This window comes from Pseudomonas sp. MWU16-30317, assembly GCF_020515695.1.
GTDB lineage: Bacteria > Pseudomonadota > Gammaproteobacteria > Pseudomonadales > Pseudomonadaceae > Aquipseudomonas.
The window spans coordinates 57,672-269,091 of record NZ_JAIWJA010000008.1; the positions used below are offsets into that span (position 1 = coordinate 57,672).

Below are 211,420 nucleotides of genomic sequence, written 5' to 3' on the forward strand. Positions count from 1 at the left end.
CTTGTCGAGGGCGATATGTTTATCGCCAATCAGCAGCGTATTCATAGCCAGGTGTTGACCTTGTCGAAATCGATAGAGAGTTGCACGAAGCCGGCGTAATCAAGGCGCTGTACCTGCTCGCTGGCGTTGATGGCCCTGGCGCTGACATCTTCATCCAGTGCATACAGGCGCCCGCTTTGCGCCACTTCCAGCAGCGGCAGCCATGCGGTACTGCCAGTTTGCAGGGCGTGCACGGCGTCGCCACAGAGCAGCAGGCCATCGGTCGCCCCTAATACCCTGAGGCAGCTCGTCAACCGGCCATCGGTGAACGAGGAGTGGGAGACTACATGCAAGGTCGCCATTAGATCGTCACCACTATGTCGAAGCGGTCAATAAGGGCTCTGATGCCAGCGTCATCCAGCATCTGTGCATCCAGCGCCAGCGCTGTATCACTCAGGCCACGCTCGGCCAGGCTGCTGGCGCAGACGAACAACTCGTCGACACCGAACATTGGCAGCGCTTGCAAGTTGGCCCCCAGATTCTTTTGCTGCACGGCGGCCGGTTGCTGTGCGGGCAGCAGTTGCAAGGCGCCATCGTCGAGAAACAACATTGCCAACGGCAGGTCGAACGCGCCGCCAGCCAGGGCGATATCCAGCGCTTCACGAGGTCCAGGCCCGGACCAAGGCGCCTGGCGGCTGATGATCAACATCGACTTGGCCATATTATTGTCCTCCAAAGCTGACGAGCCGGTCGGCAAGCTGTGCGGCCTCGTGCAACTGCCCCAGGCCCGAAAGCTCCCACGGCGCGGGCAAATTGACTGCAGTGCGACCGTAGCGCTGGGCTTCTTCGGTGTTCAGCACGCCGCGACGCAGCGCGGCGGCGATGCACACTACCGCATCAAGGCCATTGTCGGTCACGAACTGCCGCCACAGCGCCGGTACATCCAGTTCATCCTGAGGTGTGACGACATTGCTGGAGGCACTGTGCACACCGTCCTGATAAAAAAACAGCCGGGTAATCTCATGCCCTCCCGCCAGTGCCGCTTGGGCGAACAGCAGGGCGCGGCGCGAGGAGGGCGCATGGGCGGGGGCGAACACGGCAATGGCAAATTTCATCGGTCACTCGATCAGCAAATCTGAGGGAATGATAAAGCCTCATCCACGAAAAAGCCCGCCGAAGCGGGCTTTCTGGTGATCAGCTGCCGTGGCCGAAGCCTTAGCGAGTTCCTTTAGTCATCACGACCCATGATGCCGAAGATCTGCAACAAGCTGATGAACAGGTTGTAGATCGAAACATACAGGCTGATAGTCGCCATGATGTAGTTGCGTTCGCCGCCGTGGATGATCGCGCTGGTCTGGAACAGAATGCAGACCGACGAGAACAGCACGAAGCCAGCGCTGATGGCCAATTGCAGGCCGCTGATCTGGAAGAACATGCCCGCAACGGTCGCGCCCAGCAACACGAAGAAACCGGCGGTGATGAAACCGCTGAGGAAGCTCATGTCCTTGCGGCTGATCAGCACATAGGCCGACAGACCACCAAACACCAGGGCGGTCATGGCGAAGGCCGAGCTGACGACTTCTGCGCCGCCGCGCATACCCAGATAGACGTTCAGCACTGGGCCGAGGATGTATCCCATGAAGCCGGTCAGGGCGAATGCCGAGACCAGGCCCCACGCCGAATCGCGCAGCTTGTTGGTCAGGAAGAACAGACCGTAGAAGCCGATCAAGACGATGAAGATATTAGGACGACCCACATGCATCTGCTGTGCAACGTAAGCCATCACGCCGCTGAAGGCGAGGGTCAGGGCCAGCAGCCCATAGGTGTTGCGCAGGACGCGGCTAACTTCTAGCTGCTGAACCTGCGAGCTGTTATTAACGGCATAATCCTGTTCGCGCATGGCGAGCTCCTTAAAGGTTGGAACGAGATCGACGCCGTAGCGCCGGGCCGAAACCTGTGTCTGAAATGTTCGGATGCAAAGATCATAACAGAGCGGCGCCAATAGGCCACATTGAGAGTTTGACAGGTTGTTTCATTACGGTATTATGGCGCCCGCAACGCAGCTGGGGCCGTGGCCGAGAGGCTTCCCAGGCAGCCTGCAAGTGTCATCGCAACACTCGGGAAATTGGCAGAGTGGTTGAATGCACCGGTCTTGAAAACCGGCGGACGTTAATAGCGTCTCCAGGGTTCGAATCCCTGGTTTCCCGCCAACATCATCGAAAAAGCCCCGCAAATGCGGGGCTTTTTTGTTTCTAGGGGTTGGTCGTAGCAAAGCGGAAGCGGCCAGTCGGTTCCGCATCTTTTCCAATGCGTTCCACAACCCTGCGGCTTCGCCATTCGGCCTGCGCAAGTTGCCACGACCAAGCACAGCCCCTCAACGGGCACATCGCCCTCAGTCTGTTCGACAATACTGCGACTAACCCCCAAGCGACCTGGAATCCCAGACGGACCATCGAGGTTGAAAAGCGTTCTACAAAGCCATCACCGAGGGCATCCACAGCAGTACAGGTGGGATGTCTAGATCAGCCTGATCGACACGAAGCGAGAGGATTGGTCATTTGGCAATGGCGAGATGCAATGTAATCCCCCCGAATGATCCCGCGACCGCGACCGCGCTCCAGACAGATAAGCGGTAGATAAATTTTCTGAACCGCCTTCCGCTCGACATGACCAACTCTCTGAAACCCCCGATTTATCAGGCCCTCAGAGAGGCTGGCATGCTGATAGCAACCGTTGAACAACAAAAACTGGCCATGCTCGCCATTATCCAGCAATTGTCGACCCAAGGGGTGGACCTGGTTGCTGTCGCCGAGGCCGCCAAGCTGCGTATTTTCGGCAGTCCGGACCTGTTCGAGCTGCCGGCAGAGTACCGGCTGCGTGCAGCATCGGCAGTGGATGAGCTGATAGGTGAAGCCATCAAGGACCCGACCGACAGCGCCAGATGACGGTCGAGCCCGTGTCCTGCCCCCACAGATATCACTAAGAGGATCCATCATGGCCGACGAAAAGCCAGAACCGCCCAAGGATGACACCCCAGCCCACTCCACGCCGCAAGAGCGAGAACGGTTGAAGGATTTCAACAAGGACGGTATCCCACCCGGGTCGAGTTGATATTACCCTTCATCCTGCAATCGCAAAATCCGATCGAACCCTTGCGCCAGAGCGTCTGTCGACTTTCCATACGCTCTGGCTACGAACCGCGAGGGATGGATTTTGCACAAGCTTGAGTCGCCCGGCACCCCCATCGTCTGGTCGGTATTTCCCTTGCTGGCCTTGGCCGGCGCCACCGACGCCTTGATGATCCTGCACAGCAAGGATTTGCTCGCGGTTTACATGACCGGCAATTCCACCAAGCTGGGCGATTTTCTGGCGCAGGGCGCATGGTTCAAGGTTGGCGAAATCGCCAGTGTCATCGGTACTTTCGTGTTCGCCACCACGGTTGCAGCGTGGATGGGTGATCGCATCGGTCGTGTGCGTAGCGGCGTACTGCTGCTGTTCGTGGGGGTGTTGCTGGCAATCGCTGCCCCCTTGGCCGCGCAAGCGACGGAGAAATACTCCCTGGCTACTGTCATGGTCATTGCCGCCGCCATGGGCACCCTCAATCAAGTCCGTGCCGACGAGCCGGGCGTCACCTTCGTCACTGGCCTGCTGGTAAAGCTGGGGCGTTGCCTGGCGGCAGGCAAGTTTGGCGGGGCGGCGGATGCCTTTTCGCGCTGGCTGTGCCTGTTGATCGGTGCGCTGCTAGGGACGCTGGTCGACGGCCGTCTCGGCGCCGCGACCCTGTTGCTGCTGGCTGCTCTGGCCGCCCTCGGCGCACTCACCGCGTGGCTGGTTCAGCCCAATGGCCGCCCGCAAGAATCCTGATCTGTGGTTGCCAATCATCTGGAGAATATCCCCATGTCCGACTCGAAGCTCTATCCGTTCGCCGCTCAAGGCCCCGGCACCGCCGATGGCAAACGTCTGCCGACCTCAGGCCCTGCGAGGCCGGCAACCGAAATCGACCGCGGCGGGGTAAAAGACGGCAAGGTCGAATTCATCAACTGGCGTGGCGAAGCGGACCGGCCTGAACCCGCACCGCCCGCGCCCCTGCCACCGGCAGAAAGAGTCGGGTTCGCCATCGTCGGCCTGGGTCGCCTGGCGCTGGGGCAGATCCTGCCGGCGTTTGCCCAATCGTTGCACGCCAAGCCGGTCGCATTGGTGTCTGGCAGCCCAGACAAAGCCAAAGCGGTCGCCGCGCAATATGGCATCCGGCAAGAGGCGGTGTATGGCTACGACCAGATTGAGGCGCTGGCCGATAATCCTGAGGTCCAGGCCGTGTACATCGTCACCCCCAACGGGCTGCATCTTGAACAGGTGCAAGCGGCAGCGCGCGCGGGCAAGCATGTGTTGTGCGAGAAGCCCATGGCCAGTACTTCCGAGCAGGCGCGGCAGATGATCAAGGCCTGCGACGCGGCCGGGGTGCGGTTGATGATCGCTTACCGTTGCCAGTACGAGGATTTCAATAGCGCCGCTGCGCAACTGGTGCAGTCGGGTGAGTTGGGGCGCGTGCGGCTGATCGAGGCAACCAACGCCCAGGCCCAGGGCCCCGATGGTCAGTGGCGACTTGACGCCGCGTTGGCTGGCGGCGGCGCGCTGCCGGACATCGGCCTGTATTGCCTAAACGGCGTGCGCACCATGCTCGGTGAAGAACCGATCGAGGTCTATGCACAAGTGGTCAATCCTCAAGGCGATCCGCGTTATGCCCAGGTCGAGGAAACCATGAGCTTCATGCTGCGTTTTCCCTCCGGCGCCATCGCCAATTGCGCCACCAGCTACGGCGCTCACGAAACCAAGGACATGCGCCTGCGCCTGGAAAAAGGCTGGATCGAAATCGAGAACGCCTTTGCCTACAAAGGCCAGCGTTTGCGGGTGGCTCGACGCAAGGACAGCCTCGAATCCGTCGAAGAGCTGCGAGTAGGGGCGGGTAATCAGTTCAGCCAGGAGATCGACCACTTCGCTCAGTGCCTGCAGACCGGTGAGGCACCCCGCACCCCTGGCGAAGAGGGGTTGCAGGATCACTTGCTGATGGAAGCGATTTACCAGTCGGTGCGGGAGAATCGGCCAATACTGATCGAGTGGGAAAGCAAGCATCGCACCGCAGCACGCTCTTGAAGAACACAGGGGAGCAGCACTGGCCGCTCCCCTGTGAAGTCATGGGGCATGCAGCGTCACCGTAACTCCGAGTCGTTCATCCTCTGCATCATCTGCCGCCCAGACACGGTAATTGCCTGGCCCGATAACAAAGCCTCCCTCCTCGAAACGAGCAAGGATGCGTGGCTCCAGCTGGACCTCGACATCGGCTTGCTCGCCCGCTGCCAGAAAGACTTTTTCAAATCCGGCGAGGCGTTTGGCAAAGCCGTCTTCGCCCGTTTTTGCGATATAAAGCTGCAACGTCGTGGCGCCAGCGCGCGGGCCGGTATTGTTCACCCGCACTGATACCTTGCCGGGCTCGTTGACGCGCAGGTCGCTGAATTCGAATGTGCTGTAGGACAACCCGAAGCCGAACGGCAGCAGCGGCTTGAGACGCTGCCGTGCATACCAGCGATAACCGACATCCGAGCCTTCGATATCGTAGTTGATCGGGATGATCTCGCCTTTACGCGGCATACCGGGGTTGGAGGTGGTGGTGGCAGGGTCGATCTGCTCGGGGCGCGGCAGTTGCGACTCGCTGGCGGGAAAGGTGATCGGCAAGCGTCCGGACGGATTCACTCTGCCGAACAGCACGCCAGCCACCGCCGGGGCACCCCCTGAACCGGGATACCAGGCGGCCAGCACAGCGGCGACGTTATCGAGCCAAGGCAACAGCACAGGGCCGCCGGTCTGCAAGACGACGATGGTGTTGCGGTTGGCTGCGGCGACGGCCTCGATCAAGGCATCCTGATTGCCGTCGAGGCCTAGTCCCTTGGCGTCCAGCGCCTCCGAGCGCCATTCCTGAGCGAAGACGATCACCGCATCGGCGATCGCCGCCTGCGCAACGGCCAAGGTCACATCCGTGCCGTCGAGAAAATCCACCTGCTGCGCCGCGCTTTCTTCCTTGATCGCCTGCACCAGGGAGGACGGTTGGTAAACCTTGGCGACCTGCATGCCCATCATGTCGATGCCCGGCAGCGACAGGCTGCCGATAGGGGGCACGCAAGAGGAGCCTCCGCCACACAGCACGCCGTGATCGGCGTGGGCACCGATGACCAACAATCGTTTTGCCCGTTGTGCCAGGGGAAGCGTGCCCTGAGCATTCTTGAGCAGCACGATGCCTTCCTCGGCCTGGCGTTGGGCGATGAGCCGATGTTGGCTGTAATCGATGGGCAGCGCCGACACCGGGTCCAGTGCCCCCACCTCGATCAGGCTGCGCAGGATGCGCGTGACCATGTCGTCGATGCGGCTCTGCGGGACTTCGCCAGCCTTGACCGCCTGGCGCAGCGCCGCGCCGAAGTGATGGGCGTCGTCCAGATTGGCGCCCGACTGTACGTCCAGCCCCGCCAGCGCGGCCTTGACGCTGGAATGCGTGGCGCCCCAGTCGGACATCACCCAGCCTGGGTACTCCCATTCCCCCTTGAGCACGGTATTCAACAGGAAGGCGTTCTCGGACGCGTAATCGCCGTTGATCAGGTTATAGCCGGGCATCACCGCACCGGGTCGACCGATCTCTATCGCCAGCTGGAAGGCCAGCAGATCGGACTCGCGCAACGCCGCCTCGCTGAGGTTCGAGCTGACCATCACGCGTCCGGTCTCCTGAGCATTGGCGACGAAATGCTTGACCGTCGACACCACCTTCTCGGATTGAATGCCGGCCACCGACTGGCCTGCCAATACGCCGGTCAGCAGAGGATCCTCGCTGATGTACTCGAAATTGCGACCACCGCGGGGCTCTCGGACCAGATTGGCGCCACCCGCCAATTGCACGTTGAAGCCTTTTTGCCGCGCCTCTCGACCCACCAGCGCGCCCGACTCGAAGGCGAGGCTGGGGTTGAACGTGGCGCCGAGCAGCAGCGAGCTGGGCAACGCGGTGGCATGGTCACCTGGGCGGACATTGCCGAGGTTGCCGACACCGAGGCTCGCGTCCGATTGCTGCATGGCCGGGATGCCCAGGCGTTCGATACCGGGGTAAAAAGCGGCAGACCCCAAGGCGCCCTCCGGTTTGTCTTCGCCGGCCAGTGGAATGGCCATGGGGCCGGATAGCCAGGCGAACTTCTCGTCCTCGGTCATCTGCGCCACGAGGGTTCGTGCGCGGTCATCCGTCGAGCGGTCGACGGGTGTTGCGGGTACCTCACTCATCACGATCGTCCAATCAAGTGTGTAAGGTTCTGAGTGGTGTCTGGCTCGCGGGTTCCCGGCCGATCAGGGTTTCATGAGAGGCTTCATCCGGCGGCGCTGACGGTGTTCACTGCGGTGATTCGCCCATTCCAGATCATCTCGTAGTGGGCGCTCTGTACGATGGACGTTACCGGGCGTGGCGTCATCAGTGCCCAGCAGGTATTGCCCGGCAGACGCACCGAACGGTAACGCAGCCCGGGGCTGCCCGCGTTCTTGATGGCTCTGCCCAGTTGCCGGGACTGACTGTAGTCGTCCGGCGCATGGATCGGGTGAGTGATCGGCAGCACCAGGGCATCGAACATGTCCTTGTCGGTGAACACGCAGGTCAGCCCGCGAAACACGAAGCGCTCGTAGTTCAAGCCTTGAACCTTCGCCCAGTAACTGTCCTGGTGATGGCGCACCTCGGCCAGCGCGGTTTCCATGGTGTCCGCCAGGTACAGGGCGCCGAAGCTGCCATCGCTGAATCGCGAGCCGGCCGGATTGACATGGGTAAAGGGCGCCGTCGCATAGGCGCAGCCGGGGATGCCAAATGGGATTTGCGCGCGAGGGATCAGTTCCAGCCGCCCGATTTCATTCTGCAGGCGCGGATTGGTCAGCGCCTGCAACTGGTACAGCACCTCGAACTCGTCGGCACTGGCCACGTCGTCGAACAGTGCGATGGGAGGGAATCTGGAATTGACCAAGCGGCAGGCGTGCACCTGTTCGCCCGGCATCCGTGCCAGTTGATCGAGCATTACCATTGTGCTCCGCGCAAGGCATCGATGCGCCTGAAGGTTTCATACAACGAGATCATGTCGCCCTGCGCCATGACGTCGAGCGGCGCGCGTCCGCTGAAGAATTCATTGTGGTTGGCCATTTGCGCAAAGCCGTAGACGTTTTCAGGGTTGTCGAACACCAGGCGCAGCGCCGCGTGGATGTTGAGCACCAAGCTGACGCGCTGTATCTGGTCTGTGTCCAGGTTCAAGGACCAGCTCGAATCGCTCTGTTTGGCGCGGGCCAGGGTGCTTCGCGAGATGCGCAACACGTTGCAGGACTGTTCGCCGCTGGCCCGCCATTTTTCCAGGATGCCCACGGCGACACGCAGGCCTGCGGCGCATTGCTCTTTGCTGAATGTTGGTGTTTGCAGTGCGGCGACCATGCCCGTGACCTCATGCCTTGTGTCTGTAGATGCAAATATAATCTTTGTTTCTCTACAGACGCAAGGATGCATTGGAGGCTGATGGCGGTACGCGAGGGGAGGTTTAGTGATCATTCGCCGATTGTGGAGGGGAAACTCTTCACTGATCAGAGGGAAATCATTCCCCCCAATCAGTCGTTGTCGAGCGAATTCGAGGAAAAAAGCGCCGACTCTCCCGACGCCTTCTTCAACCCGCCGTCACACCAGCAGGTTTTTTTTGATGCTGCCGCCCTGCACGATCATGGCCAGGTGCTCGCCCTGGCCTACCAGGCAGCTGATATCGGTCAGCGGATCGCCATCTACCACCAGCAGATCGGCCAAGGCACCCGGGGCGATGCAACCCAGCTCGCCTTCGCGTTGGAGGATCTGCGCGGCGACGCTGGTGGCACTGCGGATGGCCGCCAGATTGCCCAGCACCTCGGCGCGGATCTTCAGTTCGTAGCTCTGGTATTCGTGCATCTCGCCCAGCAGATCGGAGCCGTAGCCCATGGGCACGCCGGCTTCGGCAAACAGTTTCAAGGCATTGCGCCCGGCCTGGCGCACGTCTTCGATCTTGGCCACCGACTCGGGCGGCAGGCCGGCGCGGGCGCCATGTTCGGCGAGCATTTCGTAGGTCACCTGGGTGGGGACTGCAAAGGCGCCTTTCTCAGCCATCAACCGCGCGGTATCGGCATCCACCAGGTTGCCGTGCTCGATGGTGCGTACGCCGCATTCGATGGCGCGGCGGATGGCGCGAGCGGTGTAAGCGTGGGCCATGACGTAGGTGTTGGCGGCCTCGGCTTCGTCGACGATGGCGCGGATTTCGGCCTCGCTGTATTGAGTGTTGGCGATCGGATCGGTGGGCGAGGAGACGCCGCCCGAAGCCATGATCTTGATCTGGCTGGCGCCCTGTTGCAGCTCTTCACGCACGGCCAGGCGCACGTTGTCGACGCCATCGACCACTCGCGCGATGGCACCCGCGCGAAAGCAGCACGAGCACGGTTCGCTGAGCAGCAATTCGCCACGGGCGCGCATGTCGCCATGGCCCCCGGTCTGCGACAGTGCCTTGCCTGACGCGAAAATACGCGGGCCGGGGATCAGCCCGATCGCAATCGAACGGGCCAGCGCCCAGTCGGCACCACCAGCGTCGCGTACCGTGGTGAAGCCGCGCTTGAGCATGGCGTCGAGGATCGGCAGGGCGCGATACATGGTGATCGCGTTGGGTTGCAAGGCGTTGAGGCCGAGGTTGGCATTGGAGGCCAGTACGTGCACGTGGCAGTCGATCAGACCGGGCATCAGCGTGCGCCCGCCGAGGTCGATCACCTCGGCGCCCGCTTCGGCCGATTCGCCCTGGGCGCGCACGGCGACGATGCGTTCACCCTCGATCAGTACTTCCTGGCCCGTCAGCAACTGGCCGGCGACGGGGTCCAGCAGGCGGCCGTTGCGCAGGATCAGGCGAGTAGGGGTGGTCATTGGACAGCTCCTGTCAAAGTGATGTGTGCCTTGGGCTTGTCGCGTGGCTGATCGCGGAAGAGCAGGGCGCCGATGCCGCTCACGGCTGCCGCGAACATGATGTAGAAGGCCGGGGCGAGATTGCTGCCGGTCTGGGCGATCAAGGCAGTGATGGTAAAGGTGGCGAAACCACCGAAGATGGTTACCGCGAAGTTGTAGGCCACCGACAGCCCGGTGGACAGCACGTGGGTCGGCAGCAGTTCACCGAAAGCGGCGAGGATCGAGCCGATATAGCCGGCGATCATCAAGCCCAGTACCAACTCGAACACCAGCAGCGAGGCCAGCCCGGGCGCGTGGTTGATGTAGTAGAACATCGGGTAGGCGGCGATGAAGATGGCTGCAGCCGAGCACAGCAGCCATGGGCGACGGCCCTGCCTGTCGGCCAGGGCGCCGACGATGGGCGTGGCGACGATCAACACACCGCCACCCACCATGCTGGCGCAGAAGCCCATCCACGACGGCAGGCTCAGAACACGGGTCGCGTAGGAGGGGATGTAGAACAGAATGGCGTAGGTGCACACGGTCCAGAGCACCACCAGCGAGAAGCTGATCAGGGTCTGGCGCGGATAGCTGCGCAGCACTTCGCGCAACGGCGATTCACTGGTTTGCGCTTCACTGTAGGCCGGGGTTTCGTCGATGCGGCTGCGGATATAGAAGCCGATCGGGCCGATCAGCGTGCCGATCAGAAAGGGCACGCGCCAGCCCCAGCTTTCCAGTTGTGCCTGAGTCAGGTAGGTCGACAGCAGCGCGCCCAATCCAGAGCCGAGCAGCACCGCGACGCCGATACTGGCCTGGATCCAGCTGGAGTAGAACGCCTTGCGCCCAGCCGGTGCATGCTCGGTGAGGAACGCCGTGGCGCTGCCCATTTCACCCCCGGCGGAGAAGCCCTGCAGCAGCCGCGCGAGCACGATAAGCACCGGCGCGATAAAGCCGATCTGGGCAAAACTGGGCGTCACCGCGATGATGAAGGTGCCCAGCGCCATCAACAGAATGGTCAATGACAGCGCCGCTTTGCGACCGTGCTTGTCGCTATAGATACCCAGTACGATGCCGCCCACCGGGCGCATGAAAAACCCGACCCCGAAAGTGGCCAACGCCAGGAGGTACGAACTCAGTTCGCTGCCGGTGGGGAAGAACACCTTGGCGATGATCACCGAAAAGAAGCTGTAGACCGTGAAGTCGAACCATTCCAGGCCGTTACCGATCACGGTGGCGACGACGGCGCGGCGCGCCTGCTTCGAATGGATCTGAGAGGGGGTATGGGCGCTCGCGTTCACATGAAGCTCCTGCATGCTGCATTCGCAGGCCTCCTGTGGTTCAGGAAAGATCCCGCGAAGAATGAGGGCAGAACCGGGCAAGTTGACGCTGTGTCAGGGTCTGATGCCCTTGTGTGACCCGAGAATACGGGCGGTGCGAGGAAGGCGAAAACGCTTATTGCGCAGATTTGCATGCGTGCAGCGCATGCAAGGCCTACGCGGGAATTTGCCCCGTCAGCCACTTCTCGAACGCCCGGGCGGCGCGACTCGGCAGCGATGCAGTCGGCGTCAACAGGTAATAACCGCCTACGGCGCCGACCCTCTCGACGCAGGCGGGGACCAAGGCGCCACTGCGCAGGTGCGCGTCGATCATTGGTCGCCAGCCCAATACGATGCCGTGGCCGGCGATCGCCATGTCCACCAGCACTGGGTAATGGTTGACCGTCAGCCGCTTGCGGATGATCGAGGCGTCGACGTCCTGGCGCGCGAACCAGTTGCCCCAGGACAGCCACTGGCGTTGACCGTCTTCGAGCATCAACAGCCGATGATCAAGCAACTCGGCGGCCGTCAGAGTGCGTCCTTGCAGATAGTCGGGCGAACAATAGGCACCCACTGACTCGGGAAACAGCAACTGACTGTCCAGCCCCGACGGCGAGGTGGCGCCCAGAAAGTACACCGCCAGGTCGAATTCGGCGCGCACCAGCGAATCAAGGCCGTCGACCACCCGTAAACGCGCGTCCACCGCCGGAAACTCATCCACGTAGCGGCCCAGTAGCGGCCCCAGCCACAGCGCTGCGACGCCACTGGAGCACGCCAGGGTCAACTGCTGCTCGCCGTTGTGGGTGATGACCTTGGCCGTGGCTTCGGCGCATTGGGTCAGCAACCGATGCACCTCCTCGGCATACAACTGGCCGGCGACGGTCAGGTGAATGCGCTTGTGCTCACGGCGAAACAATGCCCGCCCGAGGAACTCCTCCAGCTGTGCGACCTGGCGGCTGATGGCGCTTTGCGTCAAGTGCAACTCGGCCGCCGCACGGGTGAAGCTGCCATGACGCACAGCGGCCTCGAAGGCGATAAGGTTTTGCAGCGGGGGAAGGGGATCGATGCGCATGGTGAGGAGCAAACCTGTCAGGGAAAGGAAAGTCAGCCGCGGCTGTTGGATTTGAACGCCGGCAACTCCTGCAACAGCATCTGCAACATCCGGCTCGACGCCACGCTCAACTGGCGCCCCAAGCGGCTCACCAGGTGCGTCTGGGGGCTACTGAATACCGGGTTTTGCAGGGGCAGGGCGACCAACGCCCCGGCCCTGATTTCCTCTTCCACCACAAAAGTCGGCAACAGCGTCACCCCACCCTGCATGGCGAAGCGCTTGAGCAGGGCGAAGGTGCTGCACGTCAGGGTCGGCAGCAGGCTGACACCCTCCTGGTGTTCCGCCGCCAGCAGGATCTGCCGGATACCGTAGGCCACACCGGGTAGCGCCAGGCGATAGTGGTCCAGCCCCAGCAGAGCGATCGGCTCCTTGCTGTGTACCAGTACATGCTCGGGGTTGACCACCGCGCACACAGGATGGCTGTGCTGTGCGTGGGAGCGCAGCTTGTTGTCTGCCGCCGGATTGAACACCAGGCCGATATGCGCTTCGTCCTCAACCACCTGGCGGATCAGCTCGTTGCTGCCGCAGACATTCACGATCAGCTCGACCTTGGGGTACAGCGTCGAGAAATGCGTCAGCGGTTGCGACAGACTGTCGAGGAAGCCCTCGCCCACCGCCAGCGTCACCGAACCACTCTGCAGACCGCGCAACGCCTGGATCGAGTCCAGCAGTACTTCTTGCTGCGTCAGCCGTTGACGATAGTAGGTCAGCACCTTGTCACCGGCTTCGGTCGGCTTCACGCCACGACGGTGGCGCTCCAGCAGCGGTGCTCCGAGCTCCTGCTCCAACTGAGCGATCTGCCGACTGACCGCCGAGGGCGCGACGTTGAGGATGTCGGCGGCGGCCCTCACGCTGCCTGCGCGCACGGCCTCGAAGAAATACAGGATGCGACGATCTTGGACGATGCTCATAAAAATCCTGTGTTGCCTTAAACGCAACAAAAATGCGAACTAGCGATTATTGCTGTGATCACCGACCGCTGTCCATACTCGTCTCATGCCCCAGGCAGGGCCCTCAAAATTTGAGCGAGAGACCTTCAATGAGCTTGAAAATCGGCGTTATCGGGCTAGGCAACATGGGCGGTGGCATGGCCGCGACGCTGGCGAGCAAAGGCTTCGACGTCAGCGGTTTCGACCTTGCCCACACCGCGCTGGAAAAGGCCCAGGCCAAGGGCGTCAAGCCCGTTGCCGAGCGCGAACAACTGATTGCCAGCGTCGAGGTGCTGATCCTTTCGCTGCCCAAGGCCGAACACGTCGAAGCTGTGTGCCTGGGCGCCAACGGCATCCTCGCGCTGGGCAAGCCGGGGTTGATCGTCGTCGATACCACCACCTCCACCCCCGAGGCGAGCCGCAAGGTTGCCGCCGCCCTTAAGGTCAAAGGCATCGCCTTTATCGACGCCCCGGTGTCCGGCGGCCCCAAAGGCGCGGCCACCGGAACCATGTCGATGGTGATCGGCGCCGAGGACGACGATCTGGCGCGCGTGATGCCGATACTCGAGGGCATGAGCGGCACCCGCGTGCACATCGGCCAGACCGGCGCCGGCAACGTCGCCAAGATCGCCAACAACATGCTCACTGCCTGTCACCTGATCAGCACCGCCGAAGCACTGAGCATGGCCGCCAAGGCCGGTGTCGACCCGGCAAAACTGCTCGAAGGCTTGAACGCCGGCTCCGGGCGCAGCAGTGCCACGCAAGCCATGTTCCCCACTTGGGTCATGAATAAGGCTTACGACTCGGGCTTCACCATGGGCCTGATGCGCAAGGACGTCGGCCTGGCCCGCGACCTCAGCGCCAGCCTCGACCTCGACCTGCCGCTATCGCGCGCCGTCGCCGAACTATGGCAAGCGAGCAGCGCCACGCTGCCGGACGCCGATGACTTCTGCTGCATCGTTGAACGCACCGACGCCCCCCTGTTTGGCCGTGGAGAATAACCAATGAGCACGCAAAAGATCCTTGAATTGATGCGCCCGTTCTGGGGCGACCGCAGCACTATCGGCAGTTACGTTGGCGGTGAGTTCATCGACGGTCACGGCGCGCCAGTGGAAGTACGCAACGCCCACGATGACAGCCTGCTGTTGAGCTTCGCCGATGCCGACGAGTCACTGGTCGCCATCGCCGATCGAGCCACCAAGGCCGCCCAGCAGCAGTGGTGGGCGCTGACCGCTCAAGCCCGTGGCCGCGCGCTTTACCAGGTAGGCGCGCTGATTCGCGAGCAGGCCGAGAGCCTTGCGCAAATAGAATCCCTCACCGCCAACAAGCCGATCCGCGATGCCAGCGTCGAGGTGCAGAAAGTCGCCGAGATGTTCGAGTACTACGCCGGTTGGGCCGACAAGCTGCACGGTGAAGTGATTCCGGTGCCCACCAGCCACCTCAACTACGTGACCTACGAACCGCTGGGCACGGTGTTGCAGATCACCCCCTGGAACGCGCCGATCTTCACCTGCGGCTGGCAGTTGGCGCCGGCCCTGGCCGCCGGTAACGCGGTGATCCTCAAACCGTCCGAGCTGACCCCGCTGTCGTCCTTGATGGTCGCCGTGCTGATCGAGCGCGCGGGCGTGCCCAAGGGCCTGGTCAACGTGATCGCCGGGTTCGGTCACAGCATCGGCCAGGCTTTTATCGCCAAGGCCGATATCCGCAAAGTGGTATTCGTCGGCTCGCCGGCTACCGGCCGGCACATCGCCGTCGCCGCTGCGCAGCGTTGTATCCCCGCCGTGCTGGAGCTGGGCGGCAAGTCGGCCAATATCGTCTTCGCCGATGCCGACCTCGATGTGGCCCTGCGTGGCGCGCAAGCGGCGATTTTTTCCGGTGCCGGGCAAAGCTGCGTGTCCGGTTCGCGCCTGCTGGTGCAAGAGTCGATCTTCGAGAAATTCACCCAGGCCCTCGCCGTGGCCGCTAGGCAGTTCAAGGTCGGTGACCCCAGCGATCCGCAAACGCAGATCGGCCCGATCAACAACGCCAAGCAATATCGGCACATCAAAACCATGCTCGAACGCGCGCTGGAAGAGGGCGCCACGCTGGTGGGCGCCGATGCCGAGCCGATCCCCGCCACGCCCGGTTATTACGTGAACCCTACGGTGCTCAAAGGGACTAACGATCTGTACTGCGCCCAGGAAGAGATCTTCGGTCCAGTGGTGGTAGCGATTCCGTTCAAGGACGAAGCCGACGCCATCCGCATCGCCAATGACAGCCGTTTCGGCCTCGCGGGCGGGGTATGGACCCGCGATGTCGGGCGCGCTCATCGGGTTGCCAGGCAAGTACGCGCCGGCACCTTCTGGGTCAACGGCTACAAGACCATTCACGTCAGCTCGCCGTTCGGTGGCTACGGTGAGAGCGGCTACGGCCGTTCCTCCGGCCTCGACGCGCTGCGTGAGTACAGCGAAGTGAAAAGCGTGTGGGTCGAAACCGCCGCCACGCCTGCCGCATCCTTTGGCTACGGCGCCAGCCTGGAGTAATGCCATGACTGTCCTCAAGAACTTGATCGACGACGCCGTGCTCTGGCGACGGCACTTCCACTCGACGCCCGAGCTCGGTTACCAGGAGCTGCAGACCTCCGATCGTGTCGCCCAGTTGCTGGAGAGTTTCGGCATCGAAGTGGTCCGCGGCCTGGGCGGCACGGGTGTGGTCGGTACTCTGCGCAATGGCGAAGGCCCGAGCATCGGCATCCGCGCCGACATGGACGCCTTGCCGATCCAGGAGCTGGGCAACGCCGCGCACAAATCCACCCACAAAGGCTGCATGCACGCCTGCGGGCACGACGGCCACACCACCATCCTGCTGGCCACGGCGCGGCATTTGAGCGAGACGCGGTGCTTCAGCGGCACGGTGCATTTCATCTTCCAGCCCGCCGAGGAGAACCTCGCTGGTGCGCAGGCCATGATCGACGACGGACTGTTCGAGCGCTTCCCGATGGAGGCGATCTACGGTCTGCACAACTGGCCAGGCGTACCGGCCGGGCACGTGGTCATCAACCCAGGGCCGATGATGGCCTCGCTGGACACCTTCGAGATCACCCTGACCGGCAAGGGCTGCCACGCAGCGATGCCCGAAAAGGGCGCCGACCCGATCGTCGCCGCCGCCGAGTTGGTGCTGGGCTTGCAGACCATTACCTCGCGGCGCCTGTCGCCGCTGGATTCAGCGGTGGTCAGCGTGACCCAGTTCAACGCCGGCGAAGCGATCAACGTCATCCCTGAAACCGCCGTGCTGCGCGGTACGGTGCGATGCCTGCAAACCCCGGTGCGGGCCAAGGTCCAGCAATTGATCGAAGAATTCGTCGCTCAATTGCCGCAGGCCTTCGGCGTGACCGGTGCGCTGGATTACACCGTGGGCTACCCGGTCACCGAAAACGACCCTGACGCGGCGGCGGTCATGCGCCGGGCAGCGATCGCGGCGGTGGGTGAGGACAAGTTGCAATGGGGCTGCAATCCGTCGATGGCGTCGGAGGATTTCGCCTTCATGCTCCAGGCCCGGCGGGGAGCGTACGTGTGGTTGGGCGTGGATGGCGAGACGCCGTCGGCGGCGTTGCACAACCCGTATTACGACTTCAATGATGCGGTGATAGAACCGGGTGTTGCGGTGTGGACGGCGTTGGTGGAGCAGTCGTTGCCGCTGCAATGAGCGCGAGTTGGAACGGCCCCAGCGGGCCGTTTTCAACCAATCCAGGCGTTGTGCGACAGGGGACTCAGCTAAACCCCGCGACCTCATGCGGCACGTAGGATGCCTCAAGTTGGTCGATCTCTTCACTCGTCAACTTCAGCGACATCGCTGCTACGGCATCCTCCAGATGCTGCGGTTTGCTCGCACCCACCAGCGGCGCGGTCACCCCGGCTGATTGCGCCACCCAGGCTAACGCGACCTGCGCCCTTGGCACGCCGCGCGCCTTGGCCACACTGGCGACCGCCGCGACCACTTGCCGATCGGCGTCGGCGGTACGCGCCAGATACAGCGTCTTGCCGAACGCATCGGTGTCGGCACGGCTGCTGCTCTCATCCCAATCCCGCGTCAGCCGCCCGCGTGCCAGCGGGCTCCAGGGCAGCACTGCAATGCCCTGATCGCGACACAGCGGCAGCATCTCGCGTTCTTCCTCGCGGTTGAGCAGATTGAGGTGATTCTGCATCGACACGAACGGCGTCCAGCCATTGGCCTTGGAGGTGTGCAGGGCCTTGGCGAATTGCCAGGCATACATCGATGAAGCGCCGATATGCAGCGCCTTGCCGGCCTTGACCACATCGTGCAGGGCTTCGAGGGTTTCTTCGATGGGGGTGTGATAGTCCCAGCGGTGGATCTGATAGAGGTCGACATAATCGGTGCCGAGGCGCCGCAGGCTGTTGTCGATCTCGCTCAGGATCGCCTTGCGCGACAGGCCGCCGATATTCGGCGCCTGGCGCAACGGGAAGAACACTTTGGTGGCGATCACGATCTCGTCGCGACGGGCGAAATCACGCAGGGCCCTGCCGACGATTTCTTCCGAAGTACCATCCGAATAGCTGTTGGCGGTGTCGAAAAAATTGATGCCCAACTCGACGGCCTGCTTGATCAGCGGGCGGCTCTTTTCCTCGTCGAGGGTCCATGGATGGTTGCCACGATCGGGGATGCCGTAAGTCATGCAGCCTAGCGCTACGGGGGAGACCTTGAGGCCGGTGTTGCCAAGGGATTTGTAGTTCACGTGGTTCTCCTTGTTGATCAGCTAAGAGGGTTGCGCTGCACCGCGATGCACTTGATCTCGACCAGCAGGCCTGGGTGCGCCAGTTCGGCCACGCCAATGCAAGTCCAGGCGCACAAGCCGCGGGGGAACGTCCGGTTTTTGACCTCGCGAAACAGCGGCATGTGGCGCGCCATGTCGATGTGATAAGTGGTCATGTCGACCACGTCCTCGAAACGGCAGCCGCCGGCGTCGAGCACGCTGAGCAGGTTTGCCCAGGCGGCGACAAACTGCTGCTCCGGATCGATGATGACTTCCAGATCGGCCGTGCGCCCCACTTGGCCGGCACAAAACAACGTCGCGCCGACTCGCACGGCCGGGGCATAACCGGCGCGCTCGACCAACGACGTCATGGCCTCGGGGATGATGATTTGACGGTCCGGCATGGGCGAGGCTCCAGGTAGATGAGCTGTCGACTGTAGCAGCGGTTCGGCAGGGCGCGAATTAAGTCGACAGTGGGATGCTCCTGAAAGTGCCCTGGCAATCAACACGGAGCCTGCGAGGAGTCGTCCCGGTATGGGGCCGAAATACCTGAAGTAAATCACTCGGGCTGCTGTAGCCGACTTCCAGCGCCGGCTCGATCCCACTCAAACTTGATTCAACCGGGCGATGGTCATGCCTGATGGCGGCATGAGCGTGCAGGCGATGGGCGTATCATTGATGAGGAATCATTGCCCACTCAGAATGGTCTTCTGTAAACCCAGCACCCCTGCATCTGAACGAGATGACGCCTATGCAAGAACACGACTTTCTCCAATTGCTCGCCGACGAGGGCTTCGGCACCCCCGTGGTGGTCGAGCGTGAGCCCCTGGGCACGCTTGACGAGCATGCGCATCCGTTCGAAGCCAAGGCGTTGGTGCTGCACGGCAGTCTGCGTATCCGTACTGCCACGGGCGAGCGGACCTATGCCGTTGGTGACGTTTTCCATCTGCAGCGAGATGAGCCGCATTCGGAAGTGTTCGGGGAGGAGGGCGTACGGTATCGTGTGGGGCGCAAGCAAACCTAGGGCAGACGGCTCTGGAGGTCCCGCTAAAGACTGTTCAGTATGTCTTCCACCCCCACCACACGCGCATAGTCCATCGCCAGATTACTGAGCGACATGGCATGCACCTCTTCCGCCCGCCAAAGGCGTCCATCCAGGTCGGTTTGATCAAAGGTGTAACAGCCATCGCGCGGTACGATCACCGCAAAGCCAAGGTTCCCGCCCGATCGCGCAGTAGCCTCCAGCGAGTTGTTGGTGATAACGCCTGCCACCACAATCTGGCGAATACCTCGCACATGGAGCCAGCGCTCAAGGCCACTGGCAATGAAGGCGTCCGGCACGTTCTTCTCGACCACGTGTTCGTGGGGCAGCGGAGCTAGTGCTTCCTGAAACTCGCAACCCGGCTGCCCTGGCCAGAATACCGAACCCGGCGTGCGCGATAGATGCCTGACGTGGACGATGGGCCGATGCGATTGCCGCCAGGCATCCAGCAGCGCTTGAATTCGCAGCTCGGCGTCTGGATTGTTGCGTCGTCCCAGTTTTGGATCGTTCATGCCTTTTTGCATGTCGATGATGATCAGCGCGGCGTTAGCCTCCAAGTCGTCCATAGCCCATCCTTTCGCAAAAAAACCGCAGTACCCGCAAACCTCAACGCTTGCTCAACGCCAATCGCGCCGCAAACATCACGAAGATCATCCCTGTCGTGCGATCCATCCAGGTGACCACCTTTTCGCGCCGCAGCACGCCGGCCAGCGGCTGGGTGGCGCCGATCAATATCGACGACCAGATCAATCCGATCAGCAGATGAATCCCCACCAGGCCAAACGTCCAGATCACCGGCGACTGACCGGCCGGAATGAATTGCGGCAGAAACGACACGTAAAAAATGCCTATCTTGGGGTTCAGCAGGTTGCCGGTCATGCCTCGGATAAACCAATTGGAGCGCGGCCTGGCCTGCGTTTCCAAGGCAGACAGCGAGGTGCGTGGGCGCATCAGCATATTCAATCCGAGCCAGCACAGGTAGGCCGCGCCGCAATACTTCAGGACGTTGAACGCCAACTCGGAGACGGCAATCAGGGCACCCAGGCCGAAGGCCACGGCGGCGCCCCACAACAGGCAGCCCACGTTGATGCCCAACACTGCGCGCAGGGCCTGCTGTTTGCCTTCTACCGTGGCGGTTCGCAGGATCAGGGCAGTATCAAGGCCGGGCGTGAGGGTCAACACGGTGGCGGCGAAGGTGAAGGCGAGGAGGTTGTCGGCGATGGACATGGGCGGGGGCTTCTAACGTGCGGTTGAGTGTGGCGTTAGCACAGGCTGGGCCAGCCCGACCACGGCGAACGCGCACCCTTGCTCCCACAGTGCAGGACGCCGGACCTGCTTGCACTGTGGGGGCAAAGATTGCTCGCCAAGCGGCCGGTAGCCGCACCGCATCTCGTGCCGCCAATCAATACTTGAACCGCCCTACCAACTCATTCAACTCCCCGCTAATCCCGGTCAACCGATCCGAATCGCTCTGCGCCGAATGCGCCAGCTCTTCCACCAACTGCGCATCGGCATGAATCTGCGCGATATGGCGGTTGATGTCCTCGGCCACCTGATGCTGCTCCTCGGCCGCGGTGGCGATCTGTGTGTTCTGATCGCGAATCGAATCCACCGAATGGCGGATCTTGTCGAAGCTGTCGCGGGCCAGCTGGATGCGCTCGACGCTGGTCTGCGACATCTGCACGCTGCCTTGCATCTGCCTGGTCACTTCCTGGGTGCGCCGTGCCAGGTTGCCGAGCAGGCTGTCGATCTCGCCGGTGGAGTCGGCGGTGCGCCGCGCCAGGGCCCGGACTTCGTCGGCGACCACGGCGAAACCGCGGCCCTGATCGCCAGCGCGGGCGGCCTCGATGGCGGCGTTGAGCGCGAGCAGGTTGGTTTGCTCGGCGATCGAACGAATGGTGTCGAGGATGGTGTTGATGTTCTTGCTGTCCTGCTCGAGCGCCTGCATGGTCTGGGTCGATTGCTGCAGGTTGTCGCTCAGTTGCATGACGCTGCCGGTGGCTTCGCCGATGTGCTGCTGGCCATCGTACACGTCGCGGTAGCCCGCATCAGCGCTGGACGCAGCCTGGCTGGCGGAGCGGGCCACTTCGTTGGCGGTGGCGACCATCTCGTTGAAGGCGGTGCTGACCAGCTCGACGGCCTCGCGCTGACGCCCGGCGGCGTCGTTCATGTTGTGGGCGACCTGGCTACTGCCGGCAGCGGCCTGTTGCAGGTCGGACGAGGCGCTGCCGATACGCCGCACCAGTTGGGCGATCATGCTCAAAAACTGGTTGAACCAGCTGGCCAGGGTGGCGGTTTCGTCCTTGCCTTGCACGGTGAGGCTGCGGGTCAGGTCGCCTTCGCCCTGGGCGATTTCCTGCAGGCCGCCGGCGACACTGCGGATCGGCCGCACGATCATTCCGGCGAAACTGGCGCCGACGATGGCGAAGATGATCGCCAGCACCGCGGCGATGCCTGCGATCAGCCAGGTCAGGTGCGAGGCCTTGGCCATCACTTCGTCTTGCTTGATCAGGCCGATGAAGCGCCAGCCCAGGCTCTCGGAGGTGTAAATGTTGACCATGTACGGCACGCCGTCGATGTCGATTTTGGTCACACCGTTACCGCTGTTGGCGAGGGCGGCGTAGTTGGGGCCCAGGTCGGCGAGGGACTTGAAGTTGTGTTTGGCATCGCTGGGGTCGACCAGCACGTTGCCGTTGGCTTCGACCAGCATCAGGTAGCCGCTGTCGCCGAGCTTGATGTGCTTGACCAGTTCGGTCAGTTGCTTGAGCGACACGTCCAGCCCCACCACGCCCAAGGTATTGCCGTTGGCGTCGTCGATGGTGTGCACGTTGCCAAGCAGCACCACGTCGTCCGGCGCCCAGTAGTAGGCCGAGGTGCGCAGGCCTTTGCACGGTGCGGTAAGGGCAGTTTTGTACCAGGGGCGAACGCGCGGGTCGTAATTGGTCAGTTTGGCGTCGTCGGGCCAGCTGACATAGCCGCCGTCCTTGAGACCCACGGACAGGTAAGCGGTGCTCGGATGGCTCTTGGCAAAGTCGCCAAACAGCTGCAGCAGTTGCTTGCCGCTATCGGTCATGGGGATTTGCGCGGCATCGGCGCCGCTGTAGTTTTTCAGATCCTTGATGCCCGCGATGCGTGGGTCCTTGGCAAGGTATTCGACGTTCTGGCTGATGCCGTCGAAGAATTGCTTCATGCCGTTGTCGATCTGCCGGATCTCCCGGCCACTGCTGTCGAGAAAATCGGCTTGCGCCGCATCGCGCAGGTTCAGCACGACGAGCACCGCCACCAGGATAACCGGCAGGCACGCGACGGCCGCGAAAGCCCAGGTCAGCTTGTGTTTGATATTCATGACTTCTTCCGCAGGTATTTGGGCGTATCGGGATCGGCAGAAAGGCAAGTCAGCTAGGCAGCGTCGCGTTTTATCAGCAGGACAGCGCCCACGCGTACACACCATTTATCGGCAGCAAGGGCAGGGACTTTAGGTACGCCAGGGGACATCGGCGCGGGCGTCATGATACAAAGTGGCTCAATGACTACAGGGCAGTGCATGAGCGCCGCCCCGGCCCGCCCGACCACAGGAGCTGACATGCAAGACGCTGATTTCGACCCGAGCGCCACCGCCTCGATCCTCGCACAGGCCTGGAGCAGTGGCGACTTGTTGACCGCACTGGCGGCCGGCAACAAACCCGAGACCCTGGAGCAGGGCTATGCCGCTCAGGACCATCTGTTCCAACTGGCCGGCGGCACCCGCGCGGGTTGGAAGCTCGGCGTCGGCAGCCCGGCGGCCATGCGCGGGGCCAACCTGTCGCGGCCGCTGGTCGGGCAGCTCGAGCGCGCACGGCTGCACAGCAGTGGCGTGCAGCTGAGCCTGCCGGCCTATACCCCGGTGACCATTGAATGCGAAATCGCCTTCGTGCTCGATCGCGACCTGCCGCCGCTGCCCGGACGAAAAATCGACGCCGCCGATATTCGCAGCACCTGTGTGACCTTCGAGGTGGTGCGCTCGCGTTTCGTCGACCGCAAGACCGTGGGCTGGCCAAGCTTTACCGCCGACAACGTCGGCTTCGAGGCCCTGGTGGTCGGTCAAACCCTGTGTCAGGGCCTTGATCCAGAAGTCATGCGCCAGTTGGCCGAAAACGTGGTCGTCTATCTCAATGGCGAACCCCGGGCCAAAGGCCTGTTCGACGACACCGCGACCGATCCGCTCAATTCCCTTGCAGCGTTGTACGAACATGCCGCGCAACGCGGCGAAACGCTGAGGGCCGGTGACATCATCACCACCGGTGCCATGTGCGAGGCATTCGACATCAGTGGTCCAGGCCACAAACTGGCGGCCCGCTACTTCGATAACGAGCTGACGTTTTCGTTTTGATTCATGCTGGCCGCTCCTCGCCGGATAAACCCGGCGGCGAGGACCGGTCGAGCAAAAACGGCAACAGCGCCTTCATGACTTCATCTGGCGATTCTTCAGGTTGAAGATGCCCGCCCTTTATCGCCTCGCCCCGCACATCTCGCGCCCATTTGCCCCAGATGGCCAACGGGGAGTGCGCGCCCGCATAAGTCTTCGGCCATAACACCAGCACTGGGCATGGCAGTTGGCGGCCGGCAGCGCGGTCGGCGGCGTCATGTTCCGTGTCCTCGTTGGCCGCTGCTCGATAATCTTCACACATGGCATGCCGGACCGAGGGCTGGCGAAACGCTGTGACATAGGCGTCCAATGCCTGCGGATCGATGTTAGCCAGGTCCCCAGCCATCTTGCTCAAGGCGTTCTTGATAAAAGCCTCCGGGTCGACGGCCAGCAGGCGCTCCGGCAGGTCGAAGGGCTGAGCCAGAAAGAACCAATGGAAATTGGCCAGCGCAAACGGCTTGTCCATTGCCTCCCAGACATCCAGGGTCGGCATCACGGTCAGCGAGGCATAGCGCGTGACTCGCTGCGGGTGATCCAGCGCCATCCGGTAGCCCGCGCGAGCACCACGGTCGTGGCCCACGACCGCGAAGCGTGAGTGGCCGAGCTGTTCCATCATCTCGACCAGCGCTTGCGCGACGCGCCTTTTGCTCCAGCGCGGCTGATCGGCCACGGTGCGGCTGGCGCCATAACCCGGCAGATCCGGGGCGATGACGGTGAAATAGCGGGCGAGCCGTGGGGCGATATAGCGCCACGTGACGTGAGTTTGCGGATAGCCATGCAGCAACAGCAGTGGCGGCCCGGCACCGCCGATCACGCCCTTGAAGGCCACATCGCTGGTATTGACCTGCAATGGCGCAAAGCCGGGGAACAGTTCGGGGATAGCGTCAGCCATGGTCGTCTCCATCAATGGATCGCGCTGGAATCGACAAAACCTGCGAGGTCGCGGTTGAAGCGCGCGGCCTCCTCGAGGAAGGGCGCATGCCCTGAGTTCGCATACACAATGCTCGTGGCCCGAGGATTGAGCTGTTTGGCGCGTGCGATCGCGGACTTTGTTTGTACCAGCGCATCCTGCGCGCCATAGAGCAATAGCACCGGGACCGTGGCACCGCCAAGCGCTTTGACCGCATCGACATCCATCGACTGTACCGCCCGCTGCATATCCCAGGAGGCCATCGCTGCATTGGCGAACAGCCGTTCGAAGGTACTGCGATCAGGCTGGGTGTGAAAGCACAGGCCGAGAAATTCTCGGACGGTATCGAGGTGAGTCTTCAGGTCTGGGGCGTTGAGATCCTGATACACCTGTGGGTGGGCCACGATCTGCTCCGGCTTGAGTTCGATCACCCCATCGACATACACGGCACCGCCAATCTGGCCGTCACCGTATCTGGCCAGATAGTTGGATATCACTGCACCGCCCAGGGACCACCCCACAAGCATCGGCCTGGTCACCTTTGCCGCCTGCATGACGACAGCCAGGTCATCGGCCCAGCGGTGCCCTTCGGCGTAGGCCTGGGCATTTACCGGTTTGCCGGACAGTCCGTGACCGCGCAGGTCGTAGGTGATCATCCGATAGCGTTGCAACTCGGGGGCGTTCACCTGGTTGTCCCAATTCAGGTGACTGCCCAGCAGACCATGAATGAAGACGATGGCAGGTCCGCTGGGGTTTCCGGACTCCTGGACGGCCAATGTCACCCCATCCGGCGTTGTGACGTTGTAGCTGATGCGCTCGGCATGGGCGACGCTTGCGGTGGCCGCCAAGGCGCCGCACAAGATCAAGGTAGACAGATTTTTGAACAGGGCAGGGGTAGGCATGGGGTGACTCCAGATCGGGTAGAGAGGATCAGTCTCAACCCTCACTCCGGTGTGAGGGTCAAGGCAAAGATGCTACTGTGTGGCGCTGTTCCTCAGATCTCCCATCAGGTCCCGTTGCCATGACCCAACCGACCCTGCACCGTGCGATGAGCATTGGCGAACTGGCCCGCCAGACAGGCGCCAGTGTGCGTTCTATTCGCCATTACGATGAGCAGGGGCTGCTAGGGTCCACTCGCAGTGCAAACGGCTACCGATCCTTTACGGCGGCGGCTGTCACCCAGGTCAGGCAAATCCAGCGCCTGATCGCCACAGGCTTCAGCCTGGCCGAAATCCGTGGTTTCCCCGACTGCATGCGCATGATCGAAGGCGCCAGTGCCTGCCCTGAAACGTCTGCCGCGCAGCGACAGCGTCTGCAATCCATAGAACAGCAGATCGCCGAACTTGAAGATCGGCGCGCACGCTTGTTGCACATGCTGTCGGAAGGTGCGTCGCCAGCGCCGGAGTGACGGACAGATCCGCCTCGCTGTCTTCCACTCTTGCCGGCAGGTGCGCCGCCGACAGCCCATATGTCACAAAGTGTTTCACCATTTCCTCTGATCTTGTACGATAACGTACCTGTGTTTTTTGCAGGTCTACAATTTCAATAAAAGCTGGGGAAACCGACCTGTGATCATTCGCAGCATCGAAGTCATCCGCATCAGTATGCCGTTCACCGCGGGCACCGAATCGCGGCGCAATCTGGGCGAGGCCAAGGACGATGACGCCTTCAACGCCGCCTCGCCGCGTCACCGGCGTATGGAAAGCCTGATGCTCAAGATCACCACCGACACCGGGCGAGTGGGCTGGGGCGAAGCGTTCGGACACGGTTCCAACCCGGTGACGTTCAAAGCGTTGTCCGATGTCGTCGGGCCGATGTTTATCGGCACTCGGCTCGAGGACCGCGAGCAGACACTGGAGAAGGCGCGCCGTGCTGTGCATGGGTTTGGCTCGACCGGGGCAATGGTCTACGCGCTCTCGGGCATCGACATTGCCTTGTGGGACCTCGCCGCGCAGGTCGCCGACGTGCCGCTGTATCAACTGCTCGGCGGCGTTGCGCGCACCCTGGAGTTGTATGCCAGCCTGGTCAGTTACGGCAACGATCCTGACGAAGTGCGCCGCCAGGTCAGCCGCGCTCGCGCGCTGGGCTTTCGCAAGATCAAACTGCATGAGACCGAGGTCGACGCCATTGCCGCAGCCCGCGAGGCATTGCCGGTGGCGGCGGGCGAGTTGATGGTCGACGTCAATTGCCCGTGGTCGGTCGCCCTGGCCAGCGATGTCGCCCAGCGCTTGCGCAGCCTGGAGTTGACCTGGCTCGAAGAGCCCGTTTGGCCACCTGATGATATCGCCGGCCTGGCCGAGGTGCGGCGCCAGGGTGTGCCGTTGTCGGCTGGCGAGAACGCGGCCGGGGTGCAAGGTATCAAGGCGCTGCTCGAACAGCAGGCGATCGATGTGGTGCAACCCAGTGTGGCCAAGATCGGTGGCATCAGCGCCATGCTCCAGGTGTTCGATCTGGCGCAGCAGCATGGCGTGAAGGTCGTCCCCCATTGCTTCTATTTCGGCCCTGGCCTGTTGGCCGTGGCGCACCTGTGCACCTTGCTGCCTGCCGATGTCGCCGTGGAGGTGCCGTTCATCGAGTTCGAGCGCCTGTTGTTCCCGGCCCTGGCGTTCACGCCGCGCATGGAGTTGCCAACCGCTGCAGGGCTCGGCATTGCGCCTGATCTGCAGGTGATCGAAGACTACTGCGTCGAGCGCGTGGTGCTCCTCTAAAACCGTTCAGTTGTGTCATCAACAACAATAAAGGCCATAGAAAAATGAAAGGCAATTACCGCTGGTACATCGCCGGCTTGCTGTTCTTCGCCGGCATGCTCAACTACCTCGACCGTGCGGCGCTGTCGGTGGTCGCCCCTCTGCTCAAGAGCGAGTTGCATATTGATGACGCGCAAATGGGCTTTATCTTCAGCAGCTTCTTCGTTGGCTATTGCGCGCTGTGTTTCATCGGCGGCTGGGCAGCCGACAAGTACGGGCCAAAGAAGGTATTTGCCTGGGCGGCGGGCACCTGGTCGATATTCTGCGGGCTGACCGCCGCGATCACCGGTTACGTCCAATTGCTGGTGTTCCGCGTGTTGTTCGGCATGGGCGAGGGCCCGATGGGCACCACCACCAACAAGGCGATTACCAACTGGTTCCCTCGCGAAGAGGCCGGGCGAGCGCTGGGTTTCACCAACTGCGGGCAGCCTCTGGGCGCAGCGCTGGCCGGCCCGGTGGTCGGGTTGGTGGCCTATAACTTTGGCTGGCGCATCTCCTTTGTGGTGATCGCCGTGCTGGGGGCGTTGTGGTTGCTGGCCTGGTTGATGATCTTCAAGGACACCCCCGAGCAGCATCCGAAGGTGTCCGAGGCCGAGCGCCAGCTGATCCGTGCCAGCCGCGAAGAAGTGCTGGTCGACAACGTCAAGGAAGGCCGCAGCCTGTTCAGCTATATCTTCTCGGCGCCGGTACTGGCGGTAGCGACGGCATTTTTCTGCTTCAACTACGTGCTGTATTTCTTCCTGACCTGGTTGCCCAGCTACTTCATGGACTACCAGCATCTGGATATCAAAAGCATGAGCATCATCGGCGTGATCCCTTGGTTGGGCGCAGCGGTGGGCTTTTTGGGCGGCGGGTTTCTCACCGACCTGCTCGGCAAGAAACTCGGCAATGTGATCCTCGCGCGCAAGATCATGCTCACTGTCGGGCTCGGCGTGGCGGCCGCTTGTGTGCTGATCACCACGCAAGTGGCCTCGCTGGGCATGGCGGTGGCATGCATCACCGTGTCCAGCGTGTTCCTGTTCGTGACCCCGCAGATCTGCTGGTCGTTGATCCAGGACATCGTGCCGAAAAATCGTGTCGGCGGCACTGGCGGCTTCGTCCATCTGCTAGCGAACCTGGCCGGGATCATCGCCCCCGCACTGACCGGCATGGTGGTGCAGTTCGGCGGCGGCTATAACGTGGCGTTCGTTATCTCTGCCGCCGTGTGCGGTGTAGGCATGGTAGTGGTGATTCTGGCGGTGCGAGGCCACAGCCATCACCTGCCCACCGCAGCGGCAGTGACGCGCTGACGGTGGCGGCAATCGGGCTGGGTGGGCTCAATCGATGGCATCACCCAGCACCGTGACGATCCGCTCGGCGATGTGCCCCACATGGGTTTCCAGCGCAAAGTGGCCCGTGTCCAGCAGCTCGACCACCGCGTTGGGATTGTCCCGCGCATAGGCTTCGGCGCCCGGCGCAATGAAGAACGGGTCGCCCTTGCCCCAGATGACCAGCGTCGGCAGCCGGGTATCACGGAAAAACTGCTGGAACGCCGGATACAGCGTCAGGTTGTTGCGGTAGTCGTAAAACAGGTCCAGCTGGATATCCCGATTACCCGGGCGCTCCATCAGCAGCGTGTCGAGATAATAGGCCTCGGGCGCGATGGCCAGCGGGTCGGCGACCCCCTCCACATACTGGTAGCGAATGCCTTCAAGGGTGAGCACGGCATCATTGATGACCTGGCGATTTTGCGCAGTCGGCTCGGCCCAGTACTGGCGAATCGGTGCCCAGGCATCTCCCAACCCCTCCAGATACGCATTGCCGTTTTGCGAGATCAGCGCGCTGACCCGCTCGGGGTGCGCCAGTGCCAGGCGCAGGCCGGCGGGTGCGCCGTAATCGAAGACGTAAAGGGCGTAGCGTGTCAGCCCCAGCGCGTCGACGAAGGCCTCGAGGGTCTTGCCGAGGGCGTCGAAAGTGTAGACGTAGTTGCGCGCGGTCGGCACCTCGGTGAAGCCGAAACCGGGCAAGTCTGGCGCGATGATCCGGTACTTGTGCGCCAGCAGCGGAATCAGCTCGCGAAACTGATGGGACGAACTGGGGAAGCCGTGCAGCAGCAACAGCACGGGGGCATCGGCCGCGCCGGCTTCGCGGTAGAACACGCGAAGGCCATCGGCGTCGGCATATTTGTACGCAATCGGGGTGTGGTGGGTCATGGGACAGGTTCCTGTAACTTTCAAATATGGTTTTAGTGGTTACAGACTCAATCTTTCATGGATTTGGTAACTGGTCAAATTGTTTTTATGGGTTACAATTGCCGAATCGTACTTTGGATGACCACCATGACCTCCCTCGAAGCCTCCCTGAATCCGCTGTTGTTGGGCGACCACCTGGCCTTGGATTTGCTGAATACGCAGATGATCGTGGAAGGGCAAAAACGTGACCTGCTGGCCAATGACAGGGACGCTGCTCGTTGGCTCGAGCAAGTCGGGCTGGGCCCCGCCGATGAGCTGACCGGGCTTGAAGACGGCCGCCTGGTTGCGCAACTGCGTTTGTTGCGCGATAGCATCGACAGCCTCGTGGCCGCGCGTCGCGATAACCTCCCGGCTGATCCATCGGCGCTCAACGCCTTCCTGCGACCGGCCGTGCCGCAACTGTCGTGGGACGGCGCAGGGCCGCCGGTGCTCGAGCGTTTTCAGCAAACGGATGGCGTCGTGCGAAGGCTCAGTCAGATCGCCTTCGCCGCCGCCCAATTGCTCGCCGAGGGCGATGTGCACCTGTTGCGCAAATGCGAGAGTGCGGACTGCTCACTGATGTTCTACGACCGCACCAAGTCGCATAAACGCCGCTGGTGCAGCATGGCCTTGTGCGGCAACCGGCATAAGGTCGCGGAGTTTCGCAAGCGTCGGGCGAATGGCGCGCTTACGTCTCAGGGATAACTGTGGCGGCTTTCAAGAACCGCCGTGCATGATCAGCCGAGGGCAGCAAACACTGATCATATTTGCCAAAAAGCCGGTAGCGATTGAACGCAATACGATCATAGGCCCAGTCCCGCAGCCCCCGCGGGCAGCCGCGTAACAGCAGCAAGGGGCGCCATTTGCCGGGCAGTTGCGCAACCACCTCGAAGAAGGCATCCGACTGCACCCAGTAGTGGTTATCGCGAATCACCGCCATGGTATCGAACTGGTCCAGTGGCAACCCGGCCCAGGCCAGCAGCGCCTGGCCTTCGGGCGATTGCACGCTGGCCAGGCGCACACGCTGTTGGCGGTCGTGACGGATCAGGAACCTCGCCCAGCCATTGCACAGCTTGCAGACGCCATCGAACAACACCACGGTCTCGCCGGGCTTGAGCAGGGGGGCGGGAGTCGAGCGGGTCAAAGGTGATGGCATCGGCGGGGTGGTCCGTGGCGGCAGTCAGGCAGCGATCATAGTTCAGCCCTGCGTTCACCGCCATGAACGAAAAAGCCGCTGTCAGCAACGACAGCGGCTTTTGTTGGTGAGCGACAGCCTTACCAGCGACCATCACCCCGACCGTGGTCGAAGCCGCGATCATAACCACGATCGTAGCCCCGGTCATAGCCACCGCCGTAGTAGCGCGGTGGCGGTGGTGGTGCGTAGCGGCGGTACTCATACCGCGGCTGCACCGGCACGTACGCCACTGGTTGATACTGCGGACCATAACCGCGGTATTCCTGACGGTAGTGGTGATTGTCGTGGCCCGATCCGCTGATCACGGTGGCCAATACCGCTCCCACTGCCGCCCCGGCGATGACGGGCACTATTACATCGCGCTGGTCAGCAGAGGCCGCGCCTGCAGCCACCAGGCAACCGGACAGGATCAGGGCTTGAGTCAGCTTCGAAATCATAGGTGTCTCCTCTGGCGTCGTGTGTGGGTTCGCCATGGATCTATGAAACAACGAATCCGTGTCAGGGGAGGTCTAGGGTTCGTAAAGGTTAGGTAAAGCGCCCAGTGAACGCCGATCAGAGAATGGGCAGTTCCCCCAACTGGTGAAACCGCTGATCCATATACAACAACGGCGCGGCCACACTATCCGGGCATAGTACCTCGCACACTTCGCCGAGGAAGATCCCGTGGGTCTGCCAGTCCACCACCTTCGCCACCTGGCAGTCGAACGCCACCAGCGCGTGGGCGGACATCGGCGAGCCGCTGGCAAGCGTAGTCCACTCGTCTGTGGTGAAGCGCTCGCCACGCCGTGCGGAGCTGCTGAACTGCTCGACGATGGGCACTGCCGAGGCGGCCAGCACATTGACGCAAAAGCGGCCGGTTTCCTGGATCATCTCGAACAACGAGGCATTGCGGTTGACGCAGATGAGCAAGGTCGGCGGATCGCTGCTCACTGACGTCACGGCGGTGGCGATCATGCCGCCGAACACGTCGCCGCGGTGGCTAGTGATCAGGCAGACGCCCGCCGCCAGTCGGCGCATGCCGGCGCGATAGGCATCCGCCGGGTTGTGGTTATCGAGGTGTGGCATGGCTATTCCTCTAACGTTCAAAACCGCGGCACACGGCCTTCGATCGGGTGATGGGGGTCGACCGGGCCCAGGCTCGAACTCTTGCCGGGTGACACCAGCGCATCGCAAAAGCGTTCGTCCTCGGCGCTCCAGGGGCAGGCGAGGGCCGCGACGCCGTCTCGCCATTGTTCGAAGGTGCGCGGGCCGACCAGGGTGCTGGTGACCTGGGTGTTACGCATGACCCAGGCCTGCGCCAGGTGCGCCGGTTGGCGGCCGGTGCGCTCGGCGTAGTCGACCAGTTGCGCGGCCACCGCCAGCGACTCGGGGCGCCACTCGGCTTCAAGCATGCGCGGGTCGGCGCGGGCGATGCGGCTGCCGGCTTCGGGCGCCGCGCCGGCGCGGTATTTGCCGGTGAGGATGCCGCGGGCCAACGGGCTGTAGCACACCGTGCCGACGCCATAGTGGTGCGCGGCCGGGAGGATCTCGACCTCGGCTTCACGGTTGACCAGGTTGTACAGCGGTTGCGTCGCTATCGGCGCACTGATGCCGGCTTCACGCGCCAGGCGCACGGTTTCGGCCAGGCGCCAGGCCTTGAAGTTCGATACCGCAAAGTAGCCGATCTTGCCCTCGCGGATCAGGTCGGCGAAAGCCAGCACCATCTCTTCGAGCGGCGCCTCGAAATCCGCCTTGTGCATGTAAAGAATGTCGATGTAGTCGGTGCCCAGCCGTTGCAACGAGCCATGCACGGCCTCGCGTATCCACTTGCGCGACATGCCGCGCTGGTTGGGCCCGGTGCCCATCGGGTTGCCAACCTTGGTCGCCAGCACCCAAGCGTCGCGCTCGGCGGCGATGGCGCGGCCGACCACGCGCTCCGATTCCCCCTGGTTGTAGAGATCGGCAGTGTCGATGAAATTGACCCCGCTGTCCCGCGCGCTGGCGATGATCCGCTCGGACGTCGCCGTGTCGGTGGCGCCGCCGAACATCATGGTGCCCAGGCAGATTTCGGAAACGTTGAGCCCACTGCGGCCCAGGTACTTGTACTGCATATCGACTGTCCTCGTAGAACAGGGCGCCGCGATGGGCACCCCGCGTGCCCATCAGGCTGGAATGACCGCAGTGGTAGCGATCTCGACCAGAAACTCAGGCTTGACCATCTCCAGCTTCACGCAGAAACGCGCGGGCAGCAGGTTCGGGAAATAGCTCACGTAGATCTCGTTGAACGCGTGATAGTCCTCGAGGTTGCGCAAGAAAATCTGGTTCATGGTGACGTGGTCCATGCTGCTGCCAGCGGCTTCGAGCACCACCTTGATGCTGTCCAGCACGCGGCGGGTCTGTACCTCTATGTCACCGATGCCGACCAGGCTGCCATCGACAGGATCGGTAGAGAGCATGCCCGCGACGAACACCTGATTGCCGGCCTTGATGCCCCAGTTGAGGTGGTTGAGCCCGGTGGCGGTCTTGCCGATGATCCAGCCTGCGGGGTTGATTGCCTGATTCATGTGCTGCTCCTGGTTAACGAAAGGGCATGGGCCCTGTGAGTGATGAACGATCAGTGCCCGGCACCGCGTAAAAACGGCCGGCCCAGGTCCGCCGGAGCGGCGCTGGCGCGTCCCATAACGATCCAGGCCAGCAGCGCCACGGCGAACGGGGTGGCCATCAGCAGCGGCGCGGGAATGTCGATTCCCAGATACTGGCCCTGAAACTGCAGCGCCTCGAGCAGCCCCAGGGCCATGGCGACCAGCAATACCCGCAACGGCATCCAGCGCGCGAAGATAGCGATGGCGATGGCCAGATAACCGCGCCCGGAGGTCATGTTGTCGATAAACACGCCGCCCGAGGCCACCACGCACAGATAGGCGCCGCCCAGGCCCGCCAGCAGGCCCGTGAACAGCGTCGCGCCCAGGCGCAACCCGAGTACCGGATGGCCGGCCGCATCCAGCGCTGCCGCGTTCTCGCCCGCCGCGCGCAGCAACAGGCCAAGGCGGGTGAAGCGCAGCATCAGCCACAGCGCCATGGCCAGCAGCACCGCGAAATAGAACACCGGGCTCTGGGAGAACAACGCCCGGCCCACCACTGGCAGGTCCGCCAGCCACGGCAGTTTCATCAGGGTCACTGCCCGCAGCGAGCCTGCCGGTGGCGCGTCGCTGAGCACGACCTGGCGGATCAGCGAGGTCACGCCGATGGCGAACAGGTTGAAGCCAATGCCCATGACGATCTGATTGGCCCGCGCCAGCACCGTGCCCAGCGCCAGGATGGCAGCGGCGACCAGACCGCCGAGCATGCCGATCGCCAGCGCCGCCACCGGCGAGCCCGTCGATGCCAGGCCCACCGCCGACGCCACGGCGCCGAACAGCATCAAGCCCTCCAGGCCGATGGTGAAAACCCCGGCGCGCTCCGAAACCACTTCACCCAGGGCCGCCAGCAGTACCGGCACGCACAGCCGCACACCGCCGGCCAGGAACAGCGCGATGGTTACCGAGTTGATGTCCATACAGGTCTCCCTTTGGTGAGCATGACGCCGCTGATCACGGCCAGCAGCAGAATGGGCAGGCCGCTGAGCACGTCAGCCAGCGCCGCCGGGATCGACAGCGAGGTCTGCAAGGCGAGGGCAGCGTTGTTGATGGCGCCGAAGTACAACGACACGAGCACGGCACCGAAGGGTTCGAGCCCGGCAAGGAACGACACCGCGAGCCCTTCGAAGCCGAGCCCGGACGAGAAGCCATCGATCAGCCGATACTGCACGCCGAGCACCTCGAAGGCGCCGGCCAGGCCACCGATGGCCCCGGACAGCGCCATGCTCGACAGGATCATCTGCCCCGCCGATTGCCCCTGCAGGCGCACGAAGCCGGGGCTCTGACCGCTGGCGCGCAGCTTGAGGCCGAAGGCGGTGTGCTGCAGCAGCACCCACAGCGCGAGCGCAATCAGCACCGCGAGGATCACCCCAAGGTGCAAGCGGGTCCCGGCGATCAAGGGCAAAAACACGCCGTCGGCCGGCAGCTGCGCCGACATGTTGAAGGTCGAGCCGGCCGGGCGCATCGGCCCTTGCACCAGGTACTTCACCCAGTAGATGGCAATGAAGTTCATCAGCAGCGTAACGATGATCTCGTCGGCGCCGCGCCACAGTTTCAGCACTGCCGGGATCGCCCCCCAGAGGGCCCCGCACAGTGCGCCGCCTACGATTGACAGCGGCAGCAGCGCCGGGCCGATATCACCGAACGCCAGGTAAGGGAGCATGGCGCCCATCGCGCCCATTTGCAGTTGGCCCTCGCCACCGAGGTTGAACATGCCGCCGCGAATGGCCACCAGCGCGCCGAGCGCCACTAGCAGCCGTGGCGTCATGAACACCAGGGTGTCGGAAATCGTCCGGGCGTCGCCGAACGAACCCTCGACCGCCACCCGTATTGCCGCCATCAGCGGGAAACCCAGGCAAGCGATCAACGCCAGCCCCAGCAGCAGCGAGCCGATAAACGCACTCAGGGTGACCCGCAGCGACAACGGCACGCTGAGCCTGGCCAACAGCCCGCGCAACGCCACGATCGGATTTTTTGGTTCAGGCATCGACAGCCTCCGCAATGCTTGAATGAGTAGGGCGGCTCTGGGTCATCAACGGCCCGATGGCCGTGACCGACATGGCCGCGCCTGCGACCTCACCGGTGATGCGCCCGCTGTTGACCACCAGGATGCGGTCCGAGACGCGAATCAATTCATCGATGTTCGACGAGATGATCACCACGCAGGTCCCTTCATCGGCAGCCGCCGCCAGGCGCGTCAACACCGCTTCGGCGGCGGCTACATCCAGGCCGCGAGTGGGTTGGTAGACGACGATGATCGCGGCGTGCTGGTCCATGGCGCGCGCCACCACGATCTTCTGCTGGTTGCCCCCGGACAGCGACCGCGCAGGGCTTGAGTGAGAGTGCGTACGAATATCCGACGCGGCGATCATGGCCCTGGCCCGGTCGCCGATAGCGCGATGGTCGAGCAGGCCGAAGCGGCGATACTGCCCGGTCATGATCCGCGGGTAGAGCAGGTTCTGCGCCACCGACAAGTCCAGCGACAGGCCCTCGTGATGACGGTCCTGAGGCACCAGTGCGACGCTGATGTCAGGGCCGCTGCGCTGCACCTGCCCCGACTCTGGAATGCGTTGCCCGGCGAGCAACTCGAACAGCTCGGTCTGGCCATTGCCTTCAACGCCGGCCACACCGACCACTTCACCGGCACGCAAGACCAGGTCGATGGCGTGCAATCCCGGCGAACCGCTGCTCGGGCGCAACGTCGCGCCGGCCAGGCGCATGCGTTCGGCGCCGCCCTGGCGCTGGCGACCGATGCGCGCAGCGTTGGCCACGGCATGGCCGACAATGCGCTCGACCAGTTCTGCCGCCGTGGTGTCGGCAATAAAGCCGGTACCGTTGGTGCGCCCGCGTTTGAGCACGGTGTAGCGATCGACGTTGGCCAGCACCTCGTCGACGTTGTGGGTCACCACCGCCACCGCCGTGCCGCGCGAAGCAATGCGGCGCAGGGTGACGTAGAGGTTGTCGATTTCTACCGGCGTCAGGATGGTCGATGGCTCATCGAGCAACAGCACCCGGCTGTCATTGACCAGCGCCTTGAGAATTTCCACCCGCTGCTGCAGCGCCAGCGGCAATTGCCCGACGACGGCCGCCGGGTCGAGATCGATGCCATAACGCTCCATGAACGCCCGTACATCGCTGTGGCGGCGGAACAGTTTTTGTTGCGCACCCTTGGCCACCAGCGCCAGGTTTTCGGTCACGGTGAAAGGCATCACCAGCTTGAAATGCTGATGCACCATGCCGATGCCGTTGGCGATCGCATCGGCCGGGCGGCGATGCACCACCTGCCGCCCCTGCATCAGCACGCCGCCCGCGCTGGGCTCGTGCACGCCGTACAGAATGTTCATCAGCGTCGACTTGCCCGCGCCATTCTCGCCCAGCAAGGCGTGGATCTCGCCGGCCTGAAAAGCCAGCGACACCTGATCCAGAGCGAGAAAACCGTTGGGATAGCGTTTCGATACGTGATCGAGGGCAATGATCGGGGCGGCCATGGCGATCAACCTTCGATCTTGATCTTGCCGGCCTTGAGATCATCCATGACCTTCTGCACCATGGCCTGCACGCTGGCATCGACATGGGCGAACGGCATCATCAGCGACCAGCCGTTGGAAGCCAGGTTTTCCGTGACGATACGGTTGCCCAGTTTGCCGGCCGTGTACGCCTTGCCGATGTCGGCGTAGGACTTGCCGAAGTTCATGATCGTAGAGGTCATCACCGCGTTCGGGTAAGCCTTGGACTCGTCGCCATAGGAGCCGATAGTCAGCACGCCTTCTTCATCGGCAGCTTGCTGGATGCCGGCGTCGGCGGTGTCGGCGGCCGGGATCACGAAGTCGGCACCGCGAGCGATCACCCCGGTAGCGATCTCTTTGGCACGGGCCACGTCGACGAATGAGCCGACGTAGGCGCTATCGACCTGCACCTTGGGATTGATGAACGCCGCGCCCTTTTTGATGAACTGCACAGTGCGCTCGGCGGAGGGGATCGGCTCGCCGCTGATCACCGCGATGTGCCCGCTCTTGCTCGCCGCCGCTGCGAGGGCGCCGAGGACGAAACCGTATTCGTCCCAGTCCACCGACCAGGCGGAATAGTTGGCCAGGTTGGCGGTCGAGCCTTCATAGGAGTACAGCACGAACTGCGTGTTGGGGAACGACGGCGCCACTTCCTTGATCGCCGCCGAGTAGCCCGACGAATGCGCGATGATCAGTTTGACGCCGTCGGAGGCCAGTTGGCGCAGGGCGGCGGGTGCGGCTTCGTAGGAGGTGTGTTCCAGGTAGCTGGACTTCAGCCCCTGCTGGTCGGCCATGGCCTTGAAACCCGCATAACCGGCGGCGTCCCAGGTGCCCTGGGTGACGGTCTGGGTGAACAGCGCGGCGGCGCGCGGGGCGTCTGCCGCCTGCGCGAGGGTGCCGTAGCCGAGGGTTGCGGTCGCCGCGATTGCCAACATCGTTTGAACGTTCATGTCGAAATTCCTGATAGAGACGCAGGGGAGGCTTGAGGGGTATTCAGTCCAGCGGCAGGATCAAGGTCACGTCGATCTCGGCCAACAGCGCCGGATCCGCCAGCCCGGCTACCACCACGAAGGTGCTGGCGGGCAGGTCATGCCCGGCGAAGAAGGCTTCGCGGGCGCTATGCAAGGCAGGAATGGTTTCGCGCGACAGGGCGTAGGTGTTGAGCTTGACCACCGCTTCGGGGCCGACACCCAAGGCCGCCAGCGCGAGGCCGATGTTTTCCCAGATCTTGCGTGCCTGGGCCTCGATATCGTCTTTGCCGACCACCTCGCCCTCGGCGTCCCAAGCCACCTGACCGGTGAGGAATACCGGCTGGCCGACGCGCAACACGCCATGGTTGTAGTAGCTCTGCTGTTTCAGGCCGGCGGGGTTGAACGGACCTTGTTTCATCAGCGAGTCGCCTTTTGGTGAGCACGGGCGTGGGTCTGCACGCCGTGGTGTTCGAGCACTTCCAGCACCTCGGTGCCGACCGTGCGCAGGTCGTCGATGAAGTCGGGGACGATCACCGTGACGCCATCGAGCTGGGCGCCCTTGATGATTTCCGCCAGCTTGTTGCCGATGGTTTCCGGCGAGCCCACCAGCGCGGCGCGGGTCATCGAATTGCGTTGCTCGCCCTGGGACACGAAGCGCTGGGCCATGGTGTTCTGCTTGAAGCTCTTGTCCCCGGAGTACTCGCGGGTCTGGTTGTCGAGGGCGATGCTGTCGACGCCGGCGTCATACAACGCCACGCGCTCGCGGGCCTCGGCGTCGGTGGCGCCGGGGACGATGGTGAACAGGCCGTAGGTCTTGAAGTCAGGCTTGCCTTGTTGGGCGGCCAGCTCCTTGGCGCGCAGGCCGGTCTTGATGAAGTCATCGTGATCGGAGCCGAGCATGAAGCTGCCCGTGCAGTGCTGCATGGTGAACAAAAAGCCGCGATCCGAGGCGCCGGCGCAGATGATCGGCGGCGGCGTGACGGGCTTGGGGTTGGACATGCAGTCGATGAGTTCGTAGTGCTTGCCCTTGTGGTCGACGCGGTCTTCGGTCCACAGGCGCTTGAGCACGGTCAGCCATTCTTCGGCCAGTTCATAGCGCTCGGTGTGATCGAGGTCGACCCACAGGCCCATCTGCCCCTGATCGGTCGGGTTGGAGCCGGACACGATATTGAGGCCGAAGCGGCCTTTGGAGATCTGGTCGAGCACCGCCGACATCTTCGCTACCACCGCCGGGTGAAAGACCATGGTGTGCACGGTGCCCCAGACGCCGATGCGGCTCGTGGCTTCAGCGATGCCAGCCATGGTGGTCAGGCTTTCGAGGGTCACGTCCCAGTGCTGGGACGGGCCGCCGTAACCGCGCCATTTGGCCATGGAGAGGGCGAAATCGAAGCCCAGGTCTTCCGCCAGAATGGCCACTTGCTTGTTGTAATCGTAGGTGGCCGGCAGTTGCGGGCTGGTGGTGGAGGTGATCCAGCCGCCGTTGCCGACCGGCAGGAAAACCCCGAACTCGACGTTTTTGCTGTCGTTGCTGGGCATGATCAACTCCTTGCTCAATTGATTGAGGCGTCGATGGCGGCGAGCGTGCAGCCCGCCAAAAAATCGAGCGCGATGCGATTGAAAGCCTGGGGCTCTGTCTCCGAGAAACTGTGCCCGCCACGGGCCTCGATTTTCAGCTCGCTGCCGTTGATCGCATCCGCCAGCAGCCGCGATTGGTAAGGCGGCGTGAGGATGTCGTCCTGGGCGCAGAGCACCAGGGTGGGGATCTGGATTTTCCACAGCTGGGCGCTGGCGTCGTGGGCCATGATCGCGTCGATGCGCCGCAAGATGGTCTGCCGCGCCGGGAACCGCGCCACCGAGGCCAGCAGCGCCGGTGACAGCGCTTCGGCGTGATCGCGCACATGCTCCGGCGGATACAGGAACAGCGCGCTGCCGTGCACGTATTCTTCCAGCGGGCTGCCTTCGAGCAGGGCACGGCGCATGCGAAAGCACCAGTTGAAGTGCGCATCGGATTTCGACCAGCTGGCGTACTGCACCATGCCGGCCAGCAACTGCGGTTCGCGGGCAGCCAGCACCTGGCCGATGGCGCCGCCGGTGGAGTGGCCGATCAGCAGTGGCCGCTCAAGTTGCAGGCCGGCGATCAGCGCCTGCAGGTCATCGGCGAGCTGGGCGATGCTGTAGGGCTCGTCCGGATGGTCCGTGGTGCCGGCACCGCGTTGGTCGTAGGTGACCACGGTGAAGTGCGCCGCGAACGCTTCGATCTGCGGTGCCCAGTAAGCCGCCGTGCCGCCCAGGCCGGACACCAGCAGCAGCGCCGGCCCACTTCCGTAAATCTCGTAATGGGTGTTGATCCCATTGGTGACGATGCTCGGCATCTCGCTTCCTCTGTTCGGTGTCGGCCTGCATGTCAGCGGCGTGACATGTGCGGATGCCTTATTAATGCATGGGGCATCGGCTTGCCTGTAACCGCGATTGCTGCATGCCGTGTTGACCACAACGCAACACCCTCAGCGCGCGGCGCCCACAGGAAAACGGCTCTTGAGAAACTTCACGAAGGCGTTGGCGGCGTAGCTGGGCACGCGCTCCTGATGCACGCACACGGCGGAGCGTACGTTGCTGAACGACTCTTGATCGATCGTGATGGCGATCAGCAGCCCGGCATCGATTTCGCGTCGCGCGCTGATCTCCGGGCCGATGGTCACGCAGGTGCCCAGTACTGCCGTGGCGCGCAGGATGTCGAGGTTGTTGGCCTCGACGACGATGCGCGGTTTGTACAGGCGCGCCTCGGCGGTACGGTCGAACAGCTGGCGCAAACCGAAGCTGGGGCGGGGCAGGGCCAAGGGCTTTTTGCACAGCTGCTGCAGGGTCACCAGCGGCTCCCGGGCGAGCTCGTCATGCGGGCAGACCAGGCACACCACCGGCTCCTTGCGCTCGGCCACCACCTCGATTTCAAAGCGCAGCTCGGGGTTGTAGATGATGCCGATGTCGGTTTCATCGCGGATCAAGGCTTCGACGATCAGGTCGCTGGAGCAGGTAGTGACCTGAAAATCGATGCGCGGGTGCTGGGCCAGAAAGGCCGAGATCATCTCTGGCAGCAGGTTCGACAGCACGCCTTCCATGGCGTGGATCTTGACCTCGCCCTGGTCCAGCGAGCGAAACGCGGCGATCCCTTCGCGCACCCGCTCCAGATCCCTGAACAGCGTGCGGGTGTAGCGCTCGAGCATGACGCCTGCGGCCGTCAGTTCGACGCCACTATTGGTGCGTTCCAGCAGGGGCGCACCGAGTTGATGCTCGAGCATGGAGATTTGCCGGCTGACGGCGGAAGGGGTGACGTGCAGTCGGTCTGCGGCGCGGCGGATCGCCTTGGATTGCGCGACTTCGTTGAAGTAGCGAAAGGCGGTGAAGTTCAATTGAGCCTCCAGAAGCGCCACGCCTGTTGCGCTTTGGGCAACGGCTGGGGCATGGCAAGGCCATATGCCCGGAGCAGGATCGGCCGGGGCGATGGTGATGAAAGAGCTGGCGAGCCGGGATGTTCATCCTGCTGCCAAGAATGGCTGATCTCCCTATGTGGTGTGATCATGCACAAGTTGTGCCTTGTGCCTTGTCAGCGTCGCTGAGCGGCGCCGTGCAGTTTGAGGAGCGCCGTTGACCGCCCCTGCCCAGAGCGGGGATCCGTGGGCCCGAACATCCAAAGCAGCTGAATGTTCGGGCCCGATTGCTTTTTAAACCGTAGTTACCACTTTTGGCAGCGGTTGAGTTCTGCGGCCCATCATGCCCGCAACGGCCGAGACGATACCGGAGATGATCAAGGTAGTCACCAGTAACCAGCTCGCCTGCGAGACTCGCTTGGCCGCGACATCGGCGGCTTCACGCGCCTTGCGCTCGGCATCGGCCTTGAGCTGCTGGTACTTCGCATAGGCTTGCTGGTAGGCCTGTTGCGCCTGATCAACCATTTGATTGGCTTCAGCATCGGTTTTACCGGTTCGCGCCTTGATCAGATTGACCATTGCTTGACGGTCGGCGGCATCCCAGGCCTTGTCACCCTTGGCCTTGATGCGGTCAAGCAAGCCACTGAGCTGCTGATCGGCCTGCTGCGGGTTCTGGGCGCTGTTTTGCGCGGTATTCTTGGCATCATCGCCCGCGGCCTGCGCCTCTTGTTTGACATTGTCGGGGTTCAGCTCCGGCTTGCCGGTCTGACGCATTGCCGTTTCGAGTTCACCCTGAATATCGTTGAGGTTGAAGTCGATGCCCTGCTGGCGTAGTTGATCCTGGACGGTACTGCCGATCTGCGGCGCCACCTGGGCGATACCGCTGGCAGCCGCCGAAAGGCCGCTGCCAGCCAGGTTCATGCCGCCACGGACCACACCGGTCACGGCGCTGGACACCAGATAAACCGTTACCAGCGACACGGTGGCCCACACCAGCAAGCCGTGCAACGCGCCTTCACGCTGGGCCAGGCGGCCAGCGATCCAACCACCCACCAGCAGCGAGATCACGCCGCTGGCTACAACCCAGATGGCTGCGCCTTTGCCGATCCCGTCCAGCGGGTTGCCTTCCTGCAGGGGGTCGATTGAAGCCGAGCCGATCGCGGTACCGACCAGATTCAAGATCAGCGACACCACCATCGCCAGCACCACACCGGCAAAGATCGCACTCCAGGAAATCCGCTTGAGCAACGGAGCGGTCGCTGTTGGCGCGTCGGGGTAGTAGACCTGAGTGGTTTCGTTATCTCTTATCATGAGTTGTAGCCCTTTGGTGAATGTGTAATTCGTTGGGCGAATGAGTTCGCCGCTAATGGATTGAGCGGCCGGTTATGCGACGGTTCAAAACATTTAGCCGGCGGACGATAAGTAATTGTCGTGCGGGGTGTTTTTGCTTGTTTGAGGAAGGGTTCAATTGCATGAAAGGCGGCCCGTCAGAAGGTGACGTCGGCCTGTGGAGCGGCGCTGCCCGTCGACAAGAGCCTGCGATGCCGGCTGCACCAGCGTAATGACCCCGAGTCAACTCGCAGATCTGTGAGTACTAGCCCATTTGAATAGGGTTTACCCTCTTTTGGCCTTGAGGATTTTCCGGGCTTTACTGCGTCGCAGCACCTGCCGAAGCTGGCCAAAGGTACGGATCGATGAAAATCACTATTTGCCCGGCCAACCGTCTTCCGTTGGATATGCAGTATCAGCTGTTCTCTGGCCTGGTTCAGCGATGGTCAGCACTTCATACGACTCAGTGTGAGAATGATCATATTGTTGAAGTCGTGTTGACTGAAGAAGATAACGTCCTCGGTTATGCCGAAATCTACCGCTACCCACTGAGCGGCCATAGCACTCTCAGCAGCGTCTATGGGTTGCGCGGTGTGTGGACAATGCCAGATCGACGCCACTGCGGTGTAGGTCAGAAAGTGGTGGCGGCCGCCACTCATTACATAGCCAATAGCCCGATTGAGCTCGGGATCTTATGGTGTAGCCCGGTGCTTGAAGCCTGGTACGCAATGAGCGGATGGAAAGCGGCAGGCGCGAACTTTATTGAACGGATTGGCACTGTGCGGGGACAGGCAGCTGACCAGGATATCGCAATGGTATTACCGATTTCTGGCAAACGCCGACTGGGTATAGGTTTGCAGTCCCGGCGCCGAATGAGTCATTAGCCGATATTCGCATGGCTACGCGTAGCTGAAGCGTCAATGAATGACGGTGTTCGGTTACCATGCCGCTGTGATGGGCACTCGCTCAATGGCTGCCCGGTGAGATCAGGAATTTTCAATGCTGTTCGTCGTCATGCTCGGAGGCAAACACCCCAGAGCCAAGATCGAAGTCCACGATGTCGCGTTTGTGGTCGCCGACACCCTGGAAGCCGCCTATCCGCAATTGCGTGAAAGCTGGTTCGGCAGCCCCAAAGGCGTGCATATCGATTCATGGATGAAAGTCGATGGCGTCGAGAACTGGAAAGTCGAACTGAGCCCCCTCGCGCCATCGCCCGATTCACCCCGGCTGTATTTCATCAATCTGGGCGGCTACGAAGCTCGCGCCTTTGGCGAAGCCCATCATTACTTGCTGGTGGTGGCCCGCCACAAGGCCGAAGCCAAAGCCAAAGGCAAGCGCCAGATGCCGCGCCACTGGAGCCAGCCCCACACCGATGCGCTGTTCGATGTCGATGATTGCCTGCCGATCGATAAAGTCAGCGGGCGTTATATTCATCTGGTAGAGGGTGACCATGACGGCGTGGTGCAGGGCAATGATTACATCGTCATTTAGCCACTGCCGATCTCAAGAACATGCCTGTCCCTGTTTTGAGGTGGAAGCCTGTCCTGTCTTTACCGGTCATCGCTCAACGCAGACAATCCTCGACTCTATGAGTACAGGAGTTCAGGCGAAATGACATGGCAAGCATATGTAGACAGTTCCATCATGGAAAAGGGCTTTTTGGCGGGCGCTATCTCGGGCGCTGATGGTTCGCTATGGGCCGCTTCCCCGGATTTCTCCCTGGGCACCAATGAGCAATCGGTGCTGGCACCTGACGTGGATTTTACGTCATTGCTCCATCAGGATTTCTTTATATCGGGTGTCGGCTACAAGGCATTCCATGTCAGTGAGAGAAGTCTTTATGGCAAGGCCATCAATGATCAGAACGGATGCGTTGTCGTGAGGACGACGCAAGCAATAGTGATCGGTGTTTACGATGCAGCCCTGACGCCCAGTTCGGCGGCGATTATTATCGAGGGGCTGGCGGATTATTTTATCAACCTGGGGTATTGAAACTTTCCAAAAGGGCCGGGGCAAACGCCAGGTGCGGTTTCACCGGTGCCAGTGCTCCAATGCGATTCACCGGTTTGAATCGATATTTGTCTTCCGGCCCCCTCTTGCAACAAGGATAATCCCCACACCTTCCAGCCTTGAAGCACCCTCAGAGGTCGCACTCGGCTGGCCGGTGCCGTTCAATCCCTGCCCAATGGAGTCCTCTTGTACAAAGGTGTCGTTTTATCGGTTGCTTCGTCCTGCCTGTTTGCCTCGTTGTACTTCTACACCACCTTACTCAGCCCATTGGGCGGCGATGCGATTTTCGGCTGGCGCATGGTGCTGATGCTGCCGTTGGTGACCCTGTTCATGCTCGCGTGCGGTGAATGGCATCAGGTCCTGGCCATTTGCGCGCGGATCCGCGAGACACCGCGTCTGCTCGGCCTGCTGTGCCTGAGCAGCGCTTTGCTCGGCGCTCAGCAATGGCTGTTCATGTGGGCGCCGCTCAACGGTCACGGGCTGGATGTGTCGCTGGGGTATTTTCTGCTGCCGTTGACCATGCTGCTGGTGGGCCGGTGGCTGTATGGCGATCGCCTCACTTCATTGAAAAAAATCGCGGCATTGTGCGCTGCCGTCGGGGTGGCGAACGAGTTGTACCAGGTGGGCCGGATTTCCTGGGCGACGCTGCTGGTCGCGGGCGGACTGCCGCTGTATTTCATTCTGCGGCGCAAGCTGGCGACCGCGCATCTGGGCGGGCTGTGGTTCGATACCTTGCTGACCCTGCCGGTCGCCGCCTGTTTTGCAATGGGGCAGGGCGTTGAGCCGTTCCGTCAGGCGCCACATCTGTATGCCTTGCTGCTGGGGCTTGGGATCATCAGCGCGGCGGCGTTCATGTCTTATATCGTCGCCGGGCGGCTGCTGCCCTTCAGCCTGTTCGGCTTGCTGGGCTATGTCGAGCCGGTGTTGCTGGTGGGTGTGGCCGTGGCGCTGGGCGAGCAGATCAAGCCGGCGCAGTGGCTGACCTACTTGCCAATCTGGGCGGCGGTGGCAGTGTTGATCGCCGATGGTGGGCGTTATCTGTTGCGCACCCAGCGCACGGTCTGAATCAAGCGAATACCCGGTGTGAGCGTGGGGGATTATTTGTCGGTGGACGGCAACAGCACCGTCAACACCCCCAGCAGGGGCAAATAAGAACACAGCCTGTACACGTACTCGATGCCGTGACTGTCCGCCAGATAGCCCAGCAGCGCGGCACCGATGCCACTGAAGCCGAACATCAACCCGAAGAACACCCCCGCAATCATGCCGATATTGCCAGGCACCAGTTCCTGGGCGAAGACCACGATGGCCGAGAACGCCGACGCAAGCACAAAGCCGATCACCATGCTCAACACGCCGGTCCAGAACAGGTCGACATAGGGCAACGCCAGGGTGAACGGCGCCACGCCGAGGATCGAAAACCAGATCACCTTCTTGCGTCCGATACGATCACCGATCGGGCCGCCGAAGAAGGTGCCCAGCGCCACCGAGCCGAGGAACAGGAACAGATACAACTGCGAACTGGTCACCGACAGGTCGAACTTCTCGATCAGGTAGAAGGTGAAGTAGCTAGTAAAACTGGCCATGTAGAAGTATTTGGAAAACACCAGCAGTGCCAGCACCACCAGGGTCGCGGTCACGCGGTTTTTCGACAGGCCGTGGGTGGCCTTGGCGCCTTGCTTGAGCTTGAACAGGTTCAGGTGCTGGCGGTACCAGCGGCTCAGGCCGTAGAGCACACCGATGGCGAAGACGGCGAACAGCCCGAACCAGGCGACATTGCCCTGGCCATAGGGAATGATGATGGCCGCTGCCAGCAGCGGACCGAAGGCGCTGCCGGCGTTACCCCCGACCTGAAAGCTCGACTGCGCCAGGCCATAACGCCCGCCCGAGGCCAGGCGCGCGACGCGGGAAGTCTCCGGGTGAAAGGTCGAAGAACCGACCCCCACCAGTGCTGACGCGATCAGGATTGCCGCAAAGGTGCCGACGCAGGCCAGCATCACGATACCGATCAGGGTGCAGACCATACCGGCGGGCAGCAGCCATGGCTTGGGGTGGCGATCGGTGTGATAGCCGATCCACGGCTGCAGCAGCGAAGCCGTGAGCTGAAAGGTCAGGGTAATCAGGCCGACCTGGGTAAAGCTCAAGCCATAGTTGGCCTTGAGCATGGGGTAGATCGAGGGCAGCACCGATTGGATCAGGTCGTTGATCAGGTGCGCCAGCGCGCAGGCGCCGATCACGCGCATGACCAAAGGGCTGGCTTGGCTGGCGACCGAGGCGCTGGCCGATGGGGCGGTGGAGGTGGACATTGCAGATCATCCGGGCAGTGGAAGAGGGGTGCCAAGCCAAGGATCACCTGTCGGATCCTCGGGCTTGGCGCTATCCTAAAGACCGAAAAATCGCCTGTCTCACGTCATCCGGGCACCAGCTATCGCAAAAAGGGCATCATGATCAGAACACTGGACGCGTTTCTGCTGCACATCAATACGCTCGCCTCGACCGTGACCAGCAGCGCCACCGATTACCCGGACAACTGGTTCATCGAGCCCCATTCCCACGCCAAGCATCAACTGATCTATGCAATCGAAGGCGTCATGGTGGTGCACTCCGATCAGGGTCAATGGACTGTGCCACCCAGCCGCGGCATCTGGATGCCCTGCGGTCACGTGCATGCAGTGCGCTGCATCGGCGCGGTGAAGATGCGCAGCGTGTTCGTACGCCCGGATCATCTGCCGGACTTGCCGACGCAAACGCGCGCGGTCAGTATTTCGCCGCTGCTGAGCGAGTTGATCAAGACGTCTGTCGGCATCCCCGCGCCCTGCGAGCCGGATTCACGCGAGGGCAGGGTGATGCGCCTGATCGTCGACGAGCTGGCGCTCTTGCCGACCCTGCCGCTGCACCTGCCACAGCCGCGCGACGCGCGACTCAAGACCATCTGCTCGGCGCTGCAAAACGATCCGGCAGACAGCTCGACCCTGGCGCAGTGGAGTGAGCGGCTGTCGTTGGATGAGAAAACCATCCAGCGTCTGTTCAACAAAGACACCGGCATGACCTTCGGCCAGTGGCGCCAGCAATCGCGGTTGCTACTGGCGCTGGAACGCATCGCCGTCGGCGAGAAAATCATCGATGTGGCCGGCGCGCTGGGCTACGACAGCCCCAGTGCGTTCGCCACAATGTTCAAGAAACAGTTCGGCAAGACGCCCAGTCATTTTTTTAAATGAGCTTTGCACCTGGGCTGGACACCGCACGCTCTTCACCCACACATCGCAGGACGCAGACATGCTCATCGTTTTCAGCGGTCTCCCCGGTACCGGCAAGACCACCCTTGCACGCGGTCTCGTTGCGCAAACACAAGCGGTCTATCTACGTATCGATACCATCGAGCAGGCGATACGCAACAGCGCGGCGTTCGAGGAAGATATTGGCAGCAGGGGTTACCAGCTCGCCAATCAACTGGCCCTGAGCAATCTTGAGGTGGGCAACCGGGTCATCGTCGACTGCGTCAATCCTGTACGTGAAAGCCGCGAGTCATGGAGCGATATCGCCAGGCGGGCCAATGTGCAACTCGTCAATATCCAGGTGATTTGCTCCGATATCCTCGAACATCGCAGACGGGTAGAAACCAGAGTGAGCGATATCAATGGCCTTGTACCGCCCAATTGGCAGTCGGTATCGAGCCATGAATACGAAGCGTGGGATGACACGCCATTTACGATGGACACCGCCTTGATATCCACCGCCGAGGCCGTGACGCTAATCATCGAGCGGTTTTTCATAGCCGCCGCTAAAAGTTAGCGACGACGTCGTTTACCCCTTGCGCCGGACCCACCCCCACAGCGATGCTCTGCCTTTCCCGCCGACAAGGAGCCGTCAATGCCTTCCGTACCACCGAGCCCATTCGAACTGGCCCGCGATGAAGCCTTCTGGAGCGAAATCGCTGCCCGCTACGAACGCGATGACGGCCCGATCAACCTCGACAACGGCTATTTCGGGCGAATGAGCCATGACGTGGTCAATGCCTACGAGCACGCGATTCGCCTGATCAACCGCAGCAACGCAGTGCATGTGCGTCAGCAATTCGATCGCCATCAAGGCTTGGAAATCCGCCAGCATCTGGCTGACCTCATGGGCCTGCCAGCCGAAGAACTGGCCTTCGCCCGTAGTGCATCGGAAGCGCTCGATTCATTGATCCGCAACTACAACCGCCTGCAACCCGGTGATCAGGTGCTGATCACCGACCTGGATTACGGCTCGGTGCAGGGCGCCTTCCGCTGGCTGTGCAAGGCGCGCGGTGTGGAAATCGTCGAGTTGGTGCACGTTCATCCCGCCACCTATGACGGCTTGCTGCGCACCTACACCGAGGCTTTCGCGGCACACCCGCGGCTCAAGCTGATGGCCCTGACCCACGTCACTCACCGCACCGGGCTGGTGATGCCGGTCAAGGCGATCGCTCAGGCGGCCAAGGCCCATGGCATCGACGTGATCCTCGACGGCGCCCATTCCCTCGGCCAGTTGGACGTTGACCTCGCGGATCTGGGCGTTGAACTCGCCGGCTTCAACTTGCAGAAATGGATCGGCGCGCCCCTGAGCCTGGGGGTGATTCACGTTCGCCGCGACCGCCTCAAGGACTTCGACCCGGACATGGCCAACCCCAGCTACCCGGCTGACGACATCCGTTGCCTGTCCCCCTACGGCACGCCGAACGTGCCAGCGTTGATGGCCTTGCCCGCGGTGTTTGCCGAGCACCAGGCAGTCGGCGGCTGGGCGGCAAAGGGCGCGCGCCTGAGTTACCTGCGCGACCTGTGGGTGAGCGAAGCGCGCAAACTCGCCGGCATCGAAGTACTGACGCCGGACGATCCCCGTTTGTATTGCGGCCTCACCTCGTTCCGCTTTCGCGATGCCGAGGATCAACAGGCAATGGCACAACGGCTACTGAGCGAATTCAATATCTTCACCGTCGCCCGTGAGGGGGCTGCGTGTGGGCCGTGCATTCGTGTCACGCCGGGGTTGAATACCCGCGTGGCGGATATCGAGGCACTGGTGGTGGCCCTCAAGGCGCTCGGAAGCTGACGCAACCTTGCTGCGCATCACCGATCATGGGAAGACGAGATCGGTGATGCCCGGCAATAACGATCAAATCCCCCCGATTATTGTTTGCCGTCTCGGGCGCTCACTGTGAAACCCTGTGAATTCTCGGCCCTGTTGCGAATTCTTGTGAAGCCGCCCCCCAGGCGCCATGGGCTGCATGCTAACGTCCGCGACGGGGGCATCTTTTCACGGGGTGCCAGTCAATTCATTGAGGGAGCAGCGCCGATGTCTACGACCGTCACACCCGCAGGTGGTCAGCCAAATGTTCAAAATGCATCGACGTCGGTCTTCGACGACAAGCTGAACATCGCCAAGTCCAGCAAGATCGTTGCCGATTACATGCGGCAGAAAGGCAAGTCGGCAATCAACGGGCAAGAGTTGTCGCAGCTCGCCAGCAATACCAGCGGCAGTGTGCCCGCTGATGTTTCGGCGGCCGCTCAGTACATTCAGCGCCATCCCGATGTGTTCACCGCGATTGAAACCCATGACGTGGCCGGTGCCGATAATCTTTCGGGTGTGTGGAATTTTGATTGGGCAGCCAACGGCGGCTTGAAGGGCACAGCGACCGAAGCCATTGCCCGGATGCAGGACACCTTCGACATGGCGATCGCCAAGTCCGCGCAAATCACCGAAATCACCACCGGCAAAAAAGCCGAGCTGGACTCCAGCAAACAGCGCCCGAGCAACTGACACTTCTCCCGCGAACATTGGACGACCCTGGGGTACTCACTTCGGGGATCGTTTGGATATCCTTTACCGCGCATTCGCCGCTCAATACCCCGGCCAAACCCGCTTATAACCCGCGCCCACTGCTATCAGGACAAATGCCACGTGGACGTACCGGCCTGTTTGTGTCTTGATCTGCCCGGTCCAAGCGGTACCGCAATCATTCGAACAAGCTGGCCATGATGGCACCGAGTGAAACTTGCACGCGGCGCCGAGGTCATTGCCTATGGGACAATGCTTCCACTTGCACATATCCAACCCGAATCCCGACATCAACATTGCCGCCGGTTGCTCACGACTGAATGTCCGGCGCAGATATGGCGGCAACAAACCAGTCCCTACGTAACAGTGGTGCATGAGTGGAAGGCGATTTGAAAGACTTGACCCGCGAACAACTGATCGCCGAGGTCACGCGACTGCGCGAGGCACTGGCGGATGCCGCGGTCGATACGCAACTGCAGGCCAGTCAGGCCGCCTTGGCGACCAGTGAAGCGCGCCAGCGGGCGATCTTCGAGAGTGCGGTCGATTTCGCCATGATCATCTTCGACCCGGCCGGCATCATTACCGAATGGAACAGTGGCGCCACTAACGTCATGGGCTGGACGGCCGAGGACATGCGCGGCCACCACGCCAATCGGTTCTTCACGCCGCCGGATCGTGCCAGTGGTCGAGTCGAGCACGAGATGCAGCGCGCACTAAAGGACGGCCGGGCGTCCGACGAACGCTGGCACCTGCGTCAGGACGGCCAGTTGTTCTGGGCGTCGGGCGAAATGATACCGCTGTACGACGACCGCGATGCCCACCTCGGCTTCGTCAAAATTCTGCGGGACCGTACCGATGAACACCTCGCCGGCCTCGCCCTCAAGCAAACCCAGGAGCGCTATCGTCTGGCGGTAAAGGCCACCAACGATGCCGTTTGGGACTGGGACGTCAACGCCAACCATGTGCAATGGAACGAAGCGCTGGAGCAGGCATACGGCCACCCGCTGGCAAGCGTCGATACCACCAGCGAATGGTGGATGGCGCAGATTCATCCCGCTGATCGGGCGCGCATCGAGGAATCGATTGTCGCGGTCCTCGAAGGCCAGGAAGAGGGCTGGACCGGTGAATATCGGTTCCAACGCCGCAACGGCAGCTACGCCGAGGTGCTCGACCGCGGCCAGGTCATCCGCGATGACCAGGGCCAGGTGGTACGGATGATCGGCGCCATGCTCGACCTGACCCGCATGCGCACGGCGGAAACCGCCCTGCGCCAAAGCGAGGAGCGCTTTCGCACGATTCTGGAGACGATCGAGTCGGCGTTCGCCATCGTCCAGGTCAAGTTCGATGCCGACGACCGCCCCATCGACTATCGCTTCGTCGAGGCCAACCCGGCATTCGAGCGCCAGGCGGGGGTCAATCTGCGCGGCAAATGGGTCACCGAATTCGCCCCGGATCTGGAGCAGTTCTGGTTCGATACCTACGGCCACGTCGCCAAGACCGGTGAGCCAGCCACCTTCGAAAATTATGCCGAGGCCTTCAAGCGTTGGTTCGACGTGCGCGCGGTGAGCGTCGGCGATCGCGACGACCGCCAGATTGCGATTATCTTCAGCGATGTCACTGAACGGCGAAACGCTCAGGAACGCTTGCTCGTCAGCGAGGCCGTTGCCCGTGCAAACGTCGAGCGCGTGCAACTCGCTCTCGCCGCAGGCGCCATCATCGGCACCTGGCACTGGGATCTGCCGACCGATCGTTTCACCGTCGATGAAGCCTTCGCCCGCGCTTTCGGCCTCGATCCGGCGCTCGGCTACCAAGGGCTCAGCCTGGAGCAAGTGGCTGCCACAGTGCACCCCGAGGACCGTGAGGCGCTGACCGCTTCAATCAATCACGCCATCGCCAAAGGCGGCGCCTATGCCCATCAATATCGGGTTCGTCGTGCCGATGGCAACTACTACTGGATTGAAGCGAATGGCCGCGTCGACCATGGCGAAGACGGCACGCCACTGAGCTTCCCCGGAGTGATCATCGACGTCGAAGAACGCCGCTCCGTCGAAGCCGAACGCGACCGCGCCACCGCCGCCTTGCGGGCCTTGAACGACACCCTCGAACAACGCGTCAACGCGCGCACGGCCGAGCTGATGCAGGCCGAAGAAAAACTGCGCCAGTCGCAGAAGATGGAAGCCGTCGGCCAGTTGACCGGTGGCCTGGCGCACGACTTCAATAACCTGCTGGCCGGTATCTCCGGGGCCCTGGAGCTGATGGGCATGCGGATCGAGCAGGGCCGCTGGAAGGACGTCGACAAGTACATCGTCACCGCTCAGGGCGCGGCCAAACGTGCCGCGGCACTGACCCATCGGCTGCTGGCGTTCTCCCGGCGCCAGACCCTCGATCCGCGCCCGACCGACGTCAACGCGCTCATGGAAGGCATGAGCGAACTGATCCAGCGCACCGTGGGCCCCAGCATTCTGGTCGAAACGGTGGGTGCCACCGGGTTGTGGGCGGCGCTGGTCGACCCCAGTCAGCTCGAGAACGCGTTGCTCAATTTGTGCCTCAATGCCCGCGATGCCATGCCCGACGGCGGTCGCATCACCATCGAAACGGCCAACCGCTGGATGGATCGCGAAGCCGCCCGCGCCCACGAGCTGCCCGAGGGCCAATACCTGTCGCTGTCGGTCAGCGATACCGGCATGGGCATGCCTGCCGATGTCATCGCCAAGGCCTTCGACCCGTTCTTCACCACCAAGCCGATCGGGGAGGGCACCGGGCTCGGGCTGTCGATGATCTACGGGTTCGCCAAGCAGTCGGGTGGACAGGTGCGGATTTATTCGGAGGTGGGGCTGGGCAGTACCGTACGCATTTACCTGCCGCGTTATTACGGCAGCGCCACCCTGGACGAGAGCCATTCACTGGCGACGCCGGCGACCGTGGTGCAGACCGGCGAAACCATCCTGATCGTCGATGACGAGCCAACCGTGCGCATGCTGCTGACCGAGGTGCTGGGCGAACTGGGCTACACCCTGATTGAAGCGGCCGACAGCCTGGCCGGGCTCAAGGTACTGCAGTCCGATGTGCATATCGATTTGCTGATCACCGACGTCGGGCTGCCCGGCGGCATGAACGGCCGGCAGATGGCCGATGCCGGGCGTGAGGTTCGGCCAGGGCTCAGGACGCTGTTCATCACCGGCTATGCCGAAAATGCGGTGATCGGCAATGGCCACCTGGCGCCAGGGATGCAGGTGCTGACCAAGCCGTTCGCGATCGACACGCTGGCGGCAAAGGTGCAGGAATTGATGGCGCCCTGAACGGCGCCACCTGGTTACTTCGGCAAAAAGCTACCCTCGCGCAAACTGCGCTCAATGTCTTCCAGGCTGCGCCCGCCGGTTTCCGGCACGAGGAAATAAATGAACACCCACGCGGCTGCGTTCAAACCGGCGTACACCCACATGGCACCGCCGACGCCCAGCCAGTGGGTCATGGTCAGCGCCGTGCCGGTCAGCAGCAGGTTGGAGCCCCACAGCATGGCGGCGTGCAAGCCGATGGCCTGGTCGCGAATGGCGATCGGGTAGATTTCCGCGCCGGTCAGCCAGCCGATGATCTGGATGCCGCCGGAGTTGAAGATCATGAACACGATCAGGCAGCCGACGATCCACCACGCCTGACTGTCGCCGGCCAGGTTGAAGTGCAGCACCGCACCCAGCACCAGCAGGCTCACCACAGCGCCGGGAATCATTGCCAGGCTCAGCGTGCGTCGGCCGGTGCGATCGACGATCATCTTGCCCACGAAGGTCATCACCAGGTAAGTGATGGCCACGCCCAGCGCCGACCACAGCGCCGCCGAGGCACCGAAACCGGCGTTCTTCAGAAAGGTGGGCGTGTAGTAGATCATCATCTCGATGCCGCTCAACTGGGTGAAGGCGGCGATGCCGAGGCCGGCGACCAGTGCCGGGCGCACCCAGGACTCCTTCATCGCAGCCCAGCCCACGTTCGGCAGTTGGTCGCGTTGCTCGACCACTTCCTGAATATCGGCGATCTCTTCTTTCACTTCGCGGCGGGTTTCGCGCACCAGCGACAGTGCCTCGGCGGCGTCCTTGGGGCGGTCGTTCTCGACCAGCCAGCGCGGGCTGCCCGGCAGCTTGCTCATGCCCAGCAACAGCACCAGCGAAGGCACCAGTGCGACGCCGATCATCCAGCGCCAGTCGAACAGGTTCTGCCCGGCCACGCCGACGATCGCCGCCAGCAAGATGCCCACACCGATCGAAACGTTGAAGTAGGTCACCAGGCGCCCGCGTTTGTCGGCGGGTGCCAGTTCGGCGATATAGGTCGGGACGATCTGCGTCGAGCCGCCGACGGCGAAGCCCAGCACCAGCCGCGCGACGGCGAGACACCAGACATTCGGTGACAGCGCCGCAGCCACCACGCCCACGCAGTAGATGGCGGCGACGATCATGATGGTGGTGCGCCGACCGCGGCTGGCAGACAGCCGCGTGGCACTGATGGCACCGATTACGGCGCCCAGCAGGATAGCGGCGGTGACCAGTTCCTGAGCGCGATAGCCGAGCTGAAACTCGTTTGCAATCTGCGGCAAGGCGCCGGAGATGATGCCGGTGTCGTAGCCGTACAGGCCGCCGGCGATGGCCGCGACGGTAGCGACCATGGCCATGTACGTCTGGGGTTTGAGGCTGGTGCCCGAGTCGGAGTAGGCTGAAGTCATGGGGGAATCCTTGGGTCATCGATCAACAGTGCAGACTGCGCTCGTGGTAGTGGCACAGTGATGCAGGGTATGGAGGGTTGACCTTCGGCGCGCTGAAACGGTTCCGCGTTCGGTTCCCAGGGGCGATGTATGAGCGGGTGTATCGGGCTTTCTCGTCGCCATGCAGAGAAGTGTTTCCGTTGCTTGTGATCGAGCTGTCGGCACGTTAACCTCTCGCCCTCGCTGCATATCAGCGACGTGGGCTTGGCGGCCCTGGAACCTGAGCAAGGCGCTTATCCCCGCATTGCAGACGTTTTTTTGCGTCTGCAATGCGGGTGCTATGGCGAATTGCGCAGGGACCTCTTCGGAGGTGCCGGGTTTCAGGTGCCGGTCCGCCAACCTTGCGCAATTTGCCACCCATTCTGCTTGGCGGCAGAAGGTGGTGATCCTGATCATCTACCTGGATTTCAACCTATGACTCACTTCGATCTCCACACCGCTGGCACCACTCCCTGGGGCCGCAGCCTCGACGGGCACTCGTTGTTTACCGTCAACCCCGATATCCCCGCCGTCGATGCCCTCGAACACGCCTCCATCCTGCAAGACTGCGCGAACAAATTGATGACTGAAGCGGCGTTCGGTAACCCTACAGGCCATGCGGCGTTGTCTGCTCTGTACCTGAACGAGATGGCCAAGGCGTTGATGGATGATGTCGCGCAGGCGATGACGCCAAGGGCTTAGTCATAAGGTCGCGATGTGTGGGCATGCACTGCCTACACAGGCCTCACTCCCCCAACAACAACACCGTCCTGGCATCCATCTCCCCGCCGAAGAACCACTCGAGCGCCTCTAGGAACACCGCCTCGTCCGGCGCGATAGCAGCAAACAACGTCAGACAAGAACGCAGCTTCAGATCATCAGGATGCCCGAGAATGTCCAAGGCGCTCTTGTCGCGGTGCTGCAGCAAGGTCGTGACGCTTTCCAGCAGCCGCGGCCCCAACACCGGGTGCTGTAGATAGCCCTGCGCTTCAGCGGCACCCGACAGCCCAAAGCGCTCGGCCATCTCGCTGCGCCCCAGCCCGCGCAGTTGCGGGAACACGAACCACATCCAGTGACTGGCCTTGCGCCCGGCCCGCAGCTCGTGCAGGGCGCGGTCATACACGGGCTGTTGGGCCTCGATGAAACGCAGCAGATCGAAAGTATCGTTCATGTCCGGATCTCCCTTGGCTGGCCACAGGCAGGTGCGCCATCGCACGCGGACCGGGCGCGAACCATTTCGACAGAGGGGCGGGTGTGGCAGTTTCATCGAAAGCGTTGAATCCGCCATGACGGCCGGCGGCGCAAGGCATTATGCTGCGCGGCCTCAATAACAAAACGATCGGGAGAGCGGTGGATGAGGGTGATGGACGGTCAGATCGAGCAATGTGGGCTGTGTCGTTCATCCCGCTGCCTGTCGGGGCGCTAAGCCATGGATTCCATCCTCTGGGTAGTGATGCTCGGTGCTGCCCTGGCTGGCTTCGTGCAGGGCCTGTCGGGGTCCAACTTCGGCCTGGTGGCCACGGCCGTATGGGCCTTTGCACTGGAGCCGACCCTGACCGCGCCGTTGGTTGTCTGCGGTTCGCTGGTGGGGCAGGCGCTGGCGGCGGGTCATCTGCAGTGGCCCTTCGACCGGCAGCGCCTGTTGCCCATGGTCGTCGGCGGGCTGCTGGGGGTGCCGTTGGGGGTGCTGTTGTTGCATCAGGTCGACCCGGTGCTGTTTCGCTTGATGGTCGGTGTGCTGTTGGTGCTGTGGTGCCCAATGATGCTGCTGTCCAAGGGCCTGCCGCGGATAAGGGCCGGCGGGCGCGGCGCCAATGCCGGCATCGGTCTCCTCGGCGGCCTCATGGGCGGGCTGGGTGGTCTGACCGGCCCGGCACCTGCGCTGTGGGCCGTGCTCAATGGCTGGGACCGTGACACTCAGCGCTCGGTGATCCAGGGCTTCAACCTGGCCATGCAGGCGTTGACCATGATCACCTATCTGGTGTCGGGCACGGTGACGACGCAGGCGCTGGGGTTGTTCCCGGTGGTGGCGCTGACCGTGCTGATACCGACTCTCATCGGTATCCGCCTGTATCGGCGTTTCAGCGACCAGAAGTTCCGCCAGGTAGTGCTGGGCTTGCTGGCGTTGTCCGGGGTGATATTGATTGTGCAGTCGCTGCCCAAGGTGCTGTAAGCCTGCGTCAAAGCAACGGCAACGCCGCACCGATGTGTTCTTCCCGCGCACTCACCCGTGCCGAAGGTTTACGGGTGTCGAGCTTGAGCGCGATGGCCCAGGATGCTGGCGTCCCGCGGATTGCCGACGGTGTCGGGATGCTGGTGGAACAAGCGGCGGAAGCTTTCGAGTGGTGGCGGGGCGTGCGCCCGCAGACGCGTCCGGTGATCGATCGGCTGACCGTGCCGCTGGAGTGACTGCGATCAAGACCCTGCGGGATGCCTTTCAGCTGGCATTCCGCTCCTCGCTGGCCTCGTTGCGCGCCTGATAGTCGCGGCGCGAGGCCTCGATGGTTTCGCGGTGTTCCTGCGCCCACAGCCACACGCCACAAAACGCCGCGCCCAGCCCCATGCCCATCTGTGTCAACTGGTATTCGACCTTGGGCGGCACTACCGGGTACACCGTCCTGATCAACAGGCCATCGGCTTCCATCTGCCGTACCGTCTTGGTCAGCATCTTCTGGCTGACATCACCCACCTGCGCCGCCAGTTGGGTGAAGCGCAGGCAACCGCGCTCGGCCAACGCCTCGATCACCAGCATGGTCCATTTGTCGGCGACCCGGCCGATGATTTCCCGCACCAGCGCGTCGAGCGCGGGGTCGTTGGCGTCCTCGCCATGGGGCCACTGCGGGGGGAGGGTGGCAGGTTGCAGAGGGTGATTCATCGCTATGGTTACCTTTGGGTAAGTAATGCACTTTGCGGCGCCTACTTCCCGATCGCGCCGTATGCTCCTATCGTAGCTCAGGTCGCCCCGCACGGGGCACCGCATCCTTGGAGTTCACTATGCACAGCACAGCCAACACCCTTTTGGTCACTGGCGGCGGCAGCGGTATCGGCCGCGCGCTGGCCGAAGCCTTCCTCGCTTTGGGCAACGAAGTGATCATCGCCGGGCGCCGCGAGTCGGTGCTCAAGCAGGTCACTGCAGCCAACCCGGGCTTGCACTACGTGGTACTGGATATCGCCGATGCGGCAGACGTCCAGCGCGTTGCTGCCGAGCTGATTGCCCGCTACCCGCGCCTCAATGCGGTGATCCACAGCGCGGGCATCATGCGCAGCGAGAACCTGCTGGCCGGCGACTCGGCGCTCGATGACACCGTGGCCACCAATCTGCTGGGCCCGCTGCGCCTGGACCGCGCGTTGCTGCCGCACTTTCTCCAGCAGCCCCATGCGGCCATCGTCACGGTGTCGTCCGGCCTGGCCTTCCTGCCGCTGGCCCTGACGCCCAGCTACTGCGCGACCAAGGCGGCGGTGCATTCCTACAGCCAGTCGTTGCGCTACCAACTCAAGGACACGGCGGTGAAGGTCCACGAACTGGCGCCGCCCTATGTGCAGACCGAGCTGATGGGCGAGCGCCAGGCCAATGACCCGCACGCCATGCCGCTCAAGGAATTCATTGCCGAGGTGATGGGAATTTTCGAGCATTCGCCAGAGGCCGAAGAAATCCTCGTCGAGCGCGTCAAGCCGTTGCGCTTCGCCGAAGCGAACGGCAACTACGCCGGCTTCTTCAAGCAGTTCAACGACCAGATGGCAGCAGCGCGGGCCGGCGAATAGGCGGGATCAGTCCGAGCGCTTGCGAAACGCCCAGCGCGCGGTGATCAAAGTGAAGGTGGCCACCACCGCCACCAGCACCCAGAAGCCGTGCTCGTTGGCGGCCAAGGGAATGCCACCGACGTTCATGCCGAAAAAACCGGCGACGATGTTGATGGGCAGCGCCAGCACCGTCACCACGGTCAAGGTGTACAGGGTGCGGTTGCTCTGTTCGTTGAGGTTGGCCGCGATTTCTTCCTGCAACAGCTTGATGCGTTCGACCAGGGCCGTCAGATCGCTGATCACCAGCGCGGATTCTTCGGTGGACTGGCGCAGCTCCTGCACGTCTTCTTCCAGCAACCAGGTCGGCGGCTTGTGCAGCAGGCGCATCAACGAGCCCGGTTCCAGGGCCAGCAGACGTTGCAGGCGCACCAGCACGCGGCGCATGGCACCCAACTCGGCCCGATTGCTGCTCAGCCGTTGGGACAGCAACTGGTCTTCGATATGGTCGACGCTGATGCTGGTCTGGCGCAAAAACTGGGTCAGCACCTCGCCCTGATCGCGCAACAGATGCACCAGCAATTCCAGCGGCGAGCGGAACAGTTCGCCGCGTTTGACCGACGAGCGCAGTTTGTCCACCGAGCGCAAGGGTTGCACGCGCGCGGTGATCAACAGGTGGCCGCGGGCGCACACCACCAGGGTGGAGATATCGGTGGAAAGCATATTGAAATCGAACACCACGTCGTTGACCACGGCCAGCAACGCCGAGTCGATGTGTTCGATGCGGGTCGAGCGCGAGCCTTCGTGCAGGGCCTCGAAAAACTCTTCAGGCATGTCCAGGTTGGCCTTCATCCAGCGCTCGCACGAGGCGTGGGCCAGGCTCAAATGCAGCCAGACGAACTCTTCCGGCACCTCGGGGCCGTTCAAACAGCCCAGTGCCGCCACCGAATCGATTTCCTGGCCGCGCTCCCCTGGGCGAAAGCGGAAGCCATAGAGCAGGCCGAAAAGGTCGGAGTCCTGTTGGTTATGCACAATGCTTTGATTCATGGAGGCTCGCGCGACGAGAAGGGGCCGCCGTCCTTGGCGTACTGAAACAAGCGCAGAGCATGACAAGCTGTTATTTCAGTTTTGTGGCAGTTTGTTGCTTGTTGTTACGATGGTCGAAGGCTCTACAGCGTCGTAAAGCCTTTGAAACCGTGCTTTACAGGATGACTGTGAGGCGCGCATCAAGACCGACGGTTGTACACGCGGGGCAGTGATGGCTATATGATATCTATGCGCCTTTTCCTTCGCGGTACTGCCCATGTCCGACCTCTACCAATACAGCCCCCTGCGCTTGACCCTGATTGTGTTGCTGGCGGTCCTGACGATGGGTGGCATATCGATTCTCTGGGAGTTTCGGCTGGAAGCATGGACCATGCACTTGTTCGGCCTGCCCTACGAGAGCGATTTCGAAGATGCCGAGCGTTGGCGTTTCGTTTTGACCTCGACGGCGTTCTCTTTCATGTCGTTGATCTTGCCCATTCTGGTGCTCAAGCGCTTGGTCAGCAATACGCGCCAGAGCTATCGGCGTATGCAATGGGCCCATTCGCAAACGCAGACCCTGGCCTATTACGACTCGCTCAGCGGCCTGATCAACCGGCGCAAGTTCATTGATCTGCTCACCGAGTGGCTGGCGGCGTCCCAGCCGGTGGTGATCTTCTTGATCGATCTGGATCACTTCAAGCCGGTCAACGACAACCACGGCCATTCGGTCGGCGACAGCGTCATTTGCGAGGTGGCGAGTCGTCTTGAGGACATCGCCCTGGAATATGGCGCGATAGCGGCCCGCTTGGGCGGCGACGAGTTTTGCCTGCTGTTGCAGGCGGATCACGAGGTGTCGATGCTGGCGCAGATCGCCGAAACCGTCATCGCCAATCTGAGCGCGCCGATGCCCGAAATCGTCAAACCCTCGGGTCTGGGTGCCACGGTGGGCATTTCCCGTTCGACGGTCGACGCCACCGATGCCTCGACCTTGCTGCATTTTGCCGACACGGCCATGTACCGCGGCAAGCAGAGCGGTCGCTCCACCTACAACTTCTATGATCCGCAGTACGAGCTTGAGCGGCGGGCGTTGTCCGATCTGCAGTTCGCGCTGACGCTCGCCGTCGAACGGCAAGAGATCGTGCCGTTCTATCAGCCGATCGTGGCGCTGCCGGGTAAACAAGTGGTGGGCTTCGAGATTCTCGCGCGCTGGATCAAGGCCGACGGCAGTGTGGTCATGCCTGGGGATTTCATACCGGTGCTTGAGGATCTGGGCCTGCTGGCGGCCGTCACTCGGTCGTTGCTCGCCCAGGCCTGCGCCGCCTCGCGGCAGTGGCGGGGCGACTATCGCCTGTCGCTCAATATCAGCGCGGCGATGATCATCGACGAGTGCTTTCCGGATGCCCTGTTGGCGCAGTTGCAACAGCTGGATTTTCCGTGCAGTCGACTGGAGCTGGAAATCACCGAGGAGGCCCTGGTCGGCAACCTGGATGCTGCCCGGCGCAACCTGAGCAAGCTGCAAGCCCATGGGATCACCGTATCGCTGGATGATTTCGGCACCGGTTACTCGGGGCTCTATCACCTGACCCGGCTGGCCATCGACAAGATCAAGATCGACCGCTCGTTCTTCGAACCCGGCGCGATCAATCATCTGCCGATGGTCGAGGCCATATTGGGCATGGCCCGTAGCTTGAACATGCAGGTCACGGCGGAAGGGATCGAGGAATTTCATCTGCCCCATCTGCCGGAATGGCTGGCGCGCAACGGCTGCCATTTCGCGCAGGGGTATCTGTTTGGTCGCCCGCAAGCGAGTGCCCAGGCCCTTGCGTCCACTTGCAATCGGCCCTCTGGGGCACTCGCCGTGAGCGCTCTGCAGGTCTCACGGTGAGTGACAGCGGTGGGATCAGTACTTCCAGGTGACCGAGGCGGTGAGGTTACGTGGGGCGCCGTAGCTCGACGCGGTCTGGCTGTACATCGACAGCAGGTACTTGCGGTCGGTGATGTTGTTGAAGTTCAGCGCCGTGTTCCAGTGGCTATCGATGTCGTAGCTGGCCATCAGATCGACCAGGCCGTAGGCGTTCTGGCGAACCACAGAGGTGGCATCGCTCTGGATGCCGCTCTGCCAACTCACACGGGTGCCGACGGTGGCTTTGGGCATGCCCGGCAGGCGATAGCTGGCCATGCCATGGAAGCTGTGGGTCGGTACGTACCGGCGGGTCTTGTCGCCATCTTCATCGTCGATGCGCACGTAGGTGTAGCCACCCATCAGGTCCAGGCCGGGCAGGGCTTCGCCTGAGGCTTGCAGCTCGATGCCGTGGCTTTTGTAGTCGGTGGTTTGATACAGGTACTGGGAGCCAGACTGAATGTAGCTGCCCATGGCGTTGCTTTGCTGGGTCTTGAACACGGCAGCGGTCAGGTCCAGGCGATTGTCCAGCACGCTGCCCTTGAGGCCGGCCTCCAGGCTCTTGCCCTCCAGCGGTGCCAGAGGTTTACCGTCGAGGCCGTTGTAGCCGTACTGCGGGTTGTAGATTTTGGTCCAGCTGGTGTAGACGCTCCACTGCGGGGTCAGGTCGTAGACCAGGCCGGTGTAGGGCGTGACCTTGCCGTGCTCGCGCTGGGAGTGATCGGAGCCATAGCTGGCACCCGAGCTGTCCATGCTCATCATGCGCGCGCCGGCGATCCAGTGCAGGTCGTCCGCCAGGCTGAAGCGGGCGCCGGCGAAAAGGCTTTTTTGTCGGTCGACGAAGTTTTGTGTATTACCGTCGCTGGTTTGCGTGAAGTCCGGCTCTGCGACTGCGCCAGGCAGCACGCCGGCAAATGGCAGTTCGTAGTAGCCGCCGGGCTCGGGATCCCATTCGCGGGCCTTCTGATGAGTGCGGCCGTAGGTAGTCCCCACCGTCAGTTGATGCTCGCGCCCGAACAGGCTGAACGGCCCCGAGGCTTTTGCTTCGCCGATCATCTCGTGGGCTTCGCTGGTGGTATGGGCAGTAAAGGCTGTCGCCGTACCGTCACTGACACTGTCGACGTAGAACATGTTGGTGTCTTGTTTCTCGTTGATCGCCGTGGCAGTCACCGTGGCGTTCCAGCCATTGCCGAAATCATGCTTGAGCTCGGCGAAGGCGCGCTGAGTGTGCATGTTCCAGTAGGTCCACGGCTGGCCGACGTTGGCGCTGCGGCTGCTGTAGTGGATACGATTGCCATTTCCATCGATCAGCGGCAGGTTGCCCCAGGTACTGCCATTGGAGTCGCTGTTGTGCTGCGTGAATCCTACGGTCAGGGTGTCAGCGTCGGACACGTCGAATGCCAACAGGCCGGCGGCGACGTTTTTTTCGTGGCTGTAACGATCCATCCACGAGTTGCCCTTGTCGTGCGCATAGATAAAGCGTCCGCGCACATTGCCGGTGGGGGTCAGCGGCCCAGACACATCGACGTCGACGCGGCGGCTGTCCCACGAGCCCACGCTGGTGCCTATCTGCGCCTGGAAGGTGTCGGTAGGCCGCTTGCGCACGAAGTTGACCGTCGCCGACGGGTTTCCGGTGCCGCTCATCAGGCCATTGGCGCCATGCAGCACGTCGATCTGCTCGAATTCGGCCATGTCCTGATCGCCGATCAGGGTGGTCTGCGCGAACGGCATGCCCATGCCGTCGTACTCGAACGAGCCGATCTCGAACCCCCGCGAGGTGAACTCGGTACGGTCGGTTTCGCTTTGCTCTACGGTCACCGAGGGCGCTGAACGCAGCGCATCCTTGATGCCGTTCATGTGGAAATCATCCATCTGCTTGCGGGTGATGGTAGTAATCGCCTGCGGCGTTTCCTTGTCCGTCAGCCCCAGCTTGGTGGTACTGGACGCCGGCTTGCCCTGATAGCCCACGCTCGGTTCGTCGCCGCGAACGGCGCTGTCCTCAATCTGCGTGGACGGCAGCACCACCTCATCGGCGGCGTGGGCGAGGGGCAGGGCGCTGCAGGCGCTGACCAGCAGCAAGCTGGCGGAGAGGCGACGATTCAAGAGGTGAATTCCTGATGTTGATGGATTTACGTCAATATTGGGTGCGATTGCAAATGAGAAACACACTCAGATACGAATCGAAGCGAATAGTAACCAAATATTGATTCGTATTTCACATTTTTTTCAGTGTCAGGCTTGATACGTCTGGAGGGGGGGCAGGCAGGGTATGGAGAAGGGTTTGCAGCGGGGAAAAACGAGCGGCCCGATCGTGCGGGCCACCCGGGATTAACGGCTCAACGATTGCGCGTCACCCTCCAAACGGTGTTCGACAGGTCGTCAGCAATGATCAGCGCGCCTTTCGGGTCGACGGTCACACCCACTGGGCGACCACGGGTCTTGCCGTCTTCGCCACGGAAGCCGGTGGCGAAGTCGATCGGCTCGCCACTGGGCTTGCCGTTGCTGAACGGCACGAAGACCACCTTGTAGCCCACCGGATTCTCGCGGTTCCAGCTGCCGTGCTCGCCGACGAAGGCACCGTCGGCGAACTTGTCGCCCAGGGCCGCAATCGAAAAGGTCACGCCCAGCGCCGCGACGTGAGAGCCCAAGGCGTAATCCGGTTTGATCGCCGCGGCGACGCGCTCCGGATTTTGCGGCTGTGCGCGGGTGTCGACGTTTTGTCCCCAATAGCTGTAGGGCCAGCCGTAGAAGGCGCCATCGCGCACCGACGTCAGGTAATCCGGGACCAGGTCCGGGCCCAGCTCGTCACGCTCGTTGGCCACTGCCCACAATTGCCCGGTGCCCGGCTGGATCGTCAATGACGTCGGGTTGCGAATGCCGGTGGCGTAGGGGCGGTGGGCACCGGTGGTGGCGTCGATCTGCCAGACCCGCGCGCGGTTCTGCTCGACCTCCATGCCGCGTTCGGTGATGTTGCTGTTCGAACCGATGCCCACATACAGCCACTTGCCATCGGGGCTGGCCGCCAGCGATTTGGTCCAGTGGTGGTTGATCCGCGCGGGCAGGTCGGTGATCGTGGTGGGCGCGCCGCTGGCTTTGGTCTGGCCGTCGGTGTAGTCGAAACTCACCAGCGCATCCTGGTTAGCGACGTAGATCTTGCCGTTGGCGAAGGCCAGGCCATAGGGCGCGTTGAGGTTTTCGGCGAACACCGTTTTCAGTTCATATACGCCATCGCCGTCCGCATCGCGCAGCAAGGTCAGGCGGTTGCCACCTTTGACCGGCGTGGTACCGCGCGCCTTGACCAGGGCGGCGATGACGTCCTTGGGCTTGAGCTGCGCCTCGGTGCCGCCTTTGCCTTCGGACACGAGGATATCGCCGTTGGGCAGCACCAAGGTCTGGCGCGGGATCTTCAGGTCATTGGCAATCGCCGTGATGCTGTAGCCCTCGGGCACCCTGGGCTTTTGATCGCCCCACGCCGTTGGCTCGGCGATCTTCATGGTCGGTAGCAGGCCGCGCTCTTGCGTCGGCAGTTTCGGGTCGGCGCCATGGGTTTCGGTGGCGTCACCCGCGCCATTGCAGCCGCTGAGCAGCAGGGCAATGCTCAGCGCAGTCAGTGCACTCGAATGTTTCATACAACACCTCCAGTTTCGCGGGAGGAGGCTCTGACTACAGGCACGTAGTCAGCGCGCAGGTTGCTCAGCCCGATCCAGGCGGCGATCAGGATCAACGGCGCGGCGACGACCGACAGCACCAGGCCCGAGGGCATGACCGCAAACGCATCCTTGCCATGCTCGAAGGAGTTGAGTACCGCAAGCGCCCAGCTGATCAGCAACAACAGGAAGTACCGCGTCGGGCGTCCGGCCTTCGGCCTGGCGCGGATCAGGTTGACCAGCGCGAACAGCAGTGCCAAACCGCTAAACAGCGCTGCACCGAACAACAGCCAGGCGGCGAAGTTGCTCCACTGCGGTTGGTAGGTCAGGTAGTAGGCGAGGTCACTGAGCAGGGCGCCCAGAAACAGCGGCACGCTGCCGGCCAGCAGGATCGCGTGCAGCGGCCCAGGCCGGTAGCGGTAGTCGGGGAGGGTGGTGGCGGTCATGGCGGCTCCTTATGTCGTTCAGCGACCCGGGCGTTGGGCTCGGTGTGGATACACCGGCCTGCCCGGGCCGCGCTCACTGCGCATAGAAAACGATCATGCTGGCGGACTGTTAGTTCAAAGATATTGGGTGTGCAGGTAGTTTGGGCCGTGTCGGTCTGTGCGACACGGTAGCGCTGCTATCTAGATCCACAGGTCGTTTTGCGCCGTGCGCTCACCTCCTTCATGTCCCGTATTCAATATCCCCCGGGGCTCGATCATCATCAGTTTGGCTTCACTTGCCGATGCGGTCCGGTGCTTGATGCCCCGTGGCACTACATACAATTCACCGGGCCTGACGAACACCTGGCCGTGGGGCAGGTCGATACGCAGTTCCCCCGCCAATACCAGGAAGGCTTCGTCCGTTTCGGGGTGGGAGTGCCAGATGAATTCACCTTCTATACGCACGACCTTGAATTGGTAGTCGTTCATCTCGGCGACGATGCGCGGGCTCCATTGTGTGTCGATGCTCGACGCTTTGTGCAGCAAATTGACGGGGTGCAGGCTCAGTTCGTTCATGACGCTTCCTCTCTCAATGGAAGCGTGAGCCTAACGGAGGGTGGGCGGACGGCTCTTGTACGATCCTGCAAGTGTGCGCTGCGCCAACAGCCGCTCCAGCCAGCGCGACGGCGGCACGCCATAACAACGGGTGAAGTGTCGGGTCATGTGGCTCTGGTCATGAAAGCCGGCCGCCAGCGCGGCGTCCACCAGCGAGAAGCCATCGAGCAGCAGCCGGCGCAATTGGTCGAGGCGGCGCAGGGTCACGAACCGATAGGGGCTGGTGCCGTACAGCACCCGAAAATCCCGCGACAGGCTCCAGCGCTCACGGCCGCTGGCGTGCTCGAGCATCTCCAGGGTGATGGTCGTGTGCAGGTGCGCGAGGATGAATTCTCGCGCTCGCTCGGTGGCGCGATAATCCAGGCGCTTGCGCCCGCGCGGTTTGCCGGCGACGGCGCGCAATGCCATGGCCAGATCGAACACAGCGTCCTGTTCTTCGAGGGCATCGAGCGGGTGATCCATGGCCTGCACGAAGGGCTCGCTGGCCCGGTATAAACGCTGATCGCTCGAGAGCCCGGCGCCAATGAACGGCAATGGCTCGCCGCCGAGCACTTGCTGAATCAAGGCCGGATCGATATAGGCCATGCGATAGCGAAAGCCCGACTCGGTGCCGGCCATGCCGTCGTGTACTTCATCGGGATGCAGCACCGGCGTATTGCCGGGCATGCCATGGCGCAGGCTGCCCTTGTAGTGGAAGCTCTGTACGCCTGACAGCGTGCGGCCGATGGAGTAGGTGTCGTGGCGGTGCGGGTCGTAGCCATGGCCGCCGAACCAGGCTTCGATACGCTCGATCTGGCCGGGTGGCGAGTTGTGGATGACCCAGTCGGGGGGCGTCGGGTGCTTGCTTCGTTCCATGAATTCGCTGTCCGATAGATCGGTTATGAGCGCTCGGTACTGTCCAGCATCTCGGTAATCCAGCAAATCTGCCGGGCGATATCTTGCAACTTCTCCTGGGTCAACGCCTGCTGCGCTCGCGAGAGCTGGCCCAAGGTCCGTTGCCTTTCGCGCAATCGGCGCTGCCACTTGGCTAGAAACGCCGGGCTGCGCGTCTTCAGCAGCAGCGGACCGAAATACAGCTCCTCGGGAGAATACTGCCGCGGGCCATTGCGCTCGGCGACGATGATTTCGTAGTCGAAACGGTTTTCTCGCAGCACTTCTTCGTAAACAATCCGATAGCCGTTTTCCATCAGCCACTGGCGCAGCGGTTGCTCGCCGCCATTGGGTTGCAAGATCAGGCGCTCGAGGCCGTGGAGGCGAGCTTTGCCGCTGTCGAGGATGTCGCGGATGGTCTCGCCACCCATGCCGCACAGGCTGATCGCGGTGATGGCGTCTTGCGCTTCGATCGCCGCCAGGCCGTTGGCCTGGCGCACGGTGATGTGGGGTTCCAGGCCATTGTCGCGCACGGTACGTTGAGCGGCATGGAACGGCGTCAGTGCTACCTCGCCAGCTACGGCGGCGACGATGGTGCCGCGGCGCATCAACGCCACGGGCAGATAGCCGTGGTCCGAGCCGATATCGGCCAGCCGAGCGCCAGCGGGCACCTGCGCCGCCACGCGCTCCAGGCGCATGGACAATGTGTGTTCGTTCAACGCTAACCCCTGTTTGCTTCACGCACCCGACCACGAGGCCGGATCGGACCGCGATTCTGGCGAGCTATGCGGTGCATTTCAAATTTTTGCGACCAGAGCCAGGCCTCTGTGTGCCTGATGACGGCCCGGCGGCCGCAGCCAATAGCGGGCCCGGTATACTCCGCGCCCTCCAGTTGCCTTTCGGACAAGCCCATGCGCCAGGTGTTGCTCATAGTCGATATTCAATCCACGTTCAGCCCACCCGAATGGCTGGTCGATGGCGCACGGGCGTTCTCGGCGAGAATTCCGACGGTCGCCTCCGTCGAGCTGCATGACGAGCAGGTCACGCCGTTCGACAAACAGCTCGGCTGGCATCCGGCGGCCGAGGACGAGAGCCTGGTCGAGGCCGACAAGGTGTTTATCAAGCACGGCTACGGCCCGACCGTCGAAACCATAGCCTACATCAAGCAACTCGGCGTCGAGCGGGTGCTGGTGTGTGGCATGCAGACCGAAACCTGCGTGCTCGCCGCCGGCTTTGCGCTGTTCGATGCCGGGCTGAGCCCGACGTTGGTCACCGACCTGACGGTGGGCTCGTCTCTGGACAGGTCCGGCAAGTTGGGGATCGAGCTGTGGACGCATCACTTTCGCCAGGTCACCACGCGGGCGGAGGTGATTGCCGAGTTAGGTGCATAAAGTCGCAGCCCAGCCAAGGGCGCGGGATGGGCGATTAGCCTAACAAATGTTAGGTAGGGGTTGACGTGCGCTCTTTGGGGGTTTACGGTAAGCCTACCTAACGATTGTTAGGTGGCTGATCCCACCCCTCTATGGACCCGACAATGACCACTAAATTGCAGCTGTTCACTTCCCCCTCGGCATTTCCCAATCCCCAGCGCCTGCGCCTGTTCATGCATGAAAAAGGCATCGCCGATCAGTTCGACGAGACCGTCTACGACATGGCCCCCGGCGGCGAACAGCGCGGCTGGCGCCATCTCAACATGAACCCGTGGGGCGAAACGCCTACCCTCCAGCTGGCAGACGGCAGTTTTATTTCCGAGACGCCGGCCATCGTTCGCTACCTCGACCAGTCATACCCCGGCCGCAAGATCATGGGCGAAACGCCGCTGGAACAAGGTCTCGACAACATGTGGGACAACCGCGTGTGGGTGCACATCCTGTATCGCATCGTCACGGCGTTCCACGTGTTGCACACCGGGCTGGGTTTCAAGCTCGAACTGACCAAGAACGAGGCCTGGGGCGAGCACTGCCGCAAGGAAGCGCTGAGCCACGCGGCACTGGTCAATGGTCATTTGGCCGACGGCCGCGACTGGCTGCTGGGCGGCGCGGAGCCGACCTTTGCCGATATCACCCTGGCAACCGCGATCGCGTTCTCCAAATTTCCGGTCAACGCCACGCCGCTGGACGAGCGTTTCGAGTTTCTCGACTATTACTGGAAACGCTGGCAGGCACGCCCAGGTTTCCAGGCGGCCTACGCCGATCGCAGCAGCGGCATCCCTGAACTGGACTCGCCTGCCGCTTGAAGTTGAATGGTGAGTGCATCATCGTCGGGACCGCCATGACGTGGCGGGCTCGACGCAAACCATCGAGATTGAAACGGCATTGCCCGTCGACGCAGGCATGAGTCCAGGGCGGCTCTACCTAACAAAAGGCAGGCTTTTGATTTAGCATAGCGGCACTTTTTTCCAGCGATCGCCCAACGGGTGACAGGCACCCCCATGACCATCAATGCCCGCGAAGCGATCCTCCTGGCTGCCAGAAACATCGCTCAGTCCCAAGGCTACAACGGCCTGAATTTTCGCGATCTGGCCGCAGCGGTCGGTATCAAGGCGGCCAGCATCTACTACCACTTCCCGAGCAAGGCCGACCTCGGCGTCGCGGTGGCCCAGCGCTACTGGCAGGACGGGGCGGCCGCGCTCGAGGATATCAGCGCGCAGAGCCCGAACCCGCTGGACGCCTTGCGGCGTTTCCCCGAGATCTTTCGTCGCTCGCTCGAAGCCGATAATCGCCTGTGCCTGGCCAGCTTCGTGGGCGCCGAGACCGACAACTTGCCCGCCGAAATGACCCAGGAAATCCAGCGGTTCGCCGAGGTCAATATCGCCTGGCTGAGCCAGCTGCTGGTGGCTGCCGAGGTGTGTGCGCCTGCGCAAAGCGGCATGCGGGCAAGGGCGATTTTTTCCGCCGTGGTCGGCGCCCAGCTCATGGCCAGAAGCCGCGCGGACATCGCCTTGTTCGACACGCTGATGGACACCTATCGGGCCTGCGGGCCCTTGCCAGCCTGATTAGGGCGCTCAGCTTGATCACGGCGCTAGGGTCGCCGCTGCGATATTGGGCCTTCGGCCACCGAAAGCCGCCAAAGCTAGTGGCTGCCACCTGAAGCCTCAGTCGTGGCTGAATTTCAGCACTGTGGTGTGTGCATACACCGCCCCAGGCTCCAGGCGGGTACTGGGAAAGGTCGGCTGATTGGGTGAGTCGGGGTAATGCTCAGCTTCCAGGGCAAAGGCGCCCCAGTGCAGATAAACCTTGCCACCTTTGCCGGTGATCGTGCCGTCGAGCAGGTTCGAGGTGTACAGCTGCACCGCCGGTTGGGTGGTGAACAGTTGCAGGCGACGCCCCGACTTCGGGTCATGCACTTCAACGGCCGGCCTGCTCAGGTCACCACCGGTATCCAGCACGTAGTTGAAGTCGAAGCCGCCCTGCTTGGGCTCGACGAATTTGAGTTGTGGGTGGTCGTCTTGAATGTGCGGGCCGAACGCCGTGGGGGAGAGGAAGTCCATCGGCGTGCCGGCAACGGGGGCAATCTCGCCGGTCGGGATCAGCTTCGCCGACACCGGGGTGTAGTGGCTGGCATGCAGGGTGGCGAGGTGATCGAGGATGGTGCCGTTGCCAGCGCCGGCCAGGTTGTAATAGCCGTGGTTGGTCAGATTGACCACCGTGGGTTTGCTGGTGGTGGCATGGTAGTGAATGTGCAATTCGTTACGCTCGTTGAGGCGGTAGGTCACCTGAGTCCGCAGCTCGCCAGGAAAGCCCATCTCGCCATCCGCGCTGGTGTAGCTGAGTGTGACGCCCACCGAGCCGTCTTCCTGGATGGGTTCGGCTTGCCAGACGTGGCTGTCGAAGCCCTTCGGACCGCCGTGAATGGCGTTCGTCGCGTCGTTGAGCGGGATGCGGTAGCTGACGCCATCAAGCACAAACTGGCCGTCGGCGATGCGATTGCCATAGCGGCCGATGGTGGCGCCGAAATGCGGATCGGCGTGGGTCTGGTAGCTCTGGGCTTCATCGAAACCGAGCAGTACGTCGTCGCTGTGGCCATGGCGGTCGGGTACGATCACTGCCTGCAATATCGCCCCGTAGGTGATCACGCTGACCTGCATGCCGGCACTGTTGCTCAGGGTGTATTTGTCGATGGGCGTGCCGTCGGCGAGGGTGCCGAAAGGGCTTTTGTGCTGGGTGAGGGCGGATGCCTTGGCAGGCGATGCAGAGGTGCTCATGGATCAATCCTTGCGTTGAACGGCGGCAGATGGAAGCAGGTACCAGCGTAGCGCAGGTGGGGCGGTCCGCTCTGACAAGAGTGACAGCGTTGGCATTAGGCGACTTGGCGCGAAAAAAAAGCCGCTGGTCGGCGGCTTTTGTGGGAGGAGAGTCGCGCCTGCTGGTGACAGGCGCGGTCCGGGCAGCTATCAGGCCAGCGCGGAACGGCGCGCGTACCAGCCATACGACGCGATCACTGCGTAGCAAACCGCCGGCACCACCAGCGACAGGCCCAGGGTGCTGAGGTCGGCGGCCAGGCCGGTGAGTGGCGGCACGATGGCGCCGCCGACGATGGCGCAGCAGATCAGCCCCGAGCCCTCGGCGGCGCGTTTGCCCAGCCCTTCACACGCCAGGGCGAAGATAGTCGGGAACATCACCGAGTTGAACAAGCCGATGGCCAGGATCGACCAGCCGGCCACGGCACCGTGGTTGGTGGCGGCGCTGGCGATCAGCGCAATGGCGACCACGGCGGCACAGGCCAACACCTTGCCCGGTGCGAACGCGCGCAGCAGGCCGGCACCGATGAAGCGGCCGATCATTGCGCCGCCCCAGTAGTAGGCCACGTGCTTGCCGGCCACTTCGGCGTTGAAGCCGAAAGTCGAGTCCTGCATCAGGAAGTTGGTCAGCAGGCTGCCGATGGACACTTCCGCCCCGACGTAGCAAAAAATGCAGGCCGCACCGAATGCGAAGCGCGGTTGCTTGAGCAGGCTCAAGGCCGAGAGCGGGTTGGCGTTGCCACTGGTGAGCGAGGAGGGCAGATGCTTGCGTTGTTGCCAGACCAGCAAAGCCACCACGATCAGCGCCACCGCAAGGCCCGCGTAGGTGTTACTGATGACCTTGGCTTCTTCGGCCAGATAGGTCGCCAATGCCGAACCGCTCAGGGTGGCCGGGTCGACCTGGCTCAGCGAGCCGAGGATCAGCATGGCGCCCAGGTACGGCGCGACGGTGGTGCCCAGCGAGTTGAACGCCTGGGCGAAGGTCACGCGGCTGTGGGAGGTCTGTTGCGGGCCCAGCAGCGAGATCAGCGGGTTGGAGACCACCTGCACCACGGTGACGCCGATCGCCAGCACGAACAGCGCGATCAAAAAGGCGCCGAACAGCCCCACCAGCGCGGCAGGAATGAACAACGCGCAACCCACGGCCATGGTCACCAGGCCGATAGCCGCCGCCCGCATGTAGCCGATGCGGCTGATCAGCAGGCTGGCGGGGATGGACGCCAGCGCATAGGCAAGGAAGAACGCCGACTGCACCAGCATCGCCTCGGCATAGCTGAGGCTGAACAGGCTTTTGAGTTTGGGGATCAGGATGTCATTGAGGCTGGTGATGCCGCCAAAAATGAAAAACAACGCGAAAACGAACAGGCTCAGTCGCTGGACGTTGGCAATGGGTGGTTGGTTTTGTTCTAAGGATGCTGCAACGGTGTTATCCGTCATGGCCACGGTCCTGTTCTCTGTCGGGGGTATTGGTTCATTGTTGTGTCTCGACGTCTGTCACGGTCACTGCTGGCATTTTCATGCCAAGGCCGAAACATCTCAGGATGAACTGAAACCCAGGAAGCAGGAAAGTTCAGACACCAAGGTGAAGAAACGGCTCTGGATCGCAGCTTTGCGACTAAAGTGCAGTGTTGGCGATCACAGATCGTCTGTGACGCTGACCGGAAGGCATAAGGCACTTATTGGCGGGCTGACTGAGATGACGGGCGCGATTGCCTTGATCGGATACTATTTGCGGCGACCATCGCAGTACGAGAAGACACCTTGAAAACCGTGTTTTTTGATCTTGATGGTACTGTCCTGCACTCTGCCCCCGGCATCATCCAGAGCGTGACCCACACGATACGCCAGCTTGGCCATGCTTTCGATCGCCATGCCGGCATCGAACAGGCATTGAGCGACCAGCCTGCCGAGGGCTAATCGCTGCATGTCGCTACGTCCAAGCGCACCCCAGCCCCGCGCCGCTGGTCACGGTGCCTGGCCATGGTGTGAGTGGCGCGGACGCTGGAGGCCATCGCCGGCATGTAGTCAAGCGCAAATGATCAAAGCGGGTGCCTGAGCGCGTCAGTCAATGCGCGGATGCTGCTGCACCAACTCCTCACGCTTGGCCTGCAACTCGGCGATTTTCGCGTCGATGTCTTCGATTTTATCTTCGATGTGGTCGTGATGCTCCTGCAGCAGCTCCTTCGCCTCATCCAGATCGGAGGCGGTCGGCGCCGCACCGCGCAACGGCTTGTTGGCGGTCTCCTTCATCGTCAACCCGGTGGCCAGGCCGATGACCGCCACCACCATCAGGTAGTAGGCCGGCATGTACAGGTTCTGGGTGGTTTCGACCAGCCACGCGGCCAGGGTCGGGGTCACGCCAGCGATCAAGACCGAGATATTGAACGCACTGGCCAGGGCGCTGTAACGGATGTGCGTGGGGAACATGGCCGGCAACGTCGAGGCCATGACACCGATAAAGAAGTTGAGCACCACCGCCAGTATCAGCAAACCGGTGAAGATCAACCCGACCTTGCCACTGATGATCAGCATGAAGGCTGGAATGGCCAGGCAGAACAAGCCGATGCTGCCGCAGATGATGAATGGCCGACGCCCGAACCTGTCGCTCAGGCGCCCGATCAGGGGTTGCACGAACAGCATGCCGACCATGATCGCGATGATGATCAATACGCCGCGGTTCTCGCTGTAGTGCAAGTTATGCGACAGGTAGCTCGGCATGTAGGTGAGCAGCATGTAATAGGTGACGTTGGTGGCGACGACCACGCCGACGCATGTCATCAGGCTACGCCAGTGTTTGGTGACCACTTCCTTGAACGACACCTGAGGGCCGCTCGCCAAGCCTTCGCGATCGCCTTGTTCGAGCTTCTCGACGTGCTGCTGGAAGGCCGGAGTCTCTTCCAGCGCGTTACGCAGATACAGCCCCAGCAAGCCGAGCGGCAGGGCGAGGAAGAACGGCAGACGCCAGCCCCATTCCTGGAATTTGTCTTCGCCCAGCACGGCGGAGATCGCCACCACCAGGCCCGCGCCGAAGACGAAGCCGGCAATCGAGCCGAAATCCAGCCAGCTGCCGAGGAAGCCGCGTTTGCGGTCTGGAGCGTATTCGGCAACGAAGATCGAGGCGCCGGTGTATTCACCGCCTACCGAAAAGCCCTGGGCCATCTTGGCCAGCAACAGCAGTACCGGCGCCCAGATACCAATCGAGGCGTAGGAGGGGATCAGGCCGATGGCGAAGGTGCTCAACGACATGATGACGATGGTCGCCGCCAACACTTTCTGTCGCCCGTAGCGGTCGCCCAGTGCACCGAAGAACAGCCCGCCCAGCGGACGAATCAGGAAGGGCACCGAGAACGTCGCCAGTGCGGCGATCATCTGCACGCTGGGGTCGGCACTGGGGAAGAACACCTTGCCCAGCACATAGGCGACGAAACCATAGACGCCAAAGTCGAACCACTCCATGGCGTTGCCCAGCGCGGCGGCGGTGATCGCCTTGCGCATCTTGGCGTCGTCGACAATGGTGATGTCCTTCAAGCCGAAGGGTTTTGCGCGTTTTTTTCCAAGTTTCATGCCGTTCACTCAGGACCTTGATAGACCGCCGCTTGCCCCATGCCCGGCAGGGGGCGAGCATCCGTCGCTCGGTGCGTGCCAGTGGCGCACTGCTCCGAGCTCTCGTGCATCAGAGATATGAGTGCGCAAAATAATTCACTGCAAGGAACGTTTTCCTATCGCCCAAGCTCCAGCAAACCCGTTGACTGCGGATAGGCGTGGGGCCTGGTGCCGCGCTATGCGCCGTTGTCCGACAGGTTCCAAAGCACTCGCATGGCACGATCGGCATCCACGCGACTGACGAATATAGGGTCGTGGTAATAGGCGGCAATCACGTTGCAGCTGATACCCGCGTCGCTTGATGCGCTGGCGAAAGCGGCCGCCGACGATGCAGCATCGAGGCGCCGCAGGGAAACTCATTGTGGGAATGGGGCATAAGGCCGATCAATACGCCTTGACCTGACCCGCCCAGATGACCGCCTGGGCAACGATCACCTGCTGCCCATTGAAGGTCAGTGCCGGCGAACCGTGCAGTGCGTAGCCCATGTTCAGGGCAGCACTGACACGCTGGCAAAAGGCTGCGTCGTCAGGGCCGGTGAGTACGCGGTAGATCGGCAGGTTGTCGGGGGGCTGGCTCATGATGGGAGTCCTTGGGAGCTGACTGCTGGGGGGCGGATTGCAGTGACTTTGATGCCTGCGCTGCGGTCTTGGCAAGGTAGGCATCGGTGATGCGCTTGATCGTACCGTCGCTGCGCAGTGTTTCGATGGCCTTTCTCAGATCATCGACCATTGTCGGGTCGCAGATTTTCGAGCAGGCCAGGTACAGGTCCGACTTCATCAGTGCAGGGCTCATCCGCAACGGCCGATCCGAGACTTGCGGCCAGAAATAACGGGTTTCCGGAACGCCGTTGAACCAGGCATCGACGCGACCGAGCAGCAACATCTGGGCCGGGTTTTCACCGATTTTCAGCGAGTAGATCTGCGCATTGCTGAAACCCTCATCGCGTAACATCTGCTCTTGGGCGCTGCCCATGCCGACGGCGACTCGCTCATAGGTCTGGCGCGCCTGCTCGAAGGTCTCAACCTGTTTGTCGAGACTGAAAAACGCTCGGTCCATGGTCATCACCGGTGCTATCCAGGTGTATTGGTTTTCTCGGGCCGGCGTGCGGCTCAACGGGATGATCAGTTGGTTTCTGCCTGACTGGACGATGCGCTGCGAGCGGGCCCAGGGCAATGCCTGCGGGCGCAAATCGTAGCCGGCCAGGGTAGCCGCCTTGACGGTCACCTCGCCGACGATGCCCGTGATGCCGTTATTGCCATCCTGATCGGCGGGTTCGAGTACCGTCAGGGGGGGCGACTGGGAGAGGTACAGATCGACGGCTGGAAGGCCCCCGGCGCAGGCCGGCCCCGCCAGCGTGACGAACCATGCTGCGCAGTACAAGCGCAATCCTTTGCGGGTGTAGCGAATTGGCTTGGTCAAATGACCCATAAAAAACACTCAACATATCGAGTGGTTGCCCACTTCTGGATCACAGGAGAATAGGCGCAAATGCTATGGCGTGCTCGCTGAAACTGCGGATCTGTTTCCAAGGGGCCGCGCAGCACCGACACCGCCGATCCTGGCTACGAAGCTCATTACACACGCAAACTTTCCACCGGCTGCAGATCACCGTCCCGGCCAAGGTGATAACGCTGAAGGTCTGCCGCTAATGTCAGTCGACCGCTGTAATACGTCGCCGCCTCTGCGCGGACATCGTCGATGGAAGGGCTTCGCTGCGGATTGTTTTGATAGCGGGCGCTGAAGTGGGTCAGCACCAGGTTCGGTATCCCGGCGGCTTCGGCGAACTGTGCCACTGCCGCAGCGGTGCTGTGGCCATAGTTAGTCGAGGCGCGCTCAAGCACCGGTTCGGTGAAGGTGGCTTCATGCACCAGTACATCCGCGCCTTGCGCCACGGCGGCCAACAACTGCGGACGATCATTGTCGCCGCAGACGATCACGCGGCGCCCCGGACGCGAGGGGCGAGGGTAGTCCTTCGCGTTGATCAGGCGGCCGCCGTGCTCCACGTTGCGCCCCTGTGCCAGCTCGCCCCATAGCGGTCCGCGTGCGATGCCATCGGCCTGAAGGCGCTCCAGATCCAGCCGTGGATCGGGGTTGATTTCGGCGAATACGTAGCCGTAGCTGGGCACCCGGTGCGACAACTCGACGGTGCTGACTTCGACCGTACCGCTGCTCCACGTGTCGAGCGTTTCCAGCGCATGCAGGCGCAATTCGAAGGGCAGGTAGCTCTCGCTCACCGCCAGGCTCTGCTGCACCCAGGCGTGCAGGGCGATCGGCATGATCAGGTCCAGCGGCTCGCTGCGCCCGGACATGCCGGCACTGGCTAACAAACCGGGCAGTCCGAAACAGTGGTCGCCGTGGACATGAGTAATGAAAATCGCGCGCAGGTCGCGTACCGAAAGTGAGGTACGCAGTAGCTGATGTTGCGTGCCTTCGCCGCAATCCACCAGGTACCAGACCTTGCCGGACGCTTCGATGACTGCGGTGGCGCTGACGTTGCGGGCCTTGGTGGGGACGCCGGATGAAGTACCTAGGAACTGCAGGTCCATGGGGAAGGGGTCTCGCTGGCAAAAAGGCTAGTGTACTTCGACCAATGGCTGTAGAGCGTCGAATGCATTGCCATCGTTATCTTGAGATTGCTGCTATTGGCGATCATCCTTGTTGGCGCTCGTGAACAGCGGGAATCTCGTTCATATCGCGATAGACCGCCACCCCCCGCTGCCGAGCCAGCTCTACTATCGAGTCCGCGTCCTCGGACGGGCCCTCCACACGCAGTACTCCGTCGCAACGCTGTAAAAGCATTTTCGCGTACTCCTGAAAATGCGCCTGATACACCTCATCGCCTACCTCACGGGACCCCGCCAGTTGCTCCAAGGGTAATGCCAGCCATTGGGCAACGACCGGCAGGTGGCCCGCCTGCAAGAGGGCTTGGGCGCAGCGTTGCATGGCCTGCAGATTGACGGCCATTGCAGCGGGATCATCACCGGGGTGGGAGGGGCAGGGGCCGGCCACCAGGATTATCAGAGGACGCGAGGGTGGCATGAGTGGTTTGAGATGTTGCAGGAGGATGATGGTTTTACCGTCCATGATCCGCCCGTCATCGATCATCGCCAGCGCTTGCTCGAAGGGCAACTCCAGCACCTCGATGTCCTCGCCTTCTTCGGCCAGGCCACCGCCCGCGCTGATACGGTCTTCGGGATGGTATTCCCCGATAAAAAAATGCAGGCGCTCAGTGACCGAGCCGGGGCTCATGAACGCCTCATACACCTTGCGCACGGATTTGACTCGATAGCCGGTTTCTTCTTCGGCCTCGAGCCGGATTCGCTCTTCGGGGCTGGCGTTGTCGAGCAACCCGGCTGCGGTTTCGATCAAGTAACCGTCGTGGTCGTTGACGAAGGCGGGGAGGCGAAACTGCCGGGTAAGAATGACGGTGCGCTTCGCCAGGTTGTAGAGCCCGATCGTGGCGCCATTGCCCCGGTCGTACACTTCACGGGTTTGTGTCTGCCAACTGCCGTCCTTGCGCTGCTGCTCGAATTCGATCTTTTTCAGCACGTACCAGTTATCCGAAAGCAGATGTTGCTCGATGATTCGAACACTTGCCTTGGTCATGGGTGGGGGCTCCTTGATTTGATGTCGTGCACGCGCTTCGTCGTCGGTGCAGTGATTACCGGGAGGGGGGGATCAGTATCGAAGAGTATCAAACAATGAAACGCTTCTTGGCGCGAGCGCACGACCAGTCCAGAAGGCCAGAAATTCAAGGAGTGCACCTAGTAGATCGATCATGGTCTGCTCTAGCACGGTTGATTCGACAGGGTGATATGTAGTGCGGGTTGTGATGCTCTTCTGTAGCGGCTGTATCTGAATTTTCTGAATCCCGTACAAGGTGCAGCGGGTATCGCCGCCTCGGGCCCGCAGGCCCTCGGCATTTACGCTCGTCCAAGACATTATCTAGCCAGCCCCGACAATATCCCGCGTAGCCGTTCCATCGTCGCAAAGGCACACACCTGCATGGGCTCGCGTACCTCGTTGGCGATCAAGCCCTGCATTTGAAGCGCGGTCTTGACGCAGGCCGGATTGGGCTCGGCGAAGGCTGCCTGCATCCACGGCCGCAGGCGGTTGAAGGTGCTTCGCGCCGCAATTACATCGTTATTCGCCACCTGGCGTTGCATCTGCACGTAGAGATCAGCGCGAATGTGCGATGAGGCGGATATCGCACCGGCACCGCCCAGGCACAGGGTGTTGAAGATCTGCAGATCTTCACCCGCGAGCACGTCAACCTCGCCATCGGCGATCAGCATCAGGGTGGTCTCGATGTCACTGCTGCAATCCTTGACCGCCGCAATGTTCGGATGACGAACGATGCGCCGCAAGGTTTCACGCTCGATTTTTACGCCCGTTCGGTAGGGAATATCGTAGAGCACCACCGGCACGCTCGCGGCGTCGGCGACGGTCTGGAAGAAGGCCTCCAGCCCGGCCTGCGAAGGGCGAATATAGTAGGGTGCCGGTACCAGCAGCCCCGCCAGCGAGCGGCGCTGGATCTGTCGCTGGAAGGCCAGCAGTTCACGCTGGTTGTTGCCGGCCAGGCCCATGATCACTTGCTCGGCGGGCAGCCATTGCAAGACCGCATCGAGCACGGCCAACTGCTCGTCGTGGCTCAGCGCTGCGGCTTCACCCGTGGTGCCGCAGACGACAAAGCCCGCAACGCCGTCTTCCAGCAACCTGGCGACCAGGCCGCGCAGCGCGACAAAGTCAATTTCACCGGCGTGAAAGGGAGTGACCAGCGCCACCCAGATCCCACGAAAACTCGACATACACAACTCCTTTTTGGCTGACCGTGTTGGTCGCCGTCAGGGAGGCTGCTGGAATCATGCGAGAGGGTAGTGGCACCTGGCGCTCTGTGTCCTGTCAGCCCATCTGACGGGACAGCGCGCCCCGGTCAAATGAGCGACTGTTTCTTGAACTTGTTGGCAATGACGACGCGCGCGCAAGCCCGGATGGTAAGGTCCGAAGGAAGCAGCGATGGGTCGATGATTGCGCGCATGGAGTGTCTACTGAAAAAGTGCTGTCAATAATGCGCAGTGGGCGAAGATGCTGTCAACTCGTCGAGCAGCATCCATCCCTGTTAGGGCTGACGGGCACTGCGAATGGGTCAGTCCCAGGTTGAGTCCTGGAGGTTCCACTTGCTGGGCGTTGTCCCAGCGGAGTCGTTGTGCGACCTCGCGCCAACGTTCCTCATCCCCCGGTTCGTCTTCACTCTCCTGTGCCGACTCTTTGATCAGGCTTTCTACACGCTGCACCTTGGCTTCGTTGTCCTTGTCCTCGATCTGTGCGATCTCATCCGGGCTGGTGGCCTCAGGTGGCGCGTCTGAACCCAAGAAAATCAAGGAGCTGTTCCGGCGCCCCGCAGGGCGCGAGAACTGTCGTCAAGCCGCCATCGGGCTTTGCAGGCTGGCATGGGCCTGCACAGCCAGTGCGCTGATCACTCGACCGCTTGCCTGAACACCACTGCCGGTGCCCGTTTCGCACGCCAGTTCAACGTCAGCACCATCACCAGTCCAAGTGCAGCCATCCCGGCGCCCGCCAACGAAATGGCCGGATAGCCCAGCCCGGCATTGATGACCGCGCCGCCCAGTACCGCGCCGATGGCGTTGCCCAAGTTGAACGCGCCGATGTTCACGGCAGACGCCAGATTGGGCGCGTCCTTGGCGGCTTCCATGACGCGCATCTGCAGCGGTGGCACCAAGGCGAAACTGGCGGCGCCCCAGATCAGGATCGCGGCCGCCGCAGGCAATGGCCAGCGCATCAATACCGAGAACGCCAGCAACACCACGATCAATGCGCTCAGCGACAGCACCAGGGTGCGATCAACAGAGCGATCGGCCCCCTTGCCGCCCCACACGTTGCCCAAGGTCAAGCCGATACCGAAGAGCATGAGCATGGCGGTGATGAACAGGGTCGAGGCGTGGGTGGCATCGCGCAGGATCGGCGCGATGTAAGTGAACACGGTAAACATCGCGCTCGAGCCCACCACAGTCAGGGCCAGTGCGGCCAACACCGGTTTGCGCGCCAATACGCGGATCTCGGCCAGCATGCCTTCACTTTTTGCCATTGGTGTATTGGGCAGCGCCCACCACAGGGCCGCCATGGCGATGGCACCCAGGCCGGCAATACCCCAGAACGCCGTGCGCCAGCCGAACGTCTCGCCGAACCAGGTGGCCATGGGCACGCCGCCGATGGTCGCGATGGTCAGTCCCATGAACATCGCCGCCACCGCTCCCGCGCGTTTATCGGGCGCCACCAGGCTCGTAGCGACGATCGAGCCGATACCAAAGAAGGCTCCATGATTGAGCGAGGTCACCACGCGAGCGATCAGCAACGTCTGGTAGTTGGTCGCCAGCGCCGACAGCAGATTGCCCAGGGTGAAAATCGCCATCAGGCCGATCAGCAGGTAACGCCGCGGGATCCGCGCCGTCGTGAGGGTCATCAGTGGCGCGCCGATCAACACGCCCATGGCATAGGCGCTGACAAGCAGCCCGGCGCTGGGGATCGATACGCCCAGATCGGCGGCGATGCCGGGCAACATGCCCATGGGGGCGAACTCGGTGACGCCGATGCCGAACGCGCCGATGGAGAGTGCAACAAGGGGGTAGTTGATACGCATGGTGGCTCCTGATTTGTGATGTGAATGCTACAATCCGCCCCTGGTGGGCGGTAGCCCTTGGTAGAGCCAAACACTTTTGCTCAGGAGGCACGAATGGATATTGCCGGGCGATCAGGCGAGATGACGATTTTTGCGCTAGTGGCCCAAGAGGGCAGCTTGTCGGGTGCCGCCCGAGCCCTAGGCCTGACGCCTTCTGCGATCAGCCGGATCATCGCCCGTACCGAGCAGCGGATCGGCACGCGGTTGCTGATCCGTACCACCCGCGCCATCACCCTCACCGCCGAGGGCGAGGCGTACCTGCGCGGCGCGCGACGAATTCTGGCCGACATGGCCGAAGTCGAAGATGCGATCACCGATCAGGGTGTGCCACGGGGCAGGCTGCGGGTCAGCGCTTCAGTGGCTCATGGACGGCTGTCGATAGTGCCCTTGGTGGCCGCGTTCAGTGCCCGCTATCCGGCCATCGTGGTCGATCTGGCGCTGGGCGACGAGTTGGTCGACGTCCTCGGCGGGCAGGCGGATGTGGCGATCCGTTTTGGCTATCTGGCCGACAGCCCGTTGACTGCGCGGCGAATCGGCGACACGGGCGAGGTCATCGTCGCTTCGCCCGACTACCTGGCGCGCCATGGGGTGCCGTTGCAGCCTGAGGATCTGCTGCAGCACAACTGTCTGCGCTTCAACTTCCGCCGGGCCGCCCCCGACTGGCCATTTCGCCGAGACGGCGAATATTTCTCACTGAAAGTGACCGGCACGGTGGAGGGCAACAGCGGTGACGCCTTGGCGCAGTTCGCTCGGTTGGGCACCGGCATCGCCCGGATTGGCGCCTTCAGCGTGGCGGATGATTTGCGCCGCGGCGACCTGGTGCCGCTGCTCGAAGCCTTCAACCCCGGCGATCGGGAGCCGATCCATGCGGTGTTCGTCGGCGGTGCGGCGATGCCGGCGCGGGTGCGGGCGTTCGTCGATTTTCTGCTGGAGCACCACCGGGTGTGACGCTCTGAACACCAACCGCGGTCATTGCGAGTGTCGAGTAGCGACTTTCTGAAGCAGTCTTGAAAGCGCATCGATGGAGTAGGGTTTCTGCAACAGGTCGAATTGCCCGGCAGTCGTCTGCGACAGGTCGGCAAACTCCTGGCTATAGCCGGTGGTGAGCACGACCGGCAACCACGGGTAGAGCTTTTCGATTGTTCCATACAAGGCGATTCCACTCATGCCCGGCATGGAGATGTCCGAAAACACCACGTGGAAATTCGCAGGGTTGGTCGCGAGCACGCCGAGTGCCTCCTCGGCATTCGAAACCCAAAGCACCTCATAACCGAAGTCTTTGAGGGTCTGTTCCGTGAACCGCCCGATTTCCTCGTGATCCTCCACCACCAGGACGCAAAGGCCATGGCCCAGCGCGCGAGCCGCTTCGTCGTCATGCTCCGCGACCTGCTCGTGACGTTGCGTTTCAGGGAGGTAGATACTGAAGCTCGACCCGCTCCCCAGCGTACTTTGGACCAAGACCTCACCGCCAGATTGCTTGGCAAAGCCGAAAACCTGCGACAGCCCCAGCCCTGTGCCCTTGCCGATGCCTTTGGTGGTGTAGAAGGGTTCAAAAATTCGGCCCAGATCCTCTGGACTGATGCCGCTGCCGGAATCAGTGATGGAGACGACCACGAAGTCACCCGTACGCTGAGCATGGGCGCGGACAGAGGGTATCGATGAGGTGCGGCTCACCTGTATCGCCAAATTGCCAACGCCGTTCATGGCATCACGTGCATTGACCACCAGGTTCACGATCGCGGTGTCGAACTGGCTCTCGTCGGCGTTGATGAAGCACGCATCCATGGGGGCATCGATGTCTACCTGGATACGGGAGCCGGTCAAGGCATCGAGCATTTCGCCGACTCGGGCGACACTTTTGCCCACGTCGAACACTTCTGGCTTGAGCGATTGGCGGCGGGCGAATGCCAGCAACTGATTGGTGAGCTTGGCGGCGCGATCTACCGTGTCTGAAATCGCCGCTACATATTTGCTGCGCCGAGCGTCAGGCAAGGAAGAGGTCTTGAGCAGGTCAGCGCACGACTTGATGACAGTCAGCAGGTTGTTGAAGTCGTGGGCAACGCCGCCGGTGAGTTGGCCGATGGCTTCGAGTTTCTGCGATTGGCGAAGGGCTTCCTCTGAAGCTCTGAGCGCCGCATTGGCTTCCTCTTCAGATTGCATGTCGCGCCCGACCGCATGAATGAATTCCTCATCCGGCACAGCGGTCCAGGAGATCAGCTTGTAGTGACCGTCGGTATGTCGGAAGCGATTCTTGAACGAAGGAACACTATGGCCCTTGCTCAGCTCGGCGATGGCGCGGGCCGTCTCTGCAATATCATCCGGGTGGACGAGCGACAGCAGCCCTTCGCCCAGAAGCTCTTCTTCGTTCAGCCCCAGCACTGGCCCCCAAGCGGGGTTCACTGCCGAGATGGTGCCGTCAAATCGCGCGACAAGCATGAGATCCGCCGACAGTCGCCAGATCCGATCTCGGTCTTTGGTGCGTTCGATCACGTCACGTTCGAGCGCCTCGTTGATCTCACGCAGTGCGTCCTCCGCGTCGCGCAGTTGGGTCATGTCGCGGGAGACGCTCAGCAGTTTTTCAGGCTTGCCGTCGCGGCCCAGAATAGGGCTGACCTGCACATGCCACCATTTGAGGTTGCCGGTCAGGGTGCGCGCACTCCCCATGAAGCTGGCGTGGCCGCCCGCCAAGGCCTGCTGAACCGCAGCCTTGGCCTCGTGATGGCCTTCGTCCTGCCAAAAGTCCGGCCACGGGCAGCCTTTGATCGCGTTGAAGTCACTGACTTCCATGATCCGCTGGCCACCCTCGCTCATGAAGGTCAGTCGACCGTCCAGATCCAGCACCTTGATGCAGTCATTGATGCTGGCCAAGACGCGGTCGGTGAACGCCTCGTTATCATCCAGGCGCTTGAGGGTCAGGATTTCCTGCGTGGTTTCTTTGACCTGGCAGACAATGCCATCCACGTGGCCACTCTCGCCGTGTATCGGTGAGAGGGAGAATGTCCAGAAGGTGGGGGTCATCACGCCTTCGCGAAGCAGGCGTACGGGATGGCGTTCGACGCGACTGCCTTCGCCCTGAAGGGCTTTTTCGACCCAGCCGGAAAGCTCGCTCCAGACCGTCCCCCAGACCGAGGACATCGGCTGCCCCAGACCTGTATCAGCGATGGCCGCAAACAAGGCGCGATAGGCGTCGTTACAGAAAAACAGCTGATCAGCGCCCCACACCAGGTACATCGGCTCTGGCGAATTGAGAAGCAAGCCAAGTGTCGTCTTGAGCGTCAACGGCCACGCTGCGCGCGGGCCTAGAGAGGTCTCGGACCAATCGGCGTGACGGATCTTGTGACCCATCACGCCGCCGCCCACGGGCAGATCTACGCTTGTACTCATGACAGAACCATCGCCAGCATCCGACCTATCGCGAAAAAACAGGCCGCATCATCTCAGGTAGGGAGGGACATCTCTACGGAAACGATTCATGGCGATCAGCCATTGGTCAGATAGAGAGCCCCGCTCGCGCCTTGCCGAGCAGGGATATCACCGGTGGGCCGGGTGAACGTGCTGGGTCAGCTCGCCAGTTGTACCGCTTCGCTCGACGCTGAACGTTTGGACATCAGCACCAGCGCCAAGGCCAGCAACGCCATGACGCCACCGACCGGCGCGATCGCGGTGTAGCCCAGGCCCAGGCTGAGGGCCGCACCGCCTGCCGCCGCGCCCAGGGCATTGCCCAGGTTGAACGCGCCGATATTGACCGACGAGGCCAGTGCCGGTGCGTCGTGGGCTTCTTGCATGACCCGCGTCTGCACCGGCGCCGACACGCCGAAAGTGGCAGCGCCCCACAGCAACAGAGCGATGGTCGCGCCTGGGCCGGTGGTGGCGACCAGCGGAAAGATAAAGCTGATCACGGCCAGCAGGCTGAGGAAACCAATCAGCGTGCCCTTGAGCGAGCGGTCCGCCAGCTTGCCGCTGATGGCGTTGCCCAGGGTGAAGCCGACGCCGATGGTCACCAGCATCGCGGTGACGAAGGCGGGGGTGGCGTGGGTGATGTTTTGCAGCACCGCGGCGACGTAGGTGTACAGGGTGAACATCGAGCCTGCGGCGAATGCCGTGGTCATCAAGGCGTTGAGCACCGCTGGCTTGACCAGCACGCGCAGCTCGTTGCCCACGTGCGGGCGCGGATGGGACTCGCCACGGGGCAGGGTCAGGAACAGCGAAAGCCCGGCGATCAGGCCCAGCACCGAAATCGCCACGAACGCCATCCGCCAACCGATGGCATGGCCCAGCCAGGTGGCCGCTGGTACGCCGCCGATATTGGCCACAGTGAGCCCCATGAACATGATCGACACGGCGGAGGCGCGTTTTTCCTTCGGTACCAGGCTCGCGGCGACGATGGCGCCGAGGCCGAAGAAGGCGCCGTGGGACAGGCTGGTGACCACCCGGGCGGCCAGCAGGGTGTAATAGCCCGGCGCGATGGCCGACAGCAAGTTGCCCACGGTAAACAACACCATCAGCCCCACCAGTGCCGAGCGTCGGCGTGCGGAACTGAGCAGCAGGGTAATCAAAGGTGCGCCAATCATGACACCGAGCGCGTAAGCGCTGATCAGCATGCCGGTGGCCGGAATGGACGCGTCCACGCCTTGGGCGATCGAGGGCAGCAGGCCCATCGGCGCGAACTCGGTGACGCCGATGGCGAAGGCTCCCGCCGACAGGGAGAGCAGTTGTGATTTCATCCTAAAACCTATTGACGAGTAAGTTATTGCTGTCAGGGTACTCGTCAGTAACCCAGTTTTCAAATGGCTTTTAACTCAGATTTCAAGCGTCGCAAACCGCTCAAGCACGCAGCCACAGGCCATCGCAGAGCAGCAGGGCGCAGCCTCGGGCGACGGCTGCACGCTCTTGTGGCGTCATCGGATCCCTGGCCATCTGGTCGATCATGCCGACGAAACACTTGCCGATCTGGGTGGAGGAGATGTCCGCGCGAAACAGCCCGATGGCTTGCTCCTTGGCGATATTGCGGGCGATCCAGGACGCCAGCCCGGCTTTGGTCGCGGTGCAGCCCGGCGGTTGGAAGAAGCCGATCTGAGTCAGGTCGGCGTCCTCGGCGAGGAAATCCAGAAACTTCAGAAAGCTGGCACCGACGCTTTCCAGCAGGTCCTGCTGGCTCATGGAGGTTTCGATCAGCAGCGTTTTGGTCAGGGCTTCGAGGCGCCGGCGAAACTCGCCCACCAGTTGTTCGTAGGCTGCTTCCTTGCTCTCGAAGTAGTTGTAGAAGGTCGGCTGGCTGAGCCCGCTGGCGAGCACGATGTCGCTGACCTTGGTGTTGTGAAACCCCCGCAGGGCAAACTCCGACGCGGCGATGGCGCGCAGGCGCAGGTGGGTCTTTTCACCCTTGGTCAGCGGTTGGATGGATTCTTGTTGTTGTTTTTGCATGGGGTTACCTGAGCCTTGTTGCCGTTGCTGTCGATACGGGAAATACGAAAAGTACTGGCGAGTAATGTTGCCTGCTCAGGCAGTGGGTGGCAAATGTCGGGGGCGATCAGCGGGTTCTGGGCGCAGTCATTTCGCCGAGGATTCTTCCGGCATCCTTTGACGGCGGCAGCCCGAATACCCTCGCGTAATCGCGGCTGAATTGGGTAGCGCTTTCATAGCCCACCTCGAACGCCGCCGCCGTGACGCTCTTGGCGCTGGCCACCATCAGTGTCCGCGCCTGGAGCAAGCGCACGCGCTTCTGATACTGCAGCGGGCTCAGCGTGGTCACCGCCTTGAAGTGACGATGAAATGCCGAGACGCTCATCGCCGCCCGCTGCGCCAGCGCCTCGACGCGCAAGGTTTCGGCAAAGTCGCGGCGGATCCACTGAATGGCCAGGTTGACCCGCGCCATGGCGGTATCCGGCGCGGCGATTTCGCGCAGCATCCAGCCATGCGGGCCTTGCAGCACGCGATAGAGGATCTCGCGCTCGTACACCGGCGCGAGGGCGGTGATGGCTTGGGGATCGTTCATCAAGCGCAGCATGCGCACCCAGGCATCCATCAACTCGGGTGTGACCGCGGCGACCGAAAAGCCGGGGTCGTTGTCGTACCGCCCGGCAGGTTTGGGCAGCTCGGCCAGCAAGGTGGTCAGCACGGTGGGATCGAGCGTCAGGCTGACGGCCAGATACGGCTCGCCGGTCGCCGCCGGGTGCACGGTGCCCACCGCTGGCAGCTCGATGGACATGACGAAATAGGTCGCCGGATCGTACCGCAGCGTGCGATCGCCCACGGTCATGGTTTTGCTGCCCTGCAGGATCAGGTTGATCATCGGCTCGTAGACTGCCGCCAGCAGGTGCGCGGGAATCTTGCCCTGGACCATGGCGACGCGCGGGATCCCCGTCTCGGTGCGGCGGTTTTCGGCCTTGGCGGCCAGGGTGCGCAGTTCGTTCAGTTGATCGTTCATGGCAAGCATCCTGGGGGCGCCATCAGGTGCAATGCAAGCGAAAAGCAGAAACGGGCAGATTTGTAGCAGTAATGGCTGCGCCCCTGGTGGTGCGGATGACTACTGTGGACGCTCATTCGATCGACAGTGGAGTCTGGTTATGGGCGTTATCGTTATTACCGGCGGCAGCCGAGGCATCGGCGCAAGCGCAGCGGAGCATATTGCCCGGCGCGGCATGAGCGTCATCCTGACTTACAAGGCTCAGCCAGACGCCGCCGCCACCGTGGTAGAGCGTATCGAGCAAGCGGGCGGCAGGGCGGTGGCGCTCAAACTCGATGTCGCCGACGTCGGCAGCTTTGCCTCCTTTCGCGAATCGGTGGTATCGACCCTGCAGCAAACCTGGGGCGTCAGCCATCTCGCCGGGCTGGTCAACAATGCGGGCTACGGATTGTTCGAGCCCTTGGCGTCGGTCAGCGAGGCGCAGTTCGACGGGCTGTTCGGGGTGCACCTCAAGGGGCCGTTCTTCCTCACTCAAACACTGCTGCCACTGCTGAGTGAAAACGCCAGTATCGTCAACCTGACCAGCGCCACTACCCGAGTGGCCACCGCCGGAGTGGCGCCTTACGCGGCATTCAAGGGCGGCCTGGAAGTGCTCACACGCTACATGGCCAAGGAGTTTGGTGAGCGGCGTATTCGCGCCAATGCGGTGTCTCCGGGCGCGATTCGGACCGAGTTGGGCGGGGGCCTCAACGACGAGTTCGAGGCAATGCTGGCGGGGCAGACCGCGCTGGGCCGAGTCGGTGAGCCAGAGGACGTGGCGCGGGTCATCGCCATGCTGCTGTCGCAAGAGGGCGCCTGGATCAATGGGCAGAGCATCGAAGTGGCGGGCGGCTACCTCGTTTGAGCGGGGGGTGATGCTGCATCATGTTCTTGCGGTGAGCGATATCACCCGCTTTACGCGTTGATCGACACCGCCGTATCAGGGGCCATTGTCTGCAGCAAATACTGAGTAAATGCCTCGACTACGGGCTGCACGGTGGCGGGTAATCGCAGGCAGATGGCAAAGGTCGGGAGCGCAGGAAGCCCCGCCAGGGCCGAGAGCACTTCCAGGTCATCGGGCACGGTGGACGCCAGCCAGGCGGTGACCGCGAGGCCAACCCGAACGGTCGAGGCGGTTGCGTCGAAACTGCCATTCTCGAACACCGTTCGCCACGCAATCCCTTCTTTCGCTAAAGCCCCCAGCACCAATGGGCGAAAAGCGCAGCGCTCATCTTCACCCGGAGGCGCAACCTCTCTGGCCACGGCGTCGGGCGCGAGATTTGGCTTGGGTCGATCCTTGCCGTTGATCTTCGGCATCGCCGTGAGCCTGGCGTATCGCGCGAAGCGGCGCGCCGGCTTCGGGCGCGCAATTGGGCCAGCCGCTAGGGCTGTTCAGGGCCATACCGCTGCTGCTGTTGAATCCCAAAAGCTGGGCCATGGCGGTCAGCGCTGCCGCAGCCTTCGCCCCTTTGGCCGGTAGCCCAGGTGCGCTGGCGGTGCTGCTGGGGTTGTCGTTCGGCATCGCCGCCTCGGTATCGTTGACCCTGTGGTGTGCGCTGGGCGTTTTGCTTGCGCGCATGCTCCGCACTCCGCGCCATTGGCGCTGGTTCAACCTGTCCATGGCGGCGCTGCTGGTGTTGTCCATCATTCCAACCTGGCGGTGATTGCGGGCGAATGGCGTTGGCGACATCGGGTGTCTGTCGAGTTGTCGCGGTATTTGGGCGATTGTCGTCGAGCTATATCTGCTAAATGGATAAGCGATACAAATACTACCCGTTTTACCTATTAATCGCCCGTGCCTATGCTGCGACCACCGAACCATCGGACCGATCCAGGAGGCACTATGCGCGACCCAAGCTTGGCCAGGAGCATGCACGGCGGCCAACCGCTGGCGGCACTTTCGAATCCGAAAGAGGCCATCAGGCAATTTACGCCCAATTGGTTCGCGGCCACCATGGGCACGGGCATCCTGGCCCTGGCGCTGGGTCAGTTGCCCGGGCAGTTCGAGGCGTTGACGCAGCTCGGCAAGGCCCTTTGGTTATTCAATATCGTGCTGTTCGTGGTCTTTGCCGCGCTGTACACCGCCCGCTGGATCCTGTTTTTCAACGAGGCCAAGCAGATTTTCGGGCATTCCACCGTTTCGATGTTTTTCGGCACCATTCCGATGGGCCTGGCAACCCTTGTCAACGGCCTGGTGCAGTACGGTCTGCCACAGTGGGGGCTGCCCGTCATCGCTTGGGCACACGCGCTTTGGTGGCTGGATGTGGCCATGGCGCTGGCGTGCGGCGTGCTGATCCCGTTCATGATGTTCACGCGTCAGGAGCACAGCATCGACCAGATGACTGCGGTGTGGCTGTTGCCGGTCGTGGCGGCGGAAGTGGCCGCCGCGAGTGGTGGCGTCATTGCGCCGCATCTGAGTGACGCCAGTGCGCAATTCAATATGCTGATTACCAGCTACGTGTTGTGGGCGTATTCGGTGCCAGTGGCGCTGAGCATTCTGGTGATCCTCGTGCTGCGTCTGGCCTTGCATAAATTGCCGCCTGCCAACATGGCAGCGTCGAGCTGGTTGTCGCTGGGGCCGATCGGCACGGGCGCCTTGGGCATGTTGCTCTTGGGTCACGATGCACCGACGATTTTCGCCGCGCACGGCATGGCCGGTATCGGTGAGGTCGCGGCCGGCATCGGGATGATCGCCGGCATCCTGTTCTGGGGCCTGGGCCTGTGGTGGATGCTGCTGGCCGGGCTGATCACCGGGCGATATGCCAAAGCCGGTATTCCGTTCAACCTGGGGTGGTGGGGCTTTACCTTCCCGCTGGGAGTGTACGCAGTGACCACGCTCAAGCTGGGGGCCATGCTGCACCTGGCGTTGTTTGATGTCCTTGGGGTGATTTTCGTCGTGATGTTGGCAGCGATGTGGGCGGTGGTCGCCGCTAAAACGGCCAAGGGTGCCTATCAGGGCAACTTGTTTGTGTCGCCCTGCATTGCGTCTTTGTGCGGCTGATGCGCGGCGCGCCGGTGCGCCCGATCAAGCCCAACGTTTCGGATTGCGCGCAGAAGGGCGTCCGGGCTTGGGGCTGCACCGATCAGCTCTCGGGAGGCGCGACGGGGGCTTGATCAGCCTCGGCAGCCAGCTTCAGCCGATCCGCCTTGCTGATGTAGGTATTCTTGTTCGCCGGTGCCAGTTTGGCGCTGGCCTTTTTGGCCTTGGCCTTGAACAACTGCTTTAACTTTTTTTGGCGATTCATGGCGTTGGTGCTCGGCTGGTCATTTGGTGAGACGACGGGTCATCAGAAGTTGGATGTTGATGGCAGGAGGAGGCATCGCGCAAGCGAAAAGCAGAAACGGGCAGGCATGACGCAGGAACGGCTGCGTTTGCGTGCAGGGCGGCGAGTACTGTGGGGGCCTGTTTCAACCACCACGGAGCACCACATCCCATGAGCACACTGCTGATTTACGGCGCCACCGGCTATACGGGGCGTATGGCCGCACAACACGCCAAGGCGCTAGGGCTCGACTTCGAAATCGCTGGGCGTGATCGCCCGAGCTTGGCCGCATTCGCCGAGGTACTGGGCGTTCCTTTTCGGGTGTTCGCTACCGATTTGCAGGCGTCAGCATCGCTATCGGGCATCTCGGTGTTGCTGAACTTCGCCGGGCCATTCGCGCAAACGGCAGACGCGTTGATGTGCGCTTGTATCAAGGCGGGTGTCGATTATCTGGACATTACCGCCGAGATCAACATGTACCGCCTGGCCGAGCGATTGGGTGCGCAAGCGGCTGAGGCTGGTGTGATGCTCTTGCCGGGCGTCGGCTGGGACGTGGTGCCGACCGACAGCCTGGCAGTGCATGTAGCGCAGCGGGTGGACCATCCGGTGGCGTTGCAGATCGCGCTTCAGGTCCCTGGTTCCATGTCCCGAGGGTCGGCCAAAAGCGTCAGCGAAATCATCGGCGCAGGGGTGCTCGCCAGGGTGCAGGGCGAACTGATTGCGACCCCTGATGCGGCGCCTCGGCACTTTGATTTCGGCGAAGGGCCGGTGCTGTGCGTACCGCTGTCATTCGGCGATCTGGTGACCGCCTGGCATTCGACCGGCATCCCCAACATTGCGATGTTCGTGCATATCGCCGGTGATGCATTTCCTCAAGGCGATCTATCGCAGCTACCTGATGGTCCTACGGCGCAAGAAAGGGACACGCACCGGGCGCGCGCAGTGGTCGAAGTCACTGGGGCGCAAGGCACGGTCGCCCGATCGGTGATCGAAACAGTGAATGGTTATTCCTACACGCCACTGGCCGCTATCGAAGCCGCGCGCCGCGTCCTGGCGGGAGAGCGGCAGCCCGGTTTTGCGACCCCGGCGCGGGTGTTCGGGGGTGGATTTGCGCAGAGCATCGCGGGGACGACGGTGACTGATCTCTGAGCCCTGGGAAGCCTAGCCTGCACTGCAGGTGCAGGTGCAGGTGCAGGTGCAGGTGCAGGCTAGGATCAAAGCTCAAAGCTCAAAGCTTGGGCAACTGCCCGATGCGCCCCATCATTTCGGTCACGATCTGTAAGTCCAGCAGGAACTGCTCTGTCGTCTTGAATTCGTTGTCGGTGTGGCCGGTGTATTTGACTTCAGGTCTGGCGAGGCCGAACTGCACGCCATTGGGCAGTTCATGCACTGATGTGACGCCGGCTGAAGTCCCGAACTTATGCGCCATGCCCAGGTTTTCAGTGGCCACGGCCAACAAGGCCTTGACCCATTCACCTTCAGGGTTGCGATACATCGGCTCGGCAACGGAATAGTCGAAGGCGGGTGCAATGTGGGTTTTCTTGCTCCAGGCCGCCAACTTGTCAGCGATTTGCGATTTCAGTACTTCTGGAGACTTGCCCTTTGGAATACGCAGGTTGACCGCAAGTTTGAAAGATTTATCGTCCTGGGCGACATAGGTCAGCGAAGCGGTGAGCGGGCCCATGAACGCATCTGAAAAACCAACGCCCAATTTGCCACCCAGGTAGTCAAGCCCCCAGTTGTCGGCGGCGTAGCGTGCGGCGTCGGTGATTTCATTGTGCTTGAGCGCGATATTGCCCTGCAGGCGGTTGATGAAATCCAGCATCCTCGCCACCGGGTTGACCCCAGCCTGGGGCTCGGAGGAGTGAGCGGAAACACCGGTGACCGTCAGTTTGACGTCCTTGCCGACCACCTCGGCAGTTACTTCGAAGTTGCCACCATTGTGCTTCGCATAAGCGGTGCCGGCCTTTTGCAGGCTGGCCGCCAGTTCAGCCGGCTTGTCTGTCAGCAGCGTGGCGACCGATTTCGATGGGATCTGATTGGTGGCTCGACCACCCGTGACAGCCGTAATTTCCGCGCCCTTGCCCTCGGCGTCACGCCGCGCAAACGTGGCCATGACGGTGCCATAGCCTTTTTCGGCGATCACCACCGGGTAACCGCCATCCAGCGCCAGGTTGTATTGCGGGGTGGGGTTGCGCGCGAAGTAGTAAGGGATGGCGTCGCCGGTGGTTTCTTCGGTGGTGTCTATCAACAACTTGAAGTTCCTGGCCAGCGGCAGCTTCTCTTCCTTGATTGTTTTCATGGCGTAGAGGGCAACCACGATGCCGTTCTTGTCGTCTTCGGTGCCGCGGCCATACATGCGGTCGCCGATCTGCGTGACCTTGAACGGGTTCAGCCGAGTGCCGTCTTCAAGTACCCAGTTTTCAGGCGTTACTGGCACTACATCGGCATGGGCGTGAATGCCCACCACTTCATTGCCGGCGCCTTGGAGGGATATTTCATAGACCCGGTTGTCGATGTTGCGAAAGTCGAGATTGAAGCTCTGGGCGAGGCTCTTGATCTTGTCGGCGAACTTGATGAACTCGGGGTTTTCATGCTGGGCGACGCCATCGACACGGAAGGTTGGGATGGCCACCAGTTCACGCAGGGTTTCGGTCGCCGCGCTGGCGTATTTGATCCGCGTATAGATGCCCAGCAAGCGATCGATTTCGTTTTGCTGTTCGGCGGACAGCGTCTTGTTATCAAGAAACGCACTGATTGCTGGGCCTGCATCATCGGACTTTGCCGTATCGGTTTTTGCCAGTCGATCCAGAAATTGCCTGAAATCCGTGACCGGTACGTCGGTAAACGTCTTCAGGATTTCCTGACTTTGTTGCGCGGTGATGTTGGCTTGAGCAGCAGTGGTGAAGCTCGACAGGCTGGCGAGCACCAGAGTCGTCGCGGCCAGGTGCTTGAATGAAAAGTCCATTGTGAGAGGCATTCCTTTGCAGGGCGGTTTGAGAAAGTAACTGACCTTTTGATCAGAAACGTTTTGCAAACTAACACTGCCGTGTCGACCCGGGGAACCCTTGCCGTGAGATCTGTCGCGCCGAAATGCAAAAGCGGCGCAGATTTGAAAACTCGATGCAAGTGCTTCAGGGCGATCCAGGTAACCGTTATTACGAGTCAGCAAGATAGGGCGCGCACCTGCTTACCCGGCGAATTGGCAGCCCACCTTGCACGCTGAGTCAATCAGTGCCCGTAAGTCCCGACGATGCTCTGGCCCGCCAAACCATGTCCCTTGAGCCGCAGCAGCAACTCTTCGCGGCTGAGACCGGCAGGCAATGCGCCCGGCGCGAGGTCGGTGGCAATGACCGTGAGCACGTAGTGATGAGGGTTGTCACCGGCCGGTGGGCAAAGCCCCTTGTAGGCCGCTGCGCCGGCGACGTTGTTGCCCACGGTGATGCCGTCGAGGCTGCTGGCGGCTTCGCCTTGGCGAATCTGCCCCCGCGCCGGGTCGACGTTGTAGACCACCCAGTGGGCAACGCCCAAACCCTTGGCGCCGTCCGGATCGAACAGCAGCGCTGCGATCGAGCGGGTGCCCGTGGGCACATTGGTCCAGCTGACTTGCGGGGTGCTGGCCTTGCCACTGCCGCAGTTGGCCTCGGCGCCGATAAAGGTCAGCGGTATCGGCTTGCCATCGGCGAGGGACGTCGAGGCGATCGACAGCGACGCGGCCTGAGCACTCGTGGCCGCAGCCAGTGACAACAACGCAGTGGCCGCGCATAGACGCAGGTTGATTTTCATGTCGGCAGGTCTCCGGGGACGGGATCGTCACCTGCTAGGACCGGTCGCTTGCCGTTTGGTGCGATACGCTGGCCTGGGTTGCCCTGCAAACAATGAAACCCTGCCGATATCCCTCAGTCCCATGGTTTGTCCCCGCTGAGTGTTCGCACCGGCAAATCCAGGCAGGATCGCCCCGATGAAACGCCTCAAGATTGCCACCTTCAACATCAACGGCATTCGTGCCCGGCTCCCCAACCTGCTGGTGTGGCTGGAGCGTGAACGCCCCGACGTGGTGTGCCTGCAGGAACTCAAGGCGCCCGACAGTGCCTTCCCGGCTGCCGAGCTGGAGGCCGCCGGATATGGCTGCCTGCACCTGGGCCAGGCGTCATGGAACGGGGTGGCGATATTGGCCCGCGACAGCGAGCCGCTGGCCATTCGCAAGGGCTTGCCGGGCATGGAGGCAGACCCCCAGGCGCGCTACCTGGAGGCGGCGGTGCAGGGTACCGTGGTCGCTTGCCTCTATCTGCCCAATGGCAATCCGCAGCCCGGCCCCAAGTTCGACTACAAACTGGCCTGGTTCGAGGCCCTGATCAAGCACGCGCACACGCTGCACGACAGTGAGCATCCGGTAGTGCTGGCGGGGGACTTCAATGTGGTGCCCACGGATTTCGATATCTACAGCCCGCGCTCGTGGCAAAAGGATGCCTTGCTGCAGCCCGAGAGCCGCGAGTGTTTCGCTCGCTTGCTGACCCAAGGCTGGACCGATGCCCTGCGTCATCTATATCCGGATGAGCAGGTGTTTACCTTCTGGGATTACTTTCGCCAGCACTGGCAGAAGAATTCCGGCTTGCGCATCGATCACCTGCTGCTCAACCCCGCAGCGTCGCGGTTCCTCAAGAACGCTGGCGTCGATGCCTGGGTACGCAATGAGGACCACGCCAGCGACCATGCGCCGACGTGGATACAGCTGGGGGGACGGGGCAAGGCGTAGTGCACCCGATAGTGGGTCAGGTCAAAAAGTGCCACAACAGCAAAGTGCCTACCAGGCCCACCACCGAGACGATGGTCTGCAGCACCGACCACACCCAGATCGTTTCCTTGAGTTGCAGGCCGAAATATTCGCGCACCATCCAGAAACCCGCATCATTGACGTGGCAGAAAAACACCGACCCGGCACCGATGGCCAGTGCCACCAGCGAGCTCTGCGTGGCCGCCAGGCCTGCCATCATTGGCGCCAGAATACCCGCTGTGGTCGTGGTCGCCACGGTGGCTGAACCGGTGGCCTGGCGCAACGCCACGGCAATCAGCCAGGCCAGCAGGATGTAAGGCAGATGCGCGCCTTCTGCAGCCTTGCTGATGGTATGGCTGACGCCCGCGTCGAGCAGTGTCTGCTTGAGGCCGCCGCCGGCGCCTATGGTCAGCAGCAGTACCGCGACCGGCGCAATGGCCTTGCGCAAGACGCCGCCGACCTGATCGCGGGCCATGCCGTTGCCCCAGCCCAGAAACACCACAGCGGCGATGACCGCCAGGCCTAGCGCAATCAACGGTTCGCCAAGAAATTTCAGGGTTTGCGCCACGCCGCTCTCGGGCGCCATGCTGACCTTCGCCAGGGTGCTGCCGAGCATCAATATCACCGGCAGCAGAATAATCAGCAACGAGATGCCGAAGCCGGGTTGCCGGGCATGTTCGTCGCGTTGATTGAACAGGGCGTCCATCTCGGCCGGTGGTTCGATGTGCAGGCGTTTCGACAGCCAGTTACCGTACAAAGGACCGGCGAGGATCACCGCCGGCACGGCGATGCACACGCCCAGCAGCATGGTCAGGCCCAGGTCGGCGTGCAGCGCGCTGACGGCGATCAGCGGCCCTGGATGCGGGGGCATCAGGGCGTGCAGGGTGGTCATGCCAGCCAGCGCTGGTATGGCGATCTTGAGCAGCGGCAGATTGGAGCGCCGCGCCATGACGAAAATGATCGGCACCATCATCACCAGCCCGACCTCGAAGAACAGCGGCAGGCCGATGACCATCGCCACCAGCGCCATCACCCAGGGCAGCGACTTGCCCTTGCCCAGCCCCAGCAATGTCGATGCGATACGGTCGGCGGCGCCAGATTCGGCCATCAAGGCGCCAAGCATCGAGCCCAGGGCGATGATGATCCCGGCTTCCCCCAGGATCGCCCCCGCGCCTTTGCCGAAGGCCTTGGCCACATCCTCGGGGGGCAGGCCTGCGCCGACGCCTGCGATGAAGGTGCCGATCAGAATGGACAGGAAGGGCGGCAGCTTGGTCGCGCTGATCAGCACGATGATCGCCGCGATGGCAGCCAGGCAACAGACAATCAAGCGGGTGTCATGGGACACCCAGGCGACAGCGGATACATCCACCGGGGGTACTCCTTATCTTTATAGGGGTCTGTAACAAGATATTACAAATCCCCGCCAGCATACCGTAAAGGCTCTGGGGTGAGCATTGCGAGGTCCGCTGAACAGATAAAGAAGGCTATTGCTGGTAGTGGCGACTGTGGCGGTGGCCACCGATGGTTCAGATGACCACGGGGCCGGTGGTACTTACACGCCGGAGGCTATTTACACTTCGCCACAATGACCTTGCACGTTTCAGGCGAGCCCCCGGAGCGAGCGGCATAGCGTCTGCAGTCCGCCACGGATTTCACACGCGCGGTGGTCAAATCGTTGTCCCAGGCCAGGCTCCCTTCGCCGCTGGTGGGGAGTGCCTTTGCGTAGCATTTCGAGCCCGAGACGCTGGAGCAGCCTGCCAGCAGTAAAAAGGGCAGGGCGATGAGGATGGGCAGGGCCCTTCGAGGTGCAATTCTGAACATTCCAATTCCTGTGTGCAAATCACGGCGGCACTAGGCATATGGCCAAGCGTGGGGCGCGGATTATGCGGCAGGTGGAAGGCTCAGGCGTAGTGACATTGGATGAATTCGGCAGGGAAAAATCGACGGGATGTTGCGAGTGATGTTGCGCGGATTTTTTGAGAACCCCGCCATGCGCAACGCGGCCAAAGCCGCGTCACGCAACGATGCAGAGACTGCCGCGAGTTACGCGCGCTTGGGCAACTTCCAGTTCGGCCGGATGAAGTGGCAGGTGTAGCCGTTAGGGAGGCGCTCCAGGTAATCCTGGTGCTCAGGTTCCGCTTCCCAGAACGGCCCGGCCGGTTCGATTTCGGTCACTACGCGGCCTGGCCACAGTTTCGAGGCGTCGACGTCGGCAGCCGTGTCTTCGGCGATGTCTCGTTGCGCTTCGCTAAGGTAGTAGATCGCCGAGCGATAGCTGGGGCCCATGTCGTTGCCCTGGCGGTTGGGCGTGCTCGGGTCGTGGATCTGGAAGAAAAACTCGAGGATCTGCCGGTAGCTGATGACGGCAGGATCGAAGACGATCTCGATGGCTTCCGCATGGGTGCCGTGATTGCGATACGTGGCATTCGGCACGTCGCCGCCGGTGTAGCCGACCCGCGTGGTCAGCACGCCGGGATAGCGCCGTATCAGGTCCTGCATGCCCCAGAAGCAGCCGCCTGCAAGGATGGCGGTTTCGGTTTGGCTGGTCATGGTCTGTCCTTCCCTTCAGGGACGTTGAATATAGCCACAGTTATGAGGGCAGGTTGCCTGATTCCAAGGTCGAGCGGGTTAAATTTGGTAATTTGCGGGTAGTCGCCTGAAAGGCTCGGGCTGATCTACTGTTGGCAATGCGCGCGTGGGTGAATCCCCTCAAAGCCACTGTTAAGTGGCAGAATCTCCCGACTTGATCGTTTTGGAGACCCTTATGCTTCGCGCATTTGAACGAAGGCTCGACCCTTTTCCGCCTGACGAGGTACCCCCGCCACCCGACGGTTTGGCACGCTTCCTGTGGGCCTGCTCGCGGGGCGCCCGCGGCTATATCCTCGCGCTGGCGCTGCTCAGTGCCGCGGTGTCGATTTACGAAGCCTGGCTGTTTTCCTTCCTGGGGCAGGTCGTTGACCTGCTCACGACCTGGCAGGCAGGCGGCGATGGGGCAGGGCGGGAGAGTCACGTGCTGTGGGGCATGGCCATCGTCATGGTCGCCAGCGTCGGGCTGGTAGCGTTGCGCACCATGGTCCAGCATCAAATATTGGCGATCAACCTGCCGTTGCGGCTGCGCTGGGACTTCCACCGGCTGATGCTGCGGCAAAGCCTGTCGTTCTTTTCCGATGAATTTTCCGGCCGGGTCACCACCAAGGTGATGCAGACGGCGCTGGCCGTGCGCGACATCCTGTTCACCCTGATCGAAATCATCCCCGGGATCGGCGTGTATTTCGTCGCGATCATCGCCCTGGCCGGCGGCTTCGCGCTCAAGCTGATGCTGCCGTTCATTGCCTGGATCGTCTTGTTCGGGCTCGCCATGCGCTACTTCGTGCCCCGCCTGGGCGAGGTCGGGCAGGAACAAGCGAACGCGCGGTCGTCGATGACCGGGCGCATCTCCGATGCCTACACCAATATCACCACGGTAAAGCTGTTCTCCCACTCCAACCGTGAAGCGCATTTTGCGCGCGCGGCGATGGAAGATTTCAAGCAAACCGGCTTCCGCCAGATGCGCCTGGTGAGTCAGTTCGAGATCGTCAATCAGGCGTTGGTCGTCGCGTTGCTCATGGCCGCCGGGGGCTATGCCCTGTGGCTATGGCACCTGGGCGAAATCGGCACGGGTGCCGTGGCCGCGATCACCGCGATGGCGCTGCGGATCAATGGCATGTCGCACTGGATCATGTGGCAGATGACCTCGCTGTTCGAGAACGTCGGTACCGTGCAGGACGGCATGCAAACCCTGACTCGCGGCGCCAAAGTGCAGGACGCGCCAGACGCGAGCGAGCTGGTGACCGCTGGCGGCGCCGTCACGTTCGATAACGTGGGCTTCAACTACAACGGCGAACGCCAGGTACTCGATGGCCTGAGCCTGAGCATCCGCCCGGGTGAAAAGATCGGTCTGGTCGGCCGCTCCGGCGCAGGCAAATCCACGCTGATCAACCTGCTGCTGCGCTTCTATGACGTCGACAGCGGGAAGATTCACATCGACGGGCAAGACATTGCGCACGTGACCCAGGACAGCCTGCGCAGCGCCATCGGCATGGTCACTCAGGACACCTCCCTGCTGCACCGCTCGATCCGCGACAACATCGCCTACGGCCGCCCAGACGCCACCGACGCGCAGATCCGCACCGCTGCAATCAACGCCCAGGCCGATGGCTTCATCAGTCAACTCAGCGACCGGCAGGGCCATATCGGCTACGACACCCTGGTGGGCGAGCGTGGCATCAAGCTGTCGGGCGGCCAGCGTCAACGCGTCGCGATCGCCCGGGTGATGCTCAAGAATGCCCCGATCCTGCTCCTCGACGAGGCCACCAGCGCACTGGATTCGGAAGTCGAAGTGGCTATCCAGGAAAGCCTCGATGAAATGATGCAGGGCAAGACCGTGATCGCCATCGCGCATCGGCTGTCCACGATCGCGGCCATGGACCGGCTCGTAGTGATGGATGACGGGCGGATTGTCGAACAGGGGACTCACGCCGAATTGCTCGGGAAGAACGGCATTTATGCGCGGCTGTGGCAGCATCAGAGCGGCGGGTTTCTGGGTGAGGACCAGGGGGTGGCGGAGGATCGGGAGCAGGCGTGAGTGGAGAAATCGTCTAAGCCCAGCGCCCCTGCGCGCATAGCAGCCCGGGGCGTTTCTTGACACGATCGTCGTTGGGTATTTGCGGGCGGGACCGCTCGTTGTGCTTGCTGAAACGTTTCTTCGAGTCTATAAAAAGGGCACAACTCCAAGAAAGGCTGCAATCATGACCCCGCTCAAACTCGTTGTTGCCCTCAGCGCGCTGTCCGCTGCTTCCCACGCCATGGCCTGGGATTACGTTCTGCTCGACACTGACAAAGCCGCCCAGAACTGGCAGATCACCAGTCAGCAACTCGGCGCAAAAAGCGACAAACCCTTCAGTGTCACCCTGCGCACCTTGCACGGCGGTCGGCAGGAGGGGGTCAGCATCGTCGACATCGATAACGGCAAGATGAAACTTTCGGTTGTGCCGACTCGCGGAATGAACGTCTTGCAGGCCTCGGTGGGTAATGTGCGCATGGGCTGGGATTCGCCGGTCAAGGACGTGGTCAATCCGTCCTTCATCGAACTCAATGGCCGCGGCGGTCTGGGCTGGCTGGAAGGCTTCAATGAGCTGGTCGCGCGCTGCGGCTACGAATGGGTCGGCCACCCGGGCATCGACAATGGCGAACTGCTGACCCTGCACGGCCGGGCTGCCAACATTCCTGCGAGCAAAGTGACCCTGCATATCGATGAAAAACCACCCTACGCCATCACCCTGCGCGGCGAGCTCAAAGAGCAGGCGTTCAAGAAGGTCGACTTCTCCGTCGCCACCGAACTGGTCACCGAACCCGGCAGCGTAGCGTTCGCCCTCAACGACACCCTGACCAACAACGGCGACTATCCGAAGGAATACCAGGCGCTGTATCACAGCAACTTCAGCACCCCGTTCCTGGAGCAGGGCGCTCGTTTCGCCGCGCCGGTGAAACAGGTGTCGCCGTTCAACGACAAGGCCAAGGGCGATCTGCCCGACTGGCAAACCTACCGCGCACCCACCAAGGACTACGACGAAACGGTTTACAACGTAGTGCCGTATGCCGACGCCAAGGGCGATACGTTGACCGTGTTGCACAACAAGGCCGGCAGCCTGGGTGTTTCGTTGGGTTTCAATACTCAGACACTGCCCGTGTTCTCCCTATGGAAAAACACCGATACCAAAGGCCAGGGCTATGTCACGGGGCTGGAGCCGGGCACGAGTTTTTCCTACAACCGTCGTTATCAGCGGCCTCTGAACCTGGTACCGACCATTGGCCCTAAGGAGCACAAGCAGTTTCACATCATTTACAGCTTGTTGGCGGACAAAGTGGCGGTGGACAAGGCCCTGAAGCAGGTGAGCGAGATTCAGGGTGGGCGGGCAACGGAGGTGCGGCAGACGCCGTTGGTTGATCTGACTAAAGAGTAATACCCACTGAAGCAGTGTCGGCGGGTGCTTCAATGCGGGGACCACGCTCATCTTTCAACGTACAGAAAGTGATGTGGTTCATCGCAGAGTTGGACATTTTTGGTTGGCTTGATTATCTGCAGGTGTTCCGGCTAGAACTGCTCCTGACTGATAACAGCCAATCAAACCTGAAGGCCCGCGAAAGGCTGCGCAGGCGATCAATCTGACAGGCGCAGTCAGTAGCCCGCCCCTGTACCTGCCCCCGTCACGATTGCAATCCCGGAACTGGTCCCCAGCCGTGTCGCACCCGCTTCGATCATCGCTCTTGCCGTAGCCACATCCCGCACGCCACCGGACGCCTTGACGCCGATGTCCGGCCCCACCACGCGGCGCATCAGCGCCACATCTTCAAGCGTCGCGCCGCTGCGGCTAAATCCGGTGGAGGTCTTGACGAACGCCACGCCCAGGTCGCGGCAGATCTCGCAGGCGCGCACCTTTTGCACTTCATCGAGCAGGCAGGTTTCCAGAATCACTTTCAGCGGCACCTTGCCACAGGCCTGCAGCACGGCGGCGATGTCGTCGCGCACTTCATCGAACAGGCTATCTTTGAGCCAGCCGATGTTCAGCACCATGTCGATTTCCTGCGCGCCGGCGGCGATCGTCAGGGCGGCTTCCGACGCCTTGCTCGCACTCAGCCCGGCACCCAGCGGAAAGCCCACCACGGCGCAGACCTTGACGCCAGAGCCCGCCAGGCGTTGCGCGGCAAAAGGCACCTGTCCCGAGTTCACGCACACCGAGTAGAAACCATGCTCTCGGGCTTCGGCGCAAAGTGTGGCAATCTGCTCTCGGCTGGCATCCGCCGCCAGCAACGTGTGATCGATGGCCTGGGCCAGTGCAGCGGGTTCTAGCAAATTCATCGAACGATTCCTGTCATCGGTAAAAAATCTCGGGTTGATACCCGTAAGTTATAAAATTAACACTTGGTGTTACTGTAGCGACACCACCAACGGATTGCCGGAATGCCCGTGGACGTCAAGAAAACCGACCGAATCAAACAGATCCAACAGGCCCTGCAAGATCAGAAAGCTATCCATCTGCGCGAGATGGCAGCGCTGCTTGAAGTGTCCGAAATGACCTTGCGCCGCGACCTGAGTCGACACCCCGAGCAATTTCGGTTGCTGGGCGGCTACATCACCCGCGCCCACGACGACCCGGAACCGGCGGATTACCGGGTCAGCGAGCAGGACACGCGGCACGTCGAGGAAAAGCGCCGCATCGGCAAGCTGGCCGCCGCCTTTATCCAGTCGGGCGACACAGTGTTCTTCGACTGCGGCACGACGATCCCCTTCGTGGTCGACTTCATCCCCGACGATCTGGAGTTCACCGCGGTGTGCAACTCTCTCAACGTGCTGCTCAAGCTGCAGCAAAAAACCCACTGCAGCATCGTCCTCTGTGGCGGCACCTTCCACCGCAAGAACCAGGTCTTCGAGAGCCATGCCGAAGCCAGCATCCTCGATGGCGTGCGCCTGACCTGGGCGTTTGTCTCGGCGGCAGGGGTCAGCCTGGACTGCGGTGTCACCTGCTTCAATTTCCACGAAGTGGAGGTCAAGCAGAAAGTCATGCGCCAGGCCCGGCAGTGCTTGCTGCTGGCTGACCACTCCAAGTTCGACGCCGTGCGTACGGCGCACTTCGGCGCCTTGAGCGACTTCCACTGCGTGGTCAGCGACAAGAAGATCCCACGCAGCTACCGCGAGGCCATCGAGGCCAGCGGAGCGCAGTTGGTGTTGTAACGGCATCAAGGCTGCAGCGCCTTGCGTTCAGGCGCGCTGAGGTAGCCGGTGGTCAAGTTGAAGTGGGCGCTGGCACCGGGCGCGAGGCTGCGCACGTTGCCCTTGGCGAGTTCGGCGCGGTAGCCCTCCGGTTCGCAGGTGGCCGGCAAAACAAAGGCCGCTACTTGCTGGTCAGGGTTGTGCAGGATCCAGCGCGCGGCATGTTCAAATTGCTCTGGACGGTAGCGGGTGTAGAACGCCGCGCCCTCAGGGTGTTCAAGGAAGAAGTGCGCCTGCCCTTGGGCATCGCTGCGCACGTCATCGAAGAAACAGACGATCTCCGGGTCATACAGCGCAGGCGAGTCGAGCACCTTGAGGCTGGCCGGGTCTTGGCTGAGTTCGGCGATGTAGGTGCTCCAGGCCGGCGTGGGTCGGACGTGGGCCGGCACGCTGGCCCTTACCCGCGTGCGCTCGCAACCCAGCGGCTGGGTCAGGCGGCCGCCGTCGACGTAGGCGTAGTTCATGTGCGCCATGTACATCAGGTCCATGGCCTTGCCGGCCAGGTTGACCACGGCCATGGCGATCTCGAACAGGCCGCTGGCCGGGCGCAGAGTCACACTCGGGCTGGCCCGATAGTGGTCGCCGAAGCCTTGCACGTATTCGTAGTTGCCGCCCAGGCGCAGATAAGCGCCGCGCTCGTCCTCGCCCACTTCAAGCCAGGCATCGTCCATCGGCGCGCAGGGCATTTCGCCGTGCAGCGCGTGATCATCCTCGGGCGCCGGGCAACCGTTGCGCAGCAGGCCGCTGTGGAACATGAAACAGCCATAGGTGCCGATCACGCTGGCACTGGGCCGGGGCTGGGTGAACATGTTGTGCATGGTCAGATCGACGCCATCGAACTCGGCCGACCAGATCATCTGACCTTGCCAGGGCAGAATCACCAGCTTGCCGCGGCTGTTTTCCAGCGACAGCGCCTTGACCCCGCTGGCGTAGGTCCAGGCGCGCACGTTGAACTGCGCTGACTCGAGCAGCGGTCGGCTGGAATGGTCCCAGAGCTGCGGGTACAAAGGCAGGCGCACCGGTTTGGCACTCATTGCGCGACCGCCGCGGCTGAGCTCGCCAGGACCGGTTGCGGCTGACGCATGCAGCGCACGGCGTACAGCACGATGGCCACGAAGCACAGCAACGGCACGCTGTAGGCGATCTGCATGTTGCCGCCGTTGGCATCGCTGAGCAGGCCCTGGAAGATCGGCATCACGCCGCCGCCGACGATGCTCATCACCAGCAACGAGCCACCGACGCCGGTGTCTTCGCCGAGGCCGTCGATGGTCAGGCCATAGATGGTCGGCCAGCACGGCCCCAGGAACACACTGACCCCCACGGCCGCGTACACCGCCGTGATGTTCGGCACCAGGATGGTGTAGGCCAGCAGCACGATGCACAGCACGCCATACAGGGCGAGCACTTTGGCGGGATGCATCTTGCGCATCAGCAGGTTGGCGATCATCTTGCCGATAAAGTAGGCGGCGAAGGTGGTCAGCAGGAACCACGATGCGCTGCGCTCGTTCATGCCGCCCATTTGCATGGCCAGGCGAATAGTGAAGCTCCACACCCCGACCTGCGCGCCCACGTACAGGAATTGCGCCAGCACGCCGAAGCAGAAGCGCGGATTGCGTCGCAGGCGGCCGAGGCTCTGGCCGATGCTGGCCCGCGGTTCACTCACGGTGCGGTTGCCCTTGCAGGCGGGGAAGCGGGTGAGGGCAATCAGAATGAACATCAGGATGAGCACCGCGATCATCCATTTGTACGGCAGCAGCGTCGATTGGATCATCTGCAATTGCTGCACCGCCGCATCGCTGGCGCTCATGTGGGTCAACTGCTCGCGGGTGGCGTCGGTGTCCTTGAACATCACGAAGCTGCCGACGTACACCCCGGTCATCGCGCCGAACGGGTGGAAGGTCTGCGAGATATTCAAGCGTCGCGTGCCGGTCTCCCGCGGCCCCATCAGGGTCGAATAGGTGTTGCACGCCGTCTCGAGAAACGACAGCCCGGCAGCGATGACGAACAGCGCCATCAAGAACATGCCGTATTTGGCAGTGGATGCCGCCGGGAAAAACAACGCGCAGCCGAACAGGTAAAGCATCAGGCCGATGAGGATGGTGGTCTTGTAGCTGAAGCGCCGCACCACCAGTGCTGCCGGAATGGCGACGAAAAAATAGCCCAGATAGAACGCCGACTGCACGAAGGCGGTCTGGAAGTCGCTGAGCAGAAAGGCCTTCTTGAAGTGGGCGATCAACACATCGTTCATGCTCGCCGCCGCCGCCCACAGGGCGAATATGCTGCAGAGCAGGAGGAAGGCGAACCACGGCGTGCGGTTCAGGTAGAACCCGTCCGGGGTGTGTTGCAGCGCAGGCTTGTTCATTATTGTTCTCCGCGAAAAAGCAGGTGTCAGTGGCGGCTGGCCGAAGCGTCGAGGAATCGTGCAAACGTTGGCGCATCGGGGTAGGAAGATTGCGTGCCCAGGCCGGTGACCGAGCAGGCTGAATAGGCTATCGCCTGGTGCATGGCGTGGCGGATATCGCCGTCCTGGCTCCAATGCCGAGCGAAGCAGCCAATGAACGCGTCACCGGCGCCCGTGGTGTCGCGCGCCTGGACCTTGACCCCAGGCACCCGCCACTCGCCCTCGCTGCCGACGTAAAGTGCACCTTGCTCGCCGAGCGTGACGATGACGTGGCGCACGCCCTGAGTGACCAACTGACGCGCGGCCTGCGCCGCCTCTTCGGCAGAGGTCACTGGCAGGCCGCTGATGAGGGCCAGCTCGCTCTCGTTGGGGATCAGAAAGTCCAATTGCGCCAGGTGCTCGCGGCTCAGGCCGGCCAAGGCCGGTGCCGGGTTGAGCAACACCGCGATGCCGTGCCGGTGAGCGAACTCGATGGCGTGATAGACGGTCGCCAGCTCGATCTCCAGTTGCAACACGATCAAGGCGCAATCGCGCAGCTGCGCCTGGGCGCGGTCGATGTCGGCCGGGCACAGATGGGCATTGGCGCCTTTGACGATGAGGATGCTGTTATGGGAGTTCGCCTGAACGAAGATCGGCGCCACGCCGCTGGACACGCCTGGCACCCGGTCGACGAAACGCGTATCGATGCCCAACCGCTGGAAGTTGGCCAGAGTGGCGTCGGCAAAGGCATCGTCGCCGACCTTGCTGAGCATCAGCACGTCGGCGCCCAGCAACGCCGCTGCGGCCGCCTGGTTGGCGCCCTTGCCGCCGCAGCCCATGGCGAAACGCGGCGCTTCGAGGGTTTCGCCCTGGGCGGGCATGCGTTCGATGTAAGTGATCAGGTCGACCATGTTGCTGCCGATGACTGCAATCTTGCTCATTTTTATTTTGACCTCACCCGCGCCGACGGAAGCATCGGCGGCGTTTATTTATGTTATTTAAATAACATTTTGTGTGAGGATTCAATCTTTATTTTTCGAGCGTGCATTTGCCAGACCGACGGAGGGGCGCCCTCAATAGGTGTGAATAGATCTGTGCGCGGGGAGTTGGCTAGGCGGGTGAGGCGGCCTGAAGTCAGACCGCCGCCATTCGGCCTGTTGCAGGCCTGAGGTCAATTTTTCAGATCGTGCCGCTTAGCCAGCTTGAGCCACCAGGCGATTGCTGACATTGCGCCCCAGCACCAGCACCGTGACAAACCCGCAGCCCACCAGGGCCGTGGCCAGGCTCATCAATACCGAGGTGCCCAGGCGGTCGACGATCTGCCCGCCAAAGAACGAGCCCAGCGCAATGATCACCTGAAACAAGCCGACGAACATCGGCATACCGCGTTCGACATCCTTGGGCGCCACAACGAACATCCAGATGCTGGAGCATGCCGGGAAGGCGCCGAAGGCGAAGCCCCACAGCGCGATCAGCATCGCCGCGCCGGTCATGCCAGTGGCGAAGTAGGGGAACAGCAGGGTGCTGGCGCCGATCATCGCCGCCACCAGCAACAGGGTGTGACGCACGCTGCGATTGGCGGCGAATCCGGCGAAAATATTGCCTGCGACCCCGGCCACGCCATAGAGCAGCAGCAGCGAGCTGATCGTCGGCCCATCGAAGCCGGCACTGTGTTTGAAGAACGGCGCCACATAGGTGTATGCCGCAAAGTGCGCCAGGCCGATCAGCAATACCGCGATCAAGCCCACCCGCGCTTGCGGATTGATGAACAAGGCCGGCAGGTCGCTGATGCGAATGGCTTTGTCGGGGTTGAGCCGCGGCAGCAGGAAGATCTGCGCCACCAGTACCGGTATGCCCACCAGTGCGGTCACCAGAAACGTCATGCGCCAGCCCATCAGGCCGCTCAGCCAAGTGCCGACGGGCACGCCCAGCACGGTGGCCAGGGTCACGCCGACCATGATGATCGAGGTCGCCTGAGCCACACCCACGCCCTTCGGGGCCAGGCGGCTGCTCAGCGCAATGGCCGTCGCCCAGAAACCGCCGATGCTGATGCCCAGCAGCACGCGGCCGAACAGCAGCAGGTTGAAGTCGCTGGCGTAGGCCACGACCGTGTTGGCGATGATCATGATCAGCGTCAGGCCGATCAGCAGATAGCGACGGTCCATGGCGCCGATACCCACCGACAGCAACGGCGCGGCGAGGGCGGCCATGATGCCTGGCAGGGTCACCATCAAGCCGGCGTGGCCGGCACTGATGCCCAGGTCACTGGCCACATCGTTGAGCACGCCCACCGGCAGAAATTCACTGGTCACCAGGGCGAAGGCACCTACGGCGACCGAGAGAATCGCCAGCCACTGCTGTTTGACGCTCTGTTGATTATGTTCGGGAAGGCCGCTGCGGGCCTGGCTTGCGCTTGGCATGGTGTTGGATTCCAAGGGGGACTGTCGCCTGAGGCAGGCGAGGAAAGCGGGGATAAATCGCAGATGATTATAGGAGTCAGCTTTGGCAACCAGAGAGGCGGGCGTTTCGATAGTAATCATCAGTGCAATCGATAAGACACCCTGAGCAGAGCGCCCGCGGCGCGCCGACGGCAGATCGTCGCGACAGACTAAGACAACGTCTTGCGCTCGGCAAAGATACGGGTCATTTCGGCCATGTGCTCGGTTCCCCAGGTGCACAACGGCACGATCGCCACTGCCAGGCTGCGGCCGAGCGGGGTCAGGGTGTAATCGACGCGCGGCGGCACCTCTTTGTAATCGGTGCGCGCCAGCACGCGATCGGCCTCCAGATCCTTTAACGCCTGGATCAGCACCTTGTCGCTGACGCCAGGGATCAAACGCTTGAGCTCGCCATAGCGGCGCGGGCCGTCGTGCAGGAAAAACAGGACCAGCGGTTTCCACTTGCCCGAGATGATGCGCAGCGTGGCGTCGAGGCCGCAAGAGAAGCCGCCGGTACCGCAGGTTTGAGTTGGTTCGGTCATTTTATTTATACTTACCAAAAGGTGCATACTGGTCGATAGGTTATCAGAAGCGCATGCTGGGCCTCAAGCAAGCAATTCCCTGTTTGCACAGACCCCTACGAAGGATGCACTTCATGACCAGACTCAATGGCAAGACTGCAGTGATCACCGGCGGCGCAACCGGCATCGGCCTCGCCGCCGCCAAGCGCTTCATCGAGGAAGGCGCGTTCGTGTTCATCTTCGGCCGCCGCCAGGCAGCGCTCGACGCCGCGCTGGCCGAACTCGGGGCCAATGCCCGCGCGGTGAATGGCTCGGTCTCGGATCAGGCCGACCTCGACCGACTCTTTGCGGCAGTGAAGACCGAGCGCGGCACCCTCGATATCGTCTTCGCCAATGCTGGCGCGGGCGGCCCGCTGGCGCTAGGCCAGATCACCGCCGAGCACATCGACGAAACCTTCGACACCAATGTCAAGGGCACCATCTTTACGGTTCAGAAAGCGCTGCCGCTGATGGGCGCGGGCGGTTCGATCATCCTCACCGGTTCGAGCGCCGGCACCACGGGCGCTCCTGCCTTCAGCACCTACAGTGCGAGCAAGGCCGCTGTGCGCAATTTGGTGCGCTCCTGGGCGGAGGACCTCAAGGGCACCGGCATCCGGGTCAATGTGCTGTCCCCAGGCCCGACGGCGACCGACCTTGCAAAGGCAGCGCTAGGGGAGGAGGGCATGAAGGTTTTCGCCGCAATGAACCCACTGCAGCGCATGGCCGAGCCTGATGAAATCGGCGCGGTGGCGGCGTTTCTGGCGTCGTCGGACAGCAGTTTCATGACTGCCAGCGAGGTTGCTGTTGACGGGGGTATCGCGCAGATCTGATTGGCTGGTCCGACGCTGAATACAACGCCGCGCCAACGGAACTGCCAAGCCCCAGTCACGCTCTGATCCCTGAGCGATCTTGGCTCGTCCCGTAAGCGCACCCACTCACCGAGGCACCCGATTGACCGAGCTGAAACGCATCGCGCTATGGATGGCCCTTCTGACACTCGCCGCCTGTAGTTACCAACCGCAGCCATCCGGCCCTACCCCGGAGCAGGTGCGCGCCAACGTTGCGAAGTTGCTGCCGCCCTCGGCCACCAACCGTCAAGGCTGGGCCGCAGACATCCAGACAGCATTCGAAACCCAGGCGCTGGCGCCTACCACCGAAAACCTCTGCTCGGTCATTGCGATCATCGAACAGGAATCCAACTTCCAGGCCGACCCGCAAGTGCCGGGCCTGGGCCGTATCGCCCGCGAGGAAATCGACCGCCGCGCCGGGCGCCTGCACGTGCCAGGCTTCGTGGTCGATGCCGCCCTGGGTCTCAAGTCACGCACCGGCAAGACCTATGCGCAACGCATCGACAGCGTGCGCTCCGAGCGCGAGTTGAGCGATGTCTTCGATGACTTCATCGGCATGGCGCCGCTGGGCCAGCAGCTGTTCGGCAACTTCAACCCAGTGCACACCGGCGGCCCGATGCAGGTAGCAGTCGCCTTTGCTGAGCAGAATGCCAGTGGCTACCCGTACCCCCATGACGGCACGATTCGCCAGGAAGTGTTCAGCCGCCGCGGCGGGGTCTATTACGGCAGCATGCACCTGCTCGGCTACCCGACCCATTACCCGCAATCCTTGTACCGTTTCGCCGATTTCAATGCCGGTCACTACGCCAGTCGCAATGCCGCTTTCCAGGCCGCCCTCAACCGGCTGGTGAAGGCTCGGCTGGCGCTGGATGGCGATCTCGTCAACTACGACTCCACCACTCCTGGCCAGACCGAACTGGCAGTGCGCTCGCTGGGCTCGCGGCTGAACATGAGCAACAACCAGATCTATCTGGCGTTGAAGAAGGGCGAGCAACTGGACTTCGAAGACACCGACCTCTATCGCCGCGTGTTCGAGCTGGCGGATCAGGTGGCAGGCCAGCAGCTGCCGCGGGCGATATTACCGGGCATCACGTTGGAGAGCCCGAAGATCACCCGGCACCTGACCACCGCCTGGTTTGCGCAACGTGTGGACGAGCGGCGGGTGCGATGTGTTGCCCGCTATTGAGGGCGCGGGGAGGGTAGCCAGTACCCACTCATCGGTTGCCATCACGCGATGCCCGCGCGGCCCTCTAGACTAGGCACAGCTGAGTTTGCCTCGACACGCCATGTATTCCCGGTCAGGAACCTGTCGAGGCTGTATTTGTATCCACGAGGGATTCATAGATGTCCAGCCTGCTCGCCACCGCCACAGATCTGTCCGCACCCAGCGACGCCTATACCCGCCTTGACGCCTTCCGCCATCTATACGATCGCGGCGAGGGTGCTGTCGACGGCCATCCGTCCTACACCGTCGATGAGGCGGCTGCCCAGATCGATCGCTACGATCTGGCCTTCCTCGACACCAACCACGACGGCAAGGTCTCGCTGACCTACAGCTTCCTCCAGGCCGCGCCGGCGAACTTCGACCCCAGCTGGGGCGACTTCATTGCCTTCAACGCGCAGCAGCAAGCCCAGACGCGTCTGGCATTGCAGTCCTGGGCCGACGTCGCCAACCTGACCTTCACCGAGTCCAGCAAGGCCGCCGAAGGGCACCTGTCGATGGCCAGCTATTCGGTCTCCCATGGCGAGGCGGCGTTTGCCTATTACCCCTATGGCGGGCAGTCCTGGTATTGGGTGAGCGACGCCTATCGCGAGAACGCAGACCCGTCCCTCAACAGCTACGGCCGCCAGACGCTGGTCCACGAGATCGGCCACAACCTGGGCCTGGCGCACCCCAGCGACTACAGCGCCTGGAACGGCGTGCCCAGTTATCAGGACAACGCCGTGTACGCCGAGGACTCGCGCGGCTACAGCGTGATGAGCTACTGGAGCGAACTCAACACCGATCAATACGACGGCGGCAACTACGCCTCGGCGCCCTTGATGGACGACATCGCCGCCATCCAGCTGCTCTACGGCGCCAACGAATCGACCCGCAGCGGCGGCACCATCTATGGCTTCAATTCCAACAGCCACCGCGAAGAGATGACTGCGACGGACTCGCACACACCGTTGATCTTCAGCATCTGGGACGCCGGCGGGAACGATACCCTGGACTTCTCGGGCTACAGCGCCGAGCAGCACATCAACCTCAACCAGGGCAGCTTCTCCGATGTCGGTGGCCTGGTGGGCAACGTGTCCATCGCCCAGGGCGTGGATATCGAAAAAGCCATCGGCGGCACAGGCTCCGACCTGATCGTCGGCAACGCGCTGATCAATGATCTGCGCGGCAATGCCGGCGACGACCTGATCACCGGCGGCGGCGGTGCCGATAAACTGTGGGGCGGGGCGGGTGCGGATACTTTCGTGTATTTCGCTGCCGGTGATTCCACGGTCGGCGCAGCGGATCGCCTGATGGATTTCGTCAGTGGTCAGGATCGCATCGACCTGTCCGGTTTGCCACTGGGCGCCGATGATCACTTGCACTTCGTGCGGGCATTCAACGGTGACGACGGCGCCATGCGCCTGCGCGAAGCCAGCTATGGCACCAACCTGACGGTGGATTTGAACGGCGATCGCACTGCCGATTTCGAAATCCGCATCATCGGTCAGGCGCACCAGGGGGATTTTCTTGTCTAGGCCTGTGGCCGCGATGCTGTTGGCTTTTGGGGTCAGCGGCGTGGCGCTGGCGGATTCGCAGGTGCTACCCAGAGCCTCGGAGGTGGCCGGGCGCTGGCAGGCCAAGTCTCAAGCAGGGGCGAATTGTTCGTTTGAGCTGCAGGAAAAAGATCGTGCAGTGCTCGACCCGCAGCACTGCCTGACGTCGATCCTGGGCTTTGTCGCTAACTCCTGGCTGGTGCAGCCTGACGGCATCGTGATAGCCGGCGCAGGCCTGGCGATGCCGATGCTGTTCAGCCGTCGCGATGCCGGTCGCTACAGTGCCCGGAGTAAAGCGGGCGTTACGCTGTGGATCGAGCGTGGCGATTACTGAGTTCCGAACGATCGGCGTAAACCTGAGCGGTTGAGCCGTTCGTCTCGGGCCATTTCCTCTGTCTCCACCTGCATTGGGCTCGAGACGAGGTGGCCATAGCGCATCCCGACCGGATCTTATCGAGAATGATTTTTGATCATCCAGTCACACTATGAAATAGTACCCGCCGTTTTTGCGCGCCCGGCTCGTTCGGGCCTTCCAACGCTGGGGTCATGTCATGCGTATTTCTCGTCTCACTCAGGGCCTGATGGCTTGTCTGCTCATCGCGTGTTCTACCGTTCTGCGCGCTGCACCCATCGACATCAATGACGGTCAGCACAGCGTCCATTTGCCGGCGGCGCCACAGCGTGTGGTGGTGCTGGAGTTTTCATTTCTCGACAGCTTGGCCGCAGTGGGCGTGACCCCGGTGGGGGCGGCCGACGATGGCGATGCCAAGCGCGTGCTGCCGCGGGTACGCGAGGCCATCGGGCAGTGGCGTTCGGTGGGGCTGCGCTCGCAACCCAGCATTGAAGAGATCGCGCGCCTCAAGCCTGACCTGATCATCGCCGACCTGAACCGCCATCAAGCCCTGTACAAGGACTTGTCGAGCATTGCGCCGACCCTGTTGCTGCCGTCTCGGGGCGAGGATTATGCAGGCAGTCTTGCCTCTGCCGAGTTGATCGGTAAAGCGCTGGGCAAGCCAGAGCAGATGGCGGCGCGAATCGCCCAGAACCGCGCGCATCTCAAGGAAATCGCCCAGCAGATTCCCGGCGGCGCCGTGGTGCTGTTCGGCGTTGCACGGGAAGACAGCTTCTCGGTGCACGGGCCGCATTCCTACGCCGGCAGTGTGCTGCAGGCCATCGGCCTGAAGGTCCCAGAAGTACGCGCCAATGCGGCACCTACCGAGTTCGTCAGCCTCGAGCAGCTCCTGGCCCTCAACCCGGCCTGGCTGTTGGTGGGGCATTACCGGCATCCGAGCATCGTCGATGGCTGGAGCAAGCAGCCCCTGTGGCAGGTCTTGAGCGCGGTGCAGCACCAGCAGGTCGCTGAAGTGGATGGCGACACCTGGGCGCGCAACCGTGGCGTCATGGCCTCCGAACAGATTGCGGAAGACACCCTGGCGATCCTCAAGGGCGGCAAAGCCGTGCAGAGCCAGTAAGCATGCGACGAGTGTATTGGACCGCGCTGGCCGTGCTGATCGGCGCGGCGTTGTTCTGGCTGTCGCTCTCCAGTTGGTCGCCGTTCCCCATCAGTCACGCAGACGCCTGGAATGGCCTGGTGCATCAGGGCAAAGTGGGCGGCAACATGGCCTACATCGTCGCGCAGCTGCGCGTGCCCCGTGCCCTGTGCGCGGCGCTGGTGGGGGGCTGTCTGGGGCTGGCCGGGGCGTTGATGCAGGGCATTACCCGCAACCGCCTGGCGTCGCCGTCACTGTTTGGCGTCACCGCTGGCGCTGCGTTGGGGCTGGCATTGTTTTCCACCGGTCTGGTGGCACTGCCGTTTGCCGGTGGCGCGTTGCTCATGACGTGCCTGGGCGGTGCGCTGGCCTGGGTGACGGTGTTCAGCCTGGGCGGTGCCTGGTCGTCGGCCAACGCTCAAGGGCGGCTGGTGCTGGCGGGTGTCGCAGTGGCGGCCTTGTGCGCCGCGTTGACGCGCCTGACGGTCATTCTGGTAGAAGCCCAGGCGCAGAGCGTGCTCAATTGGCTAGCCGGATCGTTGGCCAACGTCGGCCAGGCGCAGTTGCAGCTGCTCTGGCCGTGCACCTTGATCGGCGCTGCATGGGCATTTTACTGCTCGCCAAAACTCAACCTCATCAACCTGGGTGAAGACGCCGCGCGCTCGCTGGGGGTGGGCATCACCCGTCTGCGCCTGCAGGTGTTCGTGGTCAGCCTGTTGCTGGTCGGCGCCAGTGTCTGCGCGGTCGGCCCCATTGGTTTCGTCGGCTTGATCGCACCGAATATCGCGCGCCAAGGGCTGGGCAATGACTATCGCTGGTTGGTCCCCTTGAGCGCGATCCTCGGTGCGGTCATCGTGCTGGCCGCCGACCTGATCAGCCGTGCCGTGGCCTTCCCGGTGGAAACGCCGGCCGGCGTGGTGACGGCCTTGATCGGTGCGCCGTTTTTCCTGTTTCTGGCCAGGCGCGCGCTATGACCCAGCCCCGTATTCGATTAGTGCTGTTACTGGCGCTGGTACTGCTGGCTACGTGGTTGAGCCTCAGTGCTGGGACGTCCTGGTTGGCGCCCGGTACAGTGCTGCAGCGGCTGCTGGCTCACGACGCGCTGGATTTTGAGGTCTGGAACCACCGGCTGCCGCGCAGCCTGATTGCCCTGTTGGTCGGCAGTGCGTTCGGCCTGGCGGGGGCTATCGTGCAGGGCGTCATCCGCAACCCGCTGGCCTCGCCGGAAATCCTCGGCGTGACGCAAGGCGCGGGGCTGGCGCTGACCGTGGCGATCATCACCTGGCCACAACTGCCGCTGGCCGGCGTGCCATGGATCGCCTGCCTGGGCGGCGCCGCGGGTGCGCTGCTGCTCGCCCTTTACAACACCGGGCTGAGTTTTTCTGGCGCGCGGTTTGCGCTGTCCGGTGTGGCGATCGCCGTCACCCTGTCCAGCGTGACCGAGTTTTTGATTCTCTCGCATCCGCTGGACATCAACACCGCGTTGCTTGCCCTGACCGGCAGCCTGTGGAGCCGCAGCTGGCATCACGTGGCCCTGGCATTGCCGTTTCTGCTGTTGATACCGGCCGGCCTGTGCCTGGCCAAACCGCTGAACCTGATCGCCCTCGGCGATGAGTCGGCGCACAGCCTGGGTACCGCGCTGGGCCCTACGCGCCTGGCTGCGATGGTGTGTGCGGTGCTGTTGACCAGCCTGGGCGTTGGCATCATCGGCCCCATCGGTTTTATCGGCCTAGTCGCGCCGCACATGGCGCGTCGGTTGGTGGGCGGGCACCATCAGTTTCTACTGCCGGGCGCGATGTTGATCGGCGCCTTGCTGCTGGTGCTGGCCGACACCCTGGGCCGCACCCTGATTGCACCCAGCGAAATTCCCGCTGGCATCCTCACCGCGGTGATTGGTGCGCCGTATTTTCTCTGGTTGCTGGCCAGGTTCAAGGGTTGATCACATGAGCATTATCCAGGCACGACTGCTTGATATCGGCTACGGCGCCACGCCCATCATCCAAGGGCTTTCGTTTGCGCCGCCGGCCGGGCAAGTGACCGCACTGATCGGGCCCAACGGCTGTGGCAAGTCGACGTTGCTCAAGGCCTTCGCGCGCATTCTCAAACCGGCCAAGGGCGAGTTGACCCTCGACGGCCAGGCCTATGCCGGGCTGTCAGCGCGGGATCTGGCGCGCAAGGTCGCCTTCCTGCCGCAGGTGCTGCCGATCCCCGAAGGCGTCAGCGTGCGGCAACTGGTGGCTTACGGGCGCAGCCCGCACAACTCGTTGTGGGGGCGGCTGAGCGGTGCTGATCGATCGCAGGTCGCCGCAGCGATGCAGCGTATGGAACTGGACGGTCTGGCGGATCGAGCCTTGGCCGATCTGTCGGGCGGCCAGCGCCAGCGCGTGTGGCTGGCGATGGTGCTGGCCCAGGATGCCGACGTGGTGCTGCTGGACGAGCCCACCACCTATCTGGACATCAGCCATCAGGTAGAGCTGCTGGATTTGATGCGTGAATTGGCGGCGCAGGGCAAGACGGTCATCACCGTGCTGCACGACATCAACCAGGCCTGCCGTTACGCCGATCACCTGGCGATCATGCACAGCGGCAAGCTGGTGGCCGATGGCGCGCCGGAGGCGGTGATCACTGCCGAGCGGGTCCGCCAGGTGTTCGATGTGCAGGTGCAGATCCTGCGCGAGCCGGTGGCGGGGACGCCGATGTGCGTGGTGGAGCGCAGCACGCGAGGGGGCACTGGCGCGGGTTAGAGCGCGTTACGCGTTGGGCATGGCAAGCCAAGTGAGAGGAATAGGCAAGGATGTGCGATTAACCGGCAAACGTCCGCCGCACCGATGTCGCAATACTGGTGGCACGCGGTTCGTTGCTTCGTTATTCAAGGCTCGACAGCAACGCGACCTCTTATCGCTGAATTGCAGAAGGTCATTTTTATGAAACTCGCAGGAAAGATCGCAGTTGTCACCGGCGCGTCGAAGGGCATAGGCGCCGGGATTGCCAAAGCACTGGGCGCGCAGGGCGCCACCGTAATTGTCAACTACGCCTCCAGCAAGGCCGATGCCGATGCAGTGGTCGCGCACATCAGCGAGCAGGGTGGCTCGGCCTTTGCCGTACAGGCAGACATGAGCCAGGCGGCTGATGTGGTGCGCTTGTTTGATACGGTGCGCGCGAGACACGGCACTCTGGATGTGCTGGTCAACAACGCGGGCGTTGCGGTGTTCCAGATGATCGAGGATCTCACCGAAGAAGCGTTCCACACACAATTCAACCTCAATGTACTGGGCTACCTTTTGGCGGTCCGAGAGGCTGTAAAATTGCTGGGGCCCAAGGGCAGTATCATCAATATCAGCTCCATCCTCAGCACCGACCCGTACCTGGCATCGAGTGTCTATTCGGCGACCAAGGGCGCCGTCGACACCTTGACCTTCGCATTGGCGCGGGAGCTGGGGCCGCGGGGCATTCGGGTCAATTCCATCCTCCCCGGCCACACCAACACCCCGGCAACGCAAGGCCATTTTGCTGGTGAACTGGGCGAGAAGATTCTTGCAGGCACGCCGCTGGGCCGCTTTGGCGAACCAGAAGACATCGCACCCTCGGCCGTGTTTTTGGCTTGCGAGGATTCACATTGGGTAACAGGCGAGTCGATCAGAGCCGCCGGTGGCGTGCGTGGCGTTGGGTACTGATGCGGATGGGTAAGTCGAGGGCATTCTAGAAAAAAGCGGTGCTCAGGAAGCTAGGGCGTAACGCCCTAGCAGACAGCAACGGTCACTTCTTTTTTGCGGTCTTTTCTTTCTTGTCTGACTTTTCGGACTTCTTGTCCTTTTCGGGCTTGCTATCCGCTTTTTTCGCGGACTTCTTCAGCTCGGGTTCTTTTTTCTTGTCTTTCTTCTCGGAAGATTTTGACAGTGCCGACGCCGCGGCTGATTTCTTGGCGGGTGATGATTTTTTGTCTTTCAATTCCTTGCTGGCTTTCGGCGCATCACTTTTGCTTTTCTTGTCGTCTTTAGCCACGTCAACCACCTCTCGGATTCTGCCTTAATTGGCAATATTGCCCATGAAATTATTCACAGGCTGATCATTAGGTGAATGCGCGCAAAAGCGGTTCAAATTTTTTCGATGGCCGCCGGTCGGTAATTGACAGATGCCTGCGTGATTCACCTGATTCGAGAGTCGCATTCCACAGGCAGGCAATGCTGCTGCCCGATGGCCCCGCTTTGGCTGACCGTCAGGGCTTCATGCAAAGGAAGAAAACGATGAGCACCGACCCCCGAGTAGATTGGTACGGCACAGACAAAGACGACGACATCGACGATTTCTACGGGCGCAACGACCTGATCTACGCAGGCAAGGGCAATGACAGCCTCAGGGGCGGCATTATCGACACCAGTACCACGGTGTTTGTCGGCGGCGAAGGCCGGGATCAGATCGACGCGGTCAGCCATCAGAACACCCTGCGATATTCACTGCTGACTGACAGCTATCGGGATGCCACGCACTCCCACGCAGACCTGATTGAAAGTTTCGATGTGACGCAGGACACAATCGACGTCGCGGCACTGGGCTTCAGCGGGCTTGGCGACGGCCATGGCGACAGCTTGAAGCTGCTCTACAACGCGGCCCAAGGTCTTACCTATCTCAAGAGCTTTGACAGTAACGCCGACGGCCAGCGTTTCGAGTTGGTGTTCAAGGGCGATTACAGCAGTTCGTTGACGGATGCGAACTTTCAGACCCTCACCGCCGGTACCGGCTTCAATGACCATTTGCAGGCCACCGCGAGCGGCTCCGAAACGCTGATGGGCTATGCCGGCCGCGACACCCTTACGGGCGCCGCAGGCCAGCAGCGCCTAGACGGCGGGGCGGGCGGCGACACCTTGACCGGTGGGGCAGGGGCCGATGATTTCGTGTTCAGCAGCCGCGCTGATAGCGTCCAGAACGATGGCGCACAGGGCGCACGCGGCCGCGATTTGATTACCGACTTTTCCGCCGCCGATGCCGACCTGGTCGATCTGTCCACCTTGGGGTTCACCGGGTTCGGCAATGGCCTGGACGGCACCTTGAAGGTCACAGTCAATGCCGCCGGGGACAAAACTGCACTGCAATCGCTGGAAACCGACGCCGATGGCAATCGTTTCGAGATCTACTTCAGTGGCGACCTGCGCGCTGAGTTGAACCGCGACACGGTGATTTTCGGCAACACCAGCGCTGACAAAGTCATCACCAGCCTGACCCGCGACGATCAGGACATCCTGGGCACCGACAAGGCCGATCACTTGACGGGCGGCGCGGCCCACGACCAGATTCTCGGATTTGCCGGGGACGACACCTTGGTCGGTGGCGCTGGCAACGACGCCATGGCGGGTGGACTGGGTGCGGATACCCTGACCGGCGGGGTGGGCAATGATGATTTCGTGTTCTACAGCATCGGCGAGAGCTATCGCACGGCCACAGAAGACCATTCAGACCTGATCACCGACTATGCCGCTGGCGATCACCTGTTCGCGTTGGACCTGGGGTTCAGCAAGATCGGCGACGGCAGCGCGGACACCCTGAAGCTCGACTACGACGCTGCCAAGGATCAAACCTACCTGCACGCCCTGACCGCCGATGATCAGGGCCGCTTCTTTCAAGTCACCCTGGCGGGCAAGCACACCGATGTATCGATTGCGCTTGACGGCCTGTACGTCGACCAGGCACCGATCGAAATCATCGGCGTCGACCCGACTGGACATGCGCCAGTTTGACGGCTCACGCCAGCCGCCAGACCCGCGACGCCTGGCGGTTCCGTCCGGCGCCGACGAACTGCGCGCGGGGCACCATGGAGTTGAGCCCGCCGAACAAAGGCAAGTCGACCGGCATCAGCACGAAGGTCGTGGTGAACAGCCATTGCAGGCGTTCGACTTCGGGGTGGATGCCCATGGTTTCGCGAATCGGCCCTGAGGGGTTGTGCCTTGGAGGTGGATTTTTTGCAAATATGAACAATCCTATAGGCACGAATCTGAAAGGAGACACGCATGTTCCGGCGGCTTTTCACCCTCACTACCCTGTTGCTCTCAATGGCGCTTGCCCCTGTTATGGCCGCCGAACCGGATTCGGCATTGGCCAAGGACAGGGGCCAATTCCGGCCACTGATCGTGATCGCCCGGACGTCTTCCGATCCCTCCCTGGTGGCGCTACAGAAAGACCTCGCTGACCCAGCCACCCACAAAGCCTTCCAGGACCGCAAGATGGTGCTCTATACCGTCATCGGCACGCTGGGCCAACGCGATGGCAAATACCTTGAGACGCAGACCACCATGGGCATGATCCGCGAGCTGAATCCAGGTGTCAGCGATGCCATGCGGTTCATTCTGGTGGGGTTGGATGGGGAGAAGAAGATCGTTGATAAGGGCGATGTGGATCTCAAGAAGATCTTTGCCACCATTGATGCGATGCCTATGGCTGAGAAGGAAGCGAGCGCGCCGGCGCCGTTGCCAGCCAAGGCGGCTGCGACGGGTAAAGGGGCGAAGGGCGCCAAGGCGAGTAAAGCTGCGCCTACAGAGGATGCGCCGCCTGCGGGGCTGGATGATTGAGGCGGTTTAGGTCTGTGTTTGGCTTGGAGCTGCCTGTCGCCACCCACATCGATACATGCTCAGATTATTCCGAGTACAGGAAGCACAGGAAAGCGACTACCCCACGCATTCCGAAGGCCAGTGCACTTGGATTTAACGATAGAACCCCTTCCAGTCAGACGAGTCTGTTCCTGTATTACTTTCGGGAAAGCAGCTATGTCAGCGCAGCACAGCCTTATTGTCCTTGCACGTGGAGGGTACGCCGCTCGAGGCGTGCTTTACCTGATCATCGGTGTCTTCGCACTGCTTGCGGCAAAGGATTCGACAAAACCAAAAGACAGCCACAAAAGCCTGGAAGCCTTGTTAGGCCAGCCGTTTGGCTATTTGCTAGTCGGGCTCGTGGTGGCGGGGCTGCTCGTATTCGCGGCTTGGCGTGTCCTGCAAGCTACGCGTGATGTCGACCATCACGGCAAAAGTCTCAAAGGTTTGGTCATTCGCACCGGTCTGTTTGCAGGAGGGCTGGTTAATGGTGCTCTGGCATTTTTTGCGTTAGGCCTACTCATGAGCACAATGGGCGGCTCGGGCAATTCAGGAGGGCAAGCCAAAGACTGGCTGGCGCATCTTTTGTCCTGGGAGCATTCCAACGTATTGGTCTATCTGATCGCTTTCATTCCGCTGGGTGTCGGGATTGCTCACATCATCAAGGGATGGAAGGCGTCGTTTGAGAAATACTTCGAGGCCGACGAAGACGTAATGCGGTACGTCCGCCCGGTGTCTCGGTTTGGCCTGATTGCCCGTGGCATCGTTTTTATAGAGATTGCATTGCTGTTGGCCGTTAGCGGCTCTGCCTATCAAGCCATGGATCCGCCCGGTATGAAGGAGGCCCTCAACGCGCTCCAGAATTTGCCGGCGGGATGGCTAGTGTTGATGGTGATGGCCTTCGGCTTGATTGCTTTCTCGGTTTACAGCTTCTCTGAAGCCTTCTGGCGCAGGATAAATATGGAAATCCCCGGGGTGGCGAGAGCGTAGTGCAAGGCAGGGTAGCGCTGGTTGCCAAGCGAACCTGGAAGGCAAAGAGGCGCCGGGCCTCCAGTCGGGCAGCATGAGAGCAGGGTGGATCGCCAGCGGCCAACGCCAGCAGTCTCGTCACGAGCTGGCGGCATCCTGTGGTAGGCATGAGCATGATCCTGATGGGTCAGGAGTTGGCCTCGGCCCTTAAGGCTTATGAAGTGGCATGGCCGCAGGCCGATGTTTCGTTCATCTGTGCAGCCTCCACACCCAATCCCCGCAGCAGCAGGTCGGTCAGGAACTGCGCGTACTGCTGCGCCAACGCCTCATCGGTGCTCTTCGCAAAAAGCACATTGAACAACGGCTGAGCCGTGGCAAAGAAGGTACAGGCCCCCAGCAGGGCCACGTGCAGCATGCGCGGATCGATTTCGGGCAAGCCAGGCCTGGCTGGCCGCGCGTGCAACAGGGCCTCGCTCAAACCAACGCCGCGCTGCGCGATGGTGTCGAGCACCGCTGCGGTCTGGGGGTCCTGGCCTTGGTAGATTTCGCGCAATACCAATTGCATGAAGTGAGGATTCTGCTGACCGATATCGATGATCAAGCGAATACGCCTGTAGAGCATCTTCTCGATGTCTTGTCCATCGCCTTGCGCCTGGCTGCCCAGTTGGGTCACGTCCAACAGTTGCAAGGTGGCGGCCCGCAACAAGCCGTCCTTGCCGCCGAAGTAGTAGCGAATCAGGGCAGGGTCGACGTTCACTTGCCGGGCGATGTCCTGCAACGTGAGGTCGTTGGGCGCGCAGGTGCGCAGCAAGCTCAAGGTGGCTTCGATCAAGCCTTCCCGGCCAATGGCAGCCTTGTGCTCTGGGCGCCCGCGTTTGTTCTTTTTTGATGAAATATCCATGGGCTGGGATCATAACTCGGCGCAAGGCTATTGCTGATGGCAAGGGCGAAAATTTACACACCCGCTGCCGCTGAGCGAAAGGCCCACCGAAGTGGGCCGATGTGCTTCAGAAGTAATAGCCGATGTTGACGTTGGTACGGTAATACCACTTGTTGCTGCCAACCGACGAGGTGCTGGTCCAGCCGGTGCCGTTCTCCGCACCGCCGTAAGGGTTGGCGTTCCTGGCCCAGGTCAGGTCCACCCAAGCCATGACAGGCAGGGCGAACAGTTGCGCGCCGACGGTGTACATCTGCGAGTCGTCCCAGCCGCTCTTGTCTTTCATCATGCGGCTGTAGTCGTTGTAGAGCTTGATCTTCTTCAACTGCCCCAGGTTCGGGGTGTAGATGTCGTACCCAATGTTCAGCGCCGCCATCGTCGCCTTGGACGCGATGAGATAGGCGGGGGTCAGGCCGTTACCGCCCATGAGCACCGAGTCCTTGCTCACGCCATTGGGGTTTTTGGGGTCGTATTCGTAGCGGATCGCTTCAGCGGTAGCGGTCCACGCGCCGTTATTGATCACTGTATGCAGGCCGCCGGCCCAGTAGCTGCCGTTGTCGTCGGTGGTTTCGTTGTACAGCTGCGAGGCCGCCAGCGAAGCGCCCACCTCGGTTTTCCAATCGCCGCTCGTGAAGGTGCGAGCGACTCGGGCGTTCACCTGGTTGCGCTTCTCGTTGTCCTGGCCGGCCTGGGTGAAGGCAACCGCATTGTCCTTGACGTCAGCGTAGCGGGATATCTCGCCCGAGTAACGTGTGCCGTTGGGCGCCATGCGCGGGAAGTAGCCCAGCTGCACGTCCCAGTCTTTGTCCTTGTAGCTGTACTTGGCACCCAGGCCGTCGCTTACGCCGTATCCCATGAAGAAGGGGATGTGGTAACTCCAGCCGAACTGCGGGTAGGGTTCCAGGCCGAACGGTTTGAACGGCAGGCCTACTTGCACGTTGGACTGCGAGGTGAAGTTGTAGCCCACGTAGCCGCGGTCGATGGAACGCTTGTTGAGGTCATAGAACCAGTAGTTGATGTCGACGAAGGCCTTTTTGTAAGTGGCCTTGAGATCGAAACGCATCGTGTCGAACAGCCAGCGGGTGTTGTTTTCGCTGGTGTCCCAGTGCTCGTCCCGCCAGTTGGTACGCAATGCACCGCCAAGGTCGAAGCTGGCATCGCCATCGGCACTGCGCCAGGAAATATGCGGGAAGGGCTTTTTGCCCGCCGGTTTCGTCGCTATGGGCGCGGCGACCGATTGGGTATTGGTGACATCGGGCCCCGGCTCGGCGGCGCATAATCCCGCACTCAGCAACAACCCCACTCCCATGATGTACTTGTTCATTGCGACCTCACCTGCAAGTGTCCAACGGCGGATATGACTGGCAACAGGAGGGCCCTTGTCTCTATGGACAAGTGTGCCGGTAGTTGCACAATTAAGTTAGGTTCGTTTCAAGGGTGACACACCGTCTTACCGGTGAGCCTGCAAGAGATAGAGCAGGAAGCGTGCCAGTATGGATTGATGATTTTTAATTAGTAAAAACTCTTTATATTCAATGAATTACCTGTGAAACAGCTTAGCCTGTATCACAGGCGAAACTGGCCTCTTTGGCAGTTACCGATATGCACGTCGGGGGCGCGAAAGTGGTGCGGATCGAAACTTGTTGGGGCGTCGTATTTACGTACGGCCAAACTTGTAATTTATTGGGGCAAAAAAAAGCCGACTCAGAGTCGGCCATAGTTTCCGCAACAGCATGCAATTAAATATCGAGTACCAAACGCCGGCTTTTGCAGCCAGACACGCAGACCATCATGGACTCATTGGCGGCGCGCTCAGCTTTGCTCAATACACCGTCGCGATGATCGATCTCTCCCTCCAGCACTTTGGTTTCGCAGGAACCGCATACGCCTTCGCGGCAGCTGTACTCGATGTCGCATCCCGCCTCGAGCAGGACATCGAGCAGGTTAAGGCCAGGCTCCAAGGTGAGCGTCTTGCCCGATTTTTTCAGCTCGACGCTGTAGCTGTCCTGGGCATCTTCGCAGGGCGGCAGCTCGGCCGCGGCGAAACGCTCGATATGGGCATGAGGATAGCCCAGGCTCTGGCAGGCGCTCTCGAACGCATCAAGCATGGGCGTCGGCCCGCAACAGTAGAAGTGAGTGTCTGCCGGTTGTCCCGCCAGGTAGTGGCGCAGGTCGGGGGCGGTGTCTTTCTCGTCGTTGAAGTGCAGCACCACGTTGGCGCCCAGGCCGCTGAGTTCCTCGACCAGTGCGGCTTCCTTGCGCGAGCGGGCGCAGTAGATCAGTTCGGCAGATTTACCCAGTGCAAGCAACTGGCGGAACATGCAGTAGATCGGTGTGATGCCGATACCACCGGCCACCAACACACTGTGGGAGGCGTCGGTGTCGAGGGCGAAGTTGTTGCGCGGTCGGGAGATCTGCAAGGTGGTGCCCACGCGCAGTTGCTCGTGTACCCACTGCGAGCCCCCGCGGCTGCCGCGATCGCGCAGGATACCCACCACGTAACGGCCGCGGTCGGCAGGTGAATTGAGTAGCGAGTAACTGCGTACTAGGCCATTGGGCAGGTGGAGGTCGATATGCGATCCCGCCTCGAACGGTGCGAACACGCAGTCGCCATGGGGGCGCAGTTCGACACTCATGATGCCTTCGGCTTCATGGCGCAAGGTGTGGACCAACGCAGTGAGGGTAGAGGAATTGGACATGGTTCAGCCCTTTTCGATAGGGGTTGCAGGCGCGCTGACCGCGCGCAGATCAATGTCGAGGCGCGCGCTGGCTTCGATTTCCACCACCAACTCGGGAAATACCAGACCGCTGACTTGCACCAGCGTCGAGGTCGGGTAGGTGGCAAAACCGGCGAAGAAATCCCGGCGAGCGCGGCCCACCTCGTCCTTGTCGGCAATCGCGGTGACGTAGACAGTCAGCCGGTAGAGATTGCCGATGTGCCCGCCAGCGGCTTCGACCAGCGCGCGAGCCTTGTTCAACACCAGCAAGGTCTGTTCGTAGGCGCCCAGTGGGGTCCCAGCTTCGGCTGCCTGGCGCGTGGCGGGGTGCCCGGTCATGCCCGACATCGCCACCTCGCTGCCGATCAGCAGGGCGTTGGACCAGGTGGCCGTGGCCAACTCGCTCAGGCCCGGGGCCCGAACGCGCTGGACTGCCGCAGTAGCTGCGCAGAGGGTGCTCATGAGATGGCCTTGGTCTCGATCAGCGCCATTTGTTCCTTGGCCTTGCCCTTGAGATAGCGGCGGATACGCACCACGCCGAGGTCGTGCTGGTAGAGGTTTTCGCGCTGGTTGGCGTCGAATTCCATGTTCTCCAGCAGGACTCGATCCTGTTCCAGCACGGCCCAGTGGCGCGCCTCCAGGCGGTTCTTGTAGAGAAACCGCCAAGTGTCGCGCTGCCAGCCGGTCAAGGGCCGAGCACGCCAGTGGAAGACGCCGCACATCTGCGTGTCGCCGGGGGTATAGCTGCCGACGATGGTGAAGTTTCCGCCAGGGCCACCGGTCTTCGGATAGGGGATCTCCAGACGCAGCCAATGACAACCGTTGTCGAGAAATTCGGTCCAGTCGAAATTCACGCCGCGCTGGCCTTCCTTCTCGAAGAAGAAGCCTTGCTCGGTGTCGCGGGTGACGAACTTGGCGGTGGCCTCGCCTTCGCTCATCGAGTGGGACATCTTGTGCAGGTAAGTACCGTGCATCGGGTCCATGACGTTGTCGATCACGTAGCGGTAGTCGCCTTTCCACTCGGTGTAGCAGAGGAAGTGGCTCCACTGCGGCGAGGTCAACTGCTCGGGCAGCACCAGTTCGGGCGGCTCGGCCAGGTGCGGGTCGGTGGCATTGAAGATAAAGATCGCGCCGGCCACTTCACGGGTGTGGAACATGCGCGTCGGGCGGCTGCCTTCGAGCTTGCAGCCGGGGCTGCCAGGCACCTTGGTCACGGTGCCGTCCTGGCGCACTTCAATGCCGTGGTAAGGGCACTGCAGGCGATCGCCCAGTACCGGGCCCTGGGACAGCGGCGCGCCGCGGTGCGGGCAGTGGTCTTCGAGGGCATGGGCGCTGCCATCGTTGTCGCGCCACAGGGCGATCTTGTAGCCCAGGCGGCGAATCGACACAGGCTTGTCGCCCAGCAGGGCCGAAGGCAGCAGCGGGAACCAGAGGTCCTTGAGGCCTTTGACCAGAATGTTTTCAACAGGATCAACGGTCAGTTGCATGTTCATTTCTTATCCTCCGAGGCTCAGGCGCCGAGCTTGGCCATCAAGGTGCTGTAGGTGTCGGCGGTCCATTCGCCGCTGTTGAGCGGGCAGGGCGGGCCGGCCATGTTCAGGTGCGCGAGCAGGCTGGGCAGGTCGTACTTGCCGGCACCGAAGGCGCGCTCGAGGGAATCGCCCAGCAGGTCCTCGAACGGGGTGTTCGGGCGGCTGCGGGTCTGGTGGGTTTCGTTGTAGGGTTCGCTCATCTCATTGGCCTCCGTTACGGACCCGTTCGCGGATCATTTCGCGTACCGGGACAAAGTCATAGGTGGGGTAGCATTCAGTGCGGAACACGCCCCAGGCGGAGCGCTCCAGCTCGACGTTGAGCGTGGGCAGCAACGCCGGCGGCAGACGCAGGGTGACGATCTGGCCGAGGCCCATGGCCACGGTCCAGGACACCACTTCCACGCCTTCGACGGGGAAGCGCTCCCACCAGTCGACCTTTTTCATGTGGCCCTGGATATCGTCGAGGTTCTTCGCCTGGTCGTGCTTGAGCAGCACGGTCAGCAGCATCGTGTCGGTCATGGTTTGGGCTTGTCCGTGAGAAATTTGCCTTGCGGCGCTTCGACGTTCTGCTGGCGGCGGGTGTTGCCGTCGATGCCGCCGGCGATGGCCCATTCGGCAAACACCGTGGGGCCCGGTTCGAACTCGCGTGGCTGCCAGTCGCCGGTCAGTTGGTCTTCGTCGGCGTAGTACTCCACCAACGCGCCGGCAGGGTTCTTGAAGTACCAGAAGAAGGCCGACGACACCGGGTGGCGGCCCGGGCCGATCTCCGTGGTCCAGCCGCTGCGGGAGATGTGCATGCCACCGCCGAACACTTCGTGCACGTCGCGCACGGTGAAGGCCACGTGGTTGAGGCCGGCTCGGGGGGCGGGCAGTTGCAGCATGAACAGGTCGTGGTGGCCGCCTTCCTCGGCGGTGCGCAGGAAGGCCCCGCGGTTGGGGTAGCGGTCCGAGGCCTGGAAGCCGAAGCGCTCGTGATAGAAGGCTTCACAGGCGTTGACGTCGGTGACGAAGAACACCACGTGGCCGACTTCGATTGGCGTGGCGCGCTCATAGACCGGCGCCGGCTTGTTGATGCGGCCCTTGACCTGCCAGGTGTTGTGGCCGCTGCACTCGATGTCGAGGGCGCGCTTGCGCGTTACTTGCAGGCGGATCGCCAGGCCGTTGGGGTCGGTGCAGCCGATGCGGCCGTTGCCTTCGACGAAGCCCGGGTCGTTGGCGATGCGCTGGCTGTAGAGGGCCAGGTCAGCCTGGCTCTCGACACCCCAGACCACCTCGCGAATGGTCGAGCCGCTTTCGATGGGCGCTGGCAAGCCCGCCTTGTCGTGTGCCGCCAGGACCACGCGGCAACCGTTGAGAGTTTCGAAGATCACTTCATCGCTCTGGGCGCTGACCTGGGTCAGGCCCCAGTCGGCGAAGAACCGCACGCAGGCATCGAGGTCTTCGACGCCATAGGTGACTTCATCAATACCCAATACGCTCATGGCGATACCTCCCGCTGCTCACTGGCCCAAGCCAGCGGCTGTTGGTTCATGCCCCAATAGAGGCTCTTCTGTTCCATGTACTGCAGGATGCCCAGGCGGCCTTTTTCACGGCCCAGGCCACTGTCGCGCCAGCCACCGAAGGGTGTGGAAATGGAGAACTGCTTGTAGGTGTTGATCCATACCGTACCGGCCTGGATCTTGCGTCCCAGGGCCCAGGCACGTTTGTAGTCGCGGCTCCAGATGCCGGCGGCGAGGGCGTACAAGCTGTCATTGGCCTGGTCGATCAGGTCGGCTTCGTCATCGAATGGCATGGCCACCAGCACCGGTCCGAAAATTTCTTCCTGGCAGACTCGCTGGTCGTTGCTCAGGCCTTCGAGAATGGTCGGCGGGAAGAAGAAGCCCCGGTCGTAATCACCACCGCGCAGACGCTCGCCGCCCAGGCGCAGGCGCCCGCCCTCTGTCAGGCCCAGCGCCACATAGCGCTCCACCGATTCGCGGTGCGCGGCACTGATCAGCGGGCCCATTTGCGAGCTTTCGTCGGCGGGGTTGCCGACCTTGATGGTGGCGGCCGCCGCGCACAGGCGCTGCATGAAGGGCTCATACAAGGCGCGCGCTACGAACAGCCGCGAGCCGGCGATGCAGGCCTCGCCCGAGGAGCTGAAAATACCGTAGAGCACACCCGCGACGGCGTGATCCAGATCGGCATCTTCGAGCACGATAGTCGGCGATTTGCCACCCAACTCCAAGGACACCGGCATCATCTTGTCGGCGGCGATATGGGCGATGTGCTTGCCGGTGCGGGTGCCCCCGGTGAATGACACGCGCTTGATCAATGGGTGTTGGGTCAGGGCATCGCCGAGTAGCGAACCCTTGCCCGGCAGCACGCTGATCAGACCCTTGGGCAGGCCCGCGTCTTCGCAGATGCGCGCCAGTCGAAGGGCCAGCAGCGGGGTGATTTCCGCAGGCTTGATCACCACCGCGTTACCGGCGGCCAGCGCTGGCGCGACCTTCTGCGCTTCGCTGGCGATTGGCGAATTCCACGGCGTGATGGCTGCCACTACGCCCATGGGTTCATAGACGCTCATGGTGACGAAATCGCCCCGCGACGGCGTGATGGTCTCTTCCAGGGTTTCGCAGGCTGCGGCAAAAAACTGAAACGTTCCGGCGGCGCTGGCGACCAGATTGCGGGTTTCGCCGATCGGCTTGCCGTTGTCCTGACGTTGCAGTTGCGCGAGTTCTTCGCCTTGTTCGCGAATCAGCTGGGCAATGCGGTACAGCACACTGGCCCGCTCGTGGGGTTTGCGCTGGGCCCAGCCGCTGTGCAAAAAGGCATGGTGGGCGCCTTGGACGGCGTCTTCAACGTCCTCCAGGCTGGCGGCGTTGAGCCAGGCGACGGGCTCGCCCGTGGCGGGGTAGTAACTGGCGTAGCGCTCGCCACGCCCCAGGCGCCATTGGCCGGCGATGCAGATTGGCAGAGTGTGTTCGGTAGTCATTTGACTGCCTCCCTTAAATGGAAATCGCATGGGCGTGGTTGCCGAGGGCGCGCACCACGCTGTACACGGTCAGCGCCGAGGTCTTCGGGTTGGCCAGCAGCGGTTTGCCGCGCAGGCTCAACTCAAAGCGCCCGAATGCACCACGGGCCTCGAACTGGTGGACGTTCTCGTCACTGTGCGGGTCGGCGATCAGGGTCACCTGGGTACGGTCCAGGCCCAACCCGGCCAGGGACAACGTGGCGGCGACGTTGGCATTTTTGGGGTACAGCTGCGCCGCTTCACGGGCCGAGCCCTGGAAGATCACCGTGGCTTCGGTGATCGCGTCCAGGTCGCAGGCCAGCTCGCCTGGCGTGTTCTTCCACGCCTTGGCCGGTTTGCGGCCGGTGTAGCTGACCGTGTCCAGCCCACCGACTTTGGCGGCCGACAGGGCATCGATGCCACCGATGGCACCGGGCAGCAGTTCGATGCGCGTATTGCCCCGTTGCGCGGCGGCCTCGAGGCGTTCCACCAAGCCGACCTGCGACAGGGCACCCACCGACACGATCAGGCAGGCGATGCCACGCTCCAGGGCTGGCAGCACGTGTTCTTCGATCGCTCGGTGCCCGGCGCACTCGACCAGCAGGTCGGGACGGCTATCGGCCGGCAGCGCGGTCAGCACGGTGGGGGGCTGTTTGAAACTGGCCAGACGCTGGCGTACCAGGTCTTCGGAGCCGGCCGAGGCGATCACGTAGTCGACGCACAGCTGTGGGTCTTGCTCAAGCAGTTCCAGCACCCCGACGCCAATGGCGCCACAGCCGATCATGGTGATATGCAGCATAATGCGATCCTCAGGCGGTGGCCTTCTGGGCTTTGGTTTCGCTATTGGGCGGACCGGCGAACTGGGTGGCAAAGTTGCCCACAGCCAGCATGTCCACTTCCAGCAGGAAAGGGCCCGGCTGACCGAATGCGCTGTCCAGCACGGCGCTGAAATCCTTGAGATCGCTGACCAAGCCGTGGCGGATACCCATGGATTCGGCCAACTGGGTGTAGTCCGGGGTGTGCAGCTCGACGTAGGCATGGCGGGCGCCGTAGATAGCGTCCTGGATGTTGCGGATCACGCCATAACGTTGATCGTTCATCAACAGGATCACGACGTTGGCCTTTTCCTGTACCAAGGTCGCCAGCTCACCGAGATTGAGGATGAAACCGCCGTCGCCGGCCAGCGCGAAGACTTTGCGTTGGGAGTCGTACTCGGCCGCTGCGATACCCGCACCGATGCCCATGGCCAAGCCTTGCCCAATGCCGCCGCCCAGCGCATGCACGCCGGCTCGCGGGTGATACAGGTTGAGCAGGCGGTTGCCCCAGATGCTGTTGGACAGCGTCACGTCGCGCACCCAGCTGAAGTTGCGCCCGGTCGCGGCTTGCAGTTGCTCGACCATGGCCGCGTACGGGCCCAGATCAGCCACGAGGGCGGCCCGGGACTTGGTCCGTACCTCCTTGAGTTGCGTGAAGAACTGCGGGTCGGTCTGCAGGCGACCTTCGAGGCGGTCGGCCAGTGCATCGAGGGTCAGCGTGGCATCACCGCAGACGAACAGGGCGCTGGAGTAGCTGCGGCCTTCGATCGCCGGGTTGGCGTCGATGCGCAGGGTGTTTTCAGGGAGCTTGAGCGCGTACTTGAACGTCTCGTTGCTGCGCAGGCGCGAGCCGGCGATCAGCAGCGCGTCGCAACTTTGCATGAAGGTTTCTACCAGGCGGTTCTGGGAGAACGCACCCAAACAACGCTCGTCGTCTTCGTTGACCACGCCGCGCCCTTGAGTCGACGTGATCACGCCCACGCCCATGTCCATCAGGCGCTTGACTGCCTTGCCGGCATGGCGGGCGCCACCGCCGAGCCACAGCAGTGGCCGCTTGGCCAGGAGCATACGTTCGGCCAGTTGCTCCAGCGCTTCGCGCGCAGGCGCAGCGACGGGCACCGGTAGCGGGGCGAGGTCGGTAGGCATGGTGATGAAGGTCGACTGGATATCGATCGGGATTTCCACACTGACCGGGCCCGTGGGCGCGGTCAGGGCCGTCTGCACGGCAAGCTTCAGCGTGCTCAGCGCGGTCTCGACGCTGCGCACCCGAAAGGCCGCCTTGGACACGGCCTTGAGCATGGTCAACTGGTCACGGGCTTCGTGGATGTAGGCGAATTCCTGATCCAGGTACGCCGTTTCGATCTGGCCGGTAATGTGCAGCACAGGCGTGCCCGCGGTGAGTGCCTCGACCATGGCGCCCGCAGCATTGCCGGCGGCGGTGCCGGTAGACGTCAGGCACACGCCCAGGCCACCGCTGGTGCGGGCATAGGCGTCGGCCATGTTGGTGGCGCCGGCTTCACCGCGGGCCATCACGAAGCGGATATTGCCGCGCACGGCGAAGGCATCGAGAATCGGCATGTTGTGAATCGAGATCACGCCGAACGCGGCCTTCACGTCGCACTGTTCGAGAAAGGCGGTGATAGCAGCGCCCACGGTCACTTGGTTGTCATTACGCATGGCGGGACAGGCCTCCGGAAACGTCGATATGGCTGCCTGTGGTGTAAGCCGACAGGGGTGATGCCAGGAAAAGAATTGCCTGTGCCGCTTCGATAGGCAGGCCCAGACGGGCTAGGGGAATCTGTTTGCGCGCGGCCAGTTGCGCGGTCCATTGCGGCCAGTCCAGCGAACGTTCTTCGCGGGCCTCGAAGCGCCGGCGCCATTGCCCGGATTCCACCAGGCCGATGAGAATGCCGTTGACGCGAATCTGTTTCGGGGCGAACTCGAAGGCCATGGAACGCACCAGGTTCTTGAGCCCGGCGCGGGCTGCCGAGGTGGCGACCATGTGCGGTTCCGGCTGGCTGGCCAGCAGCGAGTTGACGCAGACGATGGCGGCGTTCTTGCAGCGTTCGAGCTGAGGCACAAAGGCCCGTACGGGGTAGATGACCGAGAAGAACTTGAGGTTGAGCTCTTCGCTCCAGGCCTCGTCGGTGGTGTCGGCAAAGGTCGATACGCGCCCTTAACCGGCGTTGTTGATCAGTACCTGGGCCGGGCCGAAGGCCTCCAGGCTGGCGGCGGCAAAGGCCTGCACCGAGGCGGCGTCGAGCACGTCGCAAGGCCGGGCCAGCAGGCGGCCCGCCGGGAAACGCTCACGTAGCTGGCGCTCAGCGTTGCGCAGGCGTTGCTCGTTACGGCCACAGAACGCCACGGCGGCGCCGGCTTCGAGCAGCAGCTCGACGCACGCCAGGCCGATGCCTGACGAGCCGCCGGTGACGATAGCAGTGCTGCCCTGGAGTGGATAAAGGCTCATTTCAGTCTCTCATCAGCGCGGTGACGCGGCTGCCATGGCTGGGGGTGTAATTGAGCAAACGCGAAAGCTCGTCGGCGCTGCGACGCACTTGGCCGAGCAGTTCTTCGAAGTTGACGTGGCCGATCTGCGTGGTTGGGATGGTTACGCCCAGCGCTGCGACGATGCGTGCGGAGTGATCGCGCACCGGCGCGGCGACGGTAGAGATGGCCGACTCAAAAAAGCCTTCGCCGCTGACGAAGCCGCGCTCGCGGTCGTGCTGCACCAGATCGAACAGCTCCAGCACGGTCTTGGGCGTGCAGTGCGAGTGCTGTTCCAGGTGTTCTTCGGGGTACAACTCGCGCAGTTCGGCCAGGGACAGGTCTTCGAGCAGGATGCGCCCCAGCACGGTGGCATGGGCGGGCAGGCGTGTGCCGACGTTGACCGCGCTGGAGAACACCGAGGGCGGCGAGACTTTGGCAACGTAGACGATCGAGCGACCATCGCGCACCACCAGATTGCTCGGGTAGTTGAGCTTGTCGCACAGCCGCGCCAGCAAGGGTTGGCCCAGCTCGGTCAACTCCAGCGAAGCCAGGTACTCGAAGCCCAGGCGCAACACCGACATGCCCAGGCGGTATTCGTTGCCCTTGCGGGTGACGAAGCCCATGGTCTCCAGGGTGGTGAGCAGGCGGAAGATGGTCGAGCGCGGCAGCTCCAGGCGACGCGCCAGTTCCGGGGCAGTGAGGGTACGGTTCTGGCGAGTGAATTCGCACAGCAGCAACAGGCCGCGCTCCAGCCCGGGAACGATGTATTTATCCTGCGAATCCTTCAGATCGGAGTCATTCATTGGACACTTCCTGGCAGTGATTCCTTGAGGGCGAAGGCCAGTCGGCCTGCCACCAGATGAGGTTGTTCGATCGGGCTGGCATGCCCGGCATCGGGGATCAGGGTGAAGGGCGCCCCCAGCGCCTTGGCCAGCGTCAGGCAGGCTTCGGGGGCGGTGATCCCGTCCGCTTCGCCGCAATGCACTTCACAGGGCACCGCCAGCGGGGTGTGATCTAGCAGGTCAGCGCCACACAGCAGCTCGATGGCCTGGCGATAACCGTGAGCATTGAGGCGCGACATGTTCCAGCGCACCCATTCCAGCGCCTTGACGCTTGGGCGGGGCGAGAGCATGGCGGCGCTGCGCTGGGCGGCCATCTGCGCAATGCCCAGTTGTTCGAGCGCACTGAGGCGCTTGCTGCGCACTTGTTGACGTTGGGTCTCGCGAGCCGGGTCGCCATAGCCCCGCGCCGGGCTAATCAGCACCAGGCGGCGCACCCGCTGCGGATACAGGCGGGCAAAGGCGGCGGCCGTGATGGCGCCCAGCGAGTGGCCGACCAGCAAGCAATCGTCGATGCCCAAGGCGTCGAGGGTGGCGACCAGCCGGTCGGCGTAATCCTCGGCACTCGGGGCGGCGAACGACAACGGTGTCGAGTCGCCATAACCTGGGGCATCCCAGGCCACTACGCGGGCCTCTTGGCGCAGCTGCAGGGCGACTTCCAGCCACGACCCGGCGCCCGAGCCAATACCGTGCAACAGCACCACGGCGCCGCCGGTGCCGGTTTCGCGAACGGCTTGACGGCTGTTATCGAGCACCAGGGTGCGTTGTACGAAGTGCTGGGCGAGCAGTGCCTCGAGTTCGGCAACCGGGCTGGCGGTGTGGGTGGCTGGCAACATGGGCTTATCCGCGCTTGACCGAGGCCAGAGGGTGCTCTGGCGGATAGGTCGGAGTGACCGGTTTTTTCGCGCCGAGCATCACGCACATCAAGGCATCTTCGTCGCCGATGTTGATCTCCTCGCGGTAAACGCCGGGTGGTACGGAAATCACGTCGCGGTCAGTGAGAATGGTCTCGTAGCGTTCACCGTCCTTCTCGATTACCACCTTGAGTTTGCCGCGCAGTACGAAGAACACTTCTTCGACGTCGGTGTGCAGGTGTGGCGGACCTTCGTGGCCGGCAGGGATAACCATGGTGCTGAAGGTGAAGTTTTCCGAGGGAATGGTGTTCATGTCGGTGCTGACGCCGGTGCCGCCCGTGCCGATATAGCGCATCTGTGCGCGACGGTATTTAGGGTCGAAGTCGGCTTGGAACTTGAGCGCGTTCCAGTCGTATTTGCGGGTCTGGTAACGGGCGACGCGGGTCTGCATCCATGCCTCGAGGCTGGCGCCTTCAGGGCGCTCCCAGCTTTTCGGGGCTTCGGTGGTGGTGGACAGGTCAGTCATGGCGGTCTCCATTTTCATTCGATTCAACAAGGGTTCAGGGCATGACGAACCCGCCGTTGACCGGCAGGGTTTGTCCAGTGATGAAGCGGGCCAGGTTGGACAGGGCGAACACCACCGCGCCGCTGACGTCCTCGGGTAACTGTGCGCGTTGGATGGCGCGTTGCTCGGTGTACTGGCGGTGGCGCGCCTCGGGCACGTAGGCGGTGGCTTCCACCAGTACCAGGCCGGGCGCAATGGCATTGACGGTAATGTTGTCGACGCCCAGTTCACGGGCCAGGCTGCGGGTCATGGCGATGATCGCGCCCTTGCTGGCGACATAGGCCAGCAGGTTGGGGGCGCCCCACAGCGGGGTGTCGGAGGCCAGGTTGACGATGGCGCCTTGGCCGCTGTGGCGCAGTGCTGGCAGGCACGCGGTGGTCATGAGCCACGTGCCGCGAACGTTGACCTGCATGACCTGATCCCAGGTATCGATGCTCAGCGCTTCGCAGGATTTACCGCCAGAGTTGGTCACCGACGCGTTGTTGACCAGGCCGTCGAGGCCGCCCAGGCGTTCGCTGGCTTGGTCGGCGCAGCGCTGGATGGACAGCGGATCGGCCAGATCGACGCTCAGGCCGCTGACGTCCAGGCCCAAGGCCTGTAGGTCGGCAGCGGCCTGCTGGACGCGCTCGGCGAGGATATCGGCGATGACTACACGCCCGCCGGCTTCGGCGATAGCTTGGGCGAAGGCATAGCCCAGGCCGCGCGCGCCACCGGTGACCAGCACGCGGCGACCTTGCAACAGTGGATTCGAAGGGTTCATCAGTTGGTACTCAGCATGGCTTTGGGCATGTAATGCAGGACGCGCTTCTCGGCCCAGACCACCGCGCCATAGGCCAGCACGCCGATCAGAGTGAGCATGACGATGGCCACGAACACACCGGCGGTGTTGCCTTGGCCTTCAGCGTCCACGAGCAGAAAGCCCAGGCCCTGGTTACCGCCGACCAGCTCGCCGACGGTTACGCCGATGACGGCCAGGGTCGAGGCGATGCGCAAGCCGGAGAACAGCGCGGCCATCGCCGAAGGGAATTCCACCAAGCGGAAAATCTGCCAGCGGCTGGCGTTCATGGTGCGCACCAGGTTGATCATGTCCGGGTCCACGGTTCGGATTGCCGAGAGCACGTTGATCATCACCGGGAAGAACACGATCAGCACCGCGATCAGGATCTTGGGGTACACGGTGTAGCCCAGCCACATCACGAACAGCGGAGCGAACGCCACTTTTGGCGCAATCTGCAGCGCCAGGATGTACGGCGAGAGCATGGCTTCGGCTTTGGGCGAGAGGCCCAGGGAGGTGCCGATCAACACCCCCAGCAAGCCGCCGAGGGCAAAACCCACGACGATCTCCACGGCGGTGATCAGGGTGTGTTGCAGCAGGTTGCTGGTGCTCCACATCAGCACGCCTTCCTGCGCCACTCGGCTCAGGTTGGGCATGACGAATTCAGGCATGCCGAGCAGGCCTGGGCCCCATTGCCACAGGGCGAGAAACAGGATCAGCAGAGCAACGCTGCCGAACATCGAGTTGTTGAGGCTTTTCATCACGGTAGTACCTTTGCGGTTACGGCCCGGGCCGTTACTTGGCGGCAGTGGTGGTGTCGATGAACTGGTTGGTGTAGAGGTCTTCGAGCTTGGGCTCCTTGCTGACGATGCCTTCGCTCACGTAGAACTGGCGGACTTTTTCCAGGCGTTGCGGGTCGATGCGACCGAGTACGGTCTGCTGCGCGTAAACGTGCTCGATATAGAGTTTGAAAGTCTTCTCCAGCTGCGCTTCCTTGCCGGCGTAGCTAGGCACGGCCTTGGCGAACGTCGCAGCGGCAGCATGGGGGTCGGCAATGATGTCGCGCATGCCCTGCAGCGTCGCCTGGACTACGCCCCGGACGATCTCCGGGTGATTGTCGATAGCGTCATCGGACGCCATGATCGATTGCGCCATGCTTTCGAACACTTGGTCCTGGGGGATCAGCGTGACGTCCAGGCCTGCCTCCTGGGAATCGGTGACCCAGTCTGGGACGCCTGCCATGGCGGCGGCTTTCTTGGCGGCAAAAAGCTGCCAGACACCCGCAGGCCCGGCGGCCTGGATGTTGACGTCGTTCTTGTCCAGGCCGGCTTTGCGCAGGGTCGCGAGGAGGGCGTAATAGGTGGTGTCGGAGTACGACATTACGGTGAGAGTCTTGCCCTTGAGGTCCTTCACCGAGGTGATGTTTTCGTCGGCGTTGGTGGCAATCATTGTTACCCCGCCGGCACCTAGTACCGCCACGTCGCGTACCGGAATACCGTTGGCGCGGACCACGATCGGGGTATCGCCGATGGCCCCGCCGATCAATGCATTGCCAGCGCCGATCTGCTTGGCGACGTCGACCCCGCCCTTGGCCGCAATGAACGTGACGTTCAGGTCCTTGCTGGCGTAGTAGCCCTTTTCCTTGGCGATGATCCATGGCGCGAATGCCGCGGAGTTGGGCGGAGCGGGCAACAGATAGGTGACGTCAGTGGCGGCATGGGCGCCCAATGCGAAACTCAGGCCAAGAGCGGCCGACGCGGTCATGACAGCGGACTTGAACATGGTGACTCCTGAAGGGGTTTGAAGGGCCGTTCGGGACAGCGATCAATGCAGATCGGTGTCTTCGCCAACTTTGAGCAGCGCCATCAGGCGGCCGGCCAGCGGGCCGATTTCGGCGAGCTTGCGACGTTCCAAGGGGTTGTCGCGGTAGGGCAGATCGACGACGATTTCTTCGATGATGGTGCCGGGCCTCGCGCTCATCACCAGAAGGCGGTCGGACATGGCAATGGCCTCTACCAGGTCGTGGGTGATGAACAGGGCGGTCTTCTTTTCCTCGAACAGCATGCGGGCCATGTCTTGCTGCAGGATCATCTTGGTCTGGGCATCGAGGGCCGAGAACGGCTCGTCGAGAAACAGTACTTGGGGGTCCATGGCCAAGGTGCGTGCCAAGGCTGCGCGTTGGCGCATCCCGCCCGACAGCTGAAACGGATAGTGGTCCGCGAAGCCCTGCAGGTGGCACCGATCGAGCAGGTCTTCAGCGATGCAGCGGCGCTCGGCGGCGGCCATGCCTTGGATTTCAAGGCCCAACTCGACGTTTTGACGAATGCTACGCCACGGCATTAGCAGGTCCTTCTGCAGCATGAACGCGACCTTCTTCACCGGGCCGTCGACGGCTTCGCCACCGACGAACACTTCGCCTTCGCTCGGCCGGTAGAGCCCCGAGCCCATGTTGAGGATGGTGCTTTTACCGCAGCCGGAAGGGCCGATGATCGACACCACTTCGCCGCGGGCGATGGTGAAGTTCACATCACGGATAGCAAATGGCGCATCGGCTTTACCTTTGCCCGGGAAGCTCTTGCCAACTTTGCGAAATTCAATTTCGGTCGGCTCGTTGGCCAGGCGACGGGCTTCTGTCCAGTCGGGGGCGATTGCAAACATCTCTTTGACAGCCATTGGAAAGGTCTCTGGTCTGTTTTACTAGTGATACATCGGTTAGTGCATGAACAATGCCATGTGGATTTTAATCATCAATAATTAATAAAATCATTGATAATCAATGGTTTGTATAAATCTATCAATCGCGGACATGTTTTATATATAAAACGTTGTTTGTATTGTGATACGGCGCTGCACGTTCGCGGGCGTTGTTACCATTCGTGCGAGATAAGGGTGCTTTTATGGAACACTGTTTTATATATAAAACAGTGCCATGTAGATGAGTTTTGCGGTTATTGGGCTGAACCCGTCGAGACTTGCCACGCGTCGTAGCCATACACCCAGTCGGCATTGCCACCGGCCTTGAGCCATTGGTTGCCGCGCGAACCGATCTGGATCTGACTAGCGCGCGCCATCCGAGCGTTCTGGTAATCCCGCAGGGCGTAGCTCACCTGCTCGGTGGATTGCACTTCGTTGAGCGCTCGCGCCAGCACTACGGCGTCTTCGATTGCCTGGCCGGCACCTTGGGCCATAAACGGCATCATCGGGTGGCACGCATCGCCCAGCAGCACCAGACGGCCCTCGGTCCAGTAGGGCAGCGGGTCGCGTTCATAGAGTGCGGTTTTCAAGACATCGTCGCAGGCGTCAAGTAAGGCGCGGGCGTCGGGGTGGAAGTCGGCATAACTGTCGCGTAGTTCGCTGACGCTACCAGGGGTGGTCCAACTCTCTTCGTGCCAGCTGTCCTGGGCGGTGGTGGCGAAGATAAAGATGTCATCGCCGCGGTTGAGGGGGAAGGTAACGATCTGGCTATGGGCCGTCGGGCCCCACCACTTGGTGAATGCCTGGATATTGGGCACGTGAGCCACGCGGCTGGCCGGCACCACGGCGCGGAACGCGACGACCCCGGTAAAGCGTGGGCTCTCCTTGCCAAACAGGGTATTGCGCACCACGGAGTGGATACCGTCGGCGCCGATCAGTACGTCCATCCTCGCTTGGCTGCCGTCGCTGAAGTGCAGCACTGCGCCGTCCGGGTCCTGACTGGCGGCGACGGCACGTTTGGAGAACTGAACCTGTTCCACTGCACAGGCATCGGCCAGCACGGTGAGCAGGTCAGCCCGATGGATAGTCAGCTGCGGCGCGCCGTATTGGCGTTCGGCAACGTCGGACATTTCCAGGCGGGAGGTTTCTTCGCCGGTGTCCCAGAGACGGCTGATACGGTGGGTCGGGCGCGCTGCGAAGCGGCGCACGCCCTGGCCGATACCTAAGCCGTCCAGTGCTTTGACGGCATTGGGCGTGAGGTTGATGTCGGCGCCGACGCGCATGAATGCCTTGGCTTGTTCGTACACCGTGACCTGATGCCCTGCGCGTTGTAACGCGATAGCGGCGCACAGACCGCCAATACCGGCGCCGAGGATACCTATGGAGAGTGCTTGCATGAGTTGCCTCGATGTTGCATGGGTGAGGCAACGTCTCATGCATGGGAAATGCCATTATTTCCTGCATTGAGGAAATAAAATATTATTAAATTGAATCAATTAGTTATGAGTTTTTTACAGGTGAAACAGGTGGCCAAGGGCCCAAATTGCGCCAACGCGTAGCACGCTTGGGTCGCAGTGCTACTTTCCGTCACTTTTTTCGACAGGGTGGTGTGGGAACACGGTCTCCTGTCGCAGCCTGGATACGTCTGCCCAATCTACGCAGCGAGGACAGCCTTTGCCCTGGCCGGCTGGATACCTCTGAGCATCTATCCACTCGAACACAAGAACGTGGCTAGTCGGGCAAGACACGCTTACGACGCTCTACAATCATCATGTCCGCAATTTGGGAGGCAAGCTCGACCGCCTCAAGCCACTGGTCATCTAACCCTTTTCCGGTGGGTAGACCATTGCTTTTTGCGGTTGCCAGCGCTGCCGACATATAGGTATCCCAAGCCACCTTTTCACTTTCACCCAACCTTTTAGCCATCCTGCCATCCCTCACCAATGACGAATACGACCAAACCTAAGTAGTAGCGGCATGTGCAAAAAAACACGCCCCACAAAAGCGCCGGTCTCCACTTCGCTATGGCAGTACGATCTGCTCATCCGTTCAGTTTTGAAGACTGGCCTAGCGTTTTTACTTGGGCTCATCGATGGCCGGCTGGAGTGTCTCAGGCCTCCAGCCGCGCAATCACGTCATTGAGCCCCACTGACAACGTATGCAGGTTCTCGCTCGCACTCTGGGTGCGCAGCACATTGCTTTGGTTGGTGGTGGCAATCGCGGTGATTTCCGTAAGATTGCGCGAGATATCGTCGGCCACCGAAGTCTGCTCTTCCGCCGCTGTCGCAATCTGGCGATTCATGTCACGGATGGCTTCCACCGCCGTGGTGATGCGAGCCAGCGAAGAGCCCGCCAAGGCGACTTGATCGACACTTTCCTGACTGCGTGCCTGACCACTTTCGATGGCGTGTGCGGCATCGATGGCCCCGGTTTGCACCGAGTTGATGATCTGGTTGATTTCTGCCGTCGAAGAGGCCGTACGCTGAGCCAGGGTGCGCACCTCATCGGCCACCACCGCAAAACCGCGACCCGCATCCCCAGCGCGTGCAGCTTCGATCGCCGCGTTGAGGGCCAGCAGGTTGGTCTGATCGGCGATGCTGCGAATCACTTCCAGCACCTTGCCGATCCGGCCGCTGTCGCTTTCCAGGCGACGAATGACATCGGCCGTATTGCTGATCTCGACGCGCATCTGGTTGATCGCCTTGACGGTGGCACTCATGACCCGGCCGCCTTCCTGAGAACTCTGGTCGGCTTCATCGGCGGCATGCGCTGCCTGAGCGGCATGGCGCGCCACTTCCTGGGCGGTAGCAGACATCTCGGTCATCGCGGTGGCGACTTGATCGGTACGCTCGAACTGCTCGTGGGTGCCCTGGGCCATCAATGCCGCGATGGCCTTCAGCTCACCGCCAGCGCTGTCCAGGTCGGTGGTGCTGCGTTTGAGGCGGGTGAACGTGTCGGCCAGAAAATCGCGCAGCGTGTTGGCCGCAATCGCCAATCGGCCCAGTTCATCCTGACGCGTGACCGCGACGCGATCGCTGAAGCGCCCTTGACTCAATTGCGCGACGTATTCGATGAGCATGGTGATCGGCCCGACGATGTTGCGGTTGACCACCCACAGCGTCAGCAGCCCCACCAGCAGGGCAGAGGCGAGCATCACCAGCGTACCGATGAGGATGGTCCTGTCGGCGGCAGCGCTGATGGTTTGCGATCGCTCATCGCTCAACGTGCGCAGGCTGATCACCAGCTCGCTCATTTGATCGCTGGCAGGGCGATCGACACCCTTGACTGCTTGGTCGCCGGCTACCGGATCGCCGCCGGCGGCCACGAATGCGTCGCGCCCTTTGCGATACGCCACCCCCAGTGCGCGGTGCTCTTCACGCAACTTGTCGACCTGGGCGCGGGTCGCCGCATCCAAATCGCTCATGGCGCTCAAACGGCCCAGGGTGTCCTGAACCTGGCGCTCCTGATCTTCGAACTGGCCCCAGAACTTGTCGCGATCCGCAGGCTGTTTGCCACGCAGCAGCACGTTTTTCCATTCCTGCACCTGAATCTTGAATTGCAAATTGGCCTGATCGACCAGTTGCGAAGCGTGCAGAGGGCCGTCCAGCAGCCCGCGATAGGCGTGAACGTTGCTGGACAGAAATTGGAAGCACGCCAGCGCGATCAGCAGCACCAGTACCAGGCTGCCGCCGAGCAGTGCCAGAATCTGCAGTCTCAGGGATTTGAACATGTGGGGACTCTCATCAGGGGGCGTACGGTGCTCGGAATGCATCCGAAAGGTGCTTGCTCGTCGTATCCCTGACTGTGCACAACGCAGCTCAGAAACAGGGCTGCTATTGCTTGAGTCGGCTCCGCTGGAAGATTCTTTAAGCGCCAATCATGAAACCAGCCGGGTGGTTGGTGCGATCACACAAAAGGCGCTCATCGATGAATGAGCGCCTCCATGACTGTGCTCGCGCGTTCTTGAGGCGGTCCCTCAATACCCCGCAGCAGCGCCATTGCTGCGAGGGTCGAACGCTCCCTCGTATGTGCCATTGCTCAAGCGCACTGCAGCGCCGGCATGGCCCATGGTTTCGGTAAACGCGTCCAGCACCTCGACATCGTGGCCCAGTTGGCGCAGTTGCTCCAACACCTCGGCGGGTATGCGCGATTCGACTTTCAAGCTGTCGGTACTTTCGCCCCACGTGCGCCCCAGCAGCCAGCGGGGTGCAGTCACCGCCTGCTGCAAAGGCTGACCGAACACCGCATAGCGGCTGAACACCGCTGCCTGGGTTTGCGGTTGGCCATCGCCGCCCATGGTCCCGTACACCAGGGCGCGGCCATCGTGCAGGCGGGCGGCGGCGGGGTTGAGGGTGTGAAAGGGTTTTTTGCCGGGCAGCAGTGTCAGCACGTGCTCGGGGTCGAGGCTGAACGAGGCGCCGCGGTTCTGCCAGTTGAGGCCGGACTCGGGCAGTACCACGCCACTGCCGAACTCGTGGTAGATGCTCTGGATGAACGACACGGCCATGCCGTCGTTGTCGATAACGCCCATCCAGATGGTGTCGCCCGGGCCTTTGCCCTGGCCCCAGGGCGCGGCGTGGTGCAGGTCGATACGCGCCGCCAGAGCCTTGAGGTATTCCTCGGTCAAGCAGGCTTGCGGGTCGATGGTCATGTGCGTGGGGTCGGTGATATGCGCATCGCGTACCGCGAAGGCAAGCTTGGTGGCCTCGACCAGAATGTGAACGTGCTCGGCCGAATCGGCGGCATGGTGGCTCAGTCCGGCGTGGTCGGCGATCCCCAGAATCAACTGCGAGACCAAACCTTGGGTGGGTGGCGTGAGGTTGTACAGGGTGCCGGCGCTGTGGGCCAGTTGCAGCGGGCGCACTTGGGTAGCGCGATAGTTGGCCAGGTCTGCGCGGGTGACGGGCGAGCCTAGCGCGGCCAGGTCGCGGGCGATGGAGTCGCCCAGGCGGCCGCGGTAGAAACCGTCCAGGCCTTCCTCGGCCAGTGTGCGCAGGGTGACGGCCAGGCGCGGTTGCTTGAACAGGCTGCCTTTTTGCGGTGGCTGGCCGTCGTGCAAAAAGGTCTCGGCAAAGCCGGGGATAGCGTGCAGTTCGGCCAGTTTGCTGCTGGTCGCCGCGTGCTGCGAAGGGGTGGTGGGGATCCCGGCGCTGGCGTAATGAATGGCGTCTTCGAGCAGCCGTGGCAGCGCTGTTTGCCCACCCCACTGGCGGGACAGCTCCAGTGCCAGTTGCCAGCCGCCCACCGTGCCGGCGACGGTCAGCGCGGCATCGACGCCGCGGGTGGGGATGCGGCTCATGCCAGCATAGCGCTCAAGTGTCGCCAGGCTCCCGGCCGGGCCGCTCGCATCGATTGCCACCGGCTCGCCGTGGGCCGGCATGATCAGCCAGAAGCCGTCGCCCCCCAGGCTGTTCATGTGCGGGTAGACCACGGCGATGGTCGCTGCCGCCGCGACCATGGCTTCGATCGCGTTGCCGCCGTCGCGCAGGACGGCCAATGCCGACTGCGCCGCAAGGCTGTGGGGAGCGACCGCGATGCCGCGGGCGGCTAGTGTGGTGTTCAACATCGTTGCAATCCTCGTGGGGCAGTTTAAAGGGCGTGCTTGGCCAGCCAACTGGCACGCAGGCGCTTGAGGACGAAAAATGCCAGCGCTGCGGTGATCAGGTCGAAGCTGATGGCCACGGCGAAGACCGGGATCCAGCTCTCGGTGTATTGGTGCAGCAGTGCCGCGACCGGGCCGCCGAAAATCGAGCCGATGCCTTGAGCCATGTACAGAAAACCGTAGTTGGTGGTCGCGTGCCGGGTGCCGAAGGTGTCCGTGAGGGTCGATGGAAACAGCGAGAAGATTTCACCCCAGCCCAGGAATACCACCCCCGATAGCAGCACGAACAGCACCGGGTTGTCGCTGGTCGACAACCACAGCGTCATCGCGATGCCTTCGAAGCAAAAGGCCAGTGCCATGGTGTTCTCCCGGCCCCAGTGGTCCGAGATCCAGCCAAACAGCGGCCGCGTGAGGCCGTTGCAGATGCGGTCAATGGTCAGGGCCAGCGGCAGGGCGTTCATTCCGAATACCATGACTTGGGTCATGCCGAAGTCTTTGGCGAAGCTGGCCATTTGTGAAGTGACCATCAGGCCTGAAGTGGACATCATCGTGAACATGATGAACATCAGCCAGAACAGCGGCGTCTTGAGCATCTGCTTGGGCGCTACGTCGACCACGCTGTGGGCGACCCGAATGTCGGTCTGCAAGGCCTCGGCCGGTGGCTGACGTAAAAACTGCGAAGCCAGCAGCCCGACCAGTCCCAGTGCCGCACCAAAGATCATCAGGGTGGTTTCCATCCCGACGCTGGCCAAGGCGTTGCTGATCGGGAAGGTCGTGACCATCGCGCCCATCCCGTAGCCAGCGGCCACGGCACCGGCGGCCAGCCCGCGGCGATCCGGGAACCAGCGCACCATCAGGCCGACGATGCCGACATAGACGATGCCGGTGCCCAAACCGCCCACCACGCCGTAGCTCAGATACAGCTCGGTCAGGGACGAGGCCTGGCTGGCGAGTATCCAACTGAGCCCGGAGAGCCCGCAGCCGGTGGCGATCAACTGCTTGATGCCGAAGCGATCCACCAGATAGCCCTGAACGGGCGAAAAGAACGTTTGCAGTATGATCAATAGCGAAAAGGTGACCTGAATCTGTGCCAGCGAGCCACCGAGTTTGGCGCTCAGGGGGCCGGTGAAGAGTGTCCATACATATTGCGGACTAGAAATAGCCATCATGCAGATGAGGCCGGCGCTCAGTTGGTGCCAGCGCGAGCCGAGGGCTCTGGATCGGGATGATTCGAGGCTTGCAGGTGCGCTTTTCATGAGTGCTGCCCAGACGGTTATCAATGTAACTGGTCCGAGCAATTGATGTGCCATCAACGGCTTTTAGTTAAACTTAAAGTTATAAATATAAGCAGTGGATAATAGCTGCCCACACACCCTGCTTTCGCATTGAAGCAAAATATAATGAGTCAAAAGAGTTAATTAAGAAGCCAGGTAATCTACGCCGTTGCCCATGCGCAGTCTGTCGCCAGCAGAGCAACCTGTATCGGCAAACGGACACGCGGCTTTACGCCGCGGTCCACGTGGTGTCACTCATGGTGCAGCGTGCACTGCGACGGTGCCGAGGTGCTCGGTCCTGTTGCTTGAGCCACGTCTAGAAGTCAGCGATGAACTGCACTCCGCCCACCAGCGCCGAGCGGGTTTGCTCTACACCGCCGGGGTATTTCACATACTGCAGGCTGGGCCGCACCATCAGCCATTTAGTGGCCAGATAGCCGTAGTTGATCTCGTAGCTGTACTCGCGCTTTTGCACCGGTACATAGAGCGCATCATGGACGGAATCGACGCCATTGTCGGCATTGAGTATCTCGGCGTTGCGGCTGTAACGGTCGTTGATCTTGAGCCGCGAGACACCTGCACCGACGGTATCGTCTGGTCGTGAGGCGAACGGTCCGCGGTAGATCAGGCCGGCCGAGATGAGGTTCTTGATCTTGCTTCTGTCCGGGTCGTTGAAGGTCATGTTGGTGAAGAGGTTCAGGCCGCGTTTGTTGTTGCCGTCTACCGTGGTCAATTGTTGTTGCGCCGACAGCCACCAGCCGCTGTTGTCGGAGTATTTCTTGTAGGGTTGGCCGCTGCGGGCGGCATCGTTGCCGTTGGCGTCCTTGAGCATGTCGCGCCCATCGACATCGCTGTAGTAATACCCCAGGTGATACTCGGAAGAGAGGTCGTTGACCCGCCCGAACCAGACCGCCTCGATCGGGAAACTGGTTCCCTGCGAGCCTGCGATAAACGGCTTGAAGCCGTTGCTGTACTCGGCGTTGCCGGGATTCTTGTCGTAGGCACCGGCCTGCAGATAAAACTGCGCAGTGAAGTAATAGCGCGCGCGGATCGCCCATTGACTGATCGGAAAACTGTTCCATACCCCGTTCCAGTTGCCTTCCTGCGACCCGCACAGTGTCACGTTCTGAAACTCGCAGGGGAACTGGTTGAAGTCCTCGCCATGGCCGAAACGGCCGAGCTTGACCGCCAGTTTACGGTCGAAGAACTTCTGCTCGTACCACAGTTGCGACAACCGCCAGGCATTACCGCCGCCGAACACCTCCATGGTCGAGGTCATGCCGGTAGCGTCAGGCTGATGCACCCGATCGTTGGTGATGTCCTTGCCATGGCGCTCGCCGATACCAATGCGAAACGTCGCGTCCGGCCAGCCGAGGAGTTTGTTCAGGTCCATGGTCGTCCCGAGGATGATCTGGTCGCTGAGCCGCGCCGTGGTGCTGCTGTCGTAGCCACCCCCCAGATTGGAGCCGATCTCGGCAACGTATTTGAGCGTGAAATCAAAACCCTGTTCGGCGAGCTTTTGCCGCTCGCCGCCCCAGTCGCCCAGCAACCAGGGGGAATCGGCGTCGAGCGCGCCGTAAGCGAATGTGCCCGTGGAAACACCACTGGCGAGCAGCGTCAGTACAACCCCGCAAAAGTGTCTGTTCATAAGCCTGTCTACCTGTTGTTGTTATTGTTTCAAGCTCGGCTGGGCACGATTTTCGCGCGCAGTCATCCGCGACTTGATAAACAAGTCGGTCACACCATTTTTGATTAGGTAACCGGGCCGCCGCAGTTCGGCCCGGCAGGGATCAGCCTTGCAGGTACACCACGTGGGTGTGGGTGTATTCGTACAGCCCATGCTTGCCATCGGCGCCGCCGATACCGGACTTGCGCACCCCGGCATGGAAGCCCTGCATGGCTTCGAAGTTTTCGCGGTTGACGTAGGTTTCGCCGAAGTCCAGTTCGCGCACCGCGTGCATTGCCTGGCTCAGGCTGCGGGTATAGATCGAAGACGTCAGGCCGTAGTCGCTGTCGTTGGCCAGGTGGATGGCTTCGTCGAGGTCGTCGATGATCTGGATCGGTAGCACCGGCCCGAAGATTTCCTCACGCATGATCGCCATGTCGGCACTGCAGTTGGCCAGTACTGTCGGTTGGTAATGAAAGCCCGCGGGTTGTTCGCCCAGATTGCCGCCGGTAATCAGCTGCGCGCCCTGACGGCGAGCTACCCGGACCTTTTCAGCCACCTTGTCGAGCCCAGCCTGGTTGATCAGCGGACCCATTTCCACGCTGCTGTCGGCCAGCGGATCGCCGTAGCGGGTGGCGCTCATGGCCTGCCCCATGCGCTCGATAAAGGCATCCGCCACGCTGCGCTGCACGTACACCCGCTCCGCACAATTGCAGACCTGCCCGGTGTTGATGATGCGCGAATCGCGGATGGCCTTGATCGCCAGATCGAGGTCGGCATCGGCCAGCACGATCGCCGGCGCCTTGCCGCCCAGCTCCAGGTTGAGTTTGGTCAGGTTCGGCGCTGCGGCCGCCATGATCCGTGCGCCGGTGGCCACGCTGCCGGTGAAGCTGACCATGTCGATGTCTTTGTGGCTGCTCAACTGGCCACCAACCTTGCCGGCACCGCTGACCACGTTGAAGACCCCGGCCGGCAAGTCGGTTTCCGCCACCAGGCGGGCAAACTCGAAACAGTTGATCGGGGTCTCCTCGCTCGGCTTGATGACGATCGTATTACCGGTGATCAAGGCCGGGGCTAACTTGCGGGCGATCAAAAAGAACGGGAAATTCCAAGGCAGGATACCCGCCACCACGCCCAGGGGCTTGCGGAACAGGAAGATGTTCTCGCCGGGCCGATCGCTGGTGATGATCTCTCCCTCGATCCGTCGCGCCCATTCGGCCATGTAGTCCAGATAGTCGGCGGTGAAGTTGACCTCGACCTGCGCCAGCGCCGAGATCTTGCCTTGTTCGGCGGTGATGGTATGGGCCAGATGGGGCACGTTGGCGCGCAGCTTGGCGGCGATCTGGCGCAGGTATTGTCCGCGTTCGTTGGCCGGTTTGCGCGCCCAGTCCTTTTGCGCGCTGCGGGCGGCGGCGATGGCCTGGTCGACGTCCTCCTGGGTGGAGGCCGGGACATGGGCCAGGAGGGCGCCAGTCGCCGGGTTGGTCACGGGCAAGTGCTCGCTGCTGGCGCGAAACGTGCCGGCGATGTAGTTCTGATAGAGCGGCTGTGTTTGGCTCATGGCGCGTGCTCCTGTACGACTCAGTAAGTGCGGGAGGGAGGGGTGGCTGCGCTGCTGTCGGGCTGCCGATAACGCGCCAGATTGTCCAGTGCAGCCTGGCGAAACAGGCTGATGTCGATGCCCACGGCGATGAACTGGCAGCCCCAGTCGCGATAGCGCTTGGCGTCTTCTTCAAAGGGCGCGAGGATCCCGGCGACCTTGCCGGCGGCCAGGGTGGCATCGATGGCTTCGCGGATCTGCGCCTGTACTTGCGCATGGCTGGGGTTACCGGGGAAGCCGAGGCCGGAAGAGAGGTCCGCCGGGCCGACGAACACCGCATGCACGCCGTCGACGGCGGCAATCTCGGCCACGTTTTCGATGCCGAGTCGTGACTCCACCTGCACGATCAGGAACAGCTCTTCATGAGCGCTGGCGAGGTAGTCGGGCACGCCGTCCCAGCGTGTCGCGCGGGTCAGGCCGCCGCCCACGCCGCGTATACCGTGGGGCGGGTAGCGCATGGCGCGTACCACCTCCCGGGCCTGCTCGGCGGTTTCGACCATGGGCACCATCAGGCTTTGCACGCCGATGTCGAGCAGTTGCTTGATCAGCGTGCTGTCGCCATTGACCGCGCGCACCACCGGTGCGGTGGCGTATGGGGCCACCGCCTGCAGCTGCGCGAGAATGCTTGGCACAGTATTGGGGGCATGCTCGCCGTCGATCAGCATCCAGTCGTAACCGGTGCTGGCGGCAATCTCTGCGGTATAGCCGGTCGCGAAACCGGCCCACAGGCCATATTGGGGCGCGCTGCCGGCCAGGGCAGCCTTGAAGCGATTGTGCGGCATCTGCATGAGGTGGCTCCTGCTTGATCGCAAGTGAGTTATTGCAAGTTGACGAACAGTCCACCGTCCACCAGCAAGGCGGCGCCAGTGATGTAGGCCGCCATGTCGGAGGCGAGAAAGACGATAGGCCCGGCGATGTCATGGGGTTCGCCGAGGCGGCCCAGGGGTGTGCGCTTGACCATGTAGTCGCGTTTTTCCGGGTCGGCGAAGTCGTCCTTGTTGATGTCGGTGGCGATCGACCCGGGCAGCACCGAATTGCAGCGAATACCGTAAGGCCCCAAGGCAATCGCGCAGGACTGCATCAAGGAATGCAGCCCGGCCTTGGTCGGGGTGTAGTGAGTCTGCATGCCACCGCCGACCAGGGCGCTGATCGAGCTGACCGCGATGATCGCGCCGCCCTTGCCCTGGCGTTTCATCTGGTTGGCGGCAGCCTGCACCGCGAAGTAGGCACCGTTGAGGTTGGTGTTGACGGTCTTCAGGTAGACCTCTTGCGGCATGTCGAGGAAGGAGTGAAACGGGCAGATGCCGGCGTTGTTGACAAACACATCGACGCTGCCGAAGGCTTCGACGGCGGCCTTCACCAAGCGCTCGCCAGTGTCCAGGTCGGCGGCGTCGCTGCCGATCTGGATCGCCTGGCCACCGAAGGCCTCGATCTCATCTAGCAATGACGCGGCGGCTTCATGGCCTTGGGCGCTGCCACTGTGGGCGACCACCACGCGGCCTCCCTGGCGGGCGCATTCAAGGGCAGCAGCACGGCCGATGCCGCGGGAGGCACCGGTGATGATGACGGTCTTGTCTTTGAGCAGCATGGTGGAATTCCTCTTTGTTGGCAGTGTTGATCGAGCGTCTTTTATCGAACGGGGCATCAGCCCAGGTAATTGCCGTAGCCGACCATGGCGATGGACGCCAGGATCACCGCGATACCCAACAGCAGCACGCGCTTGGTGGCGGCGCTGGTGCCTTGCCATTCGCGGAAATACAGCCCCCAGAAATTGGACACGATGATGATGAACGACATATGCAGCACCCAGGAGCTGGCGTCGTTGTGCATGCGGCTGGCGCCCATGCCGTAGAAGAAGAACTGCAAGAACCACAGGGTGCCCGCCGTCGCCACCAGCACGTAGTTGCGCAACAGCGGTGTGCTGCGGTCGGTGTAATTGGAAAAGCTGCGATTACGGTAGTTCAGCCACAGGCACCAGAGGCCGTTGGTGGTCAGCCCGCCCCACATGATCACCATGAAGGTCACGTTGTTCTGGAACAGGCTGTTGGCGCCATGGGCGATGGCAGCGTCGGCCAATGGCTGGCCCGCTGTGATGCCGTAGCTGAAGCAGGCGCTCAAGACGCCGGAAATCAGTGCCACCACGGCGCCCTTGGCCAAGGAGAATTCCTTGACGGTCTCGAACTTGGTGCTGTCGGGCACCTGCCGTTCCTTGATCAAGCCGGCGCGGCCACACAAGGCGATCCCCAGCAGCGACACCGCAACGCCACTCAGCACCCACAGGCCCCCCGCGTTACGGAGCATTTCAGTGAGGGTGCCGGTTTGCGCATCGGTGAACAGATCGCGGTAGATCGGGGGCATCAACGCGCCCAGTGCCGAGGTCAGCCCCATGATCAGCGACATGCCCAGCGACAGGCCCAGGTAGCGCATGGTCAGGCCGAAGGTCAGGCCGCCGACGCCCCACAGCACGCCGAAGAAGTAGGTCCAGAACAAGGTGCTGGTGTCGGCATTGCGCAGGATGTCGATGAATCCCGGCACGGTCAGCTGCGCGGCAATCAGCGGGACCACGAGCCAGGACACCAGGCCGCCGGTGATCCAGTAGCTCTCCCACGCCCAACCCTGCACCTTCTTGTAGGGAATGTAAAAACTGCCGGACGCGAAGCCACCTATAAAGTGCAGGATGACTCCCAGAAAAATGATTTCCACGTGGTGCGTTCCTTTTTATTGTTATCAGCGGGCAAGGTTTTGTCGGTCATCGGGGCTGATGCCGGGGCATCGGCGGTTATCAAGGCCGTGGCAGGCTGAACATCGGTTGCAGATCGACGCTGCGCGGCGAACCGTCGGCGTTGCTGGGCATGATGTCCTTCATGTGCTGCCACCAGCGCTGCATCACCGGGTGCGCGGGCAGATCGTCCAGGCCGTGGCGCTCCTGGTGGATCATCACCGCAAACAGTGCATGGCGTTCGGGATCGAGAAAGATCCGGTATTCCTCGATGCCGGCGTTGTGCAGCAAGGCCACGAGTTCGGGCGAGATTTCGTTGTGGCGGCGCAGGTATTCCTGCTCCTGGCCGGGGTCCAGGTTCATCCGAAACGCGCGGGTGTGCATGGCAGGGCTCCTCGATCAGCGCGGGTACGGACGGTTGAGCAGGCACTCAGGATTGAGCTCGACGCCGAACCCGGGTTTATCCAATGCCGAGGCGCGCATGCGGCCGTTCACCGGCACCGGTTCGCCGAGCAGTTGCGGGGAAAACATCGGCACGATCTGGTCGGCCTTGGGCGCCATGTTGAGGAATTCGGCAAACGGGCTGTTGGTGCGGGTGATCACGAAGTGATAGCTGTACACCGACGAACCGTGGGGCACGACCAGGGCGTTGTGGGCATCGGCCAGGGCCGAAATCTTGATCAGCTCGGTAATGCCGCCGCACCAGCCGACATCGGGTTGGATGATGTCGCAGCAACCCATTTCCAGGAGCATGCGAAAGCCCCAGCGTGTGGCTTCGTGCTCGCCGGTGGTGACCAGCATGCCGCTCGGGACATTGTTGCGCAGCGCCGCATAGCCCCAGTAGTCGTCGGGCGGCAGGGCTTCTTCGATCCACTTCAGGCCGTATTCGGCGGCGCCTTTGGCCAGGCGCGTGGCGTAGTTCAGGTCCAGGCTCATCCAGCAGTCGAACATCAACCAGAAGTCGGCTCCGACCTTTTCGCGCATGCCGGCCAGGTGCTCGAGGTTCTTGCGCAGGCCTTCCTCTCCTTCGGCGGGGCCGTATTGCAGCGGCATCTTGCCGCCGATGAAGCCCATGTCCTTGGCCAGGTCCGGGCGGGCGCCGGTGCAGTAGAACTGTAATTCATCGCGCACCGCGCCGCCCAGCAACTGGTGTACAGGCTCCTGGCGAACCTTGCCGAGCAGGTCCCAGAGGGCCAGGTCGACCCCGGAAATGGTATTGAGCACTATGCCTTTGCGCCCGTAATACAGGGTCGCGTGGTACATCTGGTCCCAGATCTTTTCGATGTCGGTGACCTTGGCGCCTTCAAGGAAGCGTGACAGGTGCTTCTCGACGATAAAGGCGCCGATTTCCCCGCCCGTGGTCACTGCAAAGCCGACCGTGCCGTCGCTGGCTTCGATTTCCACCACCAGAGTGCCCAGCACGTTGATGCCGAAGCTCTGGCGGCTCTGGCGGTATTCCGGGTAACGGCCCATGGGGGTGGAAATATGATCGTCGATCCAGTGGCCAGCGGCCTGGTCGTGATAGTCGGCACCGCCGCCGGTGAGGGTGAAAGCGCGCACGTGCTTGATGGTCAAGGTACTCATGAAACTCTCCTGGCAAGGCGAAGGTGCGAAATGCGGACGAGTCGAAGCCCAGGGCGCAAGGATCAGCCGTGGCGTCGTGGGAGTCGCAGAAGGGTGGCGTGGACGTGCCGCAAGCAGGCGGACGCTGAGCAGCGGGCGAGGTAATTGAAGTCTGTCATCACGCCGGTTTCCTTATTGGATTTATGGGGGCGTAAAGGGGGTAGCAGCGCTGAACCGCAGCGCTGCCGAGTGCATGGGGGCGAGTCTATCCAGCCTGAGCGATGCCGACTAATTCAAATAAGCTTAATACCGATGCGTGCAGGGTATCGGTTGCAGGCAGGCTGTTTAGCCGCGTGAAACACCCAGGCCATATGCCCGTGCGGCGTTGTGCCGAAAGAATTTCGCCTGGCTCGCCACCGGGTATCTCGCCATGCAGCGCTTCACTAGGCCCAGGGTGGTGTCGAAATTCGCCAGCTGACCGCTATTGGGCCAGTCACTGCCGAAGAAGCAGCGATCCTCGCCAAAGGCATCCCATAGCAGATCGAGGCGCTCGCGATAAAAGCCTGGATCATCGATCAATCGCCCATCGCGCCGTTGGGGAATTTCCGCCAGTTTGGCGAATACCGCGGGCCGCTGCGCCAGCGCCTGCACTTGACGCTCGAAGGCCTGTGCCTCGCCCGGCCCGACCTGGGCATTGGGCAAGTGATCGATGATGATCCGCAGCTCCGGCAGCCTGTCACTGAGCTTCAACAAGCCCTCCAGCAAACGGGCATCCGGGTTGGCGCTGTCCAGGCTGCGGCCGCTGCCGGCCAGAGCGCGCAGGTTGTCGATGAAGCCGGGGCGTTGTTGATCTTCGAGCAGGTCCCGCTCCCACAGGTTGCCGTAGCGCAGGCCGAGAAACAGCGGCGCTTGTTCAAGCCATTCCAGCTCGTGGCGAAACCGCTGGCTGGCCGGGTCCAGGTTGCCGACGAAGCCCAGCATCCGCGGATCACCGCGCAGGGTTTCCAGCAGCCAGCGGTTATCCGCAACCCAGGGGCTGGCCTCCACGGCAATGACGCCGGTGATCGAATGGGCCGCTGCGGCCTGCCAATAGTCATGGGGAAGATGGGGCGCGTAGATACTGTCGCCAGGTACTGGCCAGGGAATGCCTTCTGGGCGGCGAGGGTCGAACAGGTGAATGTGGCAGTCGATGATCGGGCCGTCATACACCTCAGAGGCAGGGACGTTCATGAGCGGTTTCCATTGTTGTTGTCAGGCGTGTGGAATAACAAATCCCGTCCACAAAAGCTAATAGCGGATCGGCCCATTGCGATACCCTGCGGGTATCAGAACAACAAGGTGATGTTATGTCGACGTCTATCACGGCGCGTAGCTTGTTCAACCGCCTGCGCTACAAACACCTGCTGATGCTGGTGACGCTGGGCAACAGCCAGAACCTGCACCGCGCCGCCGAAGCCCTGAACATGTCGCAGCCAGCCACTACGCGGATGCTTCAGGAAATCGAAGAAGCTTTCGGTTGCACGCTGTTCGAGCGCCAGTCGCGGGGGATGCGCGCCACCGTGCTGGGGGAGGAGTTGCTGCGGTTTGCCCGCGCCGCACTCAATGGTCTGGAGCGCTGCGCCGAGGACCTCAGCGATCGTCAGGCAGGTGGCTATGGCTACCTGGCGGTTGGCGCGATCATGGGCGCGGTGCCGGACCTGGTAGTGCAGTCGATCGCCGACATGAAGGCCAGCCATCCGCTGTTGCGCCTGCGGATAATGGGGGACACCAGTGACCAGCTCAGCGAGCTGCTCGACCAGCGCCGTATCGATGTCGCCGTGGCGCGGCTGTCCCATGCTCAGGATCGCCAACGTTTCGCCTTCGAGCCGCTGGGCAACGAACACCTGGCGGTGGTCGTGCGCGCCGGCCACCCGCTGACCCGCTATCCCCAGCTTGATCTTGCCGAGATGGTCGATGCCTGGCCGTGGATCCTGCAACCCGACACCAGCCCGGCGCGGGTCGCCCTGGAAGGGGCCTTCGAGCGGCTGAATGTGGCATCGCCGAGCGACGTCATCGAATGCACTTCGGTGTTCGCCATGTTTCAACTGGCGCAGATCACCGATGCGATTCTGGTGCTCACCGATACGGTGATACGCGATCACGTGAACACTGGCCTGCTGACCGCGCTGGAAGTGGAAATCGAAGAACAGCTGAGCCCGTTCGGGGTGATGTTGAGAAAGGATGAACCCATGAGTCGCGAACTCGAGACGTTCTTGATGCTGTTGCGCGAGCGGGCCCAGCGTTAGGTTGGCAAGCCGCTCCAGCGTCCACCCCTGAGCAGGGGCGGACGCAGTATTTCAATACGCCGCGACCACCCCATCCTTCCTCGGATCGGTCCCGCCCACATAGCCGTGGGCAGTGCGCTGAATGATCTGCGCGCCACCAAAGGCGAACACGCCGCTGGGGTCCTCGACCTCGATGTCGTGCCCCTTGGCCTTGAGCGCCGCCACGACCTGCGGATCGAAGGAGCGCTCGACGGCCACTTTCAAGCCGGCCTCCAGGCGCCAGCGCGGTGCGTCGGCGGCGGCTTGCGGGTTTTGCTTGTAGCGCAGGATGCGCATCATCATCTGCAAGTGCCCTTGTGCCTGCATTGGCCCACCCATCAAGCCGAAGGACATCAACGGTGTGCCGTCGGCGTTCATCACGAAGCCCGGGATGATAGTGTGGAACGGCCGTTTGCCGGGGGCCACGGTGTTGACGTGATCGGGATCGAGGGTAAAGCCCGCGCCGCGGTTCTGCAGGCTGATACCGGTGCCCGGCACCACCACGCCCGAGCCGAAGCCCATGTAGTTGGACTGGATGAACGAGATCATCATGCCGCTCTCGTCGGCCGCCGACAGGTACACCGTGCCGCCCGCTTTTGGCGAGCCGTGGCCCGGATTGGCCGCCTGGTCGCCGACCAGCGACGCGCGGTCCATCAAGTAGGCCGGGTCGAGCAATTGCGCCGAGCGCAGGCGCATGTGGCTTTCGTCCGTGACATGCTCGTCGAGATCGGCCAGCGCCAGCTTCATCGCCTCCAGCACCGGGTGCACGGTCTCGACGCTGTCTACCGGATGCTCGCCCACGCCCAAAGCCTCGAGCAGGGTCAAGCCCGACAAAGTCGCGATGCCCTGGCCGTTGGGCGGCAATTCGTGAACCACGGCGCCGGCATAGGGTACCGACAGGGTGTCGATCCAGTCGACGCTGTGGGTGGCCAGGTCTTCCAGGCTCATGACACTGCCGTTGGCATTGGCATGCGCAATGATGGCCTGCGCCAGCTCGCCACGGTAGAACGATTCGCCGTTGCTGGCAGCGATGGCCTGCAGGGTTTTCGCATGATCCTTGAGGGTAATTTTCTCGCCGGCCATGGGGGCCTTGCCACCCTGCAGGAAGCACTCGGAGAAGCCTGGCTGGTCCTTGAGCAATTGCGCACCACGACGCCACAACTCGGCAATGATTGGCGTGACTTGATAACCGTCTTGGGCATAGCCGACGGCGGGCTCGGCGAGGGTGGCGAACGGCAGCTTGCCGTAGCGCTCGGACAACGCCACCCAGGCCGACACCGCGCCCGGCACCGTCACGGCGCCCCAGCCGCGTTGCGGCATTTCGGTTTGCCCGGCGAAATACTCCGGCGTCCAGGCCTTTGGCGAGCGCCCGGAGGCATTGAGACCTTGCAGCTTTTTACCGTCCCAGACGATGGCGAACGCGTCGCTGCCGATGCCGCAACCAGTGGGTTCGACCACGGTGAGCACCATGGCGGCGGCGATGGCGGCGTCCACCGCATTGCCGCCTTTGCGCAGCATGTCGAGCCCGGCCTGGGCGGCCAGCGGCTGAGAGCAGGCGACCATGTTGCCGCCCATCACGGGCGAACGGGCGGAGGTGTAGGGTTGGCTGTAGTCCAGATCATCGTGCATGAAGGCGGTCTCTTTGGCAGTGATGCTTAAGGATGGATACTCGAGGCGTGATCAGCTTTTCGGGTCGAGGGCATCGCGTAGGCCATCCCCCAGCAGGTTGAAACACAGCACCGTGATGTAGATCGCCACGCCCGGCGCGATCGACATCCACGGCGCCTGTTCCATGAAATTCTTCGCGGTATTGAGCATCGAACCCCAGGACGGCGAGGGCGGTTGCTGGCCCAGCCCGAGGAACGACAAACTGGCTTCGGCGAGAATAGCCGACGCGATGGTCAGCGTCGCTTGCACCACCAGTGGCGACAGCACGTTGGGCAGTACATAGCGCAGGATGATCCAGCGGTCCGGCAGGCCGATGGCGCGGGCGCCTTCGAGGTAATCCTCGTGGCGGATCGCCAATACCTGACCGCGCGTCAGGCGGCAGAAAATCGGCATCGCCGACAGCCCGATGGCGATCATCGCGTTGGTCAGGCTTGGGCCTAAAAAGGCTCCCAAGGCAATCGCCAGCACCAGGAACGGACACGATAGCAGCGCCTCCATGATGCGCGAGATGATCGCGTCGAGCTTACCGCCAAAGTAGCCGGCGATCAGCCCCAGGGGCACGCCGATGAGCATGGCGATCGCCACCGACACACCGCCCGCCAGCAACGAGCTGCGCGCACCCCACAGCAAGCGCGAAAACAGATCGCGGCCCAGTTCGTCGGTGCCCAGCCAATGCAACATCGACGGCGCTTTGCGCACCAGCAGGAAGTTGGCTTTGAGCGGGTCGTACGGCGCGATCCACGGCGCCAGCAGCGCGGCCAGAATGAACAGCAACAGCACCCCGGAGCCAATGACCGCGCCTTTGTTGGCGAGGAATTTACGCACGAACGGCGAGCGGCTGCGCGGCGTGAGGGTGAGGTCGGTCGAGGCTGAATCGGTCGCAGCGACGAAGCTCATGAGGCAGTCCTCAAGCGTGGATTGATCAGGCGATAGAGCACGTCGGCCAGCAGATTGAGCAGCAGGAAACCGATGGCGACGCACAGCACCACACCTTGCACCACCGCGTAATCGCGATTGAACACGGCGTCGACGATCATCTTGCCGAACCCCGGAATGCTGAACACCTGCTCAGTGAGCACCGCCCCGCCCAGCAGCTCGCCGAACAGTAGGGTGGTCAAGGTCACGATTGGCATCAGGGCGTTGCGCAGGGCGTGCTTGAGGATCACCGTGTGCGGCAACAAGCCCTTGGCTCTTGCGGTGCGCACATAGTCGGCGCGCAGCACTTCGAGCATGGCGCTGCGGGTATGGCGCATCAGCACCCCGGACAGCCCGGCGCCGAGCACGAAGGCCGGCAGAATCAGGGTCTTGAGGTTCTGCCCAACGTCCTCACCCAGCGGCACGAAGCCCGAGGCGGGTAGCCATTGCAGCTTCACGGCGAAGATCATGATCAGCACAATCCCCAGCCAGAAGTGCGGAATCGAGATGCCCGACAGGGCGAAGATATTCGCGCCGTAATCCACCGCCGTGCCTTTGCGCACCGCAGAAATCACCCCGGTGGGAATGCCGATCAGCAGCGCGATGAGCAACGCCAGCACTGCCAGTTCCAGGGTCACCGGCAGCTTGGACGCCAGCAGGACGGTCACCGGCTGCTCGGTGCGCAGCGAGGTGCCGAAGTCGCCTTGCAGCACGTTGCCGACCCAGTGCAGGTACTGCAGCGGCACCGGATCGTTGAGCCGGTATTTATCGCGCAGGTACGCCATCACCGCAGGGTCGCGCTCTTCGCCGGCCATGGCCAGCACCGGATCACCCGGCAGCAGTTTCTGCAGGGTGAAGACGAACAGCGACACCAGGACCAGCGTCGGAATGGCGCTGAGCAGGCGTCTGAAGATGAACGTCAGCATGCGCGCTCCTCGGCAGGTGCCCAGATCATTTGAAGGCGACGTCGGTCAGGCGGATCAAGCCGTCCGGGCTCGGCACGAAACCGCTCAGTTTGTTGCTCATGGCAATGATGCGCGGGTCGAAATACAGGTAGGTGCCCGGCACATCGACTGCCATCAAGCGCAGGGCTGCGGCGTACAGCGCCTGGCGCTGGGTTTGGTCGTTGGTGGTACGGGCCTTGTTGAGCAGATCGTCGAGCTTGGGATCGCAGAAATGGCCGTCGTTCTGCCCGCCCTTGCAGGTGACGAATTGATGGATGTTGCCATCCGGATCAGGCCGCCCGGACCAGGCCGTCATGCCGATCTGGAAGTTGCCCGCCTGTTGCTCGCTGAGCAGCGTGGCGTACTCGGTGGCGACCAGATTGACCTTGAAGCCGGCCTCGTCGGCCATGGCCTGAACGATCTGCCCGACCTGTTGGGCGATGGGGTTGTTGGCGACTTTGAGCTCGACTTCAAGCGGCAATTTTACCCCGGCTTCGGCCAGCAGTTTTTTGCTTTGCTCCACGTCGCGCGCCGGGATCGGCAGGCTCTTGTCGTAGTACGGACTACTGGTCGGGAAAGGCTGGGCACTGGGTGCGTACAAGCCTTCGAACACCACCTGATTGATTGCGTCCCGGTCGATGGCCAGCTCGAAGGCCTGGCGCACGCGCTTGTCCTGGCCGATCGGGGTTTTCGCGCGCTCGCCATTGTTGGTGTTGTACATCAGCTGCATGTAGCCCAGCCCCGGAGTGTTGAACACCTGCAGTTTGCCGTCGGCCCTGGCGGTTTTCACGTCGGTGGGTGCCACGCGCTCGATGATGTCCAGGTCGCCGGAACGCAGGTTGGCCAAGCGCACCGAGGTGTCCGGGATCGGCAGGAAAATCACCTTGTCGAAGTGGTAGGCCTGCTTGTTCCAGTAGTTGTCGAAGCGCTCCAGCACGATGCGATCCTGCTGCACGCGCTGGACGAACTTGTAGGGCCCTGAGCAGATCGGCTTGGCGCCGACCTCGGTGGCCGATGCCTTGGGCGCGAGCATCATGCCGGCGCGATCGGAGAGCTGCGAAATCAGCGTGGCATCGGGTTGCTTGACCTTGATGGCGACGGTTTTTGCGTCGATTACCTCAACGCTCTCTACCGACGACAGTTCGCTCTTGCGCAGCGAGTCGGGCAGGGTGCGAGCGCGGTCCAGGTTGAACTTCACGGCGGCCGCGTCGAACACTTCGCCGTCGTGGAAGGTCACGCCGTCGCGCAGTGTCATGGTCAGCGTCTTGCCGTCCTCGCTCCAGTGCCAGGCGGTGGCCAGTTGCGGCACGTAGTTGAGCTGCGGGTTGATGTCCACCAGCTTGTCGCACAGGGCGGTGTAGACCAGCCTGCCGGAGTAGGTGCGCGAGCGATGCGGGTCGAGCACGTCAGGGTCATCCTGAATGCCGATGCGCAGCGTCGTTTCGGCAAAGGCAGCGTTGGCAGCGAGCAGTAGCAGGGTGCCGGTCATGAGCTGTGCGAACTTCATTGCTGACTCTCCAGAGATAAGGCCTGATGGCTTTTGAATAGATCCAGGCGTCGGGTATAGGCCGCGCTGGGTGTAGGGACGATCAAGGAGCCGGCCCCTGCATTGGCGATTTCGCGCCAGTAATGGCAGGCGACCTGACGCTCGCCCTCGACGCTTTCGAACAGCGGTTTGAGCTCGCGGCACAGCGGTCGAACATGCGGGCAGCGGGTGTGAAAACGACAGCCCGACGGCGGCTTGCTGGGGCTGGGCATGTCGCCGCCGAGCACGGCGCGCGGGTGGCGCAGGTCGGGGTGGCTGACCGGCACTGCGGCCATCAGCGCTTGGGTATAAGGGTGCAGCGGCGTTTCGAACAGGGCATCGACGGGTGCCAGTTCGACGATTTCGCCCAGGTACATCACCGCCACGCGATCGCTCATGTGGCGAATCACCGCGAGGCCGTGGGCGACAATGACCAAGGTCAGGCCGAACTGATGCTTGAGGTCTTCGAGCAGGTTGACCACTTGCGCCTGGACCGAAACGTCCAGCGCCGACACCGGCTCGTCGCCGAGAATCAACCGCGGTTCGGAGGCCAGCGCGCGGGCAATACCGATGCGCTGGCGCTGGCCGCCGGAAAACTCATGGGGGTAGCGGCTGCCGTGTTCAGGCGCCAGGCCGACAGTGCGCAGCAGTTCGGCGACCTTGTCCTGACGCGCGCTGCGGCTGTCATCGCGGTGCAGCCAGATCGGCTCGCCGACGATGGCTTCAACGCTCATGCGCGGGTTCAGCGAGGCGAACGGGTCCTGGAAGATGATCTGCAAGTCGCGACGTACCTGGCGCAGCTTGTCCGGGGCCAGATTGGCCAGGTTGCGGCCTTCGTAGATCACGTCGCCGGCGGTGGGTTTGAGCAGGTTGAGCAGCACCCGACCTAATGTCGATTTGCCGGAGCCGGATTCCCCCACCAGCGCCAGGGTCTCGCCCCTGCGCACGGCCAGCGATACTTCGTTGACCGCCTGCACGGGGGGCTTTTTGCGCTGCAGCAGGCCGGTTTCGCTGCTGAAGTGCTTGCTGACGGCGACGCTTTCGAGGATCGGCTTGTCAGTGTCGGGGCGCAACGCTGGATCAGGTTCCGGCTTCATGCAATGACTCCCACATGCTGTTCCAGCGGCACGCGAATGCACGCGGCGAAGTGCCCGGGCGAGACCTCCAGCAACGGCGGACGGGCCTGGCGACAGGCGCCGATAGCGAACGGGCAACGCCCGGCAAAGCGGCAACCGCTGGGCATCTCTACCGGTGTCGGCACACGGCCGTTGATGGTTGCCAGGCGCCCTTCGCGAGGGCCGATCGACGGCATCGAGCCCATCAGCCCGATGGTGTACGGGTGCTGTGGATCGTCGAACAGGGTCTTGACCGAGCCGCTCTCTACCACCTGCCCGGCGTACATCACCAGCACCTCGTCGGCCACTTCGGCGACCACGCCCAGGTCATGGGTGATGAGGATCATCGAGGTGCCGGTTTCGGCCTGCAGGTTGGCCACCAGTGCGAGGATCTGCGCCTGAATGGTCACGTCCAGCGCGGTGGTGGGCTCGTCGGCGATGATCAGCGCCGGGTCGTTGGCCAGCGCCATGGCAATCATCGCCCGTTGGCGCATGCCGCCGGACAACTCGTGTGGATAGGCGTCCAGGCGCTGCACGGCGTCAGGCACGCGGACTTTTTCGAGCATCTGCTGCGCCCGCTGGCGGGCTTCTTTGCGCGACAGGCCTTGATGACGCATCACGCTTTCGCCGATCTGGTCGCCGAGGGTGAACACCGGATTCAGCGACGTCATGGGCTCCTGGAAAATCATCGCCATGCGATTGCCGCGCACGTTGAGCAAGCGCTCGGCGGGCATGCCCAGCAAGGGTTCGGCCAACAGGCTGGAGGCGTTGGCGCCGACCGTGGCGGTATCGGGCAACAGCCCCATCAGCGCCATGGAGGTGACGCTCTTGCCGCAGCCGGACTCGCCGACGATGGCCAGGGTCTTGCCGGGCATCACCGCAAAGGACACACCATCGACCACATTGGCCGGCGCGCCCTTGAAACGCACGCTGAGGTTGTCGACGCTTAATACCGGGGCTTGCGGATTCATGAACTCGCCTCGAGGTCTTGGTGAATGACGTTGTCGAGTGCCTGTTGCAGGGCGCGCAGATGACCGCGCATGGCCGTGGCCGCCTTGACCGGGTCGCGGCGCTCGATGGCGTCGACGATGTCATCGTGGTCGTGGCTGTAGGTGCTCAGGCGATCAGTGTTGCGCGCGCGCTGGCGCAGGTCGCGCCAGGCTGGATCGAGGCGGATGGCGTCGAGCATTTCGAAGATATCCAGCATCAACCGGTTGCCCGCCGCCTCGGCAATGCCGCGGTGCAGGGCGCTGTCCCACAACTCCAGACCCTCGGCGTCCACTTGCTCGGCGCCTTGATGGCGGGTGGTGCGTTCGGTGAGGCGGCGCAGTATCGCCATCTGCTCGCCGCTGGCGCGGACCGCCGCGAGGGACGCCAGCGCCGGCTCCAGATGCAACCGCGCTTCCATGACCTCACTGAAATTGGTCCGGCTCGATAATCTTGCGAAACTCATGGACGCGCTGGGCGGCGTCGGGCCCACAAAGGTGCCTTTGCCCTGGCGGCGCCAGATCTGCCCTTCGGCTTCGAGCACCGCCAGTGCCCGCCGAATCGCCCGGCGGCTCACGCCGAACAGCACCGCCAATTCTCGCTCGGTAGGCAGCGCTCGCTGGGGGAACGCCGCATGCTGGGCCACCGTTTGCCGCAGCGCGTCGAGGGCTAGCTTTGAAGCGTTATCGTGGGCTGCGTCAGTGTCGAAACTTTCCATGATGGTTTCTCCTGACAAGCTCAAAAGGACGGTCGCTGCCGTTCAGGGCGGGACTGACGATAGCTAGGCAGTTGCAATAGCGATGCCAATGAAAATTGGTTCGGGCTTGCGGACGGTGTTCAGGAAGACTTCAGCGGAAGAACGAGAGGGGAGCGGGCCAATGCCGTATTGGTTCAAGGCTTGGTTCGCGGTGCTGCTTGAATTGGTTCGCTGATAAGCGAACCAATTTTTCTGCCCTGGGTTGCGGATGGGCGATGTTGAGGCGGGCGCATCGTTAGGGTGCGTGGCGTCAGCCTGTGAGGCGCTGGGTTCTGAAGTTACTGCGGTACAGGCGTCGGCAGTGCGGTGTTGTTCTGCCAGGCCTGCAAATTGGCCATTACCAGATCGGACATCGCCCGGCGGGTATCAGGGGTGGCGCTGGCCATGTGCGGGGTCAGCAACACATTCTCCAGCCCGAGCAAACCTGGGTGCGGGCGCGGCTCGTTTTCGTAGACATCCAGCGCCGCCCCCGCCAGCCGACCCTCGGCCAACGCCTGTGCGAGCGCTTGCTCATCGACCACGCTGCCGCGCCCGACGTTGATCAAATAGCCCTGCGGCCCCAGCGCCTGCAGCACCTGCTCGTCCACCAGGTGATAGCTGGCAGCACCGCCACCAACCGCCACCACCAGAAAATCTACCGCCGCAGCCAATTCGACCGCAGTGCTGAAATAAGCGTGATCGACCGCTTGCGGCTGGCGCCCGGTGTAGGCGATCGACATGTCGAACCCTTGGGCGCGGCGCGCGATGGCCTTGCCGATGCGGCCCAGGCCGATGATGCCCAGGCGCGCGCCAGTGACTTTGCGGCTGAACGCGAAAGGCCCGTTCGCCCAGGCGCCCGAGCGCGTGAACTGGTCAGCCACTCGAGTGTTGCGGGCGATGCCAAACAGCAGCGCCATGGCGAAGTCGGCGACGTCGTCGGTCAGTACATCGGGCGTGTGGGTGACCTGAATGCTACGCTCGCGGGCCGCCACGACGTCGATGCCGTCGTAGCCCACGCCGAGCACGGCGATGACTTCCAAGGCCGGCAGTTGTTCCAGCAATTGCCGGGTGACCGTGGATTCACCGTTGGCGACCAGCGCGCGAATATCGGCCGTCGCTGCGTTCACACCGGTACCATCCTGGTGTGCCTCGACCACCTCGTAGGTGGCGTGCAGGGCTTCATCCAGCATGGGCGGCAGTTTGGCGATCTTAAGGACTCTTGGCTTCATCGAAACCTCGCGAAGGGTTGATGGGTAAAGGAGGTGCCGCACGGCGTGGACGGCCCAGATACAGACCCAGCACGCCACCCGCCAGCAGCGCCGCGGCCACCAGCAGCAGGGCATAGTCGTAGCTGTGGGTGACGTCCTTGATCAGGCCCATGACCGGCGGCAGGCCGAGGCCGGCGATATTGGCGATGGAGTTGATAAGCGCAATCGAGGCAGCCGCCGCGGCGCCGGAGAGGTACTCGGTGGTGGTCGCCCAGAACACCGGCGTCGCCGCCCAGTTCAAACCGACGGCGACCACCAGCAACCCATAGGCCAGCCACGGGTTACTGGTCGCCACCGCCAGCGCCAGCAGTACGCCGGCCAGTACCAGCGGCACGCACAGATGCCAGCCACGCTCACGCTTGCGATCCGAGTGGGTGCCGTTGAGATACATGAACACGCAAGCGAACAGGAAGGGCACTGCCGACAGCACGCTGACGGTAAAGGATTCCTGGCCCGACACCGACTTGACGATCAAGGGCAGGAACAGCGTGATGCCGATGGTGCCGAACGCCTGCAGCAACCAGAACAGACTCAGCAACCACACCTGGCGGCTGCGAAAGGCCGTCTGCCAGGCGGCATGATGGGAAATGGGTGTTTTGGCCTGCTCGCTGGCAATGGTGCGGCTCAGCCAGTCCTTTTGCTCGGGCTGCAGCCAGTGGGTGCTTTGCGGGGTATCGGGCAGATAGCGCAGTACTACGATCCCCAGCACTACCGCCGGCAGGCCTTCCATCAGGAACAGCCAGCGCCAGCCGCTGACCCCGAAGTAGCCATCCAGGTGCAGAAACGCCCCCGACAGCGGCAGGCCGATCACCGAGGCCAGCGCTGCGCCGATGTAGAAGAACGACATGGCCTTGGCCCGATCGCTGCGCGGATACCACTGCGACAGGTAATAGATGATCCCCGGCGTGAACCCGGCCTCGGCGGCGCCCAGCAGCAGGCGCATGCCATACAGTTGGTTGGCGCTCTGCACCAGGCTCATGCCCGCGGCGACGATGCCCCAGGTGATCATGATGCGCGCAATCCAACGGCGCGCACCGACCTTGGTCAGAATCACACTGCTGGGCACTTCCAGGAGGATGTAGGTGAGGAAGAACAAACCGACGCCCAAGCCGTACATCTGCGCGGTCAGGCCTAGCTCCGCGTTCATCTGCAGGGCGGCGACGGAGATGTTCGATTTGTCGATGTAGGCGACCATGTACAGCAACATCAGGAAGGGGATCAACTTGAGGTTGAGACGCTTCATGGTGCTGGCGTGCAGGCCCGAGTCCATGGATGGCTGGTGCATGTGGCCTCTCTATTGTTGTTATGAGAGTAAGCAACGGGGATGTAGGCCCACCATAGACGAGATTGGCTAATAGCTCAATATATGATTTGCAGTCCCATATTTAGGGATTTATCCGTGGGGTCGAGTGCTACGGCCCGACCGGGTGATTGTATTTTCGCATGATCCGCTCCAAGGCCCCCGTGTGACGCAACCTGTCCAGCGCGCTGGACCAGGCATTGACCACCTTGTCATCGGCGTCGCGGCTAAAGGCGATGTACAGCGAGGAGTGGTAGAGCTCGACCGGTATCTGACGCAAGGTACCGGCAGGGATATTCAGTTGGCGGCTGTTGTACGCCACGCCCGCTGCGGTATCGCCGACGATGAGGTCGGTGCGCTTGGCCAGCAGCATGCGGTACAGCTGCTGGTTGACGCTCGCGCTTCTGTCGAGGTTGTTGAAGCCTTGCGCCTGCAGCAGATCCGGTATCAGGCCGGCTTTGCGCGTGGTGATCTGTGGGGCTTGATGCAGCTCTTCGAGGGTGTTGACCGGCTGCTGCGCATCGGCCAACTGATAGGGGTAGATGGACTCTTCCACAATCGGCCCGACCCATTTGTACAACGGCTCGCGCTCCGGGGTGCGGAATAGTGAGTACAGGATCGTTTTCGGGCGGGAATTCAATAGGTAGGTAGTGCGCATACTGGGCACCATGGCAATCTCGAAGTGATCCCCGGTGAGCGCCATGATGGCCTGCACGATCTCCGTGGTCATGCCAGTGAGCTGGCCGTTCTCCTGATAGTTGTAAGGTGCCCATTCTTCAGTAACGATTTGGTAGTCATCGGCTCTGGCGGGGGAGCCAGGGATACCGAGCAACATGCACAACAGCGCTAGAATGGGTATCGACCGTTTCACGTGTCCTGCCTGATGGGCTGTGCGGAGTTCAAACTGGATGTGAATCCCGCGACCACGTGAGTATAGGTACAGACGTTGCCAGACACACGAAATCCGCGACAGCCGCTGCGCAGGAGCGTTTATGGCATCCCCAGCCACTTGGGCAGCGCCAGCGAGATGATCGGCACATAGGTGATCAGGATCAGGAACATCAACAGGATCGACAGCCACGGCAGCGCCGCGCGGATCGTCTGCCCCAACGTCAGGCCCGTGACCGCCGAGGTCACGAACAGATTCAGGCCCACCGGCGGATGCACCAGGCCGATCTCCATGTTCACCACCATGACAATGCCCAGGTGGATCGGATCGATGCCCAGTTTCGTCGCGATCGGGAAAAAGATCGGCGCCAGGATCAGGATGATCGCCGAAGGCTCCATGAAGCTGCCGGCCACCAGCAAGACGATGTTGACCATGACCAGGAAGCCGATCGGCGTCAGTCCCTCGGACACCACCCAGTTGGTGATCTGCTGTGGAATCTGCTCGGTGGTCAGCACGTGGGCGAACAGCATCGCATTGGCGATGATGAACAACAGCATGATGGTCAGCCGGCCCGATTCGAGCAGCACTTTGGGGCAGTCGCGCAAGTGCATGTCCTTGTACACGAACAGCGCGATAAAGGCCGAGTACACCGCCGCCACCGCTGCCGCTTCCGTGGGCGTGAACAGGCCGCTGTAGATGCCGCCGAGGATGATCACCAGCAACAGCAGGCCCCAGAACGCCCGGCGCGCGGTGGCTAGCCACTCGCCAATACTCACGCGCGGTTGGGCTGGGAGCTTCTTGATGCGGGCGACGATATAGATCACCACCATCAGCACCACGCCCAGCAGGATGCCGGGTACCACCCCGGCCATGAACAGCTTGCCGACCGAGGTTTCGGTCGCGGCCGAATACACCACCATCACGATCGACGGCGGAATGAGGATGCCCAGCGTACCGGCGTTGCAGATGATTCCCGCGCCGAATTCCTTGGGGTAGCCGGAGCGCACCATGCCAGCGACTGCGATCGAACCAACCGCCGCCACGGTGGCCGGCGAGGAGCCGGACAGCGCCGCGAACAGCATGCACGCCAGCACCGCCGCAATGGCCAGGCCGCCACGGATATGGCCGACGCAGGCGTTGGCAAAGTCGATCAGGCGCTTGGCCACGCCACCGGTGGTCATGAATGCGCCAGACAGCAAAAAGAACGGTATGGCCAGAAAGGTGTAGCTGTCGGAGGTCTCGAACAGCTTTATCGCCAGCGAGCTCAGGGAGTCGTGGCTGAACAGCAGAATCGATACCGCCCCCGACAGCCCCAGCGAGATTGCGATCGGCACGCCCAGAAACATGAACACGAAGAGCAGCAAAAACAGGCAGATCACCGTCATCAGTGTTGCTCCTCGCTCGGGTTGGCCAGCTTCGTCGCCTCGCGAGCTTCGTCCGCCAGGCCCAGGCCGGTCTGGCGACCGGTGTAGAGGCGATAGAAGATTTCCAGATAACGGGCAATGATCAGGGCAAAGCCGAAGGGCACGATGGCGGTGATGTAGCCGACCTTGACCCCGTAGCGGTCCAGGTCTTCAGCACCGACCCCTGCCACCAACAACGCCGACACCCATTTGTAGCTCGCCGCCAGCAAGAGTCCGGCGTAGGCCATGCAACAGGCACAGGCGAGCATCGACAGCAAACGCTGCACCGGTTTGCTGGTTTTTTTCACCAGCACGTCGACGCCCAGGTGGCCGGCAGTGCGCACGCCGTAGCTGATACCGAAAAAGATCAGCCAGCCGAACAACGCCTTGGTCAGGGCCACGCTCCAGGTCATCCCCTGGGCGTAGCTCATCAGATGATCGCCGACGCTGGCTAGCGCATCGCTGGCGAATGGGACCTTGTCGCTCAGGGTGTAGAACAGCGTGTAGAGGTTGTTCAGCGCCACGTAGGTGAAGGTCACCAACGTCATGGCGGCCAGCAGAAAGGCGATCATGCCTTCCTCGAAGCGCTCCCAGAAGTGTCTGAGTGATTGCATCGGTATTCTCCGAACAGGGCATGCGCGGTGCCGGTGAGGGCGCGCAAACAGGGGCTGATAAGGCATGACTGGAGGGCCCTTTCGCGGGCAAGCCTCGCTCCCACAGTGCAAACAGTTCCCTGTGGGAGCGAGGCTTGCCCGCGAAGGGGCCCGACCTTACGGCGCCTTGTTCGAGTCGTCCGCAGCTTTGATCAGATCGGCGCCAATTTCGTCGGAAAATTTGTCCCACACCGGGCGCATCGCTTCGCGCCATTGCTGGCGTTGCTCGGCGGTGAGCGGGTCGATTTCGCTGGTCTTGGCGTCGATGATCTTCTGCCTGGCGGTATTGTTCAGGGCCTCAGCCTGCTTGTTCACCTCGACGGTCACCTGGTCCATGATCTTTTGCAGTTCGGTGCGGATATCTTCCGGCAGGCCGTTCCAGAACTTCGCGTTGGTGATGACCATGTAGTCGATCAGGCCATGGTTGGTTTCGGTGAAGAAGGGCTGCACTTCGTTGACCTTCTGGCTTTCGTAGTTGGACCAGGTGTTCTCGGTGCCATTCACGGTGCCGGTCTGCAGGCCCTGATAGACCTCGGCGAAACTCATCTTGCGCGGATTGGCATGAATGGCGACGAATTGCGCTTCGAGCACGCTGGAAGCCTGCACGCGGAACTTCAGGCCGCGTGCATCCTTGGGCACGATGACCTTCTTGTTGGCCGAAAGCTGCTTGAGGCCGTTGTGCCAATAGGCCAGGCCGTGGATGCCCTTGTCGTCCATTGCCGTCAGCAACGCCTTGCCTTGCGGGCCTTGCTGAAAGCGGTCGACCGCTGCCAGGTCATCGAAGAGGAAGGGCAGGTCGTAAATCTGCAGCTGCTTGGTGTATTGCTCGAACTTGGCCAGCGACGGCGCCAGGAGTTGTACATCCCCTAATAGCAGTGCCTCCATTTCCTTGCCATCGCCGAACAGCGAGGAGTTCGGATACACCTCGATCTTTACCCTGTCCTTGAGCAGCGCATCATCGGCGACCCGCTTCTGGAACATCAGCGCGCCTTGCCCTTTGGGAGTGTTTTCCGCGACCACATGGGCGAACTTGATAACGATGGGGTCGGCTGCCTGCGCGAGGGCGGTCATGGACAGCGCGGCGGCGCAGAGCAGCGCCTTGGTCAACTTCAGCATTGGAATGCTCCTTTTTTATTGTTGTATGAGAAGCCTCTACGGGCCTCTTTATCCAACCAACCAGCGATCAGTATCGGCCTAAGATGGGTCAATCGGTTGCGTGTTGAGAATTAGCTTTTCGATAACCCAGCGTTCGTTGCACACGAACGCTGGCGCTATCGAGTAGTCATGAGGCCAGGCATCGCCACCCGAAGGGGCTGGTCCAGAATGCACGAGAGCGGGTGGTCATGGTTTTATCGCGTATCAGTCATCCGCACGGCTCTTGGTACATACCCGCGCTTTGACTTCACTGCCCTGTGCGGGCCACAGTATTGCGCCCATCAAACGCGGTAGCCCCTTGAATAAGGACATACAGAAATGCTGACAGGACAGTGCCTGTGCGGGGCAGTGGCTTTCTCCCTGAGCACAGAGCCGCTTTATTTCTATCGGTGCCACTGCTCACTGTGCCGCCGACAAACTGGTACGGGTTATAACTGCGCGACGATCGTCACTGAATCCAGTTTCAAGTGGCAGGCAGAGGAGGGCGCAATAAACAGCTGGGTCAAATCCAGCGGCTATCGGAACGACTTCTGCAGACAATGCGGTTCGACGGTGCCCAATGCCTTGAGAGGCTCGCGTTATGTGTGGGTGCCGTTGGGGTTGTTGGCAGCGCAGAGCAGCGCCATGGCGTGTGTGGGGGATTATTGTGTGGGGGATGCGATGCCGTGGGATACAGTGCGGTCCGCGCATGTTTTTGAGGCTGCGGTGGAATCGCTGGAGTCGCTGATCAGGGCTTTGCGGGTTGAGGGTTGAGGGTTGAGGGGCTGAGGTGGAGCGGTATTGCGGACCGCTCCGCGACGCTGGCGAACATTACTGCTTCAGCGCTTTAGCCTCTGCAGCCAGACACTCAAGCGCAAACTGCTCGGTATACGTCATCTGAATCGGCGTGGTTTCGCCCTTCACGGTCCGTTCACCCTCGAGGATGTAGCGAATGCGCTTGTCAGTCACACCGATGCGCTTGGCGATCCATGAGGGTGTCTGCCCAATGCGCGAAATCAGCTTGTCGGCATAGTCCGTGGAAGGGTTGTAGTGTTCTGCGTTGGGTGTCATGTAACGTCCAGATAAAAGTGAGTCGTTATGCGCACACGGTGCGCTAATTATTGGATTGTGTCGCGGGCTCAATGACATTGTTCGTCGGTGACGCCAAGCGCGCTCAACGCTGCATCGCTTGGCCGCACCTTCAGCCCGGCGCCACCGCGCGCCTGAGGGTAATGCGCGTCAGCTCCGAAGGCACGCCCAGGCGTATGGCAAAACCAGGCCAGAGGGCCGTGCCGTTGTTGACGTACAGCTGCATGCCATCGACATCATAGAACCCGGACACGAAGCCCTCGTTGGCGCGGGCGATGATCAGGTCGAGTGGGCGGATCATGCCGCCGTGGGTATGGCCCGACAACTGCAGCGCCACGCCTTGGCGGGCGGCTTGCCGGGCGTTGCGCGGTTGGTGGTCGAGCAGAATGATCGGCGCATCGGCGGGGGCTCCGGCCAGAGCCTGTTGCAGGTCTGGCCCCGGCAAGCCGGCGCGCGGCGCGCTCAGGTCGGTGACCCCGGCGATGACCAATTGCGCACCGTTGCGTTCGATTACCGAGTGGCTGTTGGTCAGGCGCTTCATGCCCAGCGAGACGAAATACTGCATCCACTCCTCGTTGTCGAAGAAGTACTCGTGGTTGCCGGGGATCACATACACCCCATCGGCCGCGCGCAGGTCCCGCAGCGGCTCGACGTCCCGTGTGCGCGCGCTGAGCGGGCCGTCGATCAGGTCGCCAGTGATCACGATCAGGTTGACCCCCAGCGCGTTCGAGCGCTCCACCACCGCGCGCGCCCACGGCTCGTTGAACAGCCGAGTGATGTGCATGTCGGTCAGTTGCAACAGCGTGTAGCCGTCGAACTGCGGGGGGAGATCTTTGATCGCCACTTCGATATCTTTCACCGGCGGCACGCGCACCGCTTGCTGTACGCCAACGGCTGCCAGTATCAGCGCCGCGGTCCCCAAGGCATAGCGCAGCGTGGCGGGTATGGTCAGCCATTGGCGGCGCACCAGCATCGTCAGCAGCGTGCCCAGGTCGACGACAATCTGCAGCACCGCGATCAGCAATATCGCGCCGAACGCCCAGTTGAAAAACATCAGCACGGCGCGCGGAAACTCCGGCGAGAACACGCTGCCGGACGAGAACCTGGCATACAGGTGGTACTGCGAAGCGAGCAGCAGCACCAGTGCACTGGCCAACCTGACGGGCAAGGGCCATGGCATGGGCCAGATGAACCGAACGATCACATACAGGCAAGGGGTGCTGAACATAACGTGAAACATCAAGTGGCTCCTGCGACCCTGATGGTCGGCGCGCATGGCGAAAAGGCTTTGAAAGGGCTATGCCAGAGAGGTTGAGATCAATTGCCAGGGCGATACGTTCATATCGAGCGGGGATTTTTCATGACGTGTCATGGGCTGCAGGGTGCCACCGAATCGAGCGGCCATCGACTCAAAAAAACCTCCATTATCGAGCCTTGACCCACAACCCAAACTGCCGCATCACCTCGACCACCGGCTCCAGACGCCGGCCATCTTCGGTCAGTTCATACTCGACCGTTACTGGCACAGTAGGAAACACCGTGCGTTTTACCAGGCCTGCCTCTTCAAGCGCACGCAGATCCAGTGTCAGCATTCGCTGGGATATGGCCGGTATATCCCGGCGCAACGCGTTGAAACGCTTCGGTCCGTCCAGCAGGTACGAAGCCAGCAGCAGACGCCAGCGGCCGCCCAGCAAGCGCATCGCTTCTTCCACCGAGCAGCCTGATACGTTGTCTTTCATGAGCGTTGTTCCAAATGGATGCAGGTATATTTTATGTACCTATACTACAAAAAAGTGCGTTCTTCCTATTTTATACCTGCTCTCTAGAATGCGTGATGCACGTTTCTCTATCTGAAACGACAGCCATTATCGTGCTCTGGAGTCTGCCAATGAAGCTGTACTACATCCCCGCCGCGTGCTCTTTGTCACCCCATATCATCATTCACGAGCTGGGTCTGGACGTGAGTTTGATCAAGGTCGATCACAAGACGCATCTGACCGAGGCAGGCGACGACTACTATCAGGTCAACCCGCTCGGTTATGTACCGACGCTCGAATTGGAAGACGGCACGGTACTGCGCGAGGGCGCGGCGATCGTGCAGTACCTGGGCGATTTGCGGCCAGAACTTGGGCTCGTACCGGCACACGATTCACTGGATCGATACCGATTGCAGGAGTGGCTGGGTTTTCTCGGCGCCGAGATCCACAAAGGCTTTATCCCGCTGTTGTATGCGACGTTAGCCGGTCGATATGTAGAGACGGTCAAGCCCAGACTCGAAGCGCGGTTTGCCTGGGTCGATGCGCAGCTGCAAGGCCGCAGTTACCTGATGGGCGAGCGTTTTACGGTGGCCGATGCCTATCTGTTCGCTTTAGTCGGTTGGGGTCAGGCGCATTGGCTGACCTCGTATTATCGGGCTGATATCCACTTCGATCATTTGCACAACCTGCAGGCCTGGTACGACCGGGTAGTCGCACGGCCAGCGGTGCAGCAGGCGTTGAGCGAGGAGGGCTTGCTCTGATGCCCTGATTTGCAACTGTCAGGCTTTAGCCACCAGCAGCCCGCGCTGCACCCGCCGCACCAGATAGACCGCAACCACCGTGGTGGCGACCAGGCAATAGCCCACCACGTCGAAGTGCAGCACCTTGCCGTCCGCGCCGATCATGACGATATGCCCGGCCAACAGCGAGGCAAAGCCGCCAGACAACTGCTGGATAGCCGAACTGACGGCGTTGAACGCGCCGCGATGGGAGGGCGCAGGGACGCCAGCGACCATGGCCTGGAAGGGGATCAGCCGCGAGAAGATCCCCACGAACAGCACCGCGTTGATCAGGATGACCCAAGGCAACGGCACGTTGGACAGGTGTGTGTAGAGCGTGACCATGACGATGGTCAGTGCGCTGCCGAGGTAGAACACCGGCAGCTTGCCGACGGTATCGCTGGCGCGGCCGATCAAGGGCCCCGCGACGATGGTGCACAGCCCGGTGAGCAGGTAGACGGTGGGCAGGCTGGTGATGTCGATGCCCAGGTTGTTGACGGTGAAGGCGCTGCTGAACGGCATCAGCATGTAGCCGCCGGTGGTCAGCAGCCCGGTGGCGGCGAAGGCGGCCCAGTGCTGCGGGGCCGTCAGGGTGTTGAACAGATGTCGAAAGGCGCTGTGCTCCTGCGGGGCTTTGAGGTGGTCGGCGACGGGCCGCATCACCAGCCCAATCACCAGCCCGCCGGCCGCGCCCATGGCGGCCAGCAGCAGGAAGGGCGCGTGCCAGCCCCAATGGTTGGCCAGGTACAGGCCCACGGGCAGGCCGAGCACCTGGCTGGCGGCGAATGCAGTCTGCAGCACTCCCATGACCCGGCCCCGCGATTGCGGGGCGAACAGGTCGGCGGCGATGGCCAGCACGATCGAGCCGATCACCCCGGCGAAGATGCCGGTGACCACGCGCGCCAGCAACAAGGTCTCGAAGCTGGCAGCCAGACCACACCACAGCGTGCCCAGGACGAATCCGCCGTAGAAAAACAGCAGCAGTTTCTTGCGATCGAAGCGATCGGCAAAGCCTGCGGTGATCAAGCCGCTCAGCCCGGCAGCGAACGCGTACGAACTGACCACCAGGCTGAACTGGCTGGCGGACATGCTCAGCGCCGGCATGATCATCGCACCCAGCGGGGCCATGAGCATGAAATCGATAATGACTGCGAACTGCAGGGTGGCGAGCAGGCCGACGACGAATTTTTGATAGCGGCTGAAGGGCGTCAAAGCGGTAACGTCGGAGGTCATCGATGGGCTCGGGCTGAAATATACGCAAAGCGGGCCGCCAATCATGGGGCAAAAGCGCCGGATAAAGAACCCTTGTCAGCGATTTGCGGCCTGGTCGCTGTCGAGGCCCTTGAGCGCCCCCTTCAAGCGCGAATGTCGCGAGCGTTCTTTTTCTGCAGGATCGTCGATGCTTCGTTGTAGTCATGCTGAAAGGCGTCGCTGCTGATCCAGGTCACCGCAGCGTCTTCGTCTTCGCCGTAAAAGATCTGACGATAGACGATCAGCAGCCCCATCATGAAATCGGTCGCCGGCTCCGGCGCTTCCTCGGCGACGACCAGCTCCAACACCGGGTACTGCAGGAATATCAGGCACATCGCCAACAGGCTGATGCCTTCGCCGACTTTCATTGCCTGGAAAAGATCGTCGAACTGGGCCGGGTCGAAGCCGTTCTCTTCGATATCCTTGAAGTCGAAGGTGCTCAGATCGATTTCAACGTCATCGAAGGGCTCATTGATCAACGGGTTGGCCAGCAGTGGATGGACGACGTTGGCTTTAGGTTTGCTCGAACGATTTTGCTTGGCCTTGGCTTTGGCCCGCTGGGCACGTTTTTGCTGTTTGTCTGGGGAAGCCATGAGGCGTGTTCCTTGGTCGGGACAGGATAATCAGGCCCGTATTGTATTCAGTCTTGCGGGGTTCGTCGGCGTTGGCGGGCAGATTTATTTGGCAGATGCGCGGGCGGCGATCAATCGAGGTTCAGGTCGCTGTACTGGCGATCAAGCTTTCAGAGGCGTGCTGATCTTCCGCGCTTTGCAAGGCGATGCGCCTCGCCAGTTCGCGCCGAAACTTGATCGGCCCTGCGTCGCTGGGCAGGTTTATCGGCGCTGTGCGGGGGTTGAGCATGCCTTTGTGTACGGCCGCCAGCACCGCGCGGTCTTCGGCAAAGGCATGCTGGACATCTTCATCGAATCGACGTGATACAGCGTCGTTGTCGGGGTCGAAGTTGCGCATCTGGAACCAGTAATAGCGGGTGGTGTGCGCGTCGACCGGCGTCATGAAGTTGTAGGAGTTCATCAAGAACACCTCTTCGTGCATCGGCGCGTCATCGTGCCCGGTGCCGGCGGGGGTAAACACCGCCTTGATGATGGCCTGGCAGGGGAACTGGACTTCGTAATGCTGCAGTCGGTCGCAAGGCCCGGCGAAGGTCACGAACTGGGCGTAGAACGGCGCCACCTCGACGTTGCGCATCCAGCGCGAGACGATCACACCATTGGCTGTTTCGGTCACGGTGACCGGCTCCGACGCACAGGCCGCATTGCCGAAGGACGATTGATGCACCCACGCGACATGGGACGGGTCGAGCAGGTTGTCGGTCATGTACAGGTAGTTGCACGGCACGGTCATGCTGGCCCCGCAGCTGAGCCCCCATAACGGATCGCCCCATTCGGGCACCTCGCACAGGCTGGCCGGGTCTGCCAATGCCGGGTCGCCCATCCACAGCCAGACGAGGCCGTAGCGCACCTGCAGCGGATAGCTGTGAACCTTGGCCCTGGCCGGGATTCTGGCGCTGGTGGGCGCACGGGTGCAGGTGCCCTCGCTGTCGAAGGTGAGGCCGTGATAGCCACACTCGACCTGGTCGCCGTCCAGGCGCCCCATCGACAACGGCAGCTTGCGGTGCGGGCAAGCGTCTTCGAGTGCTTTGATTTGCCCATCGGCTTTGCGAAACAGCACCACGGGCTCGCCCAGCAAGGTAGTCGGGAACAGGCCGTCACCGATTTCATTCTCGCTGGCAGCCACGTACCAGGCGTTGCGTAAGTACATTCGGGTTACTCCTGCGGCGAAGTTGACAAGTCTGCGCGTGGCGTTTTCGGGGTGTAATCCTGATGGATCAGCGCGGTCAGCGCGCGCTCCCAGATTTGCCGGGTGCGCAGCCCGACCAGCGCCTGCCAGTCGCTGTCGTCGGGATAGAATTGCTCCAACAGCCCGCGCTTGATCATCTGGCCTTGCTCGCTCAGCGGATCACCGTGCAAGTGCAGCCAGTGATCGGCACGCAATTGGGCATGCATCGGTGGCCCTGGCCAGGTGCCGCACTCGATCACGAATGGCATCAGCTGGACCTCGGGCAGCGCGTCGAGCAATGCCTGCGAGGTGTAGCCGGTAGACGTGGCGGCCACCCCGGTATCGCTCAAGGTATTGGCTGCGGTGATCAGGGTGTACAACCACGGGCCGAACAGCGACTGCGCATCCGGCAGTGCCGGGTAGGCCGATTGGACGATGGTCATCAGCATCGGATGACCGTATTCACCCGCGCCGGTGTGCAGGTCGAAGGTCATGGCCACTTTGGCGCTGCCCAGGTGTGTCGCGAGGATTTGCCGGAGTGTCTGATTGGACCAGCTCGGGGCGTGGCCACCGAAGAACAGACCGTCGGCAAACTGATATTGCCCAGCACCGACGATCGCCATCAGTTGCGCCCAGCCATGCTCCTCGACCAGCGCGTTGAACCGCGCATCGGCCTGGGCGCGCGACGGGCCGTCGAGATCGGTGCAGGTGTAGACATCGTGGATTGCCGCATACGCGGCGTTGTCGGGCAGTGGCTGGGTGAAGTCGATGTAGTTGCGGTTGAGGTCGATATTGTCTTCGTTGACCCGGCGCATCCAGGCGGTGCCCCAGGGGTTGATCAGGTGGATCATCAGGATCGCGACGTCGTCTGGCAGTTCGCGGGTGCCGTAGGTTTCGAGCCATTGGCTCTGGCAGTCCGAGCCGTAGTAGCCCTCGACGCCGTGGGTGCCGCTAAGTGTCACCAGCACCCGTTCGGCCCTCGGGTTGCCCAGCCAGGCGACGTCGGTGCTCAGTGGCTCGCCGAACGGGCCCGGCAGTGGGTGATCGTAGCGCGACAGGGACGCGCCGGCTTGGGTGGCGGCCCGCACGAAACGCTCGCGCAAACCGCAATAGCTGGGGTGATTCGGGAAAGCATCAGGCATGACTATGACTCGCAACACTGGGCCGCACGGGGGTGCTCAGCCGTTATAGATATCGAAGCTGAAGTATTTTTTCTGGATGGCGTCGTAGGTGCCGTTTTCGTGCATCGCGCGCAACGCCGAGTTGATCGCGTCGATCAGCGCCTTGTTGGATTTTTCGATGCCGATACCCACGCCTTCACCCAGAAAGGCGACGTCTTTGACCGGCTCGCCGGCGAAGGCATAGCCCGCGCCTTGGGCGGTCTTCAAAAAGCCCATGTCGCCGACCACCGAATCAGTGAACGTGGCGTCGATGCGGCCATTGAGCAGCTCGGGGTAGATGAGCTCCTGGTTGGCGTAGCTCACCACGTTGACGCCTTTAGAGGCCCATTTGGCCTTTGCGTAGGCCTCCTGAGTGGTGCCTTGGGCAACGCCGATGGTCTTGCCGGCCAGTGACTCGGGGGTAGGCTGCAGCGTACTGCCGGCTTTGGCGATCATTCGGCTCGGGGACAGATACAGCTTGTCGCTGAACGCCACCTGCCTGGCGCGGGTTTCGTTGATGCTCATCGCCGACAGGATCGCATCGAATTTGTGCGCCTTGAGCGCCGGGATGATGCTGTCGAAGCCGGTTTCCACCCACACGCATTTGGCTTTCAGTTGCGCACAGATGGCGTTGCCCAGATCGATGTCGAAGCCTTGGAGTGTGTTATCTGCCGTTTTGGATTCAAAGGGGGCGAACGTCGGGTCGACGCCGAATCGAATCGTGGTGAGGTCTTTGCTGAAGGCAGTGGTCGAGGCGATGGCGAGTAGAACGGTGGCGATGAGTCTTTTCATGTGCGCGTTTTCCGACTGGACATATGCGGCACAGGGCGACAGGCAGCGCGGCAATGCGCGCAAGGTCGACCTGTGGTGATTGGCAGCAAAACGGAAAAGCAACGGTGTTCAGGCTAATTATTATGGGCAACTCATGGCGTCAACATAGCCGACTTTAAGTGTAGAGAACAGCTCAGTAAAACTGGTCGATGGTTTAGAAAAACTAAACATACAGCCGTTGGTTTGCCTCATGTTGGTCTTTGCCACGTGCGACCAGCCACCGGTGGAAGTCCCGACCCCAGGGTTTCTCGAAGGCGTTGTTACTCCAGATCAGATAGTAGGAGGAGGGCAGGAACAGCGGGCGAGCCAGTGGCATGACCAGGTGCCCGGCCTCGAGGTCCGCGCACACCATGGCGTACTGCGCGAGAACGAACCCTCGGTTTTCAATGGCGGCCTGTATGGCCATGGATGACAGTGAAAACACGCGATGACCATCGTTCAACGTCGCGCAATCGACCTGCTGCGCGTCGAACCAGTCGCGCCAGGAGGGCGGTGAGGCGAAGCTGGGTAGCCAGTCCACCGACAGCAGCGGGTACTCGAGGAGCTGCTCTGCATGGATGATCGGCGCTTGTTTGTCGAGCAGATCCGGGCTGCAGACCGGCACGATGCAGTCGCGGAACAATTCGATTGCATTGCCTGTGTCCGGCACCCCGTCACCGTAAGTGATGCGAAAGTCGATCGCGTAGCCATCGGTGGCGGGCTCGGCGTGGCGGGCCTCTAGAAACAGATCGACGTGGGGGAATCGATCCTGCCAGGTGTATACCTGCGGGACCAGCCATTTGGACATCAGCGAAGGCAACCCGCTGACGCGCAGGTTGCTGGTGTTTTTCGCCAGTTCCACTTCGGCTCTACCTACCTGCAGACTCTCGAAAGCGGCGGCGCAATTGCGGTGATAACGCTCGCCCACGGCAGTCAGGCGGATGCGCTTGCCATCCTTTACCGTGAGGCTCATCCCGAGGCTGTCCTCGAGGATTTTCATCTGCTGACTGACCGCGCCGGTCGAAATCCCGAGGCGACGCGCCGCCTCGGCAATACCGCCGCAGCGACCGACGATATTAAAGATCTGCAGGGCTCTCAGGGGCGGCAAATTATCCATGCAGGGTCCGCGAGGAAGTGGGTGAGCTCTGGATTATTGGACGGATGCTGGTCGCTGTGAAGCGCCGCGTGTTTTTGAGGGCAAGCAATGAGCAAGAAGCGGATAGCGCAGCCGGTCATGCATCCGCTCTCATGCGTCTCTACATGACAGGAGACGCCCATGACTTTTCGTATTTCCGGACTTTCCCCCGAACCCTTTCGGGCGTTGTTTGGCCTGCCCGATCAGGCGCTGGCAGCGCTCGGTGTCAAACGCTATCAGGTCGACAGCGACCCTGGTTTTCCTGACCGCATCGAGTTGAAAGACGCCCAGATAGGCCAAAGCGTGCTGTTGCTCAACCATGTTTGCCAGCCAGCCGATACGCCATACCGGGCCTCGCACGCGATCTTCGTGCGTGAAGGCGCCACGCAGGTTTATGACGCCGTGGGACAGGTGCCTGAGGCCATGCGTATCCGCCTGCTGTCGCTGCGTGCTTACGCCGACAGCGGGATGATGATCGACGCCGATGTCGTCGCAGGGACAGAGATAGAAGCCGTGATTGCACGAATATTCGCCGATCCGCAGGTCAGCTATATTCATGTGCATCATGCCAAGCGAGGGTGTTATGCGGCGCGGATAGATCGGGTGTGACTGCGCATCACTTGTCTGCGATCTGCGCCGGGTGTGTCGAGCGCAGATAAAATCTTCCTCTCGCCAGTCCGGTTCAACTAGCATGGCGACCCCAAGCCCTGCGTGCACGACGCGTAGGGCACCTGCAGAACCATTAATTTGCCTGTTCGCCCATGACTGCCTTCTACCTGAAATTATTCATCACGCCCGCTTTGATGCTCGCCATTTCGCTGGCAGGCCATCGCTGGGGAACCCGCCTCGCGGGCCTTCTCTCTGGATTGCCCGTCACTTCAGCACTGATCATGCTGTTTCTCACCCTCGAACAAGGCAGCGAATTCGCGCTGAGGGCGATTCCCGGCGCATTGGCTGGGCTGACTGCAGTCCAGGCGACCTACCTGTGCTATGTCGTCGTGGCACGACGTGTTCGCGTCCCCGTCGCGTGCATGGCGGCCTTGGCAACGTATGCCGCAATGGCTGCCCTGATGAGCCGTTTGGAAAGCCTGATGGTGCCGGTCATCGTGACGCTGATCCTGATCGCCTCGATCATCCTCGTCACTTCGCGACAGGTACGCACGACCGCTGCGCTGTTGGTGCCGGTGCCAAGCTGGGTGATCCCGATGCGCATGCTGACAGCGACATTGCTGCTGCTGGCGATCACCGCCAGCGCCGCGTGGCTCGGGCCTGTCGCCAGCGGGATGCTGGCGCCGATTCCGGTCATTGCCTGGCCGTTGACGGTATTCGCTCACGTTCAGGGCGGTAGGCAGGAAATGAGCAAGATCATCAGGGGCAACGCCATTGGCGGTGTGGGCGTTCTGGGGTTCTATCTGGTTCTGAAAGGGGGGCTGGTGCAATGGGGAGGGCTCGCGGCCATTGCCGCTGCGGTGATGCTGGCGGTGCTGGCGACGTTTTTGTTGGCGAGGGTGCTGGACAGGCGTTGAGTGAGCTTGGTTGATAGCGGCCGCCTATGACAGGCGACTTCGACCCGTAGCAGACGCTCTCTCTTACCGTTGTGTTCGGATGGCAGCAGAGCCGCGCCGGATCGAGAGCGTGGGCATCCCTATTCTCAGCAGCGGCATTAACTGCCAGCGGCGCGCCCGATCGCCGACTACACCGCCTGACTCTCGAACTGCACCGTCGTGGTCGATGCTCACGGCACGGGCGTCCAGTTCGCCAGGCGAGTGGAAGAACTGGGCGTGGCGAACGTGCGGCCGGGCTAGATCTCGCGTCATTAGGCGCTGGCGCGAGTGTCCGGCGGCTTCGCTGGTGCTTTCGCTGCAGGCCTGGCAGCCGGTTTTACGCTAGGTTTCGCAGGCACTTTCGCGGCTGGTTTCGCAGCCGGTTTCACGCCAGATTTCGCAGGCGCTTTCACAGCTGGCTTAGCAGCAGCTTTCGCTATTGCAGGACGCAAGCCTTGTCGCTTGATCAATCCCGACTCCGTCCGTTTGCGCAGTTTTAAGTTGTGGCAGAAAAGCTCGCAAGCCTCTTCATTCATACCACTAAGCCAGCCTGTCGAAGCTCTGGTGCTGGCTTCACAGTTAGCTCAACCCCGACAGCGAGCATGAGGCGCATCACCGTGTCGTAGCGAACGTGGGTACCGCTCTTCAGTGCTTTGTAAAGGCTCTCACGGTTCACCCCGGCGTTCTGCGCCAGCCTGTTCACGCCTTGGGCTTTGGCCACTTCGGCAATCGCCTGCATCATGACTTCGGGGTCGTGTTCTTTCATCGCTTCGGCCAGGAACGCACTGGTAGTTTCGGGCGTGTCCAGGAAGCGGGAGGCCTCGAAGCGGCTTGTATTGCCCAGATTCAGGTTGAGAATGGGCATGTCTTCGGGTTTGTTTTGGTTACTCATAATCATGCACCTCGCAGTGCGTCCAGATGCGCGCCTGTCGCGCGAACGCTTGGGCGGCGTCGACTTTGGAAGGGGAGGCTGCGCAGCCACCGCGCACTCACTGTTTAGCTGTGCCTTTAGAAAGCTCCATGATCATGCGCGTCAGCAGGTAAATCCGTGGCGAGACGCTTTCGACTTCGGCGTATTCTTCGGGGGTATGGATGTTGCCGCCGACGATGCCAAAACCGTCCAGCGTCGGCACGCCAACACTGGCGGCCAGGCTTGCATCGGCTGCGCCGCCGCTGCCTTCGAGGGTCAGCGTGCGGCCGAGTTCGCCGTAAATGCCTTGGGCGACAGCCACCAACTTGTCGGTTTCGGCGGTTTGCGGCATCGGTGGGAGGCCACGAATCAGCTGGGTCGACACTTCGGTTTCCGGGATCAGTTTGTCAGCCGATACTCGCGCGAGATCCTTTTCGATCCGGTCGAACTCTTCCGGCACGGCTACGCGCACATCGGCCTTGGCGCTGGCTCGATCAGGGATGACATTGGTGCGGTCACCGGCATTGATCACAGTAAAGTTGATGGTGGTCTTCTTCTCGGCATCGCCCAGTTTCCCTAGTTGCAGAATCTGGTGTGCCGCTTCCATCGCCGCGTTACGGCCCAGCTCCGGTGCAACGCCCGCATGGGACGCCTTGCCCTTCACGTCGACCACTGCTGTCACACTGCCTTTACGCCAGACAACCAGGCCGTCAGCGGGGCGACCCGGCTCCAGGTTCAGCGTCACATCGTGCTGCCTGGCGGTTTCCTTGATCAGGTCGGTCGCAGCGTCCGAACCGGTTTCCTCGCTGGCGTCCAGCAGGAAGGTGATCTGCGCGTAGTCGGTAAACTTCAGGTTTTTCAGAATCTGCAGCGCGTAAATCCCGGCGACAATGCCGCCCTTGTCGTCCATCACCCCGGGGCCATAAGCGCGTCCATCCTTGATGTGGAAAGGCCGGGCGGCGGCCGAGCCTTCCTTGAACACCGTGTCCATGTGCGCCATGAGCAAGATCTTCGCTTTGCCCGTGCCCTTGAGCGTGGCGATCACATGGTTGCTTTTGTCAGGGGGCGTATTGGGGAAGGTCTCAATGGTCGCTCCGAGCTTTTTCAATTCATCGACGACCATGGCGCTCACCTTGCTCAGCCCCGGCTCGTAACCGGAGCCGGAATCGATATTGACCAATTGCTCCAACAGCTTCAGCGCAGGCTCCTTGGCCTGCTCGGCGCCAGCCTGAACCAGTTTGTCGGGCGTCGCTGCCTGAGCGAGGGAGCCGCCAGCAAATGTGACAGCAAGCGCCAAAGCGCAGGCGAGGGCAGAGCGCGGAAGCATTAACGGCATGGGTCGTTCCTTGAGTGGGGTGGATTGATCAAAAGATCTTGGCGATTCTGAACGCAGATGCGCTGTGGCCTGAAGTTGCGGCGTTGAGCGAGATTGCGTCCATTGAGAATGTAGTGTGACGCCAGTCATGTCGGCTCGTTTGCCTACACCTCCCGTAACCCCTGCGCCGTATTCAAATCCGTCACCAGCACATCCACGAAGCCGCCCTTGAGCGCGCCACGAATTGCATGAACCTTGCGGCTCCCGCCCGCCAAGGCCAGCACGCGTGGCACGCTGTGCAGCTTGGGCAATGCCATTGACACGACGAACTCCTCGTCTTCGCCGAGCACGGGCTTGCCGTTGGCGTCGAAGTAGCGCAGGCAGATGTCTCCCACCGCGCCGCGCTCGGCGAGCACCCGCAACATTTCCTCGGTGTAGTAGTTGCCGCTGTTGCGTAGCAGTTGCGACGGCTCCAGTTCACCGACGCCGACAATGGCCAGGGTGACGCTGTCGAAGCGTTCGATGACTTCGCGCACTTCGTCCATCTGCATGATGCGTTCGCGGCTTTGTACCGACTGCTCGATACTCTGGGAGGGCAGCAAGTAGGCGGGGCAGTTGAGCAGCGTGGCCAGGCGTTGAGTCAGCAGGGTGGCTTCGAAGGCACCCTTGTTGCCGACCCCGCCTAGCAGTTGCACCACTTCGCGGGCGGCCTGGCGGCCCGGCAGGCTGTGCAGGTGCCCGACCATGGCCCGAATCGTCGAGCTCCAGGATGAAATACCGATGCTGTCATCGGCGTTCAAGGTGGTTTCCAGATAATGAGCGGCGGCCGAGCCAATCGCCTGCTTGATGCTTTCTTCGTCGTCAGGCACTGTCGCTTCGACCACGATCACCCGGCGCACGCCGTAGCGCTGCTGCAGTTCGCGTTCAAGTTCCAGATGCAGCCCCTGGGGGCGCATCACCGTAATCTTCACCACGCCATCCTGCAGCGCGCGTTGCAAGGCGCGGCTGATGAAGGACTGTGAAAGGTCGAGCTGTGCCGAGATCTGCGACTGCTTCAAGCCTTCCTCGTAATAGAGGCTGGCAATTTTGGTAATCAGACGCAGTTCTTCGATCTGGCTCATGACTCTCTCGATGACGGGCTTGTACAGTAACAATCAGTTCACTACCGCCTGCATCATAACAAATCAGGACATGATCAAGCCGCCGTCGATATTGATCGCCTGGCCAGTCAGGTAGGCGGCGTCGTCGCTCGCCAGGAACGCCACCAAGCCTGCCACGTCTTCGGGTTTGCCGGCGCGGCGCATGGGGATATTGCCGACCCATTCGGCCATCAGCTCGCCTTTGGCGTATTGCTTGTGCTCGGTGCTAAGGATTTGCCCCCATACACGGTCGTTGTACTCCCACATCTCGCTTTCGATGATGCCTGGGCAGAAGGCGTTGACGGTGATGCCATGGCGCGCGAGTTCCAGCGACAGGCTCTGGGTGATGCCGATCACGCCCATCTTGCTCGCCGCATAATGCGGGGTGTAGACAAAGCCCTGGCGGCCCTGGCCGGAGGAGGTGTTGATCAGCCGGCCGCTGCCCTGTTTGACCATGTACTTGGCGGCTTCTCGGCAGCAAAGCCAGACGGCGGTGGTGTTGACCTGCAGCACTTTGTCGAAGTCGCTGCGGGGCATGCTGTCGAAGTGGTCGATGGTGATGATGCCCGCGTTCTGCACCGACACGTCGATGCTGGCGAAGCGCTCGAACGCGGCAGCGTACATCTGCACCACCTGTGCTTCATCGGTAACGTCGACGCCCAGCGCCAAAATCTGTGCGCCATGCCTGCCGGCGATCTGCTCGGCCGTGGCGGTCACACGAGCCAAGTCGTTGGACGCCATGACCAGATTCGCCCCTTCCCGGGCGAAGCGCTCGGCGATGCCGGCACCGATGCCGCGGCAGGCGCCGGTGATGACGATGGTCTTGCCAGTGAATCGTTGCGACATGTCATGCACTCCTGAGGTGGGCTTACCAGCAGACGAAGCCACCGTCGACGATCAGGTCGACGCCGGTGCAGAAAGACGCGGCCTGACTGGCCAGAAAGATCGCCGGGCCGACGATCTCCTCGACGGCGGCCATGCGTCCCATCGGCGTGGTTTGCTCGAAGATTTTTACCTGCTCGGCGACTTCCGGGCGCGAGTTCATGGGCGTAGCGGTGTAGCCCGGGCTGATGCAGTTGACCCGCAGGCCCTGGTCGGCCCACTCCATGGCCAGGCTTTTGCTGAGATGGATGACCCCAGCCTTGGACGTGTTGTAGTGGGCCTGCAGCAGCCCGCGGTTGACGATGCTGCCGGACATCGAGGCAATGTTGACGATGGCGCCTTTGCCGCGCGGTAGCATCACCGCCGCCTGTGCTTGGCAACTGAGGAAGACGCCCGTTAGGTTGACGTCGAGCATGCTCTGCCAGCGCTCCAGCGTCAGCTCTTCGGCGGCCTGGGCGTTAGCGATGCCTGCGCAATTGACCGCCACGCTCAGCTCGCCCAATTCGCTTTCACAGCGGGCTACAGCGGCCTCCAGGCTGGCCTTGTCGGTCACCGTGCCGCTCATGGCCAAGGCGCGACGGCCCAACGCCTGAATGCGTTCTACGGTCTGGCCAATCCCGGCGCTGCCGGGCAGGTCGAAGCACGCCACATCGGCGCCCGCCTGGGCCAGGCCCACGGCAATGGCCTGGCCAATGCCGCTACCGGCACCCGTGACGAATGCGGTTTGCCCATCGAGTCGAAAAATTTGCATACAGGCTCCGTTATTTGTTGGTTTTGTAGGGGGAGGGCTCAGGCCGTGGCCAGCTCCATGACGGTCACCGGCGTGGCCTGCCCGCGCTCAAGAATGCCCATCTGCCGGCCGCGACTCATGACCATCACTCGATGCGACAGGCCGAGTACTTCGTCGAGGTCGGAGCTGACCACGATCACCGCCATGCCGGTGGCCGCCAGCTGTGCGATCACCTCGTAGATGGCTGCGCGGGCGCCGACGTCGATGCCGCGGGTCGGCTCATCGAGAATGAATACCTTGGGGTTGCGCGCCAGCCACTTGGCGATGACGACCTTCTGCTGGTTACCGCCCGAAAGGTTCGACACCGCCTGTTCAGGTTGGCCCTTGACGCCTAGCCGAGCAACGGCCTTGAGGGCGAAATCGCGCAGGCTGGCCGGCATCACCCAGCCCTTGCCCTCGATCAAATCGGTGTTGCCATAGGCGAGGTTGTCTTCGATGCGGTGGCTGACGATCACGCCTTGCTGTTTACGATCCTCGGGCACCAGCACCACGCCGGCCTGGATCGCCTCATTAGGGTTGGCAAAATGCCGGTCCTGGCCTTCGAGCTGCAGGTGGCCCTGGATGTTCTGGGCTGCTCCGGCAATGGCCCGTACCAGCTCGGTACGCCCGGCGCCGACCACCCCGGCGATGCCGAAAACTTCGCCGGCTCGCACGCTGAAGTCGATACCGTGCAGGGCGAATTCACGGCAGGTCAGGTCCTTGATCTGCAGCACTACCCGCGCGGACGGCTCGGTCATCTTCGGGAAAATCCGCTCCAGGCTGCGCCCCACCATTTCCTCGACCAACTGGCGCACTGGCAACTGGGCCGTGGCATGCACGGAAATCTGCCGGCCGTCGCGCAACACCAGCACGCGGTCGGCGATGCGGGCGATTTCTTCCAGGCGATGGCTGATGTAGATGAACGAAACGCCTTCAGCCTTGAGCCGCTCGACCTGCTTGAACAGCAGCTCGGTCTCCTCGCCACCGAGCGCTGCGGTGGGTTCGTCGAGAATCAGCAGGCGCGCCTTGAGGGTCAGGGCCTTGGCGATCTCCACCAGTTGCTGGGCGGCGACGCTCAGCCCGGCGACCTTGCGCGACGCCGGCACATTCAGGCCCAGGCGTTGCAATTGCTTGTCGGCTTGCGCCTCGATGTATTCGCGGTCGACCCGCCCGTTGCGCATGGGCAGTCGGCCAACGAACATATTTTCGGCGATCGATAGCTCGGGCAGCAGGCGAATCTCCTGATGAATGAGGCCGATCCCGGCATCCAGTGCGGCCCCTGGAGTGGCTGGGGCATAGGGCTGTCCGAGCCAGGTCATGCTGCCGCCCGCATCGGGCTGCACCACGCCGGCGATGATCGATGACAAGGTCGACTTGCCGGCGCCGTTCTCACCCAGCAGGGCCAGGACTTCGCCGGGGCGGATGTCGGCGTCGATCCCCGCCAGCACCTGCACGCCAGCGTAGTTTTTGCCGATATTGCGCAGGCACAGGGCGGCTTCGCCGGTCGTCGATGATTCAGTAACGTCTGCTGTGAGGGCGTGCATGGTCACCGTCCGGCTCAAGGGTGCTGTTTGATGAAGGGCTCGACGTTGTCCTTGGTGGTCAACACGGCGGGCAGCAATTGCTCTTTGGGCACGGGCTTGCCGGCCTTGAAGTCAATGGCCGAACTCACCGCCAGGCGACCCATGGCTTGGGTCTGCTGGGTCATGGTGGCTTGCAGCACGCCACTGGCAACGGCCTTGAGCGCAGCAGCGTCACCGTCGAAACCGACAATGGTCACCGGGTGGTCGAGGTTGCCGACCTTGACGGCCTGGGCGGCGCCCAACGCCATGGCATCGGCGCGCCCGAAGAACACGGTGATGTTGGGGTCGCGTTGAAGCATGTCCTGGGCCACCGCGAAGCCTTTGTCCTGAGCCCACTCGGCCGGCTGCTGGGCAACCACCTTGAGGTCGGGAAAGGCTTTAAGGCCTTCATCAAAACCCTTGGCGCGGTCGTTTTCCGGGGTGGTGCCGATCTGCCCTTGCAAAATGGCTACGCGGCCTTTGCCTTGGGTGACCTTGCCCACGTATTCGGCCAGGGCCTTGGCGCCGGCCACGCTGTCGCTGGCGATAAAGGTGTCGCCCGGTGCGTCCGGCGCGTTGCGATCGACGGCGATCACCGGGATACCCGCCGCCTTGGCTGCTTTCACCGGCACACCGGCGGCGGTGGCGCCGGCCGGAATATAGATCAGCACGTCGATCTGGCGGGTGATCAGGTCTTCGATCTGGCTAACCTGGGTGGCGGAGTTGCCCTGGGCATCGACCGTGATGACTTTCACCCCCTTGGCCTTGCCTTCGGCTTCTACCGATTGTTTGATCTGGTTGAAAAAGTCGGCCTGCAGGTTGGCGACCGCCAGGCCAATGGTCAGGTCCTTGGCCTGGGCGGTGCCGGCGGCAACGGTGGCAGCACAGAGGGCGCAGGCGAGCAGCAGTTTACGGGTCTTGAACATGGCAATGACTCCTGGTTTTTATTGTGGTGCTACGGGTATGAGGCGAGTGCTATGCACGATCGTTACGGCGGCGCAGGGTGTCGAGCGTGACGGCCAGGGCGATCACCACACCGATCACGACTTGCTGAATGAATGGCGAAACGCCTAGCAGATTCAGACCGTTGCGCAGCACGCCGATAATCAATACGCCGACCAGGGTGCCGCCGATGCCACCCACACCACCGCTCAGGCTGGCGCCGCCAATGACCACGGCAGCAATCGCGTCCAGCTCCATGGTCAGGCCCGCGCTGGGCTGCGAGGAGTCGAGGCGCGCGGCCATGGTCACCGCAGCGATACCGGCCAGGGCGCCGCTCAGGGCGTAGACCCAAAGCGTAATCTTGCGCACCTTGATGCCCGACAGACGCGCTACCTCGGCGCTGCCGCCGATGGCATAGAGGTTGCGCCCTCCGGCACGGTAGCGCAGGTACACCCAGGCACCGGCAGAGAGCAGCAGAAACAGGCCAACAGTGGCGGACAGAAAGCCGAAATGCCGCACCGTGGCCAACGCGGTGAACCAGTCCGGAAACCCGACGATCTGCCGGCCCTCGGTGAGGATATTGGCCAGCCCGCGCGCCACGGACATCATCGTCAGGGTGGCGATGAAGGCGGGCAGGCGGGCATAGGAAATCATCAGCCCGGACACCAGCCCTGCCAGCATGCCGGTGCCAATCGCAAGCACGATGGCCAGGCCTAGCGGCACGCCGACGTCCTGATATAGCCAACCGAGCATCATCATCGAAAACGCCAGTACCGAACCGACCGACAGGTCGATGCCGCCAATCACGATCACCGCTGTCATGCCTAGGGCGAGAATGCCCAGCACGGTGACTTGGTCGAGGATGTTGAGGCCGTTGCGAACCGAGAAGAAGTAGTCGGAACTGAAGGAGAAGACCAGCACCAGCAATGCCAGGCCAATAAGCGGCCCGCCGATGTTGTTGGGAAGCAGTTTGACCAGACGTGAGCGGCTGGCGCGTTTGCCGGCCGATTCAGAGGTGCCGGAATTAGGAACCGAAACGTTACCGTCCACGGGGTGTTCTCCTGATTATTTTTTTTGGAGTACAGGTTCTGACATGCCCGCCGCACGGTAAAACCAGCGGCTTTGTCAGCTCTGAATAAATATGCGTGGCTGAATTTCAATTCAGGTTCGGCCTGCGGTGGATGATTGTCAAGCAATTTAATTATCCGAGCCACCTCTTGACCGTCGGAAAAAAAAGGCGCCTAAATATATTTGCACAACTGAATAAATATTCAATAAAGCGATCCTGCTGCCGCCCCCGCGAGGCAGCTCACGAGGGACAGTTCATGAATGGTTTCCGGTACGACGCCACGCAGATTCGCGAAAGAGCCCGGTTGATCCGGCAGCACATCATCCACCTCAATGCCAACTCCCCAGCCGGTGGTCACACCGGTGCTGACCTTTCGGAAGCGGACATCCTCGCCACCTTGTACTTTCGGATACTCGACGTGGCGCCTGAACGCACCCAGGACCCGGAGCGTGATGTTTATATCCAGAGCAAAGGCCATGGTGTCGGCGGTTTGTATTGCACCCTGGCGGAGGCGGGCTACATCCCACTTGACTGGCTGGCGACCTACCAGCACTTCAATTCACACCTGCCGGGCCACCCGGTCCGCCAGAAAACCCCTGGCATCGAGCTCAACACCGGTGCCCTGGGCCATGGCTTGCCGGTCGCGGTGGGGCTTGCGCTGGCGGCGAAGATGTCCGGCAGCCAACGGCGCATCTATGTGTTGACCGGGGATGGCGAGTTGGCCGAAGGCTCCAACTGGGAAGCGGCCATGTGTGCGGCCAAATACAAGCTCGACAATCTCTTCGTGATCGTCGACAAAAACAAACTGCAACTCGCGGGCTTGACCGCCGATATCATGCCGCTCGACCCGCTGGACGTGAAATGGGCGGCGTTCGGGTTCACCGTCAGTGAGTGTGACGGCAATGATCCGGCGCAGTTGATCGAGCACTTGGAGGCCATGCAGGGGCGCAGTGGTGCGCCGCAGGTATTGATTGCTCATACCGTCAAGGGCAAGGGTGTTTCGTTTATCGAAGCGCGTCCCGAATGGCACCACCGGGTGCCCAAAGGCGATGAAATCGCCGCTGCGCTGGAGGAACTGAGCCATGTCTGAAGCCGAGCATTTCGCAACCATCATGACCGATGCCTTTATCGCCGCCGTGGACGCCGGCATCGACCTGGTGCCCGTGGTCAGCGATTCCACCTCGACGGCCAAGATCAGCCCCTTCGTCAAGCGTTTCCCCGAGCGCCTGATCAACGTTGGTATCGCCGAACAGACGTTGGTGGGCGTGGCCGCCGGTCTGGCCTTGGGCGGCAAGGTGGCGGCTACCTGCAACGCCGCGCCCTTTCTGATTTCCCGCGCGAATGAACAGATCAAGGTAGACGTGTGCTACAACCAGGCCAACGTCAAGATGTTCGGCCTGAATGCCGGTGCCAGCTACGGCCCGTTGGCCAGCACCCATCACAGCATCGACGATATTTCGGTGATGCGCGGCTTTGGCAACGTGCAGATTTTTGCCCCGGCCGATCCCCTGGAATGCCGGCAGATTGCCGATTACGCGTTGCGCCATGTGGGCCCGGTGTATATCCGCCTGGATGGCAAGCCGCTGCCGTCGTTGCACAGCAGCGATTACCGATTCGTTGCGGGTCAGGTCGACGTGCTGCGCCAAGGCGCCGACGTGACGATCGTTGCCCTTGGTTCGGTGGTGCATGAGGCTGTCGACGCCGCCGGTCTGCTCGCCGACAAGGGCGTGGCCGCGCAGGTCGTCAACCTGTCCTCGATTCGGCCGCTGAACCGGGAAGCACTGCTTGAAGCGCTCACCGGCAAGGGCGGGGTGGTGACAGTAGAAGAGCACAACATCAATGGCGGCGTCGGCAGCGTGGTCGCTGAAGTGCTGGCCGAGGCCGGGCTGGGCGTGCCGCTGATTCGCTTGGGTATCGCCGACGGCGAGTACGCCGCCGCAGGGGGGCGCGAGGCCACCCGGGCCTTGCATTGCATCGATGCCGCCGGTATTGCTGCCGCCGCGTTGCGGTTGTGCTGAGGGCCATGAAATGAGCGATCGCACGCCCTTGATTCTGGCTATTGATGAAGGCACCAGCAACGCCAAGGCGGTGCTAGTCAACCTGCATGGCCAAGTGGTCGCGCGGGCCTCCAGGCCCCTGGGACTCAGCCACCCGCAGCCGGGTTTTTCCGAGCAGGACCCAGAAGAGATCTGGACCAGCACCCTGGCCAGCATCGAGGAATGCCTGGCCCAGGTGGCGTGCCCCGTCGATGCCCTGGCCATCAGCAATCAGCGTGAATCGGTATTGGCCTGGAGCCGGCATACAGGCGCCGCCCTGGCCCCCTGCGTCAGCTGGCAATGCCGACGCTCGCTGCCCTTGTGCACCGAGTTGCATGCGCAAGGCCACGAAGCCGGTGTGCTCGCCAAGACCGGCCTGACCCTGGACCCGATGTTTTCGGCTGGCAAAATGCGCTGGCTGCTCGACCAGTTGTCCGATGGCCATGCCCGCGCCACCGCAGGCGAGATCTGCCTGGGCACCGTAGACAGCTGGCTGCTGTGGAAATTGAGCGGCGGCCAGGTCTTTGCCACCGACCCGTCCAACGCGGCGCGCACGCAGCTCTACAACCTGCACACCGGTGACTGGGACGACGAATTGCTGGCGCTGTTCGGCATCCCCCGTCAGGCGCTGGCGAAAATTTTACCGAGCGCGGGCTTTTTTGCCGAGACCGTGGCGCTGGGTACACTGCCAGCCGGGGTTGCCGTGCTGTCGATGATCGGTGACTCCCATGCCGCGCTGTATGGGCAGGGCGGTTTTGTCCCCGGGCGGGTCAAGGCCACGCTAGGCACCGGCTCGTCATTGATGACGCCCATGGCGGGGCCGCTGGCTTCAGCCCACGGCCTGTCGACCACGCTGGCTTGGCACGACGGCAGCGCGCCCACCTTTGCCTTGGAGGGCAATATCGTCCACACCGGCGCGGCCGTGCAGTGGGCGGCAAAGCTGCTAGCCAGTGACGCACCCGGCGCCGATTCGTTGGACGCGCTGACCGAGCAGGCCGCCGCGTTACCTGACAACGGCGGCGTGTACTTTGTCCCCGCGCTGTCCGGGCTCGGTGCGCCGCATTGGCAGGCGCATGCTCGCGGGGTGATCTGCGGCCTGACCGAAGCCAGTTCGCGAGCCCATATCGTGCGCGCTTCACTGGAGTCGATCGGCTACCAGATACGGGACGTGTTCGAGGCCATGGAACATGATATCGGCGAGCCGCTCAGGGAGATCTGGGTCGATGGCGGTGCTACGCGCAACCGCTGGCTGATGCAGTTTCTCGCCGACCTGCTGAGTCGTCCGGTCATCCGCAGCCTTTCACCGGAAGTTTCGGCGTTAGGCGCTGCGCACCTCGCGGGCAAGGCCTTGGGCCTTTGGACTGATCAGGATGCGCTGCTGGCGCTGGACCGCCCCCGCGAACGCTTCGAGCCTAACCCGCATCGGGCGTTGCAAGGGCAGTACGAAGCGTGGCAACAGGCGTTGCGGCGGGCGTTGGTGGTGTAGCGATTACGCGCCGCCGCTCGGATGCGAACTGGCCGAAAGCGGTCTGTTTCAACGCCCTGGCAGCCTAAGCCGCGAGGCTGCTATTCGACCGGCAGTAGCGCCTGCGACTGGCGCCAAAGTCCAGGCCTTGGCGCCCGCCATTCCCTGTCAAACCGCCGTCTTGCTCGGGTCCTCACTGATCAGCACCATGCTTTGCGGGGTCGACAGGGCCACGCCGACATCGCGCAAGCGGCCCAGCACGGTGAACAGCAGGTCGCTGCGGGTACCGCCAACGGAGCGGGGGCTGTTGACGTAGCCGCTCACGCTGATGATCAGCCCGGTGGTAGTCAGGTCCTTGAAGGAGACCGAGGGCGCTGGCGTGTCGAGCACCGCTTCATGCTCGGTAAAGGCGCTGAGCAGCAACTCGCGGATCTGCATGACATCGGTGTCGAGCGGCAGGGTCAGGGTGATGCCGACGACCCCGAGGGCGTTGCCCATGGTCACGTTGCGCACGTTTTGAGTGATGAACTGCGAGTTGGGTACGATCACCGTGGAGCGGTCCGACATCTGGATTTCGGTGGCGCGCACGTTGATCCGGCGAATGTCGCCTTCGACCCCGGCCAGGCTGACCCAGTCGCCCACCTTGACCGGCCGTTCGGTGAGCAGGATCAGCCCGGAGATGAAGTTCTGCACGATCGCCTGCAGGCCAAAGCCTATCCCGACCGACAGCGCACTGACCACCCAGGTCAGGTTGGTGAGGCTGATATGCAAGGTCGACATCACCACGCCCGCCAGCAACACCATGCCCACGTAGCCCACCAGCGTCACCAGCGAGGCGCGCATGCCGGCGTCCAGGTTGGTTTCTGGCAGCAGGCTTTCGCCCAGCCATTCCTTGAGCACGCGCAGGCTCAGCAGGCCGGCGGCCAGCAGCACCAGGGCCAGCAGGATGTCGCCGGGCAGGATGTTGAGGTTGCCCAACGGTTTGTCGCTGAGGCCGACCTGGGTCAAGCCTTCGAGCAACTCGCCAGGGCTCGAACCCGATGGCAGGAACGCCAGCAATAGCGCGGTAGCCAGCAGCAACGTGCGCCCGATACCTGCCAGCAGCGTGCTGGCCTGGGCCTGGTGGCGCTCGGACAAGCCCAGCACCGAACCCAGTGCCAGGCCGCCCGGCAACTTCGGCGACAGCAGGGTTTCACAGAGGTCGCCAAAGAAGGCGATCAGCAGATAGGCCGTGGCTGCCACGGCGCTCATCCACAGCAGCTTGACCGCCAGAAAGTAGGCCAGTGTCAGGTAGCCGCCCAACAGCGCCAGCAGGCTGAATCCCACCCATACGGCCGCGATGAAAGGCAGCAATCCGGTCACGCCAGCGGGACGCGCCAGCTCGTGGCGGCGGCGGGTGCGGCGATAGCGCAGCAGGCCGAAGATATACACCAGCGCGATGGCCAGCGCTGTCAGGCCGTTGACCGCCACCGTGAGCGCCAGGGTGCTGGCGATCACGCTGTTGATCCGCTCCTGGGTGCCGATGATCAGCAGCGCCAGTGCCAGCACGGTGGGGAAGTAGCCCAGAGCGGCCGCGATCGGATCAGGGATGTGCGGCAAGCGCCACGACGGGTACGCGACCATCAACAGCGCGCGGCCCAGGCCGACGATGAAGGCGCAGAAGATCACCAGCGTCTGCAACTGGCCGAGCAGGTTGACGACATCGGCGCTTAGCACCGCGTTGCTGGTAATGCCCCAGCGCAACAGGGAGGTGGCCGCGGCAATGGTGACGATGGTCGACAGGCCCACGGCCAGCGCCAGCGCGCTGCGGCGCAGACGGCCTTCGGGCAGCCAGCGGATCATGGCCCAGATGAGCAACCGCTCGAGCAAGCGCCGGCCCGCCACCCACAATACGAGCGCAGCAATCACCACCGTGCCGAAGAACATCCGCTTGCCGGGCGCCAGCGCCGTGGCGAACACGCCGCGGACATCGTCCATCAGCCCTTGGATGCGGCCCAGGTCGTCGTCGGTCGGGCGGATCAGGCTGGACCAGAACGCCGAGCTCAACGGGCTGGCCGAACGGGTACTGATCTGCGAGTCGAACAGGCTGCGCCGCAGACTGACGATCTGGGTCGCCAGGTCGCGGGCTGACTGGCCGAGGGCAGTGGTCTGGCTTTGGTCCTTGACCAGCGCGGTCTGCTGCGCCGTCAAGGTTCTGCGCTGAGCGCTGAACGCTGGAGTTTCATCGGGCTGTACCGGGCCGAGGATCTTCAGCTGGTCTTGCAGGTGCTCAAGCTCCGTGGCCTGCTGGGAAGACAGATCATCGACTTGCTTCTGCACCTGCAGCGCGCCTTGGCGCAGGGTCGAGAGCAGGTCGTCATTGGCGCTGACCGTGACTTTCTGGCGAATCTGATCCAGCTGATCGCTGAGCGCGTCCAGGGTCGGTGCCTCGGCCTGGTCCGCAGAGTCGCTGACACTGGCAGCGCTGCTGGCCGCAGGCGTCGGGCTAGCAGCTTGAGCACAGACTGGCAGGGTAATGCAGAGCAACATCAGGGCGAGCAGCCCGGATGATAAACGGTTGAACATGCTGATTCTCTCTTCGGCGTTGAGCGCGATGGCGGGTAAAGAGACCATCCGGTGGCACCCTGGTGCGCAAGGGTACAGCAAAGCGGATATCTCGCGCCTGCATCGCCTTTAAGTTGCCGGGTTGCGGATTGAACCGCAACTGAACTGTCGAGCCCCGGTGTGGACTGAACTTAACCACCCCTGAAGGAGCAAGCACAATGAACCACGACCCTTCCAACCATCGCGACGCCGAGCGCCTCCACCAGCGCGTGGCTGAAGAGTTGGGCATTACCGCCGATGAACTGACAACGTGGATGATCAACGAGATCGACCGGGTGACCGAGGGCGGCAAGGAAGTCGGCCACATGGTGGTGTTCCGCGAGTCGACCCCGCCTGAAGTGCTCGACAAGGTTCAGCACAAGCAGAGCCAGTTCACGGCGATGACAGGCCCGATCGATCCGGAGTGAGTACTTGGCGGCTCGTCTGGTGTGACTCGCACCCCTGGCCTCGTTCGTCGTGCATGGGACGGCCGATCTGAAACCTGAACGTAAAGTTAGTGGCGCTATGCCATCTATGCAATTACTCTGCTTCCCGCTTGCACCGTCCAAGCCGTGGCAGGGAGCCCTTGGTGTTGATTCCTGGCCGCGTTGTCCCTCTGCCAGGAATTATCATGTTGTTCCGTCCTTTGGCGCTTTGCGCACTTTCTGTACTGGCCGCCACGTTGAGCGGGTGCATCACGCAACCTGCTTCGGTGGTCAGCGAGCCGTTGCAACCCAAGCCCGGTGAGCCGGTGGTCTACCTCGTGGGTGCCATTGGCCCGCTCAACGCTGCCAGTGCTACCTGGCAAGATCAGCAACTGCTATTGCGCAAGCGCGGCTCCGAATATGGAGCGGCAGCGGTCTGGCACCGGCAGCTCGACAGGTTTACGCCCCAGGACGTCAAGGACAGCGGCAGCGCCAGTGTTTTCGTGCTGGCACTCAAGCCCGGCGATTACGAGCTCTATGACGCACGGTTCTCGACACTGGAGTCAGTCTCGGGGGTAGGCACGCTGTCGCGGTCGCAGGCACCGCGTGAAAAATTCAACCTGCCGCTGCGCCTGGCAGCTGGCAAGGCGTACTACCTGGGCGAATTTCGTTCTTACTGCGTTGCCTCGTCCGGTTGTACTTACCTGTGGCGTGACCAACGTCGCCGCGATCAAGCCATTGCCCAGCTCCAGGTCCCGGGCCTGCCGAGCCTGCAAGCCCTGCCGTTGAACCTCGACAACGCCCGACCTTACATTCTTCCGGCCGCGCGGGTAATGCCATGAAATACATTCTGACTGCTCTGGGATCGACCCTGTTGACCGGCTGCACGGTGACCAATACCTTGCCCGAGCGCCCGGCGCCCGACGGCCAGGACTACCTGGCACCTATCCACGTCATGGTCGATTCGCCCCTCGATGCGGCCAATGTGCGCAACAGCTTGCGTGAAACCGGTGTGTTCCGAACCGTGGAAGCGGGAGCGGCGGCGCCTGGCGGCTACAGCGTGCGCGCGCGCCTTGACAGCACTCGCGACATTTCCACACCGCTGCTTTTCCTCTCCGTCGCCACCTTGTTTCTGATCCCCATACCCCAGACGTATGACACGCAAATCGACTACACCCTGATGCACGACGATGTGGCCTTGAAGCAATACCATTACCGAAATGTCACGCGCAAATACACCTGGTTGCTGGACCAGGGTAGCGAAATGCAAGGGCAGAACCTGGACCGCATCAGCCAGGCATTCGCCGCCGACGTGCAGCGCGACCACCTGCTGCCGAGCGTGGGGTATACCCAATGAAGCGCCTGCTGATCGTTGCGCCCCTAGTGCTGATGTTAGGTGGCTGCGAGACCAATCTGGGCACACTCGACTACAAGGCGCAGGAACAGTACGTGCCCATGAACCTGGTGTTACCGCCTGTGTATCTTCGGATTCAGGAAGACGACCAGGCCCAACTGGTCAGCGCGCTCAAGGGCACAGGAGCGTTCTCGTTTCTGGATGGCGGCTACAACCCCAACGGCTATAGCCTGGAAATCAGCGAAAGCCATGTGCCGGCCAACATAGCGGAGGTTTTCCTCGGGGTTTTGACGCTGTTCACGCTGCCGTTGCCGTATCACTACCACGACGGCCTTTCAGGCGACATCCGAAAAGATGGTCACCTGCTCAAGCACTACACCTACGTCCGTGATGGGTCGAGCGTGATGGCCTGGTACGTTCCGTCAAGTGTCACAGTCAATCGGCGCGAGATGCTTGGGGATTTGCTGCGGGACATGGAGCGAGATCGGGTGGTGCCTTTCGCACCTGCGCAGGCGGCAGGTGCTAGAGGTTTTACCACTCGCTGAAGGTAATCAGCACAGATCAATGCTCAGCTTGATGTCGGTGACCGAATGCTTCACCAGACGATGGCCTGGTCATCCCAGGCCCAGAAGCTTCCGCTATCGGACGGTCCATGTGCACTCACCAATTCGATAATCCTATCTGCCGAGAACGCCGGTTCAAAGAGCTGGCCATCTGGTACGTTCGCTTGAAAGGGCTGCGACAACTTCGTGTCCGTGGTGCCCGGGTGTATCGCCAGCACGGTAGACGCAGCGTTGAGGCGCTTCAATTCGATACTGGCGGTATGCAGCAGTTGGTTGAGCGCCGCTTTGCTGGCCCGGTAGCTGTACCAGCCGCCCAACCGGTTATCGCCGATAGAACCCACCCTCGCGGAGAGCGCCACGAAGGTTGAAGGCTGTTTGCGCAGTAACGGGAGCAGGTGTTTAAGCAGTAGCACGGGGGCAAAGGTGTTGGTCGCAAAACTCGCCTGCAGGCCTGCCAGCGTCAGTTGCGCCAAGCCCTTTTCTGCTGTGGCGCCGTCCTGATGAAGGATGCCCAGCGTACTGATCACCAGGTGCAGATGTTCGCATGATTCGATAACTTCGCTGGCGAGTGCTTGCAAGGATTGTTCGCTGCGTGCGTCGCAGTCGACTCGCTTCAGACGATGGCCATATTGATCAGCCAGCGTTGCCAGCGTTCCGGAGGTAGTGGCTGCGCGCGATACGGCCCATACCTGAGCGACGTCATCGCGAGCAAGCAGCGCCGCGCAGAGGGCCAAGCCGATACCTTGACTGGCCCCACATACCATAACGTGAGCGTCGTCGTGCAGTGCGGGGAGCAGATTCATGGAGTACCTATACGCCAGCATGACGGGGAGTGGTGATACGACATCGGGTCAGGCCACCAGGTTCAGGTGTGGGGCGCAGCGACGGGCACTGGCTGGCGCAGCGGGATCACCCCCAAAATCTGCACGGCCATCAGTGCACCAAACAGCATCAAGGCAGTGAGATTACGGTCGAAATCCAGGTAACCGGTCAGCATCGCCCCGGCGGCGCCGCAGAGCATCATCGTGCACCCCATGAGGCTGGAGGTGGTGGCGGCGCGATCCGGAAACAGCATGAGCGTTTTCGCAACGATGTTGGAATACAGCAGCCCTTGGCCGTAGTTGACCACCAGAATGCCGGACAATATCAAGGGCACATTCAACGACAGCGGCGTCACTGCCATCAGCAAGATACCGGTCGCGGAAATCGCCAGGCCTGCGACCATGCGCTGGCCGACACTGCAGGCGCGCATGAGCCAGCGATTGGTCAGTGTGCCCAGCAAATAGGCAAGGCCCGCCGCAAGCGCCGTCAGCCCGAAGAACCCTGGCCCGCGATGCAAATCCCGTTGCACCAGAAACGGGCCGACGATGTTCCAGACCAGAAACATCGCCTGGCTGCTGCCCATGGCCAGCACCGCGCATTGGAAACCCCGGTGGCCAAGAATCAGGCCGTAGCCGGCGACGGACTTTTTCATGCTGCGCCGGTGCTCGGGGGCCAGCGACTCACGCAACCGCAGGCTCGCGATCAATAGCACCCCGCTATAGACCGCATACAGTGCGAAGTTCCAGCGCCAGCTCGCGTACTGCTCGATCAGCCCACCGATAAAGGGCGCCAGCACCGGCCCCAACCCCCATGCCAGGCTCATGTACACCACCGCGTTCATGAATCGCTCGCCCTTGACGGTGTCCACCAGCATGGCCCGCGAGGCGACCTGGCTACCGCCGATGGCAAAGCCTTGCAGCGCCCTGGCCAGCAAAAAGGTCTGGATATCGGTGGCGACCATCGCCAGCAGGCTGGCCAGCACGAACATCGCCATCCCCGGCAGCAAAGCGTTCAGGCGGCCGTGACTGTCGGCAATCAGCCCGAAAATCAGCTGACCCAGCGCGTAGGCCACCAGCGTGATGGAGATGCTGCTTTGCATGACCGAGTCGCTGACCTGCATCTGCGCGGCGATGGCCGGCATGCTGGGCGCGAACAGGTCGATGGCGATGCCCGATACACTGTTGATCAGCGGCGCTATGACAACGACGTAGCCTGCGTAATCGCGTATGGGTTTCATCAAGGGGCCGGGCAGAGGGGAGGAGGGCCAGCGGGTTGTAGCATTACGGGGCGAAGGTGGCAACCGTGTAGCGGGGGAGGAAATTGCAGGTCGTCTCTGGCTGCGCGGCCTGGCGGAGGCGGCTGGGGTGACGCTCTGTCTGCACTACATCGAGGCTGACGACGCTGCCTGTCGTGCCAGGCGGCATGTTCGCAACGGGGGCGGTCATTTGCCAGGTTCGCTTCTGGCCTGCTGGCCTGCTGGCCTGCTGGCGTGCCGATGCCGGTGCCGAGCAGCTGTCGGCATCGGCTATCGTCACCGGCAATCAGCGATGGGAAACGGACGTCACCTGCGAGAGGTAGAGCGATTGCTTCGTGCCCGCAGCGTCGACGAACTGGTAGCGGCCATTTTTGTATTCAGGTGCTGTAGCGGCGGTGATGTGCTGCCCGGAAGCGGTGTGGAACACGGCGCCGACAGAGCCGGCGGGGTTGGAGGCGCAGCCAGCGAGGAGAGAGAGGATGGCTGCCGAACAGAACATTGCGATTTTCATGGGTCGTACCTTAATGTGGGGGAGAAATAGCGCTGAGCGGGTGCCTCCTAATCATTAGGTGTACTGACCGAGTGTTTCCGTGTAATCGCGGCCCGCTAACCCTATCTACGACAACGGCTGATCTTTGGTTCTCCCTGGGTGATGGCATATTGCTATTTATGCGACAGGCGGTAGGTCAGTGGGCTATGGGTGCCGGGCCAGCTTCGCCAGCGCCACTCAACCCCTTTGATCCAGTGCGCGCAACTTCGCCGGCAATCCTCACAAAGAGCACCCCCGAGTTATCACAGATCGTTTAACTCTCAAGGAGGATTTGGCGATCCCCGTGGTCCTACTCTATGTGTCTCAGCGGGTATCCACACAGGGGAAAAGACCATGTACTCACGGCGTAATTTTCTGCTCGGCAGCATGGTGGCAGGCGGCGGGTTGGGGGCGCTGGCCCTGAGCGGCGGGTTCCCACGGCTATTTTCCAGCGGCGCCGGGCTGGTCAGCCAGGCCGACGCCGCGCAGGTATTCGAAGTGACCCACACCACCGAGCAGTGGCACGCGATCCTCAGCCCCGAGCAATACAAGGTGCTGCGCGAAGCGGACACCGAGCGCCCCTACACCAGCCCGCTGAACGACGAGCACCGCGATGGCACATTCGCCTGCGCGGGCTGCGAGCTGGCGTTGTTCTCCTCGGCGAGCAAATTCGACAGTCACACCGGCTGGCCCAGCTTCTGGACACCGCTGGACAAGGCTGTGGGCGTGAGTGACGACCGGTCCTTCGGCGTGTTGCGCCAAGAGGTGCATTGCGCCCGGTGTGGTGGCCACTTGGGCCACGTTTTCGACGACGGGCCGAGGCCCACGGGCCTGCGCTACTGCATGAATGGCCTGGCGATGAAGTTCGAGGCGAAGGCCGCCTGATTTGCCGGCTGCATATACACTTGAACTGTTGGATAAACCCGAACAGAATACGCAGCGTGTATATCAGGTTGGGTTCAGCATGCCTCAGCAAGTCATCCTCCGCGACGCCATGCGTCGTTTGAATCTCACCCGCGATGGGCTTTCACAGCGCCTGGGTGTCACGCGTCGCGCCCTGGATAGCTGGATGCTGCCGGATCATTCGACGGAAATGCGCAAGATGCCGGACATCGCCAGGCGCTTCATCCTCGAACTCCTGAAGGGCTTGGCACCTGCCCCGCAGAGCGTAGAGCAGCAGCCCGCCAACTCCGAACGGGCTCATCACCTGTTATCGGTAGACGGCTACACCCGCGATTCGGTCGAAGACCTGCTGCGCGTCGCCGATATCATGCAGCCGATCGCCCGCCGGCAGAAAACCACACGGGTGCTGGACGGTGCGGTGCTGGCGAACCTGTTTTTCGAGGCCAGCACCCGTACTCGCTTGAGCTTCAGCGCGGCCTTCGCTCGCCTGGGTGGCTCGGTATGCGATACCACCGGCTTCACGTTCTCGTCGATGGCCAAGGGCGAGTCGATCCAGGACACCAGTCGGGTCATCAGCGGTTACGCCGATGCCATCGTCGTGCGCCATCCCGAGCTGGGCGCCGTGGCCGAGTTCGCCCAGGCCACCCATGTGCCGGTCATCAATGCCGGCGATGGCCCGGGCGAGCATCCCAGCCAGGCGCTGCTGGATCTCTACACCATCCAACGGGAATTCTCGCGTTTCAGCAAGTTGATCGATGGCGCCAGGATCGTCTTCGTCGGCGACCTGAAATACGGTCGCACCGTGCACTCGTTGAGCAAACTGCTGGCGCTGTACCGCAACCTGCGCCTGACGTTCGTGTCGCCCGAGTCGCTGATGATGCCCAGCGCCTTGATCGAGAAACTCGCCGGCCAGGGCCATCATATCGAGCAGACCCAGGACCTGGCCCAGGCACTGGCCGGGGCGGACGTGGTATACGCCACGCGCATTCAGAAGGAACGCTTCGCGCAGGAAGAAACGCTGGAAGGCTATAGCGCCGACTTCCAGATCAACTCGGCCGTGGTCAACCGTTACTGCGGTGCTGACACCCTGATCATGCACCCGCTGCCAAGGGATTCTCGGCCGGGCGCCAATGACCTGAGCGTCGACTTGAATCGCGATTCACGCTTGGCGATCTTCAAGCAGACGGACAATGGCGTGGCAGTACGCATGGCCATATTTGCCACGCTGCTGGGGGTTCAGGATCAAGTGCCTCACTCGTTGCGGGAAGTGGGCTGGCGGGTGCCGGTGTATCTGGCGCCGGAGGATGAAGTGCCGTACAGCGATCAATAAGCGCTATCGCTAATCGCCGGACGCTATTCCATACTTCGCCCTCGCCATTCAATCAGGCCCAGTGATGATACGAGAGCTGAAAACCTTCATCAGCGTCGCCCGGCGCGGCACGTTCGCGGCGGCGGGGCAGGAGGTCGGGCTGACGCAGTCGGCCGTCAGCGCGCAGATCAGGAATCTCGAGGAAGCCTTGGGCGTCAAGCTGTTCGATCGCACCGGGCGCGCGGCGACGCTCAATTCGGCGGGCCTGCGCGCGGTGCCGCTGGCCGAGGAGATCCTTCAGACGTTCCTGCGCATGGGCGCACCGGACAGCGCCAACGACTACCGCGGCGCGCTGCGCATCGGCGCCATCGGCACTGTGCAGACCGGCATCCTGCCGCAGGTGCTGGTGGCCCTTAAAGCCAAGGCGCCGTTCATTGAAGCGACGCTGGTGCCGGGCGTGTCCCTGAACCTGCTCAGTCAGGTGGATGCCGGCGAAGTCGACCTCGCCATGCTGATCAATCCTCCCTTCGCGCTGCCCAAGGATCTGCATGCCGAGGTCATCGCTCGCGAACCCTTCGTGCTGATCACCCCTAAAGCGCTGAAGAAAGGCGACCCGCTGCAGATCCTGCGCGAGCAGCCGCTGATCCGCTACGACCGCGGCTCGTTCGGGGGGCGGTTGGTGACGCAGTTCTTGCGTGAGCACAAGCTCAATGTCCAGCACGCGCTGGAGCTCGACGAGCTGGATGCCATCGCCAAGATGGTCCGCAGTGGGCTTGGCGTGGCACTGGTGCCGATGGCCGGGCTGTGGCTGGAACATGCCTCTGACGTGCGGGTGATCGACCTGGGCAAGTTGACGTTCTACCGCGAGATCGTGCTGTTGGCCAAATACCATCAACGCCATGGGGCGCTGTTTTCGTTGTTTCGCAACTGCGTGGTAGACGCCATGGCGCGTCAGGCGGCAAAAGGTGGGTAATGCGGCGCGCCCGGTCCTGGCGCATTGCCGAGCTTTATGGGTGCAACTAACCGCCTTGAACCCTTGATTGATCAAAAATATCGTTGCTCAGAACGCAAGATATCCGCTTTCCTGGCGGCGCCATCTCATCAAGAATCGGCTCACGAAAAACACCGACAGGGTACCCACCGTGAGCCTTTCTCCTTTTCACCTCGCCATTCCCGTGTATGACCTCGCCGCCGCGCGCCACTTCTATGGCGACGTGTTCGGCCTGTCCGAAGGACGCTCCAGCGAGCAGTGGGTCGACTTCGATTTCTACGGTCATCAACTGGTGATCCATGAGCATCCGAAAACCGTCTCGCAGGAATCGGTGCACTCCAATGCGGTCGACGGCCACGATGTGCCGGTGCCGCATTTCGGCATCATCCTGCAGTGGGATCAGTGGGAAGCTTTGGCGGAGCGCCTGCGGGCCCGGGAAACCCAGTTCGTGATCGAACCCTATGTGCGGTTCAAGGGCCAGGTCGGCGAGCAGGCGACGATGTTTTTGTTCGATCCGTGCGGCAATGCCCTGGAATTCAAGGCGTTCAAGGACATGAGCCTGTTGTTTGCCAAGTAACGCCCGGTAACCTCTGAACGACCGTCGCCAGCAGCGCGACGGCGCGTTATTTCGACGAGGGCCAAAAATTTTCCTATATTGTCTTACTAAATAGGTTTCACGTCGTTTTATAGATCCATAAAATGAATTGTAAGGGTAAATAGTATTACTATATAGTTGGTCATGTGCATCGAATGGCAGCGCCTGCGCGCTAGCCACTCGAGCAGCAACAGCCTCACCCCATAAAAATAATCGAGGTGCGCACCATGACCGCTACCGCTATCCCGGTCGCTCAAGTCGACGCCGATTCGCTGGAAGACAGCATCTACCGCCGGGTCAGCTGGCGCATCGTGCCGCTGTTCATCGCGTGTTTTCTGTTCGCCTATCTGGATCGCGTAAATATCAGCTTCGCCAAGCTGCAGATGGCCAGCGACCTGGGGTTCAGCGAGACGGTCTATGGCCTGGGCGCCAGCCTGTTCTTCGTTGGTTACTTCCTGTTCGAGGTGCCCAGCAACATCCTTCTGCACAAGATCGGCGCGCGCATCTGGATCGCGCGGATCATGGTGTCCTGGGGCATTGCCTCGGCGTGCATGATGTTCGTGCAGACTGAATTCTGGTTCTACACGCTGCGGTTCCTGATCGGCGTGATGGAGGCGGGGTTCGTCCCTGGTGTGCTGTATTTCTTCACCCAGTGGTACCCGAATACGCGGCGGGCACGGGTCAATTCCTATTTCAAGAGTTCGATTTGCCTGTGTGGCATCGTCGGCGGGCCGATTGCCGGGCTGATCCTCGCGCACTTTGACGGTGCCATGGGCCTGGCCGGGTGGCGCTGGTTGTTTCTGCTTGAGGGCATCCCGTCGGTGTTGTCGGGCGCCGTGGTGTTGTGGCGGGTCAAGGACCGTATCGAGGATGTCACCTGGCTCAACGCTCAGGAAAAACAGGTGGTGCTCGACCGCATGGCCAAGGAGGCCCAACCGCAGACGCCGCAGACTCTTAAGGACGTCTGGAAGGAGCCTGCCACTTACGTGATGTCGGCCATTTACCTATGTCTGGTGATGGCGCTGACCGGCTTGCTGTTCTGGATGCCGCAGTTGATCAAGAGCGCGGGCGTACTGGACACCGTCAATATCGGCCTGCTGACGGTGATTCCTTACGTGGGTGCGGTGATCGGCAATCTGCTGATCGGCGCCAGCTCCGACCGCCATGGCGAACGCCGCTGGCACATGGCGGGCTGCGCCAGCCTCACCGCCGCGGGCTATCTGGTGTGCGCGTTGTTTCCCGCGCAATTGTTGGCGCTGATGATCGGCATGACCATGATCATGACCGGCATCATTGCCTGGATGCCAATCTTCTGGACCATTCCTCCGCGTTTTCTTACCGGCCTGGCCGCGGCAGCGGGTATCGCGCTGATCAACTCGCTGGGGCAGTTGGGCGGGATCATCGCGCCGTTCATGGTGGGGCGTATCAAGGACCTGACCGGTACCGCGACCCCGGCGCTGTTTGCCTTGTGTGCGGTGAGCGTGCTGGCGGTGGTGCTGATTCTTTGGGGCATTGCGCCGCGCCTGTATGCGCGCGCGAACACCCACGATTGAGCCAAGGGGAGGGAGGTGGCACCAGCGGTCAGTGACTTCCTGCGGAAAAAACGGATAATGGCGGCCATTTATCTGCTCGTCATTCTGGTAATTCCGCATGGAAATCAAAGTCAATTTTCTCGACAACCTTCGACTTGAAGCCAAGTTCGACGACTTCACGGTGGTGGCCGATCAGCCTATTCGCTACAAGGGCGATGGCTCGGCCCCCGGTCCGTTCGATTACTTCCTGGCTTCGTCGGCGTTGTGTGCGGCTTACTTCGTCAAGTTGTATTGCAACACGCGCAATATCCCTACCGATAACATCCGCCTGTCGCAAAACAATATTGTCGACCCCGAGGACCGCTACAAGCAGATTTTCAAGATCCAGGTCGAGTTGCCGGCGGATATCAGCGCCAAGGATCGCCAAGGCATCTTGCGTTCCATCGAGCGTTGCACGGTCAAGAAGGTGGTGCAGACCGGGCCTGACTTCATCATTGAAGAAGTCGAAAATCTCGACGCCGATGCCCAGGCGTTGCTGATCCCCGGTTCCACTGACGGCGCGGGCACCTTTATTGCCGGTAAAGATCTGCCGCTGGAGCAGACCATCGCCGATATGTCCGGGATCCTGGCCGGCCTGGGCATGAAGATCGAAATCGCTTCGTGGCGCAATATCGTGCCCAACGTGTGGTCGCTGCATATCCGCGATGCGCAATCGCCGATGTGTTTCACCAATGGCAAGGGCGCGACCAAGGAGGGCGCCTTGGCGTCGGCATTGGGCGAATTTATCGAGCGGCTCAATTGCAACTTCTTCTATAACGATCAGTTCTGGGGTGAGGACATCGCCAACGCGGCGTTCGTGCATTACCCGAACGAGCGCTGGTTCAAGCCAGGCGCTAAAGATGCGCTGCCCAAGGAGATCCTCGACGAGTATTGCCTGGAGATCTACAACCCCGACGGCGAGCTGCGGGGTTCGCACTTGTATGACACCAACTCGGGCAACGTAGAGCGCGGTATCTGCTCGCTGCCGTTTGTGCGTCAGTCGGATGGCGAGGAGGTCTACTTTCCCTCCAACCTGATCGAAAACCTGTACCTGAGCAATGGCATGAGTGCCGGCAACACGCTGGTTGAAGCGCAGGTGCAGTGTTTGTCGGAGATCTTCGAGCGCGCGGTCAAGCGGGAGATTCTCGAAGGTGAAATTGCCCTGCCGGATGTGCCGCAAGACGTGCTGGCAAAATACCCCGGCATCCTCGCTGGCATCGAGGCACTGGAGGCGCAGGGCTTCCCGGTATTGGTCAAGGACGCTTCACTTGGCGGCCAGTATCCGGTGATGTGCGTGACGTTGATGAACCCGCGTACTGGTGGTGTATTTGCCTCGTTCGGTGCGCACCCAAGCTTTGAGGTGGCGCTGGAGCGCAGCCTGACCGAATTGCTGCAAGGCCGCAGCTTCGAGGGTCTCAACGATCTGCCGCAACCGACCTTTGAAAGCCACGCGTTGACCGAGCCGAACAACTTCGTCGAGCATTTCATTGATTCCAGCGGCGTGGTGTCGTGGCGCTTTTTCAGTGCCAAGGCCGATGTCGACTTCGTCGAGTGGGATTTTTCCGGTGAGGGGCAAGACTCCAACGCTCAGGAAGCGGCGACGCTGTTCGGCATCCTCGAAGACATGGGCAAGGAAGTGTACATGGCGGTGTACGAGCATATCGGCGCAAAAGCCTGCCGCATTCTGGTGCCGGACTATTCGGAGATCTATCCGATAGAGGATCTGATCTGGGACAACACCAACAAGGCTCTGTTTTTCCGCGCTGACATCCTCAATTTGCACAGCCTCGACAACCGGGCTCTCAGGGCGCTGGCCAAGCGTCTGGAGGAGAGCGAGCTGGACGATTACACCGACATCAAGACCTTGATCGGCATCGAGTTCGACGACAACACGGCGTGGGGGCAGTTGACGATTCTGGAATTGAAACTGCTGATCTATCTGGCTGTGAAGAAGTTCGATGACGCCAAGGAGCTGGTCGAGGCCTTCCTGCAATTCAATGACAACACTGCCGAGCGCGGATTGTTTTATCAGGCCCTGAATGCTGTGTTGGAAGTACGCATGGACGACGAGTTGGAGTTGGCCGATTACGAGGTCAACTTCCGCCGGATGTTCGGCAATCCGCGGATGGACGCGGTGTTGGGTTCGGTGGATGGCAGCGTGCGGTTTTACGGTTTGACGCCCACCAGTTTGAAGTTGGAAGGGCTGGATCGGCATTTGCGATTGATCGACAGTTATAAAAAGCTGCACGCGGCGCGGGGCGGGGAGGTTTGAAGGGGTTGTAGAGCGCTCATCTTAGTTGGCGACTGCGATTCGGTTTTGTGGTTTGGCTTTGTGGTTTGGCATGTGGGGGTTGGAGATTGGCGAGTGGCCCTTTGCTGCGGGCCTGTGCGGCTCGCCCTGCCCATTGGCCCTTCGCTTAGGCTCAGGGTGCCCGCGTTCCGGCACCTGAAGAGAGGGCACGGCGCAATGGGCCATCCCTGGCCCAACGCGCCTGACCCGGCATCCTGCCGGGATCGCCCTCTCTTCAGGCACCTCCACGCGGCCTGCTGGAGGGGCGAGCCGCACAGGCCCGCAGCAAAGGACCAGCCGAGATTTAAGTGCCCTCCAAAAAGAGCTTTTTGGAGTAACAACACAAATATCACTGTTCTGCTTTCGAGTCGGCCTTGGGGTTGCGGCCCCCTTCCAGCAGGCCGCGCTTCGACGCACTGGCGAGGGGATAGCCGGCATGGATGCCGGCTAAGCCCCGTTGGGCCACGGAAGGCCCATCGGGGCGTGCCCCTCGCCTGTGCGTCGAAGCGCGGGCACCCTGAGCCAAAGCGAAGGGCCAATGGCGGGGGCCGCAACCCCAAGGCCGGCTCGAAAGCAGAACCCCCCCAATCCAACCCCCCCAACAACGTAACCCTATTTCAGAGCCAACCACCGTCAAGCCGCCAACTCGATCAGATACGCCCCCTCGTTACGTACATTGCCCACATCCTTGCTGACCTTGAACCACTCGAATTCCTCCGTCGGCCGACTGCCTTCTCGGGCGATTTCCGCTGCCCTGGCCGCCGGCAACTCCGGGTCCAGCCATTCCCTAGCCATCTCAGGTGCCAGCACCAATGGCCGGCGATCGTGGATATCCACCATCCCGCTATCGCTGGCCGCGGTAATGATCACGAAGCCATCGCCCTCGTGGGGCTCCAATCCTGGCCGCACTTGGCCCAGCGCCGCGAAGAACATCGGCTCCGCGGTTTTCAGGCGGATGAAATACGGTTGTTTCTTTTTTGGATCGAGCGGGTCCTTCACCCATTCGAACCAGCCGTTGGCCGGTGCAAGCATCCGCCCGTGAGGCCACAGCTCCTTGAAAAACCGGCCGGTCATCGCTGTCTCGACGCGGGCATTGATGGGCGCCGGTCGCTTGTCCTTCGCCCAGGAGGGGCACCAACCCCACTTGACCTTGTCGATGGTCAAACCGCCTTCTACCGCGCGAATCACTTGCACACGGGTCGTCGGCGCGACGTTGTAACGCGCGACCGGCCACAGGTCGTAGCCATTGATGACCAACTGCTCTGGCGCCAGGGCCTTGAGGTAGTGGTCCATGGATTCGTAGATCGAGTAGCGTCCGCACATGGTGTCACCCGTCGAAATGTTTCTCATAGGAGATTGACCGCACGCGGCCAAAAACGTTAACTGTATATACATACAGCTTATCCGCACAAGGCATGCATCATGAGTGTCACTATCCTCGGCCCCGCACTGACCGGCGGCGATCCGCTGCCGCTTTATTCTTTCCATGTGCCTGCGGGGTTCCCTTCGCCGGCGGCGGATCACATCGAAAAGCATATCTCGCTGGACGAACTGTTCGACATCCGCGCCCCCCACGTCTACCTGGTCAAGATCGAGGGCGACAGCATGCAGGGCGCGGGCATCTATTGTGGCGACCTAGTCATCGTCGACCGCAGTGTGTACGCCGAGCACGGCGACATCGTCATCGCCGCGCTCAACAGCGAGCCGGTGTGCAAGCGCCTGCACATGTTGGGCAACGACGTCATGCTCAAGTCCGAGAACACCAAATATCCGCCGCGTTATGTGATGGAAGGTGACGAATTGGTGATCTGGGGCGTAGTGAAATACAGCGTGCGCGACCATGCCAGAGCATGAACTGTAGTGGTCTAATGAAACCGGACACCCATTTAGGCGAGAATGCTCGACACAGAGAGGTGTCTGATGACCAAGCAACGTCGTACCTTTACCCCTGAGTTCAAGCGCGAGGCGGCGTGCCTGGTGCTCGACCAAGGCTACATTCATACCGAAGCAGCCCGTTCGCTTGGGCTTGTTGAGTCGGCCTTGCGTCGTTGGGTGAACCAGCTCCAGCAAGAACGTGGCGGTGTTACTCCGACCAGCAAAGCCCTGACGCCTGAGCAGCAAAAAATCCAGGAACTCGAAGCCCGCATCAATCGGCTGGAACGGGAAAAATCCATCTTAAAAAAGGCCACCGCGCTCTTGATGGCCGAGGAACACGAGCGTTCGCGTTAATCGATCAACTGCGGGCTCAAGAGCCGATTGATCTGTTGTGCTCGGTATTTGAAGTAACCCGATCGTGCTACTACGCGTA

The 211,420-nt window shown here is 62.1% G+C and carries 211 protein-coding genes, 1 tRNA gene and 3 pseudogenes (1 of these 215 running past the window's edge); 73 read left to right on the forward strand and 142 right to left on the reverse strand.

All coding sequences use genetic code 11. From position 1 onward, the window contains the following. The 5 genes from LIX93_RS21235 to LIX93_RS21255 all read right to left on the reverse strand — a co-directional run. A protein-coding gene (locus LIX93_RS21235) for a TusE/DsrC/DsvC family sulfur relay protein (RefSeq protein ID WP_226506028.1) crosses the window boundary here: on the reverse strand, positions 1-45 show its 5' end (the start). It extends 291 nt beyond the left edge of the window; only the first 45 of its 336 coding nucleotides appear in the window; the start codon lies at positions 43-45; its stop codon lies beyond the left edge, outside the window. Further along, entirely contained in the window at positions 42-341 is a 300-nt protein-coding gene (gene tusB / locus LIX93_RS21240) for a sulfurtransferase complex subunit TusB (RefSeq protein WP_226506029.1), read from the reverse strand. The genes LIX93_RS21235 and tusB overlap by 4 nt, the downstream gene beginning before the upstream one ends. Beyond that, positions 341-700, reverse strand: coding sequence for a sulfurtransferase complex subunit TusC (tusC, locus tag LIX93_RS21245; RefSeq protein WP_226506030.1), 360 nt, complete (start codon positions 698-700; stop codon positions 341-343). The genes tusB and tusC overlap by 1 nt, the downstream gene beginning before the upstream one ends. A 1-nt stretch (position 701) precedes the next feature. Then, complete coding sequence (tusD, locus tag LIX93_RS21250) at positions 702-1,094, reverse strand: sulfurtransferase complex subunit TusD (protein ID WP_226506031.1); 393 nt, start codon at positions 1,092-1,094, stop codon at positions 702-704. Between the two features lie 113 nt (positions 1,095-1,207). Beyond that, positions 1,208-1,879: a Bax inhibitor-1/YccA family protein gene (locus LIX93_RS21255; protein ID WP_226506032.1), complete on the reverse strand. Its 672-nt coding sequence runs from the start codon at positions 1,877-1,879 to the stop codon at positions 1,208-1,210. Between the two features lie 219 nt (positions 1,880-2,098). Here LIX93_RS21255 and LIX93_RS21260 point away from each other — a divergent pair. The 4 genes from LIX93_RS21260 (at position 2,099) to LIX93_RS21275 (ending at position 5,130) form a co-directional block, all read left to right on the forward strand. Then, positions 2,099-2,189: transfer RNA gene (locus LIX93_RS21260), tRNA-Ser, on the forward strand. Positions 2,190-2,696: 507 nt separating this feature from the next. Next, positions 2,697-2,924 (forward strand): hypothetical protein, encoded by a 228-nt coding sequence (locus LIX93_RS21265; protein ID WP_226506033.1) that lies wholly within the window; start codon positions 2,697-2,699, stop codon positions 2,922-2,924. Positions 2,925-3,192: 268 nt separating this feature from the next. Next, positions 3,193-3,843: a YoaK family protein gene (locus LIX93_RS21270; protein WP_226506034.1), complete on the forward strand. Its 651-nt coding sequence runs from the start codon at positions 3,193-3,195 to the stop codon at positions 3,841-3,843. Positions 3,844-3,876: 33 nt separating this feature from the next. After that, positions 3,877-5,130 (forward strand): Gfo/Idh/MocA family oxidoreductase, encoded by a 1,254-nt coding sequence (locus LIX93_RS21275; RefSeq protein WP_226506035.1) that lies wholly within the window; start codon positions 3,877-3,879, stop codon positions 5,128-5,130. A 39-nt stretch (positions 5,131-5,169) separates the two neighbouring features. Here the strand turns inward: LIX93_RS21275 and LIX93_RS21280 are convergent, their stop codons facing one another. The 7 genes from LIX93_RS21280 to LIX93_RS21310 form a co-directional block, all read right to left on the reverse strand. Next, positions 5,170-7,290: a glycoside hydrolase family 3 C-terminal domain-containing protein gene (locus tag LIX93_RS21280; protein WP_226506036.1), complete on the reverse strand. Its 2,121-nt coding sequence runs from the start codon at positions 7,288-7,290 to the stop codon at positions 5,170-5,172. Between the two features lie 83 nt (positions 7,291-7,373). Beyond that, the gene (locus LIX93_RS21285) at positions 7,374-8,069 is read right to left on the reverse strand and encodes an RES family NAD+ phosphorylase (protein WP_226506037.1); all 696 of its coding nucleotides are present in this window, start codon (positions 8,067-8,069) and stop codon (positions 7,374-7,376) included. Then, positions 8,063-8,467 carry a hypothetical protein gene (locus LIX93_RS21290; RefSeq protein WP_226506038.1) on the reverse strand — a complete coding sequence of 135 codons (405 nt, stop codon included), beginning with the start codon at positions 8,465-8,467 and terminating at the stop codon, positions 8,063-8,065. Before LIX93_RS21290 ends, LIX93_RS21285 begins: the two co-directional genes overlap by 7 nt. Positions 8,468-8,704: 237 nt before the next feature. Further along, entirely contained in the window at positions 8,705-9,958 is a 1,254-nt protein-coding gene (locus LIX93_RS21295; RefSeq protein ID WP_226506039.1) for an amidohydrolase family protein, read from the reverse strand. Beyond that, positions 9,955-11,289: an MFS transporter gene (locus tag LIX93_RS21300; protein ID WP_226506040.1), complete on the reverse strand. Its 1,335-nt coding sequence runs from the start codon at positions 11,287-11,289 to the stop codon at positions 9,955-9,957. Before LIX93_RS21300 ends, LIX93_RS21295 begins: the two co-directional genes overlap by 4 nt. Positions 11,290-11,467: 178 nt before the next feature. Next, positions 11,468-12,364, reverse strand: coding sequence for a LysR substrate-binding domain-containing protein (locus tag LIX93_RS21305; RefSeq protein WP_226506041.1), 897 nt, complete (start codon positions 12,362-12,364; stop codon positions 11,468-11,470). Positions 12,365-12,396: 32 nt separating this feature from the next. Beyond that, positions 12,397-13,314 carry a LysR family transcriptional regulator gene (locus tag LIX93_RS21310; protein WP_226506042.1) on the reverse strand — a complete coding sequence of 306 codons (918 nt, stop codon included), beginning with the start codon at positions 13,312-13,314 and terminating at the stop codon, positions 12,397-12,399. Positions 13,315-13,442: 128 nt separating this feature from the next. Here LIX93_RS21310 and LIX93_RS21315 point away from each other — a divergent pair, with 128 nt between their 5' ends. The 3 genes from LIX93_RS21315 to LIX93_RS21325 are packed head-to-tail and all read left to right on the forward strand — an operon-like array spanning position 13,443 to position 17,016. Next, entirely contained in the window at positions 13,443-14,333 is an 891-nt protein-coding gene (locus LIX93_RS21315; RefSeq protein WP_226506043.1) for an NAD(P)-dependent oxidoreductase, read from the forward strand. Positions 14,334-14,336: 3 nt separating this feature from the next. Next, positions 14,337-15,854 (forward strand): aldehyde dehydrogenase family protein, encoded by a 1,518-nt coding sequence (locus LIX93_RS21320; RefSeq protein ID WP_226506044.1) that lies wholly within the window; start codon positions 14,337-14,339, stop codon positions 15,852-15,854. 4 nt (positions 15,855-15,858) lie between these two features. Further along, positions 15,859-17,016, forward strand: coding sequence for a M20 aminoacylase family protein (locus LIX93_RS21325; protein ID WP_226506045.1), 1,158 nt, complete (start codon positions 15,859-15,861; stop codon positions 17,014-17,016). A 64-nt stretch (positions 17,017-17,080) separates the two neighbouring features. Here LIX93_RS21325 and LIX93_RS21330 read toward each other — a convergent pair whose 3' ends face one another. Together LIX93_RS21330 and LIX93_RS21335 are read right to left on the reverse strand one after the other, a co-directional pair. Continuing rightward, entirely contained in the window at positions 17,081-18,064 is a 984-nt protein-coding gene (locus LIX93_RS21330) for an aldo/keto reductase (protein WP_226506046.1), read from the reverse strand. Positions 18,065-18,081: 17 nt separating this feature from the next. Beyond that, positions 18,082-18,486, reverse strand: a complete 405-nt coding sequence (locus tag LIX93_RS21335) for a RidA family protein (protein WP_226506047.1) — start codon at positions 18,484-18,486, stop codon at positions 18,082-18,084. 347 nt (positions 18,487-18,833) lie between these two features. Here LIX93_RS21335 and LIX93_RS21340 point away from each other — a divergent pair, with 347 nt between their 5' ends. Continuing rightward, positions 18,834-19,106, forward strand: coding sequence for a cupin (locus LIX93_RS21340; protein WP_226506048.1), 273 nt, complete (start codon positions 18,834-18,836; stop codon positions 19,104-19,106). Between the two features lie 23 nt (positions 19,107-19,129). Here LIX93_RS21340 and LIX93_RS21345 read toward each other — a convergent pair whose 3' ends face one another. From LIX93_RS21345 to LIX93_RS21355, 3 genes are all read right to left on the reverse strand, one after another. After that, positions 19,130-19,690, reverse strand: a complete 561-nt coding sequence (locus LIX93_RS21345; protein WP_226506049.1) for a cysteine hydrolase family protein — start codon at positions 19,688-19,690, stop codon at positions 19,130-19,132. Positions 19,691-19,730: 40 nt separating this feature from the next. Then, positions 19,731-20,351 (reverse strand): LysE family translocator, encoded by a 621-nt coding sequence (locus LIX93_RS21350; protein ID WP_226506050.1) that lies wholly within the window; start codon positions 20,349-20,351, stop codon positions 19,731-19,733. A 175-nt stretch (positions 20,352-20,526) separates the two neighbouring features. Then, positions 20,527-22,470 (reverse strand): methyl-accepting chemotaxis protein, encoded by a 1,944-nt coding sequence (locus tag LIX93_RS21355; RefSeq protein WP_226506051.1) that lies wholly within the window; start codon positions 22,468-22,470, stop codon positions 20,527-20,529. 237 nt (positions 22,471-22,707) lie between these two features. Between LIX93_RS21355 and LIX93_RS21360 the strand changes: the two genes are divergently transcribed. After that, the gene (locus tag LIX93_RS21360) at positions 22,708-23,493 is read left to right on the forward strand and encodes a fumarylacetoacetate hydrolase family protein (RefSeq protein WP_226506052.1); all 786 of its coding nucleotides are present in this window, start codon (positions 22,708-22,710) and stop codon (positions 23,491-23,493) included. A gap of 1 nt (position 23,494) precedes the next feature. On the opposite strand, the gene LIX93_RS21365 is transcribed toward LIX93_RS21360, so the two are convergent. Together LIX93_RS21365 and LIX93_RS21370 are read right to left on the reverse strand one after the other, a co-directional pair. After that, a complete protein-coding gene (locus tag LIX93_RS21365) occupies positions 23,495-24,421 on the reverse strand; it encodes an alpha/beta hydrolase (protein ID WP_226506053.1) in 927 nt (308 codons plus the stop codon). Between the two features lie 11 nt (positions 24,422-24,432). Beyond that, positions 24,433-25,341, reverse strand: coding sequence for an alpha/beta hydrolase (locus tag LIX93_RS21370; protein ID WP_226506054.1), 909 nt, complete (start codon positions 25,339-25,341; stop codon positions 24,433-24,435). 119 nt (positions 25,342-25,460) lie between these two features. On the opposite strand from LIX93_RS21370, the gene LIX93_RS21375 reads away from it, so the two are divergent. The 3 genes from LIX93_RS21375 to LIX93_RS21385 all read left to right on the forward strand — a co-directional run bounded on the left by LIX93_RS21375 (position 25,461) and on the right by LIX93_RS21385 (position 28,475). Next, positions 25,461-25,847 carry a MerR family transcriptional regulator gene (locus LIX93_RS21375; protein ID WP_226506055.1) on the forward strand — a complete coding sequence of 129 codons (387 nt, stop codon included), beginning with the start codon at positions 25,461-25,463 and terminating at the stop codon, positions 25,845-25,847. A gap of 160 nt (positions 25,848-26,007) precedes the next feature. Beyond that, positions 26,008-27,147, forward strand: coding sequence for a mandelate racemase/muconate lactonizing enzyme family protein (locus tag LIX93_RS21380; protein WP_226506056.1), 1,140 nt, complete (start codon positions 26,008-26,010; stop codon positions 27,145-27,147). 44 nt (positions 27,148-27,191) lie between these two features. Further along, entirely contained in the window at positions 27,192-28,475 is a 1,284-nt protein-coding gene (locus LIX93_RS21385; RefSeq protein WP_226506057.1) for an MFS transporter, read from the forward strand. A gap of 27 nt (positions 28,476-28,502) precedes the next feature. On the opposite strand, the gene LIX93_RS21390 is transcribed toward LIX93_RS21385, so the two are convergent. Then, positions 28,503-29,378 (reverse strand): alpha/beta hydrolase, encoded by an 876-nt coding sequence (locus LIX93_RS21390; RefSeq protein WP_226506058.1) that lies wholly within the window; start codon positions 29,376-29,378, stop codon positions 28,503-28,505. Positions 29,379-29,504: 126 nt separating this feature from the next. Between LIX93_RS21390 and LIX93_RS21395 the strand changes: the two genes are divergently transcribed. Continuing rightward, the gene (locus LIX93_RS21395) at positions 29,505-30,101 is read left to right on the forward strand and encodes an ABATE domain-containing protein (RefSeq protein WP_346015233.1); all 597 of its coding nucleotides are present in this window, start codon (positions 29,505-29,507) and stop codon (positions 30,099-30,101) included. Here the strand turns inward: LIX93_RS21395 and LIX93_RS21400 are convergent. The 14 genes from LIX93_RS21400 to LIX93_RS21465 all read right to left on the reverse strand — a co-directional run bounded on the left by LIX93_RS21400 (position 30,085) and on the right by LIX93_RS21465 (position 42,419). Next, a complete protein-coding gene (locus LIX93_RS21400; RefSeq protein ID WP_226506060.1) occupies positions 30,085-30,552 on the reverse strand; it encodes a thiol-disulfide oxidoreductase DCC family protein in 468 nt (155 codons plus the stop codon). The two genes, LIX93_RS21395 and LIX93_RS21400, sit on opposite strands and share 17 nt — an antisense overlap. A gap of 119 nt (positions 30,553-30,671) precedes the next feature. Then, the gene (locus tag LIX93_RS21405) at positions 30,672-31,028 is read right to left on the reverse strand and encodes a hypothetical protein (RefSeq protein ID WP_226506061.1); all 357 of its coding nucleotides are present in this window, start codon (positions 31,026-31,028) and stop codon (positions 30,672-30,674) included. A 115-nt stretch (positions 31,029-31,143) separates the two neighbouring features. Continuing rightward, positions 31,144-31,656, reverse strand: coding sequence for a flavin reductase family protein (locus LIX93_RS21410; protein ID WP_226506062.1), 513 nt, complete (start codon positions 31,654-31,656; stop codon positions 31,144-31,146). Positions 31,657-31,673: 17 nt separating this feature from the next. Continuing rightward, positions 31,674-32,681 (reverse strand): aldo/keto reductase, encoded by a 1,008-nt coding sequence (locus LIX93_RS21415; RefSeq protein WP_226506063.1) that lies wholly within the window; start codon positions 32,679-32,681, stop codon positions 31,674-31,676. A gap of 51 nt (positions 32,682-32,732) precedes the next feature. Next, the gene (locus LIX93_RS21420) at positions 32,733-33,134 is read right to left on the reverse strand and encodes a Rid family hydrolase (protein ID WP_226506064.1); all 402 of its coding nucleotides are present in this window, start codon (positions 33,132-33,134) and stop codon (positions 32,733-32,735) included. 50 nt (positions 33,135-33,184) lie between these two features. Then, positions 33,185-34,126, reverse strand: coding sequence for an ABC transporter permease (locus LIX93_RS21425; protein ID WP_226506065.1), 942 nt, complete (start codon positions 34,124-34,126; stop codon positions 33,185-33,187). Continuing rightward, positions 34,108-35,193, reverse strand: a complete 1,086-nt coding sequence (locus LIX93_RS21430) for an ABC transporter permease (protein WP_226506066.1) — start codon at positions 35,191-35,193, stop codon at positions 34,108-34,110. Before LIX93_RS21430 ends, LIX93_RS21425 begins: the two co-directional genes overlap by 19 nt. Further along, complete coding sequence (locus LIX93_RS21435) at positions 35,186-36,694, reverse strand: ABC transporter ATP-binding protein (RefSeq protein ID WP_226506067.1); 1,509 nt, start codon at positions 36,692-36,694, stop codon at positions 35,186-35,188. The genes LIX93_RS21430 and LIX93_RS21435 overlap by 8 nt, the downstream gene beginning before the upstream one ends. Positions 36,695-36,699: 5 nt before the next feature. Further along, positions 36,700-37,662: a BMP family protein gene (locus LIX93_RS21440; protein WP_226506068.1), complete on the reverse strand. Its 963-nt coding sequence runs from the start codon at positions 37,660-37,662 to the stop codon at positions 36,700-36,702. 43 nt (positions 37,663-37,705) lie between these two features. Beyond that, positions 37,706-38,101, reverse strand: coding sequence for a RidA family protein (locus tag LIX93_RS21445; protein WP_226506069.1), 396 nt, complete (start codon positions 38,099-38,101; stop codon positions 37,706-37,708). Beyond that, positions 38,101-39,219, reverse strand: a complete 1,119-nt coding sequence (locus tag LIX93_RS21450) for an LLM class flavin-dependent oxidoreductase (RefSeq protein WP_226506070.1) — start codon at positions 39,217-39,219, stop codon at positions 38,101-38,103. The genes LIX93_RS21445 and LIX93_RS21450 overlap by 1 nt, the downstream gene beginning before the upstream one ends. Positions 39,220-39,233: 14 nt before the next feature. Then, on the reverse strand, positions 39,234-40,055 hold the full coding sequence (locus LIX93_RS21455) for an alpha/beta fold hydrolase (protein ID WP_226506071.1): 822 nt from the start codon (positions 40,053-40,055) through the stop codon (positions 39,234-39,236). Positions 40,056-40,187: 132 nt separating this feature from the next. Continuing rightward, positions 40,188-41,090 carry a LysR family transcriptional regulator gene (locus LIX93_RS21460; RefSeq protein ID WP_226506072.1) on the reverse strand — a complete coding sequence of 301 codons (903 nt, stop codon included), beginning with the start codon at positions 41,088-41,090 and terminating at the stop codon, positions 40,188-40,190. A gap of 312 nt (positions 41,091-41,402) precedes the next feature. Continuing rightward, positions 41,403-42,419: a TIGR04086 family membrane protein gene (locus LIX93_RS21465; RefSeq protein WP_226506073.1), complete on the reverse strand. Its 1,017-nt coding sequence runs from the start codon at positions 42,417-42,419 to the stop codon at positions 41,403-41,405. 383 nt (positions 42,420-42,802) lie between these two features. Here LIX93_RS21465 and LIX93_RS21470 point away from each other — a divergent pair, with 383 nt between their 5' ends. The 4 genes from LIX93_RS21470 to rarD all read left to right on the forward strand — a co-directional run bounded on the left by LIX93_RS21470 (position 42,803) and on the right by rarD (position 45,512). Next, positions 42,803-43,321 carry a GNAT family N-acetyltransferase gene (locus tag LIX93_RS21470; protein ID WP_226506074.1) on the forward strand — a complete coding sequence of 173 codons (519 nt, stop codon included), beginning with the start codon at positions 42,803-42,805 and terminating at the stop codon, positions 43,319-43,321. Between the two features lie 115 nt (positions 43,322-43,436). Beyond that, the gene (locus LIX93_RS21475; RefSeq protein ID WP_226506075.1) at positions 43,437-43,928 is read left to right on the forward strand and encodes a DUF1543 domain-containing protein; all 492 of its coding nucleotides are present in this window, start codon (positions 43,437-43,439) and stop codon (positions 43,926-43,928) included. A 120-nt stretch (positions 43,929-44,048) separates the two neighbouring features. After that, positions 44,049-44,429, forward strand: a complete 381-nt coding sequence (locus LIX93_RS21480; RefSeq protein ID WP_226506076.1) for a profilin — start codon at positions 44,049-44,051, stop codon at positions 44,427-44,429. A gap of 204 nt (positions 44,430-44,633) precedes the next feature. Continuing rightward, entirely contained in the window at positions 44,634-45,512 is an 879-nt protein-coding gene (gene rarD, locus LIX93_RS21485; protein WP_226506077.1) for an EamA family transporter RarD, read from the forward strand. A 32-nt stretch (positions 45,513-45,544) separates the two neighbouring features. Here the strand turns inward: rarD and LIX93_RS21490 are convergent, their stop codons facing one another. Further along, positions 45,545-46,753 (reverse strand): MFS transporter, encoded by a 1,209-nt coding sequence (locus tag LIX93_RS21490; protein ID WP_226506078.1) that lies wholly within the window; start codon positions 46,751-46,753, stop codon positions 45,545-45,547. Positions 46,754-46,891: 138 nt separating this feature from the next. Between LIX93_RS21490 and LIX93_RS21495 the strand changes: the two genes are divergently transcribed. The 5 genes from LIX93_RS21495 (at position 46,892) to LIX93_RS21515 (ending at position 53,539) form a co-directional block, all read left to right on the forward strand. Then, positions 46,892-47,665: a helix-turn-helix transcriptional regulator gene (locus tag LIX93_RS21495; protein WP_226506079.1), complete on the forward strand. Its 774-nt coding sequence runs from the start codon at positions 46,892-46,894 to the stop codon at positions 47,663-47,665. A 58-nt stretch (positions 47,666-47,723) separates the two neighbouring features. Continuing rightward, complete coding sequence (locus LIX93_RS21500; protein WP_226506080.1) at positions 47,724-48,239, forward strand: AAA family ATPase; 516 nt, start codon at positions 47,724-47,726, stop codon at positions 48,237-48,239. A gap of 78 nt (positions 48,240-48,317) precedes the next feature. Then, positions 48,318-49,514, forward strand: coding sequence for an aminotransferase class V-fold PLP-dependent enzyme (locus LIX93_RS21505; protein WP_226506081.1), 1,197 nt, complete (start codon positions 48,318-48,320; stop codon positions 49,512-49,514). Positions 49,515-49,619: 105 nt separating this feature from the next. Beyond that, positions 49,620-50,222 carry a hypothetical protein gene (locus LIX93_RS21510; RefSeq protein WP_226506082.1) on the forward strand — a complete coding sequence of 201 codons (603 nt, stop codon included), beginning with the start codon at positions 49,620-49,622 and terminating at the stop codon, positions 50,220-50,222. Positions 50,223-50,686: 464 nt separating this feature from the next. After that, positions 50,687-53,539, forward strand: a complete 2,853-nt coding sequence (locus tag LIX93_RS21515; protein WP_226506229.1) for a PAS domain S-box protein — start codon at positions 50,687-50,689, stop codon at positions 53,537-53,539. A 14-nt stretch (positions 53,540-53,553) separates the two neighbouring features. Here LIX93_RS21515 and LIX93_RS21520 read toward each other — a convergent pair whose 3' ends face one another. Then, the gene (locus LIX93_RS21520; protein ID WP_226506083.1) at positions 53,554-54,948 is read right to left on the reverse strand and encodes a sugar porter family MFS transporter; all 1,395 of its coding nucleotides are present in this window, start codon (positions 54,946-54,948) and stop codon (positions 53,554-53,556) included. Between the two features lie 453 nt (positions 54,949-55,401). Here LIX93_RS21520 and LIX93_RS21525 point away from each other — a divergent pair, with 453 nt between their 5' ends. After that, positions 55,402-55,668, forward strand: a complete 267-nt coding sequence (locus LIX93_RS21525; RefSeq protein ID WP_226506084.1) for a DUF3077 domain-containing protein — start codon at positions 55,402-55,404, stop codon at positions 55,666-55,668. A gap of 43 nt (positions 55,669-55,711) precedes the next feature. Here LIX93_RS21525 and LIX93_RS21530 read toward each other — a convergent pair whose 3' ends face one another. Continuing rightward, positions 55,712-56,137 (reverse strand): DUF1810 domain-containing protein, encoded by a 426-nt coding sequence (locus LIX93_RS21530; protein ID WP_226506085.1) that lies wholly within the window; start codon positions 56,135-56,137, stop codon positions 55,712-55,714. 258 nt (positions 56,138-56,395) lie between these two features. On the opposite strand from LIX93_RS21530, the gene LIX93_RS21535 reads away from it, so the two are divergent. After that, on the forward strand, positions 56,396-57,139 hold the full coding sequence (locus tag LIX93_RS21535; protein ID WP_226506086.1) for a sulfite exporter TauE/SafE family protein: 744 nt from the start codon (positions 56,396-56,398) through the stop codon (positions 57,137-57,139). A 92-nt stretch (positions 57,140-57,231) separates the two neighbouring features. Further along, positions 57,232-57,375, forward strand: a pseudogene (gene aroE, locus LIX93_RS21540) (shikimate dehydrogenase); the annotation flags it as partial. A 28-nt stretch (positions 57,376-57,403) separates the two neighbouring features. Here the strand turns inward: aroE and LIX93_RS21545 are convergent. After that, positions 57,404-57,841: a helix-turn-helix domain-containing protein gene (locus tag LIX93_RS21545; RefSeq protein ID WP_226506087.1), complete on the reverse strand. Its 438-nt coding sequence runs from the start codon at positions 57,839-57,841 to the stop codon at positions 57,404-57,406. A 119-nt stretch (positions 57,842-57,960) separates the two neighbouring features. On the opposite strand from LIX93_RS21545, the gene LIX93_RS21550 reads away from it, so the two are divergent. After that, on the forward strand, positions 57,961-58,728 hold the full coding sequence (locus LIX93_RS21550) for an SDR family oxidoreductase (RefSeq protein ID WP_226506088.1): 768 nt from the start codon (positions 57,961-57,963) through the stop codon (positions 58,726-58,728). 6 nt (positions 58,729-58,734) lie between these two features. Here the strand turns inward: LIX93_RS21550 and LIX93_RS21555 are convergent, their stop codons facing one another. Beyond that, positions 58,735-59,751 carry a transporter gene (locus LIX93_RS21555; protein WP_226506089.1) on the reverse strand — a complete coding sequence of 339 codons (1,017 nt, stop codon included), beginning with the start codon at positions 59,749-59,751 and terminating at the stop codon, positions 58,735-58,737. Positions 59,752-60,007: 256 nt separating this feature from the next. Here LIX93_RS21555 and LIX93_RS21560 point away from each other — a divergent pair, with 256 nt between their 5' ends. Then, positions 60,008-61,615, forward strand: coding sequence for a bifunctional diguanylate cyclase/phosphodiesterase (locus LIX93_RS21560; RefSeq protein WP_226506090.1), 1,608 nt, complete (start codon positions 60,008-60,010; stop codon positions 61,613-61,615). 15 nt (positions 61,616-61,630) lie between these two features. On the opposite strand, the gene LIX93_RS21565 is transcribed toward LIX93_RS21560, so the two are convergent. From LIX93_RS21565 to LIX93_RS21590, 6 genes are all read right to left on the reverse strand, one after another. Continuing rightward, the gene (locus LIX93_RS21565; protein ID WP_226506091.1) at positions 61,631-63,733 is read right to left on the reverse strand and encodes a TonB-dependent siderophore receptor; all 2,103 of its coding nucleotides are present in this window, start codon (positions 63,731-63,733) and stop codon (positions 61,631-61,633) included. Positions 63,734-63,966: 233 nt separating this feature from the next. Next, positions 63,967-65,259, reverse strand: coding sequence for a sorbosone dehydrogenase family protein (locus LIX93_RS21570; protein ID WP_226506092.1), 1,293 nt, complete (start codon positions 65,257-65,259; stop codon positions 63,967-63,969). Beyond that, the gene (locus LIX93_RS21575; RefSeq protein WP_226506093.1) at positions 65,256-65,723 is read right to left on the reverse strand and encodes a DUF2231 domain-containing protein; all 468 of its coding nucleotides are present in this window, start codon (positions 65,721-65,723) and stop codon (positions 65,256-65,258) included. The genes LIX93_RS21570 and LIX93_RS21575 overlap by 4 nt, the downstream gene beginning before the upstream one ends. A 180-nt stretch (positions 65,724-65,903) precedes the next feature. Beyond that, positions 65,904-66,278: a cupin domain-containing protein gene (locus LIX93_RS21580; protein WP_226506094.1), complete on the reverse strand. Its 375-nt coding sequence runs from the start codon at positions 66,276-66,278 to the stop codon at positions 65,904-65,906. Positions 66,279-66,308: 30 nt separating this feature from the next. After that, positions 66,309-67,172: an AraC family transcriptional regulator gene (locus LIX93_RS21585; RefSeq protein ID WP_226506095.1), complete on the reverse strand. Its 864-nt coding sequence runs from the start codon at positions 67,170-67,172 to the stop codon at positions 66,309-66,311. Positions 67,173-67,195: 23 nt separating this feature from the next. Continuing rightward, positions 67,196-67,906 carry a tRNA (adenine(22)-N(1))-methyltransferase TrmK gene (locus tag LIX93_RS21590; RefSeq protein ID WP_346015234.1) on the reverse strand — a complete coding sequence of 237 codons (711 nt, stop codon included), beginning with the start codon at positions 67,904-67,906 and terminating at the stop codon, positions 67,196-67,198. Between the two features lie 192 nt (positions 67,907-68,098). Here LIX93_RS21590 and LIX93_RS21595 point away from each other — a divergent pair, with 192 nt between their 5' ends. The 3 genes from LIX93_RS21595 to LIX93_RS21605 all read left to right on the forward strand — a co-directional run bounded on the left by LIX93_RS21595 (position 68,099) and on the right by LIX93_RS21605 (position 70,182). Beyond that, entirely contained in the window at positions 68,099-68,578 is a 480-nt protein-coding gene (locus LIX93_RS21595) for a cysteine hydrolase family protein (protein ID WP_226506096.1), read from the forward strand. Positions 68,579-68,721: 143 nt separating this feature from the next. Beyond that, positions 68,722-69,423, forward strand: coding sequence for a glutathione S-transferase C-terminal domain-containing protein (locus tag LIX93_RS21600; protein WP_226506097.1), 702 nt, complete (start codon positions 68,722-68,724; stop codon positions 69,421-69,423). Positions 69,424-69,618: 195 nt separating this feature from the next. Further along, positions 69,619-70,182 (forward strand): TetR/AcrR family transcriptional regulator, encoded by a 564-nt coding sequence (locus LIX93_RS21605; protein ID WP_226506098.1) that lies wholly within the window; start codon positions 69,619-69,621, stop codon positions 70,180-70,182. A gap of 99 nt (positions 70,183-70,281) precedes the next feature. On the opposite strand, the gene LIX93_RS21610 is transcribed toward LIX93_RS21605, so the two are convergent. Next, the gene (locus LIX93_RS21610) at positions 70,282-71,391 is read right to left on the reverse strand and encodes an aldose epimerase family protein (protein WP_226506099.1); all 1,110 of its coding nucleotides are present in this window, start codon (positions 71,389-71,391) and stop codon (positions 70,282-70,284) included. Between the two features lie 189 nt (positions 71,392-71,580). Then, positions 71,581-72,864: a sugar MFS transporter gene (locus LIX93_RS21615; protein ID WP_226506100.1), complete on the reverse strand. Its 1,284-nt coding sequence runs from the start codon at positions 72,862-72,864 to the stop codon at positions 71,581-71,583. Here LIX93_RS21615 and LIX93_RS21620 point away from each other — a divergent pair. Further along, on the forward strand, positions 72,863-73,192 hold the full coding sequence (locus tag LIX93_RS21620) for a hypothetical protein (protein WP_226506101.1): 330 nt from the start codon (positions 72,863-72,865) through the stop codon (positions 73,190-73,192). The two genes, LIX93_RS21615 and LIX93_RS21620, sit on opposite strands and share 2 nt — an antisense overlap. Next, on the forward strand, positions 73,189-73,344 hold the full coding sequence (locus tag LIX93_RS21625) for a hypothetical protein (protein ID WP_226506102.1): 156 nt from the start codon (positions 73,189-73,191) through the stop codon (positions 73,342-73,344). The genes LIX93_RS21620 and LIX93_RS21625 overlap by 4 nt, the downstream gene beginning before the upstream one ends. A 144-nt stretch (positions 73,345-73,488) precedes the next feature. Here LIX93_RS21625 and proP read toward each other — a convergent pair whose 3' ends face one another. The 9 genes from proP to LIX93_RS21670 all read right to left on the reverse strand — a co-directional run bounded on the left by proP (position 73,489) and on the right by LIX93_RS21670 (position 81,689). Then, positions 73,489-74,991, reverse strand: coding sequence for a glycine betaine/L-proline transporter ProP (proP, locus tag LIX93_RS21630; RefSeq protein WP_226506103.1), 1,503 nt, complete (start codon positions 74,989-74,991; stop codon positions 73,489-73,491). Between the two features lie 215 nt (positions 74,992-75,206). Next, positions 75,207-75,380: an ACT domain-containing protein gene (locus LIX93_RS21635; protein WP_346015237.1), complete on the reverse strand. Its 174-nt coding sequence runs from the start codon at positions 75,378-75,380 to the stop codon at positions 75,207-75,209. A 34-nt stretch (positions 75,381-75,414) separates the two neighbouring features. Beyond that, positions 75,415-75,609, reverse strand: a complete 195-nt coding sequence (locus LIX93_RS21640) for a DUF1737 domain-containing protein (RefSeq protein ID WP_226506104.1) — start codon at positions 75,607-75,609, stop codon at positions 75,415-75,417. Then, on the reverse strand, positions 75,557-76,459 hold the full coding sequence (locus LIX93_RS21645; protein ID WP_226506105.1) for a transporter substrate-binding domain-containing protein: 903 nt from the start codon (positions 76,457-76,459) through the stop codon (positions 75,557-75,559). Before LIX93_RS21645 ends, LIX93_RS21640 begins: the two co-directional genes overlap by 53 nt. Before the next feature lie 146 nt (positions 76,460-76,605). Next, positions 76,606-77,577 carry a ribonuclease Z gene (locus LIX93_RS21650; RefSeq protein WP_226506106.1) on the reverse strand — a complete coding sequence of 324 codons (972 nt, stop codon included), beginning with the start codon at positions 77,575-77,577 and terminating at the stop codon, positions 76,606-76,608. 103 nt (positions 77,578-77,680) lie between these two features. After that, a complete protein-coding gene (locus tag LIX93_RS21655; RefSeq protein WP_226506107.1) occupies positions 77,681-78,637 on the reverse strand; it encodes an ADP-ribose pyrophosphatase in 957 nt (318 codons plus the stop codon). A 335-nt stretch (positions 78,638-78,972) separates the two neighbouring features. Continuing rightward, positions 78,973-79,839, reverse strand: coding sequence for a 4-hydroxy-tetrahydrodipicolinate synthase (gene dapA, locus LIX93_RS21660; protein WP_226506108.1), 867 nt, complete (start codon positions 79,837-79,839; stop codon positions 78,973-78,975). 237 nt (positions 79,840-80,076) lie between these two features. Then, positions 80,077-80,412, reverse strand: coding sequence for a hypothetical protein (locus LIX93_RS21665; protein ID WP_226506109.1), 336 nt, complete (start codon positions 80,410-80,412; stop codon positions 80,077-80,079). A gap of 95 nt (positions 80,413-80,507) precedes the next feature. After that, positions 80,508-81,689 (reverse strand): MFS transporter, encoded by a 1,182-nt coding sequence (locus tag LIX93_RS21670; protein ID WP_226506110.1) that lies wholly within the window; start codon positions 81,687-81,689, stop codon positions 80,508-80,510. A 93-nt stretch (positions 81,690-81,782) separates the two neighbouring features. Between LIX93_RS21670 and LIX93_RS21675 the strand changes: the two genes are divergently transcribed. Further along, positions 81,783-82,676, forward strand: a complete 894-nt coding sequence (locus LIX93_RS21675) for a LysR family transcriptional regulator (protein WP_226506111.1) — start codon at positions 81,783-81,785, stop codon at positions 82,674-82,676. A 21-nt stretch (positions 82,677-82,697) separates the two neighbouring features. Here the strand turns inward: LIX93_RS21675 and LIX93_RS21680 are convergent, their stop codons facing one another. The 4 genes from LIX93_RS21680 to LIX93_RS21695 all read right to left on the reverse strand — a co-directional run bounded on the left by LIX93_RS21680 (position 82,698) and on the right by LIX93_RS21695 (position 88,155). After that, positions 82,698-85,073: a PAS domain-containing protein gene (locus LIX93_RS21680; protein ID WP_226506112.1), complete on the reverse strand. Its 2,376-nt coding sequence runs from the start codon at positions 85,071-85,073 to the stop codon at positions 82,698-82,700. 215 nt (positions 85,074-85,288) lie between these two features. Then, positions 85,289-86,452 (reverse strand): MFS transporter, encoded by a 1,164-nt coding sequence (locus tag LIX93_RS21685; protein WP_226506113.1) that lies wholly within the window; start codon positions 86,450-86,452, stop codon positions 85,289-85,291. 100 nt (positions 86,453-86,552) lie between these two features. Continuing rightward, positions 86,553-87,152, reverse strand: a complete 600-nt coding sequence (locus tag LIX93_RS21690; RefSeq protein WP_226506114.1) for a TetR/AcrR family transcriptional regulator — start codon at positions 87,150-87,152, stop codon at positions 86,553-86,555. Positions 87,153-87,258: 106 nt separating this feature from the next. Beyond that, complete coding sequence (locus tag LIX93_RS21695) at positions 87,259-88,155, reverse strand: AraC family transcriptional regulator (protein ID WP_226506115.1); 897 nt, start codon at positions 88,153-88,155, stop codon at positions 87,259-87,261. A 139-nt stretch (positions 88,156-88,294) separates the two neighbouring features. On the opposite strand from LIX93_RS21695, the gene LIX93_RS21700 reads away from it, so the two are divergent. Beyond that, positions 88,295-89,038, forward strand: coding sequence for an SDR family oxidoreductase (locus LIX93_RS21700; protein WP_226506116.1), 744 nt, complete (start codon positions 88,295-88,297; stop codon positions 89,036-89,038). A gap of 50 nt (positions 89,039-89,088) precedes the next feature. Here LIX93_RS21700 and LIX93_RS21705 read toward each other — a convergent pair whose 3' ends face one another. Then, complete coding sequence (locus tag LIX93_RS21705; RefSeq protein ID WP_226506117.1) at positions 89,089-89,490, reverse strand: hypothetical protein; 402 nt, start codon at positions 89,488-89,490, stop codon at positions 89,089-89,091. A gap of 53 nt (positions 89,491-89,543) precedes the next feature. Here LIX93_RS21705 and LIX93_RS21710 point away from each other — a divergent pair, with 53 nt between their 5' ends. Both LIX93_RS21710 and LIX93_RS21715 read left to right on the forward strand, forming a co-directional pair. Further along, positions 89,544-89,837, forward strand: coding sequence for a hypothetical protein (locus tag LIX93_RS21710; RefSeq protein WP_226506118.1), 294 nt, complete (start codon positions 89,544-89,546; stop codon positions 89,835-89,837). A gap of 206 nt (positions 89,838-90,043) precedes the next feature. Further along, positions 90,044-91,174, forward strand: coding sequence for a TDT family transporter (locus LIX93_RS21715; RefSeq protein ID WP_226506230.1), 1,131 nt, complete (start codon positions 90,044-90,046; stop codon positions 91,172-91,174). 82 nt (positions 91,175-91,256) lie between these two features. On the opposite strand, the gene LIX93_RS21720 is transcribed toward LIX93_RS21715, so the two are convergent. Continuing rightward, the gene (locus LIX93_RS21720; RefSeq protein ID WP_226506119.1) at positions 91,257-91,418 is read right to left on the reverse strand and encodes a DUF2986 domain-containing protein; all 162 of its coding nucleotides are present in this window, start codon (positions 91,416-91,418) and stop codon (positions 91,257-91,259) included. 189 nt (positions 91,419-91,607) lie between these two features. Here LIX93_RS21720 and LIX93_RS21725 point away from each other — a divergent pair, with 189 nt between their 5' ends. Then, the gene (locus LIX93_RS21725) at positions 91,608-92,585 is read left to right on the forward strand and encodes a saccharopine dehydrogenase NADP-binding domain-containing protein (RefSeq protein WP_226506120.1); all 978 of its coding nucleotides are present in this window, start codon (positions 91,608-91,610) and stop codon (positions 92,583-92,585) included. Positions 92,586-92,664: 79 nt separating this feature from the next. Here LIX93_RS21725 and LIX93_RS21730 read toward each other — a convergent pair whose 3' ends face one another. Further along, positions 92,665-94,404, reverse strand: a complete 1,740-nt coding sequence (locus LIX93_RS21730; RefSeq protein WP_226506121.1) for a dipeptidase — start codon at positions 94,402-94,404, stop codon at positions 92,665-92,667. A 263-nt stretch (positions 94,405-94,667) separates the two neighbouring features. After that, positions 94,668-95,222: a YbhB/YbcL family Raf kinase inhibitor-like protein gene (locus tag LIX93_RS21735; RefSeq protein WP_226506122.1), complete on the reverse strand. Its 555-nt coding sequence runs from the start codon at positions 95,220-95,222 to the stop codon at positions 94,668-94,670. A gap of 175 nt (positions 95,223-95,397) precedes the next feature. On the opposite strand from LIX93_RS21735, the gene xth reads away from it, so the two are divergent. Further along, the gene (xth, locus tag LIX93_RS21740) at positions 95,398-96,192 is read left to right on the forward strand and encodes an exodeoxyribonuclease III (RefSeq protein ID WP_226506123.1); all 795 of its coding nucleotides are present in this window, start codon (positions 95,398-95,400) and stop codon (positions 96,190-96,192) included. Between the two features lie 16 nt (positions 96,193-96,208). On the opposite strand, the gene LIX93_RS21745 is transcribed toward xth, so the two are convergent. From LIX93_RS21745 to msrA, 3 genes are all read right to left on the reverse strand, one after another. Then, the gene (locus LIX93_RS21745) at positions 96,209-97,579 is read right to left on the reverse strand and encodes a gluconate:H+ symporter (RefSeq protein WP_226506124.1); all 1,371 of its coding nucleotides are present in this window, start codon (positions 97,577-97,579) and stop codon (positions 96,209-96,211) included. Between the two features lie 197 nt (positions 97,580-97,776). Continuing rightward, positions 97,777-98,031 (reverse strand): hypothetical protein, encoded by a 255-nt coding sequence (locus tag LIX93_RS21750; RefSeq protein WP_226506125.1) that lies wholly within the window; start codon positions 98,029-98,031, stop codon positions 97,777-97,779. Positions 98,032-98,253: 222 nt separating this feature from the next. Continuing rightward, entirely contained in the window at positions 98,254-98,760 is a 507-nt protein-coding gene (gene msrA / locus LIX93_RS21755) for a peptide-methionine (S)-S-oxide reductase MsrA (protein ID WP_226506126.1), read from the reverse strand. 214 nt (positions 98,761-98,974) lie between these two features. Between msrA and LIX93_RS21760 the strand changes: the two genes are divergently transcribed. Together LIX93_RS21760 and LIX93_RS21765 are read left to right on the forward strand one after the other, a co-directional pair. Continuing rightward, the gene (locus LIX93_RS21760; RefSeq protein WP_226506127.1) at positions 98,975-100,834 is read left to right on the forward strand and encodes an ABC transporter ATP-binding protein; all 1,860 of its coding nucleotides are present in this window, start codon (positions 98,975-98,977) and stop codon (positions 100,832-100,834) included. A gap of 163 nt (positions 100,835-100,997) precedes the next feature. Next, entirely contained in the window at positions 100,998-102,212 is a 1,215-nt protein-coding gene (locus tag LIX93_RS21765; RefSeq protein ID WP_226506128.1) for an aldose 1-epimerase family protein, read from the forward strand. 215 nt (positions 102,213-102,427) lie between these two features. Here the strand turns inward: LIX93_RS21765 and deoC are convergent, their stop codons facing one another. After that, a complete protein-coding gene (deoC, locus tag LIX93_RS21770) occupies positions 102,428-103,108 on the reverse strand; it encodes a deoxyribose-phosphate aldolase (protein WP_226506129.1) in 681 nt (226 codons plus the stop codon). A 102-nt stretch (positions 103,109-103,210) separates the two neighbouring features. Here deoC and deoR point away from each other — a divergent pair, with 102 nt between their 5' ends. After that, a complete protein-coding gene (gene deoR, locus LIX93_RS21775; protein ID WP_226506130.1) occupies positions 103,211-103,981 on the forward strand; it encodes a DNA-binding transcriptional repressor DeoR in 771 nt (256 codons plus the stop codon). 5 nt (positions 103,982-103,986) lie between these two features. Here the strand turns inward: deoR and LIX93_RS21780 are convergent, their stop codons facing one another. The 5 genes from LIX93_RS21780 to LIX93_RS21800 form a co-directional block, all read right to left on the reverse strand. Then, positions 103,987-105,054, reverse strand: a complete 1,068-nt coding sequence (locus LIX93_RS21780) for an aldose 1-epimerase family protein (RefSeq protein ID WP_226506131.1) — start codon at positions 105,052-105,054, stop codon at positions 103,987-103,989. Then, positions 105,051-106,382, reverse strand: coding sequence for an L-fucose:H+ symporter permease (gene fucP / locus LIX93_RS21785; protein WP_226506132.1), 1,332 nt, complete (start codon positions 106,380-106,382; stop codon positions 105,051-105,053). The genes LIX93_RS21780 and fucP overlap by 4 nt, the downstream gene beginning before the upstream one ends. Positions 106,383-106,408: 26 nt before the next feature. Further along, complete coding sequence (gene rbsK, locus LIX93_RS21790) at positions 106,409-107,341, reverse strand: ribokinase (protein WP_226506133.1); 933 nt, start codon at positions 107,339-107,341, stop codon at positions 106,409-106,411. A gap of 252 nt (positions 107,342-107,593) precedes the next feature. Next, positions 107,594-108,820, reverse strand: a complete 1,227-nt coding sequence (locus LIX93_RS21795; RefSeq protein WP_226506134.1) for an MFS transporter — start codon at positions 108,818-108,820, stop codon at positions 107,594-107,596. Between the two features lie 188 nt (positions 108,821-109,008). Beyond that, positions 109,009-109,380: a helix-turn-helix domain-containing protein gene (locus LIX93_RS21800; protein WP_226506135.1), complete on the reverse strand. Its 372-nt coding sequence runs from the start codon at positions 109,378-109,380 to the stop codon at positions 109,009-109,011. A 113-nt stretch (positions 109,381-109,493) separates the two neighbouring features. Here LIX93_RS21800 and LIX93_RS21805 point away from each other — a divergent pair, with 113 nt between their 5' ends. The 9 genes from LIX93_RS21805 to LIX93_RS21845 all read left to right on the forward strand — a co-directional run bounded on the left by LIX93_RS21805 (position 109,494) and on the right by LIX93_RS21845 (position 118,167). Continuing rightward, positions 109,494-110,228, forward strand: coding sequence for an SDR family oxidoreductase (locus LIX93_RS21805; RefSeq protein ID WP_226506136.1), 735 nt, complete (start codon positions 109,494-109,496; stop codon positions 110,226-110,228). 151 nt (positions 110,229-110,379) lie between these two features. Further along, positions 110,380-111,432, forward strand: coding sequence for a DUF1615 domain-containing protein (locus LIX93_RS21810; protein WP_226506137.1), 1,053 nt, complete (start codon positions 110,380-110,382; stop codon positions 111,430-111,432). 158 nt (positions 111,433-111,590) lie between these two features. Then, positions 111,591-112,985, forward strand: coding sequence for a serralysin family metalloprotease (locus tag LIX93_RS21815; protein WP_226506138.1), 1,395 nt, complete (start codon positions 111,591-111,593; stop codon positions 112,983-112,985). Beyond that, positions 112,978-113,337 (forward strand): AprI/Inh family metalloprotease inhibitor, encoded by a 360-nt coding sequence (locus LIX93_RS21820; protein WP_226506139.1) that lies wholly within the window; start codon positions 112,978-112,980, stop codon positions 113,335-113,337. Before LIX93_RS21815 ends, LIX93_RS21820 begins: the two co-directional genes overlap by 8 nt. Positions 113,338-113,554: 217 nt before the next feature. Beyond that, the gene (locus tag LIX93_RS21825; protein ID WP_226506140.1) at positions 113,555-114,475 is read left to right on the forward strand and encodes a Fe(3+) dicitrate ABC transporter substrate-binding protein; all 921 of its coding nucleotides are present in this window, start codon (positions 113,555-113,557) and stop codon (positions 114,473-114,475) included. 2 nt (positions 114,476-114,477) lie between these two features. Continuing rightward, on the forward strand, positions 114,478-115,467 hold the full coding sequence (gene fecC, locus LIX93_RS21830; protein WP_226506141.1) for an iron-dicitrate ABC transporter permease FecC: 990 nt from the start codon (positions 114,478-114,480) through the stop codon (positions 115,465-115,467). Then, complete coding sequence (locus LIX93_RS21835) at positions 115,464-116,432, forward strand: iron chelate uptake ABC transporter family permease subunit (protein ID WP_226506142.1); 969 nt, start codon at positions 115,464-115,466, stop codon at positions 116,430-116,432. The genes fecC and LIX93_RS21835 overlap by 4 nt, the downstream gene beginning before the upstream one ends. Before the next feature lie 4 nt (positions 116,433-116,436). Next, positions 116,437-117,237 (forward strand): Fe(3+) dicitrate ABC transporter ATP-binding protein FecE, encoded by an 801-nt coding sequence (fecE, locus tag LIX93_RS21840; protein WP_226506143.1) that lies wholly within the window; start codon positions 116,437-116,439, stop codon positions 117,235-117,237. Between the two features lie 180 nt (positions 117,238-117,417). Next, positions 117,418-118,167: a glucose 1-dehydrogenase gene (locus tag LIX93_RS21845; protein WP_226506231.1), complete on the forward strand. Its 750-nt coding sequence runs from the start codon at positions 117,418-117,420 to the stop codon at positions 118,165-118,167. Positions 118,168-118,249: 82 nt separating this feature from the next. Here the strand turns inward: LIX93_RS21845 and LIX93_RS21850 are convergent, their stop codons facing one another. Further along, the gene (locus LIX93_RS21850) at positions 118,250-118,504 is read right to left on the reverse strand and encodes a hypothetical protein (RefSeq protein ID WP_226506144.1); all 255 of its coding nucleotides are present in this window, start codon (positions 118,502-118,504) and stop codon (positions 118,250-118,252) included. Between the two features lie 233 nt (positions 118,505-118,737). Here LIX93_RS21850 and LIX93_RS21855 point away from each other — a divergent pair, with 233 nt between their 5' ends. Beyond that, positions 118,738-120,225, forward strand: a complete 1,488-nt coding sequence (locus tag LIX93_RS21855; RefSeq protein ID WP_226506145.1) for a calcium-binding protein — start codon at positions 118,738-118,740, stop codon at positions 120,223-120,225. 4 nt (positions 120,226-120,229) lie between these two features. On the opposite strand, the gene LIX93_RS21860 is transcribed toward LIX93_RS21855, so the two are convergent. After that, positions 120,230-120,400, reverse strand: a complete 171-nt coding sequence (locus tag LIX93_RS21860; RefSeq protein WP_346015235.1) for a hypothetical protein — start codon at positions 120,398-120,400, stop codon at positions 120,230-120,232. Positions 120,401-120,495: 95 nt separating this feature from the next. Here LIX93_RS21860 and LIX93_RS21865 point away from each other — a divergent pair, with 95 nt between their 5' ends. Together LIX93_RS21865 and LIX93_RS21870 are read left to right on the forward strand one after the other, a co-directional pair. Beyond that, the gene (locus LIX93_RS21865; RefSeq protein ID WP_226506146.1) at positions 120,496-121,053 is read left to right on the forward strand and encodes a DUF4174 domain-containing protein; all 558 of its coding nucleotides are present in this window, start codon (positions 120,496-120,498) and stop codon (positions 121,051-121,053) included. 195 nt (positions 121,054-121,248) lie between these two features. Next, entirely contained in the window at positions 121,249-122,061 is an 813-nt protein-coding gene (locus LIX93_RS21870; protein ID WP_226506147.1) for a DUF1206 domain-containing protein, read from the forward strand. 193 nt (positions 122,062-122,254) lie between these two features. Here LIX93_RS21870 and LIX93_RS21875 read toward each other — a convergent pair whose 3' ends face one another. From LIX93_RS21875 to LIX93_RS22030, 32 genes and pseudogenes are all read right to left on the reverse strand, one after another. Next, positions 122,255-122,941, reverse strand: coding sequence for a TetR family transcriptional regulator (locus LIX93_RS21875; protein WP_226506148.1), 687 nt, complete (start codon positions 122,939-122,941; stop codon positions 122,255-122,257). Between the two features lie 106 nt (positions 122,942-123,047). Beyond that, complete coding sequence (locus LIX93_RS21880; protein WP_226506149.1) at positions 123,048-124,301, reverse strand: hypothetical protein; 1,254 nt, start codon at positions 124,299-124,301, stop codon at positions 123,048-123,050. Between the two features lie 415 nt (positions 124,302-124,716). After that, complete coding sequence (locus LIX93_RS21885) at positions 124,717-125,676, reverse strand: PDR/VanB family oxidoreductase (protein ID WP_226506150.1); 960 nt, start codon at positions 125,674-125,676, stop codon at positions 124,717-124,719. A 3-nt stretch (positions 125,677-125,679) separates the two neighbouring features. Then, the gene (locus tag LIX93_RS21890; protein WP_226506151.1) at positions 125,680-126,156 is read right to left on the reverse strand and encodes a Rid family hydrolase; all 477 of its coding nucleotides are present in this window, start codon (positions 126,154-126,156) and stop codon (positions 125,680-125,682) included. Further along, positions 126,153-127,187, reverse strand: a complete 1,035-nt coding sequence (locus LIX93_RS21895) for an aromatic ring-hydroxylating dioxygenase subunit alpha (RefSeq protein ID WP_226506152.1) — start codon at positions 127,185-127,187, stop codon at positions 126,153-126,155. Before LIX93_RS21895 ends, LIX93_RS21890 begins: the two co-directional genes overlap by 4 nt. 17 nt (positions 127,188-127,204) lie before the next feature. Then, positions 127,205-127,426 carry a recombinase-like helix-turn-helix domain-containing protein gene (locus tag LIX93_RS21900; protein WP_226506153.1) on the reverse strand — a complete coding sequence of 74 codons (222 nt, stop codon included), beginning with the start codon at positions 127,424-127,426 and terminating at the stop codon, positions 127,205-127,207. A gap of 1 nt (position 127,427) precedes the next feature. Beyond that, a complete protein-coding gene (locus tag LIX93_RS21905; protein ID WP_226506154.1) occupies positions 127,428-127,745 on the reverse strand; it encodes a hypothetical protein in 318 nt (105 codons plus the stop codon). Next, on the reverse strand, positions 127,742-128,707 hold the full coding sequence (locus LIX93_RS21910) for a VOC family protein (RefSeq protein ID WP_226506155.1): 966 nt from the start codon (positions 128,705-128,707) through the stop codon (positions 127,742-127,744). Before LIX93_RS21910 ends, LIX93_RS21905 begins: the two co-directional genes overlap by 4 nt. Continuing rightward, positions 128,704-130,200, reverse strand: a complete 1,497-nt coding sequence (locus tag LIX93_RS21915) for an aldehyde dehydrogenase (protein WP_226506156.1) — start codon at positions 130,198-130,200, stop codon at positions 128,704-128,706. The genes LIX93_RS21910 and LIX93_RS21915 overlap by 4 nt, the downstream gene beginning before the upstream one ends. Positions 130,201-130,213: 13 nt before the next feature. Next, the gene (locus tag LIX93_RS21920) at positions 130,214-131,017 is read right to left on the reverse strand and encodes an aspartate dehydrogenase (RefSeq protein WP_226506157.1); all 804 of its coding nucleotides are present in this window, start codon (positions 131,015-131,017) and stop codon (positions 130,214-130,216) included. 10 nt (positions 131,018-131,027) lie between these two features. Continuing rightward, complete coding sequence (locus tag LIX93_RS21925; protein WP_226506158.1) at positions 131,028-132,710, reverse strand: thiamine pyrophosphate-binding protein; 1,683 nt, start codon at positions 132,708-132,710, stop codon at positions 131,028-131,030. Next, positions 132,703-133,500 (reverse strand): annotated as a pseudogene (locus tag LIX93_RS21930) (SDR family oxidoreductase). The gene LIX93_RS21925 and the pseudogene LIX93_RS21930 overlap by 8 nt, the downstream one beginning before the upstream one ends. A 1-nt stretch (position 133,501) precedes the next feature. Continuing rightward, complete coding sequence (locus LIX93_RS21935; protein ID WP_226506159.1) at positions 133,502-134,323, reverse strand: IclR family transcriptional regulator; 822 nt, start codon at positions 134,321-134,323, stop codon at positions 133,502-133,504. Next, on the reverse strand, positions 134,320-135,195 hold the full coding sequence (locus LIX93_RS21940) for an alpha/beta hydrolase (protein WP_226506160.1): 876 nt from the start codon (positions 135,193-135,195) through the stop codon (positions 134,320-134,322). Before LIX93_RS21940 ends, LIX93_RS21935 begins: the two co-directional genes overlap by 4 nt. A 4-nt stretch (positions 135,196-135,199) precedes the next feature. Continuing rightward, positions 135,200-135,739, reverse strand: a complete 540-nt coding sequence (locus LIX93_RS21945; protein WP_226506161.1) for a cupin domain-containing protein — start codon at positions 135,737-135,739, stop codon at positions 135,200-135,202. 34 nt (positions 135,740-135,773) lie between these two features. Continuing rightward, positions 135,774-136,538, reverse strand: a complete 765-nt coding sequence (locus tag LIX93_RS21950; RefSeq protein ID WP_226506162.1) for an SDR family oxidoreductase — start codon at positions 136,536-136,538, stop codon at positions 135,774-135,776. Continuing rightward, entirely contained in the window at positions 136,538-137,314 is a 777-nt protein-coding gene (locus LIX93_RS21955) for an ABC transporter permease (protein ID WP_226506163.1), read from the reverse strand. The genes LIX93_RS21950 and LIX93_RS21955 overlap by 1 nt, the downstream gene beginning before the upstream one ends. A 34-nt stretch (positions 137,315-137,348) precedes the next feature. Continuing rightward, a complete protein-coding gene (locus tag LIX93_RS21960) occupies positions 137,349-138,317 on the reverse strand; it encodes an ABC transporter substrate-binding protein (RefSeq protein WP_226506232.1) in 969 nt (322 codons plus the stop codon). A 60-nt stretch (positions 138,318-138,377) separates the two neighbouring features. After that, positions 138,378-139,211 (reverse strand): ABC transporter ATP-binding protein, encoded by an 834-nt coding sequence (locus tag LIX93_RS21965; protein ID WP_226506233.1) that lies wholly within the window; start codon positions 139,209-139,211, stop codon positions 138,378-138,380. A 290-nt stretch (positions 139,212-139,501) separates the two neighbouring features. After that, positions 139,502-140,644: an FAD-dependent monooxygenase gene (locus LIX93_RS21970; RefSeq protein WP_226506164.1), complete on the reverse strand. Its 1,143-nt coding sequence runs from the start codon at positions 140,642-140,644 to the stop codon at positions 139,502-139,504. A gap of 334 nt (positions 140,645-140,978) precedes the next feature. After that, positions 140,979-141,173 (reverse strand): hypothetical protein, encoded by a 195-nt coding sequence (locus LIX93_RS21975; protein ID WP_226506165.1) that lies wholly within the window; start codon positions 141,171-141,173, stop codon positions 140,979-140,981. 184 nt (positions 141,174-141,357) lie between these two features. Further along, positions 141,358-142,977: a methyl-accepting chemotaxis protein gene (locus tag LIX93_RS21980; RefSeq protein WP_226506166.1), complete on the reverse strand. Its 1,620-nt coding sequence runs from the start codon at positions 142,975-142,977 to the stop codon at positions 141,358-141,360. A gap of 246 nt (positions 142,978-143,223) precedes the next feature. After that, positions 143,224-144,813: a gamma-glutamyltransferase family protein gene (locus tag LIX93_RS21985; RefSeq protein WP_226506167.1), complete on the reverse strand. Its 1,590-nt coding sequence runs from the start codon at positions 144,811-144,813 to the stop codon at positions 143,224-143,226. A 23-nt stretch (positions 144,814-144,836) separates the two neighbouring features. Further along, positions 144,837-146,105, reverse strand: a complete 1,269-nt coding sequence (gene oxlT / locus LIX93_RS21990) for an oxalate/formate MFS antiporter (RefSeq protein ID WP_226506168.1) — start codon at positions 146,103-146,105, stop codon at positions 144,837-144,839. Between the two features lie 334 nt (positions 146,106-146,439). Then, the gene (locus tag LIX93_RS21995; protein WP_226506169.1) at positions 146,440-147,771 is read right to left on the reverse strand and encodes a carbohydrate porin; all 1,332 of its coding nucleotides are present in this window, start codon (positions 147,769-147,771) and stop codon (positions 146,440-146,442) included. A gap of 142 nt (positions 147,772-147,913) precedes the next feature. Then, on the reverse strand, positions 147,914-149,350 hold the full coding sequence (aldA, locus tag LIX93_RS22000; RefSeq protein WP_226506170.1) for an aldehyde dehydrogenase: 1,437 nt from the start codon (positions 149,348-149,350) through the stop codon (positions 147,914-147,916). 20 nt (positions 149,351-149,370) lie between these two features. Continuing rightward, on the reverse strand, positions 149,371-150,177 hold the full coding sequence (locus tag LIX93_RS22005; RefSeq protein ID WP_226506171.1) for an HpcH/HpaI aldolase/citrate lyase family protein: 807 nt from the start codon (positions 150,175-150,177) through the stop codon (positions 149,371-149,373). Positions 150,178-150,206: 29 nt separating this feature from the next. Beyond that, positions 150,207-150,977 (reverse strand): SDR family NAD(P)-dependent oxidoreductase, encoded by a 771-nt coding sequence (locus tag LIX93_RS22010; RefSeq protein ID WP_226506172.1) that lies wholly within the window; start codon positions 150,975-150,977, stop codon positions 150,207-150,209. A gap of 56 nt (positions 150,978-151,033) precedes the next feature. After that, positions 151,034-152,092, reverse strand: a complete 1,059-nt coding sequence (rhaT, locus tag LIX93_RS22015) for an L-rhamnose/proton symporter RhaT (RefSeq protein WP_226506173.1) — start codon at positions 152,090-152,092, stop codon at positions 151,034-151,036. A 79-nt stretch (positions 152,093-152,171) separates the two neighbouring features. Continuing rightward, positions 152,172-152,492, reverse strand: a complete 321-nt coding sequence (locus LIX93_RS22020) for an L-rhamnose mutarotase (protein WP_226506174.1) — start codon at positions 152,490-152,492, stop codon at positions 152,172-152,174. 15 nt (positions 152,493-152,507) lie between these two features. Beyond that, positions 152,508-153,692 carry an L-rhamnonate dehydratase gene (gene rhmD / locus LIX93_RS22025; protein ID WP_226506175.1) on the reverse strand — a complete coding sequence of 395 codons (1,185 nt, stop codon included), beginning with the start codon at positions 153,690-153,692 and terminating at the stop codon, positions 152,508-152,510. Between the two features lie 324 nt (positions 153,693-154,016). After that, a complete protein-coding gene (locus LIX93_RS22030; RefSeq protein WP_226506176.1) occupies positions 154,017-154,901 on the reverse strand; it encodes an amidohydrolase family protein in 885 nt (294 codons plus the stop codon). Positions 154,902-155,017: 116 nt separating this feature from the next. Between LIX93_RS22030 and LIX93_RS22035 the strand changes: the two genes are divergently transcribed. Beyond that, a complete protein-coding gene (locus tag LIX93_RS22035; protein ID WP_226506177.1) occupies positions 155,018-155,956 on the forward strand; it encodes a LysR family transcriptional regulator in 939 nt (312 codons plus the stop codon). A 51-nt stretch (positions 155,957-156,007) separates the two neighbouring features. On the opposite strand, the gene LIX93_RS22040 is transcribed toward LIX93_RS22035, so the two are convergent. The 13 genes from LIX93_RS22040 to LIX93_RS22100 form a co-directional block, all read right to left on the reverse strand. Further along, positions 156,008-157,603 (reverse strand): gamma-glutamyltransferase family protein, encoded by a 1,596-nt coding sequence (locus LIX93_RS22040; protein ID WP_226506178.1) that lies wholly within the window; start codon positions 157,601-157,603, stop codon positions 156,008-156,010. A gap of 51 nt (positions 157,604-157,654) precedes the next feature. Beyond that, positions 157,655-158,539: an ABC transporter permease gene (locus LIX93_RS22045; protein WP_226506179.1), complete on the reverse strand. Its 885-nt coding sequence runs from the start codon at positions 158,537-158,539 to the stop codon at positions 157,655-157,657. After that, positions 158,536-159,483: an ABC transporter permease gene (locus LIX93_RS22050; protein ID WP_226506180.1), complete on the reverse strand. Its 948-nt coding sequence runs from the start codon at positions 159,481-159,483 to the stop codon at positions 158,536-158,538. The genes LIX93_RS22045 and LIX93_RS22050 overlap by 4 nt, the downstream gene beginning before the upstream one ends. A 25-nt stretch (positions 159,484-159,508) precedes the next feature. Continuing rightward, positions 159,509-161,008 carry an ABC transporter substrate-binding protein gene (locus LIX93_RS22055; RefSeq protein ID WP_226506181.1) on the reverse strand — a complete coding sequence of 500 codons (1,500 nt, stop codon included), beginning with the start codon at positions 161,006-161,008 and terminating at the stop codon, positions 159,509-159,511. Continuing rightward, positions 161,005-162,123 carry an oligopeptide/dipeptide ABC transporter ATP-binding protein gene (locus LIX93_RS22060; RefSeq protein WP_226506182.1) on the reverse strand — a complete coding sequence of 373 codons (1,119 nt, stop codon included), beginning with the start codon at positions 162,121-162,123 and terminating at the stop codon, positions 161,005-161,007. Before LIX93_RS22060 ends, LIX93_RS22055 begins: the two co-directional genes overlap by 4 nt. Next, positions 162,120-163,112, reverse strand: a complete 993-nt coding sequence (locus tag LIX93_RS22065) for an ABC transporter ATP-binding protein (RefSeq protein ID WP_226506183.1) — start codon at positions 163,110-163,112, stop codon at positions 162,120-162,122. The genes LIX93_RS22060 and LIX93_RS22065 overlap by 4 nt, the downstream gene beginning before the upstream one ends. Beyond that, positions 163,109-163,846, reverse strand: a complete 738-nt coding sequence (locus tag LIX93_RS22070) for an FCD domain-containing protein (protein WP_226506184.1) — start codon at positions 163,844-163,846, stop codon at positions 163,109-163,111. The genes LIX93_RS22065 and LIX93_RS22070 overlap by 4 nt, the downstream gene beginning before the upstream one ends. A gap of 317 nt (positions 163,847-164,163) precedes the next feature. After that, positions 164,164-165,093: a 2-hydroxyacid dehydrogenase gene (locus tag LIX93_RS22075; protein ID WP_226506185.1), complete on the reverse strand. Its 930-nt coding sequence runs from the start codon at positions 165,091-165,093 to the stop codon at positions 164,164-164,166. Next, on the reverse strand, positions 165,074-166,417 hold the full coding sequence (locus LIX93_RS22080) for an MFS transporter (protein WP_226506186.1): 1,344 nt from the start codon (positions 166,415-166,417) through the stop codon (positions 165,074-165,076). The genes LIX93_RS22075 and LIX93_RS22080 overlap by 20 nt, the downstream gene beginning before the upstream one ends. 127 nt (positions 166,418-166,544) lie before the next feature. Further along, positions 166,545-167,303, reverse strand: a complete 759-nt coding sequence (locus LIX93_RS22085; RefSeq protein ID WP_226506187.1) for an ABC transporter substrate-binding protein — start codon at positions 167,301-167,303, stop codon at positions 166,545-166,547. A 119-nt stretch (positions 167,304-167,422) separates the two neighbouring features. Then, the gene (gene dctM, locus LIX93_RS22090) at positions 167,423-168,706 is read right to left on the reverse strand and encodes a C4-dicarboxylate TRAP transporter large permease protein DctM (protein WP_226506188.1); all 1,284 of its coding nucleotides are present in this window, start codon (positions 168,704-168,706) and stop codon (positions 167,423-167,425) included. Continuing rightward, entirely contained in the window at positions 168,706-169,338 is a 633-nt protein-coding gene (locus tag LIX93_RS22095; protein ID WP_226506189.1) for a TRAP transporter small permease, read from the reverse strand. Before LIX93_RS22095 ends, dctM begins: the two co-directional genes overlap by 1 nt. 156 nt (positions 169,339-169,494) lie before the next feature. Then, positions 169,495-170,493, reverse strand: a complete 999-nt coding sequence (locus LIX93_RS22100) for a TRAP transporter substrate-binding protein (protein ID WP_226506190.1) — start codon at positions 170,491-170,493, stop codon at positions 169,495-169,497. A gap of 357 nt (positions 170,494-170,850) precedes the next feature. On the opposite strand from LIX93_RS22100, the gene LIX93_RS22105 reads away from it, so the two are divergent. Then, entirely contained in the window at positions 170,851-171,285 is a 435-nt protein-coding gene (locus LIX93_RS22105; RefSeq protein ID WP_226506191.1) for a GFA family protein, read from the forward strand. Between the two features lie 57 nt (positions 171,286-171,342). Here the strand turns inward: LIX93_RS22105 and LIX93_RS22110 are convergent, their stop codons facing one another. From LIX93_RS22110 to LIX93_RS22120, 3 genes are all read right to left on the reverse strand, one after another. Beyond that, the gene (locus LIX93_RS22110; protein ID WP_226506192.1) at positions 171,343-171,582 is read right to left on the reverse strand and encodes a hypothetical protein; all 240 of its coding nucleotides are present in this window, start codon (positions 171,580-171,582) and stop codon (positions 171,343-171,345) included. 130 nt (positions 171,583-171,712) lie between these two features. Then, positions 171,713-172,840: a metallophosphoesterase gene (locus tag LIX93_RS22115; RefSeq protein ID WP_226506193.1), complete on the reverse strand. Its 1,128-nt coding sequence runs from the start codon at positions 172,838-172,840 to the stop codon at positions 171,713-171,715. Positions 172,841-173,024: 184 nt separating this feature from the next. After that, on the reverse strand, positions 173,025-173,339 hold the full coding sequence (locus LIX93_RS22120; RefSeq protein WP_226506194.1) for a helix-turn-helix domain-containing protein: 315 nt from the start codon (positions 173,337-173,339) through the stop codon (positions 173,025-173,027). Between the two features lie 149 nt (positions 173,340-173,488). Between LIX93_RS22120 and gstA the strand changes: the two genes are divergently transcribed. After that, the gene (gene gstA / locus LIX93_RS22125; protein ID WP_226506195.1) at positions 173,489-174,118 is read left to right on the forward strand and encodes a glutathione transferase GstA; all 630 of its coding nucleotides are present in this window, start codon (positions 173,489-173,491) and stop codon (positions 174,116-174,118) included. A gap of 18 nt (positions 174,119-174,136) precedes the next feature. Here the strand turns inward: gstA and LIX93_RS22130 are convergent, their stop codons facing one another. The 6 genes from LIX93_RS22130 to LIX93_RS22155 all read right to left on the reverse strand — a co-directional run bounded on the left by LIX93_RS22130 (position 174,137) and on the right by LIX93_RS22155 (position 180,271). Continuing rightward, positions 174,137-175,369: an MFS transporter gene (locus LIX93_RS22130; RefSeq protein ID WP_226506196.1), complete on the reverse strand. Its 1,233-nt coding sequence runs from the start codon at positions 175,367-175,369 to the stop codon at positions 174,137-174,139. A 122-nt stretch (positions 175,370-175,491) separates the two neighbouring features. After that, entirely contained in the window at positions 175,492-175,980 is a 489-nt protein-coding gene (locus LIX93_RS22135; RefSeq protein ID WP_226506197.1) for a hypothetical protein, read from the reverse strand. Between the two features lie 121 nt (positions 175,981-176,101). After that, a complete protein-coding gene (locus tag LIX93_RS22140) occupies positions 176,102-177,166 on the reverse strand; it encodes an aromatic ring-hydroxylating dioxygenase subunit alpha (RefSeq protein WP_226506198.1) in 1,065 nt (354 codons plus the stop codon). 5 nt (positions 177,167-177,171) lie between these two features. Next, positions 177,172-178,326, reverse strand: a complete 1,155-nt coding sequence (locus LIX93_RS22145) for a DUF2817 domain-containing protein (protein WP_226506199.1) — start codon at positions 178,324-178,326, stop codon at positions 177,172-177,174. A gap of 36 nt (positions 178,327-178,362) precedes the next feature. Continuing rightward, positions 178,363-179,136, reverse strand: a complete 774-nt coding sequence (locus LIX93_RS22150) for an ABC transporter substrate-binding protein (RefSeq protein ID WP_226506200.1) — start codon at positions 179,134-179,136, stop codon at positions 178,363-178,365. A 202-nt stretch (positions 179,137-179,338) separates the two neighbouring features. Further along, positions 179,339-180,271, reverse strand: a complete 933-nt coding sequence (locus LIX93_RS22155; RefSeq protein ID WP_226506201.1) for a LysR substrate-binding domain-containing protein — start codon at positions 180,269-180,271, stop codon at positions 179,339-179,341. A gap of 159 nt (positions 180,272-180,430) precedes the next feature. Between LIX93_RS22155 and LIX93_RS22160 the strand changes: the two genes are divergently transcribed. Then, positions 180,431-180,898 carry a DUF1203 domain-containing protein gene (locus tag LIX93_RS22160; protein WP_226506202.1) on the forward strand — a complete coding sequence of 156 codons (468 nt, stop codon included), beginning with the start codon at positions 180,431-180,433 and terminating at the stop codon, positions 180,896-180,898. 152 nt (positions 180,899-181,050) lie between these two features. Next, positions 181,051-181,815: a hypothetical protein gene (locus LIX93_RS22165; RefSeq protein WP_226506203.1), complete on the forward strand. Its 765-nt coding sequence runs from the start codon at positions 181,051-181,053 to the stop codon at positions 181,813-181,815. A gap of 550 nt (positions 181,816-182,365) precedes the next feature. On the opposite strand, the gene LIX93_RS22170 is transcribed toward LIX93_RS22165, so the two are convergent. From LIX93_RS22170 to LIX93_RS22205, 8 genes are all read right to left on the reverse strand, one after another. Further along, complete coding sequence (locus LIX93_RS22170) at positions 182,366-182,725, reverse strand: addiction module antidote protein (protein ID WP_226506204.1); 360 nt, start codon at positions 182,723-182,725, stop codon at positions 182,366-182,368. Positions 182,726-182,822: 97 nt separating this feature from the next. Next, positions 182,823-184,079, reverse strand: coding sequence for a M20/M25/M40 family metallo-hydrolase (locus tag LIX93_RS22175; protein WP_226506234.1), 1,257 nt, complete (start codon positions 184,077-184,079; stop codon positions 182,823-182,825). Positions 184,080-184,222: 143 nt separating this feature from the next. Continuing rightward, positions 184,223-185,179, reverse strand: coding sequence for a sugar-binding transcriptional regulator (locus tag LIX93_RS22180; RefSeq protein WP_226506205.1), 957 nt, complete (start codon positions 185,177-185,179; stop codon positions 184,223-184,225). Between the two features lie 63 nt (positions 185,180-185,242). Further along, entirely contained in the window at positions 185,243-186,043 is an 801-nt protein-coding gene (locus tag LIX93_RS22185; RefSeq protein WP_226506206.1) for an SDR family oxidoreductase, read from the reverse strand. 22 nt (positions 186,044-186,065) lie between these two features. After that, a complete protein-coding gene (locus tag LIX93_RS22190) occupies positions 186,066-186,830 on the reverse strand; it encodes an SDR family oxidoreductase (protein ID WP_226506207.1) in 765 nt (254 codons plus the stop codon). 38 nt (positions 186,831-186,868) lie between these two features. Then, complete coding sequence (locus LIX93_RS22195) at positions 186,869-188,392, reverse strand: sugar ABC transporter ATP-binding protein (protein WP_226506208.1); 1,524 nt, start codon at positions 188,390-188,392, stop codon at positions 186,869-186,871. A 14-nt stretch (positions 188,393-188,406) separates the two neighbouring features. After that, positions 188,407-189,336, reverse strand: a complete 930-nt coding sequence (locus tag LIX93_RS22200; protein WP_226506209.1) for a sugar ABC transporter substrate-binding protein — start codon at positions 189,334-189,336, stop codon at positions 188,407-188,409. 49 nt (positions 189,337-189,385) lie between these two features. Further along, positions 189,386-190,330, reverse strand: a complete 945-nt coding sequence (locus LIX93_RS22205; protein ID WP_226506235.1) for an ABC transporter permease — start codon at positions 190,328-190,330, stop codon at positions 189,386-189,388. Between the two features lie 347 nt (positions 190,331-190,677). Here LIX93_RS22205 and LIX93_RS22210 point away from each other — a divergent pair, with 347 nt between their 5' ends. Genes LIX93_RS22210 through LIX93_RS22220 form a run of 3 tightly spaced genes read left to right on the forward strand, consistent with a single transcriptional unit; the run spans position 190,678 to position 193,943 of the window. Continuing rightward, complete coding sequence (locus LIX93_RS22210; protein WP_226506210.1) at positions 190,678-191,511, forward strand: transketolase; 834 nt, start codon at positions 190,678-190,680, stop codon at positions 191,509-191,511. After that, positions 191,504-192,439 carry a transketolase C-terminal domain-containing protein gene (locus LIX93_RS22215; RefSeq protein WP_226506211.1) on the forward strand — a complete coding sequence of 312 codons (936 nt, stop codon included), beginning with the start codon at positions 191,504-191,506 and terminating at the stop codon, positions 192,437-192,439. The genes LIX93_RS22210 and LIX93_RS22215 overlap by 8 nt, the downstream gene beginning before the upstream one ends. A gap of 10 nt (positions 192,440-192,449) precedes the next feature. Next, the gene (locus LIX93_RS22220) at positions 192,450-193,943 is read left to right on the forward strand and encodes an FGGY-family carbohydrate kinase (protein WP_226506212.1); all 1,494 of its coding nucleotides are present in this window, start codon (positions 192,450-192,452) and stop codon (positions 193,941-193,943) included. A 147-nt stretch (positions 193,944-194,090) separates the two neighbouring features. On the opposite strand, the gene LIX93_RS22225 is transcribed toward LIX93_RS22220, so the two are convergent. Then, a complete protein-coding gene (locus tag LIX93_RS22225; protein ID WP_226506213.1) occupies positions 194,091-196,487 on the reverse strand; it encodes a DUF3772 domain-containing protein in 2,397 nt (798 codons plus the stop codon). Between the two features lie 197 nt (positions 196,488-196,684). On the opposite strand from LIX93_RS22225, the gene LIX93_RS22230 reads away from it, so the two are divergent. The 4 genes from LIX93_RS22230 to LIX93_RS22245 all read left to right on the forward strand — a co-directional run bounded on the left by LIX93_RS22230 (position 196,685) and on the right by LIX93_RS22245 (position 198,829). Next, positions 196,685-196,933 (forward strand): hypothetical protein, encoded by a 249-nt coding sequence (locus tag LIX93_RS22230; RefSeq protein ID WP_226506214.1) that lies wholly within the window; start codon positions 196,685-196,687, stop codon positions 196,931-196,933. A gap of 203 nt (positions 196,934-197,136) precedes the next feature. Beyond that, positions 197,137-197,772, forward strand: coding sequence for a hypothetical protein (locus tag LIX93_RS22235; RefSeq protein WP_226506215.1), 636 nt, complete (start codon positions 197,137-197,139; stop codon positions 197,770-197,772). After that, positions 197,769-198,287 (forward strand): hypothetical protein, encoded by a 519-nt coding sequence (locus LIX93_RS22240; RefSeq protein WP_226506216.1) that lies wholly within the window; start codon positions 197,769-197,771, stop codon positions 198,285-198,287. The genes LIX93_RS22235 and LIX93_RS22240 overlap by 4 nt, the downstream gene beginning before the upstream one ends. Further along, positions 198,284-198,829 carry a hypothetical protein gene (locus LIX93_RS22245; RefSeq protein WP_226506217.1) on the forward strand — a complete coding sequence of 182 codons (546 nt, stop codon included), beginning with the start codon at positions 198,284-198,286 and terminating at the stop codon, positions 198,827-198,829. Before LIX93_RS22240 ends, LIX93_RS22245 begins: the two co-directional genes overlap by 4 nt. Positions 198,830-198,879: 50 nt before the next feature. Here the strand turns inward: LIX93_RS22245 and LIX93_RS22250 are convergent, their stop codons facing one another. From LIX93_RS22250 to LIX93_RS22260, 3 genes are all read right to left on the reverse strand, one after another. Further along, complete coding sequence (locus tag LIX93_RS22250; RefSeq protein WP_226506218.1) at positions 198,880-199,650, reverse strand: SDR family NAD(P)-dependent oxidoreductase; 771 nt, start codon at positions 199,648-199,650, stop codon at positions 198,880-198,882. Positions 199,651-199,712: 62 nt separating this feature from the next. Further along, the gene (locus LIX93_RS22255) at positions 199,713-200,906 is read right to left on the reverse strand and encodes an MFS transporter (RefSeq protein WP_226506219.1); all 1,194 of its coding nucleotides are present in this window, start codon (positions 200,904-200,906) and stop codon (positions 199,713-199,715) included. A 304-nt stretch (positions 200,907-201,210) separates the two neighbouring features. Then, positions 201,211-201,435, reverse strand: a complete 225-nt coding sequence (locus tag LIX93_RS22260; protein WP_226506220.1) for a YgdI/YgdR family lipoprotein — start codon at positions 201,433-201,435, stop codon at positions 201,211-201,213. A 372-nt stretch (positions 201,436-201,807) separates the two neighbouring features. Between LIX93_RS22260 and msrB the strand changes: the two genes are divergently transcribed. The 6 genes from msrB to LIX93_RS22290 all read left to right on the forward strand — a co-directional run bounded on the left by msrB (position 201,808) and on the right by LIX93_RS22290 (position 209,094). Beyond that, complete coding sequence (gene msrB / locus LIX93_RS22265) at positions 201,808-202,338, forward strand: peptide-methionine (R)-S-oxide reductase MsrB (protein ID WP_226506221.1); 531 nt, start codon at positions 201,808-201,810, stop codon at positions 202,336-202,338. Positions 202,339-202,417: 79 nt separating this feature from the next. Beyond that, positions 202,418-203,686 carry an aspartate carbamoyltransferase gene (locus LIX93_RS22270; protein WP_226506222.1) on the forward strand — a complete coding sequence of 423 codons (1,269 nt, stop codon included), beginning with the start codon at positions 202,418-202,420 and terminating at the stop codon, positions 203,684-203,686. A gap of 64 nt (positions 203,687-203,750) precedes the next feature. Continuing rightward, entirely contained in the window at positions 203,751-204,638 is an 888-nt protein-coding gene (locus LIX93_RS22275; protein WP_226506223.1) for a LysR family transcriptional regulator, read from the forward strand. 169 nt (positions 204,639-204,807) lie between these two features. After that, positions 204,808-205,233: a VOC family protein gene (locus tag LIX93_RS22280; protein WP_226506224.1), complete on the forward strand. Its 426-nt coding sequence runs from the start codon at positions 204,808-204,810 to the stop codon at positions 205,231-205,233. 245 nt (positions 205,234-205,478) lie between these two features. After that, a complete protein-coding gene (locus tag LIX93_RS22285) occupies positions 205,479-206,804 on the forward strand; it encodes an MFS transporter (protein ID WP_226506225.1) in 1,326 nt (441 codons plus the stop codon). A gap of 97 nt (positions 206,805-206,901) precedes the next feature. Then, positions 206,902-209,094, forward strand: a complete 2,193-nt coding sequence (locus tag LIX93_RS22290) for an OsmC domain/YcaO domain-containing protein (protein ID WP_226506226.1) — start codon at positions 206,902-206,904, stop codon at positions 209,092-209,094. A gap of 651 nt (positions 209,095-209,745) precedes the next feature. Here the strand turns inward: LIX93_RS22290 and LIX93_RS22295 are convergent. Then, positions 209,746-210,435: an SOS response-associated peptidase family protein gene (locus LIX93_RS22295; protein ID WP_226506236.1), complete on the reverse strand. Its 690-nt coding sequence runs from the start codon at positions 210,433-210,435 to the stop codon at positions 209,746-209,748. 99 nt (positions 210,436-210,534) lie between these two features. Here LIX93_RS22295 and umuD point away from each other — a divergent pair, with 99 nt between their 5' ends. Together umuD and LIX93_RS22305 are read left to right on the forward strand one after the other, a co-directional pair. Continuing rightward, positions 210,535-210,966 carry a translesion error-prone DNA polymerase V autoproteolytic subunit gene (gene umuD, locus LIX93_RS22300; protein ID WP_226506227.1) on the forward strand — a complete coding sequence of 144 codons (432 nt, stop codon included), beginning with the start codon at positions 210,535-210,537 and terminating at the stop codon, positions 210,964-210,966. 66 nt (positions 210,967-211,032) lie between these two features. After that, positions 211,033-211,420, forward strand: a pseudogene (locus tag LIX93_RS22305) (transposase); the annotation flags it as partial.

Bases quoted from the DNA above. Each gene is read 5' to 3' on its own strand.
- tusB (WP_226506029.1), bottom strand. From the start codon at position 341: ATGGCGACCTTGCATGTAGTCTCCCACTCCTCGTTCACCGATGGCCGG.
- tusC (WP_226506030.1), bottom strand. From the start codon at position 700: ATGGCCAAGTCGATGTTGATCATCAGCCGCCAGGCGCCTTGGTCCGGG.
- tusD (WP_226506031.1), bottom strand. From the start codon at position 1,094: ATGAAATTTGCCATTGCCGTGTTCGCCCCCGCCCATGCGCCCTCCTCG.
- LIX93_RS21255 (WP_226506032.1), bottom strand. From the start codon at position 1,879: ATGCGCGAACAGGATTATGCCGTTAATAACAGCTCGCAGGTTCAGCAG.
- LIX93_RS21265 (WP_226506033.1), top strand. From the start codon at position 2,697: ATGCTGATAGCAACCGTTGAACAACAAAAACTGGCCATGCTCGCCATT.
- LIX93_RS21275 (WP_226506035.1), top strand. From the start codon at position 3,877: ATGTCCGACTCGAAGCTCTATCCGTTCGCCGCTCAAGGCCCCGGCACC.
- LIX93_RS21280 (WP_226506036.1), bottom strand. From the start codon at position 7,290: ATGAGTGAGGTACCCGCAACACCCGTCGACCGCTCGACGGATGACCGC.
- LIX93_RS21285 (WP_226506037.1), bottom strand. From the start codon at position 8,069: ATGGTAATGCTCGATCAACTGGCACGGATGCCGGGCGAACAGGTGCAC.
- LIX93_RS21290 (WP_226506038.1), bottom strand. From the start codon at position 8,467: ATGGTCGCCGCACTGCAAACACCAACATTCAGCAAAGAGCAATGCGCC.
- LIX93_RS21295 (WP_226506039.1), bottom strand. From the start codon at position 9,958: ATGACCACCCCTACTCGCCTGATCCTGCGCAACGGCCGCCTGCTGGAC.
- LIX93_RS21300 (WP_226506040.1), bottom strand. From the start codon at position 11,289: ATGCAGGAGCTTCATGTGAACGCGAGCGCCCATACCCCCTCTCAGATC.
- LIX93_RS21305 (WP_226506041.1), bottom strand. From the start codon at position 12,364: ATGCGCATCGATCCCCTTCCCCCGCTGCAAAACCTTATCGCCTTCGAG.
- LIX93_RS21310 (WP_226506042.1), bottom strand. From the start codon at position 13,314: ATGAGCATCGTCCAAGATCGTCGCATCCTGTATTTCTTCGAGGCCGTG.
- LIX93_RS21315 (WP_226506043.1), top strand. From the start codon at position 13,443: ATGAGCTTGAAAATCGGCGTTATCGGGCTAGGCAACATGGGCGGTGGC.
- LIX93_RS21320 (WP_226506044.1), top strand. From the start codon at position 14,337: ATGAGCACGCAAAAGATCCTTGAATTGATGCGCCCGTTCTGGGGCGAC.
- LIX93_RS21325 (WP_226506045.1), top strand. From the start codon at position 15,859: ATGACTGTCCTCAAGAACTTGATCGACGACGCCGTGCTCTGGCGACGG.
- LIX93_RS21335 (WP_226506047.1), bottom strand. From the start codon at position 18,486: ATGCCGGACCGTCAAATCATCATCCCCGAGGCCATGACGTCGTTGGTC.
- LIX93_RS21340 (WP_226506048.1), top strand. From the start codon at position 18,834: ATGCAAGAACACGACTTTCTCCAATTGCTCGCCGACGAGGGCTTCGGC.
- LIX93_RS21345 (WP_226506049.1), bottom strand. From the start codon at position 19,690: ATGGACGACTTGGAGGCTAACGCCGCGCTGATCATCATCGACATGCAA.
- LIX93_RS21350 (WP_226506050.1), bottom strand. From the start codon at position 20,351: ATGTCCATCGCCGACAACCTCCTCGCCTTCACCTTCGCCGCCACCGTG.
- LIX93_RS21355 (WP_226506051.1), bottom strand. From the start codon at position 22,470: ATGAATATCAAACACAAGCTGACCTGGGCTTTCGCGGCCGTCGCGTGC.
- LIX93_RS21360 (WP_226506052.1), top strand. From the start codon at position 22,708: ATGCAAGACGCTGATTTCGACCCGAGCGCCACCGCCTCGATCCTCGCA.
- LIX93_RS21365 (WP_226506053.1), bottom strand. From the start codon at position 24,421: ATGGCTGACGCTATCCCCGAACTGTTCCCCGGCTTTGCGCCATTGCAG.
- LIX93_RS21370 (WP_226506054.1), bottom strand. From the start codon at position 25,341: ATGCCTACCCCTGCCCTGTTCAAAAATCTGTCTACCTTGATCTTGTGC.
- LIX93_RS21375 (WP_226506055.1), top strand. From the start codon at position 25,461: ATGACCCAACCGACCCTGCACCGTGCGATGAGCATTGGCGAACTGGCC.
- LIX93_RS21385 (WP_226506057.1), top strand. From the start codon at position 27,192: ATGAAAGGCAATTACCGCTGGTACATCGCCGGCTTGCTGTTCTTCGCC.
- LIX93_RS21390 (WP_226506058.1), bottom strand. From the start codon at position 29,378: ATGACCCACCACACCCCGATTGCGTACAAATATGCCGACGCCGATGGC.
- LIX93_RS21395 (WP_346015233.1), top strand. From the start codon at position 29,505: ATGACCTCCCTCGAAGCCTCCCTGAATCCGCTGTTGTTGGGCGACCAC.
- LIX93_RS21400 (WP_226506060.1), bottom strand. From the start codon at position 30,552: ATGCCATCACCTTTGACCCGCTCGACTCCCGCCCCCCTGCTCAAGCCC.
- LIX93_RS21405 (WP_226506061.1), bottom strand. From the start codon at position 31,028: ATGATTTCGAAGCTGACTCAAGCCCTGATCCTGTCCGGTTGCCTGGTG.
- LIX93_RS21410 (WP_226506062.1), bottom strand. From the start codon at position 31,656: ATGCCACACCTCGATAACCACAACCCGGCGGATGCCTATCGCGCCGGC.
- LIX93_RS21415 (WP_226506063.1), bottom strand. From the start codon at position 32,681: ATGCAGTACAAGTACCTGGGCCGCAGTGGGCTCAACGTTTCCGAAATC.
- LIX93_RS21420 (WP_226506064.1), bottom strand. From the start codon at position 33,134: ATGAATCAGGCAATCAACCCCGCAGGCTGGATCATCGGCAAGACCGCC.
- LIX93_RS21425 (WP_226506065.1), bottom strand. From the start codon at position 34,126: ATGGACATCAACTCGGTAACCATCGCGCTGTTCCTGGCCGGCGGTGTG.
- LIX93_RS21430 (WP_226506066.1), bottom strand. From the start codon at position 35,193: ATGCCTGAACCAAAAAATCCGATCGTGGCGTTGCGCGGGCTGTTGGCC.
- LIX93_RS21435 (WP_226506067.1), bottom strand. From the start codon at position 36,694: ATGGCCGCCCCGATCATTGCCCTCGATCACGTATCGAAACGCTATCCC.
- LIX93_RS21440 (WP_226506068.1), bottom strand. From the start codon at position 37,662: ATGAACGTTCAAACGATGTTGGCAATCGCGGCGACCGCAACCCTCGGC.
- LIX93_RS21445 (WP_226506069.1), bottom strand. From the start codon at position 38,101: ATGAAACAAGGTCCGTTCAACCCCGCCGGCCTGAAACAGCAGAGCTAC.
- LIX93_RS21450 (WP_226506070.1), bottom strand. From the start codon at position 39,219: ATGCCCAGCAACGACAGCAAAAACGTCGAGTTCGGGGTTTTCCTGCCG.
- LIX93_RS21455 (WP_226506071.1), bottom strand. From the start codon at position 40,055: ATGCCGAGCATCGTCACCAATGGGATCAACACCCATTACGAGATTTAC.
- LIX93_RS21465 (WP_226506073.1), bottom strand. From the start codon at position 42,419: ATGATAAGAGATAACGAAACCACTCAGGTCTACTACCCCGACGCGCCA.
- LIX93_RS21470 (WP_226506074.1), top strand. From the start codon at position 42,803: ATGAAAATCACTATTTGCCCGGCCAACCGTCTTCCGTTGGATATGCAG.
- LIX93_RS21475 (WP_226506075.1), top strand. From the start codon at position 43,437: ATGCTGTTCGTCGTCATGCTCGGAGGCAAACACCCCAGAGCCAAGATC.
- LIX93_RS21480 (WP_226506076.1), top strand. From the start codon at position 44,049: ATGACATGGCAAGCATATGTAGACAGTTCCATCATGGAAAAGGGCTTT.
- LIX93_RS21490 (WP_226506078.1), bottom strand. From the start codon at position 46,753: ATGTCCACCTCCACCGCCCCATCGGCCAGCGCCTCGGTCGCCAGCCAA.
- LIX93_RS21495 (WP_226506079.1), top strand. From the start codon at position 46,892: ATGATCAGAACACTGGACGCGTTTCTGCTGCACATCAATACGCTCGCC.
- LIX93_RS21500 (WP_226506080.1), top strand. From the start codon at position 47,724: ATGCTCATCGTTTTCAGCGGTCTCCCCGGTACCGGCAAGACCACCCTT.
- LIX93_RS21505 (WP_226506081.1), top strand. From the start codon at position 48,318: ATGCCTTCCGTACCACCGAGCCCATTCGAACTGGCCCGCGATGAAGCC.
- LIX93_RS21520 (WP_226506083.1), bottom strand. From the start codon at position 54,948: ATGACTTCAGCCTACTCCGACTCGGGCACCAGCCTCAAACCCCAGACG.
- LIX93_RS21525 (WP_226506084.1), top strand. From the start codon at position 55,402: ATGACTCACTTCGATCTCCACACCGCTGGCACCACTCCCTGGGGCCGC.
- LIX93_RS21530 (WP_226506085.1), bottom strand. From the start codon at position 56,137: ATGAACGATACTTTCGATCTGCTGCGTTTCATCGAGGCCCAACAGCCC.
- LIX93_RS21535 (WP_226506086.1), top strand. From the start codon at position 56,396: ATGGATTCCATCCTCTGGGTAGTGATGCTCGGTGCTGCCCTGGCTGGC.
- LIX93_RS21545 (WP_226506087.1), bottom strand. From the start codon at position 57,841: ATGAATCACCCTCTGCAACCTGCCACCCTCCCCCCGCAGTGGCCCCAT.
- LIX93_RS21550 (WP_226506088.1), top strand. From the start codon at position 57,961: ATGCACAGCACAGCCAACACCCTTTTGGTCACTGGCGGCGGCAGCGGT.
- LIX93_RS21555 (WP_226506089.1), bottom strand. From the start codon at position 59,751: ATGAATCAAAGCATTGTGCATAACCAACAGGACTCCGACCTTTTCGGC.
- LIX93_RS21560 (WP_226506090.1), top strand. From the start codon at position 60,008: ATGTCCGACCTCTACCAATACAGCCCCCTGCGCTTGACCCTGATTGTG.
- LIX93_RS21570 (WP_226506092.1), bottom strand. From the start codon at position 65,259: ATGAAACATTCGAGTGCACTGACTGCGCTGAGCATTGCCCTGCTGCTC.
- LIX93_RS21575 (WP_226506093.1), bottom strand. From the start codon at position 65,723: ATGACCGCCACCACCCTCCCCGACTACCGCTACCGGCCTGGGCCGCTG.
- LIX93_RS21580 (WP_226506094.1), bottom strand. From the start codon at position 66,278: ATGAACGAACTGAGCCTGCACCCCGTCAATTTGCTGCACAAAGCGTCG.
- LIX93_RS21585 (WP_226506095.1), bottom strand. From the start codon at position 67,172: ATGGAACGAAGCAAGCACCCGACGCCCCCCGACTGGGTCATCCACAAC.
- LIX93_RS21595 (WP_226506096.1), top strand. From the start codon at position 68,099: ATGCGCCAGGTGTTGCTCATAGTCGATATTCAATCCACGTTCAGCCCA.
- LIX93_RS21600 (WP_226506097.1), top strand. From the start codon at position 68,722: ATGACCACTAAATTGCAGCTGTTCACTTCCCCCTCGGCATTTCCCAAT.
- LIX93_RS21605 (WP_226506098.1), top strand. From the start codon at position 69,619: ATGACCATCAATGCCCGCGAAGCGATCCTCCTGGCTGCCAGAAACATC.
- LIX93_RS21610 (WP_226506099.1), bottom strand. From the start codon at position 71,391: ATGAGCACCTCTGCATCGCCTGCCAAGGCATCCGCCCTCACCCAGCAC.
- LIX93_RS21620 (WP_226506101.1), top strand. From the start codon at position 72,863: ATGGCCACGGTCCTGTTCTCTGTCGGGGGTATTGGTTCATTGTTGTGT.
- LIX93_RS21615 (WP_226506100.1), bottom strand. From the start codon at position 72,864: ATGACGGATAACACCGTTGCAGCATCCTTAGAACAAAACCAACCACCC.
- proP (WP_226506103.1), bottom strand. From the start codon at position 74,991: ATGAAACTTGGAAAAAAACGCGCAAAACCCTTCGGCTTGAAGGACATC.
- LIX93_RS21640 (WP_226506104.1), bottom strand. From the start codon at position 75,609: ATGAGCCAGCCCCCCGACAACCTGCCGATCTACCGCGTACTCACCGGC.
- LIX93_RS21645 (WP_226506105.1), bottom strand. From the start codon at position 76,459: ATGGGTCATTTGACCAAGCCAATTCGCTACACCCGCAAAGGATTGCGC.
- LIX93_RS21650 (WP_226506106.1), bottom strand. From the start codon at position 77,577: ATGGACCTGCAGTTCCTAGGTACTTCATCCGGCGTCCCCACCAAGGCC.
- LIX93_RS21655 (WP_226506107.1), bottom strand. From the start codon at position 78,637: ATGACCAAGGCAAGTGTTCGAATCATCGAGCAACATCTGCTTTCGGAT.
- dapA (WP_226506108.1), bottom strand. From the start codon at position 79,839: ATGTCGAGTTTTCGTGGGATCTGGGTGGCGCTGGTCACTCCCTTTCAC.
- LIX93_RS21670 (WP_226506110.1), bottom strand. From the start codon at position 81,689: ATGCGTATCAACTACCCCCTTGTTGCACTCTCCATCGGCGCGTTCGGC.
- LIX93_RS21675 (WP_226506111.1), top strand. From the start codon at position 81,783: ATGGATATTGCCGGGCGATCAGGCGAGATGACGATTTTTGCGCTAGTG.
- LIX93_RS21680 (WP_226506112.1), bottom strand. From the start codon at position 85,073: ATGGGTCACAAGATCCGTCACGCCGATTGGTCCGAGACCTCTCTAGGC.
- LIX93_RS21685 (WP_226506113.1), bottom strand. From the start codon at position 86,452: ATGAAATCACAACTGCTCTCCCTGTCGGCGGGAGCCTTCGCCATCGGC.
- LIX93_RS21690 (WP_226506114.1), bottom strand. From the start codon at position 87,152: ATGCAAAAACAACAACAAGAATCCATCCAACCGCTGACCAAGGGTGAA.
- LIX93_RS21695 (WP_226506115.1), bottom strand. From the start codon at position 88,155: ATGAACGATCAACTGAACGAACTGCGCACCCTGGCCGCCAAGGCCGAA.
- LIX93_RS21700 (WP_226506116.1), top strand. From the start codon at position 88,295: ATGGGCGTTATCGTTATTACCGGCGGCAGCCGAGGCATCGGCGCAAGC.
- LIX93_RS21705 (WP_226506117.1), bottom strand. From the start codon at position 89,490: ATGCCGAAGATCAACGGCAAGGATCGACCCAAGCCAAATCTCGCGCCC.
- LIX93_RS21715 (WP_226506230.1), top strand. From the start codon at position 90,044: ATGCACGGCGGCCAACCGCTGGCGGCACTTTCGAATCCGAAAGAGGCC.
- LIX93_RS21720 (WP_226506119.1), bottom strand. From the start codon at position 91,418: ATGAATCGCCAAAAAAAGTTAAAGCAGTTGTTCAAGGCCAAGGCCAAA.
- LIX93_RS21725 (WP_226506120.1), top strand. From the start codon at position 91,608: ATGAGCACACTGCTGATTTACGGCGCCACCGGCTATACGGGGCGTATG.
- LIX93_RS21730 (WP_226506121.1), bottom strand. From the start codon at position 94,404: ATGGACTTTTCATTCAAGCACCTGGCCGCGACGACTCTGGTGCTCGCC.
- LIX93_RS21735 (WP_226506122.1), bottom strand. From the start codon at position 95,222: ATGAAAATCAACCTGCGTCTATGCGCGGCCACTGCGTTGTTGTCACTG.
- xth (WP_226506123.1), top strand. From the start codon at position 95,398: ATGAAACGCCTCAAGATTGCCACCTTCAACATCAACGGCATTCGTGCC.
- LIX93_RS21750 (WP_226506125.1), bottom strand. From the start codon at position 98,031: ATGTTCAGAATTGCACCTCGAAGGGCCCTGCCCATCCTCATCGCCCTG.
- msrA (WP_226506126.1), bottom strand. From the start codon at position 98,760: ATGACCAGCCAAACCGAAACCGCCATCCTTGCAGGCGGCTGCTTCTGG.
- LIX93_RS21760 (WP_226506127.1), top strand. From the start codon at position 98,975: ATGCTTCGCGCATTTGAACGAAGGCTCGACCCTTTTCCGCCTGACGAG.
- LIX93_RS21765 (WP_226506128.1), top strand. From the start codon at position 100,998: ATGACCCCGCTCAAACTCGTTGTTGCCCTCAGCGCGCTGTCCGCTGCT.
- deoC (WP_226506129.1), bottom strand. From the start codon at position 103,108: ATGAATTTGCTAGAACCCGCTGCACTGGCCCAGGCCATCGATCACACG.
- deoR (WP_226506130.1), top strand. From the start codon at position 103,211: ATGCCCGTGGACGTCAAGAAAACCGACCGAATCAAACAGATCCAACAG.
- LIX93_RS21780 (WP_226506131.1), bottom strand. From the start codon at position 105,054: ATGAGTGCCAAACCGGTGCGCCTGCCTTTGTACCCGCAGCTCTGGGAC.
- fucP (WP_226506132.1), bottom strand. From the start codon at position 106,382: ATGAACAAGCCTGCGCTGCAACACACCCCGGACGGGTTCTACCTGAAC.
- rbsK (WP_226506133.1), bottom strand. From the start codon at position 107,341: ATGAGCAAGATTGCAGTCATCGGCAGCAACATGGTCGACCTGATCACT.
- LIX93_RS21795 (WP_226506134.1), bottom strand. From the start codon at position 108,820: ATGCCAAGCGCAAGCCAGGCCCGCAGCGGCCTTCCCGAACATAATCAA.
- LIX93_RS21800 (WP_226506135.1), bottom strand. From the start codon at position 109,380: ATGACCGAACCAACTCAAACCTGCGGTACCGGCGGCTTCTCTTGCGGC.
- LIX93_RS21805 (WP_226506136.1), top strand. From the start codon at position 109,494: ATGACCAGACTCAATGGCAAGACTGCAGTGATCACCGGCGGCGCAACC.
- LIX93_RS21810 (WP_226506137.1), top strand. From the start codon at position 110,380: ATGGCCCTTCTGACACTCGCCGCCTGTAGTTACCAACCGCAGCCATCC.
- LIX93_RS21815 (WP_226506138.1), top strand. From the start codon at position 111,591: ATGTCCAGCCTGCTCGCCACCGCCACAGATCTGTCCGCACCCAGCGAC.
- LIX93_RS21825 (WP_226506140.1), top strand. From the start codon at position 113,555: ATGCGTATTTCTCGTCTCACTCAGGGCCTGATGGCTTGTCTGCTCATC.
- fecC (WP_226506141.1), top strand. From the start codon at position 114,478: ATGCGACGAGTGTATTGGACCGCGCTGGCCGTGCTGATCGGCGCGGCG.
- LIX93_RS21835 (WP_226506142.1), top strand. From the start codon at position 115,464: ATGACCCAGCCCCGTATTCGATTAGTGCTGTTACTGGCGCTGGTACTG.
- fecE (WP_226506143.1), top strand. From the start codon at position 116,437: ATGAGCATTATCCAGGCACGACTGCTTGATATCGGCTACGGCGCCACG.
- LIX93_RS21845 (WP_226506231.1), top strand. From the start codon at position 117,418: ATGAAACTCGCAGGAAAGATCGCAGTTGTCACCGGCGCGTCGAAGGGC.
- LIX93_RS21855 (WP_226506145.1), top strand. From the start codon at position 118,738: ATGAGCACCGACCCCCGAGTAGATTGGTACGGCACAGACAAAGACGAC.
- LIX93_RS21860 (WP_346015235.1), bottom strand. From the start codon at position 120,400: ATGGGCATCCACCCCGAAGTCGAACGCCTGCAATGGCTGTTCACCACG.
- LIX93_RS21865 (WP_226506146.1), top strand. From the start codon at position 120,496: ATGTTCCGGCGGCTTTTCACCCTCACTACCCTGTTGCTCTCAATGGCG.
- LIX93_RS21870 (WP_226506147.1), top strand. From the start codon at position 121,249: ATGTCAGCGCAGCACAGCCTTATTGTCCTTGCACGTGGAGGGTACGCC.
- LIX93_RS21875 (WP_226506148.1), bottom strand. From the start codon at position 122,941: ATGGATATTTCATCAAAAAAGAACAAACGCGGGCGCCCAGAGCACAAG.
- LIX93_RS21880 (WP_226506149.1), bottom strand. From the start codon at position 124,301: ATGAACAAGTACATCATGGGAGTGGGGTTGTTGCTGAGTGCGGGATTA.
- LIX93_RS21885 (WP_226506150.1), bottom strand. From the start codon at position 125,676: ATGTCCAATTCCTCTACCCTCACTGCGTTGGTCCACACCTTGCGCCAT.
- LIX93_RS21890 (WP_226506151.1), bottom strand. From the start codon at position 126,156: ATGAGCACCCTCTGCGCAGCTACTGCGGCAGTCCAGCGCGTTCGGGCC.
- LIX93_RS21895 (WP_226506152.1), bottom strand. From the start codon at position 127,187: ATGAACATGCAACTGACCGTTGATCCTGTTGAAAACATTCTGGTCAAA.
- LIX93_RS21900 (WP_226506153.1), bottom strand. From the start codon at position 127,426: ATGAGCGAACCCTACAACGAAACCCACCAGACCCGCAGCCGCCCGAAC.
- LIX93_RS21905 (WP_226506154.1), bottom strand. From the start codon at position 127,745: ATGACCGACACGATGCTGCTGACCGTGCTGCTCAAGCACGACCAGGCG.
- LIX93_RS21910 (WP_226506155.1), bottom strand. From the start codon at position 128,707: ATGAGCGTATTGGGTATTGATGAAGTCACCTATGGCGTCGAAGACCTC.
- LIX93_RS21915 (WP_226506156.1), bottom strand. From the start codon at position 130,200: ATGACTACCGAACACACTCTGCCAATCTGCATCGCCGGCCAATGGCGC.
- LIX93_RS21920 (WP_226506157.1), bottom strand. From the start codon at position 131,017: ATGCTGCATATCACCATGATCGGCTGTGGCGCCATTGGCGTCGGGGTG.
- LIX93_RS21925 (WP_226506158.1), bottom strand. From the start codon at position 132,710: ATGCGTAATGACAACCAAGTGACCGTGGGCGCTGCTATCACCGCCTTT.
- LIX93_RS21935 (WP_226506159.1), bottom strand. From the start codon at position 134,323: ATGAATGACTCCGATCTGAAGGATTCGCAGGATAAATACATCGTTCCC.
- LIX93_RS21940 (WP_226506160.1), bottom strand. From the start codon at position 135,195: ATGTTGCCAGCCACCCACACCGCCAGCCCGGTTGCCGAACTCGAGGCA.
- LIX93_RS21945 (WP_226506161.1), bottom strand. From the start codon at position 135,739: ATGACTGACCTGTCCACCACCACCGAAGCCCCGAAAAGCTGGGAGCGC.
- LIX93_RS21950 (WP_226506162.1), bottom strand. From the start codon at position 136,538: ATGAACCCTTCGAATCCACTGTTGCAAGGTCGCCGCGTGCTGGTCACC.
- LIX93_RS21955 (WP_226506163.1), bottom strand. From the start codon at position 137,314: ATGAAAAGCCTCAACAACTCGATGTTCGGCAGCGTTGCTCTGCTGATC.
- LIX93_RS21960 (WP_226506232.1), bottom strand. From the start codon at position 138,317: ATGACCGCGTCGGCCGCTCTTGGCCTGAGTTTCGCATTGGGCGCCCAT.
- LIX93_RS21965 (WP_226506233.1), bottom strand. From the start codon at position 139,211: ATGTTTGCAATCGCCCCCGACTGGACAGAAGCCCGTCGCCTGGCCAAC.
- LIX93_RS21970 (WP_226506164.1), bottom strand. From the start codon at position 140,644: ATGCAAGCACTCTCCATAGGTATCCTCGGCGCCGGTATTGGCGGTCTG.
- LIX93_RS21975 (WP_226506165.1), bottom strand. From the start codon at position 141,173: ATGGCTAAAAGGTTGGGTGAAAGTGAAAAGGTGGCTTGGGATACCTAT.
- LIX93_RS21980 (WP_226506166.1), bottom strand. From the start codon at position 142,977: ATGTTCAAATCCCTGAGACTGCAGATTCTGGCACTGCTCGGCGGCAGC.
- LIX93_RS21985 (WP_226506167.1), bottom strand. From the start codon at position 144,813: ATGTTGAACACCACACTAGCCGCCCGCGGCATCGCGGTCGCTCCCCAC.
- oxlT (WP_226506168.1), bottom strand. From the start codon at position 146,105: ATGAAAAGCGCACCTGCAAGCCTCGAATCATCCCGATCCAGAGCCCTC.
- LIX93_RS21995 (WP_226506169.1), bottom strand. From the start codon at position 147,771: ATGAACAGACACTTTTGCGGGGTTGTACTGACGCTGCTCGCCAGTGGT.
- aldA (WP_226506170.1), bottom strand. From the start codon at position 149,350: ATGAGCCAAACACAGCCGCTCTATCAGAACTACATCGCCGGCACGTTT.
- LIX93_RS22005 (WP_226506171.1), bottom strand. From the start codon at position 150,177: ATGCAGATGCCGCACAATCGCTTCAAGGCTGCCCTGGCCGGCAGCGCG.
- LIX93_RS22010 (WP_226506172.1), bottom strand. From the start codon at position 150,977: ATGCTGCTCAAAGACAAGACCGTCATCATCACCGGTGCCTCCCGCGGC.
- LIX93_RS22020 (WP_226506174.1), bottom strand. From the start codon at position 152,492: ATGCACACCCGCGCGTTTCGGATGAACCTGGACCCCGGCCAGGAGCAG.
- rhmD (WP_226506175.1), bottom strand. From the start codon at position 153,692: ATGAGTACCTTGACCATCAAGCACGTGCGCGCTTTCACCCTCACCGGC.
- LIX93_RS22030 (WP_226506176.1), bottom strand. From the start codon at position 154,901: ATGAACGTCCCTGCCTCTGAGGTGTATGACGGCCCGATCATCGACTGC.
- LIX93_RS22035 (WP_226506177.1), top strand. From the start codon at position 155,018: ATGTCGACGTCTATCACGGCGCGTAGCTTGTTCAACCGCCTGCGCTAC.
- LIX93_RS22040 (WP_226506178.1), bottom strand. From the start codon at position 157,603: ATGCACGATGATCTGGACTACAGCCAACCCTACACCTCCGCCCGTTCG.
- LIX93_RS22045 (WP_226506179.1), bottom strand. From the start codon at position 158,539: ATGAGCTTCGTCGCTGCGACCGATTCAGCCTCGACCGACCTCACCCTC.
- LIX93_RS22050 (WP_226506180.1), bottom strand. From the start codon at position 159,483: ATGCTGACGTTCATCTTCAGACGCCTGCTCAGCGCCATTCCGACGCTG.
- LIX93_RS22055 (WP_226506181.1), bottom strand. From the start codon at position 161,008: ATGAAGTTCGCACAGCTCATGACCGGCACCCTGCTACTGCTCGCTGCC.
- LIX93_RS22060 (WP_226506182.1), bottom strand. From the start codon at position 162,123: ATGAAGCCGGAACCTGATCCAGCGTTGCGCCCCGACACTGACAAGCCG.
- LIX93_RS22065 (WP_226506183.1), bottom strand. From the start codon at position 163,112: ATGAATCCGCAAGCCCCGGTATTAAGCGTCGACAACCTCAGCGTGCGT.
- LIX93_RS22070 (WP_226506184.1), bottom strand. From the start codon at position 163,846: ATGGAAAGTTTCGACACTGACGCAGCCCACGATAACGCTTCAAAGCTA.
- LIX93_RS22075 (WP_226506185.1), bottom strand. From the start codon at position 165,093: ATGAAGCCAAGAGTCCTTAAGATCGCCAAACTGCCGCCCATGCTGGAT.
- LIX93_RS22080 (WP_226506186.1), bottom strand. From the start codon at position 166,417: ATGCACCAGCCATCCATGGACTCGGGCCTGCACGCCAGCACCATGAAG.
- dctM (WP_226506188.1), bottom strand. From the start codon at position 168,706: ATGACGGTGATCTGCCTGTTTTTGCTGCTCTTCGTGTTCATGTTTCTG.
- LIX93_RS22095 (WP_226506189.1), bottom strand. From the start codon at position 169,338: ATGCAATCACTCAGACACTTCTGGGAGCGCTTCGAGGAAGGCATGATC.
- LIX93_RS22100 (WP_226506190.1), bottom strand. From the start codon at position 170,493: ATGCTGAAGTTGACCAAGGCGCTGCTCTGCGCCGCCGCGCTGTCCATG.
- LIX93_RS22105 (WP_226506191.1), top strand. From the start codon at position 170,851: ATGCTGACAGGACAGTGCCTGTGCGGGGCAGTGGCTTTCTCCCTGAGC.
- LIX93_RS22110 (WP_226506192.1), bottom strand. From the start codon at position 171,582: ATGACACCCAACGCAGAACACTACAACCCTTCCACGGACTATGCCGAC.
- LIX93_RS22115 (WP_226506193.1), bottom strand. From the start codon at position 172,840: ATGTTTCACGTTATGTTCAGCACCCCTTGCCTGTATGTGATCGTTCGG.
- LIX93_RS22120 (WP_226506194.1), bottom strand. From the start codon at position 173,339: ATGAAAGACAACGTATCAGGCTGCTCGGTGGAAGAAGCGATGCGCTTG.
- gstA (WP_226506195.1), top strand. From the start codon at position 173,489: ATGAAGCTGTACTACATCCCCGCCGCGTGCTCTTTGTCACCCCATATC.
- LIX93_RS22130 (WP_226506196.1), bottom strand. From the start codon at position 175,369: ATGACCTCCGACGTTACCGCTTTGACGCCCTTCAGCCGCTATCAAAAA.
- LIX93_RS22135 (WP_226506197.1), bottom strand. From the start codon at position 175,980: ATGGCTTCCCCAGACAAACAGCAAAAACGTGCCCAGCGGGCCAAAGCC.
- LIX93_RS22140 (WP_226506198.1), bottom strand. From the start codon at position 177,166: ATGTACTTACGCAACGCCTGGTACGTGGCTGCCAGCGAGAATGAAATC.
- LIX93_RS22145 (WP_226506199.1), bottom strand. From the start codon at position 178,326: ATGCCTGATGCTTTCCCGAATCACCCCAGCTATTGCGGTTTGCGCGAG.
- LIX93_RS22150 (WP_226506200.1), bottom strand. From the start codon at position 179,136: ATGAAAAGACTCATCGCCACCGTTCTACTCGCCATCGCCTCGACCACT.
- LIX93_RS22155 (WP_226506201.1), bottom strand. From the start codon at position 180,271: ATGGATAATTTGCCGCCCCTGAGAGCCCTGCAGATCTTTAATATCGTC.
- LIX93_RS22160 (WP_226506202.1), top strand. From the start codon at position 180,431: ATGACTTTTCGTATTTCCGGACTTTCCCCCGAACCCTTTCGGGCGTTG.
- LIX93_RS22165 (WP_226506203.1), top strand. From the start codon at position 181,051: ATGACTGCCTTCTACCTGAAATTATTCATCACGCCCGCTTTGATGCTC.
- LIX93_RS22170 (WP_226506204.1), bottom strand. From the start codon at position 182,725: ATGAGTAACCAAAACAAACCCGAAGACATGCCCATTCTCAACCTGAAT.
- LIX93_RS22175 (WP_226506234.1), bottom strand. From the start codon at position 184,079: ATGCCGTTAATGCTTCCGCGCTCTGCCCTCGCCTGCGCTTTGGCGCTT.
- LIX93_RS22180 (WP_226506205.1), bottom strand. From the start codon at position 185,179: ATGAGCCAGATCGAAGAACTGCGTCTGATTACCAAAATTGCCAGCCTC.
- LIX93_RS22185 (WP_226506206.1), bottom strand. From the start codon at position 186,043: ATGTCGCAACGATTCACTGGCAAGACCATCGTCATCACCGGCGCCTGC.
- LIX93_RS22190 (WP_226506207.1), bottom strand. From the start codon at position 186,830: ATGCAAATTTTTCGACTCGATGGGCAAACCGCATTCGTCACGGGTGCC.
- LIX93_RS22195 (WP_226506208.1), bottom strand. From the start codon at position 188,392: ATGCACGCCCTCACAGCAGACGTTACTGAATCATCGACGACCGGCGAA.
- LIX93_RS22200 (WP_226506209.1), bottom strand. From the start codon at position 189,336: ATGTTCAAGACCCGTAAACTGCTGCTCGCCTGCGCCCTCTGTGCTGCC.
- LIX93_RS22210 (WP_226506210.1), top strand. From the start codon at position 190,678: ATGAATGGTTTCCGGTACGACGCCACGCAGATTCGCGAAAGAGCCCGG.
- LIX93_RS22215 (WP_226506211.1), top strand. From the start codon at position 191,504: ATGTCTGAAGCCGAGCATTTCGCAACCATCATGACCGATGCCTTTATC.
- LIX93_RS22220 (WP_226506212.1), top strand. From the start codon at position 192,450: ATGAGCGATCGCACGCCCTTGATTCTGGCTATTGATGAAGGCACCAGC.
- LIX93_RS22225 (WP_226506213.1), bottom strand. From the start codon at position 196,487: ATGTTCAACCGTTTATCATCCGGGCTGCTCGCCCTGATGTTGCTCTGC.
- LIX93_RS22230 (WP_226506214.1), top strand. From the start codon at position 196,685: ATGAACCACGACCCTTCCAACCATCGCGACGCCGAGCGCCTCCACCAG.
- LIX93_RS22235 (WP_226506215.1), top strand. From the start codon at position 197,137: ATGTTGTTCCGTCCTTTGGCGCTTTGCGCACTTTCTGTACTGGCCGCC.
- LIX93_RS22240 (WP_226506216.1), top strand. From the start codon at position 197,769: ATGAAATACATTCTGACTGCTCTGGGATCGACCCTGTTGACCGGCTGC.
- LIX93_RS22245 (WP_226506217.1), top strand. From the start codon at position 198,284: ATGAAGCGCCTGCTGATCGTTGCGCCCCTAGTGCTGATGTTAGGTGGC.
- LIX93_RS22250 (WP_226506218.1), bottom strand. From the start codon at position 199,650: ATGAATCTGCTCCCCGCACTGCACGACGACGCTCACGTTATGGTATGT.
- LIX93_RS22255 (WP_226506219.1), bottom strand. From the start codon at position 200,906: ATGAAACCCATACGCGATTACGCAGGCTACGTCGTTGTCATAGCGCCG.
- LIX93_RS22260 (WP_226506220.1), bottom strand. From the start codon at position 201,435: ATGAAAATCGCAATGTTCTGTTCGGCAGCCATCCTCTCTCTCCTCGCT.
- msrB (WP_226506221.1), top strand. From the start codon at position 201,808: ATGTACTCACGGCGTAATTTTCTGCTCGGCAGCATGGTGGCAGGCGGC.
- LIX93_RS22270 (WP_226506222.1), top strand. From the start codon at position 202,418: ATGCCTCAGCAAGTCATCCTCCGCGACGCCATGCGTCGTTTGAATCTC.
- LIX93_RS22275 (WP_226506223.1), top strand. From the start codon at position 203,751: ATGATACGAGAGCTGAAAACCTTCATCAGCGTCGCCCGGCGCGGCACG.
- LIX93_RS22285 (WP_226506225.1), top strand. From the start codon at position 205,479: ATGACCGCTACCGCTATCCCGGTCGCTCAAGTCGACGCCGATTCGCTG.
- LIX93_RS22290 (WP_226506226.1), top strand. From the start codon at position 206,902: ATGGAAATCAAAGTCAATTTTCTCGACAACCTTCGACTTGAAGCCAAG.
- LIX93_RS22295 (WP_226506236.1), bottom strand. From the start codon at position 210,435: ATGTGCGGACGCTACTCGATCTACGAATCCATGGACCACTACCTCAAG.
- umuD (WP_226506227.1), top strand. From the start codon at position 210,535: ATGAGTGTCACTATCCTCGGCCCCGCACTGACCGGCGGCGATCCGCTG.